The organism is Candidatus Nitrotoga arctica (assembly GCF_918378365.1).
GTDB lineage: Bacteria > Pseudomonadota > Gammaproteobacteria > Burkholderiales > Gallionellaceae > Nitrotoga > Nitrotoga arctica.
Map to the genome: position 1 here is coordinate 344404 of NZ_OU912926.1, position 230686 is coordinate 575089.

Below are 230686 nucleotides of genomic sequence, written 5' to 3' on the forward strand. Positions count from 1 at the left end.
GAGGTGACACTGAGACTTGCCAGTGGTGAAGCCCTGTACGCCATTGTTACTGGGGAGAGTGTACGCTCACTGGATCTTGTGCCGGGCAAGGTCGTGTATGCTTTGATTAAGGCGTCATGGATAGTGCTGACTCCGGCGGACGAAAAGATCAAAACATCAGCGCGTAACCGTTTGTGTGGAGTGGTCAGCCACATTGAGGAAGGTTCGATAAATACCGAGGTGCTGCTTGATCTGGGTAAGGGTATTACGCTGGCTGCGATTATCACCAATGAGTCGCACAAAATGCTTGAGCTTGCTGTTGGTAGCCGTGCGTGCGCCTTGATTAAGGCGTCTCACATTATTGTTGGTATAGACTAATGAAAATAACCGCTATCGTGAATTTTTTTAACTATCGTTATATACCTTGGTCTATTTTCATGCTTCATGAACCGTTGGCACAATCCTTCGTTATCACGAAGCGAGCCAAAGACAGCTCACTTGCACGGCGATTTGCGGCTTACTTCCAGACGCCCGAAGCGCGCAAAATCATGGAAAGCTATGGCTTTGTGGTGCCTAAAAAATAACAGGTTGAAAAATGGATGTTGGAGTACTGATGTTGGAGTACTTAAGACAAAGCTTGAGTTTGAGTGCAGAGGATTGGACGGCAATCTGGCTTACGCTACGGCTTTGTCTATATACGACCCTAATTTTGATGGTGATTGCCACGCCGATTGCGTGGTGGTTAACTAGCGGATGCTCTGCCAGTCGAACCGCCGTGCAGGCGGTGGTTGCCTTGCCGCTGGTGTTACCGCCCACCGTGCTGGGATTTTATCTCTTGATCACGCTGGGCCCGCGCGGTTTTATCGGCGGAACGTTAGAGAACATGGGACTCCATCATCTTGCCTTTACTTTTGAGGGCATATTGATCGGCTCAGTGTTGTATTCCATGCCCTTTGCCGTACAACCCTTGCAGCAAGCCTTCACTAATCTGGGGCGACGCCCGATTGAGGAGGCTGCCTCACTCGGCGCAGGTCCGATAGATTGTTTCTTTAGCGTCATTTTACCGATGACTAAAAGTGGCTTCATCGTTGCCCTGACCCTCACTTTCGCTCACACCATGGGCGAGTTCGGGGTCGTCCTGATGGTGGGCGGCAATATTCCGGGCGTGACCCACGTATTATCAACCACCATCTATGGCTATACTGAAGGGATGCAGTATGCCGCTGCGGGAAGACTGAGTCTGATGCTATTGATCCTCGCGTTTATCGTACTGTTTGTGGTGTACCGGTTTAATCGAGGTTTTGAGATGGTAAAACCATGACCGTGTCAGTACGTGCCCGGATTACCCGTTCAAATTTTGTTTTTGATGTCGATGTTGATTGGCCCGCGGAGGGTGTCACCGTTCTGTTCGGACGTTCCGGCTCGGGTAAGACGACATTGCTGCGACTGATTGCCGGTCTGGAGCGCCCGAGCGACGCGCGCGTGAGCTTTCGCCATGAAGTTTGGCTGAATGGACGCAGCTGGGTACCCCTCCATCGGCGTCGGATCGCCATGGTTTTTCAAGAAGCCAGTTTATTACCCCATCTATCTGTACGTGAAAATCTCCTCTACGGTTACAAGCGCACCCCGATTGCGGAGCGTAAACTCCATCTGGATGAAGTGGTTCGTATGTTGGGCATCGAAAACCTGATTGGACGTAATATTAATAAACTTTCCGGTGGGGAGCGTCAGCGTGTTGCCTTGGGGCGTGCGCTGTTGACCAGTCCGCGCCTGCTCTTGATGGATGAGCCCCTTTCGGCGCTCGATACTCAAACCAAGCGGGAGATTCTTCCCTATTTCGAGCGCTTGGTCGAAGAAGCGGATGTGCCGATTGTCTATGTTACCCATGCGCCCGCCGAAGTAGAGCGTCTTGCAGACCGAGTGGTGTTTTTGCGGGATGGACGCATCGACCGCGTTGAAACGCTCAAACACACCTTATCTCGGTCGGATTCCCCGCTGTTTCACGATGACGGCGTGGTGTCGGTCATCAAAGGTCAGCTGGGGCAGAAAGAGCATGGGTTAACGTCTTTTTATGTTGGCCAAGATTGTTTTTGGTTGAGCACCCCTATTTATTCAGATAGCGTTGGCAAGTCGCAACGTTTGCGTATTCTTGCCAAGGATATAGGAATCGCGCTCACTAAACCGGAGAACACGAGTCTGTTGAACGTATTGCCCGTGACCGTGCAGCGTATAGACCCCGCTCGTGAGGGGCACGTGCTGCTGGGTTTACGGTTAAGTGAAGGGCAAAATCTGTTCGCTGAAATCACTGCATGGTCACGTGATCGACTCGACTTACGCAAAGGACTTGTCGTGTATGCCATGATCAAGACGGTTGCGTTGGCGGAGTAAAGATAAATCAGATGTGTTGAAACTTAGACGGACAGAATGTCTATTCTGCGCGGAGGAGTTTTGCGTTTATTTTTGAGTAACCCCTGCGCGCGTTACCCATTGCTATAACTGCTAATTGAAAAAAATTAATTTAAATATTAAGGCTTACTGTGATAAACGGTTGTATCTCCAATTAGTCGGCTGTCAGTATTATTCGGTATAGGCTCACTGAATTTTTGCTGGGCATCGATTGGTAACAAGCTATTTTGTTCACGCACAGATTTAAGATAGCGTTGTATTTCGCCTTTTGTTGTTTGATCGGCGGTTGCCCTTTCAATATTTTTAATTGTGATATTCGCGCCATATTCAATTAAAAGCTGGGCAGATTCCAGATTTCCCACCTTATGCAAAACGGTATTTCCTTTTTTAATAATCATACTTCCTGTTTCAAGTTGGACATTGGGGCTGGCCCCTGCAACTAATAAACGTTTAGTCACTTTAGGGAAGTCCACCCATATATACAAGGCGGTTAAGCCATCTTTATCTTGAAATTTAGCGTCGGCACCGTGATCGAGTAAAAATATTGCAAGTTCGGGATCGTTAACATCGAATATGGGTGGACGATTATTATAATCTACAATGTTTGGATCAGCTCCATTGTCAACTAGCAGTTGTGCCGCCTCTGTACTTTCCACATAGTGCAACGCTGTTTTTCCAAAAAAATCTTGAATGTTTATATCCCCACCAAGTTTAATTGCGTTCTTCATTCCCTCTAAATCGTTGTCCATTGTTGCTATGATTATGGATTCATCAGGTTCATTTTGCATATTTATCTTCTGTAGGCTAAAGCGCTTCAAATATTTCTAGCGGAATTTACAGGCTCTATAATATTCCCGAGAATTTAGTGGGATAGTATTTCCGCTATATTAAATAGCTTGGTTATGAGAAAGATATCCGTAACAGATAATTTGCATCTACAAAGTTTCCGCAGAATGGCTTAGTGTACATGCTCGGATCGTGCTTTGGTCTGGTTAAAATGGTTGTACTCGAACAGCAGAACCTGCTTCAATGTTTCCCTGCGATACAGGTAACACAATAAAACAATTGGCTTTGCTCATTGAACTGAGAATTCCGGAGCATTGAGCGCCCGTTGTATGTACTATCCATCCGCCGTTTTTATCTTGACTGAGAATGCCGCGTTGAAACTCTGTTCGTCCGGGAGCTTTTCGGATAGGGCTGATGCAGGTAGCCTGGAACTCAAGGATTAGTTTGGGTTGTTGCCCCATAAGTACCCGTAAAGCGTCGCGAACGAACTGCTGGAAAGTTACCATGACTGCAACTGGGTTACCTGGTAATCCAAAAAAATGGCAAGTCCCGATCTTGCCATAAGCAAGTGGCTTGCCGGGTTTCATGGCTATTTTCCAGAATACAACCTCGCCAATTTCCGCTAACAGTTGCTTGATATAGTCAGCCTCACCTACTGAAACTCCGCCGCTGGTTATGATGACATCAGCCCGCGCTGCAGCGTCTAGCAAGGCGACTTTGAGACTGGCTTTGTCGTCACGAATGGTACCCATGTCGATAATTTCTACTCCTAGCTCGCCCAACATGCCTAGCAGGGAATATCGATTACTGTTATAAATTTGACCAGGAGCCAAGGGTGTTCCTGGTTGCTGCAATTCGTCACCGGTTGAAAATAGCGCAACTTTTAGTTTGCGGTAAACTTTGACTTCACTCAAACCAAGCGAAGCCAGCAGGCCCATCTCGGCAGGGCGAATGATCTGTCCGCGAGCCAGTACCGTAGCGCCCTGCGTGATATCTTCCCCGACCAAGCGAATGTTCTGACCACGAAGATGCCCTTCCCCTATTTCAATAAAGGATCCTGCAACCTGAACGTGCTCTTGCATTACCACGCTATCACAGCCTTCAGGAATGAGGGCGCCAGTCATAATGCGCACACATTCGCCTGCAGCAACATGACCCTCAAACATGCGTCCAGCATAGGCACTGCCAATAATAGCGAGTCTGCCAGGAGCAGTTGCCAAGTCGTCACTGTGCACAGCGTAACCATCCATTGCTGAGTAGTTGTGCGGCGGCACATTCATAGGGGAAAGTATGTCTGCTGCCAACGTGCGATGCAATGCATCGCTCACGTTGATCGATTCATTCTCCGCGAGTGGCGCGAGAAACTGTTGGATAAGCTGGCGTGCTTGTTCTACCGGCATTGAATCGGGATCATAATCACCCATTGTTTCAAGGGTGGATAAGAAAGAAAACTTGGATTCCATGAAGTGTCCTTTGCTAAATTTGGCAGCCGGATAAAACTTTGAAGATCACAGCATAATTACCAGACTGATTTCAGCTTCGCTTGATATGGGTAGTGCTGCCTGGATGAGTGATTTTGACGCACCTGACAGAAGATGCGTACTTGTAAACTATCCTCCGATATAAGACATTTCAATCTTTTTGCCTGTTTGTGTCTTGCTCTTTGTGTTTGCACTCCGTAACTCTGAATAGCGATCCGCGCGCAACCGCCATAGGTGTGCAAGGGCAGTAGAGATTTCTTGATCTGTTTTCCCGCTCTGCATTAGTGCTCGCAAATCGTGGCCACTTTCTGCAAAGAGGCAGGTATATAGTTTGCCTTCGGTGGACAACCTGGCACGAACGCATTCGTGACAAAAGGTCTTAGTGATGCTCGAGATCACTCCGATTTCACCCCCGCCATCCTGATAGCGCCAACGCTCTGCAGTCTCGCCAGTGTAGTTTGGTTCGATTTCTTCAAGTGGCATGTGGGCGGAAATTCGTCTCACTACTTCGGCAGAGGGAATCACTTCGCCCATTTCCCAATGGTTAGAAGTTCCTACATCCATGTATTCGATGAATCGCAGTATGAAGGGGGAATCTTTGAAATAGCGTGCCATAGGTACGATTTCCTGGTCGTTCATACCACTTTTGACAACCATGTTTACCTTAATTGGGCCGAGGCCTACTGAATGGGCGACATCTAGACTGCGCAAAACATCCGATACCGGAAAATCAACGCCGTTCATGCGCTTGAAAGTGGCATCATCCAGTGAATCCAGAGAGACCGTAACACGATTTAATCCTGCATCTTTCAGGGATTGAGCTTTTTTTCCGAGTAACGCGCCATTAGTAGTCAGTGTCAGATCCAAGTCACTGCCATCGTATGTTTTCAGCTTGGCAAGCATCTCAATTAAATTTTCTACGTGTTTGCGTAATAGGGGCTCACCACCCGTAAGACGGATTTTCTGAACGCCATGGTTAACGAAAATTTGTGCGATACGAGTGATTTCTTCAAAAGTCATCATTGAAGCCCGTGGCATAAATACATGATCTTTGCCGAATGATTCTATAGGCATGCAATATACGCATCGGAAATTACATCGATCTGTGAGTGAAATACGCAAATCCTGTAATGGGCGTCCAAACGCGTCACCGATAAGCCCATTTGGCTCTTCTATAACGGCGGGGATGACTGGAGCTGTCTTAGAATGACGATAATCTATAATTGGAATTATTTTTTTAGGCATGGCATTAGGCCCAATATATTCAGGCATGGTAGTAGTTGATTATCATGGGTTCAATACTTACACTCAGGCTATAACGCAGCTTAATATTTAAGAAAGCCTAAAGGTAGGTGGCAATCTTATTTTACAGATACTTGTTAGAACTTTATTACTTTTAGTTCGCATCTTTTAGTAACAGCAAAATATTTGATTGGATTCGGCATAGTCCAATGCTTGCACGGGATTTTGTTTTGGTTTTATAGGAATAATAATATACAAAGAGTACATGTAGTTATTTACATAATTAGTTAAAAATTATCCAGCATGACTAAATAACCACCTATTAGAAAATTCTTAAACTAACTCCGCACAGCAAATTGTTCGTGAGAATACACGATTGAAAGCATTTATTGCAATGCAAATATAAGTGTGTTGTGCATGAACTTTTTATTGTAGTGACCTTCGGGAAAAATGGAGTCCGACGCTGCAGTAGAAACTGGAACCTTCAAATTGTGTTCGTTCAGAAGATTGTGGGTCACCATGCCCTAGGCATTCAAGAGCAAAAATATACAGCGCAAAGAAAAAAGACGAGGTGATTTGTAATTTTGAAGCCAGAAGAGCAACGGCTAGCGCATCAAGCAAATATTCGGGACAAGGCGCTATTTCAAATATCATGTCATGTCATCTTCATTTCATGAACTTATCCAGCACTGCATGAAATCGAAAGAATATGCCTGGGGAAAACCAAACCATTCTTCTAGCAATAATCGACGATAATCTCCATATGTGTGCTACAGCACAGACCTCTCTCTTTAATCAGAGAGATAATAAAAGTCTAGGTTTATTCAATTCATATAACCATATAACTGTTTCTAATAGTACAAAATTATTTTTTGTTGAAGGGAAGCTCGCGCTTACCCGTTCTAAGGGCGGGAATATTACATCCAATTATTCAGGCTCATTGATCCCGACCAACTCTCCTTTATTGATTCGGAGGAACTGAACGCTTCGCAGCAGTTACCGGGGTCAGGGATTCTTTGAAGAAATATCTCATATCCAAAGTGGACTAAGAGGAGGCTGAAGGCATATTGCTCATGTCCTATGGGTTAAAGATCTTAATGATAAGGATGGAAACGACGAAGATTTAAAAGTCGTGAAGCCATTTTTATGATGAGCAATACAGTTTGTTTATTCTTCTAGTATTTGCGGTAACCATAAGCGCGATCGCTTTGTACTTATCGCACCAGACGGTTAAAAATCAATAGTTAATGTCAATTTAAAGGACGCCACATGAATAAATTAATATTAGCTGCAACATTAATAGCAGGAGTTCCACTGTCTTTTGCAGAAGGATTGCTGGAAAATCCAGTGGTGGACAGCACCGAATCAGGAATTGGTGTAATTTCGGGTTGGCATTGCACGGCAACGCGAATTGATATAGTAATTGACGGATTGAGTGTGGGGAAAGCCGGAAGCGGCACTAGCCGAAATGACACAACGGGTATTTGCGGACGCTCTGACTCAGGTTATTCCCTCTTGTACAACTACAATATTCTTTCCCCTGGAAGTCATACTATAAGTGCATATGCGGACGGGGGAGTATTTGAAACTCGTCAATTCAATACAGTTCAATCAGGCGGGGAAGAGTATCTTAGTGGAATTTCTAAAACAGCAATAATCTCTGATTTCCCATCTCCTGGCAGAATAGCAACATTGCAGTGGAGCCAGGCAAAGCAAAGCTTTGTTATTACAGGAATAAGCGCCCCAGCTGCTGTCGCAGGAGCAGCTGCCAATTAAAACTGCTCTCGACTAGAGGGAAGAGAGCGGAATGGAGAAGCTTACAAATAACTCTCCACTTAATGCACGTCAGAGGTGCGTCGAGTCATAAATAATTCATCTGTAATTATCTGCACTCAATAGCAATAAGCAGCGGAGAGTGGTTGTATGTTAATTGAGTAGGTGTGCACTGAAAAACTGTGCTTGACCTGCAAAACGCATTATTGCTTCGCTTGGGTGCCTCTAGAGTATTCAACTTGGTTTCTTGTCCACTTTTTTTGCCCTCTCTGCGGCTTATTGTAGCTTTCCATCAGCGTCCGATAGGGGCACGATGTGCCCCGACATTCGCCACGAACGCCATTGCATCGGGACGATTCCACGTACTCATGATTTCGGCCAGAGTGGCATAGGTGTCGATTGGTACGGCACCAGCTTGAACGACACCGGCAAGCGTGAGGGTTGTGCTTCTCCTTGAGGTTGGACAATGCATTCGCACCGTCAGAATGAAATGCCATGCCGGTCGGGATGACCAGCATGGCACGAACTAGTGAGAAATCTGCGCGAAGCGCCCGCTGTTGAAGTCCGTGATAGCCTGGACAATCTCCTCTTGACTGTTCATCACGAACGGCCCCTGCCCGACGATCGGTTCGTCAATTGGCTCGCCGCTAAGCAGCAGCACCACCGCTTCGTTGTTTGCTTCGATAGACACGGCGCTTCCTGCGCGATCCAGTAGCACCAGCTGCGCCTCGCGTGCGACGGTGCTGTCGTTGACCAATATCGTGCCTCGCAAAACGATAAGCGCCGAGTTCCAGCCATCCGGCACGGACAGCTCACAGACCCCCCCCTGATTCAGACGCAAATCCCACACTTTCATGGGCGTGAAGGTATGTGCTGGGCCGACATGCCCCTTGTAGTCACCTGCAATTACCCGCACCGTGCCAGCACCGTCAGGCAGAGCTACAGCCGGGATGTCGCGATTGAGGATGGCTTGGTAACCCGGCGTGGTCATTTTATCCTTGGCTGGTAGGTTCACCCACAATTGCACCATTTCCAACATGCCGCCGGAGCGAGTGAACGCCTCGGAATGAAATTCTTCGTGCAGAATGCCGGCACCAGCCGTCATCCACTGCACGTCTCCGGGGCCGATCACACCGCCTTGACCTGTGGAGTCGCGGTGCGCAACCTCGCCCTTGTAGACGATGGTGACGGTTTCGAAGCCACGATGTGGGTGCGGATCTACTCCACGCGGATGGTCTACAGAGCTGAACTCGGCCGGGCCGGCGTAATCCAGCAGCAGAAATGGGCTTAGCTGCTTCCCATGGGTCTGGTAAGAAAACATCGAACGAACGGGAAAGCCGTCTCCGACCCAATGCGAGCCGGGCGCGTTGTAAACACCGAGGATACTTTTCATGGCCATCTCCTTGTGATAGTGACAAATTAGTTGCCGGCAAGCTTCTCATGTAGTTAGTGATATTCGAATTTTGACTATCCTGGAATCGTACTAAACGTATGAAGAGACCTTAACGTAATAGCTGGTTTCTTTGAAATCCTGAACCAGGGCCAAAAAACTCAACCATCAAAAAATCTTCAAGCCCCTCATTATCTTCCATACGTGCTGACAGGACGACAACGCGGTTGAGGCGGTGTGATTCCCAATTAAAATCTCCTTTGAAATGTTTACGAATCAGCTCGATCATTCTGCGAATAATTGCGCGTTCTACATCCCCATTTAACCCGGCATCGACTTCGATAACCTCGCGCCGAGAATTGTTATAGTCTGTTGTCCAGCCTCGAAATGAAAATTGAGCGGTCCTGACCCCCCTACTGATAATTTGAAACACACCGCTCGTACCTTCTGGCTGCAGGTTGCGCCTGATGTTAGCCATCCTTTTTTCGTCAGCTGAAAGCTGGCGTGGGTTAGACAGGGTTTCTGTATTTTCTCGTTCATCAGAAATCTCGGCTGCCTGACGGCGTGCTCTGGCGGCATTAATATAGCTTGCCAAATCGGTGGGAGGCGCTGAATGTGGAGCTGGGGGGATCGCTAATGGGACCTCAGTTTCTGTGACTGTTTTTTCCGGTAAAGGTTTAATCGGTATTTCTGGTTCGATAGGCCGAGGTTGAGGCGAAGGTGGCGGTTCATGTTTCGGCTCGGGCTCAGGTTTGGGTTTAGGCTCAAGTTTAGGCTCAGGTTTAGGAGGTTCAATCTGAGAACTCGATTTTGGGGTAGAGGATTCTTGTTCGGGTTTTGGGTCGGGCAATTCTACAAAGCGTGCATCAATTGGCGGCAAAGAAACAATCTCTTCCTTGGGAGATTTCAGGAAATAGCCAAATTCCCAAATGAGGACCAGCCAAATGAGGGCCGCCAGTGGTATTGGCCACCAGAATCGAATCTCCTTCGATCTTGATTCGGACATGCTTACCACGTCATTTATGTTTTACCGCAATCAAAAAATGTTCGGCACCGGCGGATCGAGCCTGCAACATCGCCTGCACTACCATGCCTTGCGGTGCTTCGTTGTCTGCTGATACGACCACGCTTTGTTGTGAAGCGTGTAACAGCGGCTTGAGCGTGGTGGCCAGGGTTTCCAGTGTTACGGGAACACGATTGATAAAGATTTTGCTATCACCCGTCAGGGTCAACGTTACCGGTGCGTCAGCACGGAGCTTTTCGGCTTCTCCTTGGGGAAGATTCACCTGCAGGGAATCAAGATTCTGCATCGACAATGAAGACAGCATGAATGTCACCAGTAAGAAAAACATCACATCAATCATTGGAATGATCTCAATGCGCCCCTTGCGATACGTTCTGGATTTACGCAGTTTCATGGGCGCTATCCCTGCTGATCCAAACGGATGTGATCAATCAGGCGTGTACCAAGGCGCTCCATTTCATCCATTGTTTGTGATTGCAGACGAGAAAAATAATTAAATCCAAATAAGGCAATCAGCGCGATTAATAAGCCGACAGCAGTTGCAATAAGTGCCTGAGCAACGCCTCCGGTCACCCCTGTAGGATTGACGATGCCGCTGCCTCCAATTATCTGGAAGGCATGCATCATTCCAATAATTGTTCCCATCAGTCCCAGCAAAGGCGCCGCGGTGACGATCGTTTCTAACACCCATAACCGACGTGCGAGAGATGTTTCAATCACCAAAGCTTCATCAGCTGCACGAGATTCAGTCCACCATGAAGGTCGATGTCGGTTGGCGATCACCACCTCAAAGAACCGCTTGTAGTAATGACGCTCGTTCAGCCCGGAAAGTATCTTTTCCAAGTCTTCCCATGCGAAACCATAAGTTTCAACAAGGTTTAGCAAATCATATGAAAGTCGTGCATAACGCCAATAGAGAAATGCCTTCTCAAGCATAATGGCTAAAGCGATTATCCCCAGTAAAGACAATGGCAGGATAATCATCCCGCCGAGTTTAAATGCGATCCAGGCTTGTTGTAGTTCTTGCATGGTTATCTCCAAATGAAAGGGATAATCCCCATTTGCTTGTTAAAAAGCTTATTGATTACCAGGAAAATTTTCGTCGTGGTCCAAACTGAGATACATCTGTTCCAATTTTAATTCCCTGAACTTTCTCATTTTACTCAACTTTAGACATTCAGCCTTCATCTTTGCGTCAATCGAACGATGACACTATTAAGCTGAAACAATAATAACTCTTGCTACCTGCTACTAATAGCTGCATTACACCCGCAATCTTGGACCGTCTTGTTTCTGGAAGATGAATATCGAGGGCTTCTGGTTGAAACCGTCCCTCTAGATGAATCTATGCCTAGGATTGACGTGAGCGTTCAGACAAAGGTGTGTTTTGAACTTGTGAGATAGGCAAGATTTAAATCAATCAGGCCTTTCGGTATAACGTAATATTCACGCTTGTGTGTTAGCTTTCGACGGTTCAAAGAATTAATCAACGTTAATGGTCAAATTGCGGGTCGATCATGCGTTGCAAAAATTGCTGTCATCGCACAACTGGTCTGGACCATAGCGCGATTGGCTGAAAAAAATCGCTGCACAAACTAAAGCCAATTTGCTGGTGGATCACTCCGCACTCGATGATCCAAACCTCATCTTCAAGTGTGAAGGAGGTGGCTTTACTCGGCTCGACAAGATATTTAACGGACAACTCCAGCGAGTGCTGGAAACCTTCAACGAATTCATCTGGAAAGATGGCGAGGCCAATGCGGCCTAACTCGCACGGAAGCTGAATCATATGACCACACACGAAATCGTCGGCAAACTCTGGAATCTATGTAATGTCCTCAAGGACGACGGCGTTACCTATCACCAGTACGTCACCGAACTGACCTATCTGCTGTTCCTGAAAATGGCTCGAGAAACAGGCGAAGAGAACAAGCTGATACTCAAGCGTCCAGATAAAAACGGCAAATTAAAAATTGTACAGGGTGTGCTGTGGGCAGATTTAGTCAATGCTGCAGCACCGCAACGGTTACGCAGTTATGAGGATTTGCTTCGCGACTATGCTCGTTACGGAGTTGGAATAGTGCAAGAGATTTATGCCAATTCCAGTACCTTCATAAAGAAGCCTGCTACGCTTTCCACGCTGGTGACTGACATCGATAAGCTCAATTGGTACAGCGTACATCGCGAAGACCTGGGGGATCTCTATGAAGGCTTGCTTGAAAAAAACGCCAACGAAAAGAAATCAGGTGCTGGGCAATACTTCACGCCGCGTGAACTCATCGACAGCATAGTCAGGGTAATGAAGCCCACGCTTGAGGATGTGATCCAAGACCCGGCAGCTGGTACAGGCGGATTCCTGATCGCAGCCAATCACTACCTGCGCGAACACACCAAGCCGGATGGCTGGACCGAAGCGCAGCAAAAGAAATATCACAACAGCACCTTCTATGGCATGGAACATGTGCAGGATACGCACCGGCTGGCGATGACGACATACCGTTCTGAATCATACGAAAGCGTACTAGGCAAGGCACCCCATTACCACGGGAAATTCGGAAACAGAGCATGGATCAGCCAGCATGGTTTTGAGGCGTGGATGTTGTTCAGCCTTGGACTTCACTACAAAATCAGGTTTGTAGTTGGGCTGGGTGTCGTAACGCGAGCGCCAAAAAGTACGCTTCAACTTCAAGGATGCGGAACACGGTGAGTCGATCAAACACGAAAACATCGGCAACGCGACGCATACGCAACTCACACAGTGCATCGAAACCAACAACGCCGCTCAATCGCCTACGAGGCGCAATAGGTGAGCGCAAAAATTGGGGATGCATACACAACGCGCTGGATAGTGTGAAAAACGACGGTTCTTCGCGCGACTTTGATCGACTGTATAGACTAAGCGCTATGAGTGCCTTGACTGCTGTAGCTATTGCGGCAGCCAAACCAATAAGGAAAACTAGTCAAATCCAATCTGTTACACCATTGGACACTATTGGGATTTATCAAGAGATTGCATGGGTTACAACAGTACTTGCTACAAATTCAAAGTTAATAGCCAAGTTTGTAAAGCTCCGGAATGAATACGTGGTGGCGCTGAGCAACGGAGACTATGATGCAGCTGAAGCTTGTTTAGCCAAAATCGATAAAGATTGCGGATTTTCATTGTGGGCCGTTGAAAATAGGATTGCAGTCGCCACCCTTTCTGGGGGTTTTGAACGGCAAAAATCCTACATCAACAGCATACTCTCGCGTGAGCGTCGAACATTCGTTGCCTTTTTCGCAAGCAACATCGGTGAAAGGAATGAATCTCGGGTTAGTAAGTTTAGTTTTGAAACTCGCCTTCGTGAGAAAGCCAAAACTTGGAAGATAAAGTCAGATCAACAGACATACATTTTCTTTAAGCTAAAAGGGGCGAGTTCCCTGACGCCATTAGAAGCCGCCGATATTCTAAGTTTTGAAGCGGCTAGCTCCCCGATAGATCTCTATGAAACATTCTTGGAGATTATGATAATCATTAAGGACTCGCTTAATAGGAATAATGAGCGGGTCCTAATGCAGCTGAGAAAACTCGGAAAAATCGCAGATCACTGTCTAGACAATATAAAGTTACTGTATTCCGAAGATCTGCCAAACTCCATTAATATTGCTGAGTATCTAAATGCGTTTCTTAGTGGCCAATACCAAAAGGCAGTTTGTTTAGCTGAAGAGCGGCTAATCGAACAACCTGCGGATCCCATGACACTATTGATCGCCGCCCGATTGACGGCAATGGGGTATCCGGTGTCGGCCGGGAACAATTGTTTTGTTGATCACCTTCTTTCACTGTTAAGCGCTTTTCTGGCGCACGACAAAGGGAGCGATGAGGCGACTCAATCACTTGAGCGGATTGCACTGAATTTCCGAAGCCTACCCATTTCGTCGAGCGTCAATAGTCTAATTCAAGAAACTAGCTTTGACTTACTCGGGGATATCGCTACTGCAACTGCGGTGCGCACCCAATATAATTCACTACCCGTTTGCCTCTCGCTCGTGGATGCGAGTAGGAGAAAACAACTGTTAAATAGCCAAGGTTTCCAAGACGCTACGTGGCACTACGAAATAATTGCTCATCTTGGTACCGTCAACAAAGTTGACGAGCTATCTTCCGAAGCACGTGACTACGCTTATATAAGCTTTAGCCGAAGAAACGGGAAGCCTTCAAAAGCGTTTTCCCATTTGGAGCAACTCGCAAATTCAAAAAATCTATATTTGCAACAAGAGTCGTCAATACTTCGAGCGTGGTTTCTATACGACGATGGCGACATTCAAGGCTCGATCCTGCGTACTGTAAATGCGGCTGTATCAAAACCGACGTTGTTACGATCACTTCCTCTTATCAAATTATTCGAGCACCGAGGATTTCGTGAATTAAAGCAATTAGAGCGTGAGCCTTGCCTTTCTATAGGGCTATTTTTATATATCAGCCTAACTCGAGAAAACACAAAAGACGTTGCGCTAAAGGTTGCTTGGAAGCAATTTCACAAAGTCCATGGACTAGTAAAACCCTCTGAACTAAAAGCGAGGTTTTCGGAATTCAATTCGGCTGAACTTCTGTTTTTTTTGCGCAACGTATGTACTCAGGAAATCATGGAGTTAAGCTCGGCATTTAATAGCCCAGCGGACCTTGATAGAGAACGCCTCCAGATATGTATTGCACTTTCTGAACTGGATTTGGATCGCACTAGCGATTACGACGACGAAATCATCGAGCTGACGCGACGGCTCTCCATTGAGGATGGCGTGCAGCAAGTCGAGAGTTCTCGTGTTTACGTCGATTTGCTTGGCTTGCAGAGATGGTGCCATCAAAATCTTAATGAGCTTTTTTTGCGCTATCTAGATTATGCGGGAGCAGGGCTTCAAGCTTCAGCAGAAGATATTGAGCGCAGCATAATATCGATATTTAAAAAAACAGGATTAGATGTTGAGCTTTTGAGTTTTCTCGATGGCTACGATATTAGTGCCGACTCCTTGCTTGGGGAGCTGATCGAAGAGTGTGCTATTCGTTTCCTCACTCTCCCGCGCTTTGGTCTTGATGCATTCTTGGGATCACGTGTTCGCCATGGATCACTTGAGGGCGCTTTTCGTAGCCCACTTGAAACGCGTCATTTAATCACGAAGATTGACTCATCAACTAATCAGTACGAGAGTAATGCATATTGGCTAAATTCAATCGATTCTACAAATGCAGAACAATATGCATCGCTTAACAAGGTGCTGAATGCTTTCTCACTTAGCATTGATACGCTTTTGGATATTGCGATAAGTCGATACGTGCATGTGAGAAGTGCAGATAATCCAGAAGGTTTAATCACGCTATGGCCATCTGATAAAAACGCTCGGCAGCAGCTATTGAAAGCTTGGTTGCTTTCCACAAAAGCAAGTTTGTCGAAGGAGGCCACGATTGAACAATTAGTTGAATTTTGTGTAACAACCTTCTTTTGGCCCGAGCTTAAGAATTCTCTGTCTGTGGCTGCAGAATTTGTCACGATAACGTTGGCTGGACAAATTCATACAGAGCTATGTGCATTAGCTACGGAGGTTCAAAGAATAACACCGAACCATCATGGTCTGGTCGCGCGTATTAACGCAGCAAAGAGTGATATAGAAAGTGCAGCCGCCAAAGTATCAAAGTGGTTTGCTCCACCGCAATTTACAAATATCGGCTCTTCGTACTTGCTTAAGACCGGCATAGAAATTGGAATTACTTCTCTTCGCCATCTTCGGCCACAGCTTGATAATCATGTCGAATGGGATGTCGACGAGCGTGCGAACGTGTTGTTACATCCAACTGCCTTTCAAACGATAAACGACGTCGCGTTTCTCATCTTCGGAAACATCCTTAAGCACTCGGGCTTCTTCGATGGCCACAATACCGGGGAAGAGCGGCCAAGAATCAAAATCTGGCTTAGATGGATGGACCCTGACATAGTTGAAGTTGAAGTGCAGAATGCAATTTCCAGCGTGAAAGATATTGCTCCAATCGAAGCAAATGTTAATTCGGCGAAGGAGCAAATACGGCTTGGTCAATTTGACACAGTTGCCCGACAAAAGAATAAGACAGGGCTTGTACGATTGGCTTCGACACTCAACTATGAAAATAGTGGTGACAAAATCGTTGATTTTGGTGTGATCGAAGGCTCAAGTTTTCGCGTCATGTTCGCCGTTCCGATTTACTTCCTTACCGGTCAGCCTAAGTGACAAAGAAAATATTACTTGTTGAGGATGACTTACCAAAGTTAACCCAAATATCTGAAGCGGTGAGGGAGAATGATATTGAGTTGACTATTGCAAAATCTATCAACGAAGCGATACGGAGGCTGGACGAGTCTGTTTTTGATTGCGTCTTGTTGGACATGTCGCTGCCGACATTCAATGAAGGGGCTAACGTATCCTCTAGTGGACGCCAGCAGGACTTTGGTGGTCGTCAAATTCTGACTTATATGTGGGAGCTAGAAATCAAGTCTCGCGTGATGCTAGTCACACAATTGCCGGGGTTCAAGAATGAAGGTGGTAACGAGGTCAAGCTTAAAGACCTCGACGCTGCGCTGGCGAACGATTTCCCTGGGCTCTACATGGGCTTCACCTATTTTCACCATAGCACCGATGCGTGGGCGAAACGACTAAAGGATTTTTTGGAAAAGATATGAGCAAAATTCTTATCATCGATGACAAGCCGTCAAAATATTCTTCACTTCTTACCAAGATCGATCGATCAATAAATGTAGATCAAGACGTTGTAGTTGCTACAGACATACGGGATGGGTTGGACAAACTTCAGCGGCATTATTTTGACGTGCTGATCTTGGATATGCTTTTGCCAGAAGTACCTTGGGGTGAACCGATCGAAGATGGTGGAGTTCAATTACTTGAGCACCTAGACGAAGATCCGGATTTGAAGCTCCCGAAGTACATCATAGGAATTACAGCGTCAGCGGACTCCATTGAAGCAGTTGAGGACGCATTTCAATCTAAGCCATGGGTACTTCTTAAAACATCAAACGGAGCCCCATGGGAAGAGAGATTGCTCTCACTAATAAGGCATGCTATTGATAGCGAGGCCGCGCAGGATTCTGTAAGGTATCAAACTGACGTGTGTCTTATCACTGCGTTAAGGCATCCGGAATTGGAAGCTCTCCTTCGAACCCCGATTCGATTAGACAATCCTGTTTTGATAGATAGCGCAACATATGTTCAAACAGGAACTTTGGATTCAAATGGCCAACCACTATCGGTTGTTGTTGGCTGTTGCCTTCGCATGGGGTCGACCGAGAGCGCATTGTTGGCAGCGAAACTGATTGAGCGCTTTCGTCCGAAGATAGTCGGTCTCGCTGGTATATGTGCGGGATTCGAGGAAAAGGTGTCCTACGGTGATGTAATCATTGCGGATCCTTGTTGGGATTACACAATGAGCTCAAAAATCACTACAACCCCAGAAGGAGTAACGACTGTCGCAAACGCGCCAGACTCCATTGGGATGGAAGTCGATATTTCCGCTCGCTTTGAGAACTTTTCAACGGATAAGGCTTATCTTGTTAGCTTGGCAGACGATTGGCCAGGCGAGAAGCCACGAAATCCACCCCAGATCGTAGTGGGCCCGTCTGCTACTGGGCCTGCGGTTATTGCTGATGCAACTGTATTTTCCGAAATAAGGAAAACACAGCACCGAGCAACAGTTGGCCTCGAAATGGAAGCTTACGGTGTTTATTGTGCTGTCAGGAGGGCGACGCGTCCGAGACCAATTGTTTTCAGCGCCAAAGGGGTTTGCGACTATGCCAGTTTTTTGAAGGATGACAAGTATCAAAAATACGCTGCATATACCAGCGCTTCAATTGTAAGCGAGTTTTTGCGCCGCCACGGATCAGAAATATGCCGGGCAATGGATTGAAATGAAACAACCTATGTTAGGCGCGCCAAAGCTGGATAAAGCCGTGAATGCAACAATCGATTGCCGCCGATTATGTAGAGCATGCGTGAGTCGATAGCAACCAGTTGCATTCTTCGAAAATTGTCATGTCTGACGATTCTTGATTCGGCATTTAGTTAGAGTTGTCGATGAAAATTATGGAGGCTATCCAAAAGGGCGGACGATCATGAGCAAAGCTTTTACCAAGGAAACGGACGAAAATCCTGACGATGAAGAGGTTCAGTCAGTATCTCCGCTTCCGGCAGGCGTAAAAAATTACATCACCCCCGTTGGTTACCTGCGTCTGAAAGATGAACTTGATCAGCTATGGAAAGTGGAACGCCCCGTGTTGGTGCAAACTATTACTTGGGCCGCGTCCAATGGCGACCGCTCGGAAAATGGCGATTACATTTACGGTAAGAAGCGCCTGCGTGAAATCGACCGGCGCATCCGCTTTCTTTCCAAGCGCCTGGAAAACGCCGCAGTGGTGGATCCGGTGCAGCGAGGATCGTGTGATCAAGTATTCTTTGGTGCGACAGTCACAGTGTGCAGGCAGGACGGTGCAGAGTATATCTACAGCATAGTAGGCGTAGATGAAGCTGATGCCGGGCGCGGATTGATTAGCTGGGTATCACCGCTAGCTCGAGCGCTGCTAAAAGCACGCGCCGATGATGTGGTTATGTTGCACATCCCTGGCGGAATAGAAGAGCTGGTGGTGGTGGACGTTGCTTATCGGGCGATACGTTTTGACGATTGAGTTGTTGAAATAAACGTAAGCTTAGAGGCGCCCTTAAATAGATCATTTTGAACTTTAACAGCAGTGTTCCTCGTTCCACCCGCATGCCCGGATTAGCCAAGAGTAGGAAATAAGCCGCGTATTCCACCCGCAATGAATTCTACGGAAATGGCCGCGAGTACCAAGCCCATTAGCCGAGTAAATACGTCAATGCCTATCTTGCCCAAACGTTGCGCCACCCACGGTGCAATCAGGAAGGCTAACCAGACCGTTACGCTTAGCAACATTATTTCCAAGCTCATGATTAAGTAATGCTCAATGCCGTGCGCCTTGTGTGCTTCCAGTATCACCGCACTGATGGAGCCGGGCCCAGCCAGCAGTGGGATGGATAGAGGCACGATGGCATGTATCGAGCTTGTTTCGCCCTCAGCACCGTCATTATCTGCTTCGATGGATGTGTAGAGGTTGCCATTCAACATTTTGAAAGCCATTAACATCAGCAGAATGCCACCCGCCACGCGAAATGAGCTGATGCTGATACCAAAAAAAGCCAGTAGTGGTTGGCCTATCAATAACGCAACCAGCAAAATAGCGCATACCGCCAGTGATGCGACGCGTCCAACCTTGGCACGTTTTGGCGCCGTCATGCCGGAGGTGAACAGAATGATGACGGGGATGATTCCGATCGGATCAAGGATGGCGAACAGGCTGATAAAAATCTTGGTGTATTCGGTGAAATCCAGCATGGCGCTCAGTCAAAAAAATGCAGCAAAATTGGTCGAATAAATTCCCGGTTATTCTCTTTCAAATTTAGGCAGAAACGACGTTGTTCGGGGCAACTGCTTTGACCCGTTCCAATACCGCTGCGAAGAAGGCATCGGTGTTGTGCAGTTGCGGCAACAGTTGCAGGCACTCTTCCGCTTCCAGCGGGATTTTTTGCTGTGCGAGAATTTCTCCTGCAGGACGTAGTATGAACTCTGGATGGCCGGTAAGAAATGCATCGACTATGGCGCGGTTTTCCTGGGGCAAAAAACTACAGGTGGTATACACCAGACGGCCGCCGGGTTTGAGCAACTTGCTGGCTGAGGCCAGGATAGAGGCTTGCAACTGGGTGAATTCGGTTACGCTTTGAGACGATTGGCGGAATTTGATGTCCGGATTACGGCGTAGTGTGCCCAATCCGCTACACGGTGCGTCCACAAGAACGCGGTCGATTTTGCCAGCCAGACGTTTTATTTTACTGTCGTTTTCATGTGCGATGAGTTGCGGGTGCAGGTTACTCAGCCCCGAACGTTTCAAACGTGGCTTGAGGTTGGCCAGTCGTTTCTCGGATACGTCCAGGGCATACAGCCTGCCCTGAGACTGCATCATGGCACCCAGCATGAGCGCTTTGCCGCCTGCTCCGGCGCAAAAATCCACAACCATGTCATTGCGCTTGGGGGCGAGAAGAAATCCAAGCAACTGGCTGCCTTCGTCTTGAACTTCTATTTTTCCGCCGAGGAATAGCGGGTGCTTGGTGAGTGATGGCTTGTCCTTGAGGCGAATGCCGATGGGAGAGTAAGGCGTGGCTTGCGCGTCCATGCCGTCTGCCTGCAAGGCTTGCAGTACTTCGTCGCGAGTGGCGAGCAGGGTGTTGACGCGTAAATCCAGTGCGGCCGGTTGCTGCATGGAGCGACCCAGCATGAGGATGGCTTCATCCGTCATTGTGATTTGTAGCTGTTCGACCAACCATTCTGGCAGTTCGGCCTGCACTGACAAAGATAATTCGGCAAGATTGATGGCTTTCACTTGCCCCAGCCAGTCGCTTTCATCGCGTTTCAGAAGCGGAGTGAGTTCACGCAGGTTATAGCCGCTGAATTTGATCCAATAAGCCAGCGCCATGCGACGCGGCGTGGCCTGATTGGCGCAGGCATGCTCCAGAAACAGGCGATGACGCAACACACCGAACACAGTTTCTGCTACCAGCGCACGTTCGTTGGAGCCAATACGCTCGCGCTGAAAAAAGTGGCGCAGTACAGCGTCGGCGGGATGTTCCAGCGGCAGAATGCTACGCAGGGCTTGGATAACAAGGTCTAGGCGATATTCGGTCAGTAGCATGGTTCTAAATTAGGGTAAAAGTATTGAAGTGGTGATGGAAGCGATCACAGGAATGGAGGCGAAGTTTACAGGACAGGGCTTCATGACTTTGGAATTTCTTATTCGTCCGCGACACGGATGTCAGAAATAACAACTTCCAAGATCATCCCACCGGAACCTTTAATCTGGCGAAACTTGATTGGCAGTAGGCGATATTCCAGCCCGAGCCAGACTTCCATACCGTCTCCACCTTGGCTATGCAGCCTGCGCAAAGGCAATGCGCGCAACTTGCCCATTTGGGTGACGATTTCCTCTTCTGCACCGATCTCAAGCTCATATTTTTCAAGTTTTTTGCCAGTGGTGATAGCAATTGATATGACTTTATTGTGTAAGGGAAGTCGTGAAAGTTGATACAAAAAGCTCAGGATATCTTGGGCATCGGGGGGTAACTCAGTTTCACCGCCGTGAGAAAAATGTAATTTATTTCCTGCCCAGTTGAAGGTGACATTCGTTTTTTGTTTGCCGCTGGATACATTTTGCTCTTCTTCGTAGCCTTCGGGCTGCAGTCCGAAGGTGCCAGCCTTGCCATGGCTGGTTTGAATGAGTTGGTAGCTTTTGAACAACCGGGCTAGTCCGGTTGTTTGCGTCTCCGCTTTCAGGGCATATTTGTCTCCACTAATTTCAAGCCGGTGGGTGATTTCGCCAATCTGGAAATGGTCCTGGCCCAAATAGACGGCAAACTTTAACTGTGCGTGTTTGGGCAATGGGTGCGCTATTGGTTCGTCCACCTTAGCTACGGCAGATGTCGCTTTAATAGCAGATATTGATACCGGTTCGGGGATGGCTGTTACAGCAGATGCTGCTTCTATAGCAGGTATTGATGCGGGGTTGGGTGTGACTGCTACGGCAGAGGCCGCTTCAATAGCAGGTATTGATACCGGTTCGGGGATGGCTGCTACAGCTGATGCTGCTTCAACAGCAGATACTGATTCCGGTTCGGGGGTAACTGCTACAGCAGATGCTGCTTCAACAGCAGATATTGATTCTGGTTCGGGAGTGGCTGCTACAGCAGATGCTGCTTCCATAACAGGCGTTGCTGCCGGTTCTGGGATGGTCGTTACTATACGCTCAGTTTCGGTTGGCGGGCTTGCAGGTTCAACTTCTGGCAGGGGCGCGTCCGCTTGCTGTGGCATCGCTTCGAGTCTAGCGTTAAGTGGTGGCAGTAGCACCTCGCTATTTGGCAACTCTACATGAAAGAGCCACAGTGCTGCACTATGCAATAGCACGGAAAGCGCGATGGCAAGAGTGATGCGGCTGGTGGGCGTGCCAGAATTCATTTCATAAATAGCCCAGAATAATTGCTACTCAAAATTTATTTGGGTCAATACCTGCATAAATTTGTCACCGCCGGACTCGGTGATGATCATTTTGTAAGGAAAATTACCATGTTCTGTTGCCAACCAGATTTCAGTTTGATTCTCACCGTCTTGCGGCGGGCTGGCTACGTACAATGCCTTAAATGTACCAAGCGGAATCGTCATATTTTGGTCGGGCGTAATGCGATAACTGTATTCATCCACCTTGCTGCCGTTAGTCATGTTGAAGTTGAGCTCGGTGGCATTTTGTAGGGGCGCGAACATGAACTGGTACATCGCGCTTAATCGGTCTTGAGTGCCAGCTGGTAGCGGCAGCGTGCGTTTCCCGGCGCGGTCAGTCAGCGTAATGTGTTTGGTCTTCCAGTCAAAGTCGGCGCGCGTATTTCGCTCGGTATCGAGTTTGCGTTCCTGAATATAAGTGAGTGGCCGTAAGCCCTTGGATGTCAGGGTACCTTCGCTGGTGACGCGGATGACTTCTGCTTTGAACATGGCGAGCAAGCCGATTGCTTTGGTTACGCTCTCAATATGGTAGCCGCCCTGCGTGCGCGTATAGGTTTCTGAAATGGTCGCGACTTTAATATTGCCTTTGAGTACATCGTAATGGGCATCAACAGTGGTGAACTGCACCGGCGAGGCGGGCGTAGCAGCGAATAGTGCTTGCGGGGCAATGCTAACAAGTAATAGCAAGCCAGCTAGATAAATAATGTTACGCATTAGCGTATTCCATTCTTGGAGAGATTAGTGTGCAATCGGGCTGTTCCAGACGTTTCATTCGCACTTTGCCATCCGCACTCAGGCTGATGTCGTCGTTGCAAAACCAGCGGATGGCTTGCGGAAAAATGCGATGTTCTTGATGTAATACGCGTGCTGCCAGGGTTGCCGGGGTATCGTCCATGAGTACCGGTACTGCGGCCTGGATGATGATGGGGCCGTGATCGACGTCGCTGGTAACGAAATGCACGGTGCAGCCGTGGATCTTCACGCCGTCCTGAAGCGCGCGTGCATGAGTATTCAGGCCACTATATGCGGGCAACAGCGAGGGGTGGATGTTAATAAGCTTGTTTTGATAGCGTGCCACGAATTGAGGGGTGAGAATGCGCATGAAGCCGGCAAGTACGATAAGGTCGGGCTGGTAGCTGTCTATGCAGATGGCTAGCTCGGAGTCGAAAGATTCGCGGTCTGGATGATTGCGATGCGCCACGACCCTCGTTGTAATTCCATGCTGTTTAGCAATTTCCAATCCTGGGGCATCGACTCGGTTGCTGATGACCGCCGCTACCCGGCAGGGCAGGTCGGCTTCCAGCAGCGCGCGCATGTTACTGCCGTGGCCGGAAATCAGAATAACGATGGACTTTGTCGTTACGTTAACAGATTCGGGTTTGTGCTTCATCGCCTATCCGCGCTTCAATTGTGCCTATGCGCCATACAGTTTCTCCAGCGGCGACCAGCTGAGTAATTGCATCTGCGGCATCATTCTGATCCACGATAACCACCATGCCGATGCCGCAGTTGAAGGTGCGGTACATTTCTTGTTGAGCTACGTTGCCCTGTTCGCGGAGCCATTCGAACAGCTTGGGCGTGTGCCAGGCGAGTCCGTCAATCACGGCGGTGACGTTGGAAGGCAACACACGCGGTACATTTTCAAGCAGACCACCGCCAGTGATGTGCGCCATACCTTTTATTTGAAGGGTTTGCATCAGCGCCAGCAATGGTTTCACATAGATGCGCGTGGGCGCCATAATGCAATCTGCCAGCGTGCGCTCACTATCAAATTTAGCATTGAGGTCAGGTTGGCTGCGCTCGATGATTTTACGTACCAGCGAGTAACCGTTGGAGTGAGCGCCGTTGGAGGCGAGTCCCAGCACTATGTCGCCAGGCCGAATGTCAGTGCCGGTGATGATGTTGGCTTTTTCCACTACACCCACAGCGAAACCGGCGAGGTCATATTCGCCCACCGGATACATGCCTGGCATTTCAGCGGTCTCGCCGCCGATGAGCGCGCAACCAGCCAGCTCGCATCCTGCCGCTATGCCCTTGATGACTTCGGTAGCAGCATCCACATCCAGCTTGCCACAGGCGAAATAATCAAGGAAAAACAGCGGCTCTGCGCCCTGCACCAGAATGTCGTTGACGCTCATCCCAACCAGGTCGATGCCAACTGTATCGTGACGATTCAATTCGAATGCCAATTTCAATTTGGTACCCACGCCATCGGTGCCAGACACCAGCACCGGCTCGCGGTATTTTTTAGAAATTTCGACTAATCCGCCAAAGCCGCCTATGCCACTCAGAACTTCCGGGCGCATCGTACGTTTGGCGAATGGTTTAATGTTTTCCACCAGACGGTCACCTGCGGCTATATCTACGCCGGCGTCGCGGTAGGAAAGGGTATCAGGTAAGCTCAAGTTGAGTTCTCGCTTTCTTCGGGATACAGTGCAGGCCATTTTGTTAGCGATATTTTAACCCAAATGACCATTCCCCGCTTCGCTGTACTGCAAAGGGGTGCGCTTGCGTGCTGCTGAACATTTCCCGTGCTGGCAGCATTGTTGGTTGTATTGAGCTATGCCCAAGGCATGGTAGCTATCCATATCTGTGTATCGTGATTCATTTTTTATGACGCAATTATTATTAAACATCACTCCAGACTGGTTGCCTACGCTCAATAATTTTGTACCGGGTCGCAATGTTGAGTTGCTCTCGGCATTGCAACACGCATTGGCAGGAACCTCAAATGAACGGTGTTTCTACCTATGGGGAGAGGTGGGCTGTGGTAAGAGCCATCTTATGCAAGCAGCGGTGGTGCAGGCACGCTCATTGGGACAGTCGGCAGTCTTTGCTCATGGCGCTGTGCCAGATTTGGTTCCAGTGATTGCAGTGGATGATGTTGAGGCGCTAGATGATGCTGCGCAGATTGCGCTGTTCACCCTTTATAATAGGGTGCGCGAAAGCGGCGGCATGTTACTGGTTAGCGGTGGATCTGCGCCGACCCATTTAAGCTTGCGCGATGACCTGCGCACCCGGTTGGGGTGGGGGTTAATATACCAGGTGCATGCGCTGAATGATGCAGAAAAGGCGCAAGCATTGGAGCAGCATGGACAAGCGCGCGGCTTCATCCTGCCGCGCGACGTGACGCAATACCTGTTGCGTCACGGACGGCGTGATATGCCTGCGCTGCTCGGGCTGATGGATGCACTGGATGCGCAGTGCTTGCGCTTACAGCGTGCGCCCTCGGTACCATTGCTGAAAGAAGTGATGCAAACTTTTAACGTGGAGTCTGTGTGAACCTTGCGCTATTTGATTTAGACAATACCTTGCTGAATGGTGACAGTGATTTCGAGTGGGCTCAATTTCTCATCGAACAGGGCGTGCTCGATCGCGAGCTATTTGAGGCGAAGAACTTGGCTTTTTATGAGCAATACAAAGCGGGTACGCTGGATATTTATGAGTTCCTCGATTTCCAGTTGAAACCCTTGTCGCGTCATGCGCGCAAGGTGTTAAATGGCTGGCGTGATGACTTCATGCAGTACAAGGTGCGCGGCATGATGTCTGTGCCTGCGCAAGAGCTGGTAGCACGGCACCGCGCGGCGCAGGACGTGTGCATCATCATTACTGCCACTAACAGTTTTGTAACATCGCCGATTGCGCGCGAATTCGGCGTGGAACATCTGATTGCCACTGAGCCGGAAGAAAAGGACGGTGAATTTACTGGGGGTGTATCTGGCGTGCCGTGTTTCCGCGAAGGCAAGATTACCCGGTTGGAAAGCTGGTTGGCGCAACGAGGATGGGGGTGGAATAGTTTTGCCGATAGTTTTTTTTACAGCGATTCTTTGAACGACCTGCCATTGCTGGCGAAAGTAAACAATCCAATAGCGGTCGATCCGGATGCAACATTGCGCAAACATGCAGAACAGCATGGCTGGCGTATTTTGACTTTCCGTTGAGGGCTGGTGCAATATGGCAGACTATAATCAGTACGTTGTGTTCTGTTCTGGCAACGCATTACCTGAATTGATGGGAATGCAATGAAACTATGCAATAAAGACGCGAATGAAAGATGCTGCAAGGCATTGAGCAAAAATAATTTATGAGCGTATGACTGAAGGGTTAACTGATCAATAATTCCTAAAAAAGCGCACGTTAAACCGTGCGTTTTTTATTGATCGCTGATGTCAAATAAATAATGTCCCCACGAGCCCTTTTTTCCCTGCTGCTATGCACAGTCCCGCTGAGTCTAGGCTTTGGCCTGATGAACGGCTCATTGCCACTTGCACCGATTGAGGTGTGGTACGCTTTGCTGGGCAATAACGAGGATACTGCAACAGAGGTGTTATGGCAGTTGCGCTTGCCGCGTGTACTGGCGGCATTTGTCTGTGGCGGGCTGCTGGCTTTGTCCGGTGTGCTGTTGCAGGCACTGCTGCGCAATCCGCTGGCAGATCCTTATATCCTCGGCATTTCCGGCGGCGCGGCGGTGGGTGCGCTGGCCGCTATGTTGCTTGGCGCGGGCTTGGCTACCACGCAGTTATCATCGTTTATGGGTGCATTGCTGGCTATAGTCGCGGTATTTGGTTTGGGCTTTCGACACGGCGAACGAAATATCTACCGCCTGCTACTTACCGGCGTGGTGCTTTCTGCCGGTTGCGGCGCGCTGATCAGCCTGCTGCTGACGTTAGCGCAGGGTGAGCAGGTGAAGGGCATGTTGTTCTGGCTGATGGGAGATTTGTCGCATTCGCAAGGTTTGCCATTTGCCTGGTTTGTGTTGCTGGCAGTGGGATTGTGCGCGATGGTGTTGTCCGGTGGGCTGGATGTGCTGGCGGGCGGTCTGGACAAGGCGGCGGCACTGGGGGTAGCGGTTGGTCGCTGGCAAGCGGGATTGTATTTCGCTGCTGCTATGCTTACTGTGACAGCGCTGCAACTCGGCGGTAGCATTGGTTTCGTCGGTTTGATGATACCGCATGCCATTCGCCTCCTCGGTGTCAGCGCACACCGCTGGCTCATCCCCTTGTCGATATTATTGGGCGGCAGCTTTTTGGTGCTGGCCGATACTTTGGCACGCATGTTGTGGTCGCCGCTGCAATTGCCAGTGGGTATATTCACTGCACTGCTGGGCGTGCCAGTATTGCTGTGGTTATTGAGTCGGCGGAGCTGATGCAAGCATTTAATAATCTGGTTTTGGAGGTACGTAAACTCACAGTAGCAATAGGCGGCAAGATGATATGCCGCGAACTTGATATGATGATTCGTCCCGGTGAGTGTTGGGGCGTGTTAGGGCAGAACGGGGTGGGAAAGACCACCTTGCTCCGAACGTTGGCCGGTTTGCATAAGCCACAGTCTGGCATGGTGAGTTGGAATGGTGTGGCACTGGCTACTCATACTCGGCGCAACCTCGCGCAGCATCTTGGGGTGTTGCTGCAAAATGAAGGCGGTGAATTCTGGGGTAGTGTGCAGGAATATGTATTGTTGGGCCGTTTTCCCCATCGCGCCTCGCTGTTCGGTTATAACGTACAGGATGAAGCACTGGCACAGCAGGCTTTGGTGCAGATGGAGTTAGAAGGGCTGGCACAACGACCATACAATACATTGTCAGGCGGTGAACAGCAGCGTGCCGCAATTGCCCAGGCGCTGGCGCAGCAAGCACAGTGTTATTTGCTGGATGAACCATTACAGCATCTTGACTTGCGCCATCAGGCACAGACGATGCAAGTGTTCAACCGGTTGAAGGAGCAAGGGTGTGCGCTTATGATGGTGCTGCATGACACGCTGTGGGCGCAACGCTGCTGCGATCATGTACTGATGCAGTTTGCTGATGGTCATGTGCTGCATGGTACAGCGCAAGAGTTGCTGACGCGCGCGCACTTGGAGGCGTTGTATCAGTGCCCGTTACGCGAGCTGTCTGTGGAGGGAGAGCGCTGGTTTGTAGCGGGTGTATAATCCACGCTTCTAATTATGTCGCGGTTTGTTGCGGCATTTCTGTCACAGTAGAAAGCAATGATAAAAAAGCTGTTCAAGCGCATATTCGGAAAATCTGTCCGCACCCGGATAGAAGGGAAATGTCACATCATCCCCTTTGATGTACATGGTGTTAGCCGCGATGGCATTAGCCCAGCTGCGCGCAGGGTGACGGATGGTTTACAGGCGGCGGGCTACGCGGCTTTCGTCGTAGGCGGTGCGGTGCGCGATTTATTACTCAGCCGTCATCCCAAAGATTTCGATATTGCAACTGACGCCACGCCGGAAGAAGTGCGCCGCGTGTTCCGTCGTTCGCGTATCATCGGGCGGCGCTTCCGTTTGGTGCATGTATTGTTCGGCGAGGAAACAGTGGAGACCTCCACTTTCCGCCGCAAGATAGAGAGTGAAGAGGCAGAAACTGATGAACATGGTCGGTTGCTGCGTGACAATGAGTTTGGCGATCAGGAGCAGGACGCGGCGCGACGCGATTTTACCGCCAACGCGCTATTTTATGATCCGTCCAGTCAGGAAATCTACGATTATCACAATGGCTATGCCGACATCTGCGCCAATACCTTGCGCATGATCGGTGATCCAGCTGTGCGTTACCGCGAAGATCCCGTGCGCATGCTACGCGCGGTGCGCTTGTCGGCCAAGCTGGGCATGAAGCTTGAGGCTGCTACTGCCGCACCCATTGCAAAAATGAAAGATCTGCTTGGTAACGTGCCACAGGCACGCTTGCTGGATGAGATGCTTAAGCTGCTGCTATCGGGCCATGCATTGGAGTGCGTCAAGAAACTACGCTCTATGGATTTACACCATGGAATGTTGCCCATGCTGGATGTGATATTGAAACAGCCTTTGGGCGAAAAGTTCGTCATGTTAGCATTGCAGAATACCGATCAGCGTATTCGTGATGAAAAATCTGTATCGCCTGCTTTCCTGTTTGCCGCGCTACTGTGGCACGATGTGCTGTCTGCCTGGAAAATGCATCAAGATGCAGGCGAACGTCCAGTCGCCGCGCTACATGCAGCGATGGACGAGGTACTTGACAGGCAGCAGGCGCAGATCGCCATCCCCCGCCGTTATGATGCGATCATGAAGGATTTGTGGTTATTACAACCTCGTTTCGGGCAACGCGGTGGGCAGCGGCCATTTCGCTTGTTGTCTCAGCCACACTTTCGCGCCGCTTATGATTTTTTGCTACTGCGTTGTGAAAGTGGCGAGGTAGATTCGCAACTGGGTTTGTGGTGGGACGAGTTTCAGGATGCCACGGACGAGCGCCGCGCCGAAATGCTATTGCCTGACGAAGGGGTCAAGAAACGCCGTCGTCGCAAGAAATCGGGCATGACGGTACAAGCGGAACTGTCTACTGAATGATGAGTATCAAGAAAGCCTTCATTTTGCCTGCCGACTTTCGTTAAAAGACGATAGGTATCGCTTCGTTGCACACATCCTGCTGAAATCGCATAAGGCATATTTAAGAATGAATTCCAAGCATACGGCTTTCATTGGCTTGGGCAGTAACTTGGACGACCCGTGCGAACAGTTATTACACGCTTTGCGGGCATTAGCCAGTTTGCCACATATCCGAGTATTGGCGAGCTCTTCGTTCTACCGCAGTGCGCCAATAGGTTATTTCGAACAGCCGGATTTCATTAATGCGGTAGCGCAATTGGAAACGACTTTGAGTCCTCGCGCCCTGCTGGATGCGCTACTTGGACTGGAACGCGAGTGTGGCCGCACGCGGGAATTTCGTAACGCACCGCGAACACTGGATTTGGATGTGCTGTTATATGATGATTTGCGTCACCATGAGCACAGCCTGACCATTCCTCATCCGCAGATGCACCTGCGTGCATTTGTGTTGCGCCCTTTACTGGAAATCGCACCGGATTGTGTTATTCCCGGTGTGGGTGCGGTGGCGGAAGCGTTACTAGGTTGTCAGCAACAGCAATTGGAGCGGATAGTAGATGTTGTTTGATAGGTACCGTTACGTAGTGGTCGAGGGACCAATCGGGGTGGGCAAGACCAGCCTGGCGCGCCGTCTTGCCGAACATTATGAGGCGACTGCGCTGCTGGAAAAACCAGAAGAAAATCCTTTTTTGGCACGATTTTATGAAAATCCTGCACGTCATGCGTTGTCTACTCAATTGTTCTTCTTGTTTCAACGTATTAACGAGGTACGTGATTTGGCGCAAATGGATTTATTCCGCGCCAGTACCGTGGCGGATTATTTGTTCGACAAGGATGTGCTGTTTGCTCGCTTGAATCTTAGCGACGATGAATTTGCGCTTTACCAGAACATTTATCACAACTTGGCACCGCAAGTGCCTGCACCGGACTTGGTAATCTACCTGCAAGCCTCGCCGGAAGCTTTGGTTGAGCGCGTGCACAAACGTGCCACACCTTACGAGCGCCAAATTGCTGATTCCTACCTGACGCGTCTGGCGCAAGCTTATAGCGATTTCTTTTATCATTACGACACGGCGCCAGTGTTTATCGTGAACAGTGAGAATTTGAATTTTGTGGATAGCGACGAGGATTTCGCTTTTCTGTTACAGCGTATCGAAGGGATGCGCGGGCAGCGTGAATTCTTTAGTAGAGGAGCATGATGCGAACGACATTAACGTCATTGCAGGCATTACGTGACCAAGGTGAAAAAATCGCTGTATTGACCTGTTACGACGCCAGCTTTGCGGCGTTGCTTGAAGCAGGTGGCGTGAACGCGCTGTTGGTGGGCGATTCGCTCGGCATGGTATTGCAAGGGCATGAAACTACCCTGCCGGTGACCTTGGACGAGATGGTTTACCACACAGCTTGCGTAGCACGTGGGTCGCAACAGGCATTCATAATCACCGATATGCCGTTCGGCACCTTTCAGGTCAGCCCGGAAAAAACATTTGAAAATGCCGCGCACCTGATGGCAGCGGGCGCGCAGATGATCAAACTCGAAGGTGGTAGGGCGATGGCCGAGACTATTTCCTTCCTTACCGGGCGTGGCATTCCAGTATGTGCCCATATTGGGCTTACACCGCAGTCGGTGCACCAGATTGGTGGTTATCGAGTGCAGGGTAAGAATGACGCTGACGCTCAGCGTCTGTTGCAAGATGCGGTAATCGTCGAGCAGGCTGGAGCTGGACTGATTGTGTTGGAAGCCATGCCAGCGCTGCTGGCCGCAGAAATTACCGCCAATGTTTCTATTCCCACCATAGGCATAGGCGCGGGTGCGGCATGTTCAGGCCAAGTGCTGGTGTTGCACGACATGCTGGATATTTACCCAGGCAAAAAAGCACGCTTTGTGAAAAATTATATGCAGGGTGCACAAGGCATTGCCGACGGGGTGATGCGTTTTGTAATTGAGGTAAAATCCGGCGCTTTTCCCGGTGTGGAACATAGCTTCTGAAGAGGAAATAATTTTTTAAGGGACATTGATGCTAGTGATTCACACCATTGCCGAACTACACGTGCATTTGCGAGGTGTAACGGGCATCGTCCTGGTGCCGACTATGGGCAATCTGCACCAGGGGCACCTTGATCTGGTGCGGATCGCGCGCCAGTATGGCCAATTTGTGGTGGTAAGCATATTTGTCAATCCGCTACAGTTTGGCATGAACGAGGATTATTCCAAATATCCGCGAACACTGGAGCAGGATTGTAAAATGCTGGAACAGTGCGGGGCGGATGTGGTCTTTGCGCCGAGCGAGCGTGACTTATATCCGCAGCCGCAGCAAGTAACAGTAGAGCTACCACCCATCGCCAATGAGTTATGCGGTGCTTTCCGCCCCGGTCATTTTCGTGGCGCGGCGACGGTGGTACTAAAGCTGTTCAATATTGTGCAGCCGCGCATCGCGGTATTCGGCAAGAAAGATTATCAACAGTTGTATTTAATGCGCCAAATGACGGCACAATTGAATCTGCCAGTAGAAATTATCGGCAGCGAAACTGTACGTGCATCGGACGGCCTGGCGCTGAGTTCGCGCAACCAGTACTTGAACGTTGCGGAGCGAACTGAAGCGGTTTTTCTATACCAAAATCTTGTTGGGATTCGCCTGGCCATTATGGATGGCGCAACGGATTTCTTTAAGTTGGAACGGCAAGCGATGGAAGTGCTTAGCGCGCGTGGTTGGCGGGTCGACTATGTGGCGATACGCAGTCAGTCCAACTTGGCTGAACCCACCGCGTGCGAGTGTAATCTGGTCATATTGGCCGCGGCTTGGCTGGGAAAGACTCGACTTATAGATAATCTGGAGGTCTTGAGAGATAGGTGATTCGGATGCCGTTATAAATTAAAGAACTTTCTTGGTGATACAGTACTGGGGCGAAATTTGGATTTATAGAGGCGTCCTTATATAATGCCTGCCCTTGTTCTCCCGTAGGGGGTAACGCAATGCAAAGAACTATGCTCAAAGCCAAATTGCATCGAGTGCATGTGACGCATTCGGAATTGCATTATGAAGGCTCGTGTGCGATCGATGAGGATTTATTGGATGCCGCTGATATCCGTGAATACCAGCAGATCGATATTTATAACGTCACCAATGGTGAGCGTTTCACCACCTATGCCATCCGTGCACAACGCGGCTCCGGCGTTATCTCAGTGAATGGTGCTGCGGCGCATAAGGCCAACCCAGGCGACATTCTAATTATCGCCACTTACGCAATGTATACCGAATTGGAGTTGCAGAAATTTCATCCCCAATTGGTGTATGTTGATGAGCGCAATCGTATTATTGCCGAACGTGATGAAATTTCAATACAGGCAGCGTAACTAATTCTCCGTCTGGTCTTGTGTCTTCTCAGCCCCTTGGCTATTGCCAAGCCTATCTTTATATTGAGCTTTAATTAGCCGGGGCGTCGTACTTCCAATACGACCCGGAACATTGGAAAAAACGATACAAGATAACCAAAGATGTCCGCTTAAAGTACTCAAGTTAAACTGCGCTGCTGAGCTAACGATAACTTTTGTTGCTGTGAATTGAACCCCGCATTGTCATCTTATGTCCAATTAGAATTCAGGTGTATTCCGTTACCAAGTAAAGGATTAACAAGAAATCTTAAGAGGGTTGTTTTGAATCAAAAAATTCGTGTCGGTCTCATAGGCTACGGTAAGGCAGGCAAAGCCGTAGCCACTATCATAAGTGAAGCTCTGGGTTTTGATCTGTGTTGGATTGTTCGTCGTTCTATTGGTACGGAGATTCTATTGCAACTAAACTCCACAATTCCTATCCATGGGATTGAAGAAATCTCATTCGAGTCATTGCTTGACCAGCATCCTGTTGATGCATTGGTCGATTTTTCGTCCAGTGAAGCTGTACATCTTTATGGGGAGGTCATTCGGAACCGGCGCATTATGCTGGTCACTGCGATATCGGCTTATTCAGAAAGTGAATTAAATTATGTGCGTAGTTTGGGACAAAATATTCGCGTAATGTGTTCTCCTAACATCACCCTTGGCATTAATTTTCTTATTGTAGCGGCCAACCTCTTGCGTAAGATTGCGCCTTTCGCTGACGTAGAAATTCTTGAGCAGCATTTCAAAGAGAAACCCGAAATTTCAGGTACGGCGCGCAAGATCGCGGAAAAATTATGTATTGACGATGGACATATCACTTCGCTAAGGTTAGGTGGGATTGTCGGCCATCATGAAGTGATTTTCGGTTTCCCTCACCAGACTGTTCGCCTTGTTCATTCATCCATTAGACGTGAGGCATTTGGCACAGGTGCGGTCTTCGCACTATCCCAGTTGATAACTTGCGATATCGGCTTTTACACTTTTGACGATCTGCTGCTTCGCTTGATTCGTGCAGAATTGGTGGGCGAGTGACACTTGATAAATTTAATCTCGAGTACAGCGATCAATAAAAAGCGCGGGTTGACAATATGTTTAATTATTTTCAGCATACTAATTAAAAGTTTGTCTCTAGACGAATTATCTGGCACGGCGCAGCTGAATAATTTCAGTAAAGACTGAGAGCATGAATATTTTTGACTTTGCCTACTTGCGCGACGCCCCGCCTAATGCAGTCACACTGATCCACGTAGTCGTAATTCTTCTGTTTGCTTGGCTATTATTTAGGATAAGTCGTAAGTTGATTCACACATTGCGTGCCCATATGGGGGGGCGAGCTGCTACGGCTGAAAATATTCGTCGTATTGATACTTTGGCACATGTATCTCGTTATGTGATTAGCTCATTGATTACTCTGATTGCCAGTATGATGATCTTGAGTGAATTGGGCGTGTCCATCGCTCCTATTCTTGGTGCCGCTGGCGTGGCCGGTATTGCTGTTGGTTTTGGCGCGCAAAGTCTGATCAAAGATTACTTTAACGGTTTTTTCATTCTGCTGGAAAATCAGATCCACGAAGGTGATGTTGTCGAAGTAAGCAGTAAGACTGGTGTAGTTGAAAAGGTTACCCTTCGCTATATTCTTCTGCGCGACTTTGAGGGTAGCGTACATTTTATCCCAAATGGACTGATTACCACTGTTACCAACAAATCACGAGGCTACGCATATGCGGTAATTGATGTGAAAATTGCTTACCGAGAAAGCATTGATGAAGCCTTCGACGTCATGCGGAAAGTAGGCTCGGAAATGCGAGCGTCGGCGGACTATGCAGCCAAGATGGTTGAGGACATTGATATTGCCGGTGTTCAGGATTGGGCGGATTCCGCGGTAGTGTTACGTTGCCGTTTTAAAGTAATTCCGCTGGAACAGTGGGGGGTACGTCGCGAATTTTTGCGTCGATTGAAGGAGGCGTTTGATGCTCGAGGCATAGAGATTCCTTATCCGCATGTCACAATTTATGTCGGTCAGGACAAGAGCGGTATCCCTTCAGCGTTAAGGGTACTCAAAACTAAGAAAGACTCCTAGCAGTCTGTTGGGCTTCTGGCTGTATTTTAATAATACTGGTGAGCGCCGCTCATTGAATCCCTGCTTTTCATGGGAAAGCCCGTGTCATAGATGATCCAGTAACGGCTGCTATCACACCCCGAGCGCTGGCAGACCCAACCTAGAAGGAGGTTTTATTGGACCGATATGGATGAAATCCCATTTTTTAAAGTTATCTTATGTTCGCTATCGAACCGACTGTGCTTAATATTAGTAATAGACTGAAAATGGTTTCTGAAATTTGGAAAGTTATTAACCCGGAATTTATTTAAGTATCTAATTTATAACTAAAATGGAGTTTGTTATGACACAATTTATTAGCCAAAATTTAAAAAATGATTTACTTAAAGATTTCAATGCTGTTGTGAACGAAGGTGAGCAATTATTGAAGTCTGTTGTCGATGAAGGTGGTGATAAAGCCAATGCTTTACGCGCGAAGATGGAATCAAATTTAAAGGCAGCCAAAGATAGGCTACGCCACATTGAAGAAACTGCGATTGAAACTACCAAGACAGCAGTTCGGGCCACTGACAATTATGTTCATGAAAATCCTTGGCGTGCTATAGGGGTAGCTGTAGGAATTGGAGCAGTGATTGGGTTGCTTCTGAATCGTCGTTAATTTTTCTGATTTTTATATCGAACGGTACGGTAGCTCTTCGTGATACAAAATATTGTGATAGGTAAGCAAGAGTCGTAAAGGAAAGTATGTTTAATAATAGGATTTATTCGGCAATATTTATCAGTCTTTCATTAGTTGCGCTCGACGGATGTAAAACCACTACAAGTGGCGGTGCAGTCGGTGCACAGCGCTCTCAGCTCATGCTTGTTTCTTCACAGCAATTAGAGCAAGTTGCCGAACAAAGCTATACCAAGTTGAAGGCAGAAGCAGTACAAAAAGGAACACTGAATCAAGATCGCGCGATGTTGGAACGACTGCTTACGATTACCAACCGCATCAAACCGCATACCGCAACATTTCGTCCTGATGCGCCAAGTTGGAAATGGGAAGCCAATATAATTAGCGATAAACAGCTTAATGCATTCTGTATGCCTGGAGGAAAAATTATTTTTTATTCAGGACTAATCAATGAATTAAAGTTAACCGATGATGAAATCGCAGTTGTGTTGGGGCATGAGGTTGCTCATGCCTTGCGTGAGCATTCTCGTGAACAGGTCTCTCAAGCAATTGCTGCCAATACCACAATTAATGTTGGCGCCGCATTGTTAGGTTTAAGTGGGGGTATAGCTGATCTGGCTGGCGCTGGTTATCAGGCACTAATCGCAACCAGATTCAGTCGTACTGACGAGACTGAGGCTGATCATATTGGTCTGGAACTAAGTGCACGAGCAGGTTACGACCCACGCGCAGGAGTTACATTGTGGCAGAAAATGATGAAGGCCAACGGCGGCCAGCGTCCGCCTGAGTTTCTGAGTAGCCATCCGGCTGACTCAACTCGCATTCAACACATTGAAAAATTGCTGCCAACCGTCATGCCCCTTTACGAAGCTGCACGTAGATAACCTAATAATCTTCTGGGTGTCGGCAAATATGTTCGCTAGCGCACTGAATAGATTTTGGAAGTATGAAAGAATCCGCAAAAGGCTGTGAGAGTTTGATGGTATGGGTTTATCGTATCTCCATCGATTCATATTCTGCTTCTAGTTAAATTTATTGGAGAAAAAGTATGAATACTTACCATAGATTGGTTGTTCTGATTGTATCGGTTACCGGCGTTCTGTCTTTCACCGGTTGCGGTAAAACTCAAGAGGATGGAGGTAAGTCTGCCGCAAATACTACGGTAGGAACAGAGATTGACGACAGTATTATTACTGCTAAAGTGAAATCCAAGTTGTTGGCTGATTCAGATTTTAAAGGTTTTGATTTAAAAGTAGAGACGCGTAAGGGAGATGTTCAGTTAAGTGGCTTTGTAGATACTCAAGCTCAAATTGATCATGCAATGATGATCACGCGTTCTGTAGAAGGTGTTAAGAATGTAGACAATAGAGTGAGCTTAAAAAAAGATAGTGGCACGACCATGGGCGTCAAAGTTGATGACAGTATTGTAACTTCTAAAGTTAAATCTTCGTTGCTCGCTGATCCCGACATTAAAAGCTTCGACATCGCAGTGATAACAAATAATGGCGAAGTTCAGCTTAGTGGTTTTGTCGACAATCAGACTCAAATTGAGCGCGCAACTGATGTCGCACGCAGAACTGAGGGTGTGCATAATGTTATTAATGAATTGCGCGTCAAAAAATAAAATTATATTAATTAATCCATCAATATTAAAAAGGATAAAAGATGAACTGGGATCAAATTGAAGGCAACTGGAAACAATTAAAGGGTCAGGTTAAGGAGCAATGGGGAAAGCTTACAGATGATCATCTTGACGTTATAGCGGGCAAACGTAATCAGCTAGCAGGCAAGATTCAGGAAACTTACGGTGTCACTAAAGAAAAAGCGGAAGAGGAAATTTCTGAATGGGAAAAAAATCAGAAATAAGTTTGTGGTTTGAGTGACGCGTTAAAACGAAATGTATTTCTACTTTTTTTCATTCAATAAACTAAAGGAAAACTCATGAACAAATTCAAGATTAGCATGATAACAATTGGTCTCGCCATTACCTTCAGCGCGATCGCAGAAGAATCGATGACCAAAGAGGCATATAAATCCGAAAAGGGACGTATTGAGCTTGAATACAAATCTGACAAGGATAAATGCAAATCTTTGGTCGATAATGCTAAGGATATATGCAAAGCTGAAGCCAAAGGCAAAGAGGAGGTTGCAGAGGCCGAATTAAGCGCCAAATACAAACCATCAAAGAAATCTAGTTACAAGGCGCACATAGCCAAAGCAAAAGCAGATTATAAAATAGCCAAGGAAAAATGCGATGATCTAACTGGCAACCCAAAAGATGTTTGCCAAAAGGAAGCTAAAGCTGCAATGACTGCTGCAAAAGCTGATGCCAAGGCGCAAATGGAGACTTCGGAATCAAAGTGACGGCTGGTAATAAAATGCCGTAGTGCGTACTGATGTTGCGGCTGAAAAGCGTGACGCTGATCGCAGTGACTAAAAAATGCGATGCTTGAACAGAGGAAGCCAATAGTAAATGTTCGGCTGAAGCCCAAGCTCATACGGGTACAAAGGCAGCTTTAGTGTGGTAACCACGATTAATTTTCTATAACTAAAAAAGGAACTAACATGAAAACGATACATAAAGTTGCAGTAAACACATTAATCGCAGCCATGATTCTTGGCTTAGGTGGATGCTCCGGCATGTCAACGCAGGGTAAAAGTACCGCTATCGGTGCTGGGGCAGGTGCACTTGGCGGTGCGGTGCTTACAGGAGGCAGTACTGCTGGAACGCTTGGTGGTGCTGCAGTTGGCGGGGTTATCGGTCACGAGATCAGCAAGTAGAACATATATGACCAACTCGATGTATCTATAACTAACTGAATGTGATGATGCATCGTTTATGAGATATACAATTTATTCAGGGAGTTTAAATAAATGATGAAATTAAAAACACACATCGCTGCGGCATTAGCAGTAAGCGCTTTAATGTTGGCGTTATTGGGGTGTCAGAAACACGAAGGTCCGGCCGAGAGTGCTGGCAAGGACATTGACAAGGCAGCTCAGAAAACCGGAGAGAAAATTGAAAAGGCCGGAGATAAAATTCAAGACACCGTTAACGGTGACAAAAAATAATAGCGTGAATTTTCTATATATATGTCGGTTGCATGCGCTCTTTTTTTGCTGAGATTCTGTGAATGGCTTGGCTTTTGCTGAAGTTTATAATTTTTTTTAAAATCCGGCTATGCTGGCTTATTTAGGAGTGCTAAATGAAATCGATGCAAATTATTTTAGTAGGAGCTATGACGGCTGCGACGTTATTAGGAGGCTGTGCCAACAGTAGTAATCCTGCCGCGTCGAACAATACATCTTCATTGCCATCTACGTCCTCATCTTCATCATCCAATTTTATTGGCTATGGTGTGGTTGAAGATATAGAGACCATTAAGGTTTCCGAGGATGGTAAAAATATTGCCGGAACCTTAATCGGTGGAACAGTGGGTGGTCTATTGGGACATCAAGTTGGTAGCGGAAAAGGCCAGACCGCAGCTACAGTTGCTGGTGTAGTCGGAGGTGCTGTTGCCGGTCACGAAATTGAAAAGCGTTCACAAGTCGCAAGCCGAGAGGAGTATCGTATCCGTGTTCGATTGAGTAACGGTACTACTCACGCTGTCACTCAAAGCAGTATTAGTGATATAAAAATTGGTGATCGAGTGCGCGTGGATAATGATCGCGTATCACGTGCTGATTGATGATGCGTATGCGGTTTCCATAATGACTAATGAGTCAAATAACTCAGCAGGGTACATTTTGTATATATAGTTAAATGACAACAAAGGGAGAAGATGTCATTACTATAAACTGTAGGTTTCCATGGTTATCTATTGCTGTTAGTTATCGGCTTTATATGGGTTTCTGCCATAAGGAGTATTCTAAAGGCATTCTGGATTTCCCTCTATATAGGCCAGATGATAAAAGGCGCCGCAATTTTTGATTGTGCGTCTTTTTTTATTATTAAATATTTTGCTGTACGTTATGAAAACTCACATAGATTTAGCGTTAAATAATTAAAATATTAACGTAGAGGAATAGTCCTAAACTTAGAAAGAGTGAGCCTTATGAGGAAACCATTAACAAATAAAAAAAACGGACTATCGGTGTCAATTGCTTTAATACTGGGAATTGTCACCGCGTCGGTTAATGCACAAACAACACGCAACGAAAAGGAACATATTGAAGTAGATATTCATGACTCGAGTGGCAAAATAGTGAGGAGTGGAGCTGGAGAATGTTGGCACACGCATTTTGGTCAGGCAGAACAGGGTGAATGTAATTCAACGCCGATAGCGAAGACCGCAGCGCCTGCTTTAATGGATAAGACTACTTCAATTGATAAGCCCACTCTAATTACTCCACCAATTCAAATTGAGGAACCGGTTGCGGTGCGCGAATTGCCAATTGTTTCAACTAAGAAACTAACATTGGATGCAAGCGAATTTTTCGATTTTGGTGAACCGATATTGCGGCCATCAGCTCGGGCTGAGCTGGATGATTTTGTCGAAAAGCTTAAAGATATCAATCCCCAAACAATCACGGTTACCGGTCATGCAGATCGAATTGGTAGCGCTCATTACAACCAGATCCTTTCCGAGCAGCGAGCAGCTACAGTGAAGGCTTACCTTGTTAGAAAGGGTGTCTCGCCCGATATAGTGCTTGCCGAAGGAAAGGGTGATACGCAGCCGATTACAAAAAAAGACCAATGTCCAAGCGACAAAGCCCCCCAAACTATCGAATGTTTACAACCTGATCGCCGTGTTGAGGTTGAAATGACTGGTACCAAGACAGGGCCGTAGTTTCATGAGTTGTAGTGGGCAAATTCAAGAGCCAACCACAACAGTGAATGTTTAGTCACCACAAGCCGCCAACTACGGAACAACTCGGGAATCCCTTGTTTATTTTCTCGAACGTTTGCCGATAACCAACACCACAGACAGTTCATATTGGAATATGCTGTGAATTGGGGCAGGCGGTAGCCTCAGCGTTACTATAAAAATAGTAAAAGTTTTTTATATGCGTGTTAACGCACGGACGAGCCTTTGGAAGGAAGTGATGATTCGATCGACAATTGAAGAGCGCTCATATATTCATTGCAGGCGGGCAATTACTTTCTCCCAGTTTACAAGCAACCCTATAATATCTGCGTGGGGAATTCTGCAACTGTCAATTTCGACGCGAAATCTTGCCTGTCGGAGATTGTGAGGTGATTTGCAATTCCATAGAGTATCTTGCTTTTAAAGGTGCCGAGTTGCCCAGATTTAACTGAAGTAAGGTGACATCGATGGTTAGCCGATCTGATATTCTTAATGCTAACGTCCTGATTGTTGACGATCAGGACGTTAACATTCGCTTGCTCGAGCACATGTTGAGTGGTGCGGGCTATGTTTCTGTGACATCCACGACGAATCCTTTTGATGTGTGCGAGCTATACCGCAAAAATCGTTATGATCTGGTCTTGCTTGATTTGCAAATGCCCAGAATGGACGGATTTCAAGTAATGGAAAGTCTTAAGGAAATTGAATTGGATAACTATCTTCCGGTGCTTGTGATTACTGCCCAGCCGACACTAGAGTTGCGCGCGTTGCAAGCGGGTGCGAAGGATTTCATCAGCAAACCTTTTAATGTGGCCGAGACGTTGGCAAGAGTTCATAATTTGCTGGAAGTACGTCTGTTACATAAGAAAGTGCATAATCATGCCAAGGTACAGGAATCTCGAGCCTTGCATGATTCGCTGACTGGGCTAGCCAACAGGCAACTGTTGGCGGATAGGATTTCGCAGGCCATCACCCACGCGCAAAGAAACAAGAATGCGATGGCGTTGTTATATGTAGACTTGGATGGGTTTAAACAGATCAATGACACCTTTGGCCACGACGGTGGAGATCTTGTACTAAAACTGGTCGCATCACGCTTGGTGGCTGCGGTGCGCCAAGAGGACACCGTAGCGCGTTTAGGTGGAGACGAATTCGTGATTGTTATGTGGCAAATTAGCAGTGCTGTCGGTGCGTCCATCGCCGCGGAAAAAATGATCCAAATACTGTCACAACCTTATAGCATTCATGGTCAGACCGTCAATATGACCGCTAGCATAGGAGTCAGTATTTATTCTGTGCATGGCCGCGATGCGGAGGCTCTTTCGAAGAGTGCAGATCTGGCGCTATATGATGCCAAGCACGCAGGTAGGAATAACTATCGAATTTCAAACCGCATAGACTTGTAAAGAGCACCTCTAAAAATTCACTACCAACAAAGACACCTATCTACACAAGTTGGCTCTCATCCATAAATACCCTAATTTTCAGCACTGCCCGCTGAGTATTGATTAGTCGCTATCAGTCGAGCTTCTTTTCGTTATAGACAGACGAACGTGCCCGTGCGGTCGATTCGCGCTTGCTTGAGTTTGTATTAATTGGATCGGATATAGCTTTGGGTTACTTGAAATTTATGCCATCTGCCCCATTTATCAATTCATAATTTTTATTAAGGAGCCATTATGCGATTCGACAAATTTACAACTAAACTGCAACAGGCGCTGTCTGATGCCCAGAGTTTAGCTGTGGGTAATGACAATCAATTCATTGAGCCGCCGCATTTACTGCTGGCCTTGCTCAACGATGCCGATAGTGGCGCGGCCTCACTGCTTGCACGCGCAGGTGGTAATGTCGTTCCTTTAAAAGAGGCGTTGACGCAAAGTGTGGCGCGTCTGACCAAGGTAGAAGGACACGGCGGCGAGGTGCAGGTCGGACGTGATCTCGTTAATTTGTTTAATCTCACCGACAAGCAAGCGCAAAATCGTGGCGACCAATTTATTGCCTCGGAAATGTTTTTGTTAGCACTAACCGAAGACAAGGGTGAATGCGGGCGTCTATTAAAGCAGCACGGTGTCGTCCGTGCAGCGTTGGAACAAGCGATCAACGCGGTACGTGGTGGACAAAACGTGGGTAGCCAGGAAGCTGAGGGTCAGCGCGAGTCGCTAAAAAAATACACTGTGGACCTTACCGAGCGTGCCCGTCAAGGCAAACTGGATCCGGTGATCGGACGTGACGATGAGATCCGTCGCGCTATTCAAGTTCTGCAACGCCGCACCAAAAATAACCCGGTTTTGATTGGTGAACCGGGCGTCGGTAAGACCGCTATCGTGGAGGGTTTAGCGCAGCGTATTGTCAACGAAGAAGTACCGGAATCTCTGAAGGGCAAGCGTGTGTTGTCGCTTGATATGGCGGCGCTACTGGCCGGTGCGAAATATCGCGGCGAATTCGAAGAACGCCTGAAATCTGTGCTGAAGGAAATAGCCATGGAGGAAGGACGCATCATCGTATTTATTGACGAGCTGCATACCATGGTCGGCGCGGGCAAGGCTGAAGGTGCAATGGATGCGGGCAACATGTTGAAGCCAGCACTGGCACGTGGCGAGTTACATTGCATCGGCGCCACTACGCTGGATGAATACCGCAAATACATCGAGAAAGATGGTGCGCTAGAGCGTCGTTTCCAAAAGGTGCTAGTTGATGAGCCTTCAGTGGAAGCTACCATCGCGATCCTGCGCGGTTTGCAGGAAAAATATGAGTTGCACCACGGTGTAGAGATTACTGATCCGGCTATCGTGGCAGCGGCAGAATTGTCGCACCGCTATATAACTGATCGTTTTTTGCCGGACAAGGCAATTGATCTGATCGACGAAGCTGCCGCGCGTATCAAGATGGAAATTGACTCAAAACCGGAAGTGATGGACAAACTTGACCGGCGCCTGATTCAGTTGAAAATTGAACGCGAAGCAGTAAAGAAGGAAAAGGATGAGGCATCGAAAAAACGTATGCAGCTTATCGAAGACGAGATTGAAAAGCTGTCGCGAGAATATGCCGACCTGGAAGAAATATGGAAAGCGGAGAAAGGTTCCGCTCATGGCACGGCACAAGTAAAGGAAGAAATCGAACGCGTACGTGCCGAAATTACCCGGTTGCAACGCGAAGGAAAATTGGACAAAGTAGCCGAGTTGCAATATGGCAAACTCCCGCAACTCGAAGCGAAATTAAAAGAGGCGAATCAGGCAGAGGCAGCCAAGCCTCAGAATCGCCTGCTGCGCACGCACGTTGGTGCGGAGGAAATTGCAGAAGTAGTAAGTCGTGCCACCGGCATTCCCGTTTCCAAGATGATGCAGGGCGAGCGTGACAAACTGTTGCAGATGGAAACCAAGTTGCACGAACGCGTGGTCGGACAGGACGAGGCCGTACGCTTGGTGTCGGACGCAATCCGTCGTTCGCGTTCTGGGCTGGGGGATCCTAACCGTCCCTACGGATCCTTTCTGTTTCTAGGACCCACTGGAGTGGGTAAAACCGAATTATGTAAGGCGTTGGCCGGGTTTTTGTTCGATTCGGAAGATCACCTCATCCGCATCGACATGAGTGAGTATATGGAAAAACATTCCGTGTCGCGCCTGATCGGTGCGCCGCCAGGCTATGTGGGCTACGAAGAAGGCGGCGGACTTACCGAGGCCGTACGGCGCAAACCGTATTCCGTCATATTGTTGGACGAAGTGGAGAAAGCGCACCCCGATGTGTTCAACGTACTTCTGCAAGTTCTGGATGATGGCCGAATGACCGACGGACAGGGGCGTACCGTAGATTTCAAGAACACAGTGGTTGTAATGACCTCGAACCTTGGCAGTCAAATGATCCAACAGCTATCAGGCGACGATTACCAGGTCATCAAACTGGCGGTGATGGGCGAGGTAAAGAATTATTTCCGTCCTGAATTCATCAACCGCATTGACGAAGTGGTGGTGTTCCATGCACTGGATGAAAAGAATATCAAGGCTATCGCGCGTATCCAGCTGGGCTATTTGGAAAACCGCTTAGCTGCGATGGATATGAAACTTGAAATTACCGATGCCGCCCTGACGGAAATCGCCACCGCCGGATTCGATCCTATGTATGGCGCCCGTCCCCTTAAACGTGCCATACAGTCGCAACTGGAGAATCCACTCGCCAAACAGCTTCTGGAAGGCCGCTTCGCCGCTAAAGACACCATCAAAATTCATTGCTTGGGTGGGATAATGAGGTTTGATAAAGGCTAAGATCATATAAAAATGCCGTTGAATTGAACGGAGTTCAATCTGATCTGACAATACACTTGTAACAGTGAGCGTTACCAAGTTTGATATGGGTGTCGAATCCGTAATTAAACTTAAAAAAGGTAACGCTTTACAATATCAATATTTGACGCGCACCCGGTAAGTCAACGTGGACTTGCCGTCAGCGGGTACCGTCACTTTCCATTCTGCGATGCCGGATGTGGCCTTGGTGTGAGGTTGAGATTCGGATATCATCGTCCAGTCACCAGGCATGGGCTCTCGTACCACCACTGTGACTGACTCGTTCTTGGCATTCTTCAATACAATCTCGTAGGCACTTTCGAAGATGTTACTAGAACGCCCCGTTCCGGCCAGTTTCTGAAAATCCGTCTGCTTCTTGTCGGCTGTTACATCAAATGCATCTCCCAATTTCAGGCGAATAAACTCATTCTTAGGTGTGTGATTAATTTGATCTTCACCTACAAATTGGGCATTGCGCTGAGCATCTTTTTTGTAAACTCGAATTACCCCCTTGGGTAGCGGAATCCCTAAGCCCTCGCCCTTGTTTTGAAATTCTACAAAGACACCCACTTTAAGCTTCTGACCGATGTCTCCGTACTGTCCCGAGTAATAATAATTCGCGCCCACCAACAAAAACTCTTTATTTATTGGCACGCTGGATGCAGACATCAGCGCTACCTGCTTGGTCTGGTTTTCCATTAATGTCGTAGTGCGTTGCAGCGTATAGAGATGATATTCAAACAGTGATTCTTGTTTCATTTCCTCCGCATCTGCCATTTTCGGCGCCATAGCCATCATATTGCGCGAAATGACTTGTGGTTGACGCACCCGGTTCAGATCACCGGCAACCAGTTGCAGCTTGGCATTCGGATACGCTGCCCCACTTTGATTGGTCAGCGTGACCCAGCCGTTGAGATCCAGGCGGTCATCGCGTTCATTTAATTCAGCCACATAATCGGCGCGCCATGATAGTCCAGCAGTTAAATAGGAAAGTTCAAGATTTTGTTCGCCCGCAACAGGGTTAATGAGTGAAACAACCAAAGTAGGTTTGTCGCGTAAATTCTCCGGAACGCCGGAGAACGCCAGGCGACCAGGGACGCCGGTCTCTATCCGGTCGGCAAATTTGAGTACGGTACCCCCATTGGTTGCAAGCACTGTGGCTGTTTCCCTGATTTCCGTACCGGTGGCTGGGTTGGTTTGAATTACTGTCACTTCTTTGTTGAGATATTTTTCCAGCAGTTTTTGCGGCGTCAACAGATCAAAGTCGAAATTTTGCTCCTGCAAGCGGAATCCGCCGGGATTGGTAAGATTGCGCAATAGTGCCGTCTCGGGCCGCATTTGAGCGGAGACTTCGCGCCAGGCCAGTTTATTGAAATCACGATCCAGTTTTACCCTGCGCGCGTCTTTAATTAAAGCCAGGTTGTCGTTGTAAATCGTAACAGCCACTTCCTTTTGATCTGACACCGTTGTGACTTTCTCCTCCCGAGGAGCAGCAGCTCCATTTAGAGATGTTAATAGGGAACTCGCTACAATCATGTTTGCAATTGATACCCTAGGCATTTAACTTCTCCTTTATAGTCCGCAAATTAAAATTTGAAGTACATCACTTTACGGTGGCTTGATATAGCGTATTTTTTCAAAGAATTTTCCAAACAGTGTTCTGCGTACCTTAATGTTGAGGTGATTTACCACTCACAAATTGATACATCGATACTTGGTATCTTTACTCATAAGTCGTAAATAGCCCGACATTTAGAGTGTGCGGAAGGAAAATCGAGTGAGGTGATTGCCCCGCGATGGAGGGAGCCAACCACACTCCACAAATGGCTGAATCGCACGATTGATAGGCGGAGGTCTCTGCGCAAGCTCAAAGCCAAGAAAGCTCCTGGAGAACCCCCTTGCTGGCGTACGCAGGCTCGAAATTAAATCTCCCACTCAGAACGATCTACATCTGGCTTTGTAGCCAATTCTGGATGCCGACTTTTTGCATCACGTCCAACTGGGTTTCCAGCCAATCAATGTGTTGTTCGGTGTCTTCCAGAATTTTTTTAAAGATTTCACGAGAAACATAATCGTTAGCACCTTCGCAAGCGGTCATCCCGGCGACCAGATTTTCGCGTGCGGCCAATTCTAGCTTGAGATCACAGGCCACACACTCCTCGGCTTTCTCGCCGATCATCAGCTTACCGAGTTCCTGTAAATTAGGCAGACCTTCCAGAAACAAAACGCGCTCTATCAGCAGATCAGCATGCTTCATTTCCTCAATGGATTCATCATACTCGTGCTTACCCAGACTATTGAAACCCCAGTTCTTGTACATGCGTGCATGAAGAAAATACTGGTTAACGGCAGTCAGCTCGTGTTTCAGTTGGCGATTGAGAAACTGAATGATGTCTTTATTGCCTTTCATGATGATCTCCTTAGGTGATGGTCTCAACCAGATGGCTGAGTTAATGTGAAATTATTTGTATGCTTTATATTTTTCCTTGAACAGTCAAAATATACGGTAGCTGGTGCTCCAGCAGGAGTCGAACAGCACCGGATATTTATTTCGATTCTAAAACCGTATTTTCAATAGTCGCGATCCAGATTTCGATTCCGTACCCTTCTATGCGCTGATCGATTCGTTTGCCGACAATCTCGACCTCATCGCCAACATATGGCCTAAGGGTTCCAACGTCAAGACCAGCCACGTACACGTTCAATTTATCTGCACCAACAACCAGCCTGAATGACATGTCGCGGGTATTCGGCCCCTCTCGAACATGGGCCAGTTGAAACACACCGGTAAGAACTTCCTCTGGTTCCGGCCTTTCCCGATAGAAGGACTTTTCGGCAAAAATTTGCAGGGGCTTCAACTTCCCATCTTGTGGTATGGCTTTTTTGTCAGACTGCCTGGGAGCCACCGGCACCACCTCCGATGTAGGTCGCCGGTCGCCCGTCTTGCCAAGCTCGCTCGTATTTGCGAACGGTTTACAGCCGATTCCCAGAGACGCTGCCAAAATGGCTATAACAAAAGAAAGTAGGTGGATTATTAAGCGCTGAGTTAATCAATACGAACCGATCTTGGCCGGAACTTCACGCCGGAGATCGTGTTTCGGTCACTCACCGGAGGAGGAACGCCAGCCTTCAACCAACAGCGGCCACGTGGCTCCTGGATTCCCCGCCGCACATAAGTCCAAGCCGCACACATTTGATCGTTCATGCATGCAGTCTCGCAGGGCTGCCATGAGTCGATCCAGAAATTGTTATAGTCTGATCCTGGACGATTGGTATTATCTTCTGCCTTCAGATCACGCTTTGAAATGTGTTCGCCTGAGCCGGAGTTGCAGCAATTGTCCTTAACCAGGGTGGGAACTCTGTCCTTGAGCCAGCAATGTCCACTTGGCCCCTGGATTCCCGGCTTGACCCAAGTCCAAGCCTGACATCGAGGATCGCCCCCACATGAATTTCTACAGACAAATGCCGAATGTGCGTTGAAATTAGCATAATCGGAACCAGGCAAGTTGAATCCATCGACAGCGTGCGCTGATATGGAAAACACCAGCATCGTGGCTACAACAAGAAGGTAAGCTCGCATAATTTATCCTCCGCTGAATATGCTAATAAATGTCGCCTGCAACATAGCAGCGACTAAAACAAAGCGCCTGCATCTACTTTCTACAACATTAAAAAATGCGTGAAAAATAAGCTGGACAGGATCGAATCCTAAGATAATAACCATAAAAAGCGAATAAGCAAATTGCTTATTTTGGCTAAAGAATTCATATTTTTTGAAATATTTTTAATGCCGGATGTACTTAAGGTGGCCAAACTGGATGTGCAGCAAAAAACGGTCAAGTTTTAATTCAGGTGGTGGAAAAGTACTGACTTGATGTGGGGCGGCTTTCCTCGTCGGGCACAATCAGTTGTGCAAATCCTTGGTGAATGATATTCCCTAATGCGTTACTCATAACAAAGTTATAGCAAGATGGCGGCAACCACTTTGCGGTCTTCTCCCATGAGGATGTTGTACGTGCGGCAGGCGGCGGGGGTATCCATACTTTCCACGCCGATGCCGGCCGCGGTCAATTGCTGATATAGGCGTGGATGCGGAAAACGCTGCTGCGCACCGGTTCCGAGCAGTACAATTTCTGGCTTCATGACTAGAAGATAGACGAAGTGCGATTCGTTTAATGCATCGAAACCTTGCGGCTGCCAATCGCTGAATACCTGTTCTGGCATGACCACTATGGAATGCTCAAAGCACTGGCCATTGACCGTGACATAGCCAGCGCCGTGGGCAGTGAAAACATTTTGGTTTGTGCGGGTATTGAGATGCAGTTTCACGCGAGTTCTCCATTTGCTGACCTAGGCGCGCTCGGTTAGAATCATGCCCTTTGCAGTCAGTAATTTCAAGGATCATAAGTGTATTTATGCCGTTTGTCGTTCGTGTCAAATTCTACCACCCAGCGGATTGATGTCACAGTTTGAAGCAACAGATTGAGAGAACTAATTGAAACAACCTGACAGCACAGATATGGAAGTTGTGCCCCTTATATTGAAATCCACCAAACTGGCAAGCGTCTGCTATGACATTCGCGGCCCCGTTATGGCGCGCGCCAAGCAGATGGAAGAAGACGGCCATCGTATTATAAAACTGAATATTGGCAATTTGGCGTCATTTGGCTTCGAAGCGCCGGAAGAAATTCAGCAGGACGTAATACATAACCTGCCTAACTCCTCCGGCTATTCTGATTCAAAAGGACTGTTTGCCGCGCGCAAAGCCATCATGCACTACGCCCAGCAAAAGAATATCGCCGGGGTGGGACTAGAGGATATTTTCATTGGCAATGGCGCATCCGAATTGATCGTGATGTCCATGCAGGGACTGCTTAATACGGGCGATGAAGTGCTCGTGCCAGCGCCGGATTATCCGCTGTGGACGGCGGCGGTCACCTTGGCAGGCGGCACGCCGCGCCACTATTTATGCGACGAACAGGCTGACTGGTTGCCGGACGTGGCCGACATCAGCAGCAAAATCACACCCAACACACGCGCCATCGTGCTGATCAACCCGAATAATCCCACTGGTACGATATACCCGGATTCGTTGTTGCAAGAAATTATCGAAATCGCACGCAAAAACAGACTCATTGTGTTCGCCGACGAAATTTATGACAAGGTACTCTATGACGGCGTGAGCCATACCTCAATTGCTTCGCTGGCGGATGATGTACTGTTCGTTACGTTTAACGGTCTGTCCAAGAATTATCGTGCTTGTGGCTATCGTGCCGGCTGGATGATTGTGTCGGGCAGAAAGAAGCACGCGCAGGATTATATTGATGGCCTGGGCATTCTCGCTTCGATGCGGCTGTGTTCAAACGTGCCCGGGCAATTCGCCATCCAGACTGCGCTGGGAGGTTATCAGAGCATCAATGATCTGGTCGCGCCTTCCGGACGGCTGTGTAAGCAGCGGGACCTTGCATACCAATTGCTTACCGCTATTCCGGGTGTTACATGCGTCAAGCCGAAAGCTGCGCTATACATGTTTCCGCGCCTGGACCCCAGGATGTATCCAGTCAATGACGATCAGAAATTTATCCTTGAACTGCTGGAAACCGAGAAGGTGCTCGTGGTTCAGGGTACGGGCTTTAACTGGGCGAATCCCGACCACTTCCGCGTGGTGTTCCTGCCTAATGCGGACGATTTAGTCGAAGCGATTAGCCGAATTGCACGTTTTCTGGAGTATTACCGGAAGCGGTATGGGAAGAAGTAGTGGCTCTACATGATTCGCATGTGGACAACCCTTCGATATGTGCAAGATGAACAACAAGAAATAATCATTTAAAAATCCGTTCGTCCTGAGCTTGTCGAAGGATGGATGGATTGCTAATTAAGGATAAATGAAATGTTTTGGGTGTACATTCTCCGCTGTGCCGACGGTAGCTATTACACCGGTCATACCGACAATCTTGAAAGGCGCATCGCCCAGCACCAGGCCGGAGAATGCGAGGGTTACACCGCAACGCGCCGTCCGGTGGAACTTACTTGGTCTCAGGAGTGTGTCATGCGGGAAGACGCCTTGTCAGCCGAAATGCAAATCAAAGGCTGGAGCCGCAAGAAGAAAGAAGCCATGATGCGTAGCGACTGGACGGAAGTTTCTCGCTTGGCGAAAAGTAAATTCGCTCATCCTTCGACAAGCTCAGGACGAACGGATTTATTTCTTCTGCGGGAGGTTGAAAATTGATACCCACTTTATTTCACATAGAGCCGAAGTGATTATGGAAACCCAAACATGCCCTCTCAAGTTTTTCAAGGTATGCATTTAATCTACAATGAATTTTTATAAGAGAGGCTTCCGGGCAATTTGCAACCTCGGCCCGAGTACCCCCGCTAACCCTTCACAATCCCTATTATCAGGGGAGCCGAGAGGGGATGAATAAACGAATTGAATTTTGGAGTAAAAAACAAATGAAGCCAATGAACGTAGGTCTACTGGGTATAGGCACCGTAGGTGCAGGCACATTTACCGTGTTGTCACGCAATGCTGAAGAAATTTCCCGCCGGGCGGGGCGTCCCATACGCATTGTCGCGGTGGCGGAAAAGGATGTAGCACGTGCCAATGAAATTACACAGGGCACCTGTCGGGTAGTTGACGATGCCTTCGCTGTGGTGAGCGACCCAGAAGTGGATATCGTTATTGAGCTAATCGGCGGCTGCGGTGTGGCCAAAGAATTAGTGCTTAAGGCCATTGCTAATGGCAAGCATGTGGTCACTGCTAACAAGGCGCTACTGGCCATGCATGGCAACGAAATATTTGCGGAGGCACAAAAGCAGGGCGTGATGGTTGCATTCGAAGCGGCAGTGGCGGGCGGTGTGCCGATTATCAAAGCGGTACGCGAGGGACTGAGCGCAAATCGCATTGAATGGATTGCCGGGATTATTAATGGAACTACTAACTTTATCCTATCCGAGATGCGCGATAAGGGGCTAAGTTTCGATACCGTGCTGAAAGAAGCACAGCGTTTGGGTTACGCCGAAGCCGATCCGACTTTCGACATCGAAGGGGTGGATGCGGCGCACAAAATCACCATACTCTCTGCGATTGCGTTCGGCATTCCGATGCAATTCGACAAAGCGTATATTGAGGGCATTTCCCAGCTTAATGCAAAAGACATAAAGTACGCCGAACAACTCGGCTATCGCATCAAACTGCTCGGAATTACCAGACGCACCCCGGCAGGTGTTGAGTTACGCGTGCATCCCACCTTGATTCCCGCCAAACGACTGATCGCCAATGTGGAAGGTGCAATGAACGCGGTGGTAGTACAGGGTGACGCAGTCGGTGCTACGTTGTATTACGGCAAGGGCGCTGGGGCGGAACCAACGGCCAGTGCGGTGATTGCCGATCTGATCGATGTGACGCGTATGCACACTGCCGACCCGGAACATCGTGTGCCGCATTTGGCATTCCAGCCGGATCAATTGGTCGACCTGCCCATTCTGCCAATAGCTGAGGTGCAGACCTGTTTCTACCTGCGCCTGCGGGTGCATGATGAACCTGGCGTGCTGGCCGATATCACACGTGTGCTGGCTGATGAGCAGATTTCGATTGATGCCTTGATTCAGAAAGAACCGGGAGATGGTGAAGACGAGACGGATTTGATTCTGCTTACCCATTTGACCCTCGAAAAACGCGTCAATGCAGCTATTGCCCGGCTTGAAAAACTGTCAGTGGTAGTGGGTAAAGTGACGCGCATCCGCATGGAAGAGTTGGGCAAATAAGGCATTCCCTCTCTACGGAGAAACACTTGTAAAAACTTATTCCCTACTCCTCTCTCCTGTAACAAGGAATAGGGATTGAAAGCGAAGCGAGCAAAGCAATGAAATACATCTCCACACGTGGCAATTCACCCGCTAAAAATTTCACCGAAATTCTGCTCGGGGGACTCGCCCCCGATGGCGGCCTGTACCTGCCGGAAGAATATCCACAAGTAACGCGAGCCGATCTGGATAACTGGCGCAATCTGCCTTATGCTGATCTCGCTTATGCCGTGCTGTCCAAATTTGCAACGGATATTCCTGCAGCCGACCTTAAAGTGATCGTTAGCAAGACTTATACCTCTGCCAAGTATCACAATGCCCGCGCTGATTCTGACACTCAACAAATTACTCCATTGCGTACGCTGGAGTCGGGAATGCATATTTTAGAATTATCCAACGGCCCGACCTTGTCGTTCAAGGACATGGCGATGCAATTGCTGGGTAATCTGTTCGAATACGTGCTGGATAAACAGGGCGAAGAACTTAATATCCTTGGCGCCACTTCCGGTGATACCGGCTCGGCGGCGGAATACGCCATGCGCGGCAAGCGCGGCATCCGTGTGTTCATGTTGTCGCCGCACGGCAAAATGTCCGCTTTCCAGCGTGCGCAGATGTTTTCACTACAAGATCCAAACATCTTCAACATCGCCATTCGTGGCGTGTTTGACGAGGCGCAGGACATGGTCAAGGCAGTGTCCAATGATCACGCCTTCAAAGCGAAATATAAAATCGGCACGGTCAATTCGATCAACTGGGCGCGTGTGTCGGCGCAGATCGTCTATTATTTCAAGGGCTACTTTGCCGCGACACAATCCAACGATGAGAAAGTTGCGTTTTCGGTGCCCTCCGGCAATTTCGGTAACATTTGCGCGGGCCACATTGCGCGCATGATGGGCTTGCCCATCGGTCAGCTTATCCTTGCCACTAATGAAAACGATGTATTGGATGAGTTCTTTAGAACCGGCGTCTATCGCCCGCGCGCGACGGATCACACCTATCACACCAGCAGCCCGTCGATGGATATCTCCAAGGCATCCAACTTCGAACGCTTTATATTTGATCTGGTTGGGCGCGATGCAGCCAAGGTGCGTGAATTCTGGAGCGGCATTGATGCGGGGGGCGCGTTTGACATTAAGGGCACGCCCTATTGGCATGAGCTGTCTAAATTTGGTTTCGCTTCCGGAAAAAGTACGCACCTCGACCGCCTCAAGATCATCCGCGAACTGTGGGAAGACTACGACGTAATGGTCGATACCCATACCGCGGATGGGATCAAAGTCGGCCTCGAACAACGCCGCCCCAGCTTGCCGCTAATCTGCTTGGAAACCGCGTTGCCAGCCAAGTTTGAAGAAACCATCATCGAGGCACTCGGACGCAATCCGGAACGGCCAGCCGGATTAGAATCTATCGAGAAATTACCACAGCGCGTCGAGGTGATGGACGCAGATTTGGAAAAGCTTAAGGCGTACATCGCTGCCAAAATTCCGAATTAGAGCTCAAAAATGTCCAAGGTTTTATGGTGAATGCGGCGACATGTTGCCGTTTTCATGATTTGTCCTGTTGGCCCAATATAAAAAAGCTTTATCATCAAACAATCCATCCTTGACCCTGTATTCCTCTGTTGCTGATCGAAAACTCCATCCATCCTTCCTTCCTTCGATAAGCTCAGGACGTTCGGCAAAACAAGCTTAGGACGAAGGAAATTTTTTGCGCTTACCGAATAGGTGAATGATCGTTCGTACTGAGTAGCCTTGCTTTGGCATGGCGTATCGAAGTATGAATGGGTGTATACAGAGGAAAATTGACCTGCCTCTTTGCTCTTGGCGTATTTTTTTGTAGGTATATTGAACGAGCAATGAAAACGTATATACTTTAGCAGTATATTTTATGAGGGTCGCACCATGTCCAAAGAAGCTGTTTTCACAATGAAGTTGGAGCCTGAGCTACGCGCGGAGTTCATGGCCGAAGCGGAAGCCGCCCACCGGCCGGCGTCTCAGGTCATGCGCGAATTGATGCGCGAATTCGTTCATCGTCAGCGAGAGGCGCGGGAATATGACGAGTTTCTGAGTCGTAAGGTCGATGCCGGCCGCGCCTCGATGCGCGCTGGTGTCGGTCACGCCAATGATGAAGTTGAAGCCACGTTCGCCGCGCGGCGTGCAGTTGTGACGAACCAAGCGTGAGGATTATCTGGACGCTTGAAGCGCTGCAGGATCGCGTTGATGTTTGGGACTGCATCGCGGCGGATAACCTGCGAGCGGCCGCCCGCATGGATGAGCTTTTCAGCGATGCGGCTGCTCAGCTGGCCGATCACCCGAAGCTGGGGCGACCGGGAAAAATTCAAGGAACCCGCGAGCTGATCCCGCATGAAAACTATCGCCTAGTGTACGAAATTAGCGGCGAAGCCGTGTGGATGCTGGCCTTGGTTCACACTGCGTGCCAGTGGCCATTAGTCCGTGATTGAGTGAGGGGAGTATTCAGCACAACCGAGCTTTGTCATTTCGACTGAAAGAAGAAATCCTTACCGGGCTGCCATCATGGGGACACGCTACAACCCACACGTCAAAGCTGTTTATGAGCGCTTGCTTGCCTGGGGCAAGTCCAAGATGTCCGCTCTTGGTGCCGCAATGCGCAAACTGGTGCATTTGTGCTTTGGTGTACTCAAAACTCAACAGCCGTATCAACACGATTACTTGAAAAATGCTTGGCGTTAGAGGCGGTATCTACATTAGCCTGGGCTACGCTTGCTGCATCAGCACGCCGGTAACGCATGTTTCATCCTCTTGTATGTTGGGCTTGGTGCAGCCCTTGAACGGTTACGTTATGATCATCCTGGGCTGCAACTTTGATGAGAGGCCTCAGAGTCTGACCTTATTTGTTATTTGTTCTTCAAAACCTTACAATCCTCATAGATTCCATTCTCCGGTGGTTCAGTCCAACTGAGGTTTATCCGATGCCAATAAGTCGGCGGGTTTAACATGTTAGGGAGGACGGCAGATAAACGGTATTCGTTAGAGGTTCCCAATGAACATACTTGTGTTGGTTGTTGGTCAGGATGATGGTGTGGTCCAGCCGTACTACGGAGTCGAACATGAAGGTAAGTTATGGCTTATTACAGCATGGTTGATAGAGACTGTAACAGGATTAGCCACGCCAGAGAGAATGATTCGCGTAGATACACAGCCCGTTCAAAAGATTGACGAACCGGGGGCAAAGTTTCACTACGCAAATATTCTATTGCCCAAAGCCGTGATCGAGGGCCTTTCCCAAGAAACACCCGGATATGAGGTACGAAGTCTCCCAAACTCGCCGGTCGTTCATCGAGATGACCTGAAACCACTCCCGATACTTTTTTGCTAGCCATGCTTCCTCCATTTCACCATTATTTTAGGCTCCACATCGTGCTTAAGCTCTTCTCTGGATTTGCGTTTCTGCTGCTATCGGCCTGCGCCGTTGGACAAGTTATTGATCCGGAATCCTACATCAAACAGAACGGCTCCCAAAAAAAAGCCGCTGCAGGATTAGGCATCTTCTACACAACGATTAAAAGAGTACAAGCAGATGAAATACCGCCATTCATGGAGGCAGTGAAAACAATGCCTCGTACGGAAGAGGCGAAAAATATCTGCCAGCAGCAAGCCACTGGAGTGCAGAAGCAATTCGACTCGGAGGGGAGGAAAGATCTTCGTGTCAGAAAGTCAGTTGGCTATGGCGGGCCGCAAGACGGAAAGTTTGGATGTGTGTTCTTTATTGAATCGCAGAGGGCAATTGCCGCTACTCAAGTTTACTTCATAAAGATCGTGCTTCGCGACAAAACCTATGATGCTTACACGGTGATTGTTTCCCACTAGCTCGATAGGAAGCGTCTCTAACGTCAAGCATTTTTAATGCTCGGTAGGTTGGGCTGAATGAAATGAAGCCCAACATCTCATCGCTAACCATCTATCCATTACCTCTTTGCCACCCCAATCCGATGTTGCCATTCCCCGCTCAATGTAGCCATGCAATGTTGAATGTGGCCAATCAACAGGCCGAGTGACTCAGCCATGTTTTACAGGATTTTAATGAATGTAGTCAATGTGCTGACAGTATTATGAAAATTTATAATTTGATAATGAGCAAACTACAGGCGTCTACGTCTAACCTAAAATGATCAACCAACATGACCTTGCTATCCATATTTATGCCAACGTAACTACCGCTCTCGATGAAGACCTGCGCGACGGTGATCTCACCGCGCAACTCATTCCATTACATACACAAGCACACGCCACTGTTATTACGCGCCAAGATGCAGTGTTATGCGGCGCAGCTTGGTTTGATGCATGTTTTAAAGCGATGGATAAAGATTGCATCATTCATTGGCTTGCGCAGGATGGCGATGTCATAGCAGCCAAGCAAACGCTGTGCGAGATACGCGGTGATGCACGTGCGATGCTGACTGCCGAACGGTGTGCTCTGAATTTTTTGCAAACACTTTCCGCTACCGCCACGCAGACGCGGCACTATGTCGAGGCGGTACGCGGCACGCATGCGAAAATTCTGGATACACGCAAGACGCTGCCGGGCCTGCGTATTGCACAGAAATATGCGGTGAAAACGGGCGGCGGGCATAACCAGCGGATTGGTTTATTTGATGGCATGCTGATTAAGGAGAATCACATTCTGGCTGCGGGCGGCATCCATCCTGCGCTGGAACAGGCTTTTCGTCTTGCTCCTGAGGGTATAAGCATCCAAATTGAAGTAGAAAATCTGGAACAGCTGCGTGAAGTGCTAGATGCTGGTGCCAAGCTAATTTTGCTCGACAATTTCGATCTCGATAGTATGCGTGTTGCTGTCAAACTCACTGCCGGACGCGCCGAACTTGAAGCCTCCGGCGGCATTACTCTTGATAAAGTACGCGCTATCGCCGAGACCGGCGTAGAACGCATCTCCATTGGTGGCCTGACCAAAGATATACAGGCTGTAGATTTATCGATGCGGTTTGAAATTTAAACTATCATTCCCCATGTAGGGAGCATTCACAACTGAGGTAACAATCATGAGCGATTCCATTAATATCGTCTGTCCGAGTTGCGATGCGGTAAACCGCATTCCCGCTGGAAAGTTAACCAGCCAGCCGAACTGCGGCAAATGTAAACAAGCTCTATTTAACGCGCATCCGATTGAGCTGGGCAGCAGCAACTTCGAGAAACACATCACGCGTAATGATATCCCGGTTTTAGTGGATTTCTGGGCACCATGGTGTGGTCCCTGCCGCATGATGGCACCCGCCTTTATACAGGCAGCAGAGAAACTCGAGCCGGGAATACGTTTAGCTAAACTAAATACAGAAGAAGCACAGGAACTGGGCGCGCGCTATAACATCCGCAGCATTCCCACCTTGGCCATATTTAAAAATGGGCGTGAGGTGGCAAGACAGGCAGGTGCCATGGATGTGGCCGGCATTGTGTCGTGGGCTCGTGCTAACGCCTGAGAAATGCCACCCAAACGTTATGCAACTGGTGCGGGAGGTTGAAAGTTGATTGCCCACTCTCTTTCACATAGAGCCAATAAAAATGGGAGGGAGACCGCCAGTGAATATACTTATGAAAAAAATCAACAAATCATATGGATGCAAACGATTTCTGTCGTGTCTGGCGATAGGAATCGTTTGTTTGTCAACAGCTGGATGTGTCACGGGTCCACGTAGCCTCGAGACTGATCGACTCACATACAATGAGGCGATCAAGAGCACCACCGAGGCCCAGTTACTGCTCAATATTGTACGGCTGCGCTACAACGATACGCCGAGCAGCTTGGCAGTATCGGCGATTGCGACGCAATTTGAGATACAGAAAAGTTTTTCGCTGACTCCCTTTTTCGGCGTGAACGGCGGTGATCCGGCGCAGCACTTTTCCGCACTGCTGCCGCAAGCGCAAATATCTACTACTGACCGCCCTACCATTACGCTGACCCCGCTTGACGACCAGGAATTCACGCGCAAGCTTTTTACACCGATGACACTTGATGGTGTGCTTTACCTCACAAAAACAACGTGGCCGATATCAACGGTATTTCGTCTATGGCTGGAGAATCTTAATTGGGTTTCCAACGCCCAGAACGGTAGCGGCCCGACATTGAAGAGCGTGCCAGACTATGCCGAATTTTTGCGCGGAATCGATGCGCTGCAAGCGCTGCAGGATCGAGGCCACATCGTGTTCGGCACGGAAGAGCGAGAGGAGGCGCAACAAGGGACTGTGGCCGCAGGCCTAACGGCTCACGACTTGCTGGATGCAGCCAAGGAAGGTTATGAATTTCGTCCTGATCACAATAGCGCATTGGTATTAGTCAAGAAAAGCCGGCAACCGGTGATGAAGGTTCATCCGGAAGCATTGGCCTCAGCAGAAATGCGCGAACTCGCCCAGGTTTTCGGCCTCCGGCCTGGACTGCCGAAATATGATCTCAAGATCGAGAACCTGGACCCGTTCAAGATAAATCATCCGCCGGATGGCGTAGACGTTATGGACTTGGAGACGCGCTCGTTGCTTCAGGTGTTGTATTTCGTTTCCAAAGGGCTTGATGTTCCTGTGGAACATGTGGGACGGGGATTTGTTCAGGCAACTACCGACGAAACGGGCCAGCCGTTCGATTGGCGAAAAATCACGAGTAATCTCTTCCACGTATACTCGGTCATTGGAGACAGGCCACCAACCGCGCATGTGGCGGTCAAATATCTGGACTACTGGTTCTATATAGACAAAGCTGATCAGGACACTATGGCTACTTTTTCGTTGCTGATGCAATTGGCGCGATTGGAAACAAATGGCAAAACAGGGCTAGGGCCAGCGCTGACCCTGCCGTTGGGCGGGCGATAATAGGGGAACTGGTCAGTCATAGACATTGAATATTTTGCAAAGCAACGTTGCACAGGGACCAGGAGTTATTAATGATGCCCGACGGTAATCTGTCGGGCACAGGCGGGGAAAGTGGACCGATTCGTTAGTTTTGGTTCACTCTGATGCTGTACGAGCCAGTACCTTGAGCCTTATTATAATGTCGAACTTGGGCAAAATATTGTCCCGGGATGAGTTGAGCTGCGATTCTTGAGTTTAGCCCAATGCCACCATCGTCGTCTTCGGTAATAAGACTCGTCTGACTGTTGGGGCCGAATAACTTCATCACCACATCGGTCTGGCCGCCCGTTTGGATGATATGGCGACCACTCTTTTTTACGGTGAATTTGAACAGGTCTTCTTCACCAGGCAGGCCGATCGAGGTCGATACAGGTGCTGCATTGACGCTCAACTCGATCGCTTGAACCGCAATGTGCGGATAGGCTTGTTCGCTGGCAATGAAGGCCTGGTCCAGCGCTGACAACACGTTATTCTCTTTGGTGCCATGGCCGTTTTTGACCCAAGTGTCGGGAAAGAAGTAAAGCATGATCGAAGCGGGATCGAATTCCGTCCCTTTGATCTGATCAACCGCATATTTTTCCAAAACATTTTGCCGGACTTGATCCGGGGTCCAGCTATTCGGCGGTTTACCTAAGTCGCTGATAACGACTTCCTCGTTCCACTCAATTCCCCCCAACGGATTTTGATGCTCGTGTGCAAGACCAATTGCATGGCCAAACTCATGGGCGGCAGTGCCACCATCGAGAAATCCAAGGTTCATCGTGGGCTGATCGCGCGGGATTGATTGACAATCTGTACCGATATAGGACCACGCTCCATCCGAAGAATCAAAGGCAATGCGAATCTCTGCGTCAGGTGCGTTGTTAAACTCGAATTTCAGATTTGCATGCGGTAGCCACCAAAGCGCTTGTTCTTTGGCGGTTGCTTGCTGAGCCTCGGTCCCGCCCATGAATCGTACGCGTAGTGTCGATCCATTGACCCACATCTTTCTAAAAAGGAAGACCGCCTTCACTTTTCCATTGCCGAGCCTGATAGTCTGCTGTGGGCGGACAAGATCGAGCGGCAGAATTCTGTCGTGACAAATTTTTAGATTCTCTTTCATAGTGATCTCCTTAATATTAATAAAAAGCTGAATTCTTAGTCAATATTTATACCATTCTGATGCATCCTCGAATAACGGCCTTACGAGCTGCTCATGTCAAACTATCGTCTTCACGTGGAAATTACTATTCCAGCAAGGCCACAATAATAGGGCGTCCCCCAAAAAAAGCGAATAAGCAAATTGCTTATTTTTGATTAAAGGGCGTTCTACCATTTAATTAAAATTACAGGCCGAATAAGCTCGCTCTCCTACAGCCCAGTGGCTAGCACCAGCATAAATGACGTTCCAGATATCAGCACATTAAAGATGAACATAAGAAGGGAGAATCAGAGCACCAAATGGCAGCATGAACAAAAACATTCAGGCGACAACTATAGACCCGGCACGATTTATAAATGAATTTTTATTGGTTTCCGATGTCTATGGAGTATGGAAAAAGAAGATGCCCGCAAGCAGTCGCGAGAAGTACTGCATGAACGACGCAAGCAAGTTATTCGTATGCACCGCAAAGGTGTGGCGGTGATGGAGATCGTGGTGCAAACGGGACTGAGCTGGACGGCAGTCAATACGGCGCTGCGGTTGTATAAGGCTGAAGGTTCGGGGGCACTCAAGCCCGGCGTTCGGGGTAAAAAACCTGGCAGTGGACGTAGCTTGACGGTTAGCCAAGAGCTGGCGATTCAACAAACCATCTGCGACAGACGCCCCGAACAACTCAAGATGGATTTTGCGCTATGGAGCAGGCCCGCTGTGCGCCAGCACATTGAGCTGGCGCACAGTATCAAGCTGTCTATTCGGGCAGTAGGCAACCACTTGGCACGTTGGGGTTTTACACCACAAAAACCCATTAAAAAAGCATACGAGCAGCGGCCTGAAGCCGTCCAGGCTTGGCTTGTTGAACAGTATCCGGCCATTGAAACCAGAGCAAAAGCCGAAGGTGCGGAAATTCACTGGGGCGACGAGACGGCGCTAGTCAACACGGATGTCAGAGGCAGGAGCTATGCGCCGGTGGGCAAGACACCTGTGACGTTCGCAGTAGGCGGCACGCGCCACAAGCTATCGATGATTGCGACGGTAACCAATCAGGGTAAAACGCGCTGGATGATTATTGATGAGGCATTTAACTCCGACAAGCTCATTGAATTTCTGGAGGCGCTCATCAAGGATACAGACCGCAAGGTGTTTCTGATACTGGACAACTTGAGAGTTCATCACAGCAAACCTGTAAAGGCTTGGGCTGCCGAGAACGCACAGAAAATCGAGTTGTTCTACTTGCCCAGCTACAGCCCTGAACTCAACCCCGAAGAAAGACTGAATGCAGATCTCAAGCACGTCATCACTTCAAAGGTGCCAGTGCGCACCAAGGCAAAACTCAGAGCTGCTGCGACTGATCACATGACCATGCTTGAGCAAAACCCCGAACGCGTGCGCCGTTATTTCCGCGACCCAAAAGTCGCCTACGCGGCTTCATGAATAATTCGTGCCGGATCAATAGCTGGACAATCACCGAAGGTGCCACTCGTGTGTTAGGGTGAAGCGTTTTGTCCCTTGGGGATAGGGTATTTCGACTCTCTGGTGTTTGTCGCCAAAAACACATTCATGATGATGTGCGTATATCCGCGTGCGGAAGGAAGCAAGAAGGTAGGGCAGGTTTATTCTCTGGGAGAATTAATTTTTCTAGACTGCCTGTTTTCCAGCGCGTAGATCTTTTCCTTCATTCAAAAGGAATTCAAATGGACTTACAGACAGACAAGCTGGAATCAGTTATGGCCAATGGCCATAGGGGAGGCATTTTGAGCGAGACCAAGACTGAAAGATTATTTTTTTGGTGTTATGTCTATAACCTTCACACCAAGCTCTTTTAGCTTTTCATCAACTTCCTTACCTTTCTTTTTGGGAACGGTTTCCGTGAAATCGGCCTTCGGGTCAATTGGGTCGTAAGTAACCGTCCCGTCAGAGTTAACTTTCTTTGTCATGACGGGTTTTGATGTTATGTCAATAACCTGGACGCCCACTTCCCTTGCTTGTTTATCAATCTCCTTACTTAACTTTTGGGGTACTGTTTCTGGAGAGCCGGCCTTCGGGTCTCCCACTGGGTCATAGGTAACTGTGCCGTCAGGGTTGATTTTCTTGGTCATAACGGGGGCTGCAATTGCAACGCTTGAGATAGTAACGGCAAGCAGCAGTGTGATGAGTTTCATATTTAAGGCTCCTGGAAATATTTACAACTATTTGAAGCTCGTGCAATTGAGCAAGTGTGATTACATACTGGTCATATTTTATGAAACCGGTTTCTCATTGAGTAAGGTTTCCAACGGCATTCTGCCATTACAAACCCTGTGCCCTGATGAGTTCTTTCATTATTGTAATAATTGAGCCATTCGTCTAGATCTTCTGCAAGGTTTCCACATCGACATAAAATTTTTTAATGAACGACCTTGCTGTAGGTATCAATAACGTCTGCTGCTATATACGAGCCACGCCTTTTAGATTATCTACGTAGAAGGTATCTTGCGCACCCAAGTAGCCCGGATGAGCCGTTCCAATTTCACCGCAGGCCACATCATCCTCATGCTTGCGTTCAAGTGCGGCAATTTGCGCATCACTGAGTACATACCCTCATTCGCAACTTTGGCTTCCAGTGTGCTCAAGCGGCCTTTGAAATTCTCAAGTTTGTGCCGTAGCCAAATAGAGCGGACGCCACTACCTGCAACAAATACTCTGTGTTTACGTCATTCATTGCTGGTGCTGTGCTGACCATGTGCAGGAAGTCTACTGCATAACCGATGACAGCTTGTTCTGTGCCTTCGTTAACACGGTTCTAAAGATTAGGTACACGGCGCTCGCGATGGATGAGTCCTTCTAAACCTTCGGTTTCAACAAGTTCTTGATAGCGATAAAACGTGTTTCTCGACACGCCCATAATCTTGCAGGCTTTAGAGACGTTTTGAAGTTCTGACGCAAGATTGAGTAATCCTGCTTTATGTTTAATGATTGGGTTGCTAGTATGAAACATGAGCGTTACCTTTCTTTAAGTTTGATGACGGATTCGACACCCATATCAAACTCGATAACGCTCACTTTTTCAAGTGCATTGTCAGATCAGATTGAGACTAGTTCAGTTAATCATCGTCATCATCCTCATCGTCCATCTTCTTGTTTCGAGTATCGCCCATCCGCTTATCCTGGGAGCCGCCCATTTTATTGCTTGATTTATTAGCGCCGGAGTTTGGAGTCCAACAGCATGAGTTGTCGGAGCTATCGGTAGCCTTAGTATCGCTCTTGGGATTGGCGCTGTCCATTTTGGAACCGGACTTAGAGCCGGCCTTCCTGGAACCCATATCCCTATCACTCATTTTATTGTTCTCTCCGCTCATCATCTTTTTGTACGCAGCCTTCATTTCATCGGTGCTGAGTTGACCATCACCATTCGCATCCATTTGTTGAAATTTCTTTGCTCCATAATTATTAAATTCGTCTCTGGTAACCTTTTCATCAGAATTTGAATCCATAGCTTTGAACATTTGATCGTGCATATTTCCTTGAGATGAATCAGCGTCAGCGTGAGCCAAAGACGTGCCTAATACAAAGCAAGTTGTAATGGCGAGGTAATTAAAAGATTTTTTCATTTGAATCTCCATTTATGGTTTTACGGAAGATTTCTTAATCGACATAACCTTATGTCGCTCTGAAGAGTTTTGCCAAGACATTTGGCTAACTCTTCATTAAGCTTAATGCAGTGTATTGAACACAGTCTGTGCGATAGGGCACATTATTGTGCGTAGGCATTAGAGGGGCTAGATAAATCAAGTATGAGCGAGCAATAACAGCAGCGCTTATTGTGTCCCACCGAACAGACGTACCATACTCTCTCAACTATTCTGTAATTGTTCTCTGCTTATTGCTGTTGAGTACAAATAATTCCTCTTTTAATTATTTGTAACTGCAAGTCTCCCCTGACGTGCATTAAGCGGAGGGCTCTCAATTAGAGCGATAGAATTCGAGAATTTTTCTAAGTTCACGCCAAATAAAAGGGGCAAGCTAAACTGAATTTCGGAGCATATTATGCTGACGTTCGATCTAGACACTAACGAAAAAATTGATTTTAATGATACTACCAAAGCTAGAAAGTCTTTATTAGAAGTAGCTTATGGAGTCTTTATTGCTTTGCTCACCATAGCAGCAATTGATCCTAGCTTAATGACTTGGTGATTCAAGTATAAAAAATGTCGTACTGTTTGATACCGAACAGATAATGTTAAAGCCATTAGTTATTCTACAACCGCTCCCTGTTTCTTGCTACTTAGCACAAATGATTCGTGAATAGTCATTTGCGCCTACAGATCTCCACTGACTAGCATTGAGCAGGCGGCTTCATGATAGTAGCCCTTTCCGCTCTTTTCCTTCGGGGGAAAGGAGCGGTTTTTTATTGTTTGTCACAGGTGCACGTTTTTTTGGGCGGGCTGTGTGGGAAGGCGCAAGCCTGGCCGGTTCCTTTCCCAGGCTGTTAACCCGCACAGTTCCGTGCTCTTTCGTTTAACCACGTCGGAGAGCGATATAAATCGTAGTATCTAAAGGAACTCCTAATGAATCCTCCTCAAGCACACCTGCATCATCCCTCTACGGCTTTGGCATTGGGCATCATGCCTGGCGTTGCACTATCGTATCTTTTGGGAATCATCAGCATCATGAATCGCATAACAATATCCCCTTTTGCTTTGGTTTCAGGTCGTTGCTCTAATTTATAAAAATAATGATTTGTGGCTAATGAGGATAGTTTGAGCCGCGCTGACAATATTTTATAAACTCATACTCGAGTATTTAATAAATGCGATGACATACTGGTGGCATAAAGTTAATGTTCTGTGAGCTACAACAGATGAATCGCTGGAAGCACTGTTAACATTGGTGCCCCGAAGACGAATCGAACGTCCGACCTACCCCTTAGGAGGGGGTCGCTCTATCCACTGAGCTACCGAGGCGCGCGCGCATTCTAACGCAAATGAGCTCGGATCACACCTCTGCGATTCAGCATTTACCCTATGGTAATGCGTATTACTGGGCGAGGAAATTTGACAGAGACGACCACCTGCTCAAGCTGATAGTGCCACAATTCATGAAACAGTAATTAAGACGGGTAAGAACGACGTGACAGATCCCAAATTTGACTTTACAACCTGTTGGACTCCCGTCCAGTCGAAATAATCTGTGGCCAGTTGTGTATCTCTATTTCGATGGTAGCGAAAAGACAATCTTTCAATAGGTTTTGAGCGAAATAAAACCGGGCAATTATTCAATTGTCCGGTTGTGCCGCGGTAATACAAAACATCAGAATTTAAATGTGATACCGGCCGACAGGAAGTCCATGTCCGTTTCCCCAGTCGTGGCGTTATCGCCTACCTTGTTTAAGCGCTCCCATTCTGCACGAACGGCGAGATTCGGGACGAAATCATATGTCGCGCCGAAGCCGAAGTTGGCGCCAGTGCTGGATTCTTTTTGGTGAGCTCTAAAACCAAGACCGGAAGCATTAGTTTTTAGTTCATTCCTCGCCAGACCAAGCTTGCCGAATACCGAAAACCCATTACTGATTGGTGCCGTAAAAACACCTGCCAACCCCCAGGCTTGAACTTTGGCAGATGCATTGACAGGAACAACGGTACTGCCATTAAATGCGGTGTCATTACCCGTAAATTTGCCCAAGTCAAAATAGGTGGCTTCCACTCCCCAGTTTGGGTTGATCTGATAGCCACCATATACCTTGTACCCAGTATCCTTGTCATCGACATTTCTCAAACCTTGCGGAATGTCTTTGTATTTCGACTGACCGACGCTGCCGCCGATGTAATAAGCGGATTGACCTGGTCCGGGTGCGGCTATTACTGAGGGTACGATGAACGTGCTTCCTGCTCCCAGCAGTGCAACTGCACAAGCTACTTTTTTCAATTTCATGATTTCCCCTTTCGTTATGTTAAGAACGGTAACCGGACAAAGCCTTTATTTTTTATCAGGTTACCCTTTTCCAGCGCACCGCTCTTTATAAGAAATATCTACCTTAGTAACATTTCCCATATCCTTAGGCACTCTAGCGCAAACATTGTCATACCTACACAGGTGATCTTTAATCTTGAGGGTAGAAAAAGTTGTCACGCTGCATCTATATTTTTAACCCCCGGCAGTTCCGATTTAAATACCAGCACATTCGCGCTTAATGGATTTATCCACGCCCGTATAACGCTTCCAGCAACTCCACTTCAAACACCAACGTTGCATTCGGTGGAATGGCGCGCCCTGCACCACGCGCGCCATAGCCTAGTGATGCCGGAATAGTCAGTTTGCGCACGCCACCGACCTGCATGCCTTGTACACCTTCATCCCAGCCAGCTATGACTTCTCTTGCGCCGAGAGTGAATTGGAAGGGGTCGTTTCTATCTTTGCTGGAATCGAATTTTGTGCCATCCGTAAGCCAGCCGGTGTAATGTACGGTAACGGTGTGTCCGCCTTGAGCGGTCCCCCCGCTGCCAACGGTAATGTCTTCATATTGCAGTCCGGATGGGGTAGTAGTTGTAGTCATTTCTTTCCTTGTGAGTTGGTTTAGGATTGGTCATTTCCGTTTTTGTTGGAATGACGGTTATTCTTGCTTTTCTTCACGTTCTGCTGCTTCTATAGTATTTGCCATCAACATGGTAATGGTCATTGGGCCGACGCCGCCGGGCACAGGGGTGATGTAGCCGGCCACTTCTGTTGCACTTTCAAAATCAACGTCACCTACTAGCTTGCCGTTGGGCAGACGGTTAATGCCGATATCAATCACGACGGCACCGGGTTTGATCATATCGCCGGTAATCATATGGGGCTTGCCAGTAGCGACCACCAGAATATCAGCATCCCTTGTGTACTTGCCAAGATTCATCGTCTTGGAGGTACAAATGGTGACGGTTGCACTGTTGTGCAGCAGCATAAGTGCCATTGGTTTGCCGACGATGTTGCTACGGCCAACTACCACGGCGTGTTTACCTTCTATTTCGATGCCCATTTTTTCTAGCAATTTCATTGTACCAGATGGTGTACAGGGCGGAAATAAGGTGGTGCCGGTAACCAATGCACCGACATTCATCGGATGAAATCCATCTACGTCCTTGTTCGGACTGATGGCTTCCAGTACCTTATGACTGTCGATGTGATTGGGCAAGGGGAGTTGTATCAACAGACCATGGATCGCCGGGTTAACATTTAATTCAGCAATTTTCGCTAGCAATGTTGTTTCTTGCGTGTCGGCGGGCAGAGCAATATGTTCGGAATAAAGCCCGATTTCGGCACAGGCTTTTACTTTGTTGCCAACATACACCTTTGAGGCAGGGTCTTCCCCTACGATGATGACTGCCAAGCCAGGCGTAATGCCACGCGCCTTTAGCGCATCCACACGTACCTTCCACTCAGCGCGTAATTCCTGAGCGATGGTCTTACCGTCAATGATGCGAGCTGTCATTTTTATTCCTTGAGATTAAAACGAATATCTTTTTGATGCATTTGTATAGTTGGCAAGCTCGGTCTTGATTTTGAATAGGTTTAGTCCAACGAAAAAAGCATTCTGAATCTTGCCCAACTTGAACTCATGATGTGAGTTTTTGTGTGCATTGAAAGACGCGAATTGTAACATTCAGCGAATAGAAAATAAGGGCGAGAAAAAGGGGGCTTTGGTGGTAGCCCCCTGGATGTGCTACTAAATCAGGTTCATAACAATGGCACGATCATTAGCGCCACAATGTTCATGATTTTGATTAATGGATTGATGGCAGGGCCAGCGGTATCTTTATAGGGATCGCCAACGGTGTCGCCCGTTACCGCTGCCTTGTGGGCTTCGGAGCCTTTGCCGCCGAAGTTGCCTTCCTCAATATATTTTTTGGCATTATCCCATGCGCCACCACCATTGGTCATGGAAATTGCCACGAAGATGCCGGTGACGATGGCGCCAACGAGCACGCCGCCCAAAGCTTGTGCGCCAAGACTTAGACCGACGATTACTGGAACCGCCACCGGCAGCAGAGAGGGTACGATCATTTCCTTGATAGCGGCTTTGGTCAACATATCAACACAGGTCCCATATTCAGGCTTGCCGGTACCTTCCATGATGCCGGGAATTTCCTTGAATTGGCGGCGCACTTCCACCACCACAGAACTGGCGGCGCGGCCGACCGCTTCCATGCCCATGGCAGCGAATAAATAGGGCACCATACCGCCGATGAAAAGGCCAATGATCACCATGTGATTAGATAAATCGAAAGTCAATCCCGGGTGATTGGAGGAAAGCGCGTGGGTGTAATCGGCAAACAGCACCAGTGCCGCGAGGCCGGCGGAGCCGATGGCGTAGCCCTTGGTCACGGCCTTGGTGGTATTACCTACTGCGTCGAGGGGATCAGTGATGTTGCGTATGTTATTCGGCAACTTGGCCATTTCGGCAATACCACCGGCGTTATCGGTAATCGGGCCAAAGGCATCGAGCGCCACGATGATCCCCGCCATAGAGAGCATTGAGGTCGCGGCGATCGCGATACCATACAAGCCGGCCAGTTCATAGGCGCTCCAGATAGCCACGCACACCGCCAATACTGGCGCAGCGGTCGACTTCATCGATACTCCCAAGCCGGCAATTACATTGGTGCCATGGCCAGTCGTGGAGGCTTCAGCAATATGTCTTACCGGGCTGAACTCGGTCGCTGTGTAGTATTCGGTGATCCACACCAGCGCGGCCGTCAGCGCCAGTCCAATGAGAGCCGAACCATATAGCGCGTTAACGGAATAAACGCCGTTGTCGCCCATTAGCCATTTGGTAATGGGATAGAAGGCGATCAGAGCCAACACGGCAGATACTATTAGGCCGCGATAGAGTGCGTTCATAATCTTGCCACCCTCTCGGGCTGTTACAAAATAGGTGCCCACAATGGAAGCGATGATCGAGAACCCGCCCAGCACCAATGGATAAATCACCGCGTTTGAGCCGGAATTGGCCATCAGCAAACCACCCAAAAGCATGGTGGCGATGATGGTCACGGCGTAAGTCTCAAACAGGTCGGCTGCCATGCCCGCACAGTCACCGACATTGTCGCCGACGTTGTCGGCAATTACTGCAGGATTACGCGGATCGTCTTCAGGGATGCCCACTTCAACTTTGCCCACCAAGTCTGCGCCTACGTCAGCACCTTTGGTGAAGATGCCGCCGCCAAGACGGGCGAAAATAGAAATCAGCGAGCCACCGAAAGCCAGACCGACCAAGGCATGTGTTGCTTCCATAGGGGTACTGCCCATTGAAATAGTGAGAAAGGCGTAGTAACCAGCTACACCCAGCAGACCCAAGCCGACTACCAACATGCCGGTGATGGCTCCGCCCTTGAAAGCTACATTCAAAGCTGCGTTGAGACCGGCATGTGCAGCTTGTGCGGTACGCACGTTGGCGCGCACCGACACGTGCATACCGATATAGCCGGTTAGACCCGACAGAATCGCACCGAGGGCGAAGCCTATGGCTGTTTTCCAACCCAACTCCGGTATCAGAAAAATTACCAGAAACAGAGTTACGCCGACAATGCCTATCGTGCTGTATTGCCGGTTCAGGTAAGCAGAAGCTCCTTCCTGTATGGCAGCAGCGATCTCGCGCATGCGATCGTTGCCGGTCGATTGAGCCAAAATCCATTTAATAGAAACCGCTCCATATATGAGCGCTGCCATTGCGCATAACAGTGTAAATATCAGACCACTAGACATAAGTTTCTCCCTATAGTTAAACCAGTCTGTTAGAACCGGCAAATTGCACAAACACAAAGAACCAAAATAAATTATTGACCTTTACGTAATTCGTGATAGATGCCATTTCAGCAACCGCTATTCTCGCGAAAGCGTGGATAACGGGGTGGTAGATATTGCTTGTTATTGCGCCCTTTCCAAACATTTGGACGTGGTGACTAAATGTTTTATGTGATGTTTAAGCTATATCTTAAAATCGCTCAGTTTCTTGGGGATCGCCACATTCTTGAGCCGAACGTACTGTGGCAAGCCGTCTTTGTAAGGTGGGTAATCTTCGCCCTTGATCAGCGGAGTGAGGTACATACGGCACTTGTCGGTGATGCCGAAGCCATCCTTGGTGATAAAGTTGCGCGGCATCATTTTTTCTACATTAGCCACGTTCTTGAGCTGGGCAACGCCAATTTTCCACTTGTAGGGCTTGTCGGTGAGCCGAACAATGGTAGGCATGACCGCATTTTCGCCCTTCAACGCCAGCTGCACCGCAGCCTTGCCGAGCGCATAGGCCTGTTCGACGTCGGTCTTAGAAGCGATATGGCGCGCAGCACGTTGCAGGTAATCTGCCACCGCCCAATGGAATTTGTAACCCAGCGCATCTTTCACCATGTTAGCTATGATCGGCGCTACGCCACCTAACTGGGCGTGACCAAAAGCATCTCGTAGCCCCTGGTCAGAAAGAAATTTACCGTCTGCACCTTGCACGCCTTCTGATACCACTACTGAGCAATAGCCATGCTGCTTTACCATAGCATCGACTTTGGCCAGAAATTTTTCTTTATTGAAGGGGATTTCGGGAAACAGGATGACGATCGGCAACTCGCAATTCACATCCGAGGCCAAACCACCGGCAGCGGCTATCCAGCCAGCATGTCTGCCCATCACTTCCACCACGAATACCTTGGTTGAGGTCTTGGCCATGGAAGCAACGTCGAAACTGGCTTCGCGAACCGATACGGCGACATATTTGGCGACCGAGCCAAAACCAGGGCAACAGTCAGTGATGGGCAAATCATTGTCCACCGTTTTAGGTACATGGATTGCCTGAATGGGGTAACCCATTTTTTCAGCCAGCTGGGAAACTTTCAGGCAGGTATCAGCGGAATCGCCGCCGCCGTTATAAAAGAAATAACCAATGTTGTGTGCCTTGAAGACTTCGATCAACCGCTCGTACTGCAATCTGTTTTCTTCAATACCTTTTAGCTTGAAGCGGCAGGAACCGAATGCGCCGGACGGAGTGTAGCGCAGTGACGCAATGGATTTGGCGGAATCTTTGGTCGTATCGATCAGGTCTTCAGTCAGCGCGCCGATGATGCCGTTACGGCCTGCATAGACTTTGCCGATTTTGTCCTTGTGTGCACGCGCCGTTTCGATCACACCGCAAGCCGATGCGTTGATTACTGCGGTTACGCCACCCGATTGGGCATAAAATGCGTTCTTCTTTATCATGTGGTTAATGACTCCATATGAGTTATTGATTTTCTATCCATTGATCGGTAATGCCAAATTGATCTTACTCCATTTTTTAATGGCCCAGATAATCAAATATTGGGCCTGTTAAAAAAACCCGGTAAACCGCTTATTTTCGCTTGCGGCTCTGAACTGATATTTGCTCAACGAGCAAGCTTCTCGCCGCTAATGGAGTACAGCGATCACCATAAATTGGTTGGCCACCACAAACTCGTTCTCTCCGGGTGAGCAAAATTAATCAGACATGCCAGATCACCACGCTCGTCGCCGTCTTGTTGGAGGCTCGCTTTCACGCAGACTGTGGATGGATTCGTTTGCTCCAACGGCCTGACCAGAAACACATCACCGTTGCCCGCGCTCTGGGTGTCCCCATCGGGTGCAATATTCAGCGTGTAAACATAGCTGTAGTTCCAGTATTCGAGTAGCTTGATGATGAAGTCTTCGATATCGAATTGGGGGGACTGCTCATAGAGAGTGATGTCCCTGAGCTTTTAACATAAACAGTTCCACCTCTTGAGGCGGAATAACAGGCAGCAGATTATCAATTTTTTCCTGATCAATAATTTTGAGTGGATCAAGCAAACCTTTTAGTTCATTGGAGGAAATCCAATTTAGATTCCAAATTGCCTGCGGCTCTCCAGCAACCAGCTTGCATAACTGCTCATCATAGGAAAATGTTTTTGCAAATGGTTGAGAAACACGCTGCAACCATATTTGCATATGTCCTAATATTGGGTAATTGATTAAAACGTTTTTTTACCTTACCAATCACATCATTTTTTATTTCTTCGTTATCGAGCAGACTTATCAGCTTGCTGAGTATTGCCGAAACAATCGGGTATGTTCGAGGGCTATGATATGCGATGTCAACCACAATACTTATCAGTGGCATCAGGGATTCCGAGATTTTTTTAAATCCAACAATGCGTTTGTAATAGCTAGAAAGTGCGACAACGACAGAACCTGAATTTGGAAATTGAAAGGCATGATCATGAATAATTAACAAATGTTTTTGGAGGTTTTTCGCCGATTGCTTTTGCACTATCCAGTGCAGCTTGTCGATCTTGATAGAACCTTGAATGACTTGATTGCTGAGCGTTGTTTTTGATGGATTCAATTTAAGCCCAAGTCCAATCAATATTTCTGTAATTGCTTTAAGAATTTGTTCACCATCCTGAGGATTGTTAATAAATATTCGATAATCATCTCTGTAACGAAGTATTTGGTAATTCTGAATCCCAAGTTTTTCTAGCTTTAGAGTTAGTTCATGATCTGCGTAGCCCAACACCATCTCCGCTATGAAATCCATGAGGGCCGAACCCTGAGGAATGCCATTTGTTTGAGCGCTCATAAGATTACCTGAACTTCAAGTCGATGTTCTTGCACAGCTTGTCGACGGCTTTCCAGAGCTTTTTTCCCGGGGTTCGTCTTCGTTTTCTTTTGTGGTTTAGCCATGAATTGTTTTGTCTCTTTTATCTGGCAACGGGACAAGACCATTTATCCTTTTCGTACAGGGATATGGGCAGCACGTTAATGTACGAGGAGCAGTGGAAGCCGAAGCCGTTTTTTCAGTGAAGCAGGCTTAGGTAATGCTCACCAACGAGTCCCGATAGCGACCAAGATTTTCCACGTAGCGCACAGCATTGGCATGCAGGGCTGCGATTTCTTCTTCCCGCAGGCTACGCAACACCTTGCCGGGCGAACCTACCACCAGCGAATTATCCGGAATTACTTTGCCTTCGGTAATCAGCGTGTTCGCGCCTATCAGGCAGTTACGTCCGATTACAGCGTGATTAAGGATGGTACTGTGAATGCCGATCAGGCTGCCATCGCCGATGGTACAGCCGTGCAGCATCACCAAGTGACCGACAGTGACGTTATTGCCTATGGTGAGCGGTGCGCCGGGGTCGGTGTGCAGCACGGAGCCATCCTGAATATTGCTGTTTTCGCCGATGCGGATGGGTTCGTTGTCGCCACGTATCACCGCGTTGAACCAGATGCTGACATTATTTTCGAGAATGACCGAGCCAATGACGCTGGCATTGGGCGCGATGAAATGCTGTTGTCCGCGTAGTTCCGGTGTGCGGTCTGACAGGGTGTAAAGCATGAATCAGCCGAGCGCCGCCACACCGGCTTGCGCGATCTGCCCATCCTCAAACGAACGTACGCCGCTGATGCCGAGTCCGCCGATGATCTGGTTGTCATGCATGAGTGGTACACCCCCTTCGGAGGGGAGGGCGCCCGGCAGGGCGAGATGAATCAGGCGACCGCTCAATACCGCGTCTTCGGTAACCTTGGTCGGCCGTTGAAAGGCAACCGCTGCACGTGCTTTCTGGATGGCGATTTCCACGCTGCCAAACTGGGTGCCGTGATTGCGTTGAAGATAGAGCAGATGGCCACCGTCATCCACGATGGCGATCACGACTCGCCAAGTGTTGCGCAGTGCCTCGGCCTCGGCCGCCGCAGCAATGTTTTTGGCATCGTCAAGCGTGAGGACGGGTTTGCTGATCATGGCTGATGTGCTGCCAATGCGTTGAATATCCGGTCACGTATGCTATCCACGCTGCCGATGCCGGGAATGTTGATGCAGTGCGGCGCGCGCGTACCATCGCATTTCCCCTTGGCCGACCCACTTTTCTCCCAATTTAAGTAGTACTCGACGAGTGGTTTTGTTTGTTCGTGGTAGACCTCAAGACGTTTTCTGACGGTTTCTGCGCGGTCATCCGGGCGCTGTATCAAGTCTTCACCGGTGATGTCATCCTTACCGGGTACTTTGGGTGGATTGAATATTATATGGTAGGTACGTCCCGAAGCGGGATGGGCGAGACGGCCATCCATGCGCTGGATGATGTCGCTATCCGGAACCTCGATTTCCACCACAAAATCAATACCGATGCCGGTGTCTTTTATTGCTTGAGCTTGCGGAATGGTGCGTGGAAAACCGTCCAGCAGGAAGCCATTGGCGCAGTCTGCTTCTTTAATGCGTTCTTTCACCAGGTTGATGATGATGTCATCCGATACCAACCCACCTGCATCCATTATTTTTTTGGCTGCTTGTCCTAGCGGGCTATCCGCCTTGACCGCCGCGCGCAACATATCTCCGGTTGATATTTGAGGGATATTGAATTTCTCTTTAATCAGGTTGGCTTGGGTGCCTTTACCGGCGCCAGGTGCGCCTAGCAGTATAAGTCTCATGATGGTGCTCCGTTTATTTGGTCGTTGATTATACGCTTGCTGTCAAACAGCTTGCGGGCAGCGTGCAGGTCTTGTTCGGTATCAACTCCGCTGGGTGGTACGTCTGTGCTAACGGTTACTCCAATCTTGTAACCGTGCCACAGGGCGCGTAGTTGTTCCAGCGCCTCAATTTGTTCCATGGCGGCAGGTGCAAGTTTGCGAAAGGCACGCAGAAAGCCGGCACGGTAAGCATAAATGCCGATGTGGCGTAATACCGTAAGATTTTCCGGCTGTGATGTGCCAGATGTGAGCGCATCGCGCGGATAAGGAATCTGCGCGCGACTGAAATACAGGGCATTGCTCTGTTTATCCAGCACCACTTTGACAATGTTGGGATTGCGCATGGCCTCTTCATCATGGATGGGATGGCAGGCGGTGGCAATGGCGCACTCTGGGTGATCGTGCAGGTGTTGTGCTACGGCGCTGATCAGTGCGGGTGGCATGAGGGGTTCGTCGCCCTGTACGTTGACTACAATAGTGTCGTCGGGCCATCCAAGTTGTTCCACCACTTCGGCAATACGGTCGGTGCCACTGGTGTGGTGGGCGTGGGTCAGGCAGGCCTTAAAGCCATATTCATGCACGGCAGCTATGATGGATTGATGATCGGTGGCAATCCAGATTTGCTGCGCGCCGCTCTGAGCAGATTGCTCGGCCACTCGCACCACCATCGGTTTGCCGCCAATCGGCAATAACGCCTTACCCGGCAGACGGGTGGAGGCGAAACGTGCCGGAATGACGACATGAAAGGCTATCATCGAAGTCGTTCGATTTCTTCCGGAGTAAGCTTGCGCGCTTCATCTGCCAGCATTACTGGAATGTCATCCTGTATAGGAAATGCCAGACGATCTGCCTTGCAGATTAATTCCTGTTCGGTTTTGCGGTAAATCAGTGGGGATTTGCACAATGGGCAAACCAGGATTTCAAGCAGTTTTGCGTCCATCAGGAGTAACCTTTTCTAGGATTTGTTGGGTAAGCAAGGAATCCAGCTGCGCATCCACGCGCAGCACCCAGCATTTTTCGTTGGCGAATGCTGTGCATTTTACCGCATCTTTTTCCGTCATGAGTATTGCGTCTGCATCAGTGTAGTCTAGATCGGCAGGCGTGAAGCGATGATGATCGGGGAAAGGATGGGCTTGTGCCTTCAATCCCAGACGGTTCAGATGCGAGAAGAAGCGCTGTGGGTGACCGATCCCGGCAATGGAGTGCAGACGTTGGCCGTAAAAATCAGCAGCGTGAGCAGAGGTATTGGGATTGAGTAGGTTGTAAAAACTTTCCCCATAGAGTTGCATGCTGTGTTGATTTTGGGCGGCCATGCCCCCGTGAATGACGACGGCATCCACCTGCGTCAGGCGTGATATGGGCTCACGCAACGGGCCCGCTGGGAGCAGGAAACCATTGCCAAAGCGACGTATACCATCTACTACCACGATTTCGAAATCGCGCTGCAAGCGGTAATGTTGCAGGCCATCATCGCTAAGCAAGATATCGCATTCAGGATGGGCCTGTAGCAATGCGCGAGCTGCGCCAACGCGGTCGCGCCCAATCCACACGGGACACAGCTTACGTTGTGCCATCAGCACGGCTTCATCGCCGGCCTCATCGGGGCTGCTTGATGCATGCACGGCCAGCGGAGATATAGTGGTACCCCCGTACCCGCGGCTGATGATGCCGGGATGCCAGCCGCTATCGATTAATTGTTGCGCCAGCCATAGTGTAAGCGGTGTTTTGCCACTGCCGCCAACGGTAATATTGCCCACCACGATGATCGGTACCGGCAGCTTCACGCTAGTTAAAATGCCGTTACGGTAAAGCGCACGTCGGGTTGCTGCCAGCATGCGGAATATAAAACTGACAGGCAACAGGATGAAGTGTAGGAGAGTGGTGCGATACCAGTGTTGTTCTAGCCACTGCATTCGCTTAGCCTGGCCGCCCGTTATTTTCGGCTGGTGGTGAAGGTAATGCGGCCATAACCAGCGAGACGCGCTGCTTCCATGATATTAATTACGGCTTGGTGCGGTGCCTTGGCATCGGCGTGGATGACGATGGTCGGATCTTTTTGCTCGCCAGCGGCTGTACGTAGCGCTTGCGACATATTCTGTACGCTATTGAAGGTTGTGGCCGCATTGTTGATGGCGTAGTGCTCCGAAGCATCTACTGACACATTGATTGGTTTTGCTTGCGAAGTTGTTTCATCGCCACTAGCCTGCGGCAGGTTAATCTGCAGTTCGGAGAATTTGGTGTAGGTGGTCGACACCATTAGAAAAATTATGATTACCAAAAATATATCTATCATTGGAATCAGGTTGATTTCTGGTTCCTCACGCATGCGGCCGCGTTGAAAATTCATGGCTTAACCTCGGCGTGCGCCATGTATGATTTCAATTAGTTTGATTGCTTGCTGTTCCATCTCGATGGTCAGGCCATCTACTTTAGCGCGGAAATGGCGATAGAAAATCATACTGGGGATAGCCACCATCAGACCGAATGCTGTGTTGTACAAGGCTATTGAGATGCCATGGGCAAGTGCGGCGGGGGCATTTTCTGCGGTATTTTGCACGCCGAAAATTTCAATCATTCCCACCATCGTGCCGAATAGGCCTAACAGTGGGCTTATTGAAGCGATTGTGCCTAATGTGGTGAGAAAGCGTTCAAGTTCATGGGCGGCAGCGCGTCCTGCTTCCTCGACAGATTCTTTCATCACCGTGGATGGGCTTTTAATGTTCTTAAGGCCCGCGGCGAAGATACGACCGAGCGGGGATTCTGCTTCTAAACGGGAAAGCATGGCATCGCTGACTCCGCGCAGTTTAAGTTCCTGGACCACTTCATTGAATAGCTCTGCAGGTGCAATTTTTTTGCTGCGCAGGGTCATCAAGCGTTCTGCAATTAACGCAACAGCAATCACAGATGCAACTATCAGAAACCAAATCGGCCAACCAGCCGCTTCTACAAGAGCAAACACTGAACTTCTCCAAATATGCTTAAATTTAACAAAGCGGAACTGTATCTGGTCACACTTGTTTGAGCAAGATTTCTCCAGCTAATTTAACCCGAGTGTCCCTGAAGTTCGTTATCATAATTGTTTTGATAACAGCACTATAAAGCGAAGTGGCGGTGATACTGTCGCATGCACAAAAATTGTGGATAACTATGTGGATAAGATATTAGAAACAATGCTTAACTGCTTATAATATAACCAATTTTGGTCACCTGTTTAATTTGCACATTGCTTAAAAAGCACAATAAAAACAAAAGCATATTATATATCACCAAAGTATTGCGCTATAATTTTTGTGCAAATATGCCCTCTTTCCTAAATTGTGGATTATTAAGAATGTCAATATGATTTTTAAATTAGTTGAAGATGAAAAAAATCATGTATTCAGTGTGCAAGAACTCAACATGGCCGCTAAACAGATATTGGAAAACGGCTTGCCCCTGCTATGGGTACGCGGCGAAATTTCCAATTTTGTCTGTGCTACTTCTCGACATTGGTATTTTTCCCTGAAAGACGAGCAGGCGCAGGTGCGCTGCGTAATGTTCCGTCACAAAAGTCAGTACCTTGATTGGCTACCAAAGAATGGTATGCAAGTGGAAGTGTTGGCTCTGACCACGTTGTATGAAGCTCGTGGTGAATTTCAATTGACGCTGGAGCAGATGCGGCCAGTCGGACTGGGTGCGTTGTATGATGCGTTCGAGCGCCTCAAACGCAAACTGGAAGCCGAGGGGTTGTTCGATGCTGCGCGAAAACGACCGCTGCCGTTCTTCCCCGTACAAATTGGCATTATCACTTCGCCGCAGGCAGCAGCGTTACACGATGTGCTGATTACCTTGGCTAATCGTATGCCAAGTACTTCTGTCGTGCTGTATCCCACACCGGTACAGGGAGAAGGAGCGGCGCAAAAGATCGTGCAAGCCATTCGACTTGCTAATGAGCGCGCAGAGTGCGATGTGCTGATGCTATGTCGTGGTGGCGGCAGTATCGAGGATTTGTGGGCATTTAACGAAGAAATAGTAGTGCGTGCGATCTTCGCCAGCCGCATTTTGATAGTGAGTGGTATCGGCCACGAAACCGATGTTACTATCGCTGATTTTGTTGTAGATCAGCGTGCTGCGACACCCACTGCAGCAGCGCAACTGATTGTGCCGGAGCGGCAGGAGTTATTGCAACGTGTGTACAATTGGGCACAGCGATTAGCACATGGCAAGCAGCGTCAATTCGAACGGGTGATGCAGCAGCTCGACTACTTGCAGCGGCGTTTGGTGCATCCTGCACAGCGAATACAGCAACAAACTCAGCACCTTAACCATCTGCAGCGACGCTTGGAGACCGTGCTCGCTTACATGTTACAGCGTCAACAATGGCGCTGGCAGTCGTTGCAGCGGCGTTTAGATACGGTGTGTCCAAACATTGAGCAGTTTAGTACGCGGCAGACGATTTTGGCGCGCCACCTGCTGGAAGTTATGCAGCGCACACTGGAACGCTACAATGCGCGTCTAGGTAGCATACATCAGCACCTCGACCATCTCGATCCGCAACAGGTGCTGGCGCGCGGCTACAGCATGGTGCGTGATACACGTGGCACAATTATTTTAGACAGCGCTGTTTTACCGGTAGGCGCGCGCCTCGATATTACCTTCGCACATAGTTGGGCGCGTGTAGAATTAAAAGATAAGGGGGAGTCTTTCCCAGCCTAGATGTGAGCGTGAACGAGAGATAGGGACATTAGGCTGTTATATCTCAGCAGATTTAACGTTGAAAAAAGCAGCATTATTAATTTCGTTAACTTGATGCAATAGCTGTAGGTTGATCAGGTAGAAGGTTTTAGAGTAGAATTGCGGATCTTTTGCAAACTAGTTGGGGAAATAGCTATGGCTCGCGTCTGTCAAGTAACGGGGAAACGCCCGATGGTGGGAAACAATGTATCTCACGCCAACAATAAAACAAAGCGTCGTTTCCTGCCGAATTTGCAGCGTCGTCGTTTGTGGGTTGAAACTGAAAATCGCTGGGTATCCTTACGCCTTACAAATGCCGGATTGCGTACCATTGACAAGAATGGTATCGATGCGGTGTTGCTTGAAATGCGTGCACGCGGCGAAAACGTTTAAGGAGTAACGAAAAATGCGTGAAAAAATCAAGCTTGAATCCAGCGCCGGTACTGGTCATTTCTATACGACGGACAAAAATAAGCGTACTACGCCGGAAAAGCTTGAGATCAAGAAGTTTGATCCAGTGGTGCGCAAACATGTGATGTACAAGGAAACCAAGCTGAAGTAGGCTATTCGCTTTGTTCGAATGCATGCAAAAACCCGCTTAAGCGGGTTTTTTGTTTAGGTTCGCAAAAGAAGTATGCTAAGCATAGCAACGCAGTCGTTGGGAAAATTCCTGTAACGCCGCAATCCCGCTGTTTTCCGCTCGATGACACCAGTCTTCCAATTGTTTTACTAATTGCTCCTTGGTAGCTGTAGAGCTTTGCCAGATGGCGGCCAACTCTTGGCGTAGGGTATAGGTTGTCCGTAGGATACCACTGGCTTTTATTACCTCACTTAGTTTCGTTTTTTGTTGTTCGGTTAAAACGTTTTCATCCAAATGCAGCCAGTGTTTGATACGCGTCACATCAATTTTATCTGAGGCTTGTAGTTTGAGCCGAGCTATTTCCGTGGAGTAGGTTTTTTTCAGTAATTGGGCATATCTGGCTGTGACTTCGTAGCGGTTGGCGATTACGGCGTGCAGGGTCTCCATGTCACATGAAGTCTTGGCTTGGTTCAGGCGTACTCGCGGGGCACGTCTCTTAACTTGTGCTAAACCGAGCGTTTCTATGATGCGGATGTAGAGCCAACCGATGTCGATTTCATACCACTTGTTGGAAAGTTTGGCGGAGGAGGCATAAGCATGGTGGTTGTTGTGCAGCTCTTCACCGCCGATGAAAATACCCCACGGCACGATGTTGGTGGAAGCGTCATCCGTCTGGAAGTTGCGATACCCCCAGTAGTGCCCAAGGCCGTTGACAATACCCGCTGCATTAATAGGTATCCATGCCATCTGTACGGCCCAGATGGTTAGGCCAAGTGGGCCAAACAAAAGTACGTTGATGATCAGCATCAGCGTGATGCCGAGCTCGCTACGTTTGCTGTAAAGATTGTTCTCCAGCCAGTCGTTCGGTGTGCCGTGGCCGTATTTGTCTAGTGTTTCCTGATTCTGGGCTTCTTTGCGATAAAGAGCCGCGCCTTCCAATAACACTTTCTTTATACCCAGAATAACCGGGCTATGTGGGTCTTCCTCTGTCTCGCATTTAGCATGGTGTTTGCGATGGATGGCGACCCATTCTTTAGTGACGATAGCGGTGGTTAGCCATAACCAGAAACGGAAAAAATGACTGGGAATAGCATGCAGATTCAGTGCGCGGTGTGCCTGATGGCGGTGCAAAAAAATGGTAACAGATGCAATGGTAATATGGGTTAAGGTTAGTGCAACAACTACATAGCCCCACCAAGGCAAATCAATAAAACCTGAAAACATTCACTATCTCCTGAAATTTAGGCTATACATTAACTTATCATTTTAACATAATATAAGCTTATCAAGCTGCGGCCGCCCAGATTTCAGCTTCTTCATAATCGGTAAAGACGCATATATCGGCATCCACAAACATGCGCGATAGCCAAGTCTGCCAAGTGATCCACTCATCTTCCGTAATAACTGCAATCTTGCTGAAGTCATGCAGGTGTTCACGATTGAAAAATTTAATTTCCTCCCATGCTACATCCACCGTGTAGCTGATCATGTCACGTAGGTCGAACAACAGATTGACCGTGCCGGGTGATTTAAGCATGTAGAGTGCGTGTTCTTCGAATTGCTTGAAATCGGCCAAGGTAAACTCGCCCAGTACAGCAATGTTGAGCAGGATGGGGGTTTGTTCTATTGTAATCATATTAAGTCTCTTCTTCGTTAGTTATGCGCCGCCGTGCTTGGGTGCCAGCTTCAAGCTTAACACACCGCCTGCAATGATAAGTCCCATGCCTATCCATCCCATCAATGACAATGCCTCGCCCCACAAGACCATGCCGAATATGCTGGCGAATATCACCGTGCTGTAGGACAAGCTACCCGCCACTAGCATTTTCCCGGTACGGTAGGCACGGGTCATGGCTAGTTGTGCGAGCGTGGCAGTGCTGCCGAGTCCGAGCAAGATGAATAAACCAGGCGTAGTGATCGGGTGAATAGTTCCGAGCAACATGCCACCGCCGCTGCTAATAGCGGCAATCAGACTGAAATAGAACACTACACGCCATTCTGGCTCACCACGTAACCCAAGCTGCTTGACATTGAGGTAGGCGATGCCGGCCAAAAAGCCGGAAATCAGCCCGATCAGACCGGGGATGAGTTGATCCTGTGCCAACGTGGGCTGCAGTAACAATATCACGCCACAAAACCCCAGCAGGATTGCGCTGGAGAGAGCCGGACGGAAATGCTCCTTAAATGCCAGCATGGTCAGGATAGAGAAATAGAGCGGGGCGGTATAATTTAGCGTTACTGCAGTGGCCAGCGGCAACACAGTGATACAGTAAAAATATAGCATCAGCGCGATGGTGCCAGAAATGCCGCGCCACAAGTGCTGCTTCAAGTAAGGGGTCGACAGCGACAACCCTTGTTGACGGATGACCGCGTAGATCATCAGTAACCCGAGGGAAGCGCGATAGAATACTAATTCAATATGAGAAAAATATTCTGCACCGAGTTTGACAAACACCCCCATGCAGCCGAAAAAGAATCCGGCGACTAGCATCCATAATGCGCCCATTCCAATAAATTATTTAAGTGGATGGTTAAAGAAAACGCTAATCCAGCGCAGGCAGAAATAGTGCTGTTTAACTAAACGGGAGTCACGCCTGCACATGTATGACAATGCATGGAATTTTTTAGTGGCGATTAAGATGATCATTTTTCTAAATGTGGATCAAGCTGGCGTCGCAGAAACTCATGGAAATGCAGCAGGCCGTCCTCGGTCGGAGATTGATACGGTCCAGCATCTTCGATCCCATGCTGGTATAGCCATTTGCGCCCTTGGTGCATTTTCAGGCAGATGGTATCGTCCTCAAGCGCGGTTTCGCGGTAGGCAGCCTTTTCCGCTTCGACAAAATCGCGCTCGAATAACACTATGTCTTCGGGGTAGTAAAACTCCATAATGTTAGTGCAGGCATCGACCCCGCGCGGAATGACAGTGCTGACCACTAATGTATTGGGGTACCACTCAACCATGATGTTAGGGTAATAGGTCAGCCAGATCGCGCCGTATTTGGGTAGCGTGCCGTTGCTATATCGCAGTACTTCTTCCTGCCATTTGCCGTAGGCGGCACTCCCAGCTTTGCGCAAGTCGTGATTGATGCCTACAGTTTGTACGCTATACCAGTCGCCGAATTCCCAGTGCAGATCGTCACAATTGACGAATTTACCCAAGCCGGGATGGAACGGTGCAACATGGTAATCCTCTTGATATACCTCAATGAAAGTCTTCCAATTGAAAGCATATTCATCTATCTCTACACGATCCAGTTGATAATTGGAAAAATCCAGTTCCTTTAGAGCAGGGATATCCGCCAGATCCTTGGTAATATTGCGTTTACCTGCGAACTGTAAGCCATTCCAATGTTGCAATGGGGTCTTATTAAGATCCCGGCAGGGATTTTGCGGGAAGCGCGGTGCACCCAACAGTTTGCCATCCAATTGGTATGTCCAGCGATGCAACGGGCACACAATGTTTTTCGCGCTACCACGTCCTTCGAGCATGATGGCCTGACGATGACGACAAATATTGGAGAGCAGCTCTACCCCATTTTTATTGCGCACTAACATCTTGGCATTATCCATCCAGTCCAGAACATGGTAATCGCCAAGGTTTGGTACCAATAATTCGTGCCCGATATAGCCGGGGCCATCATCGAATAATATGCGCTGCTCAATCTCCAAAATTTTTGGATCGAAATACCAGCGCAATGGCGGTTGTGTGAGAACTTGGGTGAGCTGATAGATCTTAGCGATCTCGGACATACCAACATCTTCCTTGCAAAAAAGAGAATACGTTACGGGCAAAAGAATCAAATTGTCCCTTAAAATTGCAAGGGGGGGCAACAAAAATTGTCATTTGGCTTCAAATTACATTCAAGGGCGGCAACATTCGCCGCCGACCCGTTTTAGTCCCCGCATGAAAATCTGCCGGAAATCATCGTATGGTTGGTAATGCGAATGCTGGACCAACCCTCTACCTGAGCAATTTGTAATCGGCGGGACTCCTCTTTATTAGGCGGGCCATCAATACAATTCCCCCTAGTAAAATCATAACTTGGTTTACAAGTAGCGAAATCCACTAAAATAGCATTCTGCAAAAAGCAAATAAAATTAATATGCACCTGATTACCAGCCACTTTGTGACCACCTTTCACGACACTTACTTGGCTAACCCATCTTGGTCTGCATCTTCGGTCATAGACAATACCGATGGAACTGAGTTATGGAAGTGGATCATCAAAAATCATTGCAACAATTGCCTGCTTTGGGCAGAGGAAGATCTGGCTCGCCGTGTTAAGGTCAGTGACATTGATATCGCCATGAATAAGCGCGCTATTGACCGCTACAATCAGGCCCGCAACGATGCCATTGAATGCATTGATGAACAGTTATTAATCGCCCTTAAGCTAGTAGATGCTATCTCTGCACAAACTGATTCGCCCATCGTCAAAGTAGTAAAAGATGCGCGTTTGAATAGCGAGACCGCTGGCAGTATGGTGGATAGAATGTCTATTTTAGCACTGAAGATATGCGCCATGCGTCAGCAGACTGAGCGTATTGAAGTTGACGAAGCTCACCGTTTAATGTGCCATAGGAAATTGGAACGGCTGAATGAGCAACGCAGTGACTTGGGTGCTTGCCTGGACGAGTTGCTAGCTGATACACAGGCGGGCCGGGCATACTTCAAAGTTTATCGCCAATTCAAAATGTACAACGATCCGCAGTTGAATCCGGCGTTAGTGGCAGAAAGTAAATTGTAAATGTTTAATTTAAATCCAGAAATGTAAAGAAATTCTTATTGACGATTACGCTACCATCGTACACAAGGCGTCTCGCACTCTCGCCACTACCTCTTCCCAGTCGCCAATTTTGCGTTGTCGGAACAAGCGAAGGGACGGGTACCACGGACTATCTTCCCTCTCCAGCAGCCAGCGCCAGTCTGCCGCAAAAGACAATAACACCCATGCCGGTTTGCCAATAGCCCCTGCAAGATGAGCAACCGATGTATCGACACAAATTACAAGATCAAGATTGGCAATTAATGCCGCGGTACTGGCAAAATCCCCGATGTCTTCCGTCAAGCCGATGAAATGGAGATTTGCTAGCGGTTGTTTAGCTTGGGCCTCTCCAGGACCTTTTTGCAGGTTAAAAAACATCACATTTTCTACGGTACCAAGCAAATCAAGTTGACTGAGGGATATGGAGCGATTCAGATTGTTCTTGTTTCCGGGACTTCCAGCCCACATCAACCCAACTTTTAATGCGGATCCGGTATCTGGCATGCGTTTCCGCCAATCTTCAATCAAGCCTTCATCGGGGGAAAGATAAGGAACCGCCGCTACTGGCATTTTCCCATCAGCTGTGCGGAGCCTGGACGGCAAACTCAGTAATGGACAATGGAAATCGTGTTGGGGTAGCGGTTCACCTCGCAAGATGATTTCATGAATTCCTTTCACCTCTTTAAACAGGCGGTTCAGCGCAGGTTTACATTCAAATAAGATGTTTCCCCCAAGCGATGCCAGTAGTGGCGCATATCGAATGAACTGTATAGCATCGCCAAAACCCTGTTCCGCATGCAAAAGTATTGTTTTGCCGTGAAGGTCTTCGCCATTCCATAACGGACTCGTAAAGCGTTTTCCCTCACCAGCCAGTTCTGGCGTCTTCAGACGCCACTCATATTCATCCCATCCACGCGAAAAATCACCCATTATGAGTAATGTCAGTGAAAGGTTCCAGTGTGCCTGAGCAAAATCAGGCCGTAAGGCAATTGCTCTTTCGTAATACGTAACTGCTTCAGCAGGACGTCCTGTGGCTTCGAAAATCAAGCCCAAGTTGTTATATGCTTCGACATAGTTGGCGTTCAGGGCGATTGCTTGGCGATAACATTCGACAGCCCGTTGATGATCCCCTATGGCTTGATACACTAATCCTAGATTATTATGAAAATCCGGAATTGAAGGCTGAATCTGGATGGCTTGCTTAATCAGCTTCAAGGCTTTTTCGTGGGCATCTGATTGATAGGCAATTACCCCTGAATATTGCAATGCAACTGCATTTTGCGGTTGTTCGTGCAAAATCAAGCCATAAATTGTGTTGGCATGAACGATATGGCCCAGCTGATGGTGCTTTAATGCGACGGATAACATCCATTGAATGTCCTCCTCGCGAGTTGCGCCGCGTGGTATAGATGTCACGGCAATTTTTCCGCAGCAATTCTTATAACGTTCACCGCTACCGCACGAACATGTTTCATTTCGGCTTATTGATTTTGAAGCAGGGGGGTTTGCCATTGCCGCTAATTGACTACGGGCGTCTGAATGATCAGGATTGCTCTCAAGGATGCGTTGAAAGACTGCCTCAGCGAAACGAAATTGTCGCAGATCCCGGTAATTGATTCCAAGCCGGAAAAACTGGATGGAATTTGTAACATTGGACGGCAGGCTATGGATAAACTCTTCCACTTCATTCGGAGCAAGGGCCATCCACATATTGAATAACCCGTGAAAACCGAAAGGCTGGCAGGCTGGATAAGTGGTTTCGAAAGAAAATTTTTCTGCCTCGGATTCTGGCGCAAACCGTATTTGGTATTGTTCCTCCAGCAGGGACCGATATTTTCGGCCAATCAGTTCATCTTCAGCTAACTCTTCATCGAACGGGATTTCCCGCGTTGCAAGTAACAATTTACGCGACCGCAATGAAAAACCACCGTTACCCACTCTGAATCCATCTTTGTGATGACCCCACACCGCACCGATATAGTCAAAGTTTAGAAATTCATTCGTCCATGCGTTGGGGTTAATGATGTAGCCATCCCACTGAACAAGAAGAACGAAATCACTATCAATATAATGATGCAATTCATGCAACACAAACATCGAATATTCTTGCCGTGAGCGGATCGGTGGTATTTCTATTGTTTCAATACCTGGAAGGGTAAAATCTCGGTTCGTCAGAAAAAGTACGCGGTCAAAGACGCATCTTTCTTTAGATTTTTTCAATGCCTCGATGGCAAGGTTATGATTGATGCAGTCCACGCAGCAAAGTGTGATAGTGATAACTTGTTCAGTTTTCATCGTAAAGCCAGTAAATTTTTAACTTGAAGAATCAATAATTTTCATCAGATGTTTTACAGTTGAGCATTTCAGTATAACTTTAAAAAAATTTCTGTCATGCTCTACAACAAGCTCGCTGAGCAGGGAACTCTTTCTATCCAGATTTCTTTGCTCGTTTCATAGCAGCAGGCTGACGCTCAGCGGATGTCTTGTTTCTGTGGACTACGTTTTGTGGTACTCATTGCCTTGAGATAGGCGATGATTTCTTTTGTGACTTTCGCTCGATTAAGGATCTCTTGTGCAAGTCCCGGCATCAGCGAGTTGTGTCGGATACTCGATGGATTCTCGATCCAGCGTGTCAGGTACTCAGGCTTGATGTACTCGACCACGCTCGTTGGATAATTGAGTTCAGGTGCCTTGCCGCCGCCTTCACCATTAATCATATGGCATGCCATACAATATTTACGAAAATGCAAGAAACCACGCCGCACTTCTGCAGATGCCTTAGCTGGCGGAGAAAGGTTCGGAAAGCGAGTCGCAAATGTTGTGAGTTCGATACTCTTCACCTGGTAAGGCATGTCAGACGCGCCATCTTCAAGTAGCACTTTTGATTTCATGTTGTCCCAAATTAAGTAGAGCGGCCCGAGTTGTACTACCTCGTTATTCTGTAGTATGTTGGTCATCGTAAATGGCGAATTGTCGTGGTGAGCAAAGGCGAAATAGGCATCATGGGAGAGAAACTTTGTTACCGGAATGCTCGCTTGGTATCCGTCCATGGAGATGAATACGATCTCCTCTGCTTTCAGCCACCCTTTGCCAAATGTTTTGTCAAAAAGCGCTCGGGCAGGATAAGCCTTATAGATTTGGTCTTTTTTTTCGTGGATTTCGAAAGTTTTTAACGAAACTGCTGTAACTTCAGTAGTAATATCGCTTAAAGTCAAAACCTTGACGTTTTGATCTTTGTCTTTGAACTCAATGCCGATATTGTTTTGTGAAAACGCTAGTGCAGGTAAACAAACGTTACCGCAAATTACGACGGTCAGAAAAATATTTTGGAAATTTCTTGAGATTGGGTTACTCATATTATGCCCCCATAGCTGGTGGTCAATGTTTTTGAAAACATGGCATCAAAAGGATACGAATTTTTTACAAAAAACAAGGTGCAAGAAGTTTGCACCAGAGCTTGAAAAAATATCTTGGTTTCGGTATTTTTTCATGTTTTATGAGCGTTAGCGAACTGAAAAGTAAGCAACGAAGTATTATTTTGATAATTCTTATTTTGGAAGTGAGGTAAAGTCATGAAAATCAAAGTTGCGTCAATTTGTATTATGGTCGGTATATTGGTTATACCCCGTATAGGTTTCACTGCCGATCTAAAAATGGATCATCCAGACCCCACAGCAATAGTCAAGGATTCGGATACAACAACTAAAATAAAAGCACGACTGAGCGCCGATAAACATTTAGGAAAATTCAAGAGTATTAAAGTTGATACAGATAACAATGGCGTTGTTTGGTTGAGCGGTACTGCTCACCTTTTATCAGAAGAGGAAAAAGCGATTGAAATTGCTCGAAGTACTGAAGGTGTGGTTATAGTCCATAGCAATATCAAAATCAAGAATGGACATCCAATAAGTGATTGATATAACAAGCGTCTCAAAATTGAAAAAATAGTTCGCTAAAATTTAGCTCATCTGGATTATTGCTCGGTAGAGACGCGACCGCTAATTTAACTAAACAGATTGATGTATTACATCCATTACCCCCTTGGATGATGTTGCGCGTGCAGTTGTTTCAACCGTTCGCGTGCAACATGCGTGTAAATCTGTGTGGTAGAAATATCGGCATGGCCAAGTAACAGTTGCACTACGCGCAGATCTGCTCCATGGTTAAGCAAATGGGTGGCGAAGGCGTGGCGCAAGGTGTGCGGCGATAGTGGTTTGTGTAGGCCACCGTGCTTTGCATGACGTTTGATGAGATACCAGAACATCTGCCTCGTCATTGCTGTGCCACGTTGAGTAACGAACATCGCTGCATTTAATTTATCGCCCAGCAAGACGGGGCGCGCGTCAACCAGGTAGCGGCGCACCCAGTCTAGCGCTTCCTCTCCCAACGGCACCAGACGTTCTTTATTACCCTTACCCATCACACGCACTACGCCCATGTCGAGGCTGATTTGTGTAATGCTCAAGTTGATCAACTCAGACACGCGCAGGCCGCTGGCATATAACACTTCCAGCATAGTGCGATCACGCATGCCCAGAGGTATATCCGTATCCGGTGCTTGTAGCAGCATATCCACATCTTGTTCGGTGAGCGTTTTTGGCAGGTTACGAGGCAGCCTGGGGGTAGCGATTTGCAGGGTGGGATCAGTGTCTATTTTGCTCTGCCGTAACAGGTAACGGAACAGGCGTTTGAGGCTTGATATGGCACGACTGGTACTGGTGGCTTTAGCTTTTTGTTTGACGACCAAATAAGCGAGAAAGCCTTGGACGTCAGCATGTGTCGCCTCTAGTAAGGAACAGTGATGTTGTTTTTCCATCCAGAAAATAAATTTGCACAGATCGCGTCTGTAGCTTTCCAATGTGTTGCGCGACAAACCGTCTTCCAGCCACAGGCAATCGCAGAATTCATCCAGGAGGTCAGTGTTGTTCATATATCGTTGTCATTTTGAATGTAGCGAGAAATCTATATGATTCTTCACTATGTACGAAATATTAGCTGTAGTTGCTCCCGCCTGCTCCTGGATAACGGACTCTAATAGATTGTCGGACTTGGATTTTTAGTTGCGTAACATATTGATCTTATATATAAATCAATTTCACTAAATCATATTTACCTCAATTTAATCAATTTATTACGGGTAAATCCTACAGGTTCTTTCTTTGGTTCGATTGCTTTTCATATGCAAGCAACCAGCGTTTGATATCCAGCGCATTCCCCGCGCGCTGATGTATGAAGCCGCCGATACCAGATTTACTTACCACGCGATGGCAGGGGATGACAATGGGAATGGGATTTGCGCCACACGCCTGACCAACCGCCCGCGGGCTGGAAGCTAGCAACGTGGCGAGATCGCCATAATTACGTGTTTTCCCGGGTGGAATAGCAGATATTGCCTGCCACACTTTTGTTTGGTGGACAGTGCCGTTTAGCTTGAGGGAAAGATTAAAATGAAAATTTGGATCAATGAAATAGGCCTGCAATTGTCTGCATACCTCTCGAGCGAACGCTTGGCTAGGCGATTGTGGCGTGGCATCTGACTCCAGAAAGTCGATGTCAGTTAGCGTATCCGCCTCACAACAAATACCCAGCATACCAAATGGTGTAGGTAGCTTTGCCTGATAATTCATTGCTTACCTTCCTTACACAAATATTTGGCACGAATATTTGGCTAATTTTAAAGGTCTGATCCAGACAATATGAGACCTGGAAACAATAAGAGTTTATATTCCCAAGTGACGGACGCAAGCAATATTTAGTACATTACGCAAGCATTCATGAAAAATATTTCGGGAATTGGCGTTACAAAGAGAGGGCAAGTAGCCCCCCAGCCTTAGGGGTAACCAGAGTTTTTGAGGTGCCTTAGCAGTAACCTCCGGTTTTGCCGGAGGCAATCAATTTGCCCATTCTTATTTTAAATAAGAATAAGAATGAATTAACTGCAAACTTAAACCGCTTTGCGGTTAGGGAGTTTTTCCTTGATGCGCGCGGATTTTCCGGAACGGTCACGCAAGTAGTACAGCTTGGCACGACGCACATCACCCCGGCGTTTTACTTCGATACTGGCAATGGCTGTTGAATAGGTTTGAAAGGTACGTTCCACACCTTCACTAGCGGAAATTTTCCGCACGATGAAAGATGAATTCAGGCCACGATTGCGCTTTGCAATCACTACGCCTTCGTAAGCCTGCACGCGTTTGCGTTCACCTTCGACCACGTTCACATTGACGATAACGGTGTCGCCAGGGGCGAAGCTCGGGATTACTTTGCCCAGACGGACAATTTCTTCTTGTTCAAGTATTGCGATAAGATTCATTTTATTTCCTCTTGTTGTACGGATGCTTGTTCCTGCTGGTACTCTGCCAGTAGCCGAGCTTCCTGTTTTGTTAACTGGCGTTGTGCCAGCAAATCTGGGCGGCGTTGCCAAGTCCGTCCTAGCGCCTGCTTCAACCGCCACTTTTCTATCTCGGCGTGGTGTCCGGAAAGTAAGACCTCCGGTATTCCTTCGCCTTCAAAAATTTCTGGCCGCGTATAATGCGGACAATCCAGCAAGCCCGCTACAAACGAGTCCTGCTGTGCTGATTCGGCATCCCCCAACACCCCGGGCAAGTGCCGCACCAGACTATCTATCAGCACCATGGCTGCCAGCTCGCCACCGGATAACACATAGTCACCGATGGAAAGTTCTTCATCCACCTGCTGCCGTATCAGGCGTTCATCTACACCCTCGTAACGGCTTGCCAGCAGAATCAATCCATCATTCCGCCCCAAAAGCTCCTTCACCACTGCGTGGGTTAGTTGTCGTCCCTGTGGTGACAGGTGGATTACACAATTTTTGACCACGCCAGTTTGCGCTTGGCTTTGTTTCGCTGTTGCGATTGCCTGCGCTAGTGGCTCTGCCAACATCAACATTCCAGGGCCGCCACCATAAGGTCTGTCATCTACGGAACGATGCTTGTCGCTGGTGAACTCACGCGGATTCCATGTGTGGAGCACAAACTTGCCCTGCTCCGCCGCACGCCGGGTTACCCCATATTGGGTAATCGCATCGAACATTTCCGGGAATAGCGTAATAACATCAAAGTGCATCGCCGCTGCTCAGCGTTTTGCTGCCCAATCGGCTGACCAATCGACACGTATCACTTTTTCCGTCAAGTTTACTTGCTTAATTGCGCTGGCGATGAACGGGATTAGTAATTCCCCTCGATTTTTTTTGGACAAGTCTTCCAGCACACACAGCACCTGATTAGCACCGGTATCCATAAGGTTGTCCACCACTCCTAAGCATTCGCCAGCGAGATTAACCACCGTTAGCCCGATTAGATCCGACCAATAATATTCATCCTCAGGTTGTGGAGGAAGACTGCTACGCGGCACAGCCACCAGCAAACCTTGATATTTTTCGGCGGCGGTTCTGTCGTTGCTGCCTGGAAACTTGGCGACCAAGCCTTTGCTGTGCACAGCAAAGGCTTCCACAGTTATCTCAGACCAAGGATGCTGCTCGTCTCCCAGCCACCAAATGGGATAATCGGCAAGACTATCCACGGACTCGGTGTAAGTTTTAATCTTCACCCAACCGAGAATTCCCTGTGCACCTATCACTCGCCCCATAACTATCATGGAGTCTGATGAGTTATGCTTTTGCTGCGGCACCAGCTCGCTTGACCAGCTTAGCGACGGCGTCGCTTAGTTGCGCGCCTTTTTCTTGCCAGAAAGCCACGCGATCCAGTTGGATACGCATGCCTTCAGGACCTTCCTGGGCAACCGGGTTATAAAAACCAACGCGCTCGATGAACCGACCATCACGGCGATTGCGCGAATCGGCCACAACTACATTAAAAAACGGGCGATTTTTAGAGCCGCCACGTGCAAATCGAATAATAACCATAGTTTCTACTTTATCGTTAGCAAATGCCAAAGGGCGCAGATTCTACGACACTTTGCAGAGGTATGGCAAGTGACATTAGCGATGCAGTAACACTTCCAACACGAATTTGGTGCCCAGATAGGCGAGCAGCAAAAAAATGAAGCCGCTCATTGTCCACCGCACCGCAGTACGGCCGCGCCAGCCTTGATAGTGGTGCCCCAGTAATAACACTGCGAACACGCACCAGGAAATGAGACCGAATAACATTTTGTGATTGAATTGCCACGGCTTGCCAAATAATTGATCGGAAAAGACAACGCCCGACACTAATGTCAAAGTGAGCAGAACGAAGCCTGCGCCGATGATGCGGAATAATAAGGTTTCCATGGTAAGCAAGGGTGGTAAGCCTTGCAGCACACGCGGCAGCGTAGCTTGGTGCAGTCGTTTTTCCACTAATGACATCAGGCTCGCATGTAGTACCGCAATGGTGAACAGACTGTAGGCGAGCATTGCTGCCAGAATATGCGCCTCTAGGACAAATGAAAGATTGTTCGTTAGCGGATGGGCCGCAGGAAACAGCGCCGGCAGTAATGCCCCTCCTGCTGCCAGAGGCAACACTAAAGTTTGCAGGCTGACAATCGGGTAAAAAAAACGTGCTACCCAATACACCAGCATGGTCAGCCACAGGATCAATGAAAGAGCATTAATTAACCCCAAGTTCAGATCACCGCCACTGAATAAATTGCCATACAGCAGGTATGCATGCAGTACTAGCGGCAGCAATACAGCATGGCCAATCATTCCACGGTTTATGACATCTATATTTCCAGTAGATTGTGCACGCCAAAAATAAACCGCTAACACGCTATACGCAAGAAAGGTGATTACATAGAGTGGAAGATTCGACATTTTTGGTCAGGATGTTTTAGACTTCACAGATTCTACACTATAGCCAATGCTGCGGAAAACAGGAGCGAGATCATGCTAGACAACCTTACACAACGCCTTTCAGGCGTTATAAAAAACCTGCGCGGACAAGCGCGCTTGTCTGAAAGCAACATCCAGGATGCCTTGCGTGAAGTACGCTTGGCCCTGCTGGAAGCTGACGTGGCGTTGCCTGTGGTTAAAGAATTTACTGCCCAGGTGAAACAGGCTGCGTTGGGACAAGAAGTGTTGAGCAGTCTGACGCCGGGACAAGCATTGATTGGTATAGTACATCGCGAGCTGACCAAGCTGATGGGTGAACACAACGATGCGTTGAATCTCACCACCGTGCCGCCGGCCGTGATTCTGATGGCTGGTTTGCAGGGCGCAGGCAAGACGACCACGAGTGGAAAACTTGCCAAATTGCTGCGCGAGCAGATGAAGAAAAAAGTGCTGCTGGTTAGTTGTGACGTGTACCGTCCTGCTGCGATCGAGCAATTGCGTACCCTGGCGCAGCAACTGGAAATCGATTTTTTTGCCTCTGACATCAGCCAAAAGCCGCGCGATATAGCACTGGCGGCGCTTGATTACGCGCGCAAGCATCACCACGATGTGCTGATTGTGGATACAGCTGGTCGACTTGCGATCAATGCCGCAATGATGGAAGAAATTCAGCAATTGCACGCCGACCTTAATCCGATTGAAACCCTGTTCGTTGTGGACGCAATGACCGGTCAAGACGCCGTAAATACCGCAAAGGCATTTGGCGAGGCGCTGCCGCTAAGCGGTATTATCCTCACCAAACTGGATGGTGATGCGCGGGGTGGTGCGGCCTTGTCAGTACGGCACATCACCGGCAAACCGATCAAATTTGTTGGCGTGAGCGAAAAGCTCAATGGTCTGGAAGCCTTCCACCCAGAGCGCATGGCTTCGCGCGTGTTGGGCATGGGTGATGTATTGTCGCTGATTGAAGATGCTCACCGTGAGATTGATCATGCCGAGGCTGAAAAACTGGCCAAGAAAATCAAAAGTGGTCACGGATTTGATCTTAACGATTTCAAGATGCAAATCGTGCAAATGCGCAAAATGGGCGGCATGTCTGCCTTGATGGATAAATTACCCGCACAACTCGGGCAGGCTGCAGCAGGCGCCAAGATGGACGACCGCGCCGTCAATCGCACTGAAGGCATCATTAATTCAATGACAATGCAAGAACGTTCCCATCCAGAACTTATTAAAGCATCACGTAAGCGCCGCATCGCCACCGGAGCGGGGGTTCAGGTAATGCACGTAAACCAGTTGCTGAACCAGTTCGAGCAAACGCAAAAGATGATGAAGATGTTCAGTAAAGGCGGTATAGGTAAAATGATGCGCGGCATGAAGGGCATGTTGCCCGGCAAACGTTAAACTCTGGAAGCTGAAGGTTGCCTGCCATAGCAATGCAAAATTGACAAACATAATTAAAGAAGCGCTGATTAATTCGCGTTTCAGAATTTCACACAGTTTAAGGATCAATTTGTTACGCGCGCAATTCCGCGAAATTTTGAATTAATCAGCTTCTCCTTAATTTCCAGTTAACTGGAAGTTGTGTTTGCTCAATGATGCAGTGTTTCGTTTAGCCCTCCGTACGTAAAAAATCGCCGGACTACACTCTAGTACGAGCGGTACGACTTCCCCTCTCGCGCGCGCGCAGATTGCGCGGGTGAAGGCAGTACCCTAGCAGTCAGCAGGCACAAAAAAATCTCACTCAGGTAGTCAGATTGATTAAATAATCAACTGATATCTTGGCCATGTCCCGCTCCATAGCTGGCCACTGTTCACCGATGAAGATACAAAAAATTCTAACGGACAACGGGGGCCAGTTTACGGATCGCTTATCAGCAAGGATAAACGCGCCACAGGCAAGCAAACTCGCTTCGCCTCAGCGGCAGAGCTGGAGACAGTTTTGGCTTTACTATTTGAATATCTAAACCACCCTATCCCGCAGCGTGCTTTGAATCACCAGACGCCCATCCAGTCATTGCAAAAATGGTACACAGAAAACCAGATTTATTTGTTAAACGTGTTTATAAACAGGCGGGACTTGACACTTAGCAAATGCGACAGAATCAGCGAAAGTAAATAAAATTTTGTTCAGGAAGAGCGTATAGTGAATTAAAGTATAACTCCGCACCTTTGACCAATCGTCCCGCTAAGTTTATGTTTATAGAGTAGGCCATCCAATAGTTGTGTAGGCTGAGGTTCATGGTTTACCACCAGCCCGTGTTATAGCGATTCTTTGTTATGAATGGCCGATGCCATAGTATGCATTTTTACAGAGGTTAACATTGCCAGGAAAAATCAGCGATCTTACCATTCTAAATCGCACCCCTGGTACTCTGGGAGGTATGACTAAAGCCCGACGCCAGGAAGCCCTTTTAAAGAGGGGCGCTTTGCAGAGTGCGATTTTCAATAGCGCCAATTTCTCGAGCATCGCCACCGACGCGAAGGGTGTGATCCAGATCTTCAACGTCGGCGCCGAGCGCATGCTCGGCTACACAGCCGCCGACGTGATGAACAAGATCACCCCGGCCGACATTTCCGATCCGCAGGAAGTGATCGCGCGTGCCGAAGCGCTGAGCGTCGAACTCGGCACCCCGATTACGCCGGGCTTCGAAGCATTGGTGTTCAAGGCCTCGCGTGGCATCGAGGACATCTATGAACTGACCTATATCCGCAAGGACGGTAGCCGTTTTCCAGCGGTCGTGTCAGTCACTGCGCTGCGCGATGCTCAAAACACCATCATCGGTTATCTGCTGATCGGCACTGACAACACCGCGCGTAAACAGGCGGAAGAGGCACTGCTCAAGGCGGGAGCCCTGCAGCGCGCGATTTTCAACAGCGCCAATTTCTCGAGCATCGCCACCGACGCGAAGGGTGTAATCCAGATCTTCAACGTCGGCGCCGAGCGCATGCTCGGCTACACGGCCGCTGACGTGATGAACAAGATCACCCCAGCCGACATTTCCGATCCGCAGGAAGTTATTGTGCGTGCCAAGGCGTTAAGCGCCGAACTCGACACCCCGATTACGCCGGGCTTCGAAGCATTGGTGTTCAAGGCCTCACGCGGCATCGAGGACATCTATGAATTGACCTATATTCGCAAGGACGGCAGCCGCTTCCCGGCGGTCGTGTCAGTCACCGCACTACGTGACGCTCAAAATATCATCATTGGCTACCTGCTGATCGGTACCGACAATTCCGCGCGAAAGCAGATCGAGGAAGAGCAGAAGAAGCTTGATCAGCGGCTGCGCGACCAGCAGTTCTATACGCGCTCGCTCATCGAATCCAACATCGACGCGCTGATGACTACCGATCCGTCCAGCATCATTACAGACGTCAACAAGCAAATGGAGGCGCTCACCGGTTGCACGCGAGACGAGCTTATCGGTGCGCCGTTCAAGAATTATTTCACCGATCCGGAGCTGGCCGAAGCGGGTATCAAGCTGGTGCTGAGCGAAAAGAAGGTCACCAACTACGAGCTCACCGCGCGCGCTAGGGACGGTAAGGAAACTGTGGTGTCCTTCAATGCAGCCACCCTCTACGATCGGGACAGGAGGCTGCAGGGCGTGTTCGCCGCGGCGCGCGACGTCACCGAACGTAATCGCCTGGATCAGGTGCTGCGAGAAAAGAACATTGAGCTGGAGAGCGCCAGAGCTGGGGCGGACAAGGCCAACCTCGCCAAATCGGATTTCCTCTCCAGCATGAGCCATGAGCTGCGCAGCCCGCTCAATGCCATCCTCGGGTTCGCCCAGCTGATGGAGTCCGATTCCCCGCCAGCAACGGCCTCACAACAGAAAAGCATAACCCATATTCTTCAGGCGGGATGGCATCTGCTGAAGTTGATCAATGAGATCCTTGATCTCGCGGTGATCGAGTCCGGGCAGGTACCGATATCGCAGGAACTGGTGTCGCTGGCCGAAGTCATGCTCGAATGTCAGGGCATGATCGAACCGCAGGCGCAACAGCGTGGCATCAAACTGACCTTTCCCCAGCTCGACATCCCTTACTTTGTCCATGCCGATCGAACCCGGTTGAAGCAGATTCTCATTAATTTGCTTTCCAACTCGATCAAATACAACATCAAGCAGGGAACGGTTGAGGTGAAATGCACTGAGAGTGGGCCCGGACGCATTCGCATCAGCATCAAAGATAGCGGTGCCGGATTGCCTCTGGAACAGACGGAGCAGCTCTTTCAGCCGTTCAATCGTCTCGGACAGGAGGCTGGCAGCGAGGAGGGAACAGGCATTGGCCTCGTGGTGGCTAAACGACTGGTCGAACTGATGGGGGGCGCAATCGGCGTGGAAAGCACCGTTGGTGTGGGAAGCGTGTTCTGGTTCGAACTCATCTCGGTTGCTGAGCCACACCTTTCCATGGAAGGGGTCGAAGCATCAGCACTGGCCCAATCGATTGTGCTTCGCGGAGCGAAGCTGCACACCCTGCTCTATGTTGAGGATAATCCGGCAAACATGAAATTGGTCGAAAAAATCATCGCGCGCTATCCCGATATTCGACTGCTCACTGCGGTGAATGGGAAGAGCGGCATCGAGATTGCGCGCGCATCCCAACCGGATGTAATCCTGATGGACATCAATCTGCCCGGCATCACCGGCTTCGAGGCCCTGAAAATCCTGCGTGCCGACCCGGCCACGGCGCACATCCCGGTCGTTGCCCTGAGCGCCAATGCAATGTCACGCGACATTGAGAATGGCCTGGCGGCCGGATTCTTCCACTATCTTACTAAACCGATCAAGGTTAATGAGTTCCTGAACATAATCGATGAAGCGCTGGTATTTGCTGAAATAAAAGTCAATCAGTGCAAATAAAGCAGCTCGAATAATTATGCTCAGTGCGTCCGAATTTTTAACGCCAATCTCCTGATCGTTGACGATAAGAAGGCCAATGTGCTTCTGCTCGAGCGTATGTACTGACACGCATTCACAACATGCTGGAAGTACGCTTGTTATACGCTGAACAATGCGACACAGCTTGATCCTGGAGCGCACGGTGCACGAGTTACGCGAAGCAGAGTCTGGATTGCGCGTCATTGTGGAGGGCATAGAAACACGAGAACAATACGAATTTCTTTTGGCCCAGCATTGCGACGAGGGCCAAGGCTACTATTTTGGACGTCCAGTGGCGGTAAAGGAGCTCACCATCTTACTGTAAACTGGCATATCATTTATTTCGGATTAAAGCCAAATAATTCATCAGCAGATTCTCACCAGAACGAGCAGCACGGGTAGATGCCTGACGTTAGCCCATAATTCTTCGAACCAAGCTCTTCGTCGTCATGAGGTCGGTTGGCATAGTGGAGTCCAACTGGTTATTATAAGCAGCGAGTTGTTTTTAATAACATTGCTGCGTGAATGCAGCTGGTGACAGGTAGCCAAGGCGAGCCTGTTCTCTATTGATAAATCCTACAGGCCAGCCAGGTACAACAGCCTTCGGCCGTAAAAATATAGATAATGTCGCTTACCCATGTAAAAAATATGATAGGAAATTTGACCATTCAATCGCGCTTGATCTTCTACTTTTGTTTGATGGGAGCTATCTTGCTGGGAATCGGGTCGGTTGTCCTGTTTGAAATGAACAGTGCTAAAGACAGTCTTAAAACCATTTATGATGACCGCCTTCTTGCGCTCGATCAGATAATGAGTATTGAATCGCTGATATTGCAAAACCGCATCGCCATAACGGCCAGCCTGGTGACGCCGACGCCAGATATTATTAACCTCAATATCGCAAAGGTCGAAAAAAATATCGTAGAAATCGAAAAAATATGGAAAGCCTACATGGCCACCTATCTCACGCCCGAGGAAAAGATACTGGCGGCGAAATTTGTCGATGACCGTAATAAATTAGTTACCCAAGGTCTGAGCCCAGCGGTAGCTGCATTGCGGGCAAACGACTTTAAGAAAACGAACCGAATCGTCGTGGAATATATCCGCCCCCTTTATCAACCAGTTGGGAACGATATCAAGGCACTTGGCAAGCTGCAATTGACTGTGGCAAAGCAGGAATATGATGAGATACGTAGTCACTACGAGACTATTCGCAATATTTCCATCGCTACGGCCATCATTGGCTTGGGATTAGTACTATGGGTTGGATTTCTGCTTGTTCGCGCCATTATTCGCATCGCAGGCGACGCCCGTGAGATCATAGATCGCAAAAATTATGAGCGCGAGATTCTTGCGACGCGAAACCAGCTGCAAGCTACGCTCGATGCGATCCCCGACTTGCTGTTCGAGATAGGACTGGACGGGCGCCTCCATTCCTACCATTCTCCGCGTGTTGACCTGCTAGTTGCCCCCCCGGAGGAAATTCTTGGCAGAACGGCATTTGAGGTTCTCCCGGCCGATGCAGCGGAGATTGTAATGTCTGCATTGCTAGAAGCCAACGATAAAGGCCGTTCACAAGGCAAACAATTCGAGCTCGTTCTCCCGCAAGGCAAGTTGTGGTTCGAACTGTCTGTCTCCCGCATGCCTACTGAGCTTGGGCAGGAACCACGTTTCATCTGTCTTTCGCGCGACATTACAGAACGTAAGGAATCCGAGCATGAATTGACCCGCTTAGGGCGTGTTCTCGACCAGTCGTCGAACGAAATTTATGTGTTCGATGCGCAGACATTGCATTTCACCATGGTCAACGCCGGGGCGCAGCGCAACTTGGGTTACTCCATGGATGAACTCAAGGGAATGACAGTGCTAGACATCAAACCCAATCTTACGCGTGGATTATTCGAGCAGCGAATCAGCCCTCTGAGGCTTGGAAAGCAGGACGTTGTGATATACGAGGCTAAGAACCAAAGGAAGGATAAGAGCCTTTACCCTATAGAGATCCACTTGCACTTGTCCGCCAAGGAAAGTCCGCCAGTCTTTGTCGCTATTATCCAGGACATCACCGAGCGCCAAAAAATCGAATGCATGAAAAACGAGTTCATTTCTACCGTCAGTCATGAGCTACGCACGCCGCTGACCTCGATTCGCGGCTCGCTCGGACTTGTCGCCGGCGGGGTGGCGGGTGAACTGCCACCGCAAGCCAAGATGCTAGTGGACATTGCGCACAAGAATAGTGAACGCCTTATTCTGCTAGTCAACGATATTCTCGATATGGAAAAAATCGAGGCTGGCAAGATGGATATTCAATGCAAACCGGTTGAACTGATGCCTCTATTGCATCATGCGTTGGAAGCTAACTGCGCCTATGGTGGGCAGTTCAATGTGAGCTACGAACTGGAAAACGATCTGCCGGGCATCATGGTGAACGTGGATGCCAACCGCTTGATGCAGGTTCTGGCCAACCTGCTCTCCAATGCCGCCAAGTTTACGTTCGCGGGAGACAAAGTGACGGTTGCCGTTATTGTCAGTGGCAAGCGTGTTCGTGTGGCAGTGAAGGATCATGGCAGTGGCATCTCTGAGCAATTCCGTAGCCAGATTTTCCAGAAATTCGCCCAAGGCGATTCGTCTGATACCCGTAATAAAGGCGGCACTGGCTTGGGACTCGCCATCACTCGGGCGATTGTCGAGAAGATGGGCGGTAACATAGGTTTCAGTTCAGAACCCAATGTACTGACCACTTTCTTTATCGAATTTCCGATAGGGGAAGAGATAGCCGACTCTTCTTTCGACAAAACTGAAGAAAAAACAAAGCGGATACTAATTTGTGAGGACGACCGCCTCATCGCCGCGTTGCTGCACTTTATGTTGGAACAGGATGGGTTCGTGGCTGATATCGCCTACGATACAGCACAGGCAAAACACATGCTGGATCAGAGTAACTATGCGGCCATGACGCTTGATCTGGCGCTGCCTGACCAGGACGGCATTACGTTTATCCGACAACTGCGCATGGAGGAGAAAACCGCCAGATTACCGATCGTAGTGGTTTCGGCCAGGGCGATTGAGGGCAGTCTGGAATTGAACAGCGAGGCGTACAGCGTGATTGACTGGATCGCCAAGCCGATCGACAAAGAGCAGATGGTGTTGGCGATAAGACGCGCAGTTGGGCGGTTTTCCGGCATTCGCCCCCGGATACTGCATGTTGAAGACGATCATGATATCTTTAAAGTGATGCATGGCCTCGTAGGCGATATGGCGGATCTCGATCATGCAGGCATGCTTGCCGACGCGAGGCACTTGCTTGACCAGTGCCGTTACGACCTTGTGATTCTTGATCTTACTTTGCCGGATGGTTCGGGCCAGGAACTTCTATCAATATTGAATGGCGCGACGCCGCCGATCCCGGTGATGGTATTTTCTGCCCGTGAAATTGAGCGGGAGGAAATCCAGAACGTGGCTTCCGTGATGGTGAAATCGCGCACTAGCGATGCACAACTGCTGGCAACCCTAAAACGATTGATTGGAGTCGAATAGCATGGAGAAATTAAAAAAACTTTCGGTAATAGTTGTGGATGACGACAACATGATGCGTGAGATGCTGAAATACATCCTGCGTAGCGAGGATTATCCAGTTATTGGCGAAGCATCCAACGGCCAGGATGCAATCGCGCTATGTGCGAAGCAGAAGCCCGGTCTGGTGTTGCTCGACATCAATATGCCAAAAATGGATGGTATGCAGGTACTGGAAGGAATTCGCAAAATAAGCCCGGCAACGATTGTGCTGATGGTGAGTGCCGAGGCAACGATGAATAAAGTGCATGAAGCGATAGAAAAAGGGGCGGATGGTTTCGTGGTCAAGCCGCTTAATTCTGCCAGCGTCTTGGACAAGATAGCGATGTGTATCGAGAGAAAGGGATCGCAATGACAGACAAGTTGATGCGCATTTTGTACGTGGAAGATGAGCCGGATATCCAGATGGTTGCGCGACTCGCCTTGGAAGCGCTGGGCGGGTATACCGTGGAGATATGCAGCTCGGGCGATGAAGCTTTGCAGCGGGCACCGGGATTTCAACCACAGCTGTTTTTGCTGGACGTGATGATGCCGGGTATGGATGGGCCAAGCACGCTCAAAATGCTGCGTGCACTGCCTCAATTTGCCAGCACCCCGGTAATTTTTATGACTGCAAAGGTTCAGTCCGGAGAGGTTGCGGGCTACAAGGAGCTCGGAGCAGTCGATGTCATTCCCAAGCCTTTCGATCCGATGATTCTGGCAAGCAAAGTGCAGGATATATGGGAGCGTTATCATGGCTGATCCGGCCGAACTGCAAACAAAGCTAGAACGCCTATGCGATGCCTACGCCGCGCAATTGCCTGAAAAATTCAAACACATCGAGCAGGTGTGGGAGCAATTGCCCCTGGATAGTTGGGATGAGGAGGGCTTCCAAACCTTGCACCGCTTGGTGCATAGTCTGACCGGATCAGGAAAAACCTTCGGGTTTGCCTTGCTCAGTGACGTGGCGCGCGACCTGGAAGAACATCTAAACCAGATTGCCCAGGCAAAAACAGCATTGAGTGAAGATCAACGTCAGCATATTCAGAAATTGATGAGTGAGCTACGTCAAGTAGCTATTTACAGAGAGACTTTGTTTAATGACCATGCTGGTTTGATTGCAGTTGCGCCACCCAATCACGATGCTCTCAGTCCTCGTCGCATTTTTGTATTGGAGGATGATTCTGAACAGGCAGAGGAACTGAAAGTTCAACTCGGCTACTTTGGCTATGAAGTCACTGTGTTCAATACGCTGGCAGATTTCCGGTTTGTCATGCAGCGAACTTCTGATGTGGTGATACTGACGGACATTGCTTTCCCCGATAATAGTTTGGGTGGGATTGAGGTCATTAAAGAAATTCAACAAGGACGGGAAATTCCTTTCCCTGTCATTTTTATCTCTGCGTACGATGAATTTTTGATAAGACTTGAAGCGGCACGCGCTGGTGGCATTGCCTATTTAAGCAAACCGGTGAATATTGGCAAACTAATTGACAAACTTGACGCTCTGGCCTCGACTTTAACAACTTTGCCATACCGGGTCATGATTATTGATGATTCAATAGACATTACTACCTATTACAGCGAAGTACTGGAACAGGCCGGAATGGCGACAAAGGTGGTTCACAACCCGCTTAACGTGATTAAAACTTTGCTTGAGTTTGCTCCCGACCTGATCTTGATCGATCTTTATATGCCGAAATGCAATGGGATGGATTTAGCCAAGGTCATTCGACAACTTGATGCCTTCGTCAGCATTCCGATCGTATTTCTTTCTGCCGAAATTGATCTCGACAAGCAGCTGGTCGCTATGAGCTTGGGCGGTGACGATTTCCTTGCCAAACCCATACTACCGCAACATCTGATTTCTTCCGTGAACAGCCGTATTCGACGTTCTCTCATTTTGCGTTCCCTCGTGCTGCGCGATAGCTTGACCGGCTTGTTCAATCACACTGCTATAAAGGATGAGTTGGACCGCGAAGTCGTTAGGTCAAAACGGCATGGAACATCCTTGGCCTTTGCAATGATAGACATTGATCACTTCAAGCAGATCAACGACACCTATGGCCATCCAATCGGGGATCGTGTGATAAAAAGCCTTGCGCGCCTGCTTAAACAACGGTTGCGCGCGAGTGACCTGGTCGGACGATATGGCGGCGAAGAATTTGCGGTAATCCTGGTCAATGCCGATCGGGCGGCGGCACTACAAGTACTGGATACTATCCGCCAGGACTTCTCCCAGTTGCGTCATCTGTCGGATGGAAAAGAATTTACCGTTACGTTTAGCTGTGGGATCGCCGATGTATCACAGTTTCGCGAGGCTACCAAACTAATCGAGGCATCAGACAAGGCTCTTTATAATGCCAAGCATGCCGGGCGCAATCAAGTGGTACTGTCGGATGCTCCTGTAGCGGAGGTTGCGGGTTTTATTTAATCAATTCATTTGCCAGAAAAAGTACAGACGGATTCAAGCTCGAAGTGCAACAGCTAATGTTGGCTTGGTATAGCGCATCTCTACCTCAAATAATACTTCATACGAACAGCATACAGACAGAGTCTAAAGGTATGAATAAATTTGAAAAATCATAAAGTATGGTGGTTATATGTCGACCATGACGTAGAAGGACGATGATGGTTTTGTAATTTTATTGTACGGTGAGATGTTGTAATGCGAGCCTTGATCTCTGTCACTCTTGAGATTGCCTGATATGTCAGGTCACATCGTGTCGTTCGTTTAACTACGGTGTAGTTGAGTTTTGGGCAAGTTGAGCAAGATTTTTGGTTCATTTTAAAAAATGAACCAAAAATCAACGCTGATGTATATCACTAGCCTAACTTTGAAAGTTTTTTACTATAGGAGAAAGAACCATGGCAAATCCATTCGTACATATAGAGTTGCAAACAGGTGATGTTGCTACAGCAAAAGAATTTTATTCGAAGTTGTTTGATTGGAAACTGGAGGATATACCTATGCCAGACGGCGGTGGCAATTACACCATGATCAATGTGGGTGAAGGTACCGGGGGCGGCATGATGACTGCTCCCTCTCCAGGCGTACCACCGCACTGGCTGGCCTATATAGGCGTAGACGATGTCGCTGCTAGTACCGCAAAGGCTAAGTCGCTCGGAGCAAAAGTTGTACAAGATGTTATGGAGGTGGGGAACCATGGTTGGATGAGCATCATTGTGGATCCCACGGGTGCTAAATTTGCTTTATGGAAAGGGAAAACGGAGGGGGGCTGAATTAACTGTGTTGTTGATTAAATGAATTTAAAATTCTCAATAGAATTGTGCGATTGCGGATTTACCTGGAAGTGAATCCGCCCAGTTAGAATACGCACTAAATGGGCGAAATTAGCGAATAATATGCCCTTACGTAAGGAAGCCTGGATTATCCAGGCTGTTAGGAGCGTGCATGAGCAAGAAGAATTCAGACGACCCGGCTCAGTGGCGTTCTAAAGCCGAGATGCAACTCATCAGTACTTCAGCGACGGAGGGGACTTCGCGTTCTGCCGAGGAACTTCTGCAAGAGCTCCAGGTGTATCAAATTGAATTGGAGATGCAGAACGAGGCGTTGCGGCAGGCGCAGGTCGAACTAGAAAAATCTCGCCACCTCTACGTGGATTTTTATGACTTTTCCCCTGTTGGCTATATCACCCTTAACCCCGATGCCATTATCAACGAAATCAATCTTACCGGTGCCGTGCTCTTCGGGATGGAACGCGGCAAGCTGCGGCACCGTCGTTTTGCCCCTTTTGTTGCCCCTCAAGATCGTGACCGATGGCATCGTTACTTTTTGTCTGTCCTAAAACAGGGTCATACAGAGGAATGTGAGCTTCAATTCCAGCGAAACGACGGATCAAGCTTTTTTGGACTATTGCATTGTTTGCTCCTGAAAAATGATGGTGAAGAATCAGTGGTACGTGCAGTCCTGACCGACATCACCAAGCTTAAGCGGGCGGAGGCAGAAATTTTTGCGACAAACATTGAGCTTCAAGCCACACTCGATGCTATACCTGATTTGTTATTTGAGATTGGAATGGATGGGCGGTATTATAATTACCATGCATACCGTACCGATTTGCTGGCGACATCTCCTGACGTATTTCTAGGCAAGACCCTCTTTGAAGTCCTTCCACCGGAAGCAGCAAAGACATGTATGTCAGCTCTACAAGAAGCCTCGGAACAAGGTCGGTCAACTGGGAAGGTGATTTGCCTGCCCCTGAAACAAGGTGAGCACTGGTTCGAACTCTCAGTGGCATTCAAGAGCGAGAGTGACAGTCAGGATAAACGCTTCATTGTTCTCTCGCGAGACATCACGGCACGCAAACAAGCCGAAGTGGATCTTCACATCGCCTCCGTTGCCTTTGAGTCGCAAGAAAGCTTGATGATTACCGATGCCAACGGAGTAATCCTGCGAGTCAATAAGGCATTTATCGAGACCAACGGCTATACGGCTGAGGAAGCCGTGGGCCAGACAACGCGTCTGATCGAGTCAGGCCTACACGACGACGACTTCCACCGCGCGATGTGGGAGACCGTTCAGCGCACAGGGATATGGAAGGGAGAAGTATGGGGGCGACGCAAAAATGGTGAGCTATATCCCAAATGGCTCACCATTTCCGCCGTAAAAGGAGGCGACTGCGCTGCAACCCACTATGTCGTAGCCTATATTGACATTACCGAACTAAGAAATGCAAAAATTGCTGCTGAGCAAGCGAATCGTGCAAAATCGGATTTTCTTTCCAGCATGAGCCATGAACTGCGTACTCCGCTCAATGCCATTCTTGGTTTCGCTCAATTATTAGAGTTGGATCCACCCGCGCCAACCCCTACTCAAATGATCAGGATTCAAGAAATTCTTCATGGTGGATGGTATTTGCTGGATTTGATTAATGGAGTCCTTGATCTTGCTTCAATCGAGTCCGGTAAGATAGCGCTGTCACCAGAGCTCATGTCGCTGCAAGAAATTCTGGTCGAATGCAAAACCATGATAGAACCGCAAGCAAAACAGCGTGATATCAAAATAAATTTCCCTCAGCTCGATATTTCGTTTTTTGTCTATGTCGATCGAACTCGAATAAAGCAAGTTTTGATTAATCTACTGTCTAATGCGATTAAATATAACCGCGAGCATGGAACAGTTGAGGTGACATGCACTGCAAATGCCCTGAAACGATTTCGCATCAGTATTAAGGATACCGGCGAGGGATTATCCCCGGAAAAACTTGCGCAACTGTTTCAGCCATTTAATCGTCTCGGACAAGAAAACAAGGCAGTCGAAGGGACCGGTATCGGTTTGGTTATGGCCAAGAAATTAATAGAACAGATGGGCGGTAAGGTCGGTGTGGAAAGCACTATAGGTGTGGGAAGTGAATTCTGGTTTGAACTGCCTGTTGATGGCGTTGTAGAGTAAATCAGGGCTGGGCAGTTTAGTACCGATTCAATATTAATTAATCGAGTATTTACAGCGCTAACCAGGATTAAAAGCACTCGCGCTTACCAAATGATTCACCTCAACAAGGTTGTGCGTAACTGCGTTTTACACGGTCTGGATTCAAGACGGCGGTCACCCTAGGTGTATCAACTTGCTCAACAAACTCCTCGAACTCTTCCAGCGGCAGCGGGCGGCTAAACAGATACCCCTGATAGGCGTTGCAGCCATGTAAATTTAGAAACTCCAGCTGCGCTTCGGCCTCGACCCCCTCGGCAATGATGTCCAAACCGAAAGTCCGTCCCATCAGGATGATGGCCTGCACAAGCGCTGCATTGCTGGGATTGTCGCCCATATCGCGGATGAAGGATTGATCGATCTTCAATTGATCCAGCGGGAGCTGCTTTAGATAGGCGAGTGAGGAATAAGCGGTGCCGAAGTCATCCATCGAAAAACTGATGCCGAGCGCCTTGAGCGCATTCATCTTCGCGACGGTATCACTGACATTGTCGACGAGCAAGCTCTCGGTTATTGATCCGGCACAAATTATTCATGAAGCCGCGTAGGCGACTTTTGGGTCGCCGAAATAACGGCGCACGCGTTCGGGGTTTTGCTCAAGCATGGTCATGTGATCAGTCGCAGCAGCTCTGAGTTTTGCCTTGGTGCGCACTGGCACCTTTGAAGTGATGACGTGCTTGAGATCCGCATTCAGTCTTTCTTCGGGGTTGAGTTCAGGGCTGTAGCTGGGCAAGTAGAACAACTCGATTTTCTGTGCGTTCTCGGCAGCCCAAGCCTTTACAGGTTTGCTGTGATGAACTCTCAAGTTGTCCAGTATCAGAAACACCTTGCGGTCTGTATCCTTGATGAGCGCCTCCAGAAATTCAATGAGCTTGTCGGAGTTAAATGCCTCATCAATAATCATCCAGCGCGTTTTACCCTGATTGGTTACCGTCGCAATCATCGATAGCTTGTGGCGCGTGCCGCCTACTGCGAACGTCACAGGTGTCTTGCCCACCGGCGCATAGCTCCTGCCTCTGACATCCGTGTTGACTAGCGCCGTCTCGTCGCCCCAGTGAATTTCCGCACCTTCTGTTTTTGCTCTGGCTTCAATGGCCGGATATTGTTCATCAAGCCAAGCCTGGACGGCTTCAGGCCGCTGCTCGTATGCTTTTTTAATGGGTTTTTGTGGTGTAAAACCCCAACGTGCCAAGTAGTTGCCTACTGCCCGAATAGACAGCTTGATACTGTGCGCCAGCTCAATGTGCTGGCGCACAGCGGGCCTGCTCCATAGCGCAAAATCCATCTTAAGTTGTTCGGGGCGTCTGTCGCAGATGGTTTGTTGAATCGCCAGCTCTTGGCTAACCGTCAAGCGACGTCCACTGCCAGGTTTTTTACCCCGAACGCCGGGCTTGAGTGCCCCCGAACCTTCAGCCTTATACAACCGCAGCGCCGTATTGACTGCCGTCCAGCTCAGTCCCGTCTGCACCACGATCTCCATCACCGCCATGCCTTTGCGGTGCATACGTATGACTTGCTTGCGTCGTTCATGCAGTACTTCTCGCGACTGCTTGCGGGCATCTTCTTTTTCCATACTCCATGGACATCGAAAATCAAGAAAAGTTCACTTATAAATCGTGCCGGGTCTATAGTTCGATTTTCAGAAGAGCCGGGTTGATACCGGTGGTGGAGAGAGCTTGCCGCACCTGTTCGACGAAATCCGGCTGGCGCAACTCGAGCGCACTGGCATTGAGAGCGAGTAGCAGGCTGCTGGTGGCCGGATTGGTGGACCAATCCCTGAGCTGAGCGCACGCTGTTTGCAGCACCCACAATCCAATCGGCACGATCAGGCCGGTTTTTTCGGCCAGCGGAATGAATTGTTCGGGAAGAATCAGGCCGCGTTCGGGATGTACCCAGCGGAGCAATGCCTCGGCGCCGATGGCACGGCGCTCATTATTGACCTGTATCTGGTAATAGAGGCGCAGTTGCCCCCGTTCCAGTGCATGGCGCAGATCGCTTTCAAGCGCGCTCCGTTCGACCAACGTGGCCTGCATTTCGGGGTCAAAGAATCGAATCCCGTTGCGCCCCTCATTTTTGGCATGGTACATCGCGAAGTCGGAGTGTTTGAGCAGATCATCGACTGAAGATTCATGGCCGTAAAACAGGCTGACCCCGATACTGGCGGTACACCATAGTTCGAGACCCTGAACGATATAGGGCAAGGCCACGGTATCACGTATTTTTTCGCCGATCAAGCCAGCCTGAATGACCGCTTCCTGAGTATTTTCGCTCAAATTTTCCAGCATCAACACAAACTCATCGCCGCCCAACCGGGCCTCCGTATCACCTTCGCGCACGTTAGCCGTTAAACGTTGGGCGATTTCAACCAGCAGCAAGTCACCGATAGAGTGGCCGTAGGTATCGTTGAGCGTCTTGAAATTATCCAGATCCAGGAACAGAAGGGCGCCATAATGCTTGTTGCGACTGCTGGCAGCCAGTGCCTGTCGCAGGCGGTCAAACAGCATGCGGCGGTTGGGCAAATGGGTGAGGGAGTCATAGTAGGCCAACCGGTGGATCTCGGCCGATGATTCGGGGTTGCTGGTGATATCGGAAAAAGTGCCGACGTAATGAGTGATATGTCCATCGTCCGCAGTGACGGCGGAGATAGTTAGCCAATCGGCATAGATCTTGCCATTTTTACGCTTGTTCCACATCTTGCCCTGCCAATATTTTTGCTCATTCAGGGTTGCCCACATGCGTTGGTAGAAATCTTTGTCATGTTGCCCGGAACTCAGTATCGCCGGCGTTCGTCCCACGGCTTCTTCCGTACTGTAACCTCTGCAATTTTCTGCTATTACAATGAAAATTGTAGAAAACCCAAGTTGATTTGTAGAAAACAAAGTGGCTTGCATTGCTGCAAGCCACTGTTTATTGGTGGGTCGTCAGGGACTTGAACCCCGGACCAAAGGATTATGAGTCCTCTGCTCTAACCAACTGAGCTAACGACCCAATACTGTTTAGAGTACTCTTCAAAAGTACTCATTATAATTAACTCTCACCGTCAAGAAAGCTTTTCAGCTTATCTGAGCGAGACGGATGGCGGAGCTTGCGCAATGCCTTGGCCTCGATCTGACGGATACGTTCGCGTGTCACATCGAATTGTTTACCTACCTCTTCCAGGGTGTGATCAGTATTCATTTCTATGCCAAAACGCATGCGTAGCACCTTGGCTTCACGGGGTGTGAGCGAATCGAGAATGTCTTTGGTAACATTCCGCAAGCTGTCGTATACCGCTGCTTCGATAGGTGCCAAAGTATTCGAATCCTCAATAAAATCACCCAGATGCGAATCATCATCATCGCCTACAGGAGTTTCCATGGAAATCGGTTCCTTGGCAATTTTCAAGATCTTGCGAATCTTGTCTTCGGGCATTTCCATCTTTAGCGCCATAGTTGCAGCATCCGCTTCCAGACCGGTTTCTTGCAAGATTTGGCGCGAAATACGATTCATCTTATTGATGGTTTCGATCATGTGCACCGGGATGCGTATGGTGCGGGCCTGATCGGCAATGGAACGGGTAATGGCTTGGCGTATCCACCACGTAGCATACGTCGAAAATTTGTAACCACGGCGGTATTCAAATTTATCTACCGCTTTCATCAGTCCGATGTTGCCTTCCTGAATCAAATCGAGAAACTGCAAACCACGGTTGGTGTATTTTTTAGCGATGGAAATCACCAGACGCAGGTTAGCTTCAATCATGTCGCGCTTGGCGCGACGTGCTTTGGCTTCGCCGTTAGTCATTTGCTTGTTGATTTCTTTCAGATCGCGAATGGGAATACCCACACGCTGCTGCAAATCAAGCAGCTTCTGCTGTTGCTCGACGATGGCGGCTTGGAAACGTAACAGTGTTTCGCTGTAAGGTTTTTTGGCAGCCACTTCGCGCATGACCCAGTCCAACCGCTCTTCGTTGCCTGGAAAGGTCGAGATAAAATGTGGACGCGGCATACGCGACTTGGTAACGCATAACTCCTGAATAATACGTTCATGGCTGCGCACTTCTTCCACCAAATGGCGCATAGTGTCGCAAAGTGCATCTACCTGCTTGGCAGAAAAACGGAATTGCGTAAGCTCGTTGGAAATCTGCTCTTGCAACTTGTTATACTGTGCGCTGCGGTAACCATATTTCTCGTAAGCTTTGCCGATCTTGATAAAGAGATCGCGAATGATTGTGAAACGCTCCAGCGCATCAATCTTGAGTTTGGCCAGATTGGCTGCGGCAATAGCCTCGGTATCTTCTTCGTCGCCTTCTACATCTTCTTCGTCATCCTCCATGGCTTCATCGCTAAGCTCCTCTTCAACGATTATGGTCTCATCCTCAGGCTCAATGAAGCCATCGACAATTTCGTCAATACGCAATTCGTCGCGCGTGACTTTATCAACTAGCGTTAGAATTTCGGCAATGGTGGTTGGACAGGCAGAAATCGCCTGAATCATATGTTTCAGGCCTTCCTCAATGCGTTTGGCAATAACGATTTCATCTTCGCGCGTGAGTAGACCCACTGTGCCCATTTCGCGCATATACATGCGCACCGGGTCAGTGGTACGGCCAAATTCCGAGTCTACTGTAGAAAGTGCCGCCTCAGCAGCTTCCACCGCATCTTCGTCGGCCACCACAGGTGGCGCATCCGACATAATTTGATTTTCAGCATCGGGAGCATCATCACACACAGTGATGCCCATGTCGTTGATCATGCTGACAACGCCTTCAATCTGCTCGGCTTCCAACATTTCTGGCAGATGATCGTTGATTTCGCCGAAAGTCAAATAGCCGCGCTCTTTGCCCAAGATGATCAAAGCCTTCAGGCGCGTGCGCCGTGCCTCGATATCCTGTAACAGCTCTACAGGGTCAGCAATCTGCTTTCCAATTGATGTCTGTTTGGCTGAATTTGATGTTTTCTTGTCTTGCTGAGTTGCCATATTCGGTGGATTCCCATTTAATTAAATGAGTTAACGCATTGCGGGTTAACACAATGCTTTTGAAAAGGGTGCAGATTATACCCGATTTTGCAAAAACTTTCCGCGCACCCATTTTGCAATACCTTCATTTGAGTTCACTGCGTTGTAATAGTTGCAAATAGAGCAATCGTTCTTGTGCATTTAAGCCCTTCATCCCTGTGCCATGCATTTTTACATGTAAACCCTGCAATTGCTGTTTGCGCTGTTCATCGCGCAGTCTGGTTAATACGTCTTGAAACTCTGCTACTACATTAAAAGTTTCACCCCATTGTATAATTTCAGCTTGCTCTGCCGCTAATAATGATTCATACGCTGTGCCTTGAAAATTCTGGATCATGGCTGCACTGCTTACCGCTCCTTCTTGCATGCGCGACCATTCGGTCAACGCAGTAATCGCTGCTGCTTCCGCCCCCACTGGCATCCAATTTTCTGGTAACTCTCGCGCTAGATCGGGCTGAAATAATAAACAGCGCAGTAACACGCGCAAGTTTGATACTACAGGGCGCGCCGCTTTTTGTGGCGCGCGACGTGGCGCAGCGCCTATCGGTTTGATCGCATACAACGCTTCCAATTCCGTCTGGGTAATCCCCGCTAGCGACGCCACTTCCTTACGGAGCAACAGCGCAGTAGTGGGCGCAGAAATAACTGTTAGCAAAGGCTTGGCGCGCTGCAACAAGGCAGTGCGGCCTTCTTGAGTATGCAGGTCAACTTGCGTAGATAATTCACGCAACATATAACTGGACAGCGGCAACGCCTCCTGCAGTAGTTGCTCAAATGCCGCTGTTCCCTGCTCTCGCACAAAGCTATCAGGATCATGTTGTGAAGGTAGAAACAGGAAGCCGATATTCTTGCCATCTACCAATTGTGGTAGTGCATTCTCCATCGCGCGCCACGCCGCACGCTGTCCAGCTGCATCGCCATCAAAACAGAACATCACTTTATCGGTCAAGCGCAGCATCTTTTGCACATGATAGGGCGTAGTCGCCGTCCCCAATGTGGCGACGGCGTATTCAATACCATTCTGGGCAAGTGCTACCACATCCATATAACCTTCTACTACCAAGACCTGTCGTTTGGCGCGTATGGCTTTCAGCGCCTGGAACAGGCCGTACAACTCGCGTCCTTTTTCGAATAGCGCGGTCTCCGGTGAATTCAGATATTTGGGATCACCCGAGTCCAGCACTCGCCCACCAAAACCGATCACTCGGCCGCGCGCATTTACAATGGGAAACATGATACGGTCGCGGAAACGGTCGTATCGTTTGCCATCCTCATTTTCTATCACAAGACCAGTCTCTAAGAGACTGCTGTCCTGATAGTTTGCAAAGACACTTCCCAAGTTTTGCCAGCCTTCCGGCGCATAGCCGATGCCAAAGCGTAACGCTATTTCGCCACTTAAGCCGCGCCGTTTGAGATAGTCGATGGCGGGTGTCGATTGCTTTAGCTGGTCGCGATAATAACGTGTTGCCGACTGCATTACTTCGTACAAATCAGTTGCGACCTTATGCTGCTGCGCTTCCGGCATAGGCGCTTCGCGCGGCACCGTCACGCCAGCACTGCGCGCCAATTCTTCCACAGCATCAACAAAACCCAACCCACCGTGCTCCATGACAAACCCTATAGCCGTGCCATGCGCGCCGCAGCCAAAGCAGTGATAAAATTGCTTACTTTGACTGACGGTAAAAGAAGGAGATTTTTCGTTGTGGAAAGGGCAGCAGGCAACATAATTAGCGCCGGCTTTTTTAAGCGGAACATAACGCTCGATTACATCCACAATGTCGAGACGGTTGAGCAAATCATGAATGAAGCTTTTTGGAATCATCCTAGCTCCGCCTCGCGTTTTACCAATGCATTAGGCGCACTGAGAGGTAATTAACTATATGATTTACGTAATTCGTGACAGATTCATATTCACTGTAGCGATAATTTTCGTGAAAAGGAAAATGACTGTGTGATTAGGTAGTGGACTACGACTTTAGATATTAGGAAACCCTTAAATACTTAATTTACTATGTTACTTAAGATAAACGCGCCTTCACCAGCGCTGAAACTTTGCTCATGTCTGCTCGCCCCGCCAGTTTTGGCTTGAGAAGCGCAATCACCTTGCCCATTTCTTGGGCACTCTGAACACCACTACTGGCAATCGCATCGTTGACTGCAATTTCCACTTCGGCTTCAGTCATCGGCTGCGGCATATATGTCTGCAATACGCTGATTTCGACCTTCTCAATGTCGGCCAACTCTTGCCGAGCTGCCGCTTCGAACTGGGTAATTGAATCGCGCCGTTGCTTGATCATTTTATTGATAACTGCAATTACGTCGACATCGGATAACTCGATGCGTTCATCTACCTCACGCTGTTTGATTGCGGCCAGCAACAGGCGGATAGCACCGAGACGCACCGAATTCTTAGCGCGCATAGCTGTCTTCATGTCTTCTCTGATTTGCTGCGTCAGATTCATGTTGAGTTCATCTCGCGGAAAACTTAACGGCAGGCTCCGCATCAACGCGTAGTCGCTAGCTGTTGAGAATTAATATAGTTTCGGCGGCAGAACTTGGCTACGCAGGCGTTTGTAATGCCGTTTCACGGCAGCAGCCAGCTTGCGTTTACGTTCTGCGGTAGGTTTTTCATAAAATTCGCGAGCGCGCAATTCAGTTAGTAAACCAGTTTTTTCCACTGATCGCTTGAAGCGGCGCATTGCAACTTCAAACGGTTCATTTTCCTTAACACGCACAGTCGTCATAAACAAACTACCCTTCAACAAAAATTAAGGGCGCGATTCTACCAAAATATCGCCCTGTTCCACAACCGGAATTTAGATGTTCTTTTTTAAGGTATTACATAACGGGTATTACAAACACCTTAATCATCCCCCCAGTTTTCATCTTCCAACGAGTGGACTTCATGCAATCAGTTTTTTATTATGCCGAGGACTGTTATGGTATCGGTTAAAATATGGCACGTTAATATAGAAGGGCATTCTAAAAATGCCCATATATTTCTGCCCTACGACATAATTACATTCAACTGAAAACTTATAAAAAGGTAACGGCGATATGGAAGCGCGTATTAAATGGGTAGAACAGGTTTCCTTCTTAGGCGAAACCGAAAGCGGCCATGCCATCCTGATGGATGGTCCTCCCGAAGGTGGTGGCCGTAATCTTGGGCCACGCCCAATGGAGCTGGTGCTGCTCGGCACGGGTGGCTGCACCACTTACGACGTTATTCACATCCTCAAGAAAAGCCGTCAGAATGTAACAAATTGCGTGGTAAAAATCGAAGCCGAACGGGCTGTAGAAGACCCGAAGGTATTTACCAAAATCCATTTTCATTTTATCGTGACCGGCAAAAATCTTAAATCCGAACAAGTCGAGCGTGCCATCCATCTCTCTGCTGAAAAATACTGCTCAGCCGCCATTATGCTCAGCAAAATGGCGGACATTACACACGATTTTGAGGTAATTCAGGAAATACCCTAAGCAATTGAAACTCAAGTCCACCCCTAAAAATTTCACAAATTTTTAATTTGAAGGAGGTGTTGTAGAAATACAACAATTGTTATAAATAAAAACAAATAACTTTAAACGTTATATACTCGTGAACAGTAAGCTACAAACAGATTGTTGGTAAATTGATAAATTACTCACAAATTTAAATGGTTACGTGATTATACCATTTCGGTAGCTTCAGTTGAAGTTTGATTATGATTGTGATTAGTCCAGTTGAGTTTAACGTACCGAAAATGCATGCAGAAGTGACGACTTACAAAGTTTTTTACTAAAGAACCAACATAACGTTTCCAGGGAGGCAACAAACAATGAAACTCAAAAATAGAACATTATTTCAACAAATGTCTTTAGTCTTTACGCCGCTAGCATTACTCGCTCTAGCTCCTCAAGCAAATTCAGCCGACAGTTTTACTGATGCCATAACTGGTGGCAAGGTTACCGCCAATCTACAATACCGCTATGAAAATGTTGAGCAACCAGCTCCAGGTACCGGTGCTCGATTGAAGGACGCTCGTGCATCAACTCTCCGGTTGCGTTTAGGCTATGAGACTGCCGAGTATATGGGATTCGGTGGTATGGTTCAAATAGAGCATATTTCAGCCAACAATGCTTACAACAGCAGGGTGAATGGCAGGACTGATTATTCTGTTGTGGCAGATGCTAAGGTCACTGAACTCAATCAAGCCTACCTCAGTTACAGTGGCGTACCTCAGACAAAATTAAAGTTTGGTCGTCAGCTCATAAGATATGACAACGATCGCTGGATTGGTAACGTTGATTGGCGTCAAAACTGGCAAACATATGATGGTTTATCCGCTGTAAACAAATCGCTCCCTGACACTACAATCTCGGCAGCTTTTATTACCAATGCCAACCGTGTGTTCAGTGACGCCTCCATTGATAACGGAACTGGCTCATTCTTGGGCAACCATCACATGAGGTCTCCCATCATAAATGTTAACTACAAGGGGTTAGGCTTCGCAGAAGTGGTTGGTTATGGTTATTTCCTCGATTATGATCCCTCAGCTCGAGCTTTTGGCTTGGCTAATTCAACGCGAACTGTGGGCCTCAGATTTAAAGGGGACGCTCCGATGGGTGATAACAAGCTTCTATATACCGCAGAATATGCGAGCCAATCTGACTATAAAGATAATCCAAATGACTATCGCGTTCACTATACTTTGCTTGAAGGAGGTGTAGATGTGAAGGTTGCCCAATTCAAGTTGGGTTATGAGCTATTAAGCGGTAATGGAAAACAATCTCTCCAGACCCCGTTGGCTACGTTATTTGCATTTAATGGATGGGCGGATGTGTTCTTGGTTACTCCAAGAAACGGTCTTCAAGATATTTACGGGAATGTAAGGACAACTGTAGCGGGTATTGTTCTCGGAGCTGACTATCATGATTTCAGAGCCGACCATGGCGGTAATAAATATGGAACGGAAATTGATTTGATTGCGACTAAGGCTATCAACAAAACCTATTCCGTAGGTTCTAGGTATGCACGCTTTAGGGCCGACAATGCTGTCGATCACGTTAACTGCCCTACCTGTTTTGATACTAATAAGTTCTGGGTGTATGGATCAATGAATTTCTAGTTTTTATGTAAGCTTTGTAAAACATACGCTTTCCTGCTTGTCTTTTGCTGGTGGGCGTATAAAAACGATGGGGGTACGATATTTCGTGCCCCCATTATTTTGCCTAAAATCGGCGGCAATTTGGCGCAAAAATGACAAAATGACTACCTTGCCACACAAACTTGTGGCCGGATGCGCTTCCACTCCGGTTTCCCGCAGTCTTTGTTTCGACGAAACCCTCAAAACCTCTCGAATACTGAGATCCGAAGTCTTCTATCAAACACAAGGCAGATACCCCGTGCAACGCGCTACCAGATAGTGATAACATGTTGCGCGGTTAGTGGGATTTGTGTACGAGCTTTTCTCAATTTTTAGAGGTCTCCACCAAGGAAGTTTTTTGAATTATCAGCCTCTTATTCTTGCTTCTACTTCGATTTACCGCCGTGAGCTTTTGGGACGTCTAAAAATCCCATTTCAAGTTGCTGCTCCAGACATAGATGAAACTGCTCTACCTGGTGAAAGCGCTAAACAAGTCGCTTGGCGGCTTTCCCGTGAAAAAGCGCGGGCAGTGGCCATCCATTATCCAGGTGCTCTGATTATAGGCTCAGATCAGGTCGCATTATTGGGTGAAGAACAGCTAGGCAAACCTCTCACTCATGAAAATGCTGTACGCCAATTGCGTACTATGCGTGGACACAGCGTGACTTTTTATACTGCACTGACTCTGTTAAATGCGCGCAATGACGAAATTCAAACTGAAATAGCAAAAAATTGCGTCAGTTTTCGCAATTTCAGCGACGACGAGATCGAATCCTATTTACGTAAGGAGCAGCCTTATCACTCCGCAGGTAGCGCGAAATCTGAAGGTTTGGGCGTTGCACTTATCAGTCGGATGGAGGGTGACGACCCTACCGCTCTAGTTGGGCTGCCTCTTATTCAATTGGTGTCTATGCTAAAGAAAGAGGGGGTTTTAATCTTGTAAGTGCAAATGCCATATTTAACATTGAGTCTTTAAACTCAAACGTTTATAAATATGTGTAAATCACGCAGAATTTTCTAAGTTGATCGAAGTGGTTTTAGTAGGATATTCTGTAGCAATAACTTGCAAAACCTGACTCACTTTACAAATTATTATTAATTATTTAACTTGGCTTTCAGGCGTTTTTTTATGCAGGGAAATTGGCGAATTTAGTTGCGGTGGCGCTGCATTTCTGGTATTAAAGCGCGATTTTAAAATTTTGTTTGTATATTTCTGGAGATATTTGATGTCGGTACAACCCACAAAGACCGTTGCCCCTTACAAAACAAAAAAGGGGGAAACTTATATGAACCCTAAGCAACTGGATCATTTCCGCAGCATTCTGAACAACATCAAGCTTGGTCTGGGTGAAGACATTGACCGTACGGTACACTCCATGCAGGACGATGCCACTGTGTTTGCCGATCCGAATGATCGCGCAAGTCAAGAATCAGACATGACTTTAGAGCTGCGTAATCGTGATCGTGAGAGTAAGCTGATTAAGAAGATCAACGAAATGTTGGCCAAAATAAACAGCGGTGATTATGGATATTGTGAAAATTGTGGCATAGAAATTGGATTGAACCGCTTGGAAGCACGACCGACTGCTACATTATGCATAGATTGCAAAACGCTGGATGAGATCCGCGAAAAACAAGTCGCAAAATAACCTGTACGTCATAGTTTGCGATGCTATAGTTTGCGATGCTCATGTAAGCTGAGAAAATGGACACCAACCTTTAGTTAAACATGAAACGGGGGGTGTCCAATGCAGCAAGAAATACCGAAAGCAATATGGCAAACTCAAAGTTTATCGAGGTTTCCTAACGACTGCCATCTCCAAGAGTCAGCACACATCTGCGCTATAGTTCGCTCCGCTCTCCAACCCAGATCGCGTTCCGCTAGCGTAGTATCTGCGTAACATATAGCGATATCTCCTGGGCGACGCCCCACTATTTTGTAGGGTATGTTCCGCCCACTGGCTTGCTCAAATGCGCGCACCATCTCCAACACGCTATTACTCCGCCCCGTGCCCAAATTATAGGTGGCCACCCCAGTCTGATCAACCAGCTTTTCCAGAGTCTTGACATGACCAATAGCAAGATCAACGACATGAATATAATCTCTCATACCAGTACCATCAATGGTTGGATAATCATCACCATAAATCGACAACGCCTCACGCCGACCTTGCGCTACTTGGGCAATATAAGGAAGCAGATTATTCGGAATATCAGTGGGATCCTCTCCAATCAATCCGCTTTCATGCGCGCCTACAGGATTAAAATAACGAAGCAACGCAATTCGCCATGAAGGATCAGCTATCGCAAGATCACGGAGCACCTCCTCGACCATCAGTTTGCTTCTACCATATGGATTGGTCGCACCAAGCGGAAAATTTTCCAAAATTGGAACGGTAGCAGGATCACCGTAAACTGTTGCAGAAGAAGAAAAAACCAGTGTTTTTACCCGCGCCTCGGCCATCATCTCAAACAACACCAAACTGCCATAGACATTATTGTCATAGTAGCGTAACGGTTGTGCCACAGATTCGCCTACCGCTTTCAAACCAGCAAAATGGATTACCGCATCAAACTTATGCCGTGCAAAGAGTGCCTGCATCGCTTGCCGATCACGAGTATCAGCTTCTACAAATCCCGGTCGACGTCTAACAATACGCTCAATACGATCAAGAACCGTTGCCTTGCTGTTACAAAAATTGTCAACAATCAAAATCTCGAATCCAGCCAACATCAACTCAACAACCGTATGCGAGCCGATATAACCGGTTCCACCTGTTACTAAAATCATTCTTCTTCCTTTTGTCAGTGGCAGATTCCAGCTTGAAGAGCAAATTTTGTGAGATTGTTTGTACGGCGAGCTACATGAGTATCGTAGCTTCTTAAAATTACCAAGTAGACGAATAACAAATCAGGAGCGATTATTTTTCTTGACAACCTAAATTATGAAGTATCAAAAACTTTCATTACCATAGAGTTATCATTTTAAAACATGTTTCATCACTTTGCCCATTTCAGCCGGGTTGCGCGTGATGTGTATGCCACATTCTTCCATCACGGCCAATTTGTCCTCGGCACCACCCTGACCCCCGGAAATAATTGCACCAGCATGTCCCATACGCTTACCAGGCGGCGCGGTAATCCCAGCAATAAAACCGACCACAGGTTTTTGCATATTGCTCTTAATCCAGCGCGCGCATTCTTCTTCATCACTGCCACCAATTTCGCCCACCATCACCACAGCATCGGTCTCCGGGTCATCGTTGAATAATTTCATTACAGACAAATGCTTCATGCCATTGATCGGATCGCCGCCTATTCCGACACAGGAAGATTGCCCGAAGCCCAGTTCAGTCAGCTGCCAGACCGCTTCGTAAGTCAACGTTCCCGAACGTGACACTACGCCAATACGTCCCTTGCGGTGAATGTGCCCGGGCATGATGCCAATTTTGATTTCGTCCGGTGTAATCAGTCCTGGACAATTCGGGCCAATCAGCAGTGTCTTCTTGCCCTGCATTTTGTAACGCGTGCGTAGCATGTCATGTACGGGTATGCCTTCTGTGATGCATATCACCAGCTCCAGCCCTGCTTCCACCGCCTCGTCAATCGCCGCAGCAGCAAAGGGAGGAGGTACGTAAATCACTGAGACCGTTGCCCCAGTTTGCGCGCTAGCTTCCATTACGCTGTTGAATATTGGAATACCCTCATAGCTTTGTCCGGCCTTGCCGGGAGTCACTCCAGCGACAAAACAATTCGCTCCATTTGCATAATTCTTACAATGTAATGTATGAAACTGACCAACTTTGCCAGTCATACCTTGCGTCATTACTTTAGTATCTTTATTGATAAGAATGGACATTATGCCCCCTTTGCCGCAGTAACAACTTTTGCTGCCGCATCTGCCATATCCCCGGCAGAAATAATTGGCAGGCCAGATTCAGCCAGAATTTTTTTCCCGAGATCAACGTTAGTGCCTTCCAGACGCACCACTAATGGTACTTTCAAATGGACTTCGCGCGCCGCTGCCACCACTCCTTCGGCAATCACATCGCACTTCATGATTCCGCCGAATATATTTACCAATATCGCGCACAAATTTGGATTTCTCAACATCAATTTGAATGCTTCAGTTACTTTTTCCTTGCTGGCCCCCCCCCCTACGTCAAGAAAATTTGCGGGCATGCCACCATACAACTTGATGATATCCATAGTCGCCATGGCTAACCCGGCACCATTCACCAAGCAGCCAATGTTGCCATTCAGTGAGATATAGCTAAGGCCGAATTGTGATGCTTCAACTTCGGCTGGGTCTTCTTCATCCAGATCGCGTAGCGCCACAATTTCTGAATGACGAAATAACGCATTACTGTCGAAATTAATTTTTGCATCTAACGCCAATAAATTCTGATCCACAGTTAGCACGAGCGGATTGATCTCCGCCAGCATCGCATCCTTTTCCACGAAAGCCTGGTACAAGCCTTGAAAACAGGCACGCGCCTGAGCAAGTGCTGCACTTGGAATGCCAATCTGCCGCGCCACAGCATCTACCTCAGCATCAATCAGTCCCGACGAAGGGTTTATCCAGACCTTGTGAATTTTTTCAGGGGAATACGCAGCGACTGCCTCAATTTCCATTCCTCCCTCGCTACTGGCCATAAGCACGACACGCTGCTTGCTTCGATCGATTACCATTCCTACGTAATATTCTTTTGCAATCTGCACGCCCTCCTCAATTAGCAGGCGTCTGACCAATTGTCCATCAGCATTAGTCTGATGTGTAACCAATTGCATGCCAAGAATCTCTCCAGCACGCGTACCAACATCCTGCACCGAATTCACTACCTTAACCCCGCCACCCTGGCCACGCCCACCGGCATGAATCTGCGCCTTCACCACCCACACCGGGCCACCCAACTGCTGTGCGACGGCAATGGCCTCATCCACGCTGTAACACACCGATCCGCGTGGAGTCGGCACGCCATACTGGCGGAGGATTTCTTTAGCCTGATATTCGTGAATTTTCATGTTTAATTACGTACCTTATTTCGTGCGCAAACTAGGCGATGCGCGACAGACTCAATATTATCTAATCAGCTCTCATCTAGAAAAATAACATATTGATTCAATTTTAATAATCATTGCTATTTAAGATAGCATTCCAACTAAAATGAGTACTCATGAACTCAAGAGATTGATTACAAAAAAACACCCAGCCATTGGGGGAATCAAAAATGTACGTGAAAAACACACTCCAGATAAGTATATACGAGTCATTTGCAGAACACGAAATCGAACAGTCACTTAAAACAGTTTCTAAGTGACTGGTTCAGCACGTCAACCGTATAAAAAAACTCATATACAGCTCGAACAGATCAAAAATACCAAGCGTAGTGGCTGAGCATTGAATCAATATTGCGCTACAGCATTGGCTGTGGAATTTACGAAGTAGCATTTCAATAATCAAGTATAGCTGCGATCAATTCGGCAATATTCGCTGCAATTTACCAGCCAGATTGATAGCATCAACACAATTGATCATTATTTCACACGTCTGTCATCCAACCTCTTTACAATAGTCGCAGTCCTTCAGATTGCGCATCATGACCAAAAACCACGAACCTCATTACACGGAAAACGTGCAGGAGCATCTGCATCAGGTGCAAAGCCTGCTGGATAAGCACGGGCTGGTCGAAATGCTGGCGCGCAAACAGGAAATGCCACGCCAAGAACGTCACGAATTGTTGGGAAACATACTGCACAAGCAGCATCTAGCCGAGCTGCAAGATAAACTGAGCAAATTGCATTCCTCCGATATCGCCTTTATCTTGGAGGCTCTGCCCATTGAGCAGCGTTTACTGGTATGGGATTTGGTCAAGGCCGATCGTGACGGCGAAATCTTGATCGAAGTTTCCGATTCAGTACGTGAATCATTGATTGCCACCATGAGTCGCGAGGAACTGCGCGAGGCGGCGGAGCAGCTGGATACTGACGAGATTGCCGATTTGGCGCATGATTTGCCGCAGGCAGTGATGCGCGATGTATTTAAATCTCTCACCATTGAAGAGCGCGAGCAATTGCGCGCGGCGATGTCCTATCCGGAAGATGCAGTAGGTGCGCTGATGGATTTCGATATGGTGACCATCCGTGAGCATGTCACGCTGGAAGTAGTGTCACGCTATCTGCGCCGTTTCGACGAGATGCCAGATCATACTGACCAGCTATTCGTAGTAGACAGAGACGATATTTTTAAGGGTGTCTTGCCGCTTAATCGCTTATTAGTAAATGAACCGGACGTGCCCGTAAGCAGGTTGATGTTGACCGATACCATCAAATTGCATTCGGATGACAAGGCGGAGAAAGCAGCACAGGCATTTGAACGTTATGATTTAGTTTCAGCACCCGTGGTAGAAGAGGATGGTAAGCTGGTTGGTCGCGTGACCGTGAATACGGTAATGGACTATATACGTTCAGAATCGGAAAGCGACATTTTGAATACGGCCGGTTTGCGCGGAGAAGAAGATATCTTTGCTTCGGTCTGGAAGAGCGTAAAAAACCGCTGGATGTGGCTGGCGCTCAATCTGTGTACTGCATTCTTTGCCTCTCGCGTGATAGGCGAATTCGAAAATACCATCGAAAAACTTGTCGCACTCGCAGCGCTAATGCCTATCGTGGCAGGTATCGCTGGCAACTCGGCAAACCAGACCGCCACTATTATCATCCGCTCGCTGGCGCTGGGGCAGCTTAACCCAGCGAATGCAAGGCGGCTAATTGGTAAAGAACTCGCCATCGGCGGCCTGAACGGTTTGATTTGGGGCGGTGTAGCTGGATTGTTCGCCTACTTCCTGTATAAAAGTGTACTGCTTGGCGTGATTTTGACTGGCGCCATGGTGCTCAATTTAGTCCTTGGCGCATTAGCTGGTTTACTGATACCGCTGACCATGCAGCGTATGGGACGCGACCCGGCCATCGGTTCCAGCGTAATGCTTACCGCTATCACAGACAGCGGCGGCTTCTTCATTTTCCTAGGGCTCGCTGCTCTATTTTTAATCCATTGAATTCCATATTTACATGACCCAGCGCGGTAACCGAGCGAAGACAATTTCTTACAGACGAAGATCGCGAAGCGAATCTGTTATGACTCAGAGAACGCAGTGACAAAGCGGTTTTGCATCAGCTGGGAAGATGATGAAATGCCAGTCGAAGTATCGCCCACAAGGTTGACGCAGAAAATCCCAAACAAAATGCTAGAACTATTCTTTTCGTCATTAGACTTTTGCCATAATTACCCCGACAAACTTATACTCATGTCGCCCTGCACTTTTCATACTCGTTCTTCATAGAAAGTACTTGCTATGTATCCTGGCAATAAGCTGACTCTACCGTTAGTCTCCGTCATCGTGCGCAGCATAGGGCGGCCGGAACTTGGATTGGCACTGGCATCGATCGCACGGCAGGATTATCCAAACGTTGAGGTCATCGTGGTCGATGCAACTGGCGGGAGCCACCCGCCGTTGCCAGCTATAACCTGGCAATCTGGCCATTCGATACGAATCGTCGGCGGCCACCGCCGTTTGCCGCGACCCCAAGCCGCCAACGAAGGATTGCAAGCCGTAAAGGGTGAGTGGTTCTGCTTTCTGGACGATGACGATACTTACGATTTTAATTTCCTCTCGTCCATGCTAAGTGCCTCCCATGCCCATCCCGAAGCGCTACTGATTTACGGTCGAACCCGAGTGTTTGATGAAACCAGGAAAGTCGAAAAATTGTTTGGCAGCCCATTCAACCGCGCATTGATGTACTTCGGACCATTGTTTTACTGGCAAGCGGCGATTATTCGCAGCAAAGTCATTGAATTGGGCTGCCGCTTTGATGAAACACTTGAAATTTGCGAGGATCGCGATTTTCTGAATCAAATTGCAGAGCACTCCAATTTTGTATTCGTTCCGGTTGTGGGATTCAATTATCATCCCTACTTGGGCACCTCGGGCACCGGTTCCACAGCAACTCGGGATATACCTCGCATGGAACGTTCGGAAAATATTTTGCGATCAAAATGGTCCGGCGCTTCGTCCTATCACACCCGCCGCCTTGTTGAAATGTGCATGGGGGCAGTTCGCGCCTTCCATGACGAAAATTTTGCACTTTCTCGCACCTTGTTTGATAAAACGCTTGAAGCGTACCCGGACGACCCCAGTGCCTTGCACGGGCTCGCCCGGCTGGATCTCCACGATGGTCAGCTGGCTACGGCAGAAAAATTGGTTCGACGGGCAATCGAGATCAATCCGTCAGTCGACGAATTTCGCATGACCATGGCGCTCATTCTAGAAGCATCGCATAAATACGAAGAAGCACTTGCCTTTGCCCGGCAAGCGGGAATCAATCCGACATTTCAGGCTACTGCCGATGCACTCGCCCGACGCCTGCCTGTCACTGCCCGAGCAACACTTCCCGTCCAGCCTTCCGCTGCAGGTGTTCAACAACTGGGACGACTGGCACCGTGCCCATGCGGCAGCGGCCGTCGCTTTAAAGAATGTTGCGGAGCTATCCGGCCAAATCAAGAACCCACTATGGTCAATGCCAACCACAACTCTCGCGTTACGATCGTTATGACGATACGAGAGCGTTACAGTCTGACAATCCAGACCTTGAAGTCTATCCTGTCCAATACGCCTCCCATTTTCCGCCTCATTTTCGTGGACTACCTGTCGCCAATCTGGATTCAGGAGCAACTTGAAACGCTGGCCCGCCAATACGGGATTGAATTGGTACACACCGAAGACCCCCTCTGGCCCAATCAAGCCAGAATAAAAATTCTAGATCGAATATCGTCTGAATATACCGTATTCATCGACAACGATGTTCAGGTTGAACCGGGCTGGCTGGAGAAGTTAGTCGCCTGCGCAGATGAGACCGGTGCTGGCATTGTAGGGCCTCTGTACCTTTGGGGTGACGGCAAATCCGCGCCAAAAATTCACATGGCAGGCGGCAGACTTATTATTTACCCAGACATCGGCTGTGATGGAGTGATCATGGAAGAGGAGCATCAGCTCTTCAATCGCCGACCAGAGGAGGTGCAGGAACAGCTCTTCAGAAAACCCTGCGATTATGTTGAATACCACTGCATGCTGATTCGCACCCAACTCCTGCAGAAGCATGGCCTGCTCGACGACGGAATCGTCTCTGTCCACGAACATATTGATGCTGCACTTGCAGCTAAACGGCTGGGTTACGCCACTTACATGGAGCCTGCAGCGCGCGTGAACTACCTTGCTTTCGCTGATTTTCTGCTGGAAGACCTTCCCATTTTTAGATTGCGCTGGTCGCGCGAAGCGGGCGAACAAAGCATTCTGAATTTTGCAAAAAAATGGGGTGTCTGCGACGACCAACGTTCTTTTGGCGGAGTACGTATTTTTCTGAGCAAGCATGTTGGCCACATCGATCCGCTCAGAGCAAATATCCCTCCATGCCAAGAGTGGAACACTACTATGCGCAAGGAAGAACTGCAGCAGACCCGTTCAGGCTTGCTGGATATGGCCATAGAGCACGGTTATCAAGCCGCAGAACTTGCCTTGCTAAGCAAGGCCTATTTCACTGCACAAGCACTCATGACTGGCAGATATCGCTCATGTGGCCGACCCTTCATTAACCATCTAGCAGGTACCGCCAGCGTGCTCCTGCGCTATGATTTTCGGATTGAAGTCGTGATGGCTGGGCTGCTGCACGCGGCATACACCCATTGCCCTGCACATCCGGAAGGCAAGCAGGCAGCGCGTGAGGATGTGTGCAGTAAACTCGGTGGCGAGGGCAACAAGGTGGAACGTCTGGTCAGAGGCTATACGCTCCGGGGAATGAAATCGCCGAAAAATCAGGTCGAAGTGACGGATGCCGGGCGAATCAGTATTTTCGATGCCGAAGTACAGATGATCTCCCTTGCCAACGAGATTGATATGTACCTGAGTGGTGAAACCCGCTACTCGCCACCTCGTAATGATGAAATGACTCCAGCACAACTGGATGTGGCTAGCAAAATTTGCGAGATTATTGGGGTAAGCGGCATGTCCCGCAGCCTGCAGCAAGGACGTAGTGATAATCGGCTACCACCTCCGTTCAGCCTGCTCACCCAACAAACCATGAGCTATCAGCTCAATCGAGAGCATTCTGCAATTATGCCATGCCTGACAACGTCGAATTCGTTTCCCTCTGAATAATTTAAACTGATGTGCTGAATACCAAGGTTGCGGCGTTCCCGCCAAATCTTGTTCTATTCAGCAAGCAATTATATTATTGACAATAGGTTTGTTTAGAGTTGATCATTCAATTTAGAAACATCGATGTGCCAAACCATCATTAATTCTATTGCTAATAGGCATGTTGGTTTTAATCTCGCTCGCTGGGCAAATAGCGATATTACGGAAGTAGGCAAACTAAACCCAGCTGAGCTTTCTTCAACCGAAACATTAACTAAAGATTTACCCGAATATTTAAAACACCCACCAGGATTTTTTAGAAACTTCCTTGGAGGCACTTAATCAATTCAACAACTACCAGGAGAACTATCATGATTTCACGCGTCACAAGCACTCTCATTTTCGCAACGCTCGTTACTGCCAGCAATGCTCACGCACAGGTTCGCACCGTCCGAGATATTCCGACTGCACTGGCAGTTGAAGCCGTCGCCGCCGCCGTCGCTGACTGCTCTTCGAAAGGCTATAACGTCACCGGAATTGTGGTCGACCGCGCTGGACAGCTCAAGGCACTGCAACGTGCAGACAACGCCGGCCCGCATTCAATCGACAGCAGCCGCAAGAAAGCATACACCGCTCTTACGACCAAAAATTCGACCACGCGGCTAATGGAAAATACACAGAAGAATCCCGCAGCTGCTAATCTTGTCTTCATAAATGATTTCATTGCCGTGGGTGGTGGAGTACCCATGCAAGTGGAAGGCGAAACAATTGGTGCCATTGGCATTGGTGGTGCACCTGGCGGCCATCTGGATGAGCAGTGCGCGGAGGCAGGAATCGCTAAGATTAAGGATCGCTTGAAGTAATTTGATTTAGGGTTGGAGAATTTTGTTTGGTAATGGCTCCTTGCGGCCATCTGAATTAAATTCTCAAATATGAGGCAGTAAGGTTAAGTAATAGGGCGTGCTCAAAAACCAAAGTGCAACATTTTTGGAAGAAAATGTTGCACTTTAAAAATCTACAAGCAGTTAAGCATTGCCTGGCGCGGGAGGTGCATTCGGTTTACGCGACGGCTACTCTAACGCAATTGTCGGCTGTTTAATGCTTCCGTGAAGTCTTTCCACTGCAGCTGAGTCGTCTGAGTCATCCCCATAGCTGCATCCAGCATCTCTGTTACCCAGTTTTTACGTTGCGCGAAGGTAATAAGCTCATCGGCATTGGCCGACCCGGAACGCCCGGAAGCGCGGAGTTGATCCCAAGCCAGGACGCGCCCCATGGTGGAGACTACTTCTTTCAATCGATCCAGTTTCTTCCCCCATTCGCCGATGGCGACTCGATCTTCCGATGGTTGCAGCCCCCTCAGGATGCAGGGAAGTCCGCCGAGTTTCACCTGTTGGAGGAAGGCGTGGTCTACGGCCTGCATTCATTTCTGGATGGACACAACCCGGCTTGCCTCGTCCGACCAAGTCGGCTGCTTTATGCCAAGGCGGACAAGGTGTGCTGCCATTGCTGACGGCTTGGCTTCCTTGATGTCTAGCAGGTAGTTGCCGTCGGGAGAACCTTTTCCCTCCACCAAAATCACGAATCGTTCCAAGCCGAGGCTGCCGGTTCCTGCGATGCGGCGACCGATATCGAGTACCTCAAAAAACTTCGGGCTAGGCTGCGTGGCCGCAAAACGATCCATGAAATCGGTGACGGTCTTTTTCTGTAGATCAGAGGCCGGCAATGCCTTTATGCCATCCAGTATCAGGCTGCGTCGGTGGTTTTTGCGAATCGTGCGCTTGTCGAGGAAGGCGGCGCGTTCGCGTCCCTGTAGCGTGGTCAATAGCGCATTCACGAGACCGACGGAAGTATCTCGCTCAACCCAAAAATCCTTGCCGATAATAAGAGCATTGCGGTAGGCATTTAGACAACTTTGGCTGACGGCCAATGTTTCGGCGTGTGTTGCGTTGAGAGCGTCCGCCCCACACTGGATGCTGGTCAGCAGGCGAATTATGTCCCAGGTGAAAGGCGCAAGAGCGGCCTCGTCGTAATCGTTGATATCAAAATAGACTAACCGATTGTCACCTTTATAACTGCCAAAATTCTCGAAATGCAAATCCCCACAGCACCACGCCAGAGGCGCATCGCGGAAGAGCGGCGAATCTGGCAGGACATCGTAAAACAGGTGGCAGGCGCCGCGCAAGAAGATGAAGGGACTCTGCGCCATCTTGGCATATTTCATGGCCAAGCGCTCGGGGTCGCGGTTCGCGTTGTTGCTGAGTATCGCGTCGAAGATGCCGGAGGAACGAGGGGAGGGTTGCTTGCTCATCGGATGGTGTGCCTGATAGGGACGAGAGGAGCGCTCAATATTACATATGGCGCAGTTTGTAGATGACTTATGTTGACTGGCAAGGGTCTCATCAATACCTTATACAGTTTTGTAAGTATTAGATTAAATAAATTATTAACTACTTAACAACTTATCGTTTAATAACAAGCAATTATTAATAGCCTCTACTCCCACTCAATTGTTTCCGATGCCTTAAAACACGTATGAATACTAGCTTTCTCTAGGCTTGCCATCGCTTTTTACCGTCATTTTTACCGTCGAAAAAAAAGCTCTTTGCTTGGTGCGGGAGATGCATTCGGTTTGCCCGGCGGCGACTCTAGCGCATCAATTATCAACTAGCGCAGTAAGAGCAAGCACTGAAGCTTCTATGCATAGAATGTTGCAGCCTATCGTAACCCAACTACGACTACTACGACCAAAAAGGGTACCTCGAAAAACTTCCTTTTTCATGAATGAAGCCATGGGGATGGGGCCGGCCAGGTGGATGGCTTGCAGTTTGAACAGGCTGGTCTTGAATTCGCGTTCGGTATCCGAAGGCGCGCGTACTTTGCCGTCCGGGGGGCTGAACGTGAGTTTGTTGGAATCGGTGAGGGTGTGGGTTTTGTGGTGCTGGTTGGCCTTCATGAAGATTGCCAGTTCTTTTACTTTATCTGTGCGTTTCGTTTGATCTTTGACATCATCCGCTTCTTCTACGTCTTTGAGCTTTTGTTTGAGTTCGCTTTGTTTGGTTTTGAATTCCTTCATGGCGGCTTTGTGGCGATTGATGATTTCAGCGGGGAGCTTGGCGTCTTTGAGGTGTTGGCCGATGGCGATGAAGTCGGCCTCGACTTCGCTTTCCAGGGCTTCGAGGTCGCGTTTTGTGCTGCGCAGTTGTTTAACTTCGTCGTCATCACGCTCGTCCCGGCTTTGTTTATTTTCTGCGCGCTCGAGTATTTCGCGCATGCTTTCCAGGCCTTTGCCGTAGCGTTCGTCTTTAGTTTGGGGAGCGGGAGTTTGGCTGGCGGTGATCGCGGTTTGCCCGAGGCAAGTCAAAGATGTCCTCCCTCGGTGCCGCAATGCCCAAGCTTGTACATTTGTGCTTTGGCGTAGTCAAAACTCAACAGCCGTATCAACACAATTACTTGAAAAATGCTTGACGTTAGAGACGGTATCTACTCTAGCCCAGGCTACGCTTGCTGAGGTCCGATGCGAAAGTGGTGGAAGAACCACGGGAACCTAATGCGTGCGCGCCAGTTCTCGACCCTGCTGATGCGGGAGGGCAGGCGAGAGCCTGTTTTCTAAACCCAATTTTAAGCCGGCCTAACAAATGCCACCGCCTCCCATTCAGCATACCGGGCTTTGCAATTTGTCCAAAACCGTTCCGCTGGTATTGCGTCGCCACTCCACTGGGCGAGGTCACGCTAGCCAGGTTGTCATTTACGTCGTATTCCCTACTTCGAAAAAAATATCACTAAAATCACAAAAATTATTATTGATCCATAAAAAAGAATATTTGCAGTTTTATTAGCTACTTCGTTTATATTATCGATATTGTCACGTTTATCAGGCTTTGCGATAAGTCGCCAAAAAATACAGTTATAAGGACAACCCCGTACGCCATAGCGCATATCATTATAAAAGACATAAAATTACGCTCTCGCCTACTTAATAGGTGGTAATAACATCAGTTGTCAATAAAAGACACCAACGGGCTTATACAGCCAATCTAGTTTCGTGGAACTGGCGTTCAAAAACAGCGGGAGACAGATACCCCAAACCGGGGCTGCTTGCACTGACGTTCCAAAATATCGATAGGTTCAGTGATGCCCCTTCTCTATTGTAGCAACCCGCCACCAGCGAACCAAGTCCAATAGGATCATTCCGCAACTCCCCAAATTCAGAATAGTGGCTTGAAAATTAGTGGGTTCAGCGCGGTAGATTTACCTTCAATTCCTCGAGAGAGGTCAATAACCACAGGAATCCCTACTGGCGACTCTATTGTATTGACCCGAACAACATATCGATCAGGGTAGAGAAAAGCAAAGACCTTCTTTGGTGCTTTGTCGACCACGGTTAGTACGCTACCTGTAGGAACTAATTGCCGCGAAATTATTTCAGGACCTGAAAGCCGAAGTGGTACCAAACTGATAATTGACACTTTCCTAGAATTGAGATCGTCACTGACACTGTGAACATAGAGCTCCCCCACGATCTCGTATTTTTGACCGATTCGGAGATCTCTATTTTCTGGAGCCGCATTAGTCTCGAAAGGGCAAGATAATGCGACCGACAGAACCAAGAGCCATGCCAAACTCAATGAAATCTCTCGTGTCATCGCGTGCACATCTGCTTGGGTTGCTCTGTAAAACCCAGAAATCGCCGGAGTTCTAGATAGGATGCCGCTATATACGCTAAAGGCATGGTTGGAATATTGGCAATAATATCAGGCAATCCCGCGCTCGTAAGCACGCCGACAAGCGGGTCATGTATTTCAGCAAGGGTTCGTCCCGCCGGTACATAATTTTCAATGAAAGAGCTTATCGCTCCACCAGGAACGATCCACGTGTTTTCTCGGCCTACGATTGGATCATTTGCTTGCCATGGCTGTTGAAAATAATACAGCCCTGTCGGATCAACCCTGTTGATCGGATTCCCCCCTACATACCCATAAGTATTAATCCCCCCCGCCAACCCAATCGGATCACTTTGCACATACCGCCCGATTTTCGGATTGTAATCTCTGAATCCGTTGTGGAATAAACTCGATTCCTTGTCATAGTACTGACCTGCGTAGCGCAAGTTCATGCTGAATTTCTTGCCGGTGTGACCTGGATCCTCATCCGGCACACTGGTGCCGAACGGCTCACCAAACCATTCCCAAACTACGGCATTGGTCGCGCTATGGGTGACTTGTCGTGGGGTGCCCAGATGATCGGTATGCACATAGTACAGCTGGGCCGGAGCGTTTCCGTTTTTATTCAGCACAGCAACCGGTGCATTGCCCAGCCATACGTATTCGGTCGATTGGCTACGCTGACGGTTGTATTCTCCAATCAGGTGGCCGGCCGTATCGTAGGTGAAGTAAGTCGTGGCGGTCTTGCCGTCCTCGTTGCTGGCCTCCTTTTTTCTATCATCGTCTTCACCATCCTTGCCGCTGCCGTTTAATTTCGCAACACGTTGACCCAGCGGATCGAACAGGTAACGCGTGCTGCCCGCTGCATTGCTTACCTGCACCAGGCGTCCAAGTGTATCGTAGGTATAGCGGTTAGTGCCATCTGCTACGATATTGCCGGTTGCATCGTATTGCAAGGTAGCTTTTTGACTGCCCGTCAGTTTCAACAAGCGGTTACTGCCGCTGGCATACGCATAATTGACAATTGCACCACCGTTACCTTGCGCCGTGCGATTGCCGTCCTCATCATATTGGTAGCTTTGGGTCGTGGCATTGGCTGTGTAGTTGGTCAGCGCATCGTTGTTGTCGTAAGCGAAACCTTGTCTCCGGCTCGGGCCGCTGCTGTCGGCCATGTTGATGATGCGGTCGGCGTTGTCATACGCAATCGTGGCACTGCTGCCGGCCTTGCTGAAGGCGGTAAGGCGACCATCGGCATCGAAGGAGCGAGTCGCCACTCGGGTATTGCCCCACGTCCATTGTCCGATTTGATCGTCAGCCTGGTATTTGATCTGGCTCAATAACGACGTGCCGTTGATGTTTAGACTCACGGCCTTGCCATCGGCGGCATACGTATACTGTACTGTCGTGCCGCTGGGGTAGTGCATTGAGGTCAGTTGGCCGATCTCCGTATGGTCATATTTGACCTCTTCGGAAACGTTACCGATGGTTTGTCTTTGGAACGTGATGCGGCCATTTACATCGTACTGATAGGAATTGCCGCTGGTGGGATTGTTGACAGCGGTCAATCGGCCGATGCCGTATGGGCCTTGGTCATAAGTAAGCGACACCTGCTGATCTTCCGCCAAGCTGATTTGCGTTGGCCTGCCCAGCACATCGTAGCGCATCCGGGCGGTCTTGCCGCGGGCGTCGGTGGCAACGATCAATTTGCCTGCCGTATCGTATTGATATGATGTCTGGCCAGTATCGGGGCTGATCAACTTTATTACTTGTCCAAAGCCGTTCCGCTGGTATTGCGTCGCTAACCCTCTGGGCGAGGTCACACCGGCCAGGTTGTCATTGGTGTCGTAGCCATAGGCAGTGGCGTTACCCTTCGCATCAATTGACTGAGTCATGCGCTGCAACGCATCATACTGGGCTTGACTGGTGCGGTTGATGGCATCGGATACCGAAAGCAAGTGCCCTGTCCTATCGTAGGCGTAGGCGGATTTCTGCCCGTTGTTTCCTGCCACCTGCAGCAGGCGCCCGCGCTGATCGTATGCAAACGCGCGACTGCGGGCCACGGCGCCGCTGGCAACAGTCATCGTGCTTTGCGTGACGCTTCCGGCTGCATCGCGGGTTAAATGCAGGTTGGTGTCTCGTGTATCAATCACATCGGTCAAACGGTGTGCGTCGTCATAAGCATAGTCAAGTATGCTGCCGTTAGCTAGCGAGACGCTGGAGCGTTGGCCGTTAGCGTTGTAGGTAAACTTGCTGACCAAAGCGCCGGTCGTGATGCTCGTCTGGCGGCCATTGGCATCGTATGTGAAGGTTGTAGAACGGCCACGCGGGTCGGTCAGGCTGAGCAAACGGCCATTGGCATCGTATTGGGTGAAACGTATGGATTGATTTAACGCATTCGTGACGCTGGCGAGATTGCCCTGCTTATCGTAGGTCAATGTCGTGACATTTTTGCCATCGGCGCCGGGGTTTGTTACGTGTATCAATTGTCCGGCAGCGTTATATTGGTACGTTGAAACTCTACTTACGCCATCGGCCGTCATCGTCCGCTTGGTGAGATTCCCTTTGTCGTCATATTCAAACTGAGAGCTCTGGTTGTTCGGCAAAACAATGCTGGTCAGGTTTGGAAATATGGGATGCCAGGTGTACTTGATGGTGCGCGCCAGTGGTGTTCCCGCTGCGACTGTCTCAGTCAACGCCAAGCCGCGCGAATCGAGCGTGTTCTGGATAGTGAGACCACTGAAGTCAGTGCTGCCCGTGGCAAATCCGTTGCTATCATGGCTGACACTGCGCAATAGTTCAGCATCGCAGTCACTGCACGCTACTGTCATGCTGACGAGTTTCTTGGTGCTGCCAATACGTTGAAACTGGCGCGTGCGGGTCACGCCACGGACATCGGTAACGTCGGTGCTGTCCTGGTTATACCTAACAGTGACAGCTGCTACGCCGTTTGCCAACTGGTTGCCGATCGCGCGACCTTGATTGTCATAGGTCCAGGTCGAGACGACCACACCTTTCGCATCGACTCGACCGGTCAGCAGGCTTGGAAATGCGCTATTTTGATATTGGTATCCGGTCGTCGTGCTGTCTGGATAGGTGACTGAGGTCAGGTTGTTATTCGCATCGTAAGCATATCGAATCGTGGCGAGATCCGGTCCGGTCAATGTCACCAGCCGATTTGAAGAATCATAGGCAAATTGCAGCACGCGTCCGAGAGGATCAGTTACGCTGGTGAGCGAGCCATTGCCGTCGTACGCCAATGTTTGGATCAAGCCGTTTCTGTTTGCAATGGACTTCAAACGGCCATTGACATCATATGTTTCGACTGTGTGGACTGCTGTCGTATAAATCCATCCCGCGGGTTGTCCTCCAGCCTGCACAGGCATCAATGTGGCAACGATGTCGCTTGCCGACGCATAAGCGCCATTGACCAAGGTGAATTTAGCTGCCTTGCCATCAGGACGATACACATAGACATCGCCATCATGAATAACGATATTGGCATCGTAGGTGCCACGCCAGTTCCCGCCCAGGCTGTTGACAAAGCCGGGAACCAGCATGGGCAGGCTATTGTAAGTCCTGGAAAAATTGACTGGGAATGGTCCGCTGCTTCGATAGTCGCGTGCTGATTCAACGACATTGCCGATGGAAGTGTTGATTGGATCGCCCGCAAAACTATCGGAACCCGAGAAGTCGCCATAATTCAAGCTGAATGTGTCGCCATAATTCCAGCTGAAGGGGTCATCATAATTCCAGCTGAAGGGGTCGTCATAATCCGAGCTGAATGGGTAGTTATAACTCGAGCTTGATGGGTAGCTATAACTCGAGCTTGATGGGTAGCTATAACTCGAGCTTGATGGGTAGCTATAACTCGAGCTTGATGGGTAGCTATAACTCGAGCTTGATGTGTAGCTATAACTCGAGCTTGATGTGTCGTCATAACTCGAACTTGACGTGTCGTATCCATTGTTGTCTGAATTGCTGTCCGAACCCGTGCAAGTTCCACCCAAATCAGAAGCTTGGTATTCCTGAAACCAGCTGCCCGCACAGTCAACGCAGGCCACGGCATAAGCTTGGCTTGGGAGGATGGGAATAATGGAGAGAACGGCGAGTGCAAGAATTGTTAAACGATGGGGCGGAATGTTCTGCAGCGGCATGCGGGGATCCTAAGCTTGATGTGGTTAAGTTTTGTTTTTTTCTTCCAATTTCTTCTAGTAGCCGGACTTCGGGTTTTATTGCTTCTGTATCAATTTTAAATTGGCGTTAACGGTTTTGTAATATATTGTTTTTATATAGTTATAGATAAATGCGGGATCTAATATAGGTGAATATATTTAATCAGTGAGTTGTGAGATAAGTCCCGCAGATTGCATGCTTACCCTTAACGAACTTGAATTAGCTAGGCTATTATGTACTTCCAATACTGTCTATTTATATGGGACAAATGGTCTATTTTACTGACGAGCGGTTTCAGGGAACACCAAATGAGTGGCGCGCCTGGCAACGGCACCGACGCCATCCGCGGCACGCGGCGCTTCGCTGGGGCTTGCGCCTGTTGGAAGACCCCACGCGCGATGCACGCGACGCGTCCCCCGACTGGTTCCCTGATCCATCCTCGGTAGTCCAGGTCTATCCCGATGCCGATCCCACGGCCGATGCACTGCTGTTCCAGCTCTGGCGCTTCCCTGGCCGCAAGTACCTGATGCACGACGGCAAGCGCCTGGTGCTGACCACTCAACTCGTCAATCGCATGCTGCGCATGGCAATATCTCCCGCACTGGAAGACGGCATGGCTTACGTCTATGCCATCCGCGCCGGTTGCCAGCTCCGCGAGCGCTGGCGCGCAATCGAAGCCGAGCTGGCGTTGCTCGACGCCGCAAAGGTGCACCGCACTGCAATCACCACAGGCCGACCAGGTCGCACGTCAATGCTCCACATGCGCACCCTGCAGGCGCTCGACGGCACGCTGGCAGGTGCTTCGCAGCGCGGCGTGGCCGAAGTGATGTTCGGCCACGCCGCCGTCGCAGAGCGCTGGTACGAAGACGGCGATCTGCGCGCCCACGTCCGCCGCTTGATCCGGCGCGGGCAAACGCTCATGGGGGGTGGATACCACCGCCTACTCTAACCCGGCAGGGCCGCACAGGGACGTTAACGCGACAACGCACAACGTCCCTGCGCAGAACGCCTGGCTTCCCTGAGACTGCTTCCATCCGGCGGCGATTGCTTCGTCGGCGATCTTGACCGATGGAGGCCCATGCCATGAGACCCGTACCCTTACGGCCGTATCCCGCACCCACTGCCACCCAGCAGCTTGCTCAATCCGCGCAGCCAGCGCGTTACCTGACTAACAACGAAGCCGCCACATTCCTGCGGCTGTCGCCGCGCACGCTGGAAAAGCAGCGTGTCATCGGCGGCGGACCTCGCTTCCGCAAGTTTGGTCGGCGCGTGATGTACGCCATCGTCGACCTCGAAACCTGGGCCGATGCGCGCAGCTTTGAGATGACGTCCGATCCCGAGTACACCGCCCGCCATCCCGGCGTGCGCTGATCGGCGATGGACACCGTCACTGATGACCATCCGGCACGACCCGCAGCGCGAGCAACTCGAACTGTTCCATACCTTCTCCGGCGAGCTGCCCGCACGCGATGCGCAAGACCTGATGGTCTACCCGTTCTTTTCGCTGGCCAAGAGCAAGCGCACGGTGCCCATCGACTTCCGCACCAGCAGTGTGACCGTGCGCGTCGAAGGCACGGCCGCGCATGGCCTGGCGACGATATGGGATGCCGACATCCTGATCTGGGCCGCCAGCCAGATCGTCGAGGCGCGCGATGCGGGAATTCGCTCGTCGCGACTAATGGCGGCCACACCCTACGAGATCCTGCGCTTCATTGGTCGCGGCACATCGCTGCGCGACTACCAGCGCCTCAAAGCTGCGCTGGATCGCTTGCAGTCCACCAGCGTAGCCACATCCATTCGCCAACCCAATGCGCGGCGTCTGCATCGCTTCTCGTGGATCAACGAGTGGAAGGAGCGCGCGGCCGGCCAAGGCCGGCCGCTGGGCATCGAACTGATCCTGCCGGACTGGTTTTATGCCGGTGTGTTCGAAGAGAACCTGGTGCTGACCATCGACGTCAACTACTTCCGCCTGACCGGCGGTATCGAGCGCTGGCTGTACCGCCTAGTGCGCAAGCACGGTGGCTGGCAGCGCGAAGGCTGGCGCTTCGATTTTCCGCACCTGCACCGCAAGTCCGGCAGCCTGGCGCGCCTCACCGACTTCGCCTACGACCTGCGTTGCATCGTGGCACGGCAACCTTTGCCGGGCTACACACTCGCTATTCTGCGGCCCAGGCATGGACCGGAGGTGCTGACATTCCAAGCTGTGCCGTCTACGACACCTTTGCGACCCGGTGGCAGCTTCGGTGCCCGTGCAGTGCCTGTGGACAAACTGTGAATGCGCTCGTGCTATCGGGAGTAGGAATCCTCGTGCTATCAGGAGTGCGAACGTGTCGAAAAGCCTTGCGCAGCAATTGGTTCGGTGTTTCCTAACTTAAAATCTAACTTTAAATCTATAAAACTAACGATAAGAAGACCCCGCGTGCTGTGGATAAGTCGGCGAGCAGGAGGCAGCGCATCATGATCATCGCACTGTTGAACCAGAAAGGCGGGGTCGGCAAGACAACCCTCGCCACACACATCGCCGGTGAGCTGGCAATGCAAGGCAGCGCCGTGATCCTGATCGATGCCGATCCCCAAGGTTCGGCACTCGATTGGATACAGCGCCGTAGCCAGAACAGTCTGCCCAGGTTGTTCGGTGCGGTCGGTCTGGCCAGGGAAACGTTGCATCAGGAAGCGTCAGAACTCGCCAAGCGCTGCGATCACATCGTGATCGATGGCCCGCCCCGGATCGCCGCCATCGCTCGCTCTGCGCTGCTCGCGGCAGACCTGGTGCTGATTCCTGTTCAACCCAGTCCTTACGACGTGTGGGCCAGCGTCGAAATGGTGTCGCTGATCCGCGAAGCGCAAGTGTTCCGGCCCGCGCTGCGCGCGGCCTTCGTCATCAACCGGCGTATCAGCACCACGGTGATCGGGCGCGAGGCACGCGGGGCGCTTGCCGATCAACCGCTACCCTCGCTGCTGTCGGAGGTTCGGCAACGCATCGTGTTCGCCGACAGCGTGGCCGCTGGCCGACTTGCCCGCGAACTCGACGCAGACAGCACCGCTGCACACGAGATCGCGGCGCTTGCCGATGAAGTGTTGAGGATGGCGCGATGAAGAACAGCAAACGGGTTGCCATTGGTGCGCGTCCGCCTGCCAACCCGCATGCCGATGCATGGGTGCGCCAGGGCGACGGTGCGGACATCGGCAAAACCCATCTCTATACCGCCCGGCTGACCATCGACGTGACGCCGACGCTGCGCGCCCGCATCAAGGTTGAAGCCTTTACACGTGGCATCACGGTGGCCGAGATGCTTCGTGCGTTGCTGGAACATGAATTCCCGGAGAAGCAGCCATGAGTGCGCTGCCGCAAGCGTCCAGCAACGCGTCACCTATACCACGTCCCGTGTTATCAAACGTCACGAACGACACGCCGCTGACGCGTGTGTCGCTGGCGTTCGTCGAACGTCGGATCAACCTCTATCTGCGCTTCGGCCATCCAGCGCGTGAGCTGCGGCTGGATCGTTGGCGACGCTGCGCAATGTTTCCTCCTGCCGCCCTGTTCTGCCGCGTGCGCTGGGAGTCCAACGACTACGGTACGACACGCTGGCAGCTCATGGTACTGCAAACCTGCACGCCACTCGATGCGGTGCAGCGCATCGCCGGCATCCAACCTGGTGCGCGCCTGCTGCTGTGCGCCGAAGGCGAACAGCAAGTGCAGTCGGTCTTGCCACAGATCGACGCCATCGAAGAACTCGGCATCAATCCGGTAGCGGTGTCGCTCGCGTACTGGCGCACGTTGGGCAACCGGCTGTCTGCGCGGCTACCACTACCGTCTTACACGATCGAACGGCATGCTGCTTACCTCGCGGGCGAGGTGCTGCGATGAACACTTGCGTCCATCGCAGGGGCGTCATACTGTTCACCGTCCTTAGCATTGCTGCGCTCGCCTGGTCGTCTGACCATAGGTCCGTTGCGCGCCTCGTCTACAACCCAAGCGACAGCGTAGCGCCTGGCTGGTATCGCATCGGCCTGCCTGACTCGCTGCACGTCGGCAGCATCGTGCTCGCCCGGCTTCCGGCAGATACTGCCGCGCTGGCTGCGCAGCGTGGCTACTTGCCCGAGCACATCCCGCTGCTCAAGCGCATCGGCGCGATGTCACCGCAGCAGGTGTGCATCGAGAAGCACATCGTTCGCATCGACGGCATGCCGGTGGCCGGCGTCCATGCAACAGATGGCCGTGGCCGTTCACTGTCGTCATGGCAACAATGTCGGCGGCTTCACGATGGTGAGCTGTTACTGCTCAGTGCAACCAATCCGGCATCGTTCGACAGCCGGTACTTCGGTCCCGTTGCTGTCTCTGCCGTGATCGGCAGCGCGCAGCCCTTATGGGCGTGGGGCACGCCATGAACGTGCAGCGCTGCATGCCGTTCTTCGTGCAGTCTCGCTGCACATCGTTTGCACCACGGCCTGCGGCTGCGGTGCTTCAACCGTGCAGACAATCGCAGCCTGACCGTCTGGGCCGGTCGCGTCAGCGATCGGGAAAGGCGGAGGGCAAGATAAAAGGGGCGGCACGTACCCTGCCGCAATGTCAATCTGCACGTGGGTTGGGCACGGCACGGCGGCTTGCAGCCGGTGTGCCGTCGTGGAGCGCAAAGCCGGATGGGCTCTCAAAGTTTCCCGCGTGCCGTCTTCGATGCGGTATGCCAACCCACGCTGGAGCTTGTGTCATGGCCTCGCGTGACGATGAGCGTTTTCGTATCAAGCCGGGGGCACCTAAACGCCCGGATGGATCGCAGAGCGGCCAGCACGCGCAGCGTTTTGTCTCGCAAGTCCTGAGGCAGGTCTCGAAGGCCGGTGCGAAGACCTCGGGGGCGCGCGGTGCGCGTCCCGCATCGACCTTCGGACGGGACCGCGTAGCTGCGGGTATGACAGGACATGGGCTTAAAGCCGACGCGCGTCGCGTGACTATCAAATCTCGCTTTGTGGTGCTGAAGAAGGCTGGCGTTAATTCCATCTCTACGCACCTGCGCTACATCGAGCGCGATGGCGTGACGCGTGATGGAGAGCGAGGACAAACCTACGGCTCCGAGACCGACACGGCTGATCTCAAGGCTTTCGAGGAACGCGGCAAGGGCGACCGCCACCAGTTCCGTTTCATCGTCTCGGTGGAGGATGCCGGGGAGCTGGAAGACCTGCGCGGTTACACGCGGGAGTTCATGCAGCGCATGACCACCGACCTGGAAACCCGACTGGACTGGGTGGCTGTCGATCACTGGGATACGGACAACCCGCATACGCACATCGTGCTGCGCGGGCACACCAGCGATGGTCGAGGAAAGGGTCAAAACCTGGTGATTGCGCCGGATTATATGGCGCACGGCATGCGCGTGCGCGCCAGCGAGCTGGCGACCGAATGGCTGGGGCCGCGCACCGAACTGGATATTCGGCAAGGACTGCTACGGGAAGTCGAGCAGGAGCGGCTGACGAGCCTGGACCGGACGCTATTGCGGCAGGCCACCGCGGATATTGCGGACCTGACTCAACAGCCCACTGACCGACAGCGCCAGACTCTCCTTCGTGCCCGGCTGCAGCGGCTGGAGGGGCAATGGAGCTAGCTGGGCGTATCGACGCTAACCACTGGCGGCTATCCCCGAGCATGCAAAAGACATTGACCACCATGGGCGAGCGCGGCGACATCCTGCGTACGATGCATAAAGCCTTGCGGGGCGAGCAGCGGGAGTTGGTACTGGAAACAGCGCCAGCAACACCTGTATTCGGCCGCATCGCCGCCAAGGGTCTGGCCGATAAACTCAATGACCGGGGCTATCTGGTCATTGGTGGCATCGACGGCCGCGCGCACTATGTCCGCCTGCCGGTTGGTGCGGACCTGACCGCACTGCCGCTGGGTGGCATGGTGGAAGTGAAGCCGGCCGGACGGGAACGAGCGGTAGATCGCAACATCGCGGGTATCGCGTGTGAAGGTCTTTACCGCAGCATTGACCATATTGCGCAGCTTCGACAAGAAAGTGTGGCAGACCCACAAACTGCAGTCGATGCCCATGTGCGCCGACTCGAAGCGCTGCGCCGCTCCGGAGCCGTGGAGCGCATGGCCGATGGCGTTTGGCGCATACTGCCTGACTTCTTGTCACGCACTCAAGCACACGATGCGCAGCGCGTCGCAGGGGGCACCATCGAATTGCGTTCGCACCTGTCTATCGAACAGCAAGTACGCGCCCAAGGTGCAACATGGTTGGATCATCAAATGGTGGGCGATGCGAGGGAACTGTCGCCACGGGGCTTCGGTGTTCAGGTGCGTGATGCATTGCAAGACCGAATAGGTTTCCTCGTCGAGCAGGGCTTGGCCGAGCGGCGCGGCCCGCGCGTGGTTTTAGTGCGCAACTTGCTATCCACCTTGCGCGACCGGGAATTGGCGTCAGTAGGCAAAGTGATACAGCATCAAACAGGGCTGGTCCATCGCCCGCTGCGCGATGGCGAGCGCGCAAACGGCATCTACCGCCGTTCAGTCCAACTCGCCAGCGGTCGCTTCTCGATGCTGGACGATGGCATGGGTTTCAGCCTGGTGCCGTGGAGATCAGTGGTTGAACAGCGGCTGGGGCAGCAGGTATCGGCCATCGTGCGTGGGTCATCGGTCACTTGGCAGCTGGGGCGGCAGCACGGACGGTAAGCATAAGGCTATTTTGAAAATGGTGGCCGCCGTTGCCGACGATGCATGCACAGCTATGGAATTTACGGGGCGCACTGACGGGATGCGTCATGAAACTGGAGGGTGTAAATAAATCGCAGGACAATCTAAGCAACAGCCTTTTCTCTTAGCTGCCGATACACTTCGTCCAGCAACAAACTGGCAAGCCCCTTGAACACTCTCGGGTGTTTCAACGCCTGATCCGCCATCGCACTGTGGTTTTCCAGTGCATCGACCACTGCTCCAGTCAATTTCTGCTCGTATGCATCGTTGCTGAAGGATTCCGCCGTATCGTTGGCTTTGGCTTGCTCTTGCAGCGTAGCGTCCTCTACCATTTTCCCAATCAGCGTGGTGGCGTACCCCCTGAAGTCTGCATCCGACAGGTTGCCAGAAAAAACCTCATTCATTTTTTGGATGATAGCTGACAGCCTGGCGTTAGGATCGTCCCATGGCTCGCCACCACCCGGCCCCATCGGTTTCATGGGCTTTGCTTTACCGGCGTCCAAGTTAAGATTATGTTCTTTCAGGTTGATGACTTTGTATCCGGCCAGACGCACCAAGCCTTCCAAGGTATCACCGCCATCAGTTTTGCTACGCAGCCTAGGCAACAGACATTTGGCAAAAGCATGCAAACGCTCCAAATCCGCATCGTCGTAATCCACCAATTGCGACAAGAAATCGTAGGCCGTCACATAGGACGACAGATCACCCCGGAACAATTCCTGCTCTTCCGGCTTGCGGTCTTTGTATCGATCATGCGCCTGTTTTAACGGATGCTGGATGGATGCTTGCTTCCCTTTCGGGTCGAAGTAAGCCTTGGCGAACACCTCAACCTCACTCCAAAGATAAACCCCCGCTTGATCCAGTTTTGCGCGCAGCGTATGCACCAAATTTCGATCCGTGATGCCCGACAACTTGGCCGTGCGGTAAAACGGCAGGAACGAATCCAGTATGTCTTTTGGCTGATTACGAAAATCCAGCACAAAAGTCTTGTCTTTGCCGGGGCAGGTGCGATTCAAGCGCGACAGGGTTTGTACAGCTAAAACGCCCTCAAGTCGCTTATCCACGTACATCGCAACCAATTTGGGTTGATCGAAGCCAGTCTGAAACTTTGAGGCCACGATTAACACCTGATAACTCTCTGTGTCGAATGCCGTCTTGATGCCATCATCGCGTTCTTTGTTGTCGTTCAGGTTGCCTTCGTCGGCTTTGAAGACCTGGCTTTCGCTATCGGTAATCGTCCCGGAAAACGCCACCAACGCCTTGCAGTCGGCATACTTCATCTTGGCGATATAAGCATCAAATGCTTTTTTGTAGCGCACAGCAGCCAGTCGGCTATCTGTTACCACCATCGCTTTAGCTTGTCCGCCCAGTAGGTGCAAGACGTGCTCGCGGAAGTGTTCCACGATCACCGTCACCTTTTGCGCAATACTGGTCGGATGCAGTTGCGCATACTGAAACAGCTTCTTCTTTGCGCGCCCACTTTTTACTTCCTTATCGTCGGCTGACTGCTCCAGCTTGAACGCAAAATCGTAAGTGGTATAGCCGCGCAACACATCCAGGATAAATTCTTCTTCAATCGCCTGGCGCATCGAATAAACATGGAAAGGTTTTGGCGTTCCATCTTCTCCCATACGTCCGAACAGCTCCAGCGTCTTCGGCTTAGGCGTCGCAGTGAATGCGTAATACGACACATGGGGGGACGTTTGCGCGACGTCATGATTTTGATGAGCACATCCTCATCGGTCATCTCGGCAACTTCTGCCGCCGCTTCATCATAGTCATCCGATGGCTGCAATTCGGCAGAGCCAACAGGCGGTTTGCCGTCGGTGGTCAACACCTCTCGCAGCTTAACCGCAGCGTTGCCAGATTGGCTGGAGTGCGCCTCGTCGATGATGAGCGCGAAACGCTTGTCGCCCAGTCCGCCCACCTTATCCAGCACCCACGGAAACTTCTGCAAAGTGGTAATGATGATGAGCTTGGCCTTGTCCAGCGCATTGGCCAGTTGAGTGCTGTTTTCATCAATTTTTTCGACCACGCCTTGCTGATGGTCAAACTGATAGATCGTGTCCTGCAATTGCTGATCGAGTACGCGCCGATCCGTAATGACAATCACGCTGCTAAACACCTTTTGGTCTTTGGCATCGTGCAGCGAAGCCAGCCGATGCGCCAGCCAGCCAATGGTATTGGATTTGCCCGAACCGGCGGAATGCTGCACCAGATAAGTTTGCCCCACGCCTTCATCCAACGTGGCTTTCACCACGGCGTTCACAGTATCCCACTGGTGGTAGCGCGGAAACAGCAATGACGGGGTATAGCTCTTCCTGCCGTTGGCTTCTTTGCGCTCTTTCACCTCTACCGCCAAAAACTTGCCCACGATGCCCAAGAACGCATCGCGCTGAGAGACTTCGTGCCATAGATAGCCGGTGGAATAGCCCAATTTCTCATCGGGCGCATTGCCAGCACCCGCACCGCCTTGACCATCCGGCGTGCCGCGATTAAATGGCAAAAAGCGCGTACCGGCTCCTGCCAGCTTGGTCGCCATGCGCACTTCATCCGTACTCACCGCGAAGTGCACCAATGCGCGCTTACCAAACGATAGCAGCGGCTCTGGCTGCCGGATGGCTACATCCACAGGCGAGCTGTACTGCTTAATGGCATCCTCGATATTTTGGGTATTATCTGTTTTCAGTTCGATGGTGCCCAATGGCAAGCCATTCAGAAACAGCACCAGATCAATGCATTTTTCATTGTGCAGCGAATAATGTACCTGTCGCACCACGCGGAGGCGATTCTTCGTATAGTGCGCCCAGGTAGCGGGATTTTGCTGGTTGCCCGGCGCGAACTGTGCCATGCGGAAGGTGGCGTTGATGTCCTTGAAACCTTTGCGCAGCAAGTACAAGGTGCCCCACAGTTGCGGGGTGTCATGCCTGATCGTAGGGCGGTCGCGGTCAAGCTCTTCGGCCAACCGACGCAAGAAAACCTCTTCAGGATTTTTCATATGGTTCTTGCTGAACTTTTCCCAAGTCTCAGGCTGTGTTTCCTTCACCCACGTCAGCGCATCTTCCGGGAAAATTGCCAGACGCTTGTCGTAGCCTGCGTCGAATGGTTTGACAGTGTTGTACAACCAGCCATGCTGGGCAAGGTGGTCGCAAAGCTCCGATTCAAAACGCAGCTCGGTATGGATCGCTCCTTCAGAACTCATGCCTTGTCCTTATTTCTTGTCATTTTTGCCGATTACTTTTCTTCTGTCTCATGTCCCCAGCTATAGCGAACCTTCAAGCGGTTGAACTGCTGCCAACCGATGTGCCCCTCATATTGAAGACGACCCAGCACGATGCCGGGCGCTACGTTTATTTGTCTGGCGAAGTCGCGAATCATTTGCTCGCCGATCAACGAGTGAGCCAGTAGTGCCTTGTAGTCGGTGGGCAGAATCAGCAAGTCTCGGGCAAAAGCGTCCGCCTCTTTCTCTTCCTGCGGGTTCAGGCCATCCTCGCCAAGCGTATCGAGGAAAGTCATCCGCTTGCCGTGCTTCAAAAGATGCCCTGCCTCGTGGAAGAAAGAAAACCACAGCTTGTCGTCAGTCTTGCCACGCAGACTCAGCATGATGAGCGCTTTGCTCGCACTCAGCCATTTCGTCGCACCGCTGACGGGGCAGCCCTTCGGGGCAGGTTCCAAAACTACGGCTATGCCGACACGGGCGCAAAGCTCGATGAGTTTGGGAGTAAAAACCTTCGGATCACGTTCTGACGTCAGTACCCGTATCTGCTGCAAGGCCGCCTCGAAGGCTGCGCGGTCATAATCGCCTAGCCGCATATCCTCCGCAGCCCGCTCCCCTCTGCGTAGCCACGCCGAAACAGCAGCAGGTTCACGGGTCAGTTTCGCGGATGCACGGTAGGCGGCGACCGGCTGTTCATATTGAGTCCGCCATGCCGCTACGTCGGCCACACCAAAATAGCGGAGGCACTCGAACATTTGCTGGGCCTTACCCTTCACTTTTTTCACCCAGCCGAACTTCACCATGTCGGACAGGGGTAGCTCTTTTAACCAGTCGGTATGCTCGGCCAATGCCTTGAGTGCTTCCTGACGTGCCAGATGCTCGCGGTATTGGGCTTCCAGATTCAGCCAGAAGCGGGCAGTGCTACCCAGCACACGTTCCAGTTTAAGCGCCGTTTCCTCTGTTATGGGCGCATTGCCCTTCAATAACAGATTCACGTGTTTGGTGGTGAAGCTGGTGCGTGTGGCCAGGTCAGCCTGCGTCCAGCCCCGTTCTTCCAGCAGGTCAGCAATAGATTCGCCGGGCACCGCCACCCAATCGGGCGCAAAGTCAGCCAGCGTCTCGTAGGTGCGCAACACAGTATTAGTCATGGTAATCCTCCGCTTCGATAATCGTTATTTCATCAACCTGCGACCAGTCAATCGAGCCGTCTGCCCTGAAAGGCGGCGGCTGACGTGTCGGCTTAAAGATCAATCGCATTCCCTTGTGCAAATCCACGGCAAACTGGCCAGCCCGGTCGTATTCCAGCGGGTGCGGGCGGCCAATTGCTAACTCGCTTATCACACTAGCGGCGTGAAGCTCGGAGAGGCGCCGCTGCAACTTCTTCGCCGACTCCATCCCCAGCTTCTTGACAGCCACTTTGGATTGCTTGCACAAAGTCTCGACATCTTCGTCTTCATAGGAGACTTTCATTCGATTAGTTTACCATAATGGTTAATAGTTCTGGCAACCTTTGGATACCATGAGTGTAGGTGCGTATGGCAATACGCCCGAATTGTGCCCATATACCAAGAACCGCTTTCGTAGGCTTGGTTATGCGATGAAGCCGCTAACTCAACAAAAACCACAGACTGGTAGGGTGGGCAGGGATTTTATCTGCCCACCCGGTTTTGAATCCGCGTAGGCACAAAGGCGTGCCCGCCCAACCCGGCTTCCGCCGTATGGAAATTGCATTCGGCGGATAACGCTACGCTCATCCGCCCTATGACACCTTAATTTTCCCGGTAACGGCATCCGTAATGGTAGCAGCGCGGAGCTCTTGCAATAACTTGATCTCGTCTCGAACATGGTCAACCAGCTTATCAATGTGGGCGGTTTCACGGTCGAGATAGGCGGCGATAGCTTTCTGCTCATCAAGGGGTGGGCTGGCAATGTAAGTGGACAGCACTTCGCCCTGATCAATCGTTGTCATGGTTGTTGACTTGGAGCGCGAAATAAGTGATTGTCGCCCGTATGATGAATTTAAGAAAAATGCCATGAACCTTGAATTGCACAAAGAAGTGTCAGGGCGCAATCTCACCACATGGCACTCAAATACTGTTGGCTCAATAATATTTCTCGCTACTGCAAACATCGCAATGCCATCAAATTTTAACGAAGACCGAACCAAAAAAAGGTCGCCATCACAAACCTGATACTGAATCAGCTCTTGCTCTGAGCACCTGACTCGTTCAAGCGAAGAGCCATCAACAAAGAAATTATCTGAAAATAGATCGGTTACGTTGACCAGCGGTGCGCCGTCCCCAAATTCGTCATTTTTCTTAAATATGCCATTCATTGCGAGGCCATCAGTGACTCGCCTAAGAGACTTGATCGCCCAATGCGCAGGCACTTCGCCCAGCCACGGCAAACCGCTGGGCGTCTTGGGGGCGGTTGGGTCTAGCCCTTGGGTGACGACTTCGGAAATGGTGGCCTGTCGATATTCCAGCAGCGTTTCGATCAACGACACTTCTCGGCTATCAGCGTATCGACACGGGCAATTTCACGGTCGAGGTAAGCGGCGATTGCCTGTTGTTCGCGGATGGACGGGCGGGAGACAAGGTGACCGCTGAGGTTTCCCTTGGTCATGCTTGGAACAGCCGTATTCGTCGAGTAGTAGTCGAATGGTATAGTAAGAGCCGAGTAATAAGCGAATCGGCCAGAGGCATCGGGGCGGATCTTGGTCCAATACATAGTATCCACTGTCCAAAAACGTCCGGTTACATGTAGTGGTTTATCAATGGTTCCTTTTCTTCCGAGCAGGACGGATTCACCGTCGTAAAGGAAATCGGACGCATACGCAAATATACCTCCAGAACCGAAGACTGGATATCCTTCGGCTTTTTCGACATGCTTATGGTCGGAGCCGTTCTGAATCTCCACAAAATGCTTGAACTGAACAACATCCCACTGTTCGGGTATTTCTCCCAGCCACGGCACACCACTGGGCTTATAGGCTGGGTAAGGCTTCATCCCGCCACTCCGCGCAGCATGTCCATGAAGCGTTTTTCCATCGCTTCGATTTCTGCCCGTATCGTCTCGCGGCTACGCGGAGGGGTGTAAGTGTAGAACTCGCGATTGAAGTTGATTTCGGTGCCGACTACGCCGACCAGTCCATCCTTGTCATCCTTGATGTCGCGGTTGATCCCGGCATCCGGCCAGTGCGGCACCACCTCACGATCAAAGTAGCTGTCGATGTCCTCGCCAAACGGCACGTATTCAGCATCGCGCAATTCAGAATCGCTCAATACCTCGCCTTTTTCGTTGGTGGTGGGCTCGGCAGTCTTGTCGCGTGTCGCGAGATATTTTCGGGCAAGCTCCAGCAGTTTAGCTCCGAGTGGCTTCTTGATGCCTGCTTTCTTTGCCGCTTTCTGCAAAGCGGCGCGGAAGGTGTCGGCATCGGTGTAGATGGCCACAGCATCCAGCTTGGCTACAGCGATTTTCAGCGCGTCGCGTTGCTCATCAGGCAACTTGGCGTAAGCCTTATCGGCCAACAGTGCGGCCACAGCCTCGGCAGTCGCCTGAAACCGACAGCGCAATGGACGCTCGATGGTTACTTTGCGGTAGAAGAAATGTTCGCGATCGAACACCTTGGCCTTCAAGGTGCGTCCTTCGACTTTGCTCAGGACAGGCCCGGAGTTGGCATCACGCCAGTTCACCGCTTTGAATCCGGCGTAAGCCTTCGCAATACGAGCGATGCAGTCCTCGGAGAACTCGCGGCGCTTCTTGCCCAAATTCTTCTTCATCAAATGGCTCATGCCGCTGGCGTCAATCAGCAGCACCTTGCCTTTGCGTTCGGGTGGTTTGCGGTTGCTCATGAACCACAAGTAGGTGGCGATGTTGGTGTTGTAGAACATGTCCGTGGGCATTGCCACGATGCAATCCAGATAGTCATGCTCCAGAATCCAGCGGCGTATCTCGCTTTCGCCGCCACCCGCATCGCCGGTAAACAAGGGTGATCCGTTGTGTACCACGCCAATGCGCCCTCCGCCCTTGCCCCCAACCACCGGTTGCACCTTGGACAACATATGCAGGGAGAAAAGCATTTGTCCGTCACGAATGGCAGGCAATCCGGGAGCAAAGCGGCCAGCGGCTCCCTTGGCGTGTTCTTTTCGTACTGAGTTCTCGGCGGGTTTCCATTCCACACCGTAGGGAGGATTAGCGGCCTGGTAATCAAAGGTCTGATTCGGATGCTTGTCCTTTTCCAAGGTGTCGCCATTGGCGATGTTAGCGGGGTCTTGCCCCCGGATCAGCATGTCGGCTTTGCAGATGGCATAAGTTTCGTCTTCCAGTTCCTGCCCAAACAGTTTCAACGTGGCGCGGTCGTTGAATTTGTGTATGTGCTCTTCGGCGACACTCAAAATACCGCCCGTGCCAGCAGTGGGATCGCACATGGTGCGCACCACGCCGGGAACCGAGAGCGCATCATCGTCGCCTTCAAATAACACCGTCACCATCAGCTCAATTACATCACGCGGGGTATACTGCTCACCCGCCGGAGACACATCGTTGAACTTGCGCAGCAACTCTTCAAACGCTTGCCCCATGTCGTGATTGGTGACGACCGATTTGCCTTTTTCATCCAGTGCGCGCAAATCAGTTTCGGCAAAACGCTGCACCACGAGAAACAGACGATTCTTTTCTGCCAATTTATCAATGGTGGCGATAAAGCCAAACTTCTCGAAAATGTCGCGCACGTTCTGCGAGAAGCCGTTAATCATCGCCTCCAGATTGTCGCGCACGTCATCCGGGCTTTCCGCCACACCCGGCAGGGTGAATTTGGACGTGTTGAAAAACGGGTAGCCACTGGTGGGCGTGAGGAATTTGTCGAGGTCGTAGTTTTTATCTTTGACGGCTTCGTATTTGATACGCACAGCCTCACGGGTTGGGGCAAGCACACAATCCAACCTGCGCAGGATGGTGAACGGCAGGATCACCTTGCGGTACTCATTTTCCTTGAACGCGCCACGTAGCAGCTCGGCGTTCTTCCATATCAAATCAGCTAATTTGGCCATCTATCTGTCCAGTAAAGTTCTTAGAGCCTGTTCACGATCTTCGCAGCAGCAGAACCAGGAAGGCAAGGTGGATGAATTGCAGGCTGGTATTGAGTTTGCGTTCGCAGTTCTTCCATAGCCGTCTGCATTTCTCCAACCATGCGAAGCTGCGCTCAACCACCCAACGCTTTGGGATGACGGCGAAGGTGTGCAGTTCGTTGCGCTTGGCGATCTGCACCGATGCCCCCAGTATTTCATCGACTGCCAACGCAAATGGTCGACCTACATAACCACCGTCAGCCAGAATACGTTGTACCTGCGCAAGGCCTGGTTTGCACCGTGCCATCGCCTGCAAGATACCTTTCCGATCAGTGACCTCAGCGGTGGTCACCGCAACTGCATGCGGTAGTCCTTGGGTATCCACCGCAATGTGGCGCTTGATTCCAGAGATCTTCTTGCCTGCGTCATAACTCTTCTGACCCGCCGTGTCCGTGTTCTTCACGCTCTGCGCGTCCACAATCAATAGCGTCGGCTGTGCGTTGCGCCCCTGTCTCGTACGGGCCACGCCAACTTGATTTTTTTAACGCCCGCTCCAGCAGGCTCATTCCTTCCTCGTCCTGCTCACTCCACTTGGCAAAGTAGGAGTGCACCGTGCGCCATTTCGGAAACTCCCTCGGTAGCATTCGCCACTGGCAGCCGCTCTTGAGCAGGTACAGTACCGCGCTCCAGACCTCATATAAGTCCACCGTGCGGGGCTTGGTACGCTTGCGCGCCCCTTCCAGCAAGGGCCTAATTTGCTCGAACTGCTCGCGGCTGATGTCGCTTGGGTATTTTTTCTTGCGCATTCGGACATTGTCTCGGATTTCAGCAAGATCGTGAACAGGCTCTTAGTGCTTCAGCTTGCCGCGCGAAGTCTGCAGGGCGATTTTTCTGAAATTTATTCAAGTTGATCAGCCTTCAACGCAAGCCAAGCAGTCTCTTGGCATGCGCGCAATCAAGCAGTGACCAATCAGGATTAGCTTCCGCCAAACAGTGAGACCTCGACCTGGTAGCGGATTGAGGTCAACCTGCGAGTCCACCAGGGTGGATGCCAGCGATTCCACGGTGTCGCTGGCTGCGCGACGAGTTAGCAGCCACGCGTAATATTGGCTTTGGTATGGCGTGAGTAGCCGTTGTGTCATCAACTCGCCTTCTGTTTCATCTTGTTGATGCTCTCGACAATCCAGAGATCAAGCTCTGAGCGACGGAAACGCCACGTTCCACCAAGCTTGAATGCGGGAATCTCGCCTTTCTGGGCGAGCCGGTAGACCGTCCGCTTGCCAGCTTTCAGGTAGGCAGCAACTTCGTCAAGCGTAAGGATTTCGCCATCTGTGTCGGTCATTGTTTCTTCCGCAATGGTGGCCTACAATGAATTTTGTTTGCCAAGTCTGGCCAATTCTACCGCATCGAGCTTATAACTGGCTAGAGTCATACAAGAGCGTATGACGATTCAACTGCGGCGGCGACAGGCCATGCGTCAAATGATCACTACGGACGCGGGTTCGACTGTGGAAATACCGCACGATAGGCTTCGCGATTCGTGCCAGTGACAGAAATAATCATCGTTGTACTCCCCTCTTAGCCGACTTTCGCCGGAACAGGTTTTCTCATACTCGCGGCGACCCCAAACTTGCGATGTTAAAAGCAGTGCCGGATCGGTGCCGCTTCGAACCTTGACGATAGGCCGATCCTGATTCGCGGATACCGGGCTGACGGCACATTGAAATGGACTGAATCGAGTAATTACATGAGGGGGTAGCGCATGGTACCGACCGGCGTGCTGATTGGCCAGATCACGATGGTTTTCGCCACCGTATTACTGGGGCTATGGAGTGCCACCCAGTGGACGGCGGCCGCACTGGGATACCAGATGCGCCTCGGCGCGCCGTGGTTCGACATGCTGGGAACGCCGATCTATCACCCGTGGCGGCTGTTTGAGTGGTGGTACTTCTTCGATGCCTATGCGCCCGACATCTTCCTGCGCGGCGGTGCCATCGCAGCGTGCAGCGGCTTCGCCGGTGCCATGTGGTGGCCATCGCCATGTCGGTGTGGCGCGCACGGCAATCCAAGCTGGTCACGACCTACGGTTCAGCACGCTGGGCGCTGCCCGCTGAAATCCGCCGTTCCGGGCTGAACGGCCCTGCCGGCGTTTTACTGGGCCGCAAAGATGGCGAGTACCTGCGCTACGAAGGTCCCGAGCATGTGATGGCCTTCACGCCCACCCGCTCAGGCAAGGGTGTCGACCTGGTAGTGCCAACACTACTGTCGTGGCCCGGCTCGGCCGTCATCCACGACATCAAGGGTGAGAACTGGAACTTGACCGCCGGTTGGCGCGCACGCTTCTCGCATTGCCTGCTGTTCAATCCGACTGACGCACGCTCGGCTGCCTATAACCCGCTGCTCGAAGTGCGGCGCGGCATGCACGAGGTGCGCGACGTGCAGAACATCGCCGACATTTTGGTCGATCCCGAAGGTGCGCTGGAGCGGCGCAACCATTGGGAAAAAACTTCGCACGACTGCTGGTTGGCGCGATCCTGCATGTGCTCTACGCCAGCGAGGACAAGACGCTGCGCGGCGTCGCCAATTTTTTGTCCGATCCGGCCTGCCCGTTCGAGGTGACGCTGCACCGGATGATGACGACCCGACATCTGGGCGAAACAACGCACCCGGTTGTCGCGTCGGCGGCGCGCGAGGCGCTCAACAAGAGCGACAACGAGCGATCCGGTGTGCTATCCACCGCGATGAGTTTCTTGGGCCTATACCGTGATCCTACCGTGGCCGAAGTCACCTCACGCTGCGACTGGCGTATCGCCGACTTGATTGATGCCGATCACCCGGTGTCGCTGTACCTGGTGGTGCCGCCCTCGGACATCAGCCGTACCAAGCCGCTGATCCGCCTGATTCTCAACCAGATCGGCCGACGCCTCACCGAGTCACTCGATGGTTCAGATGGCATTGCCCGTCGCCACAAGTTGCTGCTGATGCTCGACGAGTTCCCGGCACTGGGTCGGCTCGACTTCTTCGAGAGCGCGCTAGCCTTCATGGCCGGCTACGGCCTGCGTGCCTTCCTGATCGCGCAGTCGCTCAACCAGATCGACAAGGCCTATGGCCAAAATCATTCGATCCTCGACAACTGCCATGTGCGCATCGCGTTTGCCACTAACGACGAGCGCACCGCCAAGCGTATTTCTGAAGCATTGGGCACCGCAACCGAATTGCGCGCGCAGCGTAACTACGCGGGTCACCGATTGGCCCCGTGGCTCGGTCACTTGATGGTGTCGCGGCAGGAGACGGCACGACCACTGCTAACACCCGGCGAGGTCATGCAACTGCCGCTCGACGACGAAGTGGTTATGGTGTCTGGTCATCCACCGATCAAGGCGCAAAAAATTCGCTACTACCTGGATGCGAATTTCAAGACGCGCATACAGGCGCCGCCGCCATTACTGCTTGGGCACTACGCCGATGCACCACCATTGCGGCCGGACGATTGGACCGGACTGGCCATCCCCGCTGCACCGATTCTCGGCTTGGTCTTCCCCGCACACGGCGAGGCCACCGACGACGGCGGGCATCAGCAGCAGCCGGAACTGGCCGAAGTCGTGTTCACGCCAGAGTCCGAACACGCGGTGGATGACCTGGGCCTGCTCGATGACGACGACTTGCCGTTGCCCACCCAGCTCGATCCACGCCTGCAACGCACGGCGCGGCTGGCCGCCCTTGACCCTGATGACGGGATATCCCTATGAGCCAAGGATATTCACGTAAGCGCCTGAACCTTTTCATTGAGCACGAGCACGCCAAGCGGCTCGACGAGCTGGCGGCCATGAAGGGCTTGTCCAAGTCCTCGATCATCGCCGCGGCGCTGGCCTCGTTCCTGTCACCCGACTCCGGCGATCAGCGCGAAGCGGCTATCGCCAAGCGGTTGGATCGGCTATCCCGCCAGCTCGACAAGTTGGAACGCGACCAGAACATCCTGATCGAGACGCTGGCCCTCTATGTGCGCTACTTCCTGACCGTCAGCACCCCGGTGCCGGAAGCGCATCAGGAAGCGGCACGCGCTCAGGGCCGCGCACGCTTCGAGCAGTTTATTGAACAACTTGGCCGCCATCTGCTGCGCGGGCGCAGCCTGGTCAAGGACGTGGTCGAGGAAATCCAGCCCGACTCCAGACAGTTCTTCGGCCAGCAGGAAAACATTCACGCCGTAGCGCCTGCCGATGAACCGGGAGCGGCGCCATGAGCAGCGGGCCACGCGATCAGAGCTTGTCGGCCTCGCTGGCACTGGAACGTCGCGTGCGCATGCTGCGCACGGCGATGGGGCCGGACATCGCCAAGGCTTTAAACGACCCCGACGTGGTGGAAGTCATGCTCAACCCCGACGGTTCGCTGTGGGTGGATCGACTGGGCAGCGGGCGCGAACCACTGGGTATCAGCCTCACGCCCGCCGATGGCGAACGCATCATCCGGCTGGTCGCGGCCCATGTGCATGCCGAAGTGCATGCGGGCAAACCGCTGCTATCCGCCGAACTGCCCGAAACGGGCGAACGTTTCGAGGGCGCGTTACCGCCCGTGACGCCGGGGCCGGTCTTCGCGCTGCGCAAGCGCGCGGTCGGCCTGATCCGACTCGACACCTACGTGGCCGACGGCATCCTGACCGAGGCTCAGGCGGAATTCCTGCGGACAGCTGTGCGCGAGCGCCAGAACATCCTGATCGCGGGTGGCACCAGCACCGGCAAGACCACGCTGGCCAATGCCCTGCTCGACGAAATCGCTGCGACCGGCGACCGCGTGATCGTGCTCGAAGACACGGTGGAGCTGCAATGTACGGCACGCGACCACGTCCCGCTGCGCACTCGCGCGGGCATCGTGACCATGGCCGAGCTGGTGCGCTCGACCCTGCGGCTGCGGCCGGACCGCATCGTCGTGGGTGAGGTGCGCGGCGCCGAAGCGCTCGATCTGCTCAAGGCTTGGGGCACCGGCCATCCGGGAGGCATCGCGACCGTCCATGCCGGTTCCGCAGCGGGCGCGTTGCTGCGACTGGAACAACTGATTCTCGAAGTCGCCGTGACCGCACCACGCGGCCCTGATCGCCGAGGCCGTGAACGTCATCGTCTATATCGCCGGTCGCGGCCATGCGCGCCGCGTGCAGGAAATCGTCCGTGTTACCGGCTTCGACAGCCACGGCTACCAGCTCAGCACCGAACTGATGCCTTCCGTCCCTTTACTTTCATCAACTCCCGGAGAACCGTCATGACACCTTTGCACACTTCCGTAAATCCGCTTCCGCACAACGCCCGGCTTCAGGTCGGTATGCAGATCATCACCATGGCGGCGCTGCTGCTGTGCGTGGCGCTGCCTGCGCACGCTGCGGGGTCGAACATGCCGTGGGAAGCACCGTTGCAATCCGTGCTGGAGTCGATCCAGGGACCGGTGGCCCGCATCATCGCGGTGATCGTCATCATTACCACCGGCCTGACACTGGCCTTTGGCGACTCCAGCGGCGGCTTTCGCAAGCTGGTGCAGATCGTCTTCGGCCTGTCGATCGCGTTCGCCGCGTCCTCGTTCTTCCTGACCTTCTTCAGCTTCGCGGGCGGAGCGGTGATCGCATGAACGCGCTGCCTGCTGACGCACCTGGCTTTGAAGTGTCACTGCATCGTTCGTTGACCGAACCCATTTTGCTGGGTGGCGCGCCGCGCACCGTGGCGATTGCCAACGGCACGCTGGCCGCTGCGGTCGGTCTTGGGTTGCAGCTCTGGTTGCCTGGCATGGCGCTGTGGATTGTTGGGCACTCGCTGGCGGTCTGGGGCGCGCGGCTGGATGCGCAGTTCATGGCGGTTTTCGCGCGACACATCAAACACCGCACGTTGTTGGACGTATGAGGCAAAGACCATGATGCACCTTGCCGAATACCACAAACGTCCCGCTCTGCTGGCAGACTGGTTGCCCTGGGCTGGGCTGGTTGCGCCGGGTGTCGTGCTCAACAAGGACGGCTCGTTCCAGCGCACGGCGCGGTTTCGCGGGCCAGACCTGGACAGTGCGACACAGGGTGAACTGATCGCCACGTCAGCGCGCTTGAACAACGCGCTGCGTCGGCTCGGTTCCGGCTGGGCCTTGTTCGTGGAGGCCGAACGGCGCGAAGCGGCGGACTACCCAGAATCGGTATTTCCCGAGCCACTGTCGTGGCTGGTCGATGAAGAGCGCCGCGCCGTTTTTGAAGAAGCCGATAGCCACTTCGAGAGCACGTACCACCTGACGCTGCTGTACCTGCCGCCCGAGGAATCAACGGCTCGCGCCGCCAAGCTACTGTACGAGAACACCAAGGTCGAAGGCGTGGATTGGCGCGAACGACTGGAGGGCTTCGTGTCGGAGACCGAACGCTTCTTCGGTTTGCTCGAAGGGGTGATGCCGGAGATCGCCTGGCTCGACGATGGCCAGACCTTGACCTACCTGCATACCTGCGTGTCCACGCGCCGACATTCGGTGGCCGTGCCAGAGGTGCCGATGCACCTTGATGCGCTGCTGGCCGACGAACCGCTGACGGGTGGGCTTGCACCGATGCTCGGGAGCCAACACCTGCGCGTGGTGTCGGTGCGTGGCTTCCCCACCTCGACCTGGCCTGGCCTGCTCGACGACCTCAACCGCCTGGGCTTTGCCTACCGCTGGAGCACACGCTTCCTGTGCCTGGACAAGGCCGAGGCCGAGCGCGAGTTGGGTCGGCTGCGCCGCCAGTGGTTCGCCAAGCGCAAGAACATCGTCGCGCTGCTGCGCGAAACCATCTTTCAACAGGAAAGCCCGCTGGTGGATTCCGATGCCTCGAACAAGGCGGCGGATGCCGATGCAGCTCTGCAGGAACTGGGCAGTGACCAAGTGTCGTTCGGCTATGTCACCGCAACCGTGACGGTACTTGATACCGATGCCACGGCCGCCGACGAGAAGTTACGCGCAGTGGAGCGGACTATCCAGGGCCGCGGTTTTGTGACGATCCCCGAAACTTTGAACGCGGTCGATGCCTGGCTGTCGTCGATTCCGGGGCACGCCTACGCCAACGTGCGCCAGCCCATTGTCTCAACCTTGAATCTGGCCCACATGCTGCCGGTGTCGGCAGTGTGGGCCGGGCAAGAGCGCAATGCACATCTTGACGGCCCGCCGCTGATCGTGACCCGCACCGATGGCGCGACGCCGTTCCGGCTGGTCACGCACATCGGCGACGTGGGCAACACGCTGGTGGTCGGCCCCATCGGCATGGGCAAGTCGGTGCTGCTCGCGACGCTGGCATTGCAGTTCCGCCGCTATGCCGGATCGCGCATCATCGCGTTCGACATGGGGCGTTCGATTCGCGCTACCGTGCTCGGACTCGGTGGCGAGCATTACAATCTTGTCCCGCCTCTGGTCGGCGGCAAACAGGTCTTTTTTGATCGCGCTTCGGAGTTTCATCGGCATGGGGTAGGACTCGAGTTCAGACAGGTGAATTTTATCAAAGGGCTTCATGAAAAAGGGGTTTTTCGGGGTGCCCTGCTGTATATCGTGTTAGGGTTCTCTGTTTAATTTGACACCTCCGTTTTAAGTTTATCAAAACGTTCGTGTCCACTTTTTTCAACTTACCTCAGAGCTTGGTTCGAGGAGTTATGGGCTAACGCCGGCATCCGACCGTGCTGCCCGTTCAGATGAAAATCGGCTAATGGATTATTTGAGTTTAACCATCCTACCAGGGTTGCCAACTATCACCGCATTGTCAGGTACATCCTTGTTTACAACAGTATTAGCACCTACCGATACGTTTTGTCCTATAGTTACCGAAGGAAATACAACTGCGCCTGGTCCAAAAAAAGACCCGTCACCAATGCGAACCTTACCTCCAATATGTACTCCAGGTGAAAACTGGACATAATCACCAATAAAGCTCTCATGTCCCACACTAGTCTGGGGCTGGATAATTGCGTTAAAACCTACACTGCATTCAGCGCCGATTATGCTAAAAGCATGAATAAAAGTGCCCTCGCCCACTATTGCATCCTTCATTACACACGCACTTGGATGCATGATGCTCACCAATGAAAATCCTGATTTTCGCATACTTACAGCAATCTCAGCTCTCACGATATTGTCGCCAACCGCTACAAACCCTTTAACAATGCCTCTACCTTGAAGAATTGAGAATGCACTACGATTGCCAAGGATCTCATAGCCGAGGACTCTTTTTTCATCTGGCAGATTACAATCATCAACCACAAGTCCAGACAGTCGCCATTTTCCCTCACATTCCAGCACCCCTATCACAGTCTTAGCGTGTCCACCGGTACCGAAAATTATTATATTGTCTAGATTTATCCCTGATTTCACCGTAAATACCCCTCATCCTTTGATGACAAATACATATAACAGATATGGTAAGTCGCAGTAATTTGACCCGAATCTGCGTTCGTGAACCTACATGAATACTGCCGGTACATCTCTTGAAGAACATCTCGGCTCAGCGGGCGTTTGTTGTCAGTAGAGTTAACTGCGCCGGAATCCTGAATAGATCTAAGAAGGCACGTACGTCGCCGAAATATTGCTCGATATCTTCCTGGACAATTTCTGCTTTTGGAAAGCTAGTACACAACTTATGAATGGGGTAAATATCAACTACATGATCTACCTTTTCACGCCCTGTGACAGCATAAGCCATATCGAATGACTCCCTGAGCTCAAGAAACGTATGTTCCCCGAAGGTAGCTATTGCGAGTAAGCATTCATTAGCGAGGAGACGGTATGCATGACCTAGCGTTTCTTCGATATTCTCGAACCACTGGACCGTTGCATTTGAAATAATCAGCTCAAATGGTTCACTCAGATCACAAATATAATCTTCTGCATCAGCCAGAATAACATCTACATTAGGACAATTTGCTCGAACCGCATCTACCATTTGTGAAGAAATATCTACTGCAGTAATTTTCGCATTTGGAAAAATTTCAATGATTTTTCGGGTTAGTCGTCCTGTTCCACAGCCCAGCTCTAGGATCCTTTTAGGCTCACCAGCAAGAAAATGTTTACGAACTCGCTCTATCAGGGCTTGAGCCATCCGCTGCTGAATAGGGGTGGCTACATCATAGCTATTAACCCTAGATCCAAAGCGAGATGCAATTAGTTTTTTGTCAATATTGGGCACGGCAAAATTAAAAGGGTGGTTAGCGAAGTAATCGGTCCGCAGCCGCAAATCGCGCTGAAGAAACACATGATGGCTGCGTTGTGGCACAGTGGAATGCGGCGCTGCGGAAAACCGATATAGCAATGGTGCATATTGCCCGCGGGTTAGCGTGGTACTGGGTAACGTCATCGACATTGGTGAATCGCGCTGGCGGTATCTAGCCGCTCGCACGATATCCCGTTTAAGAGAGTGAGCAAGACGACGCACCCGATGCGGCGCCACATTCCTATTTGAATGATGGAGTAAATCATGGCACAACGCAATCGCACCCTTAACCTCAGACCTGCCAAGTCCAGAGCCGCCCTGACGATCACCCACCCCAACGCCGCCGGTATCGACATCGGCAGCGCCTCCCACTTTGTGGACGTACCGCCTGGCCGGGATGACGAATCAGTGCGCGAATTTCCCAGCTTCACGGTCGACCTCAACGCCTTGGCCAACTGGCTCAAGGCTTGCGGCGTCAACAAGGTTGCGATGGAATCCACCGGCGTGTACTGGATCCCCTTGTTCGAGCTGTTGGAGTCGCGCGGTTTCACCGTGCTGCTCGCCAACGCGCGGCATGTGAAAAACGTCTCGGGCCGCAAGTCCGACGTGCTGAACTGCCGGTGGCTGCAGCAGCTCATGACCTACGGCCTGCTCAGTGGGGCGTTTCGCCCAGCTGAGATGGTGTGTGCGTTGCGCGCGCTGTGGCGCTCGGAACAGGCTGCCTAATATACTCATAAAAAATCAACCGATTAGGAGGTATTTCTTAAGAGCTGGTAGATATTATAGTTCCCATCAATGAGACGGGATTAAAGGAGAATTTTCTGCATGCTGTAGAAAGGATTGGGGCGGTAGCTTCCCAAGTGCCCAGCGTGGGGGATCTCCGTTGTAAAGTTTGATCCATTCCTTTGTGATTTTCCGGACTTGCTCCAGGTCATCAAAGAGGCGCTGTATGCGCTGCTGCAATACTGACTTTCACGGTCAGAGGGTTCTGCCGAATTAGCAAGCTCCTGCCAAGGATTCTACTATAATGGCGGTTTGTTATCGATGGATGAGACGTACATCAAAGTGAGTGGTCAGTGGACGTACCTATATCGGGCGGTTGTTGATAAGGAAGGGAGTACTATCGATTTTCTGCTGCTGGCCAAGCGAGACAACGTAGCAGCGACAAGCTTCTTCGAAAATGTGATGAGCGAGAACGGAGATCCAGAGAAAGTTACGGTGGACAAGAGTGGCCCCAACAAAACGGCCATTGATGGGATCAACAAGGATCGTGACATACCCATCGAGGTTCGTCAGATCAAGTATCTCAACAACATCGTTGAGCAAGACCATCGAGCGATAAAACGGATCACAAAGTCCATGCTGGGTTTTAAATCCTTCCCATGTGTTGGCCGGGATTGAACTGATGCACACGATCCCGTTCGAGAGCCTCACAGTACGCACGGCAAATCATGGCGACATGCGTTCGCGGACGACGTACGGCGAGTGGATGCGGGAGCACACTTGTTGTCGGACGAAAGTATGCGCCAAAAAGTAGGCGTGCTGCTGAAAGCGCGGCGTTCTGATCTGCTGGATATCAGCGCCCGGACCGATGCGCAAGCGTCATTTGAGCCCGGGGGAAATTTGCCGTTTAATGATCGCAGTGTAGAAGGCGTGTGCTTGGGCGACGCGGCGGCGACTCTGTCGGTACGCGATCAGATTCAGCTTTTAATGCAATGCCGACGTGTATTAATACCCGGTGGCGTTGTGCTTTGCGCCGAAGATGATGCTGCTACGACGTATGCCTCGCTGGCGCGCTGGGCCGAGTTGGTCGGTATGGTCGATCTGGCTGCGCCGCGCACAGGTCAAGGCTGGCAAAAGCGCGAGGCAAGCACAGATACGTTGCCGCTGGTTTCCATTCTGATTCCCTCGTGGAACCCGCGATATTTTCTGGAATGTCTGGACAGTGCAATCGCGCAAACCTACCAACACATCGAGATCATCATTTGCGACGACTGCGAGAGCGATGCGATCGCACAGCTCGTTGCATCCCGGACGAGTCAAGCGACGATCCAGTATGTCAAGAACCCAGAGCGATTGCATGCACGCAAGAACTATGAAAAGTGCCTGTCTTTGGCGCGCGGTGAGTACGTCAAATTCTTGAACGACGATGATGTGCTGGCGCCAGAATGTGTCGCAACCTTGCTGGGCGCATTTTTAAATGTGCCTGATCTGGTGCTGGCAACATCACATCGCTGGCGCATCAATACGAGCTCGCAGGTGATCGGAGACATGCCGGCAACGCGCCTTGCCGTGAATCGAGACCTGGTGATTGATGGGGTTACGCTCGCCAACGCGCTGATCATGCATGGATTGAACTTCATCGGGGAGCCCAGCACCGCGATGTTCCGCCGCCGCGACTTTGAGAAGCGGCCGCACCTCGACGCGGAGCGCACGTTTCACTTCAATGGCGAAGAGTCACTCGGTGCTATCGATTTCGCCATGTGGTCACGATTACTGGTGCAAGGCAACGCGGCGTTCTTCCGCAAGCGGCTAAGTCGCTTTCGCATTCACGACGCACAAGCGCAAGCGCAGCCGGATGTGGTGGTCCTCTCGATCGTGGGCATTCGCGGTTTGCAGAAACAATGGGTCGATCTCGGAATGTTTAGGCGCTTCCCCCCTCACTTGTTGCTGTGTCAGCCGTTGACCCGAAGCGAAGTGAAAGCCAACGATTGGCGGGTCGAGGCCGTTCGCTCGCTCCGTTCCTCCCCGATACCCCCCGAGGAGGCGATTCGGGTATGGAGGGCAACTCGACGGCATACGTTCGAGGCGGCGTGAACAATGGTTTTATTGGACAAAAAACGATTGACCAGAACCTTTACCCCTACTCCTGCCTATTCCACGCAATTCGGCCACCCATTCCACGACGATTCGGCCACCTGTTCCACGAGTATACGGCCGGGTCAGTCGGAGCGAAGCAACGCAAGATTTTCATGTTACGGTGTTGGCCTGTCGGTTATCAATTTTTTTCTCTCATTGCGCATGGATTTGCCGCTCAAATTGATTTTGTATGCGTTGTGCACCACACGGTCCAGGATGGCATCTGCCAACGTTGGATCGCCTATCGCCTCATGGACAAGTGGCAACTGGTAGTGCCGGTGATCACCGTCGCTTGCAGGTTGTAACGGTCATCCAGTATTTCCAGTAAATCACGCCTGTTTTGATCGGTTAGCACTGCAAGCCCCCATTCATCCATCACCAGCACGTCGGTCTTGGCCATTTGCCACATCATCTTGGCGTAGCGACCATCAGCGCGACCCATATCCAGATATTGAAACAAGCGCGTCAGCCTGACGTAATACGAGATGTATTCGTCGCCTCGATGTGGTGGTCAGTGATCTGCACGGTCAGTTGGCACGCGCCATGGTCAAGGCCATCATCGCCGGCCAGCAGCCTCAGGAGGTGCTCAAGCTCGCAAGTCAGCGACTCAAGGCCACTCGTGAAGAGCTATTCGATGCGCTGCAAGGCGAGCTTACCGATAACCATCGTTTCGTCCTCGACGAAATCATGCTTCATATCGAGTGGATCGAAGCCTGCATCGCTCGCTTTGATGCTCGATTGCTTGAGGAATTGCAGGGCGAGCACAACAAACTGGTCTTGCTGCAAACCTTGACCGACGTCGATCTGATCGGAGCGGCCATGCTGCTGGTGTAATTCGACATGCACGCGCCCAAGGCGAGTGATCGTGCAGAGGTTGCACAGTGGCGCGCGCGTATGGCGACAGAGGAAGCTAAAGAGATTTACAAGCTTCGCGCAGCAACGGCTGAATGTGTGAACGCGCAAGCACGCAATCGCGGTTTGGTGCTGTTGCCGGTGCGGGGCAGAGCGAAGGTCAAGTGCATCGCGCTGTGGTTTGCGCGGGCACACAACTTCATGCGCATGGTAAAACTGGCACCGCAATTATTGGGTATAGGCGCAGGTGCGTCCGCAATTCCTGCAATGACAGGATATGGAGAAAACGAGCTAAAAACGAGGAAACTTAACTTGAATTAGAGCAAGAAAAGTTTTCTTTTACAAAAACCGGCAAAATTTTTTTGATAATGGTTTTACTGGCAAAGACTTCATCTGAGGGTGGTGCCGAAAATATTTGATTAGTTCTCAGGCTCTGAGTTCGGATGAGAAGGTTGCGCTCTTCATGCGGCTCTTCCGTGGTGCTGCGGCTGCAATGGTTGCGAGATGCGGGGTGAGTACGCTCTGTCGGCATTTTCCTTCGAGGGAATATTGAAACGCGTCAAGGCCAAGTATGTGCTCGGGCTGACCGCCACACCAATCAAGCGTGATTGCAGACAGCCAACCACCCCCCTGCAGTGCGGGCCCATTCGATATACCGCAGCCAAGCCGAAAGGTATGCCGCAGCTGCCGAAGGTGATCCCGAAAATGTTGCCTGCGCCAATCGACCTCCCGCAAGATGTTGCTATTCAGGATGTGTTCCGGCATCTGGCCATCAATACGCAGTGCACCAAATTTATTGCAACCACTATTTCGCAAGCCTACCAAGAAGGGCGCAAGGTATTGGTGTTGACAGAGCGCGCCGATCATCTCAATTCCATAGCCAGAACTTGGCTGGTGTTGTGGATTATCTATTTGTCCTTCATGGGCGGATGCCGAAAAAAACAGCGTATACAAATCATTCAGCAACTGAACGAGCTTTCCCCGGATGTGCCACGAGTATTGTTGGTTACTGGCAAGCTGGTGGGAGAAGGTTTCGATCACCCACCACTCGATACCTTGGTTCTGTCCATGCCGATTTCGTGGAAAGGGACGCTGCAACAATATGCTGGCCGTTTACATCGAGAACACGCATCCAAAATAGACGTGCGCATCTATGACTACGTCGATGCGGGGCATCCTGTGCTGATAGGCGCCAGCGTGGATACAAAGCGATGGGATATGTAATTGGAGAGTAAAGTGGGTTGGATACCCACATCGAACAAGCAGCATCTATTTGGCGGAGTGATGTTTTCACGATACCGTTGATTGGATAAACGAGCATTGAATTTCGCACAAGAACTACCCGTTCATATCAAAAAGATCAACAATCGTTTATCACTTCCGCTATCGCGGCTTCCCAAGCTTATGCTACTCGATACCATCAGCAGTAAAAACGGTATCGATGGTATCGGACAAAATGCAAAACGGAAACCATTTTGGTACCATCAAAAAAAACCATTACCAAGGGTATGCTACCCCACGAACAATGTATTTACTGGAGCTACAGCATATTTCAGCTCATTGATAACTTGGAATAAAATATCAATAAGCTGAAATTTATCGTTTAATAACAAGCAATTATTAATCAACCTACTCCCACTCAATAGTAGCAGGCGGTTTTCCAGAAATATCATAAACCACTCGGTTGATGCCTCGCACTTCGTTGATGATGCGGTTAGAAATTTTGGCCAGCAAGGCATGCGGCAATTCTGCCCAATGTGCGGTCATAAAGTCCTGTGTTTGCACAGCACGCAGCGCCACCACCCATTCATAAGTTCGGCCATCGCCCATCACGCCCACTGATTTTACCGGCAGGAATACAACAAATGCCTGCGCGGTTTTCTCATACCAGCCGGACGTATGTAGCTCTTCAATGAAAATTGCATCAGCACGACGCAACAAGTCAGCGTACTCTCGCTTGACTTCGCCGAGGATGCGTACACCCAACCCTGGCCCCGGGAATGGGTGGCGGTACACCATGTCACGCGGCAAGCCGAGCGCCACGCCGAGTTCGCGCACTTCGTCCTTGAACAGTTCGCGCAACGGTTCCAGCAGCTTAAGATGCAAGGTATCCGGCAAGCCGCCAACGTTGTGGTGCGATTTGATGGCGTGTGCCTTTTTTGTTTTGGCGCCAGCCGATTCGATCACGTCAGGATAAATGGTGCCTTGCGCCAGCCATTTAGCCTGTGGCAATTTGGCGGCTTCGCGCTGGAATACTTCGACAAATTCGCGCCCAATAATTTTGCGTTTTTGCTCTGGATCAGACACGCCTGCCAAATGTTTCATGAATTCCACGCCAGCATCCACGTGGATAACTTTCACGCCCAAATTTTTAGCAAAAGTTTCCATAACCTGCTTCGCTTCATTCAAGCGCAACAGGCCATTGTCCACAAATACGCAGGTAAGTTGGGTGCCGATGGCACGATGCAACAATGCGGCTGCCACAGAAGAATCCACTCCGCCGGACAGGCCAAGGATGACTTCTTCCTGACCGACTTGGCCGCGGATTTTTTCTATCGCCTCACCGATGTAATCGGGCATATTCCAGTCCTGCCCGCAACCGCAAATATCATGCACAAAGCGGCTGATTATCGCTTTTCCTTGCGGAGTGTGGGTCACTTCCGGATGAAATTGTACGGAGTAGAAACGACGTGCTTCGTCGGCCATACCGGCAATCTGCGTGATTGTATTGGAAGCAATTACCATGAAACCCGGCGGCAGCAAAGTAACCTTGTCGCCGTGGCTCATCCACACATCCAGCAAGCCGTGGCCTGCCTCGTTGTTACGATCCTGAATATCGCGAAATAATTTTGAATGGCCGCGTGCACGAATTTCCGCATAACCAAATTCGCGCACCAAGCCGATTTCTACTTCTCCACCCAATTGCGCGGCCATGGTTTGCATACCGTAGCAAATACCCAGCACCGGTACGTCCAGTTCAAATACCACTTGCGGTGCACGCGGAGCGTCACCTTCCGTCACTGAATTAGGGCCGCCCGAAAGAATGATGCCAGCCGGATTGAAATTACGAATGAATTCATCACCTACGTCGAATGGATGCAGCTCGCAGTAAACATGAGATTCGCGCACGCAGCGCGCTATGAGTTGGCTGTATTGCGAACCAAAATCGAGGATCAGAATTTTTTGGTGGGACATAAATTATCAGAGGTAGGTTATAAGGGTAAATTATTAATTTATTGTTGGGTGCGGCGATTATTGCTAGCCCACAGGCAGTTCGATTGGACTCTACCAAATTTTCAGCTTACGGTGTTCAGCCCTCTTTACCTTAGCTAATAAAGAATCACTAACAACTAATCAATATGGTAATTCGGTGCTTCCTTGGTGATCTGTACGTCGTGGACATGCGATTCACGGATACCGGCAGACGTGATTTGTACAAACTCAGCCTGGGTGTGCATGGTGGCGACATCCGGGCAGCCCAGATAGCCCATACTGGCACGTAAACCGCCCATTAGTTGGTGGATTACCGCCAGCACGCTGCCCTTGTAAGGCACGCGCCCTTCCACTCCCTCAGGCACCAATTTTTCTTGATTGGCTTCGCTATCCTGAAAATAACGATCACTGGAACCCTGCTGCATCGCACCTATACTGCCCATGCCGCGATAGGATTTATAGGAACGGCCCTGGAACAGCTCCACCTCACCGGGCGCTTCTTCTGTCCCTGCAAACAGACCACCCAACATCACGACGTGCGCACCTGCCGCAATCGCCTTGGCGATGTCGCCGGAATAGCGCACTCCACCGTCTGCAATGAGTGCTATACCGGAACCTTGCAATGCGTCCGCCACATTCTGGATAGCCGATATTTGCGGCACGCCTATACCCGCGACCATGCGCGTAGTACAAATAGAGCCGGGGCCAATCCCTACTTTAACGCCGTCTGCGCCATGATCCACAAGGGCCTTGGCAGCGGCGGCAGTAGCAATATTCCCGCCAATCACATCCACGTTCGGAAAATTCTTCTTCACCCACTTAACACGGTCCAGCACGCCCTGCGCATGGCCGTGTGCGGTGTCCACTATGAGTACATCCACTCCGGCTTCTACCAATAGGGTAGCGCGTTCGTCCGTGCCTTCGCCCACTCCGATCGCGGCACCAACACGCAAACGCCCCAGTTCATCTTTACACGCCAGCGGATGTTCGCTGGATTTGAGAATATCCTTTACAGTAAATAGGCCACACAGCTCAAACGCATCATTCACTACCAGTACACGTTCAATACGATGCTTATGCATCAACCCGCGCGCCTCGTCCCGACTGGCGTTTTCCTTTACCGTGATCAGCCGATCTCGCGGCGTCATGATATTTTGGATAGGTTGATCAAGGTTACTTTCGAAACGCAAATCGCGGTTAGTCACAATCCCGACGACCTGCTTACCCTGCACCACTGGTAATCCGGAAATATTATGCTGGCGAATGAGGTTCAGCACATCGCGCACTGTCATCCCGGATGTGACGGTGATGGGATCTTTCACCATCCCACTTTCAAAACGCTTAACCTTGGATATCTCAGCGGCCTGCATCTTAGCGGTCATATTTTTGTGTACGATGCCAATCCCCCCCTCCTGCGCCAAGGCTATTGCCAGACGCGCCTCGGTAACAGTATCCATGGCAGCGGATAGCAGAGGAATATTCAAGGTGATGTTGCGGGTAAGCTGAGTACGCAAACTGACATCACGCGGCAATACATTGGAGTGCGCCGGAATCAGCAAGACATCGTCAAAAGTTAGTCCTTTTTGGGTGATACGCATAATAGATCAACCTCAACAAAAATTTACCGGTGGATTAACATTTTATAGGTTTTTACCACTAGCAACTTCAATTTGTGCAAATGAATAATTGCCGTTATCTCGGAATCTTGTACACAGATATGTCATCAGCTAGCGTATTTTCAGTTCCACACGGCTAATCGATTTCTGCAGCACCGTTTAATATGCCGCGAAAAAACTCTCAGCTGACCGCATGATGTGCGGCGTGATTAACGACAAGGGCTATTAATCTGTCTTTTCAGGATTACGCAGGAAAGATTCCACTACAGGCAGGAGTACCTGCGGCCGCTCTTCCGCTGGGGAATGGCCGCTATCCTCGATCACAAACAGCCGTGAACCGGGGATCGCCTGGTGGAGTCGCTCGCCGACGCTGACCGGGACAATCCTGTCCTGCCTACCCCAAACGATGAGAGTCGGCACCCGAAGGCTTGGATACTGTAGAGAAAGGTCTTCCAGGTCCGGCGGCTGAATCTGGCGCGCGCTGGTTACTGCGGCATGGCGCCCCTCAGGTGTCTTCAACACCTTGGCGTAAGCCTTAACCGCATCTTCGGGCACTGCCGAATTTTCCGCATACACTAATTTCATCACCTCTCGAATTTGAATTTCAGGCGGAATCAATCTCACGGCCAACGGCCCAAGTACAGGGGTTGCAAGTAAACGAATGAACATGGGCATTTGCTGCGGGTACGCAATACCGTCGATCAACACCAAGCCTCTCTGTCGATCAGGGGCCGATTGTTGCAGGTAGAGCGAAGCCACCAGCGCAATACCGCCGCCGAGGGAGTGCCCCACAATCGTTACCTCTTTCAGATCGTTATCCACTACGTAATCGCGGATCAACCGTGCTTGTTCGTAGACCGAATAACGCTCGTCGTCCGGTTTTGGAGAGTCGCCAAAACCCTTCAGGTCAATTGCGATCACCCGGTTTTGTTGAGCCAGTGCAGGAGCCAGATGACGCCAAACATAGACGCTGTTGCCGAAGCCGTGAATTAGCAATACGGGCTTACCCGAACCTGACGCCTCCACGTGCAAATCAATGCGCGGCTCGCCTTTCAAAGTTACCGGGTAATCTCGCCAAGCAGGCGTGCTTTTGTCAAGGACAGCACAGCCGGAGTTAATTGCTAACACAATGCCGCCAAACATTGTCATAAACCATCGTGTAGCCGCTAAAATAAAACCTGATCTCATTTTGGCAAGACCCAATCGCCTAGCTTAAACAGAAATAGATAGACATCGAAAAACATGCCTACGGCGAACGCGAAGAGCGAGAAGAGCGGCAGTGATGCGGTGATCCAGCTAATCCGACGCACTCTCCGCATAAAATCGGCGTCGCCTGAATTCAGGTAGGTTGGAATGCACACGACCGCGAAGGAAACTATGGCGAGAAACAGACAGAGTCCAAGGGAAAGCGGAAGTAGGTTGGAAAAATACAAATCAATCGGCTGAAGTTCTTTCCCGTAACAACATGCCTGGCACTGATCGAGTACTTTGGCCGGTGCAGCCACAAAATCTCCCGCTGCATTTGTCAGCTTCCCCGCAAAGGCCTTCTTGCACTCAATAAACACCATGATCTGATCCCGCTTGGCATTGATCATCTGATAGGACTGCAGAACGATACTGACAGCTCCCCACAGGGCGCCCAGCAGGATCAGTGGCAGCCCCAAAATGGGCATATCTTTCATATTTTTTTTACGGGATGAGTGGCACTGACCAGTCGATACAACTGCCAAGCTAAGGTGCAGAACAGCCGAAGGTCAAGGCACATCGCAAGGACTCCAACAAAGGTTGAAAAGAAATTAAGGGCGGTATGTTTTAGAGATCGTTAATTCACTCATTTTTCTGAAATTTTTTCCATGCCCGTCATCGAGCACATCTTTCACTTTCATGAATATCGAAATGTCCCGCTTAGTTAAAGCCACGGCTTATATCTTTAAAGATACAAAAATCGTTTAGATACAAACCGTGGCATTGAACGTTCTTATAAGAAATTAATTGAATTTAATTCGAGATGCAATGGTTGTATTCCATAGCCGATATGACTTGATATTTCCTGATCTCAACATTTAGAAACTGCTGTTAACTGGAACGCACTAATCTTACGTGATTAGGAATAGCGCTGTATTCGCTAAACACCTTGCCAACATAGAAACTGACAAACCAGGATAAGGCGCCGTCTGGCGAAGCTGTAAAAAAAGGTGATCCTGGCGTTCCGGGAAAGATGGCTGTGTCAATCGACGGATCTCTACGGCTCATATCCACGATGCTCGACAGCTCTTCTACTTTAGGCAAGCGCCAAGCTTTGCGCGTGGCCTTCGCTTCGCTTTTAGCCAATGCCAACGCATCTTCCAAATTATATACACCAGGAATCCCAGTGCAGCCATCAATACTTGCTGTCATACCTTCTGGGCAACGTCGCCAGATCAGGCCCGTTTTATTGTCTGTAACTTCAGTACCATCCTCAGAAATGATAAATCGTGCTGGCGGCTGCTCATCTGGATTGTCTGCCTGCGGCTGGTTATCAGTTTCATTCTGCATATTTGATCTTCTTTCTATCAGTTAGTTATCAGTTAACAGGGATTACCTGCGCTTTGCAAAAAATATTAATAATCACTACAACGATTTAACTACGCTGTGCTCTATAAAATAACGCGTAGTTGTAAAATAATTACGATATCTTGTCAATCTTGGATTCTACTCTAGAGTAGCTTCGTTCCGCACTTTCCTCCAACGCTGTGCATCACTGACCAGAACGCACTAAGCGTACCTGAAGCTTACCGCCACAGACGTAAGTGTTCATGAAGCCACCATAAAACATGACATACCAAGCCTTTAACGGATTATTCTCCACTGGCGTGGCCGACCAAAAAGGCGTTGCAGGTGTCCCGGGAAAGGCGTGCGTATCAATTGCCGGATTTCCGAGACTGGCATCTACAATGCTCGAAAGTTCTTTTACATTGGGAAGACGCCATGACTTACCGCTAGCCAACGCTACATCGTTGGCCAAGGCCACCGACTGATCCCAAGTATAAGCGGCTGCAACCCCGCTACAACCACTGCTGCTGAACGTCATACCTTCTGGACAACGTCGCCAGATCAGGCCGGTTTTACTATCGGCGACTTCGTTACCATCCGCTGATATGGAATATCGGGCCTGAATTTGTGCGTCTGAATTGCCTGGCACGGCTGGTATATCTGCCAACGGCTGGGGAGTGCCGGTTTTCATGATAATGCTCTCCTTAGGATTAATTAAATTTAGCTCGTTGTACCTATATCAATCCAGTAAAAATTTATCAAGGCAGTAAAAATTTATAGATGGCCAAGATTTTATTCCATTAGTTTGACCTGTGCATAAAACAGACAATGTAACTGCAATATTTTATATAATGTTTTTTTATACAAAGACACAATTGTTAAAGCATCAACATCTTGCCCATATCAAATTTTTTACCGACATAGTTTCATTTCTATCCTCTAACCGGCATCTTGATAGATGACTGATCGTCTTTTTATTTTGATCTATTGCACATAATATACTGAATAAAAATGACAGTATCCCTCTTTAGACATTATGCATAATGCAGGACGCCACTAAAACTTATGCAAATCACTCACCTGCTACATGCCACTTTTTTGGTGGCAGACCTGAATAGGGCACGCATTTTTTATGAAAATATTCTGGGACTGGTACCTGACAGCAAGCGCCCAGAGATGAGTTTCCCCGGCGTGTGGTATAACGTGGGCGTACATCAGCAAATCCATCTCATGCAACTTCCTAATCCGGAAGCGAGCCTGCAGCGTCCAGCGCACGGAGGACGCGACCGCCATATAGCCCTGTCGGTAAGCAATCTGAATGCGTTGATGCAAAAATTGGATTCAGCCACGATAAGCTACACGATAAGTATGTCAGGCCGCCCTGCCTTATTCTGCCGCGACCCGGATGATAATGCATTGGAATTTATTGAACACAAGCCATCCCTTTGAAATTTAAGGTTAGCAAATCCGCTCTGTTTAAAACACTATATAGTTTATTGTAAAATACGCTCTTGGTAACACCTTGATCACATGAAAACTCCAAAAAGAATTGAGCCGCTCATCCAGGATGGCATCGTTGACAAGGTAGACCGTCAGCTCATGAGCGGCAAAGAAGCCAATGTCTATATTGTGATCTGTGGAGACAATATCCGCTGCGCCAAAGTTTATAAAGAAGCTAACAAGCGCAGCTTCCATCAAGCCGTTCACTACACGGAAGGCCGCAAGGTAAAAAACAGCCGTATGGCCCGTGCCATGGAAAAAGGCACTCGCTATGGGCGTAAAGAGCGGGAAGCCGCCTGGCAAAATGCCGAGGTCGACGCTTTGTACAAACTTGCCGCTGCAGGCGTGCGTGTTCCGCATCCCTATGGATTTTACGAGGGGGTGTTGCTGATGGAATTGGTGTCCGACGCGAATGGCGAGCCCGCTCCGCGACTCAATGATCTAGTTCTTACTGCTGAGCTTGCACGACAATATCACCAAATTTTGATCAGGCAAGTCGTGCGCATGCTGTGTGCTGGTATCGTTCACGGCGACCTTTCCGAGTACAACGTCCTCGTCGATAGCAATGGGCCCGTCATCATCGACTTGCCACAAGCAATCGATGCTGCCGCAAACAACAATGCCTGCAAAATGCTGGAGCGAGACGTCGATAATCTGGCAATCTACTTCGGCCAATTCGCCCCCGAACTACGTTCTTCCGATTATGGCAAAGAAATCTGGTCGCTCTATGAGAGCGGTGAACTACACCCTAAAATCGAACTGACGGGCAAATTTCAACGCAGCGAAAAGCAAGCTGACGTCGGCGCTGTAATGCGGGAAATTGATGCCGCTCGCGATGCCGACACTGCACGGCGACTCTTGCGACAAGCTGCGAAAGCAGATGGCAGATGAAATATCCCCTCTTGAAAATCCTGAGACTACCCCAACCTATGCGTGCGTCCTGTCTAAAAAATAACGGAGAGAGTAATGACCGATAATGTAACCAGCAACCGTGAAACCATGGGCTTTCAGGCCGAGGTAAAGCAACTACTACAATTGATGATTCATTCGCTATATTCGAATCGAGAAATTTTCCTGCGTGAGCTGATATCCAATGCGTCCGATGCCTGCGACAAGCTGCGCTTCGAAGGACTGCATAATTCAGCATTGTTTGAGAATGATTCCGAGCTGACTATCCATGTCAGCTACGATAAAGAGGCTAAAACGCTGACCATTAGCGACAATGGCATTGGTATGAGTCGCGACGAGGTCATCAACAATCTCGGCACGATTGCCAAATCCGGTACGCGCGAATTCTTTACACAGCTTTCTGGAGACCAGCAGAAAGATGCAAGCCTTATCGGTCAATTTGGCGTGGGGTTTTATTCGGCTTTTATCGTCGCCGACAAGGTCAGCGTGTTAACGCGCCGTGCCGGTGAGAAAATCGATCAAGGTGTAAGCTGGGAATCCGACGGTGGCGGAGAATTTGCCATTGAGATGGTCGAGCGAGCCCCACGTGGTACTGCTATTACCCTGCATCTGCGCGAAGGGCAGGAAGACCTGCTAAATGGCACAAAGTTGCGCACCATTATCCACAAGTATTCTGACCATATCGTTCAGCCTATCTTAATGAATAAGGAGGAATGGAAAGACAACGCACAGCAGGTGCTGGACGAAGAAGAGACAATCAATCAAGCTTTTGCGCTGTGGGCACGCCCCAAAACCGAGATCAGCGATGATGAGTACAAAGGTTTTTACAAACATGTAGGCCATGACTACGAGGACCCGCTGGCATGGACTCATGCGCGCGTAGAGGGACGTCAGGAATACACTTTGTTGCTATATATACCGGCCAGGGCACCCTTTGATCTATGGGAGCGCGATGCGAGTCACGGCATTAAACTGTATGTGCGCCGCGTCTTCATCATGGACGATGCCACCCAACTAATGCCGCATTACCTGCGCTTTGTGCGCGGTGTGGTTGATACCAATGATCTTCCGCTCAACGTATCACGCGAAATTCTGCAAGAATCGAAAGACATCGAAGCAATCCGTTCTGGCTGCACGAAGAAAGTGATTGGCCTGCTGGAAGATATGGCCGTTAAGGACCCAGAGAAATATACCAAATTCTGGGATGTATTTGGCCGCGTGCTGAAGGAAGGAGTGGGCGAAGACTTTGCTAACAAAGACAAGATCGCTGGCTTGATGCGCCTCGCCTCTACTCATACTAATTCGCCCGGAGAAACCGTTTCTCTGGCCGATTACATTAGTCGCATGAAGGAGGGTCAGGACAAGATTTATTACATCACTGCTGATACTTTTAATGCCGCGAAAAATAGTCCGCATTTGGAAGTATTTCGCAAGAAAGACATAGAAGTGCTGTTGCTGACTGATCACGTAGATGAATGGGTGGTGAGTAATTTATCCGCATTCGAGGGTAAGCCGTTGGTATCTGTTGCGAAAGGAGGGCTGGATCTCGGCAAGCTCGAAGACGAGGCAGAGAAACAGGAACAGGAAAAAGATGCCGGAGCATTCAAGGAGCTGACCGACAAGATTAAAGCCAGCCTTAGCGAGCGTGTTAAAGAGGTACGTGTGACTCACCGCCTGACCGATTCGCCAGCCTGCCTAGTGGCGGATGTTCATGACATCAACGCCAATCTGGCTCGTCTATTGAAGGCATCAGGACAGAAAGCGCCAGTGTCACAACCTATCCTCGAAATTAACCCCAGGCATCCGGTTGTGTTACGCCTGCAAGCCGAAGAGAACAAATTTGATGACTGGGCCTCGGTATTATTTGACCAAGCCTTACTGGCCGAGGGGGGTCAGCTTGACGATCCGGCCAGCTTCGTGAAACGTATTAATCAGCTGATGCTGGAGATGAGCAGCAGCTGACTCTGAATCGCTGGTTGGCAGGGTATGCTTGCGCGTCCTACCCTGCCAACCGAACGGCCAAGCACTAAGCATTTGCAAAACTTGGCAACATTACTGTTGCTAATCCGCCATTGTTATACAAGTTAGATCGGTACCCCGGATGCATTGATATTAAAATAATGCGACTGTGGTACCGATTTAACCTGGAGCGGATTTTTGCATTTTTGTAACAGCGTAAAAATAAACAAATGCGGACTATATTAATACTGTTCATCGTTATCGGGTTAGCGCTGCTATCTGCAATTTATTTAAGTATCGAAAAACAACCGCTCACCACAGGTATTGCCCAATTTACGCCAGCTCATATCGACCGCGCCAAAAACATCCTGTCTCGTAACGATCCGCGTAGAATGAAATCAGGAGTATTGCGCACCATTACTATTAGTCAAGAAGATCTCGACCTTGTAGTCAACTATCTTGCCAACAGCTACGGCAAGGGCAGCTCCAATATAGATTTACAGCAAGGCATGGCCAGAGTACGCGCAACTCTCGAATTGTCGCCCAATCCAATCGGGCGCTATCTCAATATCGACGCCAAACTTCGCGAAACGAAAGCACTCCCACGATTTGAATATCTCCACATTGGTAAGTTACCGGTGCCCGCGTTTGTTGCGGACTGGCTACTACAGTTCGGCATTAAGCAGTTACAAGCCAACAAGGACTACGGGGCAGCTGCCGATATCATCAAGAATGTGAGCACAAGCGATGACATGCTGCGTATCGTCTTCGAATGGAACGACGCGCTGCCCAATCAACTGAAGGCCTTGCTGGTGCCGCCCAAGGAGCAGGAGCGACTGAAGGCATATCAAGAGCGACTGGTCGAACTGACCGGCAAACCTGGTTCAAAACGCAGCCTGCGGTTAAATGAACTGATGCGGATGCTGTTCGAACTCGCCACGCAACGCACAAACAACGGCGGCGATCCAGCAGCGGAAAATCGTGCCGCGATCATCGTTATGGCGTTTTATGTAAACGGCAAAGGGCTTGGTGCCATTATTCCGGCTGCCATACAATGGCCCAAGCCGACTTCGCGCATTGTGACCCTGGGCGGACGCGGAGACTTCTCTCAGCATTTCACGATTTCTGCGGCACTTGCCGCTACTGCTGGCAGCCCGCTGTCGGATGTTATCGGCTTATACAAAGAAATCACGGATTCTCACGGTGGCAGCGGCTTCAGCTTCAATGACATCGCCGCTGATCGTGCCGGCACACGTTTAGGCGAACTTGCCACAACAAGTAACAATGGCGCGCAGAAAGTGCAGCGGCAATTTAATGCGGGTTTGCGTGAATCCGACATCATGCCGGAAGTGAAGGATTTACCGGAGTTTATGCAAGAAATCGAATTCAAACGCCGCTATGGCAGCATTGGCAGCCCGGCTTATATAAAAATGACCAACGAAATCGAGCGACGCATCGCCGTACTGCCTCTATATCGCTGACAATACGCACGAAAAAATGATGAGTTGCGAACTCTGTAAAACAACGAGCGAAACACTATTATGGCGCAGCGAGCTTTGTCGCGTGGTGCTGATTGAGGATGCCGATTATCCCGGATTCTGTCGCGTAATATGGAACCGCCACGTCAAGGAAATGACAGACTTGAATAATGAAGAACAGCATGCTCTCATGAATGTGGTATTTGCCATGGAAAGCGCGCTACGTGAAGTGATGCAGCCCGACAAAATTAACCTTGCCAGCCTCGGCAACCTGACACCGCACTTGCACTGGCACATCATTCCGCGCTATGCCCTCGACAAACACTTCCCCAACCCAATCTGGGGCACACCTCAACGTGCATGCATTCCAAAGCCACCGTTAGATTGGCAGGCTCGACTCGCAAAGAGCATATGTCAACGACTTCAATAACAACGAGCTTTTAGAGATTCCCGATTAATAAACCACGCTTGGCCAACAGGGCCGCGCCGTAGGCAGATTCAGTGTGTTCCGCTACCGACACTGGCACGCCTAACAAACGTTCGCGTATTTTCCCCCACACTTTATTTTTCGCTCCGCCGCCGGTAGTGGTAACGGATTTTAGCGGGCTTGCACCAAGTTCAGCCAGCTTTTTGTAACCCGCTGCTTCGATGCGGCTCAAGCCTTGCAACAAGCCATGCAAAAACAGTACGTCATCCGCGGGACGTGGGGTAAGACGGGGGGTCAAGGTGGGATCGTTAATCGGAAAGCGTTCGCCAGGCCGCGGCAACGGATAATAGTCAAGCAGGCTATCAATGGCCGGATCGATGCACTGGCTGAGTGCATCGATTTGCAGATCGCCAAAATATTGCCTTAGCACGCCGCCGCCAGCGTTGGACGCACCGCCCGCCAACCATAAATCACCAAAACGATGACTGTATACGCCATATTGCGCTGCTTCTACGCGTTGTTCCGAAAGTAGCTTGAGCACTATAGTCGTGCCGAGCGAAGTAACAGCTGAGCCGGGCTTATGCATGCCTGCGGCAATAAAAGCGGCGATACTGTCAGTGGTACCCGCATGCACTCTGCACGCCGGATTAATCTTGAAATGCTGTGCCACAAATGAGCTGATGTGAGTAATGTTTGCTCCGGGAGCGACAACTTGCGGCAACAAATTAGCATGCGGTAAATTCTTAATCCAATTCGGCCAGCATAAGCGCTCTGTGTCATAACCGCTCTTGAGCGCATTATGATAATCGCTGACGCCACCCAAGCCGGTAAGTAGCGCAACGAGCCAATCCGCCTGATGCAGAAAGTACGCTACGTTTGAAAGTTCGGTGTGGTTTGTCAGCCACAGGAATTTGGCTAATCCTGAGCTTGCGCTGCAAACAATGTGGCCAGGTGGGGCAAGCTGCTTTAGTTGTTCCGATTCTTCTCGTGCGCGGTTATCGAAATAGAGCAAAGCGGGAGCAGTCGGCTCCAACTCTTTATCACACAGTAATACTGTGGCAGAAGTAGCAGCAATAGCGATGCTTTGTAATTCAGCTGCAATAGTAGCCGGTAGACGTTTGAGCAGTGTATGCAGTGCTTCGCGCCAATTCAGATGAATTTGTAAAGCGGCATCAGGATAAAAGACATGATCTTCATGAGTAATAGCCCCAACTTTGTCCACAACACAAACGCGTGCGCCAGATGTGCCAAAGTCAAGACCGAGATAAGATTCCATGTATGAAGTTAAAAGAAGAAATCAAAGTTAACGTTAAGTTAAAAAAGTATCACCCATAAATACAAAAGCTTAGAAAATAATATGGTTCGTCTTACCTTACTAGATGACCGCTTTAAATTAACTCAATTTCCGTGTGCTTCTTGATTTAATAAAATTTCATTAGAACATCGGTTTTTTCTTGGCTGATTTATAACGCTTGACTCCACTCATGATCTCCGCCTTGGCTTCCTTGACCCCGACCCAGCCATTTATTTTGACCCATTTGCCAATTTCCAGGTCTTTATAGTGAGCGAAGAAATGCGATATTTGCGAAATCATAAGTTCCGGCAGGTCGGTATGCGATTTTATTTTGCGGTAAAGACTGCATAACTTGTCTACGGGTACAGCCAGTATCTTGGCGTCCTCGCCAGCTTCGTCAGTCATCTTCAACATGCCGACTGGTCTACAGCGAACCACCACACCCGTAATGAGCGGCACTGGTGAAATTACAAGCACATCTACCGGATCCCCGTCTTCCGACAACGTATGTGGAACATAACCATAGTTACACGGATAATGCATTGCCGTGGACATGAAACGATCCACAAACATGGCGCCAGTTTCCTTGTCCACTTCGTATTTGACGGGATCGGCATTCATGGGTATTTCTATGATGACGTTAAAATCGTTAGGAAGGTCGCGGCCAGAGTTTACTCGATCTAGATTCATTTCTATTCCTGGCTAAAAAAATGTTTATTATACCCGTGAGTCCGACAGATCAACCAGCCCGAACCTTGTCCAATGTGGTATGAGCTTGAAGCGAATAAAACCCAGATCAAGCTTCTATAAATACTAATTCGGCGAGATTATGACGATGACATACTTATCGCAACTTCTTCCATTTACATCATCAGTCAAGCACAAAAATAGTGCACGCACATGGCATACGCCCCAAAAAAGAGCGCACATTTAAATCCATTTATCCTTATGGATATGGCAAAATGCTCGTTTTAGCGGTGGAATATGAAGTGGAACGCTTCGTGCTTGATTCCCAAGTTTAAGTTTGTTTAATTTCCACTTTATTTTTTAGTTTAGTCGTTAACGTTTATGGAGAGAATTATTATGTCGAAGTCGGTTGCTGATGTTCTTAAGTTACTTAAAGACAATGAAGTTAAATTCGTTGATCTACGCTTCACCGATACCCGTGGCAAAGAACAGCACGTTTCTATCCCGGCACATGTGGTGTCAGATAGTGATGACTGGTTCGAATCCGGCCACGCCTTTGACGGTTCTTCCATCGCTGGCTGGAAAGGCATACAAGCATCCGACATGCTGCTGATAGCTGATCCTGCATCCGCTTTTCTCGATCCTTTTATGGATGAAACCACATTGGTGATGAGTTGCGACGTCGTGGAGCCATCCGATGGCAAAGGGTATGATCGCGATCCACGCTCTATCGCCAAGCGTGCTGAAGCCTATTTGAAATCCACCGGCTTAGGCGATATCTGTTATTTTGGCCCTGAACCTGAGTTTTTCATTTTTGATTCAGTGAACTGGCAAGTGGATATGTCTGGCTGCTTCTGTAAGGTTAATTCCGAAGAAGCAGCTTGGTCCTCAGCAGAAAAATTTGATCATGGCAACACTGGCCATCGACCCACGGTTAAAGGCGGTTACTTCCCAGTACCCCCAGTCGATTCACTACAAGACATGCGCTCAGCAATGTGCTTAATATTGGAAGAAATCGGCGTTCCTGTCGAAGTACATCACCATGAAGTGGCGACCGCCGGCCAATGTGAAATTGGCACGCGCTTTGACAGTTTGGTGCGTCGTGCCGATCAAACCCAGAAGCTTAAATATGTGGTGCACAACGTCGCACATCAATATGGCAAGACTGCGACCTTCATGCCCAAGCCGATTGTCGGTGATAACGGCTCAGGTATGCATGTACATCAATCCATCTGGAAGGACGGTAAAAACCTGTTTGCAGGCAATGGCTATGCCGGATTGTCCGAATTCGCCCTGTATTATATTGGGGGGATTATCAAGCATGCCCGTGCGCTTAACGCCATTACCAACCCCGGCACTAACTCCTACAAGCGTTTGGTTCCCGGCTTCGAAGCCCCGGTAAAACTGGCTTACTCGGCGCGAAACCGCTCTGCCTCGATCCGCATCCCCTTCGTGCAGAGTGATAAGGCACGCCGTATTGAAGTTCGCTTCCCGGACCCGACTGCCAATTCTTATCTGGCTTTCACCGCCCTGATGATGGCTGGCTTGGATGGCATACAAAATAAAATTCACCCAGGCGATCCTGCTGACAAAAATTTGTACGACTTGCCACCTGAAGAGGATGCAAAAATCCCAACCGTATGTTCCAGCCTCGAACAAGCTCTGGAAGCACTGGATAAGGATCGCGATTTCCTGACTCGCGGTGGTGTATTCTCTAATGACTTCATTGATGCCTACATTGAGTTAAAAATGGAAGAAGTGACCCGCTATCGCATGACAACGCATCCTGTTGAATTTGATATGTATTACAGCCTATAACGGTTAATATATTTGCAACGGGCTTCCCAGGGAAGCCCGTTCGCCCGGATGCGAACCGTTTATACGCTTGCTACAAAGCAGAGCGCAGATATTGCGTAAATAAACAAAAGCCTTTATATTCCAACTATGCACTTCTCTCGCCACATCTCGCAATTACACTCTACATCCAGCCTCCTGGCTGCGCTGCTGCTGCGCGTCGCGCGCTAAATATACCTCCCCATCGTTGTTGAAGCAGGCGGAATCCGGCCGAATTTTATTCGTCTGGATCGTGCGAATTAAATAATTGCAATGGAGTCCAGCATGAAAGAAAAATTAATAATATTTGATACTACCTTGCGCGATGGCGAACAAAGCCCAGGCGCGTCCATGACTAAGGAAGAAAAGATCCGCATCGCACGGCAATTGGAAAAGCTGGGCGTTGATGTTATCGAGGCAGGGTTCGCTGCTGCCAGTCCGGGAGATGCAAATGCAGTCCGCAGTGTTGCGCAAATCATCGAGAGTTCTACGATTTGCTCGTTGGCGCGCGCCACTGAAAGCGATGTCCGCGCTGCTGGCGAAGCGATCAAGCCAGCCAAATCTGGTCGCATTCACATTTTTATCGCTACTTCACCCATCCACATGAAAATGAAGTTGCGTATGCAGCCCGACCAAGTGGTGGAAGCGGCGGTGAAAGCGGTGAAGCTCGCATCGGAATATACCGACGATGTCGAATTTTCTGCCGAGGATGCGGTGCGTTCGGAAATGGATTTTCTCGTCCGTATTTTTGATGCAGTGATTCAAGCTGGAGCGAAAACTCTGAACGTGCCAGATACGGTTGGTTACAGCATCCCCGTTTTGTGGGGCGAGCGCATCAAACAGCTGATTGAACGCGTGCCGAATTCTGGGAAAGTAGTATGGTCCACTCATTGCCACAATGATCTGGGAATGGCGGTAGCCAATTCTCTTGCTGCCGTAATGAACGGAGCACGCCAGGTGGAATGCACAATCAATGGCTTGGGGGAACGTGCCGGAAACGCCAGTCTGGAAGAAATCGTAATGGCGGTTAAAACACGCCGCGATGTCTTCAATTGCGATTCACGCATCGATACCATGCAGATCGTGCCGACTTCCAAGCTTGTATCCAGCATCACCGGTTATCCGGTGCAGCCTAACAAGGCGATTGTCGGTGCAAATGCTTTTGCCCATGAATCCGGCATTCATCAGGATGGTGTGCTCAAGCACCGCGAGACTTACGAAATTATGCGTGCTGAAGATGTTGGCTGGAGTACGAACAAATTAACCTTGGGCAAACTTTCCGGTCGCAACGCGTTTCGTACCCGGTTGCAGGAACTTGGCATCGTGCTGGAAAACGAGGTGGTGGTGAACGATGCCTTTGCTCGTTTCAAAGAGTTGGCTGACCGCAAGCGTGAAATTTTTGATGAGGACTTGCAAGCCTTAATCAGTGAAAGTGTGGTAGCGCAAGTTAGCGAACATTATCGCTTGCTATCCTTGCGCGCACATTCGGAAACTGGTCTTATGCCTGTGGCGCAGGTGCGATTGAATGTAGGCGGAAAAGAATTAGTCGCCGAGGGTCAAGGAGGTGGGCCGGTAGATGCGACGTTCAAAGCCATAGAGCAGATCGTGCAAAGTGGCACCGAATTGCAACTGTATTCGGTAAACAACATCACCAGCGGTACAGATGCACAGGGGGAAGTGACCGTGCGGCTATCCAAGGGCGGTCGCATAGTCAATGGCCAAGGTGCAGACACTGATATCGTGGTAGCCTCCGCCAAGGCCTATCTGCATGCGCTGAATAAATTGAACAATGAAGCAGAACGGGCGCATCCACAAGTGTGATTTAGTTTGCTTCAGACATGAGCGGCACGTCAGTAGGCGTGCCGTTTTTTTCTGCCCCGGCACACGTTAAGGCCTCAATGCTAATCTTCATGGATACGGTGGAAGCCTATTTTGCAAATAGGCATTCATGTTTGATTGGGCCCAAGCATATATCTGTAGCCACTTTCCTTAAAAATATGAGATATATTGGTAAATCCAAAGGGTTGGACGCTTTAACTATTAATGTTCCAATAGCATAATGTTTCAATTGAAAATTTAAGGAGATTGCGTGCAGTCAGTTATCTCAGTCGAAAATCTCACAAAGACCTACGCCTCGGGTTTTATGGCCCTCAAAAGCATCAATCTGGAGATTCAGCGTGGAGAAATATTTGCCTTGCTGGGTCCAAATGGGGCAGGTAAGACGACACTCATTAACGTCATTTGCGGCATTGTTAATCCTAGCCAGGGCAAGGTTCTTGCCGACGGTCATGACATAGTTTCGGACTTTCGCGCGGCTAGATCAAAGATCGGCTTGGTGCCGCAAGAGCTTTCCACCGATGCCTTCGAAACCGTTTTTGCCACGGTGAAATTCAGTCGAGGCCTGTTTGGTAAACCGCCAAACCCGGCCTATATCGAAAAAGTGCTGCGTGATCTATCCTTATGGGATAAGAAAGATGCAAAAATCAGGACACTATCGGGCGGCATGAAACGTCGGGTAATGATTGCCAAAGCTTTGTCTCATGAACCCCAGATTCTATTTCTCGACGAGCCTTCAGCTGGCGTTGACGTCGAACTGCGCCGTGATATGTGGGAGATGGTGCGGGGTTTACGAAAAAGCGGCGTGACCATTATTCTGACCACTCATTATATTGAGGAAGCCGAGGAGATGGCCGACCGCATCGGGATAATTAGCAAAGGCACAATTATCCTAGTAGAGGATAAGGTCAGACTGATGGATAAGCTCGGCAAAAAACAGCTTAAGTTGTATCTGCAGTCTCCGCTAGCGCATATTCCCGAGGAACTCGCCGGATATCCACTTGAACTATCGGCCGACGGCAACGAGTTGATCTACATCTTTGACGCCCAGGGCAAACAGACAGGAATCGCAGATCTTCTACGACAGCTTGCTAAGCATGGGATCGACTTTAAGGACCTCCAGTCCAGCCAGAGCTCACTGGAAGAAATCTTCGTTAATTTGGTAAGCGGACGATTATGAATATTTATGCTATTCGCGCAATTTATTTTTTCGAACTGGAGCGTACCTGGCGAACGCTGATGCAAAGCATCGCATCGCCCGTTATTTCGACCTCGCTCTATTTTGTTGTATTTGGCTCAGCGATCGGCTCGCGCATGACTGAGATCGACGGTATCAGTTACGGGGCCTTTATTGTCCCCGGTCTGATCATGCTAGCCCTGCTGACGGAAAGTATTTCCAATGCTTCTTTCGGCATTTATATGCCGAAATTCTCGGGTACTATCTACGAGATTCTGTCCGCCCCTATTTCTTATGTGGAGATCGTCATTGGTTATGTTGGGGCTGCGGCCACCAAGTCAATCATCTTGGGCTTGCTCATTCTGGCCACGGCTCGGTTTTTTGTTCCGTTCGAGATCGCGCATCCACTGTGGATGATTATTTTCCTGGTACTCACTGCGGTTACCTTCAGCCTCTTCGGTTTTATTATTGGTATTTGGGCTGACGGATTCGAGAAGTTACAAATCATTCCCTTGATGATCATCACGCCGCTGGCTTTTCTGGGAGGAAGTTTTTATTCGATCAGCATGCTGCCACCCCTGTGGCAAAAAATCACACTGTTCAATCCGGTGGTCTATCTGATCAGTGGTTTCCGATGGAGCTTTTATAACGTTTCTGACGTCAACGTGGCCATCAGCGTTGGTATGACGCTGGTATTTCTTGTCGTGTGTCTCACAATCGTGTGGTGGATTTTCAAGACGGGATCCCGGCTCAAGAGCTGAATAATGCCAAAATTGTACAAATGCACAATCCAAAATTCATCAAAGTGAGCTTGTGTTGCGCAGGCAGTCTGCCCAGTTATTGGGGGTCTCGTAAATGCGCACGCGTTCCAGTTGCAAGTTATTCCCATAGCTATGGCGGTAGGCGCTGTCGAGCAGCTTGAATGCGAGCATGGCGAGATTTTCTGCGGTGGGTGGTACTTCCAGAACGACAGTTTTGTGATTGGGTATTGAATTCAGAAAATCCAATACCACTGTGTCACTGCGATATACCAGGAAGGCATGGTCCCATGCATCCACCAGTTGTTCCTTGGCTATGCGTTTCACTTCGGTGTAGTCCATTACCATGCCTTGTTCGGATAAGCCATCAGTGGTGATGATTTCGCCGGACAGGGTAATCTCAATGGCGTAGCGGTGACCGTGCAAATGCCGGCACTGGCTAGTATGGCTGGGAATGCGGTGACCTGCATCAAACTCTAGCCTTCGGGTAATTTGCATATATAGATGTGAGCTGTGTAGGTGTGTGGATTATAACTTGAATGCAGCAACCGCACGCCGTAAGGCGCGTTGCGCTTCTTGCTTTTCTCGGCTTTCTTGCATCTGCAAGAGGCTCGCCAGCCTATCCATCCAAGTTAAATTTTCCTCCCGATAATAAATTAGTTGCATTTTGTCTACTATTAAGTATCATTCTCATTATTGTTAACAAGTCAAATGAAAAAGTTTGATCAGAACCCGTCGTCCAGCATCAAGAAATAATTTTATAGCTGGACAACAAAAAGCTGATCCTCATAAGATAAAGGTCAGAATTATGTATATTTGTATTTGCAAGGGCATCACCGATTCCGCCATTCGGGAAGCCGTCTGCCAGGGCGCATGTCGTATGCGGGATTTGAAAACTTGTCTGGGTGTAGGTACGCAGTGCGGTAAATGTGCCTGCCATGCCAAGCAAGTTTTGAATGAGGTTCTGGCAGATTTAAGGCATATCAAAATAATTTCACATCAACCCAGCCGTCTGGTTGAGGCCATAATTTAAGGAAACCAACATGAAAGGTAATGCAGACATCATTCAGTTTCTCAATCGTCAGCTGAAACACGAGCTAACTGCCATTAACCAGTATTTCCTTCATGCACGCATGTACAAGAACTGGGGTTTCAATAGCCTGGGCAAGCACGAGTATGATGAGTCTATTGAAGAAATGAAGCACGCTGATATGCTGTTAGAACGCGTTTTATTTCTGGAAGGCCTGCCTAATTTGCAGGAACTCGGCAAGCTGATGATCGGCGAAAAAGCCGAGGAGTGCGTGGCCTGCGATCTCAAGCTAGAACTGGCCGCACGCGAAAATCTGGTAGTTGCAATGTCCGCCTGCGAAAGTGCTAACGATTATGTCTCTCGCGAAATTTTTAAAAAAATTCTGGAAGACACTGAAGGACACATTGATTGGCTGGAAACCCAGTTGGATGTGATGCAAAAAGTCGGTATCCCAAATTGGCTACAAAGCCAGATGTAATTGGTTATTGTTGCTCTCAATAATTCCGGCCAGCAGTTTTTGGGGCCTCAGCAGACCAAAATCAAAATTTTACTCCTGCAAACCGAGTCTACCGGGATTGGTGAGATATCCAATCCCCTCCTTCACGACCCAATGGTGTAATGCACCAACACCGTTAATCTTCCAGCTTACTGGTATCCACAACCGCCAGCGTGAACGCATTGCCAAGCTTTATGGGCGGGGATGAGTCGACACTAGTTTCGCCAGATCGGTATTGCATTCCTATAACCAAGCCGCGGCCTCGTATACCGGTATTCACCAACCAGCCTCTGCTATCTAATAGCGACATAACCCTTAAAATAAAATTACTCAACGGGGACAAAAAAGAAATCCAACTGGTTGATGCCGAAAGCACTCGCCTCCCGCCCCGGCAATAGATTCAAGGCTATGTGGGCTGTCGTACAGATATATACCGGCACTTCACTCCATAATTACTCCACTTAATTTTCTGGAGTTATCATGGCCCTTCCCAATGTAGCAATCACTGACGACTTAGGGCATGTACGCGCCCTGCCAAATGCAAAGCCCGACAACACACGAGAGGATACAAGTGCAGTGTCGTGGGGTGCCATAGTGGCGGGAGCTGCCGCTGCTGCTGCGCTGTCTCTGATATTGTTGATATTAGGAACTGGTTTGGGCTTGTCCTCAGTGTCACCATGGGCACACAGCGGTATTAGCGCAACGACCTTTGGAGTCTCGACCATCCTTTGGGTCACCTTCACGCAACTCGTTGCTTCCGGAATGGGTGGCTATCTCGCGGGTAGATTGCGAACAAAGTGGGTTGCGGCTCATACGGATGAGGTTTACTTCCGCGACACCGCACACGGATTTCTGGCTTGGGCCGTTGCCTCGCTGGTGACCGCCGCACTGCTGACATCAGTGATTGGGTCGATCATCAGTGGTGGGATTCAGGCTGGAGCCTCTGTGGCAGGTGGCATCGCCACCACGGCGACAGCCGCCAGAGCGGGCGGCGCTGCGGCGGCTGGATCCGAGATGGCGACATCCGGTAGTGACGGTGGGCCAATGGGCTACTTTGTGGATTACCTGTTTAGAAAAGACATGAGCACAGCTGCAAGCGCTTCTTCTCCTGCTGGAAGCGGCACCAAATCGGCGAGTGCCATGGAGGAAACCACTGTCGCGCCATCGTCCGAAGTTGCCCGCATCTTCATGAACACCGTCCAAACGGGAACTCTAGCTGTGGAAGACGTTAAGTATGTTGGTCAGATAGTTTCGCAGCGCACTGGCCTAACACAGCGGGACGCAGAGAAGCGAGTGAGTGATACTTATGCGCGCATGCAGGCAAAGTTACATGATGCGGAAGTTGCAACGAAAGACGCTGCCAACAAGGCACGTAAAGCTTCTGCCTACGCGGCGCTGTGGATCTTTATCTCACTGCTCGGGGGTGCATTCGTCGCCAGTTTAGCGGCCACGTATGGCGGTCGGCGGCGCGACCTCTAACCAAAATTTAAACATTTCACTTCGGAGGCAATAATGCGTTCAATACTTCTGTTCTTTCTGGGCATTCCCATTCCCATCATCATTCTGATCGCGTTATTCGTTCACTAAACGAGATCCGTCCCCACCAAATCTAAAAAGGAAAAGATATCCATGACAACTGCAATACAAAAAAAGACGAAGCCAGATAGTTCATCCAAGGTTCAGGACGCAATAGCCTTGCTGCGCGCTGATCACAAACTGGTCAGCACACTCTTCGCCGAATACGAAAAGACACGCTCCAATTCCAAGAAGAAGACGCTCGTCTCCCAAATATGCACGGAGCTAAGCGTACATGCTCAGGTGGAAGAAGAAATATTTTATCCGGCTGTTAAGCAAGCGCTTAAAGATAGAGAGATGATACCGGAAGCAATAGTGGAACATGCAACACTTAAAGTACTCATCGGTCAAGTGGAAGGTATTGAGCCGGACGGCGAGATGTTCGATGCCAAGATCAAAGTACTGTCCGAATACGTCAAGCATCACGTCAAGGAAGAACAGAACGAAATGTTTCCACAAGCGAAGTCGACGGAGCTAGACATGATTGAACTCGGTGGCAAAATCGCTGCGCGTAAAAAAATGCTTCTCGTGGAGCGTACCTAGCCTCGTTCATCCTCATGAGTGAACCTCAAGCCTCCGATATATCAATAACGGTTCTTGAAATGGATAGAAAATGGGTTCGGCCTGGTGACAATCCTCATCGTGCTGCTTTCTTGCAGGGCCATGATGAATAGTTCGTACCCTGCGATAAGGAGGTTGAGACCGCCTTCGAACGTTTTGGTGATGGGCATGATGATTTTCGCACTCTCCGCCTGCGGTGGAGTGGCCAAGCTGCCGATTTCAGCCGGCACCGGGCCAAATCCCACACTGCCACCCCCAGAACATACGCTGATTCCAACAGTGCATATCGCGCCCGCCAAAGGCTGGCCTGCGGGAACCAAGCCGATCGCCGCGCCGGGAACCATTGTCACACGGTTTGCTGAAGGCCTTGACCACCCTCGGTGGATTTACGTGCTACCCAACGGCGATGTTCTGGTCGCCGAGACCAATGCGCCGCCCAAGCCTGAGGATGGCAAAGGTATCAAAGGATGGTTTATGAAGATGGCGATGGGCAAGGCGGGTGCAGGTGTGCCCAGCGCCAACCGTATTTCTCTGTTACGTGACCTCAACGGAGACGGCATTGCGGACGCCCGATTCGTGTTCCTAGAGGGACTAAATTCACCCTTCGGGATGGCGCTGGTGGGGAACGATTTTTACGTGGCTAACACGGACGCGGTGGTGCGCTTCCCATACACACTAGGCGATACCAGAATCACTGCACCCGGTGTCGAGGTAATGAAACTCCCTGCTGGACCGCTCAATCATCACTGGACCAAAAATCTCATCGCCAGTAAAGACGGCTCCCGGCTTTATGTGACTGTAGGTTCCAACAGCAACGTTGCAGAAAATGGAATCGACAAAGAGGATGGGCGCGCCGCCATCTGGGAGCTGGATCTCAAAACCGGGAACAAACGCATTTTTGCCTCAGGATTGCGCAACCCGAACGGGATGGCTTGGGAAGCCGATGGTGGCGAATTGTGGACATCGGTGAATGAGCGCGATGAGCTAGGCAGCGATCTGGTGCCGGACTATATGACGTCGGTGCGCGATGGCGGCTTTTACGGCTGGCCATACAGTTATTTCGGACAGCACGTCGATACGCGTGTGAAACCACCTCGCCCCGACTTGGTTGCCAAAGCAATTTCTCCCGACTATGCATTGGGGCCGCACACTGCTTCGCTAGGTCTGGCCTCCGCACAAGGCACCAGCTTGCCCACGCAGTTCCAGCGCGGCATGTTCGTGGGTCAGCACGGTTCGTGGAATCGCAAACCGCATAGTGGCTACAAGGTGATTTTCGTACCTTTCAGTGGCGGCAAACCCACAGACGAGCCGGTAGTCGATGTGCTGACCGGCTTCATCAGCGCAGAGGGCAATGCACTGGGACGGCCGGTTGGTGTCACGCTGGACAAAACGGGAGCACTACTAGTGGCGGATGACGTCGGCAATATAATCTGGCGCGTCAGCGCCGCAGCTCGTTAGCCACGGAGATTTATGTCATTCTCCACAACAAATATATCAAGCACTTGATCTGTATAGAGAAATGATCTAATCTTTCCTCAGAAGGTCATGAGTGTAAACAATCGATTTATTCCAAAACTAAATATCTCGCTACCCTAATCGAACAGGCCATCAGATAATTCGATTCGTCATTCTCACGCAGGTCAGGGTACAGATGTTCTATCAATCTATTTGATGGCCAGCTTTATCCGTACGGTACCGCACTGACCGAGTTTAGTATTCCGTGCATTATCCAATGCGGTGTTCCGGTCATAACGGTATTTATTTTTTCAGGAGATTATTATGAACAAAGATCAAGTTAAAGGACGTATTGAAGAAGTCAAAGGAAAAGTCAAGGAAGTCGCCGGTAAAATCACTGATGACAAAAATCTGGAAGTAAAAGGAAATATTCAAAAGAACAGCGGTAAAGCCCAAGCTGGCTTTGGTGATCTTAAGAATGATCTTAAGAAAGGCAGTTGAAGCGAGTACAGCGCAGTTTCGCTAACAAGGTTTTCGACCGGATACACCGCAACAATTAAGGGTACAAAGTCTTCTACAACTTTTCAGATCTCCGTTATTCTAACCGGGTTCAAAGGCTACTGAAAATTGTTATTTGTAGAATATAAGCTATGCAAGCATATGATTTTAAATGTTATTGCGCCGGCCTCATAATCCTTTGGTCCGGGGTTCAAGTCCCTGACGACCCACCAATATATCAATAGGTTAGCGCATCAATGGCTAACCTGTTTTTATTTAGTAGCCGTATAGTAGGCTACTAAATGTCTGCGCGGAACCTGCTGAATCCATCAGGTAGCCAAAGACTAGCTCTTACATTAAGCTATCTGCATTGCTCATTTTCAATGCCGGTTTTTATACTCCAGAGCATGAAAATCATGAAAATCATGAAAATCATGAAAATCATGAAAATTGTGCCAAACTACGGTTGTTGTTTACCTACATCTTCATGTTGGCCTATCAATTATTTATACTTTTATTATGGAAACCAACTGCTTGCTGCGGCACAATATAATTAAAGATCGTATTGCAATGAATCCTGCAAAGGTTGTGGATGCCGCAATCAAGTTGTGGGAGCAGATGGCTACCGAAATCATTTCGATCGTCGGTGAGAGTGGTTTTAATTCACTTTACTCCAGAAGTATATTCCTAACCCAATCAACATTTCCTTGGGTCGGGACCAGCTTAAAGTCACCACTGACGGATCAACGGTTCGCGAAATTAAAAGTGAACTTTGAAGGACAAACCCCTGCGCACGCCAGTGAAGCAAATACCCTACTATTGATAACTTTCACTGACATCCTGGCCTCGTTAATTGGCGAGAAGTTAACCACCACTATCTTACGTTCGGCTTGGGGCAATGACGCTTCTGTTGGAACTAGCAAGGAGTTTAAAAATGAGTAAAAAGGTATGCATACGTCGACTGGCAACTGGCGTACCTGGTCTGGATAATTTGTTAGGCGGAGGGCTGCCGGAATTCTCGTTTAACCTGATTGCGGGCACTCCGGGAAGTGGAAAAACAACGCTTGCTCACCAGATCATGTTCTCATTGGCAAAACCGGATAACCGCGCTCTGTACTTTACGGTACTCGGTGAACCCGCTCTGAAGATGCTTCGCTATCAACAACAGTTTCCGTTTTTTGATATTAATCAAGTCAATAAATCGATCCGCTTCGTAAATCTGTCTGCAGACCTCCTGGAGGGAGATTTTGCCAGAGTGTTGTCACGTATCGCCGATGAAGTGAAAGACTATTCTCCCAGCCTTGTATTCGTTGATTCGTTTAGATCAGTTGTACAGTCTGTAAAGCAGGAGGAACAGGGGACGTCCGAGCTACAAGGGTTCGTACAGCAACTAGGCATGCAAATGACGAGCTGGCAGGCAACAACATTTTTAATCGGGGAATATTTGAAACCAGAGGCAGACTCAAGCCCTGTCTTTACAGTGGCGGACGGCATACTGTGGCTTTCGCAAAACTTGCACCGCAATTCAATGGTACGCAAGATACAAGTGGTCAAGATTCGTGGCCAAGCCCAGGCACCAGGTTTGCACACTTTCCGTATTAGTGATGAAGGCATTCAGGTTTTCCCGCGCGCCATTATCAAACACGGCACAGTGGCAGAGTCTATCAACGTGCCCACTAGAGAGGAACGTCTTCCGATGGGGATACCGGGCCTGGATGAAATGCTGGGCGGCGGCTTGCCAGTTGGATATTCGCTACTCCTCGTAGGGCCATCTGGATCCGGGAAAACCATATTAGCAACGGAATTTCTCGCTGAAGGAGTTCGCAGGGGCGAACCAGGTGTGATTGCGGCATTTGAGAAGAGCCCTAGCCAACTGTTGAACAATAAACTGAATTCACTGGTCAGAACTGGACAAGTTGGGGTGATCGATACGCGTTCCCTGGATTTATCGATTGATGAAACCTTGCATGATTTAATTGAAATGATTAATAGAATGGAGGCAAAGCGCGTTGTCATTGACTCCTTGTCTGGATTTGAGCTGGCACTGGCACCTCAGTTTAGCGAAGATTTTCGTGGGTCACTATACAGAATGATTGCTGAACTTACTGGCATGGGCGTGACTATATTAATGACCTCGGAACTGGAAGACCGCTACACCGATTTACGCTTTAGCCCATTCGGGAGTGCTTTTCTAGCTGACACAATTATTGTTCAGCGCTATATCGAAATCGCCGGCCAATTCAAACGCGTCATGTCAATCGTTAAAGTCCGTGGCAGTCAGCACAGTAAGGATATTCGATTGTTTGATATTACACACGAAGGCATTGTTATTGGCGAAACCTTATCAGAGTACACCGGAATTATGTCGGGCCGGCCGATGCTCGGCCCGTAACTTAAATGTTTAGGTGGGTGCAATGGACAACGATAGTAATGATGTCGCATTTGATATTGACGATTTAAATCAAGTGGATCAATCAAACCAGTACAAAGATAAATTGCCAGCGGTCCACGACGATGAAAAATCTGTTTTAAGCCGCGAAAAGTTGGTTTCTGCACGAGAAGATACGGCTTATTTGCGTGAAGAAGCTGCCCATCTGCGCGAAGGGACAGCTACCTCACGTGAGAGAGAAATTCGTGCGGCAGAAGCAATTCAAGCAGCATCCGGCGACCATTTAATTAAGTTGCAGCAGGCGAACGCACACTTGGTCGTGGCTACAATTGAAGCACATAAACTGGCCGAACAAGTCGAAACGACTAAAGTTCAGCTAGATCATCTTGCCCATCACGATGTTCTTACCGGCTTACCTAATCGCATGTTGCTGCAAGACCGTCTTATCCAAGCGATTGAGTCGGCCTGCCGACAAGGTAGGCAACTTGCGGTTATGTTTATGGATCTGGATCAATTTAAACATATCAACGACTCGTTGGGGCATGCGATAGGCGACAAACTATTACAATCAGTTGCTCAACGCTTGGTGGGATGTGTACGTCACTCGGATACCATCAGTCGCCAGGGTGGGGATGAATTCGTGGCGCTTCTTCCCAATATTGAACATTCAAAAGGCGCAGCGCTTTGTGCGCAAAAAATACTTGCGGCGCTCGCGCTACCTCATCTCATTGACCAACACGAACTCCATATTAGTATGAGTATTGGTATTAGCATCTATCCCGATGATGGTCAGGATGCAGAAACCCAGATCAAAAATGCGGACACTGCGATGTATTTTGCCAAGAACAACGGACGCAACAATTTTAAATTTTTTAAGCAAGAAATGAATGATCGCGCCGTCCAGCGACAATCCATTGAGGCAAGTTTGCGTCGTGCACTGGAACGGCAGGAATTTGTGTTGCATTACCAACCAAAAATAAATCTAAAAAGTGGTGCAATTGTCGGTGTTGAGGCACTCATTCGCTGGCAGCATCCGGAACAAGGGCTGCTATCACCAGCACAGTTCGTGTCCATTGCCGAAGATTGTGGCCTGATCCTGCCGATGGGCCGTTGGGTACTGCGCGAAGCCTGTCTGCAGGCCCGGTCGTGGCAGCAAGCTGGTTTACCGTCAATCATCGTTGCAGTCAACATCTCCGCGCTTGAGTTCCGCACCAAGGATTTTCTAGATAATATTCGCGAGGTGCTCAAAGAAACAGGCTTAGAGCCGCGTTATCTAGAACTGGAATTAACTGAAAGCGTCCTCATGCAGGATGTCGGGTCTACGGATTCCATGCTTCGTACGCTTGCAGATTTGGGTGTAAAGCTTGCCATTGATGATTTCGGCACCGGCTATTCCAGCCTAAGTTATCTGAGACAGTTTCCGATCAATACACTGAAGATTGATCAGTCGTTCGTGAAACAGATGTGCAGCGATCCGGACGATGCTGCCATCGTCAGTGCCGTAATTAGTATGGGTAAAAACCTCAAGCTATGCATCATTGCAGAAGGCGTGGAATCACCAGAGCAGTACAAACTTCTACTTGCCCGGCATTGCGACGAGGGCCAGGGCTACTATTTCGGACGTCCAATGGTGGCAGAGGCGCTGGCCACCTTACTAAAAACTGGCGTAACACTCATTCCCAATTAAGGGTTCGAACATAAGCGATGCACGTTTAAGTTACGTAAAGAACTCTCTACCATTTTCAATCCTGACGCGAAGGTGAGAGAAAAACAAATCTGAATTGTTGCTAACCATATAAGGGTGAGATTAGTCAATGAGGCATCTTATTCATTAATCAGAATAATTTAGGCATCGTTTCGCACTCTGATGCGCCAGCGTTTACCTCACCTAAATATACTAAAGTGCCGAAATTTTAAAAATTTTTACAATGAGCCGTGCATTATATTAGAGGATGAAGGTAGTTATGAACATAAATGGCAATGATGGTACCCCTAAATTTAATGAACTAAATCAATCGAATGTATCAAGACACAATAAAGATGAGCTGGAACCTATCCTTGACGACGAAACGGCTGTTCTAAGCCGCGAGAAATTAGTCGCCACACGCGAAGATGCTGCGGACTTACGAGAGGGCTCTATCATTTTACGCGAAGTGAAAGCCACCTCGCGCGAACGAGAAATTCGTGCTGGAGAAAAAGTACAGATAGCATTCGACGAGCACGTAATTAAGTTGCAGCAAGCGAACGCACACCTCGTCATTGCTACAATGGAAGCACGCAAACTGGCCGAAGAAGTTGAAGCAACTAAAGTTCAGATGGAGATTGCCAAGTCTGTAGCGGAAAAAGCCAATCTCGCGAAATCAATTTTTCTTAACAACATGAGCCATGAACTGCGCACCCCGCTCAATGCGATTCTCGGTTTTTCCCAGTTGTTGGAGATAGGTCCACCGCCACCTACAGATATCCAAACGGAAAGGTTACAACTTATTATTAAAGCAGGATGGTATCTGCTGGAACTGATTAATGGAATCCTTGATCATGCGGCGATCGAATCTGGCGAGCGGTCATTAATTCGAGAACCGGTATCACTGACAATAACCATACTCGAATGCCTTGCCATGATCGAATCGCAGGCAAAAAAACGCGACATACATATAAATTGTATTCCGTTCGACAAGACCTGGTTTGTTAATGCCGATCGAATCCGAGTTAAGCAGGTTCTGATTAATCTGCTTTCCAATGCAATCAAATACAACCGCGAACATGGAACGGTCGAGGTGAAATGTACCTGCACTCAAGAACGCATACGCATCTACATTAAAGACAGCGGCATGGGATTGCCTCCAGAAAAACTGGTTCAGCTATTTCAGCCATTCAATCGCCTCGGGCAAGAATCCGGTGCCGAGGAAGGAACTGGCATTGGCCTGGTAGTAACTAAACAATTGATCGAACTGATGGGGGGTACGATTAACGTGGAGAGCACCGTCGGTGTGGGAAGCGAATTTTGGGTGGAATTGCCTCGGGCCGATGCTCCGCAACTTATCACTGAAAATACAATGCCTGCAGAATTGGCGCTCCAAGCTCATGGAAACGCGATGCTACGCGCCCTGCTTTATAAGGAAGATAATCTGGACAACTAATACTGGTTTAAACAACCGGAGCGATCATTATAGCTGACGTAAGACTATGAACCGCTCAGAGCGTGTATTACCTCAAGCGAGCGGAGATGGCTGGATTAGTTCTTTACAATTGCCCGTCATTTACATACGCAAATGTAGAAAGTTACAGCACCGATATCAAATACTCGCGACTCTGTTGTTACCAACATTTTAGTTTATCGGCGTGGGAGGTTTCGACATCCTCAAATCTCTGGGACGGACTAAAACAATTTCTTTAGAATTAGATGCGATATTAATGATGTTAAAGCCCGCTGCTCAAGGCTGAATCTGGTATTGCCTTCACGTTGCACGACCTGAGGCGCACTTTCATCATTATCCCAAGCATGATCATCATGCTTTTGGTTGACATGTTCAGCACTTAAATTCCTGTTCCTTCATCATGAGAGCAACTTCCACTTTGAAACGGGTGTCGAAGAGCTAGTAGTCGATTACGTCAGAGATGCTTTATTTAATCTCACATCAATTTGGCATGTAAACCTACATTAACGTCAGTTTTGCCGAAGTTCTCATTCAAATTTTCTAGCAAACTACATTCACTCCTACCTCTCAAGAATAGATGAAGGGATGGGCCTGTTACATATTGTTTGTAATTATCTTTCTTATTGGGTTGGCGGCAGTCTGCCTGCCCACAAGAAGGATGCGACAAAAATTGCTGGATAAGTTAAGGGTTTTCTCTATTTATTTTTTAAGTTTGTTAGGCCGTCAAGAGAGAATTCTCTTAATACATACATTCTGGCAAAGCTCGAACTAGCAGGAGTAAGAAATGGAAATCAAAAAAATTGTAACAGTGCTAAATGATTTAATTGAAATTTCACGCAACGATGCTGAGGATTTTAAGACCTGCGCAGAGACTATTGAGAGTGCGGAGCTAAAGTTTTTTTTTCAGACACGTATACACGACTGTGAAGAAACCATTCGGGAACTGGAAGCCGCTATGAGTCGGTATGGTGACTATCCAGATACCAATAGTAGCGCCTACACCTTAAAAGCTTATGACAAAGCACTCAAGGAAGATATACCAAGTGATCTCCGGCCTCTCATTAATCGAGGTATCCGTAGAATTTTAGTAGGAGAAATGAACATGTGTATTTTTGATCTAGAGGACTCTCCTCAGAAATCATTCTCTCTCACTACATCATCTTTGAACTCATACGCAAACGAATGAATATTCATAGAGAAATTAAAATTCGAACATTTATCTGTGCATTGTATTAGTTATGGAATATCAGAACACTTCATTTAACTCTAAATAAAATTGCTAATTAGAAATATGAAGTTCTGTGATTGTGCAACTACTGTTATCTTCTTGGGGAAACAACATGGCCACACCGAATAATATCCAGTCAGTACGTATGCGCAATAATTTTCTGCTTTCAATGTTGTCTGATGACGACTACCAAAGTTTATTGCCGCGTCTGGAGCTTGTACATCTGTCTTTGAGGGATGTACTGGCCCAGAAAAATACACGGATTGGATATATTTTCTTTCCATGCACCGCAGTACTTTCGATTCTTTCCTACATGGCAGATGGTTCTGCAATTGAAATAAGCGCTGTGGGCAATGAAGGTTTTACAGGGATGGAGATTCTCATAAATAGTACGCATTCAGTTGAAACCATAATTTGCCAGGTTGAAGGGAGTAGTTTGCGCATGCGAGTGAGCGATTTTAAAGCGGCGATTACAGGTAATACGTCGTTGAGGCTTATTACTGAACGCTATGCACATGCCTACATGAATCAGATGGCACAGTCCATTGTTTGCAACCGTCTACATACACTCGAGCAGAGATTTGCCCGTAGATTACTGGTTACTCATGATCGAGTGGACGGAAATGAGTTTTATCTAACGCAAGAATTTCTTGCCGGTATGCTGGGTGTATGCAGACCAAGCGTGAGTGTTGTAGCAAATGAATTTCAAGAGCGTGGATTGATTCAATATAGTCGTGGCCATCTAAGAATCCTGGATCGAGTGAGGCTCGAACAGACAGCTTGCGAATGCAGTAATCGCATCATTCATTCGCGATATGAATCGGCCCATTATCCCAAGCAGTTGGATCGCGCACAAAATAAAAATGTGGATCTGGTAAGTTAAACTAAAAATAGCTTTCGGACGTCGCTACTCGCACAGAACGGATAAAAGAAACATACTCGATCGCTTTAGATGTTGTCCTTAATAGAATCCAGGATAGCATTTTATGCATTATTGGTTTAGTGGTACTCCATGCATTCGCAGCAAGGAAGAATGCTCTGTAAATGATAACCTCAGCCTCTATAAGCAAAGAGGCAGCCCCCCATGCTAGACGATAAGCCGCCGGATAGATTGTGTATATCGACAATCTGTCAGTACGGTTAAAAGCGCCGTAAAAAAAGACCCTAACCCTACGACTGTCAAGCCGGAAGTTTTTGCCCAACAATTAGGAGCAACATATCATGAGTTCCATTCAATCATCTTTTCCCAAAGAGGGTATAGCCGGATTAAAGGAAAATTTTCGATTTGATTTCATCTCGGGATTTCTGGTCTTCCTGCTGGCGTTACCGCTCAGTTTAGGCATCGCGAAAGCCAGCGAATTTCCCCCTGCGATGGGCGTGCTCACCGCCATGATTGGAGGTCTATTTGTCAGCTTCTTTGCCGGCTCACGTCTGACCATCAAAGGCCCCGCTGCGGGCTTAATCACCATCTGTGCAGGATGTGTCACCGAACTGGGCGGCGGTCCGGAAGGCTGGCATCTTGCTCTTGGCGTCATTGTCGTTGCTTCATGGATTCAAATCATTCTAGGCTTCTTGAAAGCCGGTTCACTCAGTGATTTTATACCGCATTCGGCCGTGCACGGCATGCTGGCGGCCATCGGAATAATCATCTTTTCCAAACAAATCCATATCTTGCTGGGAATTGACCCGTCCACATTAAAAGGACTGGATCCCATTGGACTTTTGGAACGCATTCCCGACTCTGTCATGCACGCCAATCAACCGATTGCCATCATTGGCATGATCAGTTTGATCATCTTATTCGGTATGCCGAAAATAAAAATCAACTTCTTGAAAAAAATTCCGGCCCCCATGATCGTGCTGTTAATCGCCATTCCCGCGGCTTTCATGTTGGACTTCAACACCACACAACCCGCTCATGCCCTGGTTCATATCGGCAACTTCTGGGCTTCAGTCGGATACAACCCCGATTTCTCTGCCATCACCACTTTTGTGTTCTGGAAATATGTCTTCATGCTCCTGGCCGTAGGCAGCCTGGAATCATTGCTGACCGTCAAAGCGGTGGATGGACTGGACCCCTGGAAGCGGCAGTCGGATTTCAACAAAGACCTGGCTGCCGTCGGAGCTGGTAATGTCGTCTCGGGATTATTGGGCGGACTCCCGATGATATCTGAAGTCGCACGTAGCTCAGCCAATGTACGCTTTGGTGGTCGTACCGTCTGGGCCAATTTCTTTCATGGCTTCTTCTTGCTGGTGGCCATGCTCCTGATGATCCCCGTGATTGAAATGATCCCCAATGCCGCACTGGCAGCCATGTTGATATTTGTGGGTTACGTACTCGCTTCCCCGTCGCTGTTCTACAAAACCTACAAAATTGGGAGTGAGCAATTAGTGGTCTTTTTAATCACCATTGCCGCAACCATCGCGACGGATCTACTGATAGGAATCGCCTCAGGCATCGTAGCCAAATTTATCATCCATATTGTCAATGGAGCTCCCCTACGCAGCATGTTCAAGGCGCGTTACACCCTGAAAGAAAAAGAAGATGAATATAACTTAACCATTCAGGGCGCTGCCATATTCTCCAACCTGATGGGCTTTAAAAATGCGTTCAACCAATTAAAAACCGGAAAAAAAGTAGAACTGGACTTCTCCAAGGCCAAACTGGTTGACCATAGTTTCATGGAATTTCTCAAACACTTTGAAGAAGACTATACGCACACGGGCGGTACCGTCATCGTGAAAGGCTTCGACCGGTTCCAGCCTTTCTCCAATCACCCCCTCGCGGGCAGAAAAGTCAGCAAAGGATATGAACCCCTTGAAGAAGAATTGACCCATATTAGAGGCCCACTCATTGTTAATGGTTTCGGACGGGTTCAGCTGGCGCTGCTGTTTGGAATGCTCTGTGCTCTACCGCTATTGATTGTCGGCATGAGCAAGACCGAGCAAGGTCTGAAAGTTGCCCAGCAGGACCGCACGATTCCGCTCGAACAGGTGGCGCATATTGAAGTATTACTATTGGAAAACCGACTTGCAGTCGCGTCTACCCTGGTAACACCGACGCCCGAAGTGATTAGCCACAATACGGCACAGGTTGAAGAAAATATTGCGGAAATAGAAAAAACATGGGATGCCTACATGGCTAACCACCTCACACCCGCTGAACGAACACTGGCGGAGAAGTTTGCCGCTAATCGAAATCGATTCGTTAATGAAGCCCTGAAACCAGCCGTCGTTGCTTTGCGTGCAGATGATGTTAGAGAAGCGAACAATATCGTTGTGCGTAAGATCCGTCCTCTCTATCACTCTGTTGGGGAAGATATCCACGCACTCGTTAAACTGCAACAGGAAGATTTTTTAGCACATCGCAAAATTTGAGCATAAGGTAGAAGAGAAACCAGGCGCAATGGATTTTAAAGGGTTTATCCAATCTTTTAAGATACATACTGCGCCTATTTCGTTCACCGAGAAATTACGCAACGGCTTAATCGGTGGACTTGCCATCCTGCTCTTGGGATTAGTGCTCAAATATTTGCCACAGGCCAACTATCCTTTTGTCATGCTGGGTTCAATAGCGGCCTCTGCGGTGCTACTCTTTGCTGCACCCCATAGTCCGATGGCGCAACCGTGGCCTTTGTTCGGTGGCCATTTAATTTCGGCGCTAGCAGGTTGGTTATGCAGCCAACTCATTAGTGACCCGTTATTAGCCGCAGGCTGTGCCGTGGGATTGGCGATCTTTCTGATGCATTACCTGAATTGTCTACATCCGCCGGGTGCATCCACGGCGCTTACGTTAGTGCTATTCAGTGCACAATTCCACCCTATGGGTTGGCCATGGGTAGTGTGCATCGTGCTGGCGAATATCGTAATTTCCTTGGTGCTGGCATTGCTGATCAACAACCTTCTGCCTGGCAGGAGTTACCCGGTGCGGCATACTCCCCAACCCATAGTACCAACAGATACTCGACCCAAGCACGTCCAGCTGGCACAGACTGATATCGAATGGGCACTGACTCAAATGGATGGCGTGATCGACGTCAGCGAAGAAGACCTGGTCGAGATCTACGAGCTAGCCATTAACCATGCACGGAATCGTGACGGTAAAATTAGCTCGTGATTCTTTGCCGATGAAGGATGTGATAAATTTCTGGAAGCTTCTGGTGCTGGAAATAATGCTGATTCAGGCAAAAAAATATCGGATAAATGATTTAAAATTTGATGCCAGTCGGTTTGTCAAAATGAACTATCGCAGCACTAAATAGATGCCACGCCTTAACGCAAATTAGCGAGCAGAGTCCGACAAGCAACTAATCTTTTTTTGGAGTCCTCCAAGTGTTGTCTATATTTATTTCAAAGAATTTCTTTGTTGATGTTCCATTCTTTGAGATAAGCAGTGGGTGACTTACTCATTGCTTGAGTAAACATGGATGTAAAATTACCCGCACTACTATACCCAAGCGTAAAGGCGGTATTAGTTATGCTTTGCCCTTTAAGCAGCATTTCTATGGCGTGTAGAAGGCATAGTTGCTGTCTCCAAGTTGAAAATGACATTCCCATTTCGAGCTCAAACAGTCGGGCCAGGGTTCTTGGACTAGCGCCTGCGACGTTGCCCCAATGCTTTAAAGTGTAGTCTATGCGTACATTTTCATGCATGGCGGATGTTACTTTTTTAAGTCTTGAATCGCGGCCTTCGGGTATAAAAAATGGGGTTTCCTTTTCCAAGGGGATTTTTTCAATAAGCAATTGCATTAGCCTTGCTTCATAGCTTTCAAGTCGATAGTCCCAACCAATTTTGATTGCAGTAAGAATTAGCTCTCTAAGCAATGGAGAAAGTTTTATGACGCAACATTTTTTGGGAAGGTCAGTTAGCAGATCAGAGCGAATAGAAATTGTTCGAAACTCTGAGGATTGTGTGAAAGTTACCAAATGATTAGCCTCACTGGGAACCCAGCATGCCTGGCCAGGTGGGGTAATCCAAGATCCTTCGTCGGTAATAACGCGCATGTTGCCGGAAATGATACAAAGCAATTGCCCTCGTTCATGAGTGTGAGTTTCAATTGTCCACCCTTTGGGCGGACTCACTCTCTTTGTTACTACGGGAAGATCAGATTCGTCAGGGTCAGGCGTATTTCCGCAAACGCCTGGAGCGAGCTTGTGGGGAGAGCTAATGATTACCTCCTAAAAGTCTGTGCATGTTGAACGTCCTTATGAGTAATAAAACTGACTAGTATTGTGAAACAAAATATTCATCAATTAAACGACGCGTCTTAATCCTAGTTTCATTATTGAAATAGTCGTCTAGCTTGGGTTTCAATAATGATGTTCCAAATTTTGCTCGATCATTTCTTCCGTTACTGGGCCTACCGAAGTACAAAAAGCACCCATCCTGAAGTTTTAGAAATCCCGACACTTCCGCATTTGTATTCCATCCTGTATTGCTTTTTTGCAATTTGTTCAGTCATGAGAATATTGCGCTTGATAATCATTACAGCGCGCTATTTTATAGCCTACCTATACAAAGGTCGATGAGTCAACATGAACGCAACTACGTGTAGGGCAATAGCAATGATGCAAATTTCGATAGAATCGTCGAGAGACAGTGTAGTGATGAACAAGTTCAAATTTGTGGTATGAGATCTCCAACATTCTTGCTTATGATGCTTCTCACTTTTCTGCGGGTGATGGTTTACTGGTTAGAAATTTATAGGTAGATCTTTGCTAAGAAGGCAATGAGGATCAGCTATGTATGAGTTATGAAATGGGCACAATATTTATTTTTTTATATGTCAGGAGCTATACATACAAACCGAAATAGCACGCTCATACTATTTCGGCGTTGGGATTTATCTATAACGTATTTATTTAAATTTGAAGAGATAGCAATTTTATAATTTACGCGATGTTTTTTTCAATTTTGAATCTTAATCTAAGAACTTCTTGACTATGCAGCTCAGCAAAATCAGCAGAACTAAATCAGCCAACTTACTGCATTGGGAACAGGCATTAATCGTTGTTGATGAATGCAACCCATTTTTCAACAAAAAGTTAAGAACTAATTTAATTTAAATTAACATAGGGGTGACTAAATGATGGAAATCAAGAACAACATAGGCAGGCGCAGCTTTTTAAAGCTGTCTGCCACCGCCGGACTCGCTGTAATGGCCAATAACGCCTTTGCAGCATCACCATTTCTGAAGCCGTATGTCGTTGACAACCCTCTGAAGTCCTACCCGAATAGAGACTGGGAGAAGGTTTACCGGGACATGTTCCATGTTGACAGCGAATTTATATTTCTGTGTGCGCCGAATGACACGCACAACTGCCTGCTCAAGGCCCACGTAAAGAATGACGTAGTCATCCGCATCTCGCCGTCGTACGGCTACGGAGATGCCGAAGATATGGATGGAAACCGTGCCAGTCACCGCTGGGAGCCGCGGATCTGTAACAAGGGCATGGTCATGAACAGAAAGGCCTATTCTGACAGACGGCCCAAAGGCGCGATGGTCAGAACCGGCTTCAAGGCCTGGGCAGAAGCGGGTTATCCGCGGACGGGCGCAAACGGCTTCCCGGATCAAAAATATCTGCAACGTGGCAAAGAACCCTTCATCAAACTGCCCTGGACCGAGGCTTACGCGTTGGCCGCTGGCGCATTGGAGAACATCGCCCGGACCTATTCCGGTGACAAAGGCGCTGCGTTACTGACGCGCCAAGGCTATGACCCGGAGATGATTGCGTCGATGCACGGCTGCGGCTGTAAGACCATGAAATTCCGGGCCGGGATGGCCGCCTTGGGGGTGTTACGAATCTATTCGATCAAGCGGTTTTCGCAAGGATTGGCCCTGCTGGACGCCTATGTCAGAAATATCGGACCCGACGAAGCGAGTGGCGCCAAAGTATTGGACAGCTATTCCTGGCATACCGATCTGGCGCCCGGATGTCCTATGGTTTCCGGTCACCAACAGTTGGATTATGAGTTCATGGTCTATGAGCACGCCAAGCTGATTGTCTTCTGGGGAAACAACTTCGTCTGTACCAAGATGCCGGACCTTCATTGGGTCAGTGAAGCGCGGCTCAAAGGCTGCCATATCGTCGACATCTCCATCGACTACCACGCGACCGCGAACAAGGCGGATGACGTCATTATTCTTCGGCCCGGTACGGATCCGGCGCTGGGTCTGGGGGTGTGTCATCTGCTCATCAAGAATAATCAGTATGACGAAAATTATCTGAGAGCCAATACGGACATGCCGCTGTTGATCAGAACGGATAACTGGAAAAACCTGAAGGCCTCGGACATTTTTGCGGACTACAAGCTGGCCGAACTGACGCACCATCTCAAGGTGATGAAGCCCGGGGAAGAACCGACGCAACCGGTGGCGTTCCAAGCCACGGCCTTTGTTTCAGAAGAAATCCGCAAGTTCTGGGGCGACAATGTAGTCTGGGATAAGAAGACCAACAAAGCCGTACCGCTGACCCGGGATGAATGCGGCGCACGCTATGCGGCGAAGGGCATCGACTCGGCCTTGACCGGCGATTATGAAGTGACCCTGGTCGACGGCAAGAAGATCAAGGTTACGACGGTATTCCAGTTGCACAAAGAATACCTGGAGGAATACACGGCCGAGAACACCTCGATCATGACCGGCGTTCCAATGGAAGCCATCGTTGACCTGGCCAACCTGTTCCACAAGCACCGAGGGCAAGCAATCATCAGCACCGGTGCGGGAACCAATCACTACTTCAATTCGACCCTGAAGGATCGTGGCTTCCTGCTGCTATCGGCACTTACAGATATCATTGGCCATATTGGCGGATGTACGTTTGGTAACTACGTGGGTAACTACAGACAGTCCGTCTTTGGCGGGTTTGGTCAGTACCTTCTGGAAGATCCGTTCAATCCTGAACTGGATGGCCGTAAGATGGTCACCAAAATGGCTCACTATACCGATGACGAATCTGCCCATTACTACAACTATGGCGATCGGCCCTTAAGGAACGGAACCCGGTTGCTGACGGATCCTGGTCATATGCCGGCACCGACCAAGGTTCTGTGGCAAGCGAACTCCAACTCCTCACTGGGCAATGCCAAAGGTCACTACGACATGGTCGTCAATACCCTGCCGAGATGGGAAGCGATATTTTACAGTGACTGGAACTGGACTGCCTCTTGTGAATATTCCGACATCGTCTGGGGTGTGGACTCGTGGTTGGAAAACAAGCATACCGACATGGCCTGCTCCTGCTCCAACCCGTTCCTGACCGTTTCCCCGATCACCCCGCTGAGGCGGTTCCAGGATACCGTAGGCGATGCCGAAGTGCCTGCCGGAATCTTCAGAGCCTTTACCGCGCTGACCGGTGATCAACGGTTTGCCGACTACTTCAAGTTTGTGGGCACCAACCCTGCCGGCAATCCGGCGGATCGGGATTCCGAAGTTTATGGTCAACGGGTTCTCAACGCCGGCTCCGCCACCCGCGGGATGGTTTTTGCTGAGATCCGGGAAAAAGCCAAGCGAGGCGTTCCGACCATCTTCATGGCCAGAACCTATCCGAGAATCAGCGGCTGGGAACAAACGGCTGAAGGCGGCGGCTTGCCTTGGTACACCAAGAGCGGTCGGTTGGAATTTTACATGGATGACCCGCGGTTGATTGATGGCGGCGAGAATCTCACCGTCTATCGCACCCCGATTGATTCAAGCCACTACGAGCCGAATGTCATCGTCGGTAACAGCCGCGCGTTTGCATTGATGGAAACCCCCGAGATGCGTGGTCTGGAAAGAATGGGCAACAGCCTTAAAATTGCCGAAAACCGGCAAGGGCGGAACGTCATCCTGACGACCAAAGAACTGATGGCGACCACCCATCCGCTGCGGCCGCACGGCTATGAGTTCTGCTTCAATTCGCCCAAGTACCGGCACGGCGCTCACACCACCCCGATTGATACGGACTTGATGACCCTGTGGTGGGGACCGTTTGGCGACATCTACCGTCATGACAAGCGTCAACCGTCCGTGGGTGAAGGATTCGTGGACGTTAACCCGCTCGACGCCAAGCGCTTCGGTATCGATGAAGGCGACTATATCTGGGTGGATGCGGATCCCGGCGACCGTCCTTACAAAGGCTGGAAAGAAGGCACACCGGAATATGCCCTGGCCCGGTTCATGGTCAGATGCAGATACTTCCCCGGTATGTCGCAAGGTTCCATGCGGATGTATTACAACGCCTATGCCGCCACGTATGGCAGTATGGAAGGTGCGCGGACCCGGGCGGATGGATTGGCGAAGAGCCCAAGGACCAACTATCAGGCCATGTTCCGCTCCGGAAACCATCAAAGCTGCACCCGCGCGTGGATCAACCCGACCGGTACCACTGACACCGTGGCCAACAAGAAGGTCTTTGGACAGGAAATTATTATCGGGATGCAGAATGACGTCCACTGCGCCAATGGTTCTCCCAAGGAATCGTATGTGAAGATCGAGCTGGCTGAAAAAGGCGGCGTCAACGGGGGTGTTTGGCATATTGCCGCTAAAGGCTACCGGCCGACCTATGAGAGCCTTCAAATGAAGACTTATCTCCAGGGCGGGTTTACAAGCAGATAATTACGGGTGTGCAGCCGCCGCCCTGAAGCAGGGCGGCGTTCTTGAAATTGTGAAATAATTTTGTAAATGGAGATCTACAATGGCAAAAGTTAGAAATTGGCAACTGGGCAGGGAAATGGATTACCCCTACGAAGAAAACAGGCCAGGTCGGCAAGTATCCATGTTATTCGACTTGAATAAATGTATCGCCTGTCAGTCTTGTACCATGGCGTGCAAAACGACCTGGACGGCTGGTAAAGGCCAGGAAACGATATTCTGGAATAACGTGGAATCGAAGCCTTATGGATTCTATCCGCTTGCTTGGGATGTGAAGGTTTTGGCCCTCCTGGGAGAACAGGCGCAACCCTGGTCAGGCAACAAATACAACGGCACGACGATCTTTGAAGACCTGGGCATGAATCAACGGATCAAGGGTTATCTGCCCGATGAAATGGACTATGCGCATCCGAACCTTGGGGAAGATGAGTGCCTTAAAATCCTGGATGGTGAAGGGGATTATATCAAGGGTCCGACGCATAAGAACTGGGGTTTCTTCTTCCCGCGGATATGTAACCACTGTACCTTCCCCGGTTGTTTGGCAGCGTGCCCGAGAAAGGCGATCTACAAGCGGCAAGAAGATGGGATCGTTTTGATTGATGCGTCCCGCTGCAGAGGATACAGAGAATGCGTTGCAGCTTGTCCTTACAAAAAGTCGTTCTACAATGACACCACACGGACCGGTGAAAAGTGCATATCGTGCTATCCGAAAGTAGAGGCTGGGTTGATGACGCAATGCGTTACTCAATGCATCGGAAAGATCCGTCTCTTTGGTTTCAAGTCAGCCGATTACGATAAGATCACCAGCAAGCAAGTCCGGGAAAACAACCCGATCGATTTCCTGGTGCACGTGAGGAAGATTGCACTGCCGATCTATCCCCAGTTCGGTACCGAGCCAAACAACATGTACTTGCCGCCTGTCCATGTTAACCCTGATTTCCTGGCCCAAGTATTTGGCCCCGGCGTTGAGAACTCCATCAAGCAATACCGGAATGCTGGCAAGGACAAGGAGCTTCTAGCCGCGTTGTTACTCTTTGGAACGACCGAACGGATCTGCGACACGTTCAAGCTTGAGGGTAATGAGACGGTTGGTTATGATCCACAAGGAAAAGAGATTATCCGGGTTCCCTTGACTGAACCTGTTTATATCAGGCAGGTCAAGAACTTGAAGACCGGCGCATTTCTTACCAATAACTCATAAGGGGCGGATGATGAAAAAACTATTAATAGCCGCGTCACTTCTGATGATCCCGGTTGCGACTCCTGCTTTTGGGAGTGATGCTGCGCACGGGCCAGCGCACGATTTGGCGATTCCAATTATTGCGGTTGATAATCCTGGCCAGTATGGGGGCCACGCGTTTCATGGTTCCTTCAAAAGGCTCCCACCCGTTCGTCTGGATGGGGGGGAAACGTATAATGAGGGCGTCATCAAGTCCAAAGCAGTCAAGGGAGAAATCCCGATGGACCCGTTGAACCGGACCTGGCATCAGGAAGATCCAGTCAGGGAAACCTCTTATAATCAGTACAATCAGAGCTGGGAGCACGCCCCGGCCACGATCTGGAGTGATGCTTCGGCCACTGAAGTTCCCATGGGGCCGCAGAACCTGGTGATGCCGGGTTTGGTCGTGGCTTCCGTGCCGCTGGTGAAGATCAAGTCTATCCATAATGACAAGGATATTGCCTTCTTGTTAACGTGGTATGACTCAACCAAGTCTGAAACAGAAGTAATGGAAGACAAGTTCTCTGATGCGATCGCCATTATGTTCCCGGTGAATGCGGGATCGGAGCCCTCCTTCATGATGGGTGACGAAGAGAATCCTGTTCACATTGTTTACTGGAAGGCCGCCTGGGAAAGAGATATCGAGTTTGGATATCAAGACGTCAGAGATGCTTACCCCAATTACAACTATGATATGTATCCGGAAGTGATCCCGGCAATTGGTCAAACAATTGATACCCCTATCAGACGTTATAATGAAGGTCAAAGGCAATATTTGGCGGCCTTTAAGCTCAGAAATCTCAGCAGAGTTGACCCTGAGAGGTTAACACCGGTGGAAGAGCTTAATGCTGTTGGCTTCGGAACATTGACGCGGCAGGCCACCAATAATGCAACCGGCAATGGCGTCAGACGGTTTGGCTACTGGTCGGTTGTCATCAAACGTCCTTTAAACTCCGGTGATGTTCAGGACTCCGTGCTTAAGCCTGGATCCAAGACCATGATGGCGATCGCTGCCTGGGATGGCAAAAATCACAATAATGGCGCTGGCGGCAACAGGGGGCCACGCAAGAACTATTCAAACGGAGGCTGGATACCGCTTGAAATTGAATAGTCGTAATTGATTGACATGAGGGGGGCGGCGTTAAAACGCCGCCCCACTTTTTATTTAAGGGGATAGAATGTTAACGACGAAATCGGAAACAGAGTTGGCCCTCGCGAGGGCAGATGTTTACAGGTTTTTATCAATGGCCTTTGTCTATCCAGACAAAGATAGACTCGCCACGTTGCACGAACTTGCCTCCGATATGGATAGTTCAATCAGCCTGCTTCCTTATGATATGAAGGAAGAGTACCAGGCCTTTACCAGTCTGATCGAGACCGTCGACGTGACCGCGCTCCAGCCGGATTTTACCGAGATGTTTTTAACCCGTATGTTTTGCCCGTCGAGTGAAACCACCTATGGGAAAAACAGTTTCAACCAGCCGAATATTCTGGGCGACATCAGTGGCTTCTATAAAGCCTTTGGCTTTGTCATGAAAGACGATGCCGGGGTTTCATTTGATCAGATAACCGTCGAGCTTGAGTTCATGAGCTTTCTGGAATTAAAGATCGCCTATGCCCTGGATCAGGCGATGGAAGAGAATATCGATATCTGCCTGTCGGCGGAAAGAAGGTTCCTTGAGCAGCATATCGGGAAATGGACGGGCGTGTTCGGTGAAAATCTGGCGGCGAGAGCGAATGAAGCCTATTACCGAAACCTGGGCCTGTTGTTATCAAAATTCATGGGGTCGGAACTTAAATTCTTTGGCATTGAAGTGGACAGCAGAATAAAAGAATTGCCCAAATCGGATTATGAGGGGCCGGTGGATTGTCCTCAACAGACCGGCACCGAAATGGATGAACCTTTGCCTCTTCATTAGAGGGGTTATTGTTAATGTGATGAGCGCCAGAAAGCCTGTCTCAATGGCGAGCCATTCTTATCGAATAGTTGGGTAGAAGTCGAGGGATTGATTCGAGAAACGTTAGTCCAGAACAGGCTCTTAATCGGCTTGAACCGGAAGGCGAATTGCAGATCAGCCATGAGACGATCTATCCGCCTGTTTACGCGGACAACCGTGAGAATCGCGTTATGTGTTGGCGGGGCATGAAAGCATCGCATTAAGCGAAAATAGGTGCGGGAGGTTTGATGCTTACAGACCAGATGCTTCCATATACTATATAATTTTAAGTTGCCATCATTTCCGCCACCGACTATCAGATTCGAGGGCAGGCTGCGATGGGAACCCAGCGATTTTTCAGGATTTTTGCCCTGTGTAATGAAAAATTTTTACTAATTGGATTTCCACCTATGCGGGAATGACGGATTCTATGTTCTCAACTTTTGAGTGAATTTCATCATGCAAACTATTTTAGATGCTATCGGCTCAACCCCACTAATTCAGATTGAAGGGATCTGGGTTAAGTTGGAATTTCTTAATCCGTCTGGATCCATCAAGGCGCGTATTGCAAAATACATGATAGAGCGTGCCGAAAATGAAGGCTTGCTAAAACCGGGCGACACGATCGTGGAAGCGAGTAGCGGCAATACTGGTAACGCGATGAGTATGGTGGCCGCTGTCAAAGGCTACAAGATGTTGGTGTTAATGCCCAATGGATTGAGCCGTGAACGCACCGCGATCTCGCGTGCTTATGGTGCTGAAGTACGCATCATCGGTGATTTTCATGTTACGGATGCGCTGGCCGAAGTTAGAAAGTTGGGTAATCTGCCCGGTTATTTTGCCCCGCAACAATTCGATAATGAATGGAATGTAGACGAGAACCGCGAGTGGTTAGGGCCAGAAATTCTGGCCCAACTCCCTGCGGGCGTGCTGCCTGATGCGGTTGTCGGTGGTGTTGGTACCGGCGGCACAATTATCGGTGTAGGTCAGGCGTTCAAGGCAGTTAACACGGCGTGCAAGGTTGTCGCGCTTGAACCCAGTGAGTCATGCACGATACTGTGTGGCGAGATCGGGAAACACCTGATTGAGGGAATCGCTGACGGGTTTGTACCCGGTATTATTCAACGCCACCGTGCGCTGTTGGATGAAGTCATTGCGGTCGAATCCGTAGAGGCTGTGCAGGAGATGCGCCGCCTGGCGCGGGAACATGGCCTTTTCGTCGGACCATCATCCGGCGCACACATGATTGCTGCGAAGAAATTACGCGAGCAGCATAAGATCGAACATGTCGTTACATTCTTTTGCGACAAGGGTGAGAAGTACATCAATGACTATTGGCTATGACAGTACGTGGAATGAAATCTCACGAGCTGAACTGGAAACTTCCGGCGGAACCACAATAAAGAATTTATCGGCGCGCTGACCAAGGATGTGAAAGGATTTGATCTTTTCATGCGCTTTACCTGAATTCTGCGCCCCGCGTCAGGCTGACACGATGGATATCGACGAAAAATGCTCTCACAAATTGTGAAGATTTAACCGATATCGAGATTAATGGACAATCTGGAATGAACACTCCCGCCAGTATTTAGAAAGGGCAGAGTCAGAATGATTGAAACCAAGATTATCGTGCTCGACGATGGTCCTACCGGCTCGCAGACGGTGCATTCCTGCCTGCTGCTAACTCGTTGGGATCAGGACACGCTGCATGCCGCGTTGCTGGATGACGCGCCGCTCTTTTTTGTCCTCACCAACACTCGTGGCATGGATGCGCTGCGTGCCGCCACGGTTACGCGCGAAGTGTGCCGCAACCTCAAGCTGACCTTGACCAGCCTGGCCGCGCAAGGGCTGCATTTCAATCCGATTTTCATCAGCCGTCTCGACTCCACGCTACGCGGTCATTACCCGGTGGAAACCGATGTAATGAGCGAAGAATTGGGCGGTGCTACAGGTTTCGACGCGCACTTCCTGATTCCGGCCTTCTTTGAAGGCGGGCGTTTCACTCGCGACAGCATCCACTATCTGATAGCCGATGGTATGGCCATACCGGTACACCAGACCGAATTCGCGCGCGACTCGGTGTTCGGCTATTCCACCAGCTACCTGCCCGATTATGTCGAGGAAAAAACCGCCGGTCGCATCAAGGCGAATCAGGTCGAGCGTTTTCTGCTCGCCCAAATACGCGGTGACGTCTCGGCGCGCCTGATGGGACTGCACGACAACGTGTGCTGTGTAGTGGATGCGGAAACTCAGGCCGATTTGAACCACTTTGCCGCGCAACTGAAGGCTGCCGCCGCCAGCGGCAAGCGCTTCCTGTTTCGCTCTGCCGCCAGCCTGTTCGCCGCACTGGCGCAACTACCGCCTCAGCCTGTGGCTGCCAGCGCCATGCGCCAGTACGTGCGCAACGGTAAACCCGGTGCGGTGATCGTCGGCTCGCACGTCAAGAAGACCACGGCGCAACTAAATAAGCTGTTGAAAGAACCGGGCATCATTGCCATCGAGGTGGACGTGGATCATATCGCCACGGAACGCTCAGCCCTATTGCAGGAAGTATTGCATCAAGCCGCACTTGCCCACGCTGCCGGTACAACACCAGTGATATATACCAGCCGCGCAGAACGCGGTTTTGCCGACCAAGCCGCGCGTTTGGCATTTGGTGAACAAGTTTCTGCGTTTCTGATGGACGTGGTACGCGGCCTGCCGACCACACTGGGCTTTCTCATCAGCAAAGGCGGCATCACTTCGAACGACGTGCTGTCCGTTGGGCTTGCGCTCAAGGTTTCGCGGGTACTCGGGCAGATTTTGCCGGGCTGCACAGTGATGCGCTGTCCGTCCGATCACCCGCGCTATGCCGAGATGTTGGTGGTGATTTTCCCCGGCAATGTCGGTGACGATGATGCACTGGCCGCGGCTTACCGCCGTTTGACTGGGTAGGATAACCGTGTATGGGCTCTTCCTCATTTGCAAACATTTCGTTTTTTGGCTTGTGGGTTCGACTGTTCAGGCTTGTTAGCCGTTTTGCGTGAATTCTGGCAAGCTTGCAGAAAAAATCAGACTGCTTCGAGCATCGTTAGTAATTTCGCCCTGCCCTGAACGCTTCATTCGCGTGGCTAATCAGGAAACCTTGATAAGAGCACCTCTAAATTCATCACCACTCGCCCCCTGAGGCATCAGTTATGGACAGAACTTTGAGATAACACGTCCATCACCCTGCTACCCAATCTTTTCATGCTGTGTGTTTCATTCTATCCAGGATGAGCGAGTCTATATGTCTGGGCGATCGATGGTGACCACCACGCTGTTGCGGGATTTGTCGGGCTGGCCGATCGTTTCGAAGCGATGCCAGCTTACGCCCGTTTGGTCTTTCGCCAGAAGAATCACCTGATCACGCAACTCAAATGCCCATTTATCCGCCAAGCGCGCATTCTCGTCTGCCGTCTTTCCGAGGCTGGCAAAACCTTCTACAAACGCCGAGGCGGTCGGATTTTTCTTGAGGTCTTTCACAATAGCGGCCAAGTCCGCAGCAGCCGTTTTCGGCAGGGTATTGGAACTGGCCATAAAGCCATTGATGGTGTAGCTTGCCACACGGACGCGTGGCACACGGCGGGCGTTCGACACAATGCCCTTATCGCGGGATTTATCCAAAACAAGGAAATGAGTCCCCCGATCTTCGATCTCCCTGAAGAAGGGCGGCTTTCCTTTGCCGGGGTCGATGGACACCGAAAAAGTATTGCGGCGGGCGCCGGGCTGCCCCAGTTCACCCTCGATAGCGTTCTCCGCATCCAGTGCCCTGCTATGCGCTTCGCCAAAGGCAAACTGCCACGCATACTCCTTTACTTGCGGATCATGGCCAGCATAGTTTTCGACAATCTCGTGTGCCATTTTCGCCACGCCGGCACCGGGTACATCCCGTTCCAATGCCACCATCTGGTCGATGCGAATCTCTTGCACCGGATTATCATCGAGTGCTTGTGAACTGCCAGGAAACGATCCAAAGCTTACGCGAGGCTGGTCTTGTCCAAGATGGATCTCGGCATCCCGTTTGGAGTCGCTCATAATGGTGGCCAGCTGGCCGGCCAGCACGAATGACTGCGGCTTGAGCTTTGAAGCCGTGATCGTAACCTCGTGGGTCTTCGGGTCATGCTGTAGGGTAAAGCCGCTGGCCGGTTCGAGCAGGTACAGGGCGGCCTGGATATCTTTCTTGCTACCTGTGACCAACAGCCGACGCTGGATCATGGGTGCGACGCTGCCATTATCCTGCTGTACGACGTGTGCCAGTTCGTGTGCCAGCAACTGCCTACCTGCGCCGGTGTGCGGCGCATACTGTCCCGCGCCGAGCACCATGTTATTTCCGAGCGTATAGGCCTGGGCCCCCAGGGCTTGCGCGGAGCGGGCTGCGCGCGCATCTGTATGCACGCGCACGCGGCTGAAATCATGCCCGAAACGCGGTTCAAAATAAGAGCGTAGCTCATCGGGAAGCGCTGCGCCGCTAGCAGGGGTAGTCCCGGCTGCCGGCTGCGTCAGGGGTCCAGACAGGCGTGTGACCCGCTCGGCCAGGCGCTCGGCCTCCTGCTCGTGCAGGTCGCCGGGAGAACTAACGGCCAGTTTTGCCACAGGGACAAGTCTGGAATTTACCGGTTGTTGATTTTCTTTTGGCGCAAAGGTATGCATTCCCATTTTCCTTTTTCGATACAAGCAAAAATTCAGGGCCAATCAAGCAACATTAAATCCGCGCAGTATTTACTGGTCTTCCACATCACTTGGCATAGCACGGCAGCAGCGCGAGGGTATTTTTTACCTCTGAATTTCTATAACAGAAAAAATAACGCCGCAATAGCAGTCGGCGGCAGCGCGCCTAGCAGCAAGCCAACAGCCCCAATCGATTCGTCGTTAAAGCCACGTCTGAGTAGTGCCACTCCGGCTGGATTAGGCGCATTGGCAATCACGGTCAACCCTCCTCCGGCAACTGCCCCCGCAACCAGCATATACTTTGCTTGATCTGAGATCCCGGCAATCAACGAGCCTAGATAAGTGAGCGCCGCATTGTCTGTAATAGCGGTCAGCCCGAGGGCACCAAAAAATAAGGCCGTCGGGCCGAGACTGGAGACGATGGGTTGCAGCCACCATTGCTGCATACCGCCTAAAACTACCAATCCAGCCAGAAAAAAACCGACTAGCAAGCCCTCCTTGAGAATCAGTGGGTTTTGATATCGTTCATAGGCTTGCGTATATCCGAGAAATAATAGGAATAATCCCAAAAATAGCACAGGATGATGGGCCAAGGTGACTACAGCGGCCAAAAACATCAAGTGGATTACGCTGACCAGCAAGGGAACTTGGGGCGCGGGATTGTCAATTATGGATAGAGTCTCTTTGTGAATATGCGAGCGCAGCAAGAATGTAATTCCGGTTGCATTGATCAGCACGGAAAGGCCAGACTTCCAGCCAAAAGTTGACGCCATGAATGCAGTATCCCAGTTCCATGCCGAAGCAACCATGAGTACCGGTGGTGCAGCATATGAGGTCAGCGTGCCACCAATTGAAACATTAACAAACAGCACGCCCAATGCTCCATATTTAAGCCATTCTGGAATCCCTTGCCGGAAAATCTGTGGTGCCAGCATTAATGAGGCCAGTGTCATAGCAGCAGGTTCGGTAATCAGCGAACCCATCAATGGCACCGCAGCCAAGCCCAGCCAAGCTAACGCCAGGTTAGTACGTACCGGTGTCAGGCGTGCCACTAACACGAGCAAGTGCCTGACGATCTCCAGTATTGGCCGTGAGGCGGCTACCACCATCACGACAAACACGAACAGAGGCTCCGTATACTGGCGTGACTCAGCGTAAGCAATGGCTTCCGTTCTACCTGACACCAGCGCCATCACGACAATCAAAACGAATGCCCAAAATCCGAAAACCACCTCGACTTCGCCTAACAGATGAAATAGGCCTGCATGTCGAGGGTAACGGTAGGCGAGACTTTCTAATGATTTTGCGGCAAATGTATGTAACAACGCGCAGGCAAAAAGTCCTGCCCCAATTGCTTGCATGGTATTAATTTCCATGTCGATATCTTTCGTTCATTGTCGATTGTGCGTGCATCATAAAGCACCCGGACTTGTTATTGGCCGTCCTGCTGTTCCCGTGAGGGGAAAGTTGAGGTGTCGGAAGAGAATGATCAAGGGCAATGACCAGGACAATCTCTTCATAATGCTAGTGGTAACTGGATAAGCTGACCATCTCATGCCGATAGTGTGGAGGCAAGCGCACCACCTTTATGCCTTGGCAAATGGGCGGGAAGCGGGATTTCCAAACGGTCTTGAGTCCCTAATTGTAGATACTGAGGAAAGCTAAAGACTCTGTTTTACTTACACTCCTTATTGATTCCGATAACAATTTTGACTGTTGCAAAACGTTATTGCGCAAGACGTGACTTAATGTCGGGCTTGGAAGTAGAAACGTTATTTTTGACGACGGTGTGAATTTCACAATGAGCATTTTTGTAGGGAACACTATCCTGTTCCCATCCAGCGCCCGGCGAAGTTTGTGCGCAGTACCGTTCGTTATTTAATTTACTTTTCCATTGGTACCATGAAGCTGGAGCAGCGAACGCTGAAACACAGAAAAATGAAAAAATTACTAGAATAGCAAATCTTAGTTTCATATTGATATCCTGATATATATGGCTTCACATAGGTACTGCTGAATCAGCGCCAATTTATCAATACTGATATTAGAAATGCAGATCTCGAGCGGTGAAAGGAATCTTGGGTAATTCACCAAGAATCCGGACAAGAACCGAGTTCATGGTATTGGGATCGTTGTCAAAGCCACCGTGGGTATCGCTTTTAGATATTGCTCCGGGTTTGTCTCCCGCCCCGGATATAACGATGCCAGGCAGACCATCGACTGCACTATTGAGTAGATTCAGTAATTTTGGATCATCTTCAAGAAATTTTTGCATGCCAAGCAAGGGTACTTCTCGAGTTCCTTCGAAGGCATTGCTGACCAAATAAAGAAGGGATTTTCCGTAAGGACCGACATCATCGTCGAGTTCTCCCACCTTACTCAGGATATACAAGCTGGGCTTGGGACAGGTCTTATCGATTATCTTGGGCAGTACTATTTCTTTGAACAGATCTATCCGAATTGCTGGCGCCATGAATTGAAGTGTTTTCCAGGATATGCCCAGACTGGCCAGTTGCGTAATGGCATGTGCTGCGAATATTGAGCCGGCGCTGTGGCCAACCACATGAAGTTCCCAATTGCCGCCTTCCGCCTTCTTGCCAAGATTTTCTTTTGCTCCCTTCGCATATTTTGTGAGGAGCTGCATTGCACCTGTCGCATGTTTAGAAGCGAGCTCAGCGTTTTGAACCATTTCTCCCCACAGCTTTCCGCCCGGGGTGGCTAAGGTTAGCTCAAGTACACGATCTTTCGCCTCGCGCAGGTGATCGAGAAATGCGCCGCCCGCCCGCTCATCAGCCGCAGTGAACTGATCCTTGAGGATGTTCTTGGTGGTATTGAACCAATCGCTCTCCCACATGATGTGTAGAGGGTAAATTTCGTTAGCAAGACAAACATCGCGAAATGCGACGATTCTTTTGGCTACATCCTCTTCGCCATTTAAACCACCGTGAATGTATAGCATCACTCGTCGTTTTGCCCAATTCTTGGTTTTGGCCGGAATAGTTTCCAGAAACAATCTTTTCAAGTCTTCTTCCGTGGTCCAGTAGTTACCCTGGTCAGAGAGTTTGCCGTTATTCCCAACGTCGATTACATATGGCCGAATCTCGTTTAAAGGGATAACTTGTCCCGCGCGGAAAGTTCCGCTCGTGACATCCGCCGCGCCCTGAGCCCACAGATCTGCCTTTACCGGCACACCGAGCTGCGCGACCCAAACGTCGGTGGCATGAATCATGAAGTCTTCGTATGGCAACAAGGCAAACCCACCTTTGCCCCAACGCGTTCCCCATGAATTCTGGATTATGAAACCTTGAGAGGTGTAGCCGACAAGGGCGATCGCATGCCCACCATCTGCGCTTCCCTTACGCTGGATCACGGGGATTTTTATTTTTTTGGATTTACTGCCGACACCCGCTTGGAGTGAAACGGTGTAGGGGCCGGCCTCCCCCCATCCGGCATGTACCATTAATGTGGCATACACGATGCCGACTTCATGAATGGCCGCATGCACATGACGAACCTGTCTGAAATCGACTCGATAATAAGCTCCGCCTGGTGTCAGGGTTGCTTCATCGGCACGTTGTTGATCAAAATTGTCCGCTCCATGCAGTTCGTGAGGCCAGAGTTTTTGCGTACATACGCCGTGGCGCTCCCAACCCTTCATCGCGCCTCTCGCCGAGGATCCGGAATAGTTTTCTCCCGGCCATTCATCATAGCGGCGGGCAAGTTCATAAATCATGCGCGGGCTGATGCGACGCTCTAGCTTGCGTTGATGGAGTAAAAAATTGATAACTGCCGCAAGGGCAAAACCCGTACACGCGCCTTCCGTGCCCTGATCAAGAATGTCTGGAACAGCGTGGATGTTAACAATCTCGTCGGGCAAGGCCTGCAGCGTAGGCAGATATTCCCAATCTTTAAGATCAATTTTGTCAGGGAAAGCATCCAGCGTTCTGCCAATTTTTTTCTCTACACTTCTTTCATCCGGTTCTTCACGTCTAGATTCGGATTCCGGCCGCGTGGTTTTTGGGGCAGATTCTTTGGCCACTGCTATGACAGATTGGGGCGCTTTGGTGGGGACACGTTTCTTTGTCATGGGTATTCTCCTATTTTATAGAGTCACGCTCACACTTAAGGTAATCCCAACCCTCAAGTTGGGGAGAAGACAAAATCAGCTTGCAGCGCTTGTTTGTTGATCGTAAGAGATTAGCGTGTAGCGGGATGATTTTCTATCAGCATCATAGATCGACAGCTATAAAAGAGAGAATAAGCAAATTCCTTATTTTTGATTTGTAAGCTCTCTCGCGGAGAGTTTCAATAATTAGCCCTCACCTAAGATGGTGTGCAACAATTATTTTTGTGGTTAACAAAAAAGTTTTTCGCCGGCAAACAACTGCTGCACCGTTTCGCGTTCACGGATAAGTTGCATGACTTCACCAGCCACCATCACTTCGGCTGCACGCGGGCGTGTGTTGTAGTTTGAACTCATGCTCATGCCATAGGCGCCAGCCGACATCACCGCAACCAGATCACCCTGTGAGATAGCCAATTGACGGGCATTCCCAAGGAAGTCGCCGGTTTCGCATACCGGTCCCACCACTTCATATTGTTGCACTGGCATATCACCTAGCTGTACTGGCTGGATGTGATGATAGGCATCGTACAAGGCTGGACGCATCAGATCGTTCATCGCCGCATCGACGATGGCGAAGTGTTTTTCTTCGCCATGTTTGAGATATTCAACCTTGGTCAGCAGCACGCCGGCATTGCCAACCAGCACTCGTCCCGGCTCAATAATGATTTTTTCGCTGCGTCCCCGCAGGGCACTGAGTAGCGCACGGGCATAATCGGCAATGGCAGGCGGGGTTTCGTCCAGATAACAGATACCGAGCCCACCGCCCAGATCGAGATGCTCAAGACGAATCCCCTCACTTTCCAGTGCGTTTACCAGCACCAGCATTTTTTCTGTCGCTGCGATAAAGGGGCTGAGTTCGGTCAATTGTGAACCGATGTGGCAATCCATGCCCATCACACGCAGATGCGGTAGCCCGCTCGCCTTGCGGTATAACGCCAGCGCTTCTGTATAGGCGATGCCAAACTTGTTTTGTTTCAAGCCGGTGGAAATATAGGGATGTGTCTTGGCATCCACATCTGGATTCACGCGCAGGCTTACCGGTGCCACCTCGTTCATTTCTCCGGCCACTTTATTCAGGCGCGTGAGTTCCGCTTCCGATTCCACGTTAAAACACAGAATGCCCGCTTTCAAGGCCAGCTGCATTTCTGCCACTGTTTTGCCCACACCGGAAAACACCACTTTATTCGCCGCACCCCCAGCCGCCAGCACACGCTGTAATTCGCCACCGGAAACGATGTCAAAGCCCGCACCTAACTTGGCGAATAGATTCAGGATAGCGATATTGGGATTAGCCTTTACCGCGTAGCAGATCAGATGCTCGCGCTCTTTGAACGCCTCAGCAAACTGGCGATAGCTATCGGTTAACGCACCGTGCGAGTACACATAGCATGGCGTATCAAATCGCTGTGCGATATCAGCCAAGGGTACTTGTTCGGCATAAAGCTGGTTACTCTGATATTGGAAATAATCGGTCATGGCTATTTATTTTGATCAGGAAGTGGCTGGGTTGCAGGCTGCGCCGGTGGCAAAAATAGCGGCCCCTTGTGCCCACAGCTCTGTAGTAGAAGTGCCAGCAGCACCATAATACCGGTCATACGCATGATTGTATTCTCACTAAAAGGGAACAAAACAGGATTATAAAGGCAAGAGCGGAAGTGACTGAAACGGAATTTCATTAACACATCGTGGTGGTTGTCGTAAGGTCGCAGTTTTTATCAGTGGTAGGGTGGGCACGTCTTTGTGCCCACGCGGGCAGCGTCAATTATCCCTCAGCAACGCATTTTCTATCGCAACAGCCCAATCCTGCGCATATACCCCATCACGCACATAGCGGTGAAATGTCGAATGAGGCCAATCAACCGCACGTTGTACATGCCCGTGTTTAACCGGGTTGAAATGAATGTAATCGACATGGCGGGCAAAATCATTTTCATTACGAATTTGGTGTTCCCAGAATCGCCGTTGCCAGATAGTCGATTCGCGATGTTTGAGTTTTGATGCAGTCACCCAGTCGGCACAAAGATAATCTGCCCTGCAGGCCAAAGAAACCGCTCGCTTGATCATCATCCAACGGGTGGAAAAATCGGCATCACCGTCAGGTAATGTCCACATGCAATGTAAATGGTCAGGCAACAATACCCATGCATCGATGACGAAAGGACGCGCCACGCGCACCGTTCCGATTGAGGCGCGCAATGCGATGCGAATCGCTTCGTCACATAGAATCGACTGCCGCCGGTAAGCGACTACCGTAAAGAAATAGCTTGAGCCTGTAGCCATTGCGCGGCGATAACGTGACATAGCTTTCTACTCCAAAATGACGAATCCGTGTGGGCACAAAAACGTGCCCACCCTACATGGCTACGTTAGCTCAGGCTATGCGTGCTGCATGTGCTTGTTAGGTTGCGCATACAAATTTTTGATAAATTTTTGCAAGAATCTTATCCATGGAACCAATAAGATGGTCTAGTTCGGGAACTCTTTTACCTTCATGCAAGATTTTGCTCCTGGTTTGATAGGCTTCATCAATCTTACTGATATCATTTTCATCTATTTCTAGTTTCTTCATTAGTCGTCGAAGTGCTCTACGAACTGATTCTCGCTGCAGATTGCCTACTTGACCTAGTAGTGAGTTTCGTAAACCATCATCTACTATCCCCGCTGCGTTGATAACATTTTGAAGGTCATTAATTAACGTCCCTAGTTGATCGTTAAGATCGGCTTGAACAGCCAGCGTTTCTAGTGCACTTACGAGAAGAACGAAACGAGCTCGCGAATTGCTTTCGAATCTAGCCGCGGCGCACAGCTCCAAAGACATTAAAAGTTCGTATGGAATTTCTTTTAGATCGTTAAATGCTGACCCTAATTCTTCAACAAACATCCGAAAAGGAACACGATGGGAAATCGAGGCAAAGCCTTGCAAAGTTGCACCAGTGCTCGCAGTACGATCGATGACTCTGCAAGGTAACGGTGCATCAGGCCATGCGAGATGCAAGCCCCATCGTCTTTTCTCTGCAACCCTTAGGATTGAGTATGCGAGCCTTATTCCAGCATTTTCGGCAGCGCTTGCCGTTATAGCACCTTCAAACTTCAATCTATATCCCATACAACCACTAGCCGATATTTCAGGAGGAATTTCTCGTGGCTCAAGAACTAGTATTTCTTCCTCATCCCAAAGAATACTAATGGGTTCTGATGCATATTCGCTGATTCCTCCGAACGTATTAACCGTAAAGTCAACGATAACTGACCAGCCGTAGACCGTTGGTTTTGTTGCAATGTGGTAACGATTATGCATAGCAACCTAATGTAAAATAGACACCAAAAAAATGCCCACAAAGGCACTTTCGAGGTGTGCAATCCAAAAATATCCATGCAGCCCGGTAGGTTCGGTTGAATGAAATGAAGCCCAACATTTCATCTCGGCGGCTGATACGAGCTCATTTTTTGCCAGCCGCCGAGCGAACCTCAAGAATTATTGTTTTCATCGTTCCAACTCGCAATGTCTTTCTGAAAATTGGCCATTAAGCGCTCTGTTGTGCTGAATCGGTAGCTACTTTCTTTCGTGCTGAAATGCCAGTGGTCACCCATTTAGCTACCCCATTTAATCCATTTATTCTAGAGACTTCTTCCTATCCCGATTGGGCGTCTCAGTAGTGGAAACGCAACTGAGCGATCATCAATGCATCACCCTCTATGCAATACACCATGCGATGCTCATCCGTAATTCGGCGTGACCAGAACCCTGAAAGAGCATGCTTCAATTGTTCGGGTTTGCCGATTCCCGCGAAGGGCTCGCGCTGTGTCTCACGTATCAGCTTGTTGATTCGCTCGACCATACGCTTGTCTTGCTTCTGCCAATATAGATAGTCTTCCCATGCATCATCAGCGAAGATCAGCCTCACTTCACCAACTTCCGCTCAACGCCTTTACCGTTATTCAGTTGCGCGATGGCAGTGAGAAGGCGCTTGGCATTGGCGGGGGTGCGCAAGAGGTAGGCGGTTTCCTCCAGCGACTTGTAGTCTTCGAGCGAGAGCATCACGACGGATTGTTCTCCATTGCGGGTAATGATCAAGGGTTCGTGATCGTCGCAAACGCGGTCCATGGCACTCGCGAGATTTGCACGAACGGTGGTGTAGGTAATCGCATTCATAACAATGTCTCCAAATATGTACGTGTTACTGTACATCTTTGACGGCGGCTTGTCTAGCGCGCTGGTGCGGACGCGCCGATAAGCATTCTGCGTTTGGCTGACCGCGAACGGTAATGGTTTTGCTGGAACGTCCCATTAGTTTTCAGCCTGCTAAGACGGCGCGGTGGCATTGGGTCAGTTCTAACATTTCAACATTTTGTTTGAAAGTTAGAACTGACCCCGTGCGCTTCTCAATTATAGCTGCTGAAAAAAAGAGCGAAGATCCCCAAGGCCATTGAGGCAATTCCCAAGGCGGGTATCATCCAGTCGCCCCTGGCCAGGCCGGGCTCAAGTGTGGCTTGATCAGGCTGATCCGGGTTGTAATACACGGATACTTTGGCACCGGCAGGGTATTTTTTGGCATAGCTGGTGGCGAGCTCCGGCGATGGGTTGGTACCATCTGGAAACTCCAGTGTGCGCTGATAAATATGCGCAGCCACTGTGTAGCTGAACTGGATGTGTGGCAGCAGGTCGTTAGCTTCTGACGTGGGCGCGGATTGTTCAATGACGCCTTCCACCATGGGCCAGCGTAGCGATTTTCGAGCCTTGGCAAAAATGATCCAGCCCCATAGTACGGCACCAAACCCGCCGATGATGAAGAGGCCGAGAATGATCGCATAGTAATTCAATTTTAAATCTCCATTTTGAGTTATGGCATTGGTGGTGGGAAAAGGGGGGGATACATTTAGCGAAGTGGATAGCATGAGAGGATGTACCTCGGCTTGCCGGAGCACTTCCCCTCGATTGAAGAGTCGGCGTATTTTCCCGAAGCGCTACGCTGCCTCCAGCAAAAACTCAACCTTGACCGCCTCAAACGGAAAGATTATAGCGCCGCTTTCGGTGCGATCGAGAATGCCCGCATTTAGCAGGGCAGTGATGTCGGAGTGGACAGCCTTTACGTCGCGACCAGCACGGCGAGCGGCTTCTCGAATGGAGATTGGCCCTGCGCCACACAAAACCTTTAGTAGCTCCCAGCGCTTGGTTGTGAGAACTTGCCACAGCAACTCTGGCGTTGCAAACGCGATTCGTGCAACCCGTTCTGGTTTTCCAGCCTTCCAAGATTGAACAAAATTCGCCATCGATTCCTCGGGCGAGCGAACCTCAAGAATTACTGTTTTCATCGTTCCACCTCGCAATGTCTTTCTGAAAATCGGCCATCAAGCGCTCTGTCGTGCTGAATCTGTAACTGCTTTCTTTCGCGCCGAAATGCCGGTGGTTACCTTTTCCAACTTCGTTGCCATAGCGCACCACGCAAATCGTGTTAACAACGTAGGCAAGCCGGTACTTGAATTCGTGGTCTGAGCCTGATACAGGCTTGGGAACTCGCCAAAGAATCAACTCGGCGAAAGCTTGAGTTGAGTAGACGATTCGTGTTCGTGCAATCAGGGTTGCCTTCATGTTGGACATAATGCCAACATGAAGGAGTGTTGTCAATTACTCCAACGATGGATTTCAAAAATCTGATTTGAACGCACCACTAGTTTTCAGCCTGCTAAGACGGTGAAATCTGCCACTGCTTTAATTCACGCCGTCGCTTGGCATAATCGGAGCAGGCAATTTCGACTACTCGCCAAAATGCAGTCGAGTGGTTCATCTCGATAAGGTGGGCGAGTTCATGTACTACGACGTAATCAATTAAATGCAGCGGCATTTTGATGAGTTGCCAGTTGAGGCGCACATCGCCTCGTGTGGTGCAACTGCCCCATTGCGTGCGCGCGGAGGAAAGCTTCACCATGCGCGGTGCTACGTTCATCAGGGGTGCATAGTGAGCTACGCATTCTTTGAACAGGCTTTTCGCCTCGCGTTGATACCACTGTGTGACAGTCTGCTCTATCAATGCTTGGTTAGCATCATCTGTGACATGCACGAATAATTGCTTACCGTTCAGCAGCGGTGGCGTAGCAAACAAGCTGACGACTACACGCAAGGTAATCACTTCGCCAATGAAAAAGAGGGACTGCCCATCTCGCCATTGTGGCGAGATGGGCTTCTTCGCTTGCCAATTTTCAAGTTTTTTTACCACCCAATGTGCTTTGTCCTGCAATACCTCGTGTAGCCATTTCTCCGAGGCGCGCAGTGGCATGTTTACTGTCAACCCGTGATTGTCGATGCGCAGGCCTATGCTACGGCGTCGACTAGTACGTTTGAGGGTATAGGTAACCTGAGTGCCAATCAGAACTACTGTGCGTTGTTCGACGGCCAGCGGGGTAATGAATCGGCGCAGTTTGTTGAGCATCAGGGTAACTGCGTGACCTCGGTTTCGATCCACTCTTCCACGCGCCGATTGATCTCCTCGGCCTTGAGACCGGCGGGATCAATTGGAGCACCTATACTCATGGTGATAACGCCTGGATATTTGAGGAAGGATTCGCGTCCCCACAGTTTTCCTGCATTGTGTGCCACAGGAACGATTGGTGCGCCACTGGATGCACCTAGAAGTGCACCACCGATCTTGTATCTGCCGCGCTGACCAAAAGGAATACGTGTTCCTTCAGGAAAAATAACCACGCAGAAGCCTAGCGCCAGTCGTTCTTTACCTTGGCGCAGCAACTGCTTGATTGCCTCACGGCCTTCGCTACGTTTAATGGCAACAGGGCTGGTCATCGCAAGACCCCAACCGAAAAAAGGAAGCCACAAGAGTTCACGTTTGATCACCCATACTTGCGGTGGAAATACTTTTTGTAGCGCGATGGTTTCCCATGCAGATTGATGCTTGCACAGCACAAGACACGGTTTATTTGGAATGTTATCGGCACCGCGCACTTCCATGCGGATGTCGCATACCACGCGCAATAGCCACAGCATGGTAAGCGCCCAGCCAGAGATGATGCGATAGCGTGTAATTGGATGAAACGGAAAAGTGAGAATTGCAATTAGCGTAAACAGCGGCGTAATGACGATTTGCAGCAGCAGAAAAATCAGCGAGCGTATAAATACCATATCGGGGAAACCCTAAAAATATCTTCGTTCCCGCGCAGACGAGAATGAAAAATTAAGATTTTTTAGAGATGCCATTAAATTAGGGTTGAAACGACTGCCGCCAGATCACGATAAACTAGTGTGCCTTCCGGCAAGCCGCCCTTGGCCTGGGTCTTCGTTCCCTTGCCGGTAAGCACCAATATTGGCTGCGCGCCCATTTTGGCGGCAGATTCCAGATCGCGTAACGCATCGCCTACCATAGGCACACCCTTCAGGTTCACGTTATAGCGCAGGGCAATTGTTTCCAGCATCCCGGTTTTAGGTTTGCGGCAAGAGCAGTTGGCTTCCGCTGCATGGGGACAATAAAATATTGCATCAATGCGCCCGGCTGCCTGTGCCACTGTTTTGTGCATCTTATCGTGAATGGCATTCAGTGTGAGCATATCGAATAGGCCCCGTCCTATGCCTGATTGATTGGTCGCCACTACCACGCGATAGTCCGCCTGTACCAAGCGAGCGATTGCTTCAAGACTGCCGGGTAGCGGCTTCCATTCATTCGGGTGTTTGATGAATTGAGTGGAGCCATAATTAATAACACCGTCGCGGTCAAGGATGATGAGCTTCATTCCTGACGCCATTTTAGGCTGCCAGTCTGGATATATCAGCGACCTGATTCATCAGGCCACCCAGTCGCTTCAGCAAGGCCAGACGATTATTTCGCACCGCAGGATCTTCTGCCATAACCATCACCTTGTCGAAAAATTCATCTACTACTGTGCGCGCCGAGGCCAGCAAAGTGAGTACAGCGGTGTAATCCTGTTTCTGCATTCCGGCTTCCACCTGCGGTGCGAGGCGTTGCACTATTTCATACAGGCTGCGCTCCGCATTTTCGTGCAACAGTTCAACCTGAATTTCGGCTTCTACCTTGGCGGTTTTCTTCAGAATATTCTGAATGCGCTTGTTGGCGGCCGCCAGTGCCGCTGCTTCCGGCAGTTTGCGGAAGGAACGCACTGCATCCAGACGTGGTAACACGAGATCTATACGCGTCGGGTTTTGACACACAACCGCTTCAATTTCATCGGGATAAAAATCGCGCTCGCGCAAATAACCGCGCAGTCGCTCAAGCATAAAGCCATGCACATCGGCCACGACACTGTCGCTCAATTTTCCAGCGGTGAAGCTATCCTTGCTCAATTGCAATAGTATATCTAGCGGCAAGGCAAGCGGGGTCTCGATTAGAATGCGCAACATTCCCAGTGCGTGGCGGCGTAATCCAAAGGGATCCTTATCGCCAGTGGGAACCAGACCGATGCCGTAAATGCCAACCAGTGTATCCAGCTTGTCAGCCAGAGCCACCGCACAAGCCACCGTGCCATGCGGCAGAGTGTCACCGGCAAAGCGCGGGTGGTAGTGCGCCGCGATTGCATCTGCCACTACCTGATTCTCGCCGTCATGCAGCGCATAATAGCGTCCCATAATGCCTTGCAGTTCCGGAAACTCGCCGACCATGTCGGTAGTCAAATCAGCCTTGGCTAGACGTGCCGCAAGTTCAGCCACTGATTTTTCAGCGTTAAGCTGGTGCGCGATGGCGCCGGCCAAGAGGGTTATGCGCTCGACGCGCTGCAATTGTGTGCCCAGCTTGTTGTGATAGACCACGTTGCCCAGCTTGGCGACGCGTGATTCCAGCGTCTGTTTGCGATCCTGATTGAAAAAGAAGCGCGCATCGGCCAGGCGAGGACGCACTACGCGTTGATTGCCATCGATAATATGCTTGGGATTGTCCACCTGCATGTTGGAAACAATCAGAAATTTATTGAGCAACTTGCCGTTGCTATCCAATAATGGAAAATATTTCTGGTTCTGCTGCATGGTCAATATCAGGCACTCTTGCGGCACTTCAAGGTATTCTTCCTCGAACTCACCAACATAAACCACCGGCCATTCCACTAGCGCCGTAACTTCATCCAGCAGGCCATCGGATGGATTAATGCGCGCATTGAGTTCGTGCGCCTTGGCTTTGAGAAATTCATCAATTCGGGTGCGGCGCTTTTCAAAAGAGGCGATAACCTTGCCGTGCGTCAACAATGTTTCTTCATAGCTATTTGCGGATACGACCGGCATCTCACCGGTGTGCAGGAAGCGATGCCCGCTCGTTAATCGTCCACTCTGTAGTCCCAATACTTCGCCGGGCACTATGCGATCCCCATGCAGCAAAATCAAGCCATGCACGGGACGTACAAACTGGTGGTCGGAGTCGCCCCAGCGCATCAGTTTGGGGACGGGTAGTTTTTTCAAAGCTTGAGTTATGAAGTCGGCCAAATAGACGTCAAGGGGCTGGCCTTTTTTTTCTATGCGGGCGACGAAATATTCGGTCTTGTCGTCATTATTACGCTGCAATTGTTCGAACGTTACGCCTGCACCGCGCATGAAACCTTCCAGTGCTTTGCTGGGTTTTCCTTCGGCATCCACTCCGGCAGCTACTGCGGGGCCTTTGCGTTCTATCACACGATCAGCCTGCTGCGATGCTACATTGGTAATTGTCAGGGCCAGCCGACGCGGGGTAGCGAAAGGCGTGCATATACTATCTTCGCCCGCCAGCTCCTGCTCGCGCAATTCAGTAAATACTTCATTGGCAAAAACAATGGAAAGACGTTCCAGCGCTTTGGGTGGCAGCTCTTCGGTAAGCAGCTCAATTAATAAAGTTTGCTTCATTATTTTGTCTCCCCGGTCTTGCACATTGGGAAGTCAAGTGCCTCACGCGAGTTGTAATAAGCCTGTGCCACCAGCCTGGACAACGTTCGCACGCGGCCTATGTAAGCTGCGCGTTCGGTTACCGAAATAGCGCCGCGCGCATCTAGCATATTGAAACTATGCGAGCACTTCATCACCATCTCGAATCCGGGCAATACCAGTTCGACGGCGATCAAGTGCTTAGCTTCGGTTTCATATTCATTGAAGTGTCGGAACAACATTTCGACATTGGAATATTCGAAATTATATTTGGATTGTTCCACCTCGTTCTGGTGGTATATATCGCCGTACGTCACTACGCTGTCGCCGTTTTTGGCCCAAACCAGGTCATATACGTTCTCCACGTCCTGCAAATACATCGCCAGACGTTCCAATCCATAAGTAATTTCGCCCAGTACCGGGCGGCAGGGCAGCGAGCCAACTTCCTGAAAATAGGTGAACTGCGTCACCTCCATGCCATCTAGCCATACTTCCCAGCCCAAGCCCCATGCGCCCAGCGTGGGCGATTCCCAATCGTCTTCCACAAAGCGGATATCGTGTTCACCAGTATTAATACCCAGCGCGCGCAGACTGTCGAGATAGAGTTCCTGGATGTTCGCAGGCGAAGGCTTGAGTACAACTTGATACTGGTAATAATGCTGTAACCGGTTCGGGTTTTCGCCGTAGCGTCCGTCTTTGGGGCGACGTGAAGGCTGCACATAAGCGGCGCGCCAAGGCTCCGGGCCGATCGCACGCAAAAAGGTGGCGGTGTGAAAAGTGCCTGCGCCCATTTCGATATCATAGGGTTGCAACAGAGCGCAACCCTGC

Annotated in this window: 222 protein-coding genes, 2 tRNA genes and 9 pseudogenes (2 of these 233 running past the window's edge); 120 read left to right on the forward strand and 113 right to left on the reverse strand. The window is 49.8% G+C overall.

The features are described from left to right. The 4 genes in view from MKZ32_RS01575 to modC are tightly spaced (at most 29 nt apart) and all read left to right on the forward strand, a layout consistent with a single transcriptional unit that may run on beyond the window. A protein-coding gene (locus tag MKZ32_RS01575) for a TOBE domain-containing protein (RefSeq protein ID WP_239795664.1) crosses the window boundary here: on the forward strand, positions 1 to 357 show its 3' portion. It extends 453 nt beyond the left edge of the window; 357 of the gene's 810 nt are visible here — the last part of the coding sequence; its start codon lies off the left edge, out of view; its stop codon occupies positions 355 to 357. Next, entirely contained in the window at positions 357 to 563 is a 207-nt protein-coding gene (locus MKZ32_RS01580) for a substrate-binding domain-containing protein (protein ID WP_239795665.1), read from the forward strand. Before MKZ32_RS01575 ends, MKZ32_RS01580 begins: the two co-directional genes overlap by 1 nt. A gap of 29 nt (positions 564 to 592) precedes the next feature. After that, complete coding sequence (gene modB / locus MKZ32_RS01585) at positions 593 to 1300, forward strand: molybdate ABC transporter permease subunit (RefSeq protein WP_239795666.1); 708 nt, start codon at positions 593 to 595, stop codon at positions 1298 to 1300. Further along, positions 1297 to 2367 carry a molybdenum ABC transporter ATP-binding protein gene (modC, locus tag MKZ32_RS01590; RefSeq protein WP_239795667.1) on the forward strand — a complete coding sequence of 357 codons (1071 nt, stop codon included), beginning with the start codon at positions 1297 to 1299 and terminating at the stop codon, positions 2365 to 2367. The genes modB and modC overlap by 4 nt, the downstream gene beginning before the upstream one ends. 137 nt (positions 2368 to 2504) lie before the next feature. Here the strand turns inward: modC and MKZ32_RS01595 are convergent, their stop codons facing one another. The 3 genes from MKZ32_RS01595 to moaA all read right to left on the reverse strand — a co-directional run bounded on the left by MKZ32_RS01595 (position 2505) and on the right by moaA (position 5924). Beyond that, positions 2505 to 3173: an ankyrin repeat domain-containing protein gene (locus MKZ32_RS01595; protein ID WP_239795668.1), complete on the reverse strand. Its 669-nt coding sequence runs from the start codon at positions 3171 to 3173 to the stop codon at positions 2505 to 2507. 204 nt (positions 3174 to 3377) lie between these two features. Beyond that, positions 3378 to 4634 (reverse strand): molybdopterin molybdotransferase MoeA, encoded by a 1257-nt coding sequence (gene moeA, locus MKZ32_RS01600; RefSeq protein WP_239795669.1) that lies wholly within the window; start codon positions 4632 to 4634, stop codon positions 3378 to 3380. A 147-nt stretch (positions 4635 to 4781) separates the two neighbouring features. Further along, positions 4782 to 5924: a GTP 3',8-cyclase MoaA gene (gene moaA, locus MKZ32_RS01605; protein ID WP_320412254.1), complete on the reverse strand. Its 1143-nt coding sequence runs from the start codon at positions 5922 to 5924 to the stop codon at positions 4782 to 4784. 1239 nt (positions 5925 to 7163) lie between these two features. Between moaA and MKZ32_RS01610 the strand changes: the two genes are divergently transcribed. After that, positions 7164 to 7670: a hypothetical protein gene (locus tag MKZ32_RS01610; protein ID WP_239795671.1), complete on the forward strand. Its 507-nt coding sequence runs from the start codon at positions 7164 to 7166 to the stop codon at positions 7668 to 7670. Positions 7671 to 7959: 289 nt separating this feature from the next. Here MKZ32_RS01610 and MKZ32_RS01615 read toward each other — a convergent pair whose 3' ends face one another. The 5 genes from MKZ32_RS01615 to MKZ32_RS01635 form a co-directional block, all read right to left on the reverse strand. After that, on the reverse strand, positions 7960 to 8139 hold the full coding sequence (locus tag MKZ32_RS01615; protein WP_239795672.1) for a hypothetical protein: 180 nt from the start codon (positions 8137 to 8139) through the stop codon (positions 7960 to 7962). A gap of 54 nt (positions 8140 to 8193) precedes the next feature. Then, a complete protein-coding gene (locus tag MKZ32_RS01620; protein WP_239795673.1) occupies positions 8194 to 9060 on the reverse strand; it encodes a pirin family protein in 867 nt (288 codons plus the stop codon). Between the two features lie 109 nt (positions 9061 to 9169). Further along, positions 9170 to 9937 carry a hypothetical protein gene (locus tag MKZ32_RS01625; protein ID WP_239795674.1) on the reverse strand — a complete coding sequence of 256 codons (768 nt, stop codon included), beginning with the start codon at positions 9935 to 9937 and terminating at the stop codon, positions 9170 to 9172. A 136-nt stretch (positions 9938 to 10073) separates the two neighbouring features. Beyond that, on the reverse strand, positions 10074 to 10475 hold the full coding sequence (locus tag MKZ32_RS01630; protein WP_239795675.1) for an ExbD/TolR family protein: 402 nt from the start codon (positions 10473 to 10475) through the stop codon (positions 10074 to 10076). Positions 10476 to 10480: 5 nt separating this feature from the next. After that, positions 10481 to 11110 (reverse strand): MotA/TolQ/ExbB proton channel family protein, encoded by a 630-nt coding sequence (locus tag MKZ32_RS01635; RefSeq protein WP_239795676.1) that lies wholly within the window; start codon positions 11108 to 11110, stop codon positions 10481 to 10483. A 544-nt stretch (positions 11111 to 11654) separates the two neighbouring features. On the opposite strand from MKZ32_RS01635, the gene MKZ32_RS01640 reads away from it, so the two are divergent. The 6 genes from MKZ32_RS01640 (at position 11655) to greB (ending at position 18780) form a co-directional block, all read left to right on the forward strand. Beyond that, entirely contained in the window at positions 11655 to 11849 is a 195-nt protein-coding gene (locus tag MKZ32_RS01640; RefSeq protein WP_275584308.1) for a hypothetical protein, read from the forward strand. 21 nt (positions 11850 to 11870) lie between these two features. Continuing rightward, positions 11871 to 12788, forward strand: coding sequence for a class I SAM-dependent DNA methyltransferase (locus tag MKZ32_RS01645; protein WP_239795678.1), 918 nt, complete (start codon positions 11871 to 11873; stop codon positions 12786 to 12788). 197 nt (positions 12789 to 12985) lie between these two features. Next, on the forward strand, positions 12986 to 16318 hold the full coding sequence (locus tag MKZ32_RS01650; protein WP_239795679.1) for a hypothetical protein: 3333 nt from the start codon (positions 12986 to 12988) through the stop codon (positions 16316 to 16318). Further along, positions 16315 to 16767 (forward strand): response regulator, encoded by a 453-nt coding sequence (locus MKZ32_RS01655; RefSeq protein ID WP_239795680.1) that lies wholly within the window; start codon positions 16315 to 16317, stop codon positions 16765 to 16767. The genes MKZ32_RS01650 and MKZ32_RS01655 overlap by 4 nt, the downstream gene beginning before the upstream one ends. After that, positions 16764 to 18005 carry a phosphorylase family protein gene (locus tag MKZ32_RS01660; RefSeq protein ID WP_239795681.1) on the forward strand — a complete coding sequence of 414 codons (1242 nt, stop codon included), beginning with the start codon at positions 16764 to 16766 and terminating at the stop codon, positions 18003 to 18005. Before MKZ32_RS01655 ends, MKZ32_RS01660 begins: the two co-directional genes overlap by 4 nt. 205 nt (positions 18006 to 18210) lie before the next feature. Next, on the forward strand, positions 18211 to 18780 hold the full coding sequence (gene greB / locus MKZ32_RS01665; protein ID WP_239795682.1) for a transcription elongation factor GreB: 570 nt from the start codon (positions 18211 to 18213) through the stop codon (positions 18778 to 18780). Positions 18781 to 18872: 92 nt separating this feature from the next. Here the strand turns inward: greB and MKZ32_RS01670 are convergent, their stop codons facing one another. The 6 genes from MKZ32_RS01670 to purM all read right to left on the reverse strand — a co-directional run bounded on the left by MKZ32_RS01670 (position 18873) and on the right by purM (position 24655). Further along, on the reverse strand, positions 18873 to 19505 hold the full coding sequence (locus MKZ32_RS01670) for a YchE family NAAT transporter (protein ID WP_239795683.1): 633 nt from the start codon (positions 19503 to 19505) through the stop codon (positions 18873 to 18875). Positions 19506 to 19569: 64 nt separating this feature from the next. After that, positions 19570 to 20856 (reverse strand): RsmB/NOP family class I SAM-dependent RNA methyltransferase, encoded by a 1287-nt coding sequence (locus MKZ32_RS01675; RefSeq protein WP_239795684.1) that lies wholly within the window; start codon positions 20854 to 20856, stop codon positions 19570 to 19572. A gap of 98 nt (positions 20857 to 20954) precedes the next feature. After that, positions 20955 to 22172: a DUF3108 domain-containing protein gene (locus tag MKZ32_RS01680; RefSeq protein ID WP_239795685.1), complete on the reverse strand. Its 1218-nt coding sequence runs from the start codon at positions 22170 to 22172 to the stop codon at positions 20955 to 20957. A gap of 24 nt (positions 22173 to 22196) precedes the next feature. Next, complete coding sequence (locus MKZ32_RS01685) at positions 22197 to 22925, reverse strand: DUF3108 domain-containing protein (RefSeq protein WP_239795686.1); 729 nt, start codon at positions 22923 to 22925, stop codon at positions 22197 to 22199. After that, entirely contained in the window at positions 22918 to 23601 is a 684-nt protein-coding gene (purN, locus tag MKZ32_RS01690) for a phosphoribosylglycinamide formyltransferase (RefSeq protein WP_239795687.1), read from the reverse strand. Before purN ends, MKZ32_RS01685 begins: the two co-directional genes overlap by 8 nt. Continuing rightward, the gene (gene purM / locus MKZ32_RS01695; protein WP_239795688.1) at positions 23576 to 24655 is read right to left on the reverse strand and encodes a phosphoribosylformylglycinamidine cyclo-ligase; all 1080 of its coding nucleotides are present in this window, start codon (positions 24653 to 24655) and stop codon (positions 23576 to 23578) included. The genes purN and purM overlap by 26 nt, the downstream gene beginning before the upstream one ends. A gap of 169 nt (positions 24656 to 24824) precedes the next feature. Here purM and hda point away from each other — a divergent pair, with 169 nt between their 5' ends. The 23 genes from hda (at position 24825) to clpB (ending at position 44754) form a co-directional block, all read left to right on the forward strand. Beyond that, positions 24825 to 25493 carry a DnaA regulatory inactivator Hda gene (gene hda, locus MKZ32_RS01700; RefSeq protein ID WP_239795689.1) on the forward strand — a complete coding sequence of 223 codons (669 nt, stop codon included), beginning with the start codon at positions 24825 to 24827 and terminating at the stop codon, positions 25491 to 25493. Further along, positions 25490 to 26152 carry a histidinol-phosphatase gene (locus MKZ32_RS01705; protein ID WP_239795690.1) on the forward strand — a complete coding sequence of 221 codons (663 nt, stop codon included), beginning with the start codon at positions 25490 to 25492 and terminating at the stop codon, positions 26150 to 26152. The genes hda and MKZ32_RS01705 overlap by 4 nt, the downstream gene beginning before the upstream one ends. A 239-nt stretch (positions 26153 to 26391) precedes the next feature. Beyond that, positions 26392 to 27357 (forward strand): FecCD family ABC transporter permease, encoded by a 966-nt coding sequence (locus MKZ32_RS01710; protein ID WP_239795691.1) that lies wholly within the window; start codon positions 26392 to 26394, stop codon positions 27355 to 27357. Then, entirely contained in the window at positions 27357 to 28139 is a 783-nt protein-coding gene (locus MKZ32_RS01715) for an ABC transporter ATP-binding protein (protein ID WP_239795692.1), read from the forward strand. Before MKZ32_RS01710 ends, MKZ32_RS01715 begins: the two co-directional genes overlap by 1 nt. Before the next feature lie 57 nt (positions 28140 to 28196). Next, complete coding sequence (gene pcnB / locus MKZ32_RS01720; RefSeq protein ID WP_239795693.1) at positions 28197 to 29537, forward strand: polynucleotide adenylyltransferase PcnB; 1341 nt, start codon at positions 28197 to 28199, stop codon at positions 29535 to 29537. A 106-nt stretch (positions 29538 to 29643) separates the two neighbouring features. Further along, on the forward strand, positions 29644 to 30141 hold the full coding sequence (gene folK, locus MKZ32_RS01725) for a 2-amino-4-hydroxy-6-hydroxymethyldihydropteridine diphosphokinase (protein ID WP_239795694.1): 498 nt from the start codon (positions 29644 to 29646) through the stop codon (positions 30139 to 30141). Next, a complete protein-coding gene (locus MKZ32_RS01730; protein WP_239795695.1) occupies positions 30131 to 30772 on the forward strand; it encodes a deoxynucleoside kinase in 642 nt (213 codons plus the stop codon). The genes folK and MKZ32_RS01730 overlap by 11 nt, the downstream gene beginning before the upstream one ends. Beyond that, positions 30772 to 31563: a 3-methyl-2-oxobutanoate hydroxymethyltransferase gene (panB, locus tag MKZ32_RS01735; RefSeq protein ID WP_239798073.1), complete on the forward strand. Its 792-nt coding sequence runs from the start codon at positions 30772 to 30774 to the stop codon at positions 31561 to 31563. Before MKZ32_RS01730 ends, panB begins: the two co-directional genes overlap by 1 nt. Before the next feature lie 28 nt (positions 31564 to 31591). Next, positions 31592 to 32428 carry a pantoate--beta-alanine ligase gene (panC, locus tag MKZ32_RS01740; protein WP_239795696.1) on the forward strand — a complete coding sequence of 279 codons (837 nt, stop codon included), beginning with the start codon at positions 31592 to 31594 and terminating at the stop codon, positions 32426 to 32428. A gap of 119 nt (positions 32429 to 32547) precedes the next feature. Continuing rightward, complete coding sequence (gene panD, locus MKZ32_RS01745) at positions 32548 to 32928, forward strand: aspartate 1-decarboxylase (RefSeq protein WP_239795697.1); 381 nt, start codon at positions 32548 to 32550, stop codon at positions 32926 to 32928. A 300-nt stretch (positions 32929 to 33228) separates the two neighbouring features. Beyond that, positions 33229 to 33984: a dihydrodipicolinate reductase C-terminal domain-containing protein gene (locus MKZ32_RS01750; RefSeq protein ID WP_239795698.1), complete on the forward strand. Its 756-nt coding sequence runs from the start codon at positions 33229 to 33231 to the stop codon at positions 33982 to 33984. 151 nt (positions 33985 to 34135) lie between these two features. After that, positions 34136 to 35032, forward strand: a complete 897-nt coding sequence (locus MKZ32_RS01755; protein ID WP_239795699.1) for a mechanosensitive ion channel family protein — start codon at positions 34136 to 34138, stop codon at positions 35030 to 35032. Between the two features lie 322 nt (positions 35033 to 35354). Further along, positions 35355 to 35669, forward strand: a complete 315-nt coding sequence (locus MKZ32_RS01760; protein ID WP_173053588.1) for an ElaB/YgaM/YqjD family protein — start codon at positions 35355 to 35357, stop codon at positions 35667 to 35669. A gap of 86 nt (positions 35670 to 35755) precedes the next feature. Continuing rightward, positions 35756 to 36571: a M48 family metallopeptidase gene (locus MKZ32_RS01765; protein WP_239795700.1), complete on the forward strand. Its 816-nt coding sequence runs from the start codon at positions 35756 to 35758 to the stop codon at positions 36569 to 36571. A gap of 164 nt (positions 36572 to 36735) precedes the next feature. Continuing rightward, positions 36736 to 37311 carry a BON domain-containing protein gene (locus MKZ32_RS01770; RefSeq protein ID WP_239795701.1) on the forward strand — a complete coding sequence of 192 codons (576 nt, stop codon included), beginning with the start codon at positions 36736 to 36738 and terminating at the stop codon, positions 37309 to 37311. Between the two features lie 41 nt (positions 37312 to 37352). Then, the gene (locus tag MKZ32_RS01775; RefSeq protein ID WP_239795702.1) at positions 37353 to 37553 is read left to right on the forward strand and encodes a CsbD family protein; all 201 of its coding nucleotides are present in this window, start codon (positions 37353 to 37355) and stop codon (positions 37551 to 37553) included. A gap of 75 nt (positions 37554 to 37628) precedes the next feature. Beyond that, positions 37629 to 38051 carry a hypothetical protein gene (locus MKZ32_RS01780; RefSeq protein WP_239795703.1) on the forward strand — a complete coding sequence of 141 codons (423 nt, stop codon included), beginning with the start codon at positions 37629 to 37631 and terminating at the stop codon, positions 38049 to 38051. Between the two features lie 201 nt (positions 38052 to 38252). Then, complete coding sequence (locus MKZ32_RS01785) at positions 38253 to 38468, forward strand: glycine zipper 2TM domain-containing protein (RefSeq protein ID WP_320412255.1); 216 nt, start codon at positions 38253 to 38255, stop codon at positions 38466 to 38468. A 93-nt stretch (positions 38469 to 38561) separates the two neighbouring features. Then, positions 38562 to 38759 (forward strand): hypothetical protein, encoded by a 198-nt coding sequence (locus MKZ32_RS01790; protein WP_239795704.1) that lies wholly within the window; start codon positions 38562 to 38564, stop codon positions 38757 to 38759. A 134-nt stretch (positions 38760 to 38893) separates the two neighbouring features. After that, on the forward strand, positions 38894 to 39376 hold the full coding sequence (locus tag MKZ32_RS01795) for an outer membrane lipoprotein (RefSeq protein WP_239795705.1): 483 nt from the start codon (positions 38894 to 38896) through the stop codon (positions 39374 to 39376). Positions 39377 to 39742: 366 nt separating this feature from the next. Continuing rightward, complete coding sequence (locus tag MKZ32_RS01800) at positions 39743 to 40477, forward strand: OmpA family protein (protein WP_239795706.1); 735 nt, start codon at positions 39743 to 39745, stop codon at positions 40475 to 40477. A gap of 485 nt (positions 40478 to 40962) precedes the next feature. Next, a complete protein-coding gene (locus tag MKZ32_RS01805; RefSeq protein ID WP_239795707.1) occupies positions 40963 to 41901 on the forward strand; it encodes a GGDEF domain-containing response regulator in 939 nt (312 codons plus the stop codon). 273 nt (positions 41902 to 42174) lie between these two features. Then, positions 42175 to 44754: an ATP-dependent chaperone ClpB gene (gene clpB, locus MKZ32_RS01810; protein WP_239795708.1), complete on the forward strand. Its 2580-nt coding sequence runs from the start codon at positions 42175 to 42177 to the stop codon at positions 44752 to 44754. Between the two features lie 135 nt (positions 44755 to 44889). On the opposite strand, the gene MKZ32_RS01815 is transcribed toward clpB, so the two are convergent. The 5 genes from MKZ32_RS01815 to MKZ32_RS01835 all read right to left on the reverse strand — a co-directional run bounded on the left by MKZ32_RS01815 (position 44890) and on the right by MKZ32_RS01835 (position 49101). Then, on the reverse strand, positions 44890 to 46332 hold the full coding sequence (locus tag MKZ32_RS01815; RefSeq protein ID WP_239795709.1) for a DUF4139 domain-containing protein: 1443 nt from the start codon (positions 46330 to 46332) through the stop codon (positions 44890 to 44892). Between the two features lie 385 nt (positions 46333 to 46717). Continuing rightward, a complete protein-coding gene (bfr, locus tag MKZ32_RS01820) occupies positions 46718 to 47182 on the reverse strand; it encodes a bacterioferritin (protein WP_239795710.1) in 465 nt (154 codons plus the stop codon). A gap of 136 nt (positions 47183 to 47318) precedes the next feature. Continuing rightward, positions 47319 to 47774 (reverse strand): hypothetical protein, encoded by a 456-nt coding sequence (locus tag MKZ32_RS01825; RefSeq protein WP_239795711.1) that lies wholly within the window; start codon positions 47772 to 47774, stop codon positions 47319 to 47321. Between the two features lie 44 nt (positions 47775 to 47818). Continuing rightward, entirely contained in the window at positions 47819 to 48352 is a 534-nt protein-coding gene (locus MKZ32_RS01830) for a PAN domain-containing protein (RefSeq protein WP_239795712.1), read from the reverse strand. 380 nt (positions 48353 to 48732) lie between these two features. Then, complete coding sequence (locus MKZ32_RS01835; RefSeq protein ID WP_239795713.1) at positions 48733 to 49101, reverse strand: Mth938-like domain-containing protein; 369 nt, start codon at positions 49099 to 49101, stop codon at positions 48733 to 48735. A gap of 190 nt (positions 49102 to 49291) precedes the next feature. Here MKZ32_RS01835 and MKZ32_RS01840 point away from each other — a divergent pair, with 190 nt between their 5' ends. The 12 genes and pseudogenes from MKZ32_RS01840 to MKZ32_RS01895 all read left to right on the forward strand — a co-directional run bounded on the left by MKZ32_RS01840 (position 49292) and on the right by MKZ32_RS01895 (position 59432). Beyond that, positions 49292 to 50530 (forward strand): pyridoxal phosphate-dependent aminotransferase, encoded by a 1239-nt coding sequence (locus tag MKZ32_RS01840; protein ID WP_420887751.1) that lies wholly within the window; start codon positions 49292 to 49294, stop codon positions 50528 to 50530. 132 nt (positions 50531 to 50662) lie between these two features. Next, positions 50663 to 51001, forward strand: a complete 339-nt coding sequence (locus tag MKZ32_RS01845) for a GIY-YIG nuclease family protein (RefSeq protein ID WP_239795714.1) — start codon at positions 50663 to 50665, stop codon at positions 50999 to 51001. Between the two features lie 224 nt (positions 51002 to 51225). Further along, positions 51226 to 52539 (forward strand): homoserine dehydrogenase, encoded by a 1314-nt coding sequence (locus MKZ32_RS01850; protein WP_239798076.1) that lies wholly within the window; start codon positions 51226 to 51228, stop codon positions 52537 to 52539. Between the two features lie 98 nt (positions 52540 to 52637). Beyond that, positions 52638 to 54071, forward strand: a complete 1434-nt coding sequence (gene thrC / locus MKZ32_RS01855) for a threonine synthase (protein ID WP_239795715.1) — start codon at positions 52638 to 52640, stop codon at positions 54069 to 54071. A gap of 408 nt (positions 54072 to 54479) precedes the next feature. Further along, positions 54480 to 54758 carry an antitoxin of toxin-antitoxin stability system gene (locus tag MKZ32_RS01860; RefSeq protein ID WP_239795716.1) on the forward strand — a complete coding sequence of 93 codons (279 nt, stop codon included), beginning with the start codon at positions 54480 to 54482 and terminating at the stop codon, positions 54756 to 54758. Beyond that, on the forward strand, positions 54755 to 55039 hold the full coding sequence (locus tag MKZ32_RS01865; protein ID WP_239795717.1) for a type II toxin-antitoxin system RelE/ParE family toxin: 285 nt from the start codon (positions 54755 to 54757) through the stop codon (positions 55037 to 55039). The genes MKZ32_RS01860 and MKZ32_RS01865 overlap by 4 nt, the downstream gene beginning before the upstream one ends. Before the next feature lie 37 nt (positions 55040 to 55076). Further along, a pseudogene (locus MKZ32_RS01870) lies at positions 55077 to 55289 on the forward strand (IS110 family transposase); the annotation flags it as partial. A 310-nt stretch (positions 55290 to 55599) separates the two neighbouring features. Further along, positions 55600 to 55935, forward strand: a complete 336-nt coding sequence (locus MKZ32_RS01875; RefSeq protein WP_239795718.1) for a hypothetical protein — start codon at positions 55600 to 55602, stop codon at positions 55933 to 55935. Between the two features lie 41 nt (positions 55936 to 55976). Beyond that, positions 55977 to 56426 (forward strand): hypothetical protein, encoded by a 450-nt coding sequence (locus tag MKZ32_RS01880; protein WP_239795719.1) that lies wholly within the window; start codon positions 55977 to 55979, stop codon positions 56424 to 56426. 298 nt (positions 56427 to 56724) lie between these two features. Then, the gene (gene nadC, locus MKZ32_RS01885; protein ID WP_239795720.1) at positions 56725 to 57570 is read left to right on the forward strand and encodes a carboxylating nicotinate-nucleotide diphosphorylase; all 846 of its coding nucleotides are present in this window, start codon (positions 56725 to 56727) and stop codon (positions 57568 to 57570) included. A 46-nt stretch (positions 57571 to 57616) separates the two neighbouring features. After that, complete coding sequence (gene trxC, locus MKZ32_RS01890) at positions 57617 to 58051, forward strand: thioredoxin TrxC (protein ID WP_239795721.1); 435 nt, start codon at positions 57617 to 57619, stop codon at positions 58049 to 58051. A 181-nt stretch (positions 58052 to 58232) separates the two neighbouring features. Then, positions 58233 to 59432: a hypothetical protein gene (locus tag MKZ32_RS01895; RefSeq protein ID WP_239795722.1), complete on the forward strand. Its 1200-nt coding sequence runs from the start codon at positions 58233 to 58235 to the stop codon at positions 59430 to 59432. A 124-nt stretch (positions 59433 to 59556) separates the two neighbouring features. Here the strand turns inward: MKZ32_RS01895 and MKZ32_RS01900 are convergent, their stop codons facing one another. After that, complete coding sequence (locus MKZ32_RS01900) at positions 59557 to 60573, reverse strand: M12 family metallopeptidase (protein ID WP_239795723.1); 1017 nt, start codon at positions 60571 to 60573, stop codon at positions 59557 to 59559. A 429-nt stretch (positions 60574 to 61002) separates the two neighbouring features. On the opposite strand from MKZ32_RS01900, the gene MKZ32_RS01905 reads away from it, so the two are divergent. After that, complete coding sequence (locus MKZ32_RS01905; RefSeq protein ID WP_239795724.1) at positions 61003 to 62043, forward strand: IS630 family transposase; 1041 nt, start codon at positions 61003 to 61005, stop codon at positions 62041 to 62043. 344 nt (positions 62044 to 62387) lie between these two features. Here the strand turns inward: MKZ32_RS01905 and MKZ32_RS01910 are convergent, their stop codons facing one another. The 3 genes and pseudogenes from MKZ32_RS01910 to MKZ32_RS01920 all read right to left on the reverse strand — a co-directional run bounded on the left by MKZ32_RS01910 (position 62388) and on the right by MKZ32_RS01920 (position 64199). After that, entirely contained in the window at positions 62388 to 62771 is a 384-nt protein-coding gene (locus tag MKZ32_RS01910; protein WP_239795725.1) for a hypothetical protein, read from the reverse strand. Positions 62772 to 62849: 78 nt separating this feature from the next. After that, positions 62850 to 63586: pseudogene (locus MKZ32_RS01915) on the reverse strand (helix-turn-helix domain-containing protein). A 106-nt stretch (positions 63587 to 63692) separates the two neighbouring features. Then, positions 63693 to 64199 (reverse strand): EF-hand domain-containing protein, encoded by a 507-nt coding sequence (locus MKZ32_RS01920; RefSeq protein ID WP_239795726.1) that lies wholly within the window; start codon positions 64197 to 64199, stop codon positions 63693 to 63695. Positions 64200 to 64635: 436 nt separating this feature from the next. Between MKZ32_RS01920 and MKZ32_RS01925 the strand changes: the two genes are divergently transcribed. After that, on the forward strand, positions 64636 to 64782 hold the full coding sequence (locus tag MKZ32_RS01925) for a hypothetical protein (RefSeq protein ID WP_239795727.1): 147 nt from the start codon (positions 64636 to 64638) through the stop codon (positions 64780 to 64782). A gap of 694 nt (positions 64783 to 65476) precedes the next feature. On the opposite strand, the gene MKZ32_RS01930 is transcribed toward MKZ32_RS01925, so the two are convergent. From MKZ32_RS01930 to MKZ32_RS02005, 16 genes are all read right to left on the reverse strand, one after another. Further along, a tRNA-Arg gene (locus MKZ32_RS01930) sits at positions 65477 to 65552 on the reverse strand. A 346-nt stretch (positions 65553 to 65898) separates the two neighbouring features. Continuing rightward, on the reverse strand, positions 65899 to 66519 hold the full coding sequence (locus MKZ32_RS01935; RefSeq protein WP_239795728.1) for an outer membrane beta-barrel protein: 621 nt from the start codon (positions 66517 to 66519) through the stop codon (positions 65899 to 65901). A gap of 265 nt (positions 66520 to 66784) precedes the next feature. Continuing rightward, a complete protein-coding gene (locus MKZ32_RS01940; protein ID WP_239795729.1) occupies positions 66785 to 67141 on the reverse strand; it encodes an FKBP-type peptidyl-prolyl cis-trans isomerase in 357 nt (118 codons plus the stop codon). A gap of 57 nt (positions 67142 to 67198) precedes the next feature. Next, positions 67199 to 68056 (reverse strand): bifunctional methylenetetrahydrofolate dehydrogenase/methenyltetrahydrofolate cyclohydrolase FolD, encoded by an 858-nt coding sequence (gene folD / locus MKZ32_RS01945; protein WP_239795730.1) that lies wholly within the window; start codon positions 68054 to 68056, stop codon positions 67199 to 67201. A gap of 245 nt (positions 68057 to 68301) precedes the next feature. Next, positions 68302 to 70329, reverse strand: coding sequence for a sodium-translocating pyrophosphatase (locus tag MKZ32_RS01950; protein ID WP_239795731.1), 2028 nt, complete (start codon positions 70327 to 70329; stop codon positions 68302 to 68304). A 222-nt stretch (positions 70330 to 70551) separates the two neighbouring features. Next, the gene (locus MKZ32_RS01955; RefSeq protein ID WP_239795732.1) at positions 70552 to 71811 is read right to left on the reverse strand and encodes a 6-phosphofructokinase; all 1260 of its coding nucleotides are present in this window, start codon (positions 71809 to 71811) and stop codon (positions 70552 to 70554) included. A gap of 486 nt (positions 71812 to 72297) precedes the next feature. Continuing rightward, on the reverse strand, positions 72298 to 72540 hold the full coding sequence (locus tag MKZ32_RS01960; RefSeq protein WP_239795733.1) for a hypothetical protein: 243 nt from the start codon (positions 72538 to 72540) through the stop codon (positions 72298 to 72300). After that, complete coding sequence (locus MKZ32_RS01965) at positions 72497 to 73183, reverse strand: RNA-directed DNA polymerase (RefSeq protein ID WP_239795734.1); 687 nt, start codon at positions 73181 to 73183, stop codon at positions 72497 to 72499. Before MKZ32_RS01965 ends, MKZ32_RS01960 begins: the two co-directional genes overlap by 44 nt. Before the next feature lie 231 nt (positions 73184 to 73414). Continuing rightward, a complete protein-coding gene (locus MKZ32_RS01970; RefSeq protein WP_239795735.1) occupies positions 73415 to 73939 on the reverse strand; it encodes a gamma carbonic anhydrase family protein in 525 nt (174 codons plus the stop codon). Positions 73940 to 73942: 3 nt separating this feature from the next. After that, positions 73943 to 74344, reverse strand: a complete 402-nt coding sequence (locus tag MKZ32_RS01975) for a GlcG/HbpS family heme-binding protein (protein ID WP_239795736.1) — start codon at positions 74342 to 74344, stop codon at positions 73943 to 73945. Next, positions 74341 to 75027 carry an adenylate kinase gene (gene adk / locus MKZ32_RS01980; protein ID WP_239795737.1) on the reverse strand — a complete coding sequence of 229 codons (687 nt, stop codon included), beginning with the start codon at positions 75025 to 75027 and terminating at the stop codon, positions 74341 to 74343. Before adk ends, MKZ32_RS01975 begins: the two co-directional genes overlap by 4 nt. Next, positions 75024 to 75821 carry a 3-deoxy-manno-octulosonate cytidylyltransferase gene (gene kdsB, locus MKZ32_RS01985; protein WP_239795738.1) on the reverse strand — a complete coding sequence of 266 codons (798 nt, stop codon included), beginning with the start codon at positions 75819 to 75821 and terminating at the stop codon, positions 75024 to 75026. The genes adk and kdsB overlap by 4 nt, the downstream gene beginning before the upstream one ends. Further along, entirely contained in the window at positions 75818 to 76006 is a 189-nt protein-coding gene (locus tag MKZ32_RS01990) for a Trm112 family protein (RefSeq protein ID WP_239291015.1), read from the reverse strand. The genes kdsB and MKZ32_RS01990 overlap by 4 nt, the downstream gene beginning before the upstream one ends. After that, positions 75987 to 76979, reverse strand: a complete 993-nt coding sequence (gene lpxK, locus MKZ32_RS01995; protein ID WP_239795739.1) for a tetraacyldisaccharide 4'-kinase — start codon at positions 76977 to 76979, stop codon at positions 75987 to 75989. Before lpxK ends, MKZ32_RS01990 begins: the two co-directional genes overlap by 20 nt. Positions 76980 to 76999: 20 nt before the next feature. Further along, on the reverse strand, positions 77000 to 77413 hold the full coding sequence (locus MKZ32_RS02000; RefSeq protein ID WP_239795740.1) for an ExbD/TolR family protein: 414 nt from the start codon (positions 77411 to 77413) through the stop codon (positions 77000 to 77002). Positions 77414 to 77416: 3 nt separating this feature from the next. Beyond that, positions 77417 to 78025 (reverse strand): MotA/TolQ/ExbB proton channel family protein, encoded by a 609-nt coding sequence (locus MKZ32_RS02005; RefSeq protein WP_239795741.1) that lies wholly within the window; start codon positions 78023 to 78025, stop codon positions 77417 to 77419. Positions 78026 to 78405: 380 nt separating this feature from the next. Between MKZ32_RS02005 and xseA the strand changes: the two genes are divergently transcribed. From xseA to rpmG, 3 genes are all read left to right on the forward strand, one after another. Then, positions 78406 to 79761, forward strand: a complete 1356-nt coding sequence (gene xseA, locus MKZ32_RS02010) for an exodeoxyribonuclease VII large subunit (protein ID WP_239795742.1) — start codon at positions 78406 to 78408, stop codon at positions 79759 to 79761. A 174-nt stretch (positions 79762 to 79935) separates the two neighbouring features. Then, complete coding sequence (gene rpmB, locus MKZ32_RS02015) at positions 79936 to 80172, forward strand: 50S ribosomal protein L28 (RefSeq protein WP_173053510.1); 237 nt, start codon at positions 79936 to 79938, stop codon at positions 80170 to 80172. Positions 80173 to 80185: 13 nt separating this feature from the next. After that, positions 80186 to 80341: a 50S ribosomal protein L33 gene (rpmG, locus tag MKZ32_RS02020; RefSeq protein WP_239237520.1), complete on the forward strand. Its 156-nt coding sequence runs from the start codon at positions 80186 to 80188 to the stop codon at positions 80339 to 80341. 75 nt (positions 80342 to 80416) lie between these two features. Here the strand turns inward: rpmG and MKZ32_RS02025 are convergent, their stop codons facing one another. From MKZ32_RS02025 to MKZ32_RS02040, 4 genes are all read right to left on the reverse strand, one after another. Then, positions 80417 to 81583: a DesA family fatty acid desaturase gene (locus MKZ32_RS02025; protein ID WP_239795743.1), complete on the reverse strand. Its 1167-nt coding sequence runs from the start codon at positions 81581 to 81583 to the stop codon at positions 80417 to 80419. A 61-nt stretch (positions 81584 to 81644) separates the two neighbouring features. Continuing rightward, positions 81645 to 81995, reverse strand: coding sequence for a SpoIIAA family protein (locus MKZ32_RS02030; protein WP_239795744.1), 351 nt, complete (start codon positions 81993 to 81995; stop codon positions 81645 to 81647). A 21-nt stretch (positions 81996 to 82016) separates the two neighbouring features. Beyond that, entirely contained in the window at positions 82017 to 82865 is an 849-nt protein-coding gene (locus tag MKZ32_RS02035; protein ID WP_239795745.1) for a DMT family transporter, read from the reverse strand. Between the two features lie 137 nt (positions 82866 to 83002). Then, entirely contained in the window at positions 83003 to 84112 is a 1110-nt protein-coding gene (locus MKZ32_RS02040) for an aromatic ring-hydroxylating oxygenase subunit alpha (RefSeq protein ID WP_239795746.1), read from the reverse strand. A 353-nt stretch (positions 84113 to 84465) separates the two neighbouring features. Here MKZ32_RS02040 and MKZ32_RS02045 point away from each other — a divergent pair, with 353 nt between their 5' ends. Further along, a complete protein-coding gene (locus MKZ32_RS02045) occupies positions 84466 to 85110 on the forward strand; it encodes a DUF4254 domain-containing protein (RefSeq protein WP_239795747.1) in 645 nt (214 codons plus the stop codon). A 45-nt stretch (positions 85111 to 85155) separates the two neighbouring features. Here the strand turns inward: MKZ32_RS02045 and MKZ32_RS02050 are convergent, their stop codons facing one another. Together MKZ32_RS02050 and MKZ32_RS02055 are read right to left on the reverse strand one after the other, a co-directional pair. After that, positions 85156 to 87423 carry a DUF5672 family protein gene (locus MKZ32_RS02050; protein ID WP_239795748.1) on the reverse strand — a complete coding sequence of 756 codons (2268 nt, stop codon included), beginning with the start codon at positions 87421 to 87423 and terminating at the stop codon, positions 85156 to 85158. A 176-nt stretch (positions 87424 to 87599) separates the two neighbouring features. Continuing rightward, the gene (locus MKZ32_RS02055) at positions 87600 to 88484 is read right to left on the reverse strand and encodes a cytochrome c (RefSeq protein WP_239795749.1); all 885 of its coding nucleotides are present in this window, start codon (positions 88482 to 88484) and stop codon (positions 87600 to 87602) included. A gap of 216 nt (positions 88485 to 88700) precedes the next feature. On the opposite strand from MKZ32_RS02055, the gene MKZ32_RS02060 reads away from it, so the two are divergent. Beyond that, positions 88701 to 89045, forward strand: a complete 345-nt coding sequence (locus MKZ32_RS02060; RefSeq protein ID WP_239795750.1) for a BON domain-containing protein — start codon at positions 88701 to 88703, stop codon at positions 89043 to 89045. A gap of 116 nt (positions 89046 to 89161) precedes the next feature. On the opposite strand, the gene xerD is transcribed toward MKZ32_RS02060, so the two are convergent. From xerD to MKZ32_RS02095, 7 genes are all read right to left on the reverse strand, one after another. After that, the gene (gene xerD / locus MKZ32_RS02065; RefSeq protein ID WP_239795751.1) at positions 89162 to 90058 is read right to left on the reverse strand and encodes a site-specific tyrosine recombinase XerD; all 897 of its coding nucleotides are present in this window, start codon (positions 90056 to 90058) and stop codon (positions 89162 to 89164) included. Between the two features lie 214 nt (positions 90059 to 90272). Next, positions 90273 to 90755, reverse strand: coding sequence for a methylated-DNA--[protein]-cysteine S-methyltransferase (locus MKZ32_RS02070; protein WP_239795752.1), 483 nt, complete (start codon positions 90753 to 90755; stop codon positions 90273 to 90275). Between the two features lie 317 nt (positions 90756 to 91072). Continuing rightward, positions 91073 to 91441 carry a 50S ribosomal protein L19 gene (gene rplS / locus MKZ32_RS02075; protein ID WP_239795753.1) on the reverse strand — a complete coding sequence of 123 codons (369 nt, stop codon included), beginning with the start codon at positions 91439 to 91441 and terminating at the stop codon, positions 91073 to 91075. Beyond that, a complete protein-coding gene (gene trmD / locus MKZ32_RS02080; protein ID WP_239795754.1) occupies positions 91438 to 92214 on the reverse strand; it encodes a tRNA (guanosine(37)-N1)-methyltransferase TrmD in 777 nt (258 codons plus the stop codon). Before trmD ends, rplS begins: the two co-directional genes overlap by 4 nt. A gap of 9 nt (positions 92215 to 92223) precedes the next feature. Beyond that, complete coding sequence (gene rimM / locus MKZ32_RS02085) at positions 92224 to 92745, reverse strand: ribosome maturation factor RimM (protein WP_239795755.1); 522 nt, start codon at positions 92743 to 92745, stop codon at positions 92224 to 92226. A gap of 13 nt (positions 92746 to 92758) precedes the next feature. After that, positions 92759 to 93013: a 30S ribosomal protein S16 gene (gene rpsP / locus MKZ32_RS02090; RefSeq protein WP_239795756.1), complete on the reverse strand. Its 255-nt coding sequence runs from the start codon at positions 93011 to 93013 to the stop codon at positions 92759 to 92761. Positions 93014 to 93088: 75 nt separating this feature from the next. After that, entirely contained in the window at positions 93089 to 93793 is a 705-nt protein-coding gene (locus MKZ32_RS02095) for a cytochrome C assembly family protein (protein ID WP_320412256.1), read from the reverse strand. A 180-nt stretch (positions 93794 to 93973) separates the two neighbouring features. On the opposite strand from MKZ32_RS02095, the gene ffh reads away from it, so the two are divergent. The 9 genes from ffh (at position 93974) to MKZ32_RS02140 (ending at position 107764) form a co-directional block, all read left to right on the forward strand. After that, a complete protein-coding gene (gene ffh / locus MKZ32_RS02100) occupies positions 93974 to 95323 on the forward strand; it encodes a signal recognition particle protein (protein ID WP_239795758.1) in 1350 nt (449 codons plus the stop codon). 980 nt (positions 95324 to 96303) lie between these two features. Next, positions 96304 to 98781: a hybrid sensor histidine kinase/response regulator gene (locus MKZ32_RS02105; RefSeq protein ID WP_239795759.1), complete on the forward strand. Its 2478-nt coding sequence runs from the start codon at positions 96304 to 96306 to the stop codon at positions 98779 to 98781. A 151-nt stretch (positions 98782 to 98932) separates the two neighbouring features. Continuing rightward, positions 98933 to 99124, forward strand: a complete 192-nt coding sequence (locus tag MKZ32_RS02110) for an EAL domain-containing protein (RefSeq protein WP_239795760.1) — start codon at positions 98933 to 98935, stop codon at positions 99122 to 99124. Positions 99125 to 99447: 323 nt separating this feature from the next. Further along, positions 99448 to 102333, forward strand: coding sequence for a Tar ligand binding domain-containing protein (locus MKZ32_RS02115; protein ID WP_275584309.1), 2886 nt, complete (start codon positions 99448 to 99450; stop codon positions 102331 to 102333). Between the two features lies 1 nt (position 102334). Further along, entirely contained in the window at positions 102335 to 102724 is a 390-nt protein-coding gene (locus MKZ32_RS02120; RefSeq protein WP_239795761.1) for a response regulator transcription factor, read from the forward strand. After that, positions 102721 to 103110 (forward strand): response regulator, encoded by a 390-nt coding sequence (locus tag MKZ32_RS02125; RefSeq protein ID WP_239795762.1) that lies wholly within the window; start codon positions 102721 to 102723, stop codon positions 103108 to 103110. Before MKZ32_RS02120 ends, MKZ32_RS02125 begins: the two co-directional genes overlap by 4 nt. Further along, on the forward strand, positions 103103 to 104782 hold the full coding sequence (locus tag MKZ32_RS02130) for a diguanylate cyclase (RefSeq protein ID WP_239795763.1): 1680 nt from the start codon (positions 103103 to 103105) through the stop codon (positions 104780 to 104782). The genes MKZ32_RS02125 and MKZ32_RS02130 overlap by 8 nt, the downstream gene beginning before the upstream one ends. Before the next feature lie 434 nt (positions 104783 to 105216). Further along, positions 105217 to 105591: a VOC family protein gene (locus MKZ32_RS02135; RefSeq protein ID WP_239795764.1), complete on the forward strand. Its 375-nt coding sequence runs from the start codon at positions 105217 to 105219 to the stop codon at positions 105589 to 105591. Between the two features lie 172 nt (positions 105592 to 105763). Next, on the forward strand, positions 105764 to 107764 hold the full coding sequence (locus tag MKZ32_RS02140) for a PAS domain-containing sensor histidine kinase (protein ID WP_239795765.1): 2001 nt from the start codon (positions 105764 to 105766) through the stop codon (positions 107762 to 107764). Between the two features lie 100 nt (positions 107765 to 107864). Here MKZ32_RS02140 and MKZ32_RS02145 read toward each other — a convergent pair whose 3' ends face one another. The 8 genes from MKZ32_RS02145 to rpsU form a co-directional block, all read right to left on the reverse strand. Further along, positions 107865 to 108302 carry an EAL domain-containing protein gene (locus MKZ32_RS02145; RefSeq protein WP_320412257.1) on the reverse strand — a complete coding sequence of 146 codons (438 nt, stop codon included), beginning with the start codon at positions 108300 to 108302 and terminating at the stop codon, positions 107865 to 107867. 30 nt (positions 108303 to 108332) lie between these two features. Beyond that, positions 108333 to 109373 carry an IS630 family transposase gene (locus MKZ32_RS02150; RefSeq protein ID WP_239795766.1) on the reverse strand — a complete coding sequence of 347 codons (1041 nt, stop codon included), beginning with the start codon at positions 109371 to 109373 and terminating at the stop codon, positions 108333 to 108335. A gap of 52 nt (positions 109374 to 109425) precedes the next feature. After that, positions 109426 to 110691: a putative bifunctional diguanylate cyclase/phosphodiesterase gene (locus MKZ32_RS02155; RefSeq protein ID WP_275584241.1), complete on the reverse strand. Its 1266-nt coding sequence runs from the start codon at positions 110689 to 110691 to the stop codon at positions 109426 to 109428. Positions 110692 to 110711: 20 nt separating this feature from the next. Next, positions 110712 to 110788 (reverse strand) — tRNA-Ile (locus MKZ32_RS02160). A gap of 39 nt (positions 110789 to 110827) precedes the next feature. Next, a complete protein-coding gene (gene rpoD / locus MKZ32_RS02165) occupies positions 110828 to 112759 on the reverse strand; it encodes an RNA polymerase sigma factor RpoD (protein WP_239795768.1) in 1932 nt (643 codons plus the stop codon). 124 nt (positions 112760 to 112883) lie between these two features. Continuing rightward, positions 112884 to 114620, reverse strand: coding sequence for a DNA primase (gene dnaG / locus MKZ32_RS02170; protein ID WP_239795769.1), 1737 nt, complete (start codon positions 114618 to 114620; stop codon positions 112884 to 112886). Between the two features lie 196 nt (positions 114621 to 114816). After that, the gene (locus MKZ32_RS02175) at positions 114817 to 115260 is read right to left on the reverse strand and encodes a GatB/YqeY domain-containing protein (protein ID WP_239795770.1); all 444 of its coding nucleotides are present in this window, start codon (positions 115258 to 115260) and stop codon (positions 114817 to 114819) included. A gap of 69 nt (positions 115261 to 115329) precedes the next feature. Next, entirely contained in the window at positions 115330 to 115542 is a 213-nt protein-coding gene (gene rpsU, locus MKZ32_RS02180; RefSeq protein WP_173053394.1) for a 30S ribosomal protein S21, read from the reverse strand. Between the two features lie 313 nt (positions 115543 to 115855). Here rpsU and MKZ32_RS02185 point away from each other — a divergent pair, with 313 nt between their 5' ends. The 4 genes from MKZ32_RS02185 (at position 115856) to dksA (ending at position 119573) form a co-directional block, all read left to right on the forward strand. Next, positions 115856 to 116278, forward strand: coding sequence for an OsmC family protein (locus tag MKZ32_RS02185; protein ID WP_239795771.1), 423 nt, complete (start codon positions 115856 to 115858; stop codon positions 116276 to 116278). Between the two features lie 338 nt (positions 116279 to 116616). Continuing rightward, positions 116617 to 117906 (forward strand): alginate export family protein, encoded by a 1290-nt coding sequence (locus MKZ32_RS02190; RefSeq protein WP_239795772.1) that lies wholly within the window; start codon positions 116617 to 116619, stop codon positions 117904 to 117906. A gap of 376 nt (positions 117907 to 118282) precedes the next feature. Next, the gene (locus tag MKZ32_RS02195; RefSeq protein WP_239795773.1) at positions 118283 to 118867 is read left to right on the forward strand and encodes a Maf family protein; all 585 of its coding nucleotides are present in this window, start codon (positions 118283 to 118285) and stop codon (positions 118865 to 118867) included. Between the two features lie 283 nt (positions 118868 to 119150). After that, positions 119151 to 119573, forward strand: coding sequence for an RNA polymerase-binding protein DksA (gene dksA / locus MKZ32_RS02200; RefSeq protein ID WP_239795774.1), 423 nt, complete (start codon positions 119151 to 119153; stop codon positions 119571 to 119573). 134 nt (positions 119574 to 119707) lie between these two features. Here the strand turns inward: dksA and galE are convergent, their stop codons facing one another. From galE to sucC, 3 genes are all read right to left on the reverse strand, one after another. After that, entirely contained in the window at positions 119708 to 120715 is a 1008-nt protein-coding gene (gene galE / locus MKZ32_RS02205) for a UDP-glucose 4-epimerase GalE (protein WP_239795775.1), read from the reverse strand. A 189-nt stretch (positions 120716 to 120904) separates the two neighbouring features. Next, a complete protein-coding gene (sucD, locus tag MKZ32_RS02210) occupies positions 120905 to 121783 on the reverse strand; it encodes a succinate--CoA ligase subunit alpha (protein ID WP_239795776.1) in 879 nt (292 codons plus the stop codon). Beyond that, a complete protein-coding gene (gene sucC / locus MKZ32_RS02215; RefSeq protein WP_239795777.1) occupies positions 121783 to 122949 on the reverse strand; it encodes an ADP-forming succinate--CoA ligase subunit beta in 1167 nt (388 codons plus the stop codon). Before sucC ends, sucD begins: the two co-directional genes overlap by 1 nt. A gap of 575 nt (positions 122950 to 123524) precedes the next feature. On the opposite strand from sucC, the gene mgtE reads away from it, so the two are divergent. The 4 genes from mgtE (at position 123525) to MKZ32_RS02235 (ending at position 128974) form a co-directional block, all read left to right on the forward strand. Beyond that, complete coding sequence (gene mgtE / locus MKZ32_RS02220) at positions 123525 to 124979, forward strand: magnesium transporter (RefSeq protein ID WP_239795778.1); 1455 nt, start codon at positions 123525 to 123527, stop codon at positions 124977 to 124979. 297 nt (positions 124980 to 125276) lie between these two features. Next, the gene (locus tag MKZ32_RS02225; protein WP_239795779.1) at positions 125277 to 128132 is read left to right on the forward strand and encodes a glycosyltransferase; all 2856 of its coding nucleotides are present in this window, start codon (positions 125277 to 125279) and stop codon (positions 128130 to 128132) included. A 123-nt stretch (positions 128133 to 128255) separates the two neighbouring features. Beyond that, entirely contained in the window at positions 128256 to 128453 is a 198-nt protein-coding gene (locus tag MKZ32_RS02230; protein WP_239795780.1) for a hypothetical protein, read from the forward strand. A 29-nt stretch (positions 128454 to 128482) separates the two neighbouring features. After that, positions 128483 to 128974, forward strand: a complete 492-nt coding sequence (locus MKZ32_RS02235; RefSeq protein ID WP_239795781.1) for a GlcG/HbpS family heme-binding protein — start codon at positions 128483 to 128485, stop codon at positions 128972 to 128974. Positions 128975 to 129186: 212 nt separating this feature from the next. On the opposite strand, the pseudogene MKZ32_RS02240 reads toward MKZ32_RS02235, so the two are convergent. Then, positions 129187 to 130317 (reverse strand): annotated as a pseudogene (locus MKZ32_RS02240) (DUF2252 domain-containing protein). Here MKZ32_RS02240 and MKZ32_RS02245 point away from each other — a divergent pair. Continuing rightward, the gene (locus MKZ32_RS02245) at positions 130201 to 130485 is read left to right on the forward strand and encodes a hypothetical protein (protein ID WP_239798179.1); all 285 of its coding nucleotides are present in this window, start codon (positions 130201 to 130203) and stop codon (positions 130483 to 130485) included. The pseudogene MKZ32_RS02240 and the gene MKZ32_RS02245 sit on opposite strands and share 117 nt — an antisense overlap. A 279-nt stretch (positions 130486 to 130764) precedes the next feature. On the opposite strand, the gene MKZ32_RS02250 is transcribed toward MKZ32_RS02245, so the two are convergent. Next, positions 130765 to 131472: a hypothetical protein gene (locus tag MKZ32_RS02250; protein WP_239795782.1), complete on the reverse strand. Its 708-nt coding sequence runs from the start codon at positions 131470 to 131472 to the stop codon at positions 130765 to 130767. On the opposite strand from MKZ32_RS02250, the pseudogene MKZ32_RS02255 reads away from it, so the two are divergent. Continuing rightward, a pseudogene (locus tag MKZ32_RS02255) lies at positions 131463 to 131576 on the forward strand (IS110 family transposase); the annotation flags it as partial. The gene MKZ32_RS02250 and the pseudogene MKZ32_RS02255 overlap by 10 nt on opposite strands. A gap of 740 nt (positions 131577 to 132316) precedes the next feature. Here MKZ32_RS02255 and MKZ32_RS02260 read toward each other — a convergent pair. Together MKZ32_RS02260 and MKZ32_RS02265 are read right to left on the reverse strand one after the other, a co-directional pair. Further along, positions 132317 to 132754, reverse strand: a complete 438-nt coding sequence (locus MKZ32_RS02260) for a hypothetical protein (RefSeq protein ID WP_239795783.1) — start codon at positions 132752 to 132754, stop codon at positions 132317 to 132319. Next, entirely contained in the window at positions 132751 to 136926 is a 4176-nt protein-coding gene (locus MKZ32_RS02265) for an RHS repeat-associated core domain-containing protein (RefSeq protein ID WP_239795784.1), read from the reverse strand. Before MKZ32_RS02265 ends, MKZ32_RS02260 begins: the two co-directional genes overlap by 4 nt. Positions 136927 to 137213: 287 nt before the next feature. Between MKZ32_RS02265 and MKZ32_RS02270 the strand changes: the two genes are divergently transcribed. The 7 genes from MKZ32_RS02270 (at position 137214) to MKZ32_RS02300 (ending at position 141334) form a co-directional block, all read left to right on the forward strand. Beyond that, entirely contained in the window at positions 137214 to 137894 is a 681-nt protein-coding gene (locus tag MKZ32_RS02270; protein ID WP_239795785.1) for a DUF2285 domain-containing protein, read from the forward strand. Between the two features lie 134 nt (positions 137895 to 138028). Next, positions 138029 to 138316, forward strand: coding sequence for a helix-turn-helix domain-containing protein (locus MKZ32_RS02275; protein WP_239795786.1), 288 nt, complete (start codon positions 138029 to 138031; stop codon positions 138314 to 138316). A 22-nt stretch (positions 138317 to 138338) separates the two neighbouring features. After that, the gene (locus MKZ32_RS02280; protein ID WP_239795787.1) at positions 138339 to 139220 is read left to right on the forward strand and encodes a replication initiator protein A; all 882 of its coding nucleotides are present in this window, start codon (positions 138339 to 138341) and stop codon (positions 139218 to 139220) included. A 182-nt stretch (positions 139221 to 139402) separates the two neighbouring features. Further along, a complete protein-coding gene (gene parA, locus MKZ32_RS02285) occupies positions 139403 to 140041 on the forward strand; it encodes a ParA family partition ATPase (RefSeq protein WP_239795788.1) in 639 nt (212 codons plus the stop codon). Continuing rightward, positions 140038 to 140283 carry a chromosome partitioning protein ParB gene (locus tag MKZ32_RS02290; RefSeq protein WP_239795789.1) on the forward strand — a complete coding sequence of 82 codons (246 nt, stop codon included), beginning with the start codon at positions 140038 to 140040 and terminating at the stop codon, positions 140281 to 140283. The genes parA and MKZ32_RS02290 overlap by 4 nt, the downstream gene beginning before the upstream one ends. Continuing rightward, a complete protein-coding gene (locus MKZ32_RS02295; protein WP_239795790.1) occupies positions 140280 to 140813 on the forward strand; it encodes a DUF2840 domain-containing protein in 534 nt (177 codons plus the stop codon). The genes MKZ32_RS02290 and MKZ32_RS02295 overlap by 4 nt, the downstream gene beginning before the upstream one ends. Further along, positions 140810 to 141334, forward strand: a complete 525-nt coding sequence (locus tag MKZ32_RS02300; RefSeq protein WP_239795791.1) for a S26 family signal peptidase — start codon at positions 140810 to 140812, stop codon at positions 141332 to 141334. The genes MKZ32_RS02295 and MKZ32_RS02300 overlap by 4 nt, the downstream gene beginning before the upstream one ends. On the opposite strand, the gene MKZ32_RS02305 is transcribed toward MKZ32_RS02300, so the two are convergent. Continuing rightward, positions 141311 to 141634, reverse strand: a complete 324-nt coding sequence (locus MKZ32_RS02305) for a hypothetical protein (protein WP_239795792.1) — start codon at positions 141632 to 141634, stop codon at positions 141311 to 141313. The two genes, MKZ32_RS02300 and MKZ32_RS02305, sit on opposite strands and share 24 nt — an antisense overlap. 20 nt (positions 141635 to 141654) lie before the next feature. Here MKZ32_RS02305 and MKZ32_RS15800 point away from each other — a divergent pair, with 20 nt between their 5' ends. After that, positions 141655 to 142542, forward strand: a complete 888-nt coding sequence (locus tag MKZ32_RS15800; protein ID WP_478210026.1) for a hypothetical protein — start codon at positions 141655 to 141657, stop codon at positions 142540 to 142542. Next, the gene (locus tag MKZ32_RS15805) at positions 142533 to 143612 is read left to right on the forward strand and encodes a DUF3363 domain-containing protein (RefSeq protein ID WP_478210027.1); all 1080 of its coding nucleotides are present in this window, start codon (positions 142533 to 142535) and stop codon (positions 143610 to 143612) included. The genes MKZ32_RS15800 and MKZ32_RS15805 overlap by 10 nt, the downstream gene beginning before the upstream one ends. A 125-nt stretch (positions 143613 to 143737) precedes the next feature. Here MKZ32_RS15805 and MKZ32_RS02315 read toward each other — a convergent pair whose 3' ends face one another. The 11 genes from MKZ32_RS02315 to MKZ32_RS15810 all read right to left on the reverse strand — a co-directional run bounded on the left by MKZ32_RS02315 (position 143738) and on the right by MKZ32_RS15810 (position 153978). After that, on the reverse strand, positions 143738 to 145222 hold the full coding sequence (locus MKZ32_RS02315) for a type I restriction enzyme subunit R domain-containing protein (RefSeq protein ID WP_239795793.1): 1485 nt from the start codon (positions 145220 to 145222) through the stop codon (positions 143738 to 143740). Beyond that, positions 145117 to 146835 (reverse strand): type I restriction endonuclease, encoded by a 1719-nt coding sequence (locus MKZ32_RS02320; protein WP_239795794.1) that lies wholly within the window; start codon positions 146833 to 146835, stop codon positions 145117 to 145119. The genes MKZ32_RS02315 and MKZ32_RS02320 overlap by 106 nt, the downstream gene beginning before the upstream one ends. 32 nt (positions 146836 to 146867) lie before the next feature. Next, the gene (locus MKZ32_RS02325; RefSeq protein ID WP_239795795.1) at positions 146868 to 147998 is read right to left on the reverse strand and encodes a HigA family addiction module antitoxin; all 1131 of its coding nucleotides are present in this window, start codon (positions 147996 to 147998) and stop codon (positions 146868 to 146870) included. Further along, complete coding sequence (locus MKZ32_RS02330; RefSeq protein ID WP_239795796.1) at positions 147991 to 148320, reverse strand: type II toxin-antitoxin system RelE/ParE family toxin; 330 nt, start codon at positions 148318 to 148320, stop codon at positions 147991 to 147993. The genes MKZ32_RS02325 and MKZ32_RS02330 overlap by 8 nt, the downstream gene beginning before the upstream one ends. Positions 148321 to 148609: 289 nt before the next feature. Continuing rightward, a complete protein-coding gene (locus tag MKZ32_RS02335) occupies positions 148610 to 149356 on the reverse strand; it encodes a restriction endonuclease subunit S (protein ID WP_239795797.1) in 747 nt (248 codons plus the stop codon). Further along, positions 149347 to 149859 (reverse strand): restriction endonuclease subunit S, encoded by a 513-nt coding sequence (locus MKZ32_RS02340; protein ID WP_239795798.1) that lies wholly within the window; start codon positions 149857 to 149859, stop codon positions 149347 to 149349. The genes MKZ32_RS02335 and MKZ32_RS02340 overlap by 10 nt, the downstream gene beginning before the upstream one ends. Beyond that, positions 149856 to 151901 carry a type I restriction-modification system subunit M gene (locus tag MKZ32_RS02345; RefSeq protein WP_239795799.1) on the reverse strand — a complete coding sequence of 682 codons (2046 nt, stop codon included), beginning with the start codon at positions 151899 to 151901 and terminating at the stop codon, positions 149856 to 149858. Before MKZ32_RS02345 ends, MKZ32_RS02340 begins: the two co-directional genes overlap by 4 nt. A gap of 31 nt (positions 151902 to 151932) precedes the next feature. After that, a protein-coding gene (locus MKZ32_RS02350; protein WP_239795800.1) for an IS5 family transposase occupies positions 151933 to 152725 on the reverse strand; the annotation gives its coding sequence in 2 pieces (ribosomal slippage) (positions 151933 to 152455 and positions 152454 to 152725; 795 coding nt in all). 105 nt (positions 152726 to 152830) lie between these two features. Further along, positions 152831 to 153061 carry a hypothetical protein gene (locus MKZ32_RS02355; protein ID WP_239795801.1) on the reverse strand — a complete coding sequence of 77 codons (231 nt, stop codon included), beginning with the start codon at positions 153059 to 153061 and terminating at the stop codon, positions 152831 to 152833. After that, entirely contained in the window at positions 153061 to 153261 is a 201-nt protein-coding gene (gene mads1, locus MKZ32_RS02360; RefSeq protein WP_239795802.1) for a methylation-associated defense system helix-turn-helix domain-containing protein MAD1, read from the reverse strand. The genes MKZ32_RS02355 and mads1 overlap by 1 nt, the downstream gene beginning before the upstream one ends. 483 nt (positions 153262 to 153744) lie before the next feature. Further along, a complete protein-coding gene (locus MKZ32_RS15810) occupies positions 153745 to 153978 on the reverse strand; it encodes a hypothetical protein (RefSeq protein ID WP_478210028.1) in 234 nt (77 codons plus the stop codon). A 146-nt stretch (positions 153979 to 154124) separates the two neighbouring features. On the opposite strand from MKZ32_RS15810, the pseudogene traG reads away from it, so the two are divergent. The 3 genes and pseudogenes from traG to trbB all read left to right on the forward strand — a co-directional run bounded on the left by traG (position 154125) and on the right by trbB (position 157529). Next, positions 154125 to 155668, forward strand: a pseudogene (gene traG / locus MKZ32_RS02365) (IncP-type conjugal transfer protein TraG). Then, positions 155665 to 156159, forward strand: coding sequence for a CopG family transcriptional regulator (locus MKZ32_RS02370; RefSeq protein WP_239795803.1), 495 nt, complete (start codon positions 155665 to 155667; stop codon positions 156157 to 156159). The pseudogene traG and the gene MKZ32_RS02370 overlap by 4 nt, the downstream one beginning before the upstream one ends. Continuing rightward, entirely contained in the window at positions 156156 to 157529 is a 1374-nt protein-coding gene (gene trbB, locus MKZ32_RS02375; RefSeq protein WP_478210029.1) for a P-type conjugative transfer ATPase TrbB, read from the forward strand. The genes MKZ32_RS02370 and trbB overlap by 4 nt, the downstream gene beginning before the upstream one ends. 35 nt (positions 157530 to 157564) lie before the next feature. Here trbB and MKZ32_RS15815 read toward each other — a convergent pair whose 3' ends face one another. Beyond that, the gene (locus MKZ32_RS15815; protein WP_478210030.1) at positions 157565 to 157810 is read right to left on the reverse strand and encodes a hypothetical protein; all 246 of its coding nucleotides are present in this window, start codon (positions 157808 to 157810) and stop codon (positions 157565 to 157567) included. Between MKZ32_RS15815 and MKZ32_RS02390 the strand changes: the two genes are divergently transcribed. Continuing rightward, positions 157809 to 159464, forward strand: a complete 1656-nt coding sequence (locus tag MKZ32_RS02390; RefSeq protein ID WP_478210031.1) for a VirB4 family type IV secretion/conjugal transfer ATPase — start codon at positions 157809 to 157811, stop codon at positions 159462 to 159464. The two genes, MKZ32_RS15815 and MKZ32_RS02390, sit on opposite strands and share 2 nt — an antisense overlap. A 138-nt stretch (positions 159465 to 159602) precedes the next feature. On the opposite strand, the gene MKZ32_RS02395 is transcribed toward MKZ32_RS02390, so the two are convergent. Both MKZ32_RS02395 and MKZ32_RS02400 read right to left on the reverse strand, forming a co-directional pair. Next, on the reverse strand, positions 159603 to 160259 hold the full coding sequence (locus MKZ32_RS02395; RefSeq protein WP_239795804.1) for an acetyltransferase: 657 nt from the start codon (positions 160257 to 160259) through the stop codon (positions 159603 to 159605). A 130-nt stretch (positions 160260 to 160389) separates the two neighbouring features. After that, positions 160390 to 161331 carry a methyltransferase domain-containing protein gene (locus MKZ32_RS02400; protein WP_239795805.1) on the reverse strand — a complete coding sequence of 314 codons (942 nt, stop codon included), beginning with the start codon at positions 161329 to 161331 and terminating at the stop codon, positions 160390 to 160392. A gap of 27 nt (positions 161332 to 161358) precedes the next feature. Between MKZ32_RS02400 and MKZ32_RS02405 the strand changes: the two are divergent. The 3 genes and pseudogenes from MKZ32_RS02405 to MKZ32_RS02415 all read left to right on the forward strand — a co-directional run. Next, a pseudogene (locus MKZ32_RS02405) lies at positions 161359 to 161802 on the forward strand (IS110 family transposase); the annotation flags it as partial. Between the two features lie 336 nt (positions 161803 to 162138). Beyond that, positions 162139 to 162511 (forward strand): annotated as a pseudogene (locus MKZ32_RS02410) (IS6 family transposase); the annotation flags it as partial. 86 nt (positions 162512 to 162597) lie between these two features. Beyond that, positions 162598 to 163911 (forward strand): glycosyltransferase family 2 protein, encoded by a 1314-nt coding sequence (locus tag MKZ32_RS02415; protein WP_239795806.1) that lies wholly within the window; start codon positions 162598 to 162600, stop codon positions 163909 to 163911. 158 nt (positions 163912 to 164069) lie between these two features. Here MKZ32_RS02415 and MKZ32_RS15600 read toward each other — a convergent pair whose 3' ends face one another. Both MKZ32_RS15600 and MKZ32_RS15360 read right to left on the reverse strand, forming a co-directional pair. Continuing rightward, positions 164070 to 164159 (reverse strand): hypothetical protein, encoded by a 90-nt coding sequence (locus tag MKZ32_RS15600; RefSeq protein WP_420887752.1) that lies wholly within the window; start codon positions 164157 to 164159, stop codon positions 164070 to 164072. A gap of 35 nt (positions 164160 to 164194) precedes the next feature. After that, positions 164195 to 164413: an ATP-binding protein gene (locus MKZ32_RS15360; protein ID WP_420887713.1), complete on the reverse strand. Its 219-nt coding sequence runs from the start codon at positions 164411 to 164413 to the stop codon at positions 164195 to 164197. A 35-nt stretch (positions 164414 to 164448) separates the two neighbouring features. Between MKZ32_RS15360 and MKZ32_RS02425 the strand changes: the two are divergent. Then, positions 164449 to 164784, forward strand: a pseudogene (locus MKZ32_RS02425) (IS110 family transposase); the annotation flags it as partial. Positions 164785 to 164790: 6 nt separating this feature from the next. Beyond that, a pseudogene (locus MKZ32_RS02430) lies at positions 164791 to 165126 on the forward strand (transposase); the annotation flags it as partial. Here the strand turns inward: MKZ32_RS02430 and MKZ32_RS02435 are convergent. After that, the gene (locus MKZ32_RS02435; RefSeq protein ID WP_239795807.1) at positions 165113 to 165337 is read right to left on the reverse strand and encodes a hypothetical protein; all 225 of its coding nucleotides are present in this window, start codon (positions 165335 to 165337) and stop codon (positions 165113 to 165115) included. The pseudogene MKZ32_RS02430 and the gene MKZ32_RS02435 overlap by 14 nt on opposite strands. 17 nt (positions 165338 to 165354) lie before the next feature. On the opposite strand from MKZ32_RS02435, the gene MKZ32_RS02440 reads away from it, so the two are divergent. Next, positions 165355 to 166029, forward strand: a complete 675-nt coding sequence (locus MKZ32_RS02440) for a DEAD/DEAH box helicase (protein WP_239795808.1) — start codon at positions 165355 to 165357, stop codon at positions 166027 to 166029. Between the two features lie 405 nt (positions 166030 to 166434). Here the strand turns inward: MKZ32_RS02440 and guaA are convergent, their stop codons facing one another. From guaA to MKZ32_RS02470, 6 genes are all read right to left on the reverse strand, one after another. Beyond that, positions 166435 to 168000, reverse strand: coding sequence for a glutamine-hydrolyzing GMP synthase (guaA, locus tag MKZ32_RS02445; RefSeq protein WP_239795809.1), 1566 nt, complete (start codon positions 167998 to 168000; stop codon positions 166435 to 166437). 155 nt (positions 168001 to 168155) lie between these two features. After that, entirely contained in the window at positions 168156 to 169616 is a 1461-nt protein-coding gene (guaB, locus tag MKZ32_RS02450; RefSeq protein WP_239795810.1) for an IMP dehydrogenase, read from the reverse strand. Positions 169617 to 169859: 243 nt separating this feature from the next. Beyond that, on the reverse strand, positions 169860 to 170777 hold the full coding sequence (locus tag MKZ32_RS02455) for an alpha/beta fold hydrolase (protein WP_239795811.1): 918 nt from the start codon (positions 170775 to 170777) through the stop codon (positions 169860 to 169862). Between the two features lie 41 nt (positions 170778 to 170818). Beyond that, complete coding sequence (locus MKZ32_RS02460) at positions 170819 to 171316, reverse strand: hypothetical protein (RefSeq protein ID WP_239795812.1); 498 nt, start codon at positions 171314 to 171316, stop codon at positions 170819 to 170821. A gap of 394 nt (positions 171317 to 171710) precedes the next feature. Further along, on the reverse strand, positions 171711 to 172169 hold the full coding sequence (locus MKZ32_RS02465) for an Lcl C-terminal domain-containing protein (protein WP_239795813.1): 459 nt from the start codon (positions 172167 to 172169) through the stop codon (positions 171711 to 171713). A gap of 202 nt (positions 172170 to 172371) precedes the next feature. Continuing rightward, positions 172372 to 172857, reverse strand: coding sequence for an Lcl C-terminal domain-containing protein (locus tag MKZ32_RS02470; RefSeq protein WP_239795814.1), 486 nt, complete (start codon positions 172855 to 172857; stop codon positions 172372 to 172374). A gap of 374 nt (positions 172858 to 173231) precedes the next feature. Here MKZ32_RS02470 and MKZ32_RS02475 point away from each other — a divergent pair, with 374 nt between their 5' ends. The 5 genes from MKZ32_RS02475 (at position 173232) to MKZ32_RS02495 (ending at position 178442) form a co-directional block, all read left to right on the forward strand. Continuing rightward, positions 173232 to 173615 (forward strand): VOC family protein, encoded by a 384-nt coding sequence (locus MKZ32_RS02475; RefSeq protein ID WP_239795815.1) that lies wholly within the window; start codon positions 173232 to 173234, stop codon positions 173613 to 173615. An 81-nt stretch (positions 173616 to 173696) separates the two neighbouring features. Next, on the forward strand, positions 173697 to 174557 hold the full coding sequence (locus tag MKZ32_RS02480) for a PA4780 family RIO1-like protein kinase (RefSeq protein WP_239795816.1): 861 nt from the start codon (positions 173697 to 173699) through the stop codon (positions 174555 to 174557). Positions 174558 to 174632: 75 nt separating this feature from the next. Continuing rightward, positions 174633 to 176537: a molecular chaperone HtpG gene (gene htpG / locus MKZ32_RS02485; protein WP_239795817.1), complete on the forward strand. Its 1905-nt coding sequence runs from the start codon at positions 174633 to 174635 to the stop codon at positions 176535 to 176537. Positions 176538 to 176764: 227 nt separating this feature from the next. Continuing rightward, positions 176765 to 178015 carry a YfiM family lipoprotein gene (locus MKZ32_RS02490; protein WP_239795818.1) on the forward strand — a complete coding sequence of 417 codons (1251 nt, stop codon included), beginning with the start codon at positions 176765 to 176767 and terminating at the stop codon, positions 178013 to 178015. A gap of 16 nt (positions 178016 to 178031) precedes the next feature. Further along, positions 178032 to 178442 (forward strand): HIT family protein, encoded by a 411-nt coding sequence (locus MKZ32_RS02495; protein WP_239795819.1) that lies wholly within the window; start codon positions 178032 to 178034, stop codon positions 178440 to 178442. Between the two features lie 10 nt (positions 178443 to 178452). Here MKZ32_RS02495 and MKZ32_RS02500 read toward each other — a convergent pair whose 3' ends face one another. Both MKZ32_RS02500 and ppa read right to left on the reverse strand, forming a co-directional pair. Further along, on the reverse strand, positions 178453 to 179715 hold the full coding sequence (locus MKZ32_RS02500; RefSeq protein WP_239795820.1) for an FGGY-family carbohydrate kinase: 1263 nt from the start codon (positions 179713 to 179715) through the stop codon (positions 178453 to 178455). A 159-nt stretch (positions 179716 to 179874) separates the two neighbouring features. After that, entirely contained in the window at positions 179875 to 180423 is a 549-nt protein-coding gene (ppa, locus tag MKZ32_RS02505; RefSeq protein ID WP_239795821.1) for an inorganic diphosphatase, read from the reverse strand. 393 nt (positions 180424 to 180816) lie between these two features. Here ppa and glnA point away from each other — a divergent pair, with 393 nt between their 5' ends. The 4 genes from glnA (at position 180817) to MKZ32_RS02525 (ending at position 186027) form a co-directional block, all read left to right on the forward strand. After that, entirely contained in the window at positions 180817 to 182238 is a 1422-nt protein-coding gene (glnA, locus tag MKZ32_RS02510) for a type I glutamate--ammonia ligase (protein ID WP_239795822.1), read from the forward strand. Positions 182239 to 182538: 300 nt separating this feature from the next. Then, positions 182539 to 184074 (forward strand): 2-isopropylmalate synthase, encoded by a 1536-nt coding sequence (locus tag MKZ32_RS02515; protein WP_239795823.1) that lies wholly within the window; start codon positions 182539 to 182541, stop codon positions 184072 to 184074. 268 nt (positions 184075 to 184342) lie between these two features. After that, entirely contained in the window at positions 184343 to 185269 is a 927-nt protein-coding gene (locus MKZ32_RS02520) for an ABC transporter ATP-binding protein (protein ID WP_239795824.1), read from the forward strand. After that, positions 185266 to 186027 carry an ABC transporter permease gene (locus MKZ32_RS02525; protein ID WP_239795825.1) on the forward strand — a complete coding sequence of 254 codons (762 nt, stop codon included), beginning with the start codon at positions 185266 to 185268 and terminating at the stop codon, positions 186025 to 186027. The genes MKZ32_RS02520 and MKZ32_RS02525 overlap by 4 nt, the downstream gene beginning before the upstream one ends. Before the next feature lie 39 nt (positions 186028 to 186066). Here MKZ32_RS02525 and queD read toward each other — a convergent pair whose 3' ends face one another. After that, entirely contained in the window at positions 186067 to 186522 is a 456-nt protein-coding gene (queD, locus tag MKZ32_RS02530; protein ID WP_239795826.1) for a 6-carboxytetrahydropterin synthase QueD, read from the reverse strand. 223 nt (positions 186523 to 186745) lie between these two features. On the opposite strand from queD, the gene MKZ32_RS02535 reads away from it, so the two are divergent. Next, on the forward strand, positions 186746 to 187057 hold the full coding sequence (locus tag MKZ32_RS02535; protein ID WP_239795827.1) for a bacterioferritin-associated ferredoxin: 312 nt from the start codon (positions 186746 to 186748) through the stop codon (positions 187055 to 187057). A gap of 10 nt (positions 187058 to 187067) precedes the next feature. Then, positions 187068 to 187532, forward strand: coding sequence for a bacterioferritin (gene bfr / locus MKZ32_RS02540; protein WP_239795828.1), 465 nt, complete (start codon positions 187068 to 187070; stop codon positions 187530 to 187532). Positions 187533 to 187686: 154 nt separating this feature from the next. Here bfr (MKZ32_RS02540) and MKZ32_RS02545 read toward each other — a convergent pair whose 3' ends face one another. Beyond that, positions 187687 to 187860: a hypothetical protein gene (locus MKZ32_RS02545; protein WP_239795829.1), complete on the reverse strand. Its 174-nt coding sequence runs from the start codon at positions 187858 to 187860 to the stop codon at positions 187687 to 187689. A gap of 170 nt (positions 187861 to 188030) precedes the next feature. Here MKZ32_RS02545 and MKZ32_RS02550 point away from each other — a divergent pair, with 170 nt between their 5' ends. The 12 genes from MKZ32_RS02550 (at position 188031) to MKZ32_RS02605 (ending at position 202531) form a co-directional block, all read left to right on the forward strand. Then, positions 188031 to 189029: a hypothetical protein gene (locus MKZ32_RS02550; protein WP_239795830.1), complete on the forward strand. Its 999-nt coding sequence runs from the start codon at positions 188031 to 188033 to the stop codon at positions 189027 to 189029. Between the two features lie 150 nt (positions 189030 to 189179). After that, on the forward strand, positions 189180 to 189668 hold the full coding sequence (locus MKZ32_RS02555) for a hemerythrin domain-containing protein (protein WP_239795831.1): 489 nt from the start codon (positions 189180 to 189182) through the stop codon (positions 189666 to 189668). A 186-nt stretch (positions 189669 to 189854) separates the two neighbouring features. After that, positions 189855 to 191144: a PQQ-dependent sugar dehydrogenase gene (locus MKZ32_RS02560; RefSeq protein WP_420887714.1), complete on the forward strand. Its 1290-nt coding sequence runs from the start codon at positions 189855 to 189857 to the stop codon at positions 191142 to 191144. 321 nt (positions 191145 to 191465) lie between these two features. Continuing rightward, a complete protein-coding gene (locus MKZ32_RS02565) occupies positions 191466 to 191642 on the forward strand; it encodes a CsbD family protein (protein ID WP_239795832.1) in 177 nt (58 codons plus the stop codon). A gap of 516 nt (positions 191643 to 192158) precedes the next feature. After that, on the forward strand, positions 192159 to 192581 hold the full coding sequence (locus MKZ32_RS02570; RefSeq protein ID WP_239795833.1) for a hypothetical protein: 423 nt from the start codon (positions 192159 to 192161) through the stop codon (positions 192579 to 192581). Next, positions 192574 to 194031, forward strand: a complete 1458-nt coding sequence (locus MKZ32_RS02575) for an ATPase domain-containing protein (RefSeq protein ID WP_239795834.1) — start codon at positions 192574 to 192576, stop codon at positions 194029 to 194031. The genes MKZ32_RS02570 and MKZ32_RS02575 overlap by 8 nt, the downstream gene beginning before the upstream one ends. A 22-nt stretch (positions 194032 to 194053) precedes the next feature. Then, positions 194054 to 195715: a putative bifunctional diguanylate cyclase/phosphodiesterase gene (locus MKZ32_RS02580; RefSeq protein WP_239795835.1), complete on the forward strand. Its 1662-nt coding sequence runs from the start codon at positions 194054 to 194056 to the stop codon at positions 195713 to 195715. Positions 195716 to 195992: 277 nt separating this feature from the next. Next, positions 195993 to 197168, forward strand: coding sequence for a sensor histidine kinase (locus MKZ32_RS02585; protein WP_239795836.1), 1176 nt, complete (start codon positions 195993 to 195995; stop codon positions 197166 to 197168). A gap of 802 nt (positions 197169 to 197970) precedes the next feature. Next, entirely contained in the window at positions 197971 to 198372 is a 402-nt protein-coding gene (locus tag MKZ32_RS02590; protein ID WP_239795837.1) for a DUF2383 domain-containing protein, read from the forward strand. A gap of 154 nt (positions 198373 to 198526) precedes the next feature. Further along, positions 198527 to 199297 carry a Crp/Fnr family transcriptional regulator gene (locus MKZ32_RS02595; protein WP_239795838.1) on the forward strand — a complete coding sequence of 257 codons (771 nt, stop codon included), beginning with the start codon at positions 198527 to 198529 and terminating at the stop codon, positions 199295 to 199297. 338 nt (positions 199298 to 199635) lie between these two features. Next, positions 199636 to 201792, forward strand: a complete 2157-nt coding sequence (locus MKZ32_RS02600; RefSeq protein ID WP_239795839.1) for a SulP family inorganic anion transporter — start codon at positions 199636 to 199638, stop codon at positions 201790 to 201792. A 28-nt stretch (positions 201793 to 201820) separates the two neighbouring features. Beyond that, positions 201821 to 202531: an HPP family protein gene (locus MKZ32_RS02605; protein WP_239795840.1), complete on the forward strand. Its 711-nt coding sequence runs from the start codon at positions 201821 to 201823 to the stop codon at positions 202529 to 202531. Between the two features lie 233 nt (positions 202532 to 202764). On the opposite strand, the gene MKZ32_RS02610 is transcribed toward MKZ32_RS02605, so the two are convergent. Beyond that, complete coding sequence (locus MKZ32_RS02610) at positions 202765 to 203496, reverse strand: AraC family transcriptional regulator (RefSeq protein ID WP_239795841.1); 732 nt, start codon at positions 203494 to 203496, stop codon at positions 202765 to 202767. Between the two features lie 1004 nt (positions 203497 to 204500). On the opposite strand from MKZ32_RS02610, the gene MKZ32_RS02615 reads away from it, so the two are divergent. The 6 genes from MKZ32_RS02615 to MKZ32_RS02640 all read left to right on the forward strand — a co-directional run bounded on the left by MKZ32_RS02615 (position 204501) and on the right by MKZ32_RS02640 (position 214136). Then, positions 204501 to 208010 (forward strand): molybdopterin-dependent oxidoreductase, encoded by a 3510-nt coding sequence (locus MKZ32_RS02615; protein WP_239795842.1) that lies wholly within the window; start codon positions 204501 to 204503, stop codon positions 208008 to 208010. Between the two features lie 79 nt (positions 208011 to 208089). Beyond that, positions 208090 to 209247, forward strand: a complete 1158-nt coding sequence (locus MKZ32_RS02620; RefSeq protein ID WP_239795542.1) for a 4Fe-4S dicluster domain-containing protein — start codon at positions 208090 to 208092, stop codon at positions 209245 to 209247. Positions 209248 to 209254: 7 nt separating this feature from the next. Further along, positions 209255 to 210376 (forward strand): ethylbenzene dehydrogenase-related protein, encoded by a 1122-nt coding sequence (locus MKZ32_RS02625; protein WP_239795543.1) that lies wholly within the window; start codon positions 209255 to 209257, stop codon positions 210374 to 210376. Positions 210377 to 210443: 67 nt separating this feature from the next. Beyond that, positions 210444 to 211184 (forward strand): TorD/DmsD family molecular chaperone, encoded by a 741-nt coding sequence (locus MKZ32_RS02630; protein ID WP_239795544.1) that lies wholly within the window; start codon positions 210444 to 210446, stop codon positions 211182 to 211184. 477 nt (positions 211185 to 211661) lie between these two features. After that, entirely contained in the window at positions 211662 to 212546 is an 885-nt protein-coding gene (locus MKZ32_RS02635; RefSeq protein ID WP_239795843.1) for a PLP-dependent cysteine synthase family protein, read from the forward strand. Between the two features lie 264 nt (positions 212547 to 212810). Beyond that, positions 212811 to 214136: a four-carbon acid sugar kinase family protein gene (locus tag MKZ32_RS02640; RefSeq protein ID WP_239795844.1), complete on the forward strand. Its 1326-nt coding sequence runs from the start codon at positions 212811 to 212813 to the stop codon at positions 214134 to 214136. Between the two features lie 330 nt (positions 214137 to 214466). On the opposite strand, the gene MKZ32_RS02645 is transcribed toward MKZ32_RS02640, so the two are convergent. The 17 genes from MKZ32_RS02645 to glyQ form a co-directional block, all read right to left on the reverse strand. Then, positions 214467 to 215897, reverse strand: a complete 1431-nt coding sequence (locus MKZ32_RS02645) for an eCIS core domain-containing protein (protein ID WP_239795845.1) — start codon at positions 215895 to 215897, stop codon at positions 214467 to 214469. Between the two features lie 113 nt (positions 215898 to 216010). Further along, a complete protein-coding gene (locus MKZ32_RS02650; protein WP_239795846.1) occupies positions 216011 to 217267 on the reverse strand; it encodes a putative Na+/H+ antiporter in 1257 nt (418 codons plus the stop codon). Between the two features lie 668 nt (positions 217268 to 217935). Next, on the reverse strand, positions 217936 to 219978 hold the full coding sequence (locus tag MKZ32_RS02655) for a C1 family peptidase (RefSeq protein WP_239795847.1): 2043 nt from the start codon (positions 219976 to 219978) through the stop codon (positions 217936 to 217938). Between the two features lie 267 nt (positions 219979 to 220245). Further along, positions 220246 to 221493, reverse strand: a complete 1248-nt coding sequence (lysA, locus tag MKZ32_RS02660) for a diaminopimelate decarboxylase (RefSeq protein WP_239795848.1) — start codon at positions 221491 to 221493, stop codon at positions 220246 to 220248. A gap of 2 nt (positions 221494 to 221495) precedes the next feature. Beyond that, positions 221496 to 221693, reverse strand: coding sequence for an LPS translocon maturation chaperone LptM (gene lptM, locus MKZ32_RS15535; protein ID WP_320412258.1), 198 nt, complete (start codon positions 221691 to 221693; stop codon positions 221496 to 221498). A gap of 82 nt (positions 221694 to 221775) precedes the next feature. Next, positions 221776 to 222318, reverse strand: a complete 543-nt coding sequence (locus MKZ32_RS02670; RefSeq protein ID WP_239795849.1) for an REP-associated tyrosine transposase — start codon at positions 222316 to 222318, stop codon at positions 221776 to 221778. 97 nt (positions 222319 to 222415) lie between these two features. Further along, the gene (locus MKZ32_RS02675) at positions 222416 to 223315 is read right to left on the reverse strand and encodes a HEPN domain-containing protein (RefSeq protein WP_239795850.1); all 900 of its coding nucleotides are present in this window, start codon (positions 223313 to 223315) and stop codon (positions 222416 to 222418) included. 352 nt (positions 223316 to 223667) lie between these two features. After that, positions 223668 to 223922: a Txe/YoeB family addiction module toxin gene (locus tag MKZ32_RS02680; protein WP_239795851.1), complete on the reverse strand. Its 255-nt coding sequence runs from the start codon at positions 223920 to 223922 to the stop codon at positions 223668 to 223670. Next, the gene (locus tag MKZ32_RS02685) at positions 223919 to 224170 is read right to left on the reverse strand and encodes a type II toxin-antitoxin system Phd/YefM family antitoxin (protein WP_239795852.1); all 252 of its coding nucleotides are present in this window, start codon (positions 224168 to 224170) and stop codon (positions 223919 to 223921) included. The genes MKZ32_RS02680 and MKZ32_RS02685 overlap by 4 nt, the downstream gene beginning before the upstream one ends. Before the next feature lie 230 nt (positions 224171 to 224400). After that, entirely contained in the window at positions 224401 to 224838 is a 438-nt protein-coding gene (locus tag MKZ32_RS02690; RefSeq protein WP_239795853.1) for a DUF3592 domain-containing protein, read from the reverse strand. A gap of 144 nt (positions 224839 to 224982) precedes the next feature. Continuing rightward, positions 224983 to 225330, reverse strand: a complete 348-nt coding sequence (locus tag MKZ32_RS02695) for an HVO_A0114 family putative DNA-binding protein (protein ID WP_239795854.1) — start codon at positions 225328 to 225330, stop codon at positions 224983 to 224985. Then, positions 225311 to 225643 carry a toxin-antitoxin system TumE family protein gene (locus tag MKZ32_RS02700; RefSeq protein WP_239795855.1) on the reverse strand — a complete coding sequence of 111 codons (333 nt, stop codon included), beginning with the start codon at positions 225641 to 225643 and terminating at the stop codon, positions 225311 to 225313. Before MKZ32_RS02700 ends, MKZ32_RS02695 begins: the two co-directional genes overlap by 20 nt. Before the next feature lie 58 nt (positions 225644 to 225701). After that, a complete protein-coding gene (locus MKZ32_RS02705) occupies positions 225702 to 226445 on the reverse strand; it encodes a M48 family metallopeptidase (protein WP_239795856.1) in 744 nt (247 codons plus the stop codon). Continuing rightward, a complete protein-coding gene (locus tag MKZ32_RS02710; RefSeq protein WP_239795857.1) occupies positions 226445 to 227149 on the reverse strand; it encodes a lysophospholipid acyltransferase family protein in 705 nt (234 codons plus the stop codon). The genes MKZ32_RS02705 and MKZ32_RS02710 overlap by 1 nt, the downstream gene beginning before the upstream one ends. A 74-nt stretch (positions 227150 to 227223) precedes the next feature. Beyond that, entirely contained in the window at positions 227224 to 227754 is a 531-nt protein-coding gene (gene gmhB, locus MKZ32_RS02715) for a D-glycero-beta-D-manno-heptose 1,7-bisphosphate 7-phosphatase (RefSeq protein ID WP_239795858.1), read from the reverse strand. 13 nt (positions 227755 to 227767) lie between these two features. Then, the gene (gene glyS / locus MKZ32_RS02720) at positions 227768 to 229840 is read right to left on the reverse strand and encodes a glycine--tRNA ligase subunit beta (protein ID WP_239795859.1); all 2073 of its coding nucleotides are present in this window, start codon (positions 229838 to 229840) and stop codon (positions 227768 to 227770) included. Further along, positions 229840 to 230686, reverse strand: the 3' portion of a protein-coding gene (glyQ, locus tag MKZ32_RS02725) for a glycine--tRNA ligase subunit alpha (protein ID WP_239795860.1). The gene runs 50 nt beyond the window's last position; only the last 847 of its 897 coding nucleotides appear in the window; its start codon lies beyond the right edge, outside the window — the gene reads right to left on this strand; the stop codon is at positions 229840 to 229842. The genes glyS and glyQ overlap by 1 nt, the downstream gene beginning before the upstream one ends.

What these genes read in the sequence shown, in the direction of transcription:
- MKZ32_RS01580 (WP_239795665.1), top strand. Translation starts at nt 357, where the DNA reads ATGAAAATAACCGCTATCGTGAATTTTTTTAACTATCGTTATATACCT.
- modB (WP_239795666.1), top strand. Translation starts at nt 593, where the DNA reads ATGTTGGAGTACTTAAGACAAAGCTTGAGTTTGAGTGCAGAGGATTGG.
- modC (WP_239795667.1), top strand. Translation starts at nt 1,297, where the DNA reads ATGACCGTGTCAGTACGTGCCCGGATTACCCGTTCAAATTTTGTTTTT.
- MKZ32_RS01595 (WP_239795668.1), bottom strand. Translation starts at nt 3,173, where the DNA reads ATGCAAAATGAACCTGATGAATCCATAATCATAGCAACAATGGACAAC.
- moeA (WP_239795669.1), bottom strand. Translation starts at nt 4,634, where the DNA reads ATGGAATCCAAGTTTTCTTTCTTATCCACCCTTGAAACAATGGGTGAT.
- moaA (WP_320412254.1), bottom strand. Translation starts at nt 5,924, where the DNA reads ATGCCTGAATATATTGGGCCTAATGCCATGCCTAAAAAAATAATTCCA.
- MKZ32_RS01610 (WP_239795671.1), top strand. Translation starts at nt 7,164, where the DNA reads ATGAATAAATTAATATTAGCTGCAACATTAATAGCAGGAGTTCCACTG.
- MKZ32_RS01615 (WP_239795672.1), bottom strand. Translation starts at nt 8,139, where the DNA reads ATGCATTGTCCAACCTCAAGGAGAAGCACAACCCTCACGCTTGCCGGT.
- MKZ32_RS01620 (WP_239795673.1), bottom strand. Translation starts at nt 9,060, where the DNA reads ATGAAAAGTATCCTCGGTGTTTACAACGCGCCCGGCTCGCATTGGGTC.
- MKZ32_RS01630 (WP_239795675.1), bottom strand. Translation starts at nt 10,475, where the DNA reads ATGAAACTGCGTAAATCCAGAACGTATCGCAAGGGGCGCATTGAGATC.
- MKZ32_RS01635 (WP_239795676.1), bottom strand. Translation starts at nt 11,110, where the DNA reads ATGCAAGAACTACAACAAGCCTGGATCGCATTTAAACTCGGCGGGATG.
- MKZ32_RS01645 (WP_239795678.1), top strand. Translation starts at nt 11,871, where the DNA reads ATGACCACACACGAAATCGTCGGCAAACTCTGGAATCTATGTAATGTC.
- MKZ32_RS01650 (WP_239795679.1), top strand. Translation starts at nt 12,986, where the DNA reads ATGAGTGCCTTGACTGCTGTAGCTATTGCGGCAGCCAAACCAATAAGG.
- MKZ32_RS01660 (WP_239795681.1), top strand. Translation starts at nt 16,764, where the DNA reads ATGAGCAAAATTCTTATCATCGATGACAAGCCGTCAAAATATTCTTCA.
- greB (WP_239795682.1), top strand. Translation starts at nt 18,211, where the DNA reads ATGAGCAAAGCTTTTACCAAGGAAACGGACGAAAATCCTGACGATGAA.
- MKZ32_RS01670 (WP_239795683.1), bottom strand. Translation starts at nt 19,505, where the DNA reads ATGCTGGATTTCACCGAATACACCAAGATTTTTATCAGCCTGTTCGCC.
- MKZ32_RS01675 (WP_239795684.1), bottom strand. Translation starts at nt 20,856, where the DNA reads ATGCTACTGACCGAATATCGCCTAGACCTTGTTATCCAAGCCCTGCGT.
- MKZ32_RS01680 (WP_239795685.1), bottom strand. Translation starts at nt 22,172, where the DNA reads ATGAATTCTGGCACGCCCACCAGCCGCATCACTCTTGCCATCGCGCTT.
- MKZ32_RS01685 (WP_239795686.1), bottom strand. Translation starts at nt 22,925, where the DNA reads ATGCGTAACATTATTTATCTAGCTGGCTTGCTATTACTTGTTAGCATT.
- purN (WP_239795687.1), bottom strand. Translation starts at nt 23,601, where the DNA reads ATGAAGCACAAACCCGAATCTGTTAACGTAACGACAAAGTCCATCGTT.
- purM (WP_239795688.1), bottom strand. Translation starts at nt 24,655, where the DNA reads ATGGCCTGCACTGTATCCCGAAGAAAGCGAGAACTCAACTTGAGCTTA.
- hda (WP_239795689.1), top strand. Translation starts at nt 24,825, where the DNA reads ATGACGCAATTATTATTAAACATCACTCCAGACTGGTTGCCTACGCTC.
- MKZ32_RS01710 (WP_239795691.1), top strand. Translation starts at nt 26,392, where the DNA reads ATGTCCCCACGAGCCCTTTTTTCCCTGCTGCTATGCACAGTCCCGCTG.
- MKZ32_RS01715 (WP_239795692.1), top strand. Translation starts at nt 27,357, where the DNA reads ATGCAAGCATTTAATAATCTGGTTTTGGAGGTACGTAAACTCACAGTA.
- pcnB (WP_239795693.1), top strand. Translation starts at nt 28,197, where the DNA reads ATGATAAAAAAGCTGTTCAAGCGCATATTCGGAAAATCTGTCCGCACC.
- folK (WP_239795694.1), top strand. Translation starts at nt 29,644, where the DNA reads ATGAATTCCAAGCATACGGCTTTCATTGGCTTGGGCAGTAACTTGGAC.
- MKZ32_RS01730 (WP_239795695.1), top strand. Translation starts at nt 30,131, where the DNA reads ATGTTGTTTGATAGGTACCGTTACGTAGTGGTCGAGGGACCAATCGGG.
- panB (WP_239798073.1), top strand. Translation starts at nt 30,772, where the DNA reads ATGCGAACGACATTAACGTCATTGCAGGCATTACGTGACCAAGGTGAA.
- panC (WP_239795696.1), top strand. Translation starts at nt 31,592, where the DNA reads ATGCTAGTGATTCACACCATTGCCGAACTACACGTGCATTTGCGAGGT.
- panD (WP_239795697.1), top strand. Translation starts at nt 32,548, where the DNA reads ATGCAAAGAACTATGCTCAAAGCCAAATTGCATCGAGTGCATGTGACG.
- MKZ32_RS01755 (WP_239795699.1), top strand. Translation starts at nt 34,136, where the DNA reads ATGAATATTTTTGACTTTGCCTACTTGCGCGACGCCCCGCCTAATGCA.
- MKZ32_RS01760 (WP_173053588.1), top strand. Translation starts at nt 35,355, where the DNA reads ATGACACAATTTATTAGCCAAAATTTAAAAAATGATTTACTTAAAGAT.
- MKZ32_RS01765 (WP_239795700.1), top strand. Translation starts at nt 35,756, where the DNA reads ATGTTTAATAATAGGATTTATTCGGCAATATTTATCAGTCTTTCATTA.
- MKZ32_RS01770 (WP_239795701.1), top strand. Translation starts at nt 36,736, where the DNA reads ATGAATACTTACCATAGATTGGTTGTTCTGATTGTATCGGTTACCGGC.
- MKZ32_RS01775 (WP_239795702.1), top strand. Translation starts at nt 37,353, where the DNA reads ATGAACTGGGATCAAATTGAAGGCAACTGGAAACAATTAAAGGGTCAG.
- MKZ32_RS01780 (WP_239795703.1), top strand. Translation starts at nt 37,629, where the DNA reads ATGAACAAATTCAAGATTAGCATGATAACAATTGGTCTCGCCATTACC.
- MKZ32_RS01785 (WP_320412255.1), top strand. Translation starts at nt 38,253, where the DNA reads ATGAAAACGATACATAAAGTTGCAGTAAACACATTAATCGCAGCCATG.
- MKZ32_RS01790 (WP_239795704.1), top strand. Translation starts at nt 38,562, where the DNA reads ATGATGAAATTAAAAACACACATCGCTGCGGCATTAGCAGTAAGCGCT.
- MKZ32_RS01795 (WP_239795705.1), top strand. Translation starts at nt 38,894, where the DNA reads ATGAAATCGATGCAAATTATTTTAGTAGGAGCTATGACGGCTGCGACG.
- MKZ32_RS01800 (WP_239795706.1), top strand. Translation starts at nt 39,743, where the DNA reads ATGAGGAAACCATTAACAAATAAAAAAAACGGACTATCGGTGTCAATT.
- MKZ32_RS01805 (WP_239795707.1), top strand. Translation starts at nt 40,963, where the DNA reads ATGGTTAGCCGATCTGATATTCTTAATGCTAACGTCCTGATTGTTGAC.
- clpB (WP_239795708.1), top strand. Translation starts at nt 42,175, where the DNA reads ATGCGATTCGACAAATTTACAACTAAACTGCAACAGGCGCTGTCTGAT.
- MKZ32_RS01815 (WP_239795709.1), bottom strand. Translation starts at nt 46,332, where the DNA reads ATGCCTAGGGTATCAATTGCAAACATGATTGTAGCGAGTTCCCTATTA.
- bfr (WP_239795710.1), bottom strand. Translation starts at nt 47,182, where the DNA reads ATGAAAGGCAATAAAGACATCATTCAGTTTCTCAATCGCCAACTGAAA.
- MKZ32_RS01830 (WP_239795712.1), bottom strand. Translation starts at nt 48,352, where the DNA reads ATGCGAGCTTACCTTCTTGTTGTAGCCACGATGCTGGTGTTTTCCATA.
- MKZ32_RS01840 (WP_420887751.1), top strand. Translation starts at nt 49,292, where the DNA reads ATGGAAGTTGTGCCCCTTATATTGAAATCCACCAAACTGGCAAGCGTC.
- MKZ32_RS01845 (WP_239795714.1), top strand. Translation starts at nt 50,663, where the DNA reads ATGTTTTGGGTGTACATTCTCCGCTGTGCCGACGGTAGCTATTACACC.
- MKZ32_RS01850 (WP_239798076.1), top strand. Translation starts at nt 51,226, where the DNA reads ATGAAGCCAATGAACGTAGGTCTACTGGGTATAGGCACCGTAGGTGCA.
- thrC (WP_239795715.1), top strand. Translation starts at nt 52,638, where the DNA reads ATGAAATACATCTCCACACGTGGCAATTCACCCGCTAAAAATTTCACC.
- MKZ32_RS01860 (WP_239795716.1), top strand. Translation starts at nt 54,480, where the DNA reads ATGTCCAAAGAAGCTGTTTTCACAATGAAGTTGGAGCCTGAGCTACGC.
- MKZ32_RS01875 (WP_239795718.1), top strand. Translation starts at nt 55,600, where the DNA reads ATGAACATACTTGTGTTGGTTGTTGGTCAGGATGATGGTGTGGTCCAG.
- nadC (WP_239795720.1), top strand. Translation starts at nt 56,725, where the DNA reads ATGATCAACCAACATGACCTTGCTATCCATATTTATGCCAACGTAACT.
- trxC (WP_239795721.1), top strand. Translation starts at nt 57,617, where the DNA reads ATGAGCGATTCCATTAATATCGTCTGTCCGAGTTGCGATGCGGTAAAC.
- MKZ32_RS01900 (WP_239795723.1), bottom strand. Translation starts at nt 60,573, where the DNA reads ATGAAAGAGAATCTAAAAATTTGTCACGACAGAATTCTGCCGCTCGAT.
- MKZ32_RS01905 (WP_239795724.1), top strand. Translation starts at nt 61,003, where the DNA reads ATGGAAAAAGAAGATGCCCGCAAGCAGTCGCGAGAAGTACTGCATGAA.
- MKZ32_RS01910 (WP_239795725.1), bottom strand. Translation starts at nt 62,771, where the DNA reads ATGAAACTCATCACACTGCTGCTTGCCGTTACTATCTCAAGCGTTGCA.
- MKZ32_RS01920 (WP_239795726.1), bottom strand. Translation starts at nt 64,199, where the DNA reads ATGAAAAAATCTTTTAATTACCTCGCCATTACAACTTGCTTTGTATTA.
- MKZ32_RS01925 (WP_239795727.1), top strand. Translation starts at nt 64,636, where the DNA reads ATGCTGACGTTCGATCTAGACACTAACGAAAAAATTGATTTTAATGAT.
- MKZ32_RS01935 (WP_239795728.1), bottom strand. Translation starts at nt 66,519, where the DNA reads ATGAAATTGAAAAAAGTAGCTTGTGCAGTTGCACTGCTGGGAGCAGGA.
- MKZ32_RS01940 (WP_239795729.1), bottom strand. Translation starts at nt 67,141, where the DNA reads ATGACTACAACTACTACCCCATCCGGACTGCAATATGAAGACATTACC.
- folD (WP_239795730.1), bottom strand. Translation starts at nt 68,056, where the DNA reads ATGACAGCTCGCATCATTGACGGTAAGACCATCGCTCAGGAATTACGC.
- MKZ32_RS01950 (WP_239795731.1), bottom strand. Translation starts at nt 70,329, where the DNA reads ATGTCTAGTGGTCTGATATTTACACTGTTATGCGCAATGGCAGCGCTC.
- MKZ32_RS01955 (WP_239795732.1), bottom strand. Translation starts at nt 71,811, where the DNA reads ATGATAAAGAAGAACGCATTTTATGCCCAATCGGGTGGCGTAACCGCA.
- MKZ32_RS01965 (WP_239795734.1), bottom strand. Translation starts at nt 73,183, where the DNA reads ATGAGCGCTCAAACAAATGGCATTCCTCAGGGTTCGGCCCTCATGGAT.
- MKZ32_RS01970 (WP_239795735.1), bottom strand. Translation starts at nt 73,939, where the DNA reads ATGCTTTACACCCTGTCAGACCGCACACCGGAACTACGCGGACAACAG.
- MKZ32_RS01975 (WP_239795736.1), bottom strand. Translation starts at nt 74,344, where the DNA reads ATGATCAGCAAACCCGTCCTCACGCTTGACGATGCCAAAAACATTGCT.
- adk (WP_239795737.1), bottom strand. Translation starts at nt 75,027, where the DNA reads ATGAGACTTATACTGCTAGGCGCACCTGGCGCCGGTAAAGGCACCCAA.
- kdsB (WP_239795738.1), bottom strand. Translation starts at nt 75,821, where the DNA reads ATGATAGCCTTTCATGTCGTCATTCCGGCACGTTTCGCCTCCACCCGT.
- MKZ32_RS01990 (WP_239291015.1), bottom strand. Translation starts at nt 76,006, where the DNA reads ATGGACGCAAAACTGCTTGAAATCCTGGTTTGCCCATTGTGCAAATCC.
- lpxK (WP_239795739.1), bottom strand. Translation starts at nt 76,979, where the DNA reads ATGCAGTGGCTAGAACAACACTGGTATCGCACCACTCTCCTACACTTC.
- MKZ32_RS02000 (WP_239795740.1), bottom strand. Translation starts at nt 77,413, where the DNA reads ATGAATTTTCAACGCGGCCGCATGCGTGAGGAACCAGAAATCAACCTG.
- xseA (WP_239795742.1), top strand. Translation starts at nt 78,406, where the DNA reads ATGATTTTTAAATTAGTTGAAGATGAAAAAAATCATGTATTCAGTGTG.
- rpmB (WP_173053510.1), top strand. Translation starts at nt 79,936, where the DNA reads ATGGCTCGCGTCTGTCAAGTAACGGGGAAACGCCCGATGGTGGGAAAC.
- rpmG (WP_239237520.1), top strand. Translation starts at nt 80,186, where the DNA reads ATGCGTGAAAAAATCAAGCTTGAATCCAGCGCCGGTACTGGTCATTTC.
- MKZ32_RS02025 (WP_239795743.1), bottom strand. Translation starts at nt 81,583, where the DNA reads ATGTTTTCAGGTTTTATTGATTTGCCTTGGTGGGGCTATGTAGTTGTT.
- MKZ32_RS02030 (WP_239795744.1), bottom strand. Translation starts at nt 81,995, where the DNA reads ATGATTACAATAGAACAAACCCCCATCCTGCTCAACATTGCTGTACTG.
- MKZ32_RS02035 (WP_239795745.1), bottom strand. Translation starts at nt 82,865, where the DNA reads ATGGGCGCATTATGGATGCTAGTCGCCGGATTCTTTTTCGGCTGCATG.
- MKZ32_RS02040 (WP_239795746.1), bottom strand. Translation starts at nt 84,112, where the DNA reads ATGTCCGAGATCGCTAAGATCTATCAGCTCACCCAAGTTCTCACACAA.
- MKZ32_RS02045 (WP_239795747.1), top strand. Translation starts at nt 84,466, where the DNA reads ATGCACCTGATTACCAGCCACTTTGTGACCACCTTTCACGACACTTAC.
- MKZ32_RS02050 (WP_239795748.1), bottom strand. Translation starts at nt 87,423, where the DNA reads ATGAAAACTGAACAAGTTATCACTATCACACTTTGCTGCGTGGACTGC.
- MKZ32_RS02055 (WP_239795749.1), bottom strand. Translation starts at nt 88,484, where the DNA reads ATGAGTAACCCAATCTCAAGAAATTTCCAAAATATTTTTCTGACCGTC.
- MKZ32_RS02060 (WP_239795750.1), top strand. Translation starts at nt 88,701, where the DNA reads ATGAAAATCAAAGTTGCGTCAATTTGTATTATGGTCGGTATATTGGTT.
- xerD (WP_239795751.1), bottom strand. Translation starts at nt 90,058, where the DNA reads ATGAACAACACTGACCTCCTGGATGAATTCTGCGATTGCCTGTGGCTG.
- MKZ32_RS02070 (WP_239795752.1), bottom strand. Translation starts at nt 90,755, where the DNA reads ATGAATTATCAGGCAAAGCTACCTACACCATTTGGTATGCTGGGTATT.
- rplS (WP_239795753.1), bottom strand. Translation starts at nt 91,441, where the DNA reads ATGAATCTTATCGCAATACTTGAACAAGAAGAAATTGTCCGTCTGGGC.
- trmD (WP_239795754.1), bottom strand. Translation starts at nt 92,214, where the DNA reads ATGCACTTTGATGTTATTACGCTATTCCCGGAAATGTTCGATGCGATT.
- rimM (WP_239795755.1), bottom strand. Translation starts at nt 92,745, where the DNA reads ATGATAGTTATGGGGCGAGTGATAGGTGCACAGGGAATTCTCGGTTGG.
- rpsP (WP_239795756.1), bottom strand. Translation starts at nt 93,013, where the DNA reads ATGGTTATTATTCGATTTGCACGTGGCGGCTCTAAAAATCGCCCGTTT.
- MKZ32_RS02095 (WP_320412256.1), bottom strand. Translation starts at nt 93,793, where the DNA reads ATGATTGGCCATGCTGTATTGCTGCCGCTAGTACTGCATGCATACCTG.
- ffh (WP_239795758.1), top strand. Translation starts at nt 93,974, where the DNA reads ATGCTAGACAACCTTACACAACGCCTTTCAGGCGTTATAAAAAACCTG.
- MKZ32_RS02105 (WP_239795759.1), top strand. Translation starts at nt 96,304, where the DNA reads ATGACTAAAGCCCGACGCCAGGAAGCCCTTTTAAAGAGGGGCGCTTTG.
- MKZ32_RS02110 (WP_239795760.1), top strand. Translation starts at nt 98,933, where the DNA reads ATGCGACACAGCTTGATCCTGGAGCGCACGGTGCACGAGTTACGCGAA.
- MKZ32_RS02115 (WP_275584309.1), top strand. Translation starts at nt 99,448, where the DNA reads ATGATAGGAAATTTGACCATTCAATCGCGCTTGATCTTCTACTTTTGT.
- MKZ32_RS02120 (WP_239795761.1), top strand. Translation starts at nt 102,335, where the DNA reads ATGGAGAAATTAAAAAAACTTTCGGTAATAGTTGTGGATGACGACAAC.
- MKZ32_RS02125 (WP_239795762.1), top strand. Translation starts at nt 102,721, where the DNA reads ATGACAGACAAGTTGATGCGCATTTTGTACGTGGAAGATGAGCCGGAT.
- MKZ32_RS02130 (WP_239795763.1), top strand. Translation starts at nt 103,103, where the DNA reads ATGGCTGATCCGGCCGAACTGCAAACAAAGCTAGAACGCCTATGCGAT.
- MKZ32_RS02135 (WP_239795764.1), top strand. Translation starts at nt 105,217, where the DNA reads ATGGCAAATCCATTCGTACATATAGAGTTGCAAACAGGTGATGTTGCT.
- MKZ32_RS02140 (WP_239795765.1), top strand. Translation starts at nt 105,764, where the DNA reads ATGAGCAAGAAGAATTCAGACGACCCGGCTCAGTGGCGTTCTAAAGCC.
- MKZ32_RS02150 (WP_239795766.1), bottom strand. Translation starts at nt 109,373, where the DNA reads ATGGAAAAAGAAGATGCCCGCAAGCAGTCGCGAGAAGTACTGCATGAA.
- MKZ32_RS02155 (WP_275584241.1), bottom strand. Translation starts at nt 110,691, where the DNA reads ATGCAAGCCACTTTGTTTTCTACAAATCAACTTGGGTTTTCTACAATT.
- rpoD (WP_239795768.1), bottom strand. Translation starts at nt 112,759, where the DNA reads ATGGCAACTCAGCAAGACAAGAAAACATCAAATTCAGCCAAACAGACA.
- dnaG (WP_239795769.1), bottom strand. Translation starts at nt 114,620, where the DNA reads ATGATTCCAAAAAGCTTCATTCATGATTTGCTCAACCGTCTCGACATT.
- MKZ32_RS02175 (WP_239795770.1), bottom strand. Translation starts at nt 115,260, where the DNA reads ATGAATCTGACGCAGCAAATCAGAGAAGACATGAAGACAGCTATGCGC.
- rpsU (WP_173053394.1), bottom strand. Translation starts at nt 115,542, where the DNA reads ATGACGACTGTGCGTGTTAAGGAAAATGAACCGTTTGAAGTTGCAATG.
- MKZ32_RS02185 (WP_239795771.1), top strand. Translation starts at nt 115,856, where the DNA reads ATGGAAGCGCGTATTAAATGGGTAGAACAGGTTTCCTTCTTAGGCGAA.
- MKZ32_RS02190 (WP_239795772.1), top strand. Translation starts at nt 116,617, where the DNA reads ATGAAACTCAAAAATAGAACATTATTTCAACAAATGTCTTTAGTCTTT.
- dksA (WP_239795774.1), top strand. Translation starts at nt 119,151, where the DNA reads ATGTCGGTACAACCCACAAAGACCGTTGCCCCTTACAAAACAAAAAAG.
- galE (WP_239795775.1), bottom strand. Translation starts at nt 120,715, where the DNA reads ATGATTTTAGTAACAGGTGGAACCGGTTATATCGGCTCGCATACGGTT.
- sucD (WP_239795776.1), bottom strand. Translation starts at nt 121,783, where the DNA reads ATGTCCATTCTTATCAATAAAGATACTAAAGTAATGACGCAAGGTATG.
- sucC (WP_239795777.1), bottom strand. Translation starts at nt 122,949, where the DNA reads ATGAAAATTCACGAATATCAGGCTAAAGAAATCCTCCGCCAGTATGGC.
- mgtE (WP_239795778.1), top strand. Translation starts at nt 123,525, where the DNA reads ATGACCAAAAACCACGAACCTCATTACACGGAAAACGTGCAGGAGCAT.
- MKZ32_RS02225 (WP_239795779.1), top strand. Translation starts at nt 125,277, where the DNA reads ATGTATCCTGGCAATAAGCTGACTCTACCGTTAGTCTCCGTCATCGTG.
- MKZ32_RS02230 (WP_239795780.1), top strand. Translation starts at nt 128,256, where the DNA reads ATGTGCCAAACCATCATTAATTCTATTGCTAATAGGCATGTTGGTTTT.
- MKZ32_RS02235 (WP_239795781.1), top strand. Translation starts at nt 128,483, where the DNA reads ATGATTTCACGCGTCACAAGCACTCTCATTTTCGCAACGCTCGTTACT.
- MKZ32_RS02245 (WP_239798179.1), top strand. Translation starts at nt 130,201, where the DNA reads ATGCAAATCCCCACAGCACCACGCCAGAGGCGCATCGCGGAAGAGCGG.
- MKZ32_RS02260 (WP_239795783.1), bottom strand. Translation starts at nt 132,754, where the DNA reads ATGACACGAGAGATTTCATTGAGTTTGGCATGGCTCTTGGTTCTGTCG.
- MKZ32_RS02265 (WP_239795784.1), bottom strand. Translation starts at nt 136,926, where the DNA reads ATGCCGCTGCAGAACATTCCGCCCCATCGTTTAACAATTCTTGCACTC.
- MKZ32_RS02270 (WP_239795785.1), top strand. Translation starts at nt 137,214, where the DNA reads ATGGTCTATTTTACTGACGAGCGGTTTCAGGGAACACCAAATGAGTGG.
- MKZ32_RS02275 (WP_239795786.1), top strand. Translation starts at nt 138,029, where the DNA reads ATGAGACCCGTACCCTTACGGCCGTATCCCGCACCCACTGCCACCCAG.
- MKZ32_RS02280 (WP_239795787.1), top strand. Translation starts at nt 138,339, where the DNA reads ATGACCATCCGGCACGACCCGCAGCGCGAGCAACTCGAACTGTTCCAT.
- parA (WP_239795788.1), top strand. Translation starts at nt 139,403, where the DNA reads ATGATCATCGCACTGTTGAACCAGAAAGGCGGGGTCGGCAAGACAACC.
- MKZ32_RS02290 (WP_239795789.1), top strand. Translation starts at nt 140,038, where the DNA reads ATGAAGAACAGCAAACGGGTTGCCATTGGTGCGCGTCCGCCTGCCAAC.
- MKZ32_RS02295 (WP_239795790.1), top strand. Translation starts at nt 140,280, where the DNA reads ATGAGTGCGCTGCCGCAAGCGTCCAGCAACGCGTCACCTATACCACGT.
- MKZ32_RS02300 (WP_239795791.1), top strand. Translation starts at nt 140,810, where the DNA reads ATGAACACTTGCGTCCATCGCAGGGGCGTCATACTGTTCACCGTCCTT.
- MKZ32_RS15800 (WP_478210026.1), top strand. Translation starts at nt 141,655, where the DNA reads ATGGCCTCGCGTGACGATGAGCGTTTTCGTATCAAGCCGGGGGCACCT.
- MKZ32_RS15805 (WP_478210027.1), top strand. Translation starts at nt 142,533, where the DNA reads ATGGAGCTAGCTGGGCGTATCGACGCTAACCACTGGCGGCTATCCCCG.
- MKZ32_RS02315 (WP_239795793.1), bottom strand. Translation starts at nt 145,222, where the DNA reads ATGCGCCAGGCGATTGAAGAAGAATTTATCCTGGATGTGTTGCGCGGC.
- MKZ32_RS02320 (WP_239795794.1), bottom strand. Translation starts at nt 146,835, where the DNA reads ATGAGTTCTGAAGGAGCGATCCATACCGAGCTGCGTTTTGAATCGGAG.
- MKZ32_RS02325 (WP_239795795.1), bottom strand. Translation starts at nt 147,998, where the DNA reads ATGACTAATACTGTGTTGCGCACCTACGAGACGCTGGCTGACTTTGCG.
- MKZ32_RS02330 (WP_239795796.1), bottom strand. Translation starts at nt 148,320, where the DNA reads ATGAAAGTCTCCTATGAAGACGAAGATGTCGAGACTTTGTGCAAGCAA.
- MKZ32_RS02340 (WP_239795798.1), bottom strand. Translation starts at nt 149,859, where the DNA reads ATGAAGCCTTACCCAGCCTATAAGCCCAGTGGTGTGCCGTGGCTGGGA.
- MKZ32_RS02345 (WP_239795799.1), bottom strand. Translation starts at nt 151,901, where the DNA reads ATGGCCAAATTAGCTGATTTGATATGGAAGAACGCCGAGCTGCTACGT.
- MKZ32_RS02355 (WP_239795801.1), bottom strand. Translation starts at nt 153,061, where the DNA reads ATGACACAACGGCTACTCACGCCATACCAAAGCCAATATTACGCGTGG.
- mads1 (WP_239795802.1), bottom strand. Translation starts at nt 153,261, where the DNA reads ATGACCGACACAGATGGCGAAATCCTTACGCTTGACGAAGTTGCTGCC.
- MKZ32_RS02370 (WP_239795803.1), top strand. Translation starts at nt 155,665, where the DNA reads ATGAGCCAAGGATATTCACGTAAGCGCCTGAACCTTTTCATTGAGCAC.
- trbB (WP_478210029.1), top strand. Translation starts at nt 156,156, where the DNA reads ATGAGCAGCGGGCCACGCGATCAGAGCTTGTCGGCCTCGCTGGCACTG.
- MKZ32_RS02390 (WP_478210031.1), top strand. Translation starts at nt 157,809, where the DNA reads ATGATGCACCTTGCCGAATACCACAAACGTCCCGCTCTGCTGGCAGAC.
- MKZ32_RS15815 (WP_478210030.1), bottom strand. Translation starts at nt 157,810, where the DNA reads ATGGTCTTTGCCTCATACGTCCAACAACGTGCGGTGTTTGATGTGTCG.
- MKZ32_RS02435 (WP_239795807.1), bottom strand. Translation starts at nt 165,337, where the DNA reads ATGCCGACAGAGCGTACTCACCCCGCATCTCGCAACCATTGCAGCCGC.
- guaA (WP_239795809.1), bottom strand. Translation starts at nt 168,000, where the DNA reads ATGTCCCACCAAAAAATTCTGATCCTCGATTTTGGTTCGCAATACAGC.
- guaB (WP_239795810.1), bottom strand. Translation starts at nt 169,616, where the DNA reads ATGCGTATCACCCAAAAAGGACTAACTTTTGACGATGTCTTGCTGATT.
- MKZ32_RS02455 (WP_239795811.1), bottom strand. Translation starts at nt 170,777, where the DNA reads ATGTTTGGCGGCATTGTGTTAGCAATTAACTCCGGCTGTGCTGTCCTT.
- MKZ32_RS02460 (WP_239795812.1), bottom strand. Translation starts at nt 171,316, where the DNA reads ATGAAAGATATGCCCATTTTGGGGCTGCCACTGATCCTGCTGGGCGCC.
- MKZ32_RS02465 (WP_239795813.1), bottom strand. Translation starts at nt 172,169, where the DNA reads ATGCAGAATGAAACTGATAACCAGCCGCAGGCAGACAATCCAGATGAG.
- MKZ32_RS02470 (WP_239795814.1), bottom strand. Translation starts at nt 172,857, where the DNA reads ATGAAAACCGGCACTCCCCAGCCGTTGGCAGATATACCAGCCGTGCCA.
- MKZ32_RS02475 (WP_239795815.1), top strand. Translation starts at nt 173,232, where the DNA reads ATGCAAATCACTCACCTGCTACATGCCACTTTTTTGGTGGCAGACCTG.
- MKZ32_RS02480 (WP_239795816.1), top strand. Translation starts at nt 173,697, where the DNA reads ATGAAAACTCCAAAAAGAATTGAGCCGCTCATCCAGGATGGCATCGTT.
- htpG (WP_239795817.1), top strand. Translation starts at nt 174,633, where the DNA reads ATGACCGATAATGTAACCAGCAACCGTGAAACCATGGGCTTTCAGGCC.
- MKZ32_RS02490 (WP_239795818.1), top strand. Translation starts at nt 176,765, where the DNA reads ATGCGGACTATATTAATACTGTTCATCGTTATCGGGTTAGCGCTGCTA.
- MKZ32_RS02495 (WP_239795819.1), top strand. Translation starts at nt 178,032, where the DNA reads ATGATGAGTTGCGAACTCTGTAAAACAACGAGCGAAACACTATTATGG.
- MKZ32_RS02500 (WP_239795820.1), bottom strand. Translation starts at nt 179,715, where the DNA reads ATGGAATCTTATCTCGGTCTTGACTTTGGCACATCTGGCGCACGCGTT.
- ppa (WP_239795821.1), bottom strand. Translation starts at nt 180,423, where the DNA reads ATGAATCTAGATCGAGTAAACTCTGGCCGCGACCTTCCTAACGATTTT.
- glnA (WP_239795822.1), top strand. Translation starts at nt 180,817, where the DNA reads ATGTCGAAGTCGGTTGCTGATGTTCTTAAGTTACTTAAAGACAATGAA.
- MKZ32_RS02515 (WP_239795823.1), top strand. Translation starts at nt 182,539, where the DNA reads ATGAAAGAAAAATTAATAATATTTGATACTACCTTGCGCGATGGCGAA.
- MKZ32_RS02525 (WP_239795825.1), top strand. Translation starts at nt 185,266, where the DNA reads ATGAATATTTATGCTATTCGCGCAATTTATTTTTTCGAACTGGAGCGT.
- queD (WP_239795826.1), bottom strand. Translation starts at nt 186,522, where the DNA reads ATGCAAATTACCCGAAGGCTAGAGTTTGATGCAGGTCACCGCATTCCC.
- bfr (WP_239795828.1), top strand. Translation starts at nt 187,068, where the DNA reads ATGAAAGGTAATGCAGACATCATTCAGTTTCTCAATCGTCAGCTGAAA.
- MKZ32_RS02545 (WP_239795829.1), bottom strand. Translation starts at nt 187,860, where the DNA reads ATGTCGCTATTAGATAGCAGAGGCTGGTTGGTGAATACCGGTATACGA.
- MKZ32_RS02550 (WP_239795830.1), top strand. Translation starts at nt 188,031, where the DNA reads ATGGCCCTTCCCAATGTAGCAATCACTGACGACTTAGGGCATGTACGC.
- MKZ32_RS02555 (WP_239795831.1), top strand. Translation starts at nt 189,180, where the DNA reads ATGACAACTGCAATACAAAAAAAGACGAAGCCAGATAGTTCATCCAAG.
- MKZ32_RS02560 (WP_420887714.1), top strand. Translation starts at nt 189,855, where the DNA reads ATGATGATTTTCGCACTCTCCGCCTGCGGTGGAGTGGCCAAGCTGCCG.
- MKZ32_RS02565 (WP_239795832.1), top strand. Translation starts at nt 191,466, where the DNA reads ATGAACAAAGATCAAGTTAAAGGACGTATTGAAGAAGTCAAAGGAAAA.
- MKZ32_RS02570 (WP_239795833.1), top strand. Translation starts at nt 192,159, where the DNA reads ATGGAAACCAACTGCTTGCTGCGGCACAATATAATTAAAGATCGTATT.
- MKZ32_RS02575 (WP_239795834.1), top strand. Translation starts at nt 192,574, where the DNA reads ATGAGTAAAAAGGTATGCATACGTCGACTGGCAACTGGCGTACCTGGT.
- MKZ32_RS02580 (WP_239795835.1), top strand. Translation starts at nt 194,054, where the DNA reads ATGGACAACGATAGTAATGATGTCGCATTTGATATTGACGATTTAAAT.
- MKZ32_RS02585 (WP_239795836.1), top strand. Translation starts at nt 195,993, where the DNA reads ATGAACATAAATGGCAATGATGGTACCCCTAAATTTAATGAACTAAAT.
- MKZ32_RS02590 (WP_239795837.1), top strand. Translation starts at nt 197,971, where the DNA reads ATGGAAATCAAAAAAATTGTAACAGTGCTAAATGATTTAATTGAAATT.
- MKZ32_RS02595 (WP_239795838.1), top strand. Translation starts at nt 198,527, where the DNA reads ATGGCCACACCGAATAATATCCAGTCAGTACGTATGCGCAATAATTTT.
- MKZ32_RS02600 (WP_239795839.1), top strand. Translation starts at nt 199,636, where the DNA reads ATGAGTTCCATTCAATCATCTTTTCCCAAAGAGGGTATAGCCGGATTA.
- MKZ32_RS02605 (WP_239795840.1), top strand. Translation starts at nt 201,821, where the DNA reads ATGGATTTTAAAGGGTTTATCCAATCTTTTAAGATACATACTGCGCCT.
- MKZ32_RS02615 (WP_239795842.1), top strand. Translation starts at nt 204,501, where the DNA reads ATGATGGAAATCAAGAACAACATAGGCAGGCGCAGCTTTTTAAAGCTG.
- MKZ32_RS02620 (WP_239795542.1), top strand. Translation starts at nt 208,090, where the DNA reads ATGGCAAAAGTTAGAAATTGGCAACTGGGCAGGGAAATGGATTACCCC.
- MKZ32_RS02625 (WP_239795543.1), top strand. Translation starts at nt 209,255, where the DNA reads ATGATGAAAAAACTATTAATAGCCGCGTCACTTCTGATGATCCCGGTT.
- MKZ32_RS02630 (WP_239795544.1), top strand. Translation starts at nt 210,444, where the DNA reads ATGTTAACGACGAAATCGGAAACAGAGTTGGCCCTCGCGAGGGCAGAT.
- MKZ32_RS02635 (WP_239795843.1), top strand. Translation starts at nt 211,662, where the DNA reads ATGCAAACTATTTTAGATGCTATCGGCTCAACCCCACTAATTCAGATT.
- MKZ32_RS02640 (WP_239795844.1), top strand. Translation starts at nt 212,811, where the DNA reads ATGATTGAAACCAAGATTATCGTGCTCGACGATGGTCCTACCGGCTCG.
- MKZ32_RS02650 (WP_239795846.1), bottom strand. Translation starts at nt 217,267, where the DNA reads ATGGAAATTAATACCATGCAAGCAATTGGGGCAGGACTTTTTGCCTGC.
- MKZ32_RS02655 (WP_239795847.1), bottom strand. Translation starts at nt 219,978, where the DNA reads ATGACAAAGAAACGTGTCCCCACCAAAGCGCCCCAATCTGTCATAGCA.
- lysA (WP_239795848.1), bottom strand. Translation starts at nt 221,493, where the DNA reads ATGACCGATTATTTCCAATATCAGAGTAACCAGCTTTATGCCGAACAA.
- lptM (WP_320412258.1), bottom strand. Translation starts at nt 221,693, where the DNA reads ATGAAATTCCGTTTCAGTCACTTCCGCTCTTGCCTTTATAATCCTGTT.
- MKZ32_RS02670 (WP_239795849.1), bottom strand. Translation starts at nt 222,318, where the DNA reads ATGTCACGTTATCGCCGCGCAATGGCTACAGGCTCAAGCTATTTCTTT.
- MKZ32_RS02675 (WP_239795850.1), bottom strand. Translation starts at nt 223,315, where the DNA reads ATGCATAATCGTTACCACATTGCAACAAAACCAACGGTCTACGGCTGG.
- MKZ32_RS02685 (WP_239795852.1), bottom strand. Translation starts at nt 224,170, where the DNA reads ATGAATGCGATTACCTACACCACCGTTCGTGCAAATCTCGCGAGTGCC.
- MKZ32_RS02695 (WP_239795854.1), bottom strand. Translation starts at nt 225,330, where the DNA reads ATGAAAACAGTAATTCTTGAGGTTCGCTCGCCCGAGGAATCGATGGCG.
- MKZ32_RS02705 (WP_239795856.1), bottom strand. Translation starts at nt 226,445, where the DNA reads ATGCTCAACAAACTGCGCCGATTCATTACCCCGCTGGCCGTCGAACAA.
- MKZ32_RS02710 (WP_239795857.1), bottom strand. Translation starts at nt 227,149, where the DNA reads ATGGTATTTATACGCTCGCTGATTTTTCTGCTGCTGCAAATCGTCATT.
- gmhB (WP_239795858.1), bottom strand. Translation starts at nt 227,754, where the DNA reads ATGAAGCTCATCATCCTTGACCGCGACGGTGTTATTAATTATGGCTCC.
- glyS (WP_239795859.1), bottom strand. Translation starts at nt 229,840, where the DNA reads ATGAAGCAAACTTTATTAATTGAGCTGCTTACCGAAGAGCTGCCACCC.